Below are 193,016 nucleotides of genomic sequence, written 5' to 3'. Positions count from 1 at the left end.
ACGTATGTTCACTCAGAGACTTGGTATTCATTTATTGTCCGAAGACATTAAGAATCCATGTCACTTTGAGTGCCCACACAGATTGTCTGATAAATTGTTAAAGAGCAGTGCAACGCGGCGTTAAGCTCACCGTTGCGAGGTGGCGTATATTACGCTTTCCTCTTTCAGAGTCAACCCGTTATTTCAGGATTTTTTCTCTTCAACCGACCGGGTTGTTTGTGAAGTGATTCACATCCGCCGTGTCGATGGAGGCGCATTATAGGGGGCCGCCGAGGAATGACAAGCGGAAAAATGCATTTTTATTTCAACCGCTCATCTTTTCGCCAAAAAGGCTATTTTTGGTGCTTTTTAATCTCTTTTGGCAGATCGGCCAGACTATTAATCACCCAATCCGCTGCATTTTCTGCTTCTTGCGTTACTGGCTTACCGGTGCGGACTAATATTTTGGTCCCTACACCCGCTGCTGCTGCTGCCTGCATATCTTCCAGTTTATCGCCCACCATATAAGAAGCAGACATATCAATGTGCAGGAACTCCTGCGCAGAGATGAACATCCCCGGATGCGGCTTACGGCAATCACAGGTCTGGCGATACGCTTCAACCGTTCCCTGCGGGTGGTGCGGACAATAATAGATGCCGTCGAGATCCACGCCGCGGTCGGCCAGCGACCAGTCCATCCATTCCGTCAGCGTCTCGAACTGCGCTTCGGTGAATTTACCGCGTGCAATACCGGACTGGTTCGTTACAACTACCAGCGCATAACCCATCTCTTTCAGCTGGCGCATGGCATCTATTACGCCATCGATAAACTCGAACTCATCAATCTCATGGACATAACCGTGATCCACATTAATAGTGCCGTCACGATCGAGAAAAATTGCGGGTACTGATTTTGCCACCGGTTTGCTCCTGAAAAAGGCATGTTCGACTAGTATCTCATGAATCGCAGCGCAATAAAGTGCTCATCGTACAGAGTTGGATTGATTTAGACGTCTGGATGCCTTAACATCCGTTTTGTTTACGGTCATCACCCGTATCTGGCAGAAGAAAATGCCACGGCTAACTTACATACGATAAAAATAATCTAATGATTAAACTTTCCAATATCACCAAAGTGTTCCAGCAGGGGAACCGAACCATTCAGGCGCTGAACAACGTCAGTCTGCATGTTCCTGCTGGTCAAATTTATGGCGTCATTGGCGCATCGGGTGCAGGTAAAAGCACGCTGATCCGTTGTGTTAACCTGCTTGAGCGCCCAACCCAGGGCAGCGTAGAAGTTGGCGGCCAGGAACTTACCGCCCTTTCAGAAAAAGAACTCACTAAAGCGCGTCGTCAGATTGGCATGATTTTCCAGCACTTTAACCTGCTGGCCTCCCGCACCGTGTTCGGCAACGTTGCCTTACCGCTTGAGCTGGATAACACGCCGAAAGAAGAAGTGAAGCGTCGCGTCACCGAGCTGCTCGACCTCGTGGGTCTGGGCGATAAACATGATAGCTACCCGGCAAATCTGTCCGGTGGGCAAAAACAGCGTGTGGCCATTGCCCGCGCGCTGGCAAGCAATCCTAAGGTACTGCTGTGTGATGAAGCCACCAGCGCACTGGATCCGGCCACCACGCGTTCGATTCTGGAACTGCTGAAAGACATTAACCGTCGCCTGGGCCTGACGATCCTCCTTATTACGCACGAGATGGACGTGGTGAAACGCATCTGCGACTGCGTGGCGGTCATCAGCAATGGTGAACTGATCGAGCAGGACACGGTAAGTGAAGTGTTCTCGCATCCGAAGACGCCGCTGGCACAGCAGTTCATCCAGTCCACCCTGCATCTGGATATTCCGGAAGATTATCTGGAGCGTTTGAAAACCGAACCCACCGCAGACAGCGTCCCGATGCTGCGCATGGAGTTCACCGGTCAGTCCGTTGACGCTCCCCTGCTTTCCGAAACCGCGCGTCGCTTTAACGTGAACAACAACATCATCAGCGCGCAGATGGATTACGCCGGTGGCGTGAAGTTCGGCATCATGCTGACAGAAATGCACGGCACACAAGAAGAAACCCAGGCCGCGATTGCCTGGCTGCAAGAACACCATGTAAAAGTAGAGGTACTGGGTTATGTCTGAGCCGATGATGTGGCTGCTGGTTCGCGGCGTTTGGGAAACGCTGGCAATGACCTTTGTCTCTGGCTTCTTTGGCTTTGTGATTGGCCTGCCGGTCGGCGTATTGCTGTACGTGACGCGTCCGGGTCAAATCATTGAGAACGCGAAACTGTACCGTACGCTCTCTGCGCTGGTGAACATCTTCCGTTCTATCCCCTTCATTATTCTGCTGGTGTGGATGATTCCGTTTACCCGCGTGATCGTCGGAACGTCTATCGGTCTACAGGCGGCCATCGTTCCACTGACCGTGGGGGCTGCGCCGTTTATCGCCCGTATGGTGGAAAACGCCCTGCTGGAAATTCCAACCGGTTTGATCGAAGCTTCCCGCGCGATGGGTGCAACACCGATGCAGATCGTGCGCAAAGTCCTGCTCCCGGAAGCACTGCCAGGCCTGGTGAATGCGGCAACCATCACGCTCATCACCCTGGTCGGTTATTCGGCAATGGGTGGTGCAGTTGGCGCGGGCGGTTTAGGTCAGATTGGTTACCAGTACGGCTATATTGGATATAACGCTACCGTGATGAATACCGTTCTGGTATTGCTGGTTGTTCTGGTTTACTTAATCCAGTTCTCTGGCGATCGCATCGTCCGGACCGTTACTCACAAATAACGTTACACACAACACAAACTCTACGAGTTAAGGATAAAACATGGCGTTTAAATTAAAGACCTTTGCAGCAGTAGGCGCGCTGATCGGCTCTCTGGCACTGGTGGGTTGCGGTCAGGACGAAAAGGATCCAAACCACATTAAAGTGGGTGTTATCGTGGGTGCAGAACAGCAGGTTGCGGAAGTTGCTCAGAAAGTGGCAAAAGAGAAGTATGGCCTGGACGTTGAGCTGGTGACCTTCAACGATTACGTTCTGCCGAACGAAGCGCTGAGCAAAGGCGATATCGACGCGAACGCCTTCCAGCATAAGCCATACCTGGACCAGCAGATCAAAGATCGTGGCTATAAACTGGTAGGTGTCGGTAACACCTTCGTTTATCCAATTGCCGGTTACTCTAAGAAAATTAAATCGCTGGACGAACTGCAGCCGGGCTCTCAGGTAGCCGTGCCTAACGACCCAACCAACCTTGGTCGTTCCCTGCTGCTGCTGCAGAAAGTGGGTCTGATCAAACTGAAAGACGGTGTTGGCCTGCTGCCAACCGTTCTGGATGTCACCGAGAACCCGAAAAATCTGAAAATTGTTGAACTGGAAGCGCCTCAGCTGCCACGTTCTCTGGACGATGCCCAGATTGCCCTGGCCGTTATCAACACCACTTACGCCAGCCAGATTGGCCTGACGCCAGCCAAAGACGGTATCTTCGTTGAAGATAAAGATTCCCCGTACGTTAACCTGATCGTGACTCGCGAAGACAATAAAGACGCGGAAAACGTGAAGAAATTCGTTCAGGCTTATCAGTCTGATGAAGTTTACCAGGAAGCCAACAAAGTGTTTAACGGTGGCGCTGTTAAAGGCTGGTAATCTCACCTCAGTGTAATATCATCAGGACGGGCTTATGCCCGTCTTGTCATTTGTGCAGTCAACTGATTCAATATCTGACGTTTTGATTATCCATTGAGGAAATATTATGCGTGCTTTACCGATCTGTCTTTTAGCACTCATGCTGAGCGGCTGTTCAATGCTAAGCAGATCTCCCGTTGAACCCGTTCAAAGCACGGCAACCCCGCCAAAAACAGAGCCTGCGAAACCAAAAGTGGTTCGCCCTGCGCCAGTTCGCATTATCACGAAAGCGGACGAACTCGTCGGTAAACCGTTCCGTGAACTGGGCGAAGTAAGCGGCGATTCCTGTCAGGCGACCAATCAGGACTCACCACCGAATATTCCGACAGCGCGTAAACGCATGCAGATCAATGCCGCAAAAATGAAAGCTAACGCGGTCCTGCTGCACAGCTGCGAAGTCACCAGCGGCACGCCGGGTTGCTACCGTCAGGCGGTTTGCATCGGTTCTGCGTTGAACATCACGGCGAAATGAGTGCATTTCAGTTCGAGCAGATAGGCGTTATCCACTCTCCCTATAAAGAGAAGTTCGCCGTCCCCCGCCAGCCCGGTCTTGTCACCAGCGGACGCGGTGAGCTTCACCTGATTGCGCCTTACAATCTGGCCGATGCGGTACGCGGGCTCGAGGCTTTCAGCCATTTATGGGTGGTATTCGTGTTTCACCAGACGATGGAAGGCGGCTGGCGTCCTACCGTGCGCCCTCCTCGTCTTGGTGGAAATGCGAGAATGGGCGTGTTTGCAACGCGCTCGACCTTCCGCCCAAATCCGGTTGGCATGTCGCTGGTTGAACTGAAAGGCATACGCTGCCAGAAAGATCGGGTGATACTGGAGTTAGGTAGCCTGGATCTGGTCGACGGCACGCCGGTTATCGACATCAAACCCTATTTGCCCTTCGCCGAAGCCCTCCCGGACGCCCGTGCAAGTTATGCTCAGGACGCACCGCAGGCGGACATGCCTGTTTATTTTACGCCTGAGATAACCGCGCAGCTCGGTCAACTGGAGAAACGCTATCCTCGCTTACGGGATTTCATCACCGAAGTTCTGGCACAGGACCCGCGGCCGGCCTACCGTAAAGAAGAGGAAGCAGGAAAATCATACGCCGTCTGGCTGATTGATTTTAACGTTCGCTGGCGCGTCACCGGGGCAGGTTTTGAAGTGTTTGCCCTTGAACCCAGGTAATTTTGTTCTCCTCTCTTTTGGCATCTTTGCCACACTGGTAAACTAAACCACTTTTTTTGTGTCAGGCTGGTGTTTCAGCCTGTTCCAATCGTCGAAATGGAACCGTAACAACATGCGTACTAGCCAATATCTGCTCTCCACTCTGAAGGAGACGCCTGCCGACGCCGAAGTGATCAGCCATCAGCTGATGCTGCGCGCCGGGATGATCCGCAAGCTGGCCTCCGGGTTATACACCTGGCTGCCGACCGGCGTGCGCGTCCTGAAAAAAGTCGAAAACATCGTGCGTGAAGAGATGAACAACGCCGGTGCTATCGAGGTGTCCATGCCTGTGGTTCAGCCCGCTGACCTGTGGCAGGAGAGTGGCCGTTGGGAACAATATGGCCCAGAACTGCTGCGCTTCGTCGATCGCGGCGAGCGTCCGTTCGTTCTCGGCCCAACGCATGAAGAAGTCATTACCGACCTGATTCGTAATGAGCTGAGCTCTTACAAACAGCTGCCGCTGAACTTTTTCCAGATCCAGACCAAGTTCCGTGACGAAGTTCGCCCACGCTTCGGCGTCATGCGCTCTCGCGAATTCCTGATGAAAGATGCCTACTCTTTCCATACCTCTCAGGAATCCCTGCAAGAGACATACGACGCAATGTACGCGGCATACAGCAAAATCTTCTCCCGCATGGGTCTGGATTTCCGTGCTGTGCAGGCTGATACCGGCTCCATCGGCGGTAGCGCATCCCATGAGTTCCAGGTACTGGCGCAGAGCGGTGAAGACGATGTGATCTTCTCTGACTCTTCAGACTACGCGGCGAACATCGAATTTGCAGAAGCGCTGGCACCAAAAGAACCACGTGCTGCTGCAACGCAAGAGATGACGCTGGTTGATACGCCAAACGCGAAAACCATCGTCGAGCTGGTTGAGCAGTTCAACCTGCCAGTTGAAAAAACCGTTAAGACCCTGCTGGTGAAATCCACCGAAGGGAGCGCTTACCCGCTGGTTGCCCTGCTGGTGCGTGGCGATCACGAGCTGAACGAAGTGAAAGCCGAGAAGCTGCCGCAGGTAGCCAGCCCGCTGACATTCGCGACGGAAGCGGAAATCCGCGCCGTGGTGAATGCGGGTCCAGGTTCTCTCGGTCCGGTGAATATGCCGGTTCCTGTTGTTATTGACCGCACGGTAGCCGCGATGAGCGACTTCTCCGCCGGTGCGAACATCGACGGTAAACACTACTTCGGCATCAACTGGGATCGCGACGTGGCGACGCCGGAAGTGGCTGACATCCGCAACGTGGTAGCAGGCGACCCAAGCCCGGATGGCCAGGGTACCCTGATGATCAAGCGCGGTATCGAAGTGGGTCACATCTTCCAGCTGGGCGATAAATACTCGCGCGCGCTGAACGCCGCCGTTCAGGGTGAAGATGGCCGTAACCAGATCCTGACCATGGGTTGCTACGGGATCGGGGTGACGCGCGTGGTAGCTGCCGCCATTGAGCAGAACTACGACGAGCGCGGCATCGTCTGGCCGGACAATATCGCGCCGTTCCAGGTCGCTATTCTGCCAATGAACATGCACAAGTCTTACCGCGTGCAGGAGCTGGCCGAGAAGCTGTATGCCGAGCTGCGCGCTCAGGGTATCGAAGTGCTGATGGATGACCGTAAAGAGCGTCCGGGCGTGATGTTTGCCGATATGGAACTGATCGGTATCCCACACACCGTCGTTATCGGCGACCGTAACCTCGACAGCGACGAGATTGAATACAAATACCGTCGCAGCGGCGAAAAACAGATGATCAAGACCGGCGACATTCTTGATTACCTGGTGAAAGCCATCAAAGGCTAAACAAAAAACCCCGCTCAGGCGGGGTTTTTTAATGGCGCTACGTCAGCTTATTTGCTGTTACAATCTTTGCCCGCAATAAATTTCGCGTCTTTATCTGCCACCAGCGTTTTCACCATCTCTCCGCTATCCGGGTTTGGCTCCAGCGTAAAGTGACCGTCCACCGTCAGCAATACCGGCTTGCTGTCATTGCCGCGCGCCACAGCGTAATCACGTTCAAGCTGCGCATTGTTTGCCACGCTGACCTTCTTGCCGGTTGCGCAGTCGGTAAAGATCGCCGCATCCGCCATATAGAAGTACATCCCCCGCATTGCCATCGGCGTTGCAGGCAGGGCCGCTTTCACCGGGGCCAGCGTGTAGTTTAACTGGGATTGAATAGGGTTACCTTCGCGGTCGAGCATCTCCATGCTGTCACCTTTAGGACGGAACCAGGTTTTCTCACCGGTGGTATCGGTCAGGACCAGCTTCTCCGCCGTACGCGCCCATGTTCCATAAGTCGCAAAAGAAGAAGGCTCTTTCGCACCCTGATAGCGCTGGTTCATTACCCAGGTGCCGTCTTTTTGCAGGAACAGGGACGTTTCAATGCCTTCACAGTCCGCGCAAGGCAATACGCCACGCCAGCTCTGCTGCATCGGTTTTAATTCTTCCGTTTGCGTGGGTTGTAAAACCTGCGTTTCGGAGCGGTTGTTACACCCGAAAAGCGCAAACAGCGTACTCACTGCCAGCGCTGACCATAATGCTTTTTTCACAATGAATTCCTTATGAAAAGTGTGTTCCCTTTCGTCACTCTGTCGGGCGACGAACTTTACCGCGTAGTGCTTTCACTGTGGATTTTTGGGCCTTCGAGGACAAACGACGCTCTTTCGATGCGCGGGTTGGCCGCGTTGCCCGGCGGCTTTTTTGTACTGCCGTTAACTCTTTGATGACCGCCACCAGCCTGGCTATCGCCGCTTCCCGGTTGAGCTCCTGGCTACGGTACTCCTGGGCTTTAATCACAATCACACCATCGCTGGTGATCAGGTGGTGGCTGGCGGCAAGCAGACTTTCTTTATAATACTCTGGCAGGCTTGAGGCCCGAATGTCAAAACGCAAATGGATAGCCGTCGACGCCTTGTTGACGTGCTGCCCACCGGCCCCCTGAGCACGGATGGCGGTGATCTCCAGCTCGTTGTCCGGAATGCTGACGTTTCGGGACAAGACGATCATGAGGCCGGTTGCCACGCCGTCAAATGAATTTCCAGATTATTCTGAGAATCAGAAAGCCAGATTGCACCGTCCTGAATCGTCGCCTGCAATACCATGGTCCGGCTGGCAAACTCGCTCAGCTGCGCCAGCTGCTCATCATCCAGATACCAGACCGTAAGATTTTTAAACTGTCCGCACTTGCTCTTGTTTTGCTGCCACCAGATCTCCGCAGCGCGCTGATTATACGCGAATAAGGCCACTTCAGCGGACTGGGTGCAGGCCTTCTTAATTCGGCGCTCGTCCGGCAGTCCGAGTTCGATCCACAAATCGATACCCAGATGATCGTTGCGCAGCCAGGCTTCAGGCTCGTCTTCTGCGCTTAACCCACGGGTAAACTGCAGACGCTCGTCGGCATACTTCATCCACGCCAGCAGGCGCAGCATCATACGCTCCTGGGTTTCGGAGGGGTGGCGTGCCAGCGTCAGCGAGGCGTCCAGGAACTGGTTGCGATCCAGATCGGCCACATTGACCACTGCTTTATAAATTGTCGCTTTCAGCGCCATGAGAGAACTCCATTCGAATCAGGCGCCCATTGTAGCGAAAACCGCGGCAAAAGGCTGTTACGGGGTAATAAATACACCGCTATCAAGGCGCTGATATTGCTTAAATGAGTATGGTATAGTCACCTTGCTAAACCGAGTTTATCTTCGTAGGCTTAATGATATCTCACAGTAAGTCAGTGCGCTGGCGGGAGGGGATGTGAATAATTATTGTGAGTTAATTCGCAAACGGTATGCGGAAATCGCCAGCGGAGATCTGGGGTATGTCCCGGATGCGTTGGGCTGTGTATTGAAAGTGCTTAATGAAGTGGCCTCTGATGAGAGCCTTTCAGAGTCGGTCAGGGAAAAAGCAGCGTATGCTGCGGCGAATTTACTGGTGAGCGATTATGTCGATGAATGATACTTATCAACCCATCAATTGTGATGACTATGACAACCTCGAACTCGCCTGCCAGCATCATTTATTACTGACGCTGGAGCTAAAAGATGGCGAAGTGTTGAAAGCGAAAGCCAACGATCTGGTTTCACGTAAGAACGTGGAATACCTGATAGTGGAAGATGCCGGTGCGACGCGTGAGCTGCGTCTGGATAAAATAGCCAGCTTCAGCCACCCGCAAATCGGCACCGTCGTGGTGAGCGAATCCTGATGACATTAACGGGCAGCCAGGCTGCCCGTTACGCTTTCTGCCACTCAAACCTGGCACCCTCTTCTGACCACCCCTCTTCCGTGATGAAAACTCCTGCCGCAGCGATAAGCGTTTCACCGTAGAACAGCAGTGGCGTGGTGTCGCGCAGCCACGGCGGCACGTTACACTCCTGCCATATTTTCTTCAGCTTCCGCCCCCCGTTGCGCCCGACGATATGCAGCATTCCGCCAGCCTTAAAGCGCACGGTGACCGGTTCACCGGGCTTCGGCAACCTCACATGACCAGACGGCAGGAGAGAGACGCGTCCTGCCTCACAGGGCAATACCAGCGGTGCGTCAGGTGAAAGCCAGTCGAGCACCACATCGGTCAGTGAGGGCGTGGATTTTATCCACCAGAGTTCCCCTTTATAGCGTCTTACGTCAAAACCGTTCAGGTGGACGCACGGGGAAGCATCATCCCGCGCCAGCGCGACTTCGTCCCAGATGCGGCTCAGCATTGCCCGCGACGGCATCGCAGCGTGATGACAGGCCAGCCAGCGTCGTATCAGTGCGGCGCGACGCACCGGGCTCATCGCTGTCAGAGGTGCAATGGCCAGCGCTCCGTCCTCAGAAATCAGTTCAGCCAGCTCGTCGCTCAACAGCTCGTCCAGCAGCGATTCCTGTTCGGCGCACAGCATGGCGCTTCTTGCCGTCGCGTCGGCGAAATGCGGCCAGCGCTCGCTCAATAGCGGGAGAACGCGCAGACGCAGAAAGTTACGGTCATAGCCGTCATCCTGGTTGCTCTCATCTTCAATCCACCTCAGCTGATGTTCTCGCGCCCAGCCCTCAAGCGAGGCACGCGTCTCGCCAAGCAGCGGACGCAGTAACGTTGTGCCGGCAAATTCAGAACGCGCCGGCATGGCTGACAGCCCCGCCGGTCCGCTGCCCCGCTTAAGCGCCAGCAGAAAGGTTTCACACTGATCGTCCAGATGCTGGGCCGTGACCAGCGCTTCTCCAGGACGTAATGCCCCGGCAAACGCGGCATATCGGGCTTTACGCGCCTGCGCCTCGATGCCCAGCCCTTCCTCCGCAAGCGTGACGCGCTCGACGATGAGCGGGATCGCCCACGCCGCACACAAGGCTTCGCAGTGCGCCACCCACTCCTCCGCGTGAGGACTTAATCCGTGGTGAATATGCATCGCCCGAAGCTGGACGTCAGGTTCCCGGTCGCGCCAGCGTTTAAGACGATGGAGCAGAACGGTGGAATCCAGGCCACCGCTAAACCCCACCAGCAGCTGGCGGTACGGTGAAACGGCGTGTGCGATAGCGGGTAAGGTCATAGGGAATTACACATAAAAAATGCCCGAACTGAGCGGGCATTATCACACAGGACGAAGATTACTGCTGATAAAGCTCCAGCGGCAGGCCGTCCGGGTCGTTGAAAAAGGTAAAGCGCTTGTCGGTGAACGGATCGACGCGGATCGCTTCACACGTCACGCCGTGCGCTTCCAGATGTTTGACTGCGCAATCCAGATCATCGACGCTGAAGGCAAGGTGGCGCAGGCCGCATGCTTCCGGACGGGACGGACGCGCAGGCGGAAAAGGAAAAGAGAACAGCTCAATCACATACTGCCCGTTTAACGCCAGATCGCCCTTCCAGGAGTCGCGCTCTTCACGGTAGGCCTCGCTCATGAGCGTAAAGCCCAGGATGTCGCAGTAGAAGGCCTTACTTTTCGCGTAATTGGTCGCAATGATCGCAATATGATGAACAGCTTTTAAACCCAGCATAGCTTCTCCTTTTTATGATGCCTGAACGTTACAACCGAAAACCCGCACCTTGCAAGCGGTCACCCTTATTTTAGGACTCGCACCCAGTAAACGCCGTTCTCATCGCGCTTCGCACCGTGAATATCCGTCTCAAAACCGGGATAGTGACGCCCTACCGAACAGAGCATCAGCAGGAAATCGAGCACGGCCCGACTCTCCTCGGTAATCATCTCTCCTGGCATCAGGAGCGGAACGCCCGGCGGGTAAGGCAGGATCATATTGGCCGATACGCGCCCGACCAGATTTTCCAGTTCGACGGTTTCGACCTCCCCTTTCACCTGGCGCTGCCAAGCCTTGTGCGGGGTTAATTTCATCTCCGGTAACACATCGAACGCCTGAAGCATCAGACGCGGCAGATCGTGCTGACGGATCAACCTATGGATCCCCAGGGCCAGATCCTGAATACGCATATTGCGATAGAAGTCAGGATCCTCCGCGTAGAGATCCGGCAGCATGTTCTTCACCCGCAGGTTAAGATCGTAGGCGCGCTTAAACTCCATCAGACCGCGCAACAACCCCATCGCCCGCGTTTTATCAATACCAATACTGAACAGGAACAGCAGGTTATAGGGGCCGGTTTTTTCCACCACCACACCCCGTTCATCAAGGAATTTCGCCACCAGCGCGGCCGGAATACCTTCTTCACTCATCTTGCCCTGCTCATCCATGCCCGGCGTCAGGATTGTTACTTTTACCGGGTCGAGGAACATATGGTCGCTATCGGCATCCCGGAAACCATGCCAGTCTTCGCCGGGCGAGACGGGCCAGCACTCCGCCTCATCAATCTCTTCAGGCTGCCAGATATCAAAGAACCAGCCGTCGGCTTCATCTTTCAGCCGCTGAACCTCTTTGCGGAAATGCAGCGCGCGCTCCACCGAACGGTTGATGAGACGTTTGCCCGGGTTGCCGCGCAGCATCGCCGCGGCCGTTTCAATAGAGGCCACCAGCGGATAGCTCGGTGAAGTGGTAGTGTGCATCATAAAGGCTTCGTTGAACGTGTCTTCGTCGTACTCACCTTTGATGTGGATAAGCGAAGCCTGGGAAAATGCTGCCAGCATTTTGTGCGTCGACTGCGTTTCAAAGAATACTTTACCCGGCACGCGTTCACCACTCATGCCGCTTTTACCCGCGTATATCGGGTGGAAGTTGGTGTACGGTACCCATGCGGAATCAAAGTGGATAGACGGCACGTCCAGCGCCTTTTTGATCCAGTCTGTATTGTACAGCAGACCGTCATAGGTCGAGTTGGTGATCACCGCATGGACAGGCCAGCTTGCGCCTGGCAGTGCCGCGATCTTGCTTTCAATGGCTTCATGGGTGAACTCCCGGCGCGGAATACCGCCAAGTATACCGAGCGCGTTACGCGTGGGTGATAGCCAAAGCGGTACGACGTCGCTCATCATCAGCAGGTGAGCCAGCGATTTATGGCAGTTACGGTCAATCAGCAGGGTGCTCCCCGCCGGCGCGGCGTACATACCGACGATTTTGTTCGAGGTCGAGGTGCCGTTGGTCACCATATAGCTCTGCTCTGCGCCAAAGGTGCGGGCGATATACTCTTCGGCTTCCAGATGCGGGCCGGTGTGATCCAGCAGAGAGCCTAATTCGGTGACTGAAATCGACACGTCCGCTTTCAGCGTGTTGCCACCAAAGAAATCATAGAACAGGCAGCCCACCGGGCTTTTTTGATAAGCCGTACCCGCCATATGACCCGGCGTACAGAAGGTATATTTCCCCTCCTTTACGTAGGTGAAAAGCGCCCGGGTAAACGGTGGCGTAATGTTATCGAGATATTCATTCGTGTATTGTTGAATGCGGGTCGCAATATCGTCCGCCACGCCGAGGGAATATTCAAAGAACCACAGCGCCATACGCATATCATTGGCGCTGACGTCCATGGTGGAGTGGGTATTAATAAACGCATACAGCGGGAGGTATTCGTTCAGCTTGTTGATGTCGCTGCACAGTTCGAGATCATATTCATCCCAGTCGAAGATCACGCCGCAGATACGCGGGTTATGCTCGATGAACTTCAGCAGGTCGGCGCTGTTGTGCGGCCAGATTAGCTGATACCCGCGCGACTGCAGGGATTGCTCCAGCTCCTTAATCGGCTCATCTTTATAAAAGACGCCGTGCGGCCCCATAATGGCAATGATATTCATGGGCTTCCTCCTTAAAAAACATTAGCTAAGCATAGTCCGGCTAAACCGCAGGTATAAAAAAAGCCGCAACAGTGTGCGGCTTTTCAGATAATTGTGAAGCTTACGCGTAACCGTAGGTCATCAGACGCTGGTAACGGCGGTTGAGCAGATCCTCTTTGCTCAGCACGTCCAGATCCGCCAGGTCAGCCAGCAGCTGCGCTTTCAGAGAAGCCGCCATCACTTCCGGCTTACGATGTGCACCACCCAGCGGTTCCGGGATGATGGAATCGATCAGCTTAAGCTCTTTCAGGCGTGGCGCAATGATGCCCATTGCTTCTGCAGCCAGCGGCGCTTTGTCGGCGCTTTTCCACAGAATGGACGCGCAGCCTTCCGGGGAGATAACGGAATAGGTGCTGTACTGCAGCATATTCACTTTATCGCCCACGCCAATCGCCAGCGCACCGCCGGAACCACCCTCGCCGATAACGGTACAGATGACCGGCACCTTCAGACGAGACATCTCGCGCAGGTTGCGCGCGATGGCTTCAGACTGACCGCGCTCTTCCGCGCCCACGCCAGGGTATGCACCCGGGGTATCGATGAAGGTGATGATTGGCATGTTGAAACGCTCAGCCATCTCCATCAGACGCAGGGCTTTGCGGTAGCCTTCTGGTGCTGGCATACCAAAGTTACGACGGATTTTCTCTTTGGTTTCACGGCCTTTCTGATGACCAATGATCATCACCGGGCGTCCGTCCAGACGCGCGATACCGCCAACGATAGCTTTATCGTCAGCGTATGCGCGATCGCCTGCCAGTTCGTCAAATTCGTCAAACGCCAGGCGGACATAATCCAGGGTGTACGGACGCTGTGGATGGCGAGCCAGCTGGGCCACCTGCCATGCGCCGAGATCGGCAAAGATTTTGCGCGTCAGCTCTACGCTTTTCTCGCGCAGACGATGCACTTCTTCGTCGATGTTAATATCCAGTTTTTCATCCTGACGGCTTACCGCTGTCAGAGAATCGATTTTCGCTTCCAGCTCAGCAATCGGCTGTTCGAAATCAAGGAAATTCAGACTCATAGTATTCCTGTATTAGTCAAACTCCAGTTCCACCTGCTCCGAACCAATGAGGCCACGGAGATCGTTCAGTAAACGATCGCTCGGAGAGACACGCCACGTTGCACCAAAGCGCAACCGCGCGCGTGCATCCGCCCTCTGATAGTAGAGATGTACTGGAATTGTCCCCGAGCGGTGGGGTTCCAGAGACTGACGGAGTCGGTTTAAAAGCTGGTCATCAATTTGCCTGTCCGTCAGCGAGATAGCAAGCCCGCGAGCATATTTTTCCCGGGCTTCGTCAATGTCCATCACTTCGCGGGCGGTCATTTTAAGCCCCCCACTGAAGTCATCAAAGCTGACCTGTCCGCTGACGATAAGTATGCGGTCTTTTTCCAGCAATTGCTGGTATTTATCCAGCGCGTCGGTGAACAACATCACCTCCAGACGCCCGGAACGGTCATCCAACGTACAGATGCCGATACGATTGCCGCGCTTGGTGACCATAACCCTTGCAGCAATCACGAGCCCCGCAGCCGTGGTGATTTTACCACGTTCTGTCGGATGCATGTCTTTAAGCCTGTGGCCGCCGACATAGCGCTCAATTTCTTTGATGTACTGGTTGATCGGGTGCCCCGTCAGGTACAAGCCTAACGTCTCACGCTCCCCATCCAGTACCACCTGTTCAGGCCACGGCTGGCAGTTGGAGTAAGATTGCTCGATCTGCTCCGGCTCTTCCGCCAGCACCCCGAACATATCCGCCTGACCAATGGCTTCCGCTTTTGCATGCTGATCCGCCGCTTTCAGCGCATCGCCGAGGGAATTCATCAGCGCGGCGCGGTGCGGCCCCAGCCGGTCAAACGCGCCGGACATGATCAGTTTTTCCAGCACGCGACGGTTCAGTTTTTTGGTATCGGTGCGGGCGCAAAGATCGAACAGCTCGCGGAAATACCCGCCGTTGTTACGCGCTTCGATGATCGCCTCGATCGGACCTTCACCCACGCCTTTGATCGCGCCGATCCCGTAAACGATCTCTCCGTCGTCGTTGACGTGGAAGTGGTAGAGACCCGAGTTAATGTCCGGCGGCAGGATCTTAAGCCCCATGCGCCAGCACTCGTCCACCAGGCCCACCACCTTCTCGGTGTTGTCCATATCGGCCGTCATTACCGCCGCCATAAATTCAGCAGGATAGTGCGCTTTCAGCCACAGCGTTTGGTACGACACCAAAGCATAGGCGGCGGAGTGGGATTTGTTAAATCCGTACCCGGCGAATTTCTCCACCAGGTCAAAGATCTTAATCGCCAGTTCACCATCAACGCCGTTTTTTCTCGCGCCTTCTTCGAAAGTGCCTCGCTGCTTGGCCATCTCTTCCGGCTTTTTCTTACCCATCGCACGACGCAGCATGTCCGCGCCGCCGAGGGTATAGCCGGAAAGCACCTGGGCGATCTGCATAACCTGTTCCTGGTACAGGATGATGCCGTAGGTGGGCTCCAGCACCGGCTTCAGGCTTTCATGCTGCCACTGAACGTCCGGGTAGGAAATCTCTTCGCGCCCGTGCTTACGGTCGATAAAGTTATCTACCATCCCTGACTGTAGCGGGCCCGGACGGAACAGGGCTACCAGCGCGATCATATCTTCGAAGCAGTCGGGCTGCAGGCGCTTAATCAGATCTTTCATGCCGCGCGATTCCAGCTGGAAGACGGCGGTGGTCTCCGAGCGCTGCAGCATGTCGAAACTTTTCTTGTCATCCAGCGGGATGGCCGCGATATCCAACGGCGGCTCGCCGTTCTTCTCGCGGCGGGCGTTGATCATCTCCAGCGCCCAGTTAATGATGGTCAACGTACGCAGACCAAGGAAGTCGAACTTCACCAGCCCGGCGTATTCTACGTCGTTCTTATCGAACTGGGTAACCGGGTGCTGACCCGCTTCGTCGCAGTAGAGCGGCGCAAAGTCGGTAATTTTGGTCGGGGCGATAACTACGCCCCCCGCATGCTTACCGGCGTTACGCGTGACGCCTTCCAGCTTGCGCGCCATGTCGATCAGCGCTTTGACTTCTTCGTCCGCTTCGTAGATTTCCGGCAGCTGTGGTTCAGCCTCAAAGGCTTTTGCCAGCGTCATGCCCGGATCGGGCGGTACCAGTTTAGAGATGCGATCGACAAACCCGTACGGGTGGCCCAGCACGCGGCCGACGTCACGGATAACCGCTTTCGCCGCCATCGTACCGAACGTAATAATCTGCGATACCGCATCACGGCCGTACATATCGGCGACGTGCTCGATCACCTGGTCACGTTTCTCCATGCAGAAGTCGACGTCAAAGTCGGGCATGGAAACACGTTCCGGGTTAAGGAAACGTTCGAACAGCAGGTCGAATTCCAGCGGATCGAGGTCGGTAATTTTAAGCGCATAGGCCACAAGCGACCCAGCACCGGAGCCTCGGCCCGGTCCGACCGGCACGCCGTTATCCTTCGACCACTGGATAAACTCCATGACGATCAGGAAGTAGCCCGGGAAGCCCATCTGGTTGATCACCTGGAGTTCAATGTCCAGGCGTTCATCGTACGGCGGCCGCTTCTCTTTGCGAACGGCCTCATCCGGGAACAGGAACTCCAGACGCTCTTCCAGACCTTCTTTTGATTTTGCGACCAGGAAATCTTCCGTGGTCATGTCTCCTGTCGGGAACTGCGGCAGGAAGTACTCGCCAAGGCGGACGGTAACGTTACAGCGCTTGGCAATCTCTACGCTGTTTTCCAGCGCTTCCGGGATATCGGAGAAGAGCTCACACATCTCCTCTTCGCTGCGCATGTACTGCTGCGATGAGTAGTTGCGCGGTCGTTTAGGATCGTCCAGCGTGAAGCCATCGTGGATCGCCACGCGAATTTCGTGCGCGTCAAAATCCCCCGGCTCAAGGAACCGCACGTCGTTGGTAGCCACCACGGGCAACCCACGCTCTTCTGCAAGTGCCACAGCGGCATGAAGATAGTTCTCTTCGTCCTGACGGCCGGTGCGGATCATCTCCAGATAATAACGATCCGGGAAATACTCTTCATAGAACGAGAGGCATTGATCCACCAGCGCGCTATTACCGCGCAGCAGGCATTTGCCGACATCGCCCATACGGCCGCCGGAGATCAGCAGCAGCCCTTCGTTCAGCTCAGCCAGCCAGTCACGGTCGATCCACGGCCCCAGCGCACCGTATCCACGCTGGTAGGCTTTTGAGATAAGCAGAGTGAGGTTTTGATAGCCCGTGTTGTTCATCGCCAGCACGGAGATTTGCGTCATTTCATCGCCGATGAGATCGCTCTGCACATGAAAATCTGCGCCAACGATAGGCTTCATCCCCGCGCCATGCGCCGTTCCGTAGAACTTCACCAGGCCACACAGGTTGGTAAAATCGGTGATCGCCAGCGCGGGCATGCCAAGGGAGGCCGCCTTTTTTACCAGCGGCCCGGTCTTCGCCAGCCCATCGATCATGGAGTAGTCGCTATGCACCCGCAGGTGTACGAAACGTGGTTCAGCCATCTTCAGATTCCGCGTTACTTAATTGCTTGCGTATTGATTCAGGACACCCGTCCCAGGGCGCGTTTCACCGGGCCAAAGCTGCGACGGTGGTGTTCGGTTGCGCCATGTTCAGCCAGCCTTTCCAGATGGAAAGGTGTGGGATACCCCTTATGCTGGGCGAAACCATACTGAGGGTAAGTGAGGTCCAGCGCGGCCATTTCAGCGTCGCGCGTCACTTTGGCAATAATAGAAGCTGCGCTGATTTCTGCGACCCGGCTATCGCCTTTGACGACCGCCATTGAAGGCATGGGTAGTGCCGGACAGCGGTTGCCGTCAATCAGGACATATTCCGGGGAAATGTTAAGACCCGCTACCGCACGCTGCATCGCCAGCATCGTGGCATGCAAAATATTCAGTTCGTCTATTTCATGCGGTTCAGCGCGCCCCAGGCTCCAGGCCAGCGCCTTCTCCTGAATCTCACTAAACAGCGCCAGCCGGCGCTTTTCAGACAATTTTTTTGAGTCGTTCAGCCCGATAATCGGGCGAGCCGGATCGAGGATCACCGCGGCGGTCACCACAGCCCCCACTAGCGGACCACGACCCACTTCGTCCACGCCCGCCACAAGGCGAGTGTGAGGATAAACAAATTCCATCATTTTGCTAGCTCCAGCACCGCATCAGCCGCTTGCTCATCAGCATTACAGCGGATCAGTTGATGCAGTTCGCGGAAGGTGTCGTGCATCTGGTGGCTGGTCTTGCCGTTTGCCAGCAGCGGCAGCAGTGCATCGGCAAGCGCCTGCGGCTGGCACTCATCCTGCAATAGCTCTTTCACCAGTTCGCGCCCGGCAAGCAGGTTTGGCAGGGAGACATAATCCGTTTTCACCAGACGTTTTGCCAGCCAGAAGGTGAACGGCTTCATGCGGTAACCGACCACCATCGGGCATTTCGCCAGCATACATTCCAGCGCCGCCGTGCCGGAAGCCAGCAGTGCGGCATCGCTCGCATACATCGCTTCTCGCCCTTTGCCGTCCAGAAGACGGACGTGGAGATCCGGGGCGACTTCCGCTTTGATGCGCTCAAACTGCTCGCGGCGTTTGGCATTCACCAGCGGAACAACCACTTCAAGGTCGGGATAGCTCTGGCGAAGAATTTGCGCTGTTTTGAGGAAATCGGCGCTCAGCATCTCCACTTCTGCACCACGGCTGCCTGGCAGCAGTGCCAGACAATGCACATCATGGGGGATGCCCAGCACGTCGCGCGCCGCGTTTTTATCCGGATCCAATGGCATCGCATCCGCCATGGTATGACCGATAAAACGGCACGGAACATTAAATCTGTCGTAAAACGCTTTTTCGAAAGGCAGAAAAGCCAGCACCAGGTTGGTGGACCGTCCAATTTTGAAAACGCGTTTCTGTCGCCACGCCCAGACGGACGGACTGACGTAGTGAATGGTTTTTATGCCCTGCTTTTTCAGATTCCCTTCGAGGGTAATGTTGAAATCAGGTGCATCGATACCGACAAACACATCGGGTTTGAGTTCGGTAAAACGGCGGGTGAGATCGGCACGAATGTGCAGCAAACGGCGGAGCCGTCCCAGCACCTCAACGATGCCCATCACGGCCAGCTCTTCCATTTCATACCAGGCTTCACAGCCTTCGGCCTGCATCAGCGGGCCAGCAACGCCGACAAAGCGAGCGTTGGGTACACGCGCCTTAAGCGCGCGGATGAGACCTGCACCAAGAATATCGCCGGAGGTTTCTCCGGCGACCAGGGCTATCGTAAGCGGACGACTGTCGACCATTAACGAATCAGACCCCTTGTTGAACGGTCAAAGAATTCCATGAACGCGTTCACCTCCGGGTGCTTATTCGCCAGCTCGGCAATTTCCGGCTTCGCCTCTTCCAGCGTTTTACCGCTACGGTACAGCAGTTTGTACGCGTTGCGGATGGCAGTAATCGCTTCGCGGCTAAAACCACGACGCTTGAGGCCTTCGATGTTCACGCCAAACGGCGTGGCATGGTTGCCCTGCGCAATCACATACGGTGGGACGTCCTGCGCCACACCGGAGCAGCCGCCAACCATCACGTGCGCACCAATGATGCAGAACTGATGGACTGCGGTCATGCCGCCAATAATTGCGAAGTCATCAACCGATACGTGTCCTGCCAGCGTTGCGTTGTTGGCAAGAATACAGCGGTCACCCACGGTACAGTCGTGCGCGATATGCGCATTAACCATAAACAGGTTATCGCTGCCCACCTTCGTCAACCCACCACCCTGTACTGTTCCACGATGAATGGTGACGCTTTCGCGAATACGGTTACGATCGCCAATTTCCAGACGGGTCGACTCACCAGCATATTTCAGATCCTGGTTAACTTCGCCGATGGAGGCGAACTGATAGATCTCGTTATTGCAGCCAATGGTCGTATGACCATTCACGACAACGTGAGATTTCAGTACTGTACCCTCACCAATTTCGACATGGGGTCCAACAATACAAAACGGGCCAATGTGGACGTTAGCACCAATGATGGCACCGGTTTCCACAATCGCGGTAGGATGAATAAAGGCGGATTTATCAATCACGTATCAGGACTCCCGGCTACGAGCACACATCATCGTCGCTTCGCAAACAACTTTGCCGTCAACCAGTGCTACGCCTTTGAAGCGAGTCAGGCCACGACGCGTTTTTTCAAAAGTGACTTCCATGATCATCTGATCACCAGGCACGACAGGGCGCTTAAAGCGCGCTTCATCAATACCCGCGAAGTAATACAGCTCACCTGGCTCCAGTTTGCCGACGCTTTTAAACGCCAGAATACCGGTAGCCTGAGCCATCGCTTCCAGAATCAACACACCCGGGAAGATAGGCTTACCAGGGAAGTGCCCCTGGAAGAACGGCTCGTTCACGGAAACATTTTTCACTGCGCGCAGAAAACGACCTTCTTCAAAATCCAGCACGCGGTCTACCAGCAGAAACGGGTAGCGGTGCGGCAGAAGTTCTAAAATCTCTTCAATATGCAGAGTATGAGTGTCAGTAGTCAAAATACTCTTCCTGTCAAAATGTACTGATAACAATAATAACACGGCCTGCCGGTTTATTAGAAAGCCGACAGGCCGGGAAAAATAGCGTTAAACGGATGACGCTTAGTCTTGTTGATCGATCTTACGCTCAAGAGACTTGAGGCGCTTGCTCATATCATCAATGTTCATCACCAGAGCTGCTGTTTTACGCCATACCTTGTTGGGCTGTAGCGGAATGCCAGAGGAATAAACGCCAGGTTCAGTGATAGGACGCATTACCATGCCCATTCCCGTCACGGTCACCTTGTCGCAGATTTCCATATGGCCATTAATCACGCTCGCACCGCCAATCATGCAATAACGGCCAATTTTCAGGCTGCCCGCCATGATGACGCCACCCGCAACCGCGGTATTGTCGCCAATCACAACGTTATGCGCAATCTGGCACTGGTTATCGATGATAACACCATTGCCAATGATCGTGTCGTCAAGCGCGCCACGGTCAATGGTGGTACAGGCGCCGATCTCCACGCGATCGCCAATAATAACGCGACCAAGCTGTGGGATCTTCACCCAGTTACCGCGATCGTTAGCGTAACCAAAGCCATCGGAACCAATCACGGTGCTGGACTGGACGAGACAGTTTTCGCCAATTTCAACGTCATGATAAACGGACACATTGGCCCACAAACGGGTCCCTGCGCCGATTTTCGTATTTTTCCCAACGAAGCAGCCTGGGCCAATGACGACGTTATCGCCCAGCACAACACCGGATTCGATAACCGCATTCGCCCCAACGGCGACGTTGTTACCCAGCCTGGCCGTCGCATCAATCGCTGCGCTGGCAGCAATGTTCTGGGCCGGTTGCGGCGTGGTATCAAGAATTTGAGCCATGCGTGCATACGTCAGGTAGGGGTTTTTCACTACCAGCGCGCTTACAGTGGCAAATGGAAGATCGTCCTGCGTCAGTACAACAGCTGACGCCTGGCATTGAGCCAGTTGCTCACGGTACTTAGGGCTTACCATGAAGGTAATCGTGCCAGCTTTAGCAGATTGCATGGACGCAACAGCGGTGATGACGATATCGCCATCACCGTGTAATTCTGCATCCAACTGCTGAGCTAAATCAGCCAGTCGAATTGAAGGCATTACTTATTTAACCTGTTTCAGAACATCAGCAGTGATGTCTTTAACATCTTTGCTGTTGAAAGCGACGGCGTTCGCATCAACAACCAGATCGATGCTCTGATCGGCAGCCACTGCTTTAACAGCGGTCTGAATGCGAGTCACCAGCTTGCCGCGTTCTTCGTTAGAACGACGCTGACGATCCTGCTCGAAAGCCTGCGCTTTCTGAGAGAACGCCTGGCGCTGAGCCATTACGTCTTTTTCCAGCTTGCTGCGGTCGCTTGCCTTCATGGTAGAACCATCACGCTGCAGACGCTGCATTTTGGACTGAAGATCGTTTTCCATACCCTGCAGTTCGCTTGCACGGCCTTTGAATTCGTTTTCCAGAGTCGCAGAAACACCTGTTTTCTGTGCAACCTGCTGGAACAAATTACCCATGTTGACGATTGCAATTTTGTCTGCTGCCTGAGCAGAAGTTGCCATCGCTAAACCGAGACCTGCAGCTAATAACCACTTTTTCACAATTAACTCCTTACCATCCCATTGGCACCAGAAGGTACCGTTCTTTGCGTGGCAAGGCGACCGTGTTACCGATCGCCAGTTGTCAGCGCTACACTGCCAACGCATTCCTTTGCAGCGGATTATTACCAGGTTTTACCAATGTTAAACTGGAATTGCTCCGACTTATCTCCATCATATTTCTTAAACGGCTGGGCGTAAGAGAAGACCAACGGTCCCAGCGGTGACATCCATTGTAATGCGATACCGGCAGACATGCGAATATTGCTCGGATCGCTGTAGTCAGGAATGCCTTCTGCGCGCATCTGGGCAGTATTCTGCCAGTTGGTATCCCATACGGTACCGGCATCCCAGAAGAAGGACGTACGGACCGAGTTCGCATATTTATCGCTGATAAACGGCGTTGGCGTGATGAACTCCAGGCTGGCAACGGCCATGGCGTTACCGCCCACCGCATCATTAGAGCTACAGACTTCCGAAGAGGAAGACTTATCACAGTTATCTTTGTCGTTCCCGCCGTAGTAAACCGCTTTCGGACCAATGTTGTTGGACTGGAAGCCACGAACGGTACTGGAACCACCGGCATAGAAGTTTTCATAGAACGGCAGTTCTTTGCCGCCTAAACCGTCGCCGTAGCCCCAGCGGGTACGACCCAGAACCACCCACTTATGATCGTCATCGATCGGGAAGTAGGACGCGGTATCCAGCGTGACCTTATAGAACTCGTTATCGGAGCCCGGCACGGTCACTTTACCGTTCAGGTTGACGCGAGAACCTTCCGTTGGGAAGTAACCACGGTCAAGACGGTTGTAGGTCCAGCCGTAGTTAAAGGTGAAGTCATCCGCAGCGAAGCCATTGTCATGACCAGTTTTGCTGGTTGACTGACCAATGGAGTCCAGGTAACGCCACATCGCCACCTGCGGTTGCATATTGGACAGGTCGTTATGCACGTAACCTAAGCCCGCACGCAGGGTGTTGTATTCGTTAACCGGGAAGCCAAGCGTACCGTCCACACCGTAACTCTTGTTGGTGTAAGAAGACAGATCCGCATCGTCTGCTTTAAAGTCGTTATAGAAGATACGACCGCCCAGGCTCACACCGTCAACGGTGAAGTATGGGTTCGTTACAGAGAACTCAGAGTAGGTCTGGTAGTCGTTTTTGGTGCCGTTAATCCCGACAGAGTAACCCGTACCCAGCCAGTTATCCTGCTGCACGCCGACCTGGAAGCTGACGCCGCTCTCGGTACCGTAGCCCACACCGAAGTTGAAGCTACCGGTGTTGCGCTCTTTCACTTTATAAACGACATCAACCTGATCCGGGCTGCCCGGTACGCGCTGGGTATCGGTATCCACCGTTTCAAAATAGCCCAGACGGTTCAGACGCTCTTTACCCTGATCAACGAGGTCGCTACCCAACCATGCGCCTTCCATCTGACGCATTTCGCGACGCAGAACGGAATCTTTGGAGGTGTCGTTACCGACGAAGCGGATCTTACGCACGTAGAAACGGTTGCCCGCGTCAACATTCACGTGCAGCTTAACGGTTTTATCCGCGTCATTGATTTCAGGCTGAGTCTGTACGCGCGGATAGGCATAACCATAGCGGCCGAGCAGCTTCTTAATGCTGTCTTCCATTTTGGTTACCTTGGAACCGCTATACAGGTCGCCTGGCTGAATTTTGGTCAGCGATTCGATTTCAGCAGAATGCCCGGCCAGGTTACCACTCACCTCAACACCCGAAAGCTTGTACTGCTCGCCTTCAGTGATGTTGACCGTGATGTAGATCCCTTTCTTGTCCGGCGTCAGGCTTACCTGAGTCGAGTCGATGTTGAAACGCGCATAGCCACGATCGAGATAGTAGCTGCGCAGAGTTTCAAGGTCGCCCGCCAGTTTCTGTTTCTGGTATTTGCGATCGCCTACCACGTTCCACCATGGCACTTCATCGCGCAGCTGGAAGGTGGAGATCAGTTCGTCGGTGCTGAACGCGTGGTTGCCGACAATGTTGATCTGCTGGATCTTCGCAGAAACACCTTCCTGGAAGACCAGCTTCAGGTCAACACGGTTGCGCGGCAGCGGAGTGACAACCGCTTTCACGCTGGCACTGTATTTACCGACGCTGTAGTAGAAGTCTTCCAGACCTTTTTCAATATCTGAAAGGGTTGTGCGGTCCAGGGATTCCCCCACACGAACACCGGATGCTTCAAGGTTTTGCTTGAGCATGTCATCTTTCACCGACTTGTTACCGGAGAAAGTGATACTGGCGATCGTTGGACGTTCTTTTACCTGTACCAGCAGCGTATCACCATCGCGCAGGACGCGGACATCCTCAAAGTTGCCGGTGGCAAACAGAGCACGGATGGTGTTACTGATATCATCATCATTAACCGTATCGCCGGGGCGTACAGGCATACTGAGGAGGGCCGCACCAACGGCGACACGCTGGAGGCCTTCGAAATGAATGTCTTTCACTACGAACCCGTCAGCACCGTATACGGTGGCGCTGCTAAACAGCAGCGACGCTATGAGCAACTTTTTCATCGCCATCGTTATTATGCGTTCTTCCTAACACTCTCTTACAACCGAGAGAAATCATTGAAAAGTGCAAGCCCCATTAACAGCACCAGCAAAATCGAGCCAATGCGATAACTAAAGTCTTGAACTCGCTCGGATACCGGTCCGCCTTTTAGCTTTTCAATCGCTAAAAACAGCAGATGACCCCCGTCTAAAACGGGAAGCGGGAACAGGTTGATTATCCCAAGGTTCACGCTAATGAGCGCGAGGAACATGAGATAGTAAATCACCCCGAACTCCGCTGACATCCCAGCCCCCTGGGCAATCGAAATTGGCCCACTGAGGTTGTTCAGTTTCACATCACCGGTTATCAATTTCCCCAACATGTTGACCGTCAGCTTCATCAGTTGCCATGTTTTATCCGTGGCTTCAAGGATGGCGCTGAACGGCCCATACTGGCGTATTGTCTTGTACTCATCTGGCAGCGGGATCACTTTTGGCACAACGCCTGCAAACCCTTCTGCCTTTTTGCCGACCGACTTCGTATCCGGGATCAGCGTCAGCGAAAGCGGACTGCCCTGCCTTTCAACTTCCAGCGCGAGAGACGTTCCCGGATTATCGCGCACCAGAGTAACAAAGGTCATCCACTCTGTTAATGGTTGACCATCGACTTTAACGATCCTGTCGCCCGCTTGCAAACCCGCTTTGCTCGCCGCCGAATTTGCCTGCACTTCGGCTAATACCGGCTCGATCTGCGCACCGCGTGGACGAATACCCAGCGCAGCGACGGGATCTTCTTTGTCTGGCTCGAAACGCCAGTGACGTAAATCGAGCACTTTGTCCTGACGCGCATCGGAACCAAACGGCGATACGCTGATGGTGGTCTGCGGATCGCCAATTTTGGCAACCAGCTGCAGTCGCACGGCATCCCAATCAGGGGTTTCGATGCCATCAATCGCTTTAAGTTCCATCCCGGATGTAATTTGCGCACTCGCCGCGATGGAGTTGGGAGCAATTTCCCCCACCACCGGACGCACGCCCGGGACGCCGATGATAAACACCAGCCAGTAAGCGAAAATCGCAAAGATGAAGTTGGCTACCGGTCCGGCAGCAATGATGGCGGCGCGTTGTCCAACGGTTTTATTGTTGAAAGCGCTGTGTCGCAGCTCAGGTGCGACAGGCTCGACGCGTTCGTCGAGCATTTTGACGTAGCCGCCCAGCGGGATAAGGGCGATGACAAATTCCGTGCCGTGGCGGTCGGTGCGCGTCCAGAGTGATTTGCCAAAACCGATGGAAAACCGCTCTACGCGCACGCCACAGCGGCGAGCAACCCAGAAATGGCCAAATTCATGCACGGTAATCAGTACACCCAGTGCAACAATGAACGCCGCCAGATTCCAGAGAATGCTTAGCATAAAACCTTCCGTTAAATCGTCCCGAATACCAGTAAAAGCAAACATGCAAACACTGGAACAGCCGCTGTCAGGCTATCAATGCGATCCAGTATACCGCCATGCCCTGGAATCAGGTGTCCGCTGTCCTTAATCCCTGCTTCACGCTTAAACATACTTTCGGTTAAATCACCGAGCACGGAGGCAAGCGCAGCAAAAATCGAGCACACCAGCAGTATTGACGGTGCCACTTCAAGATTCGCCCAGACGCCGTAGCCCCAGGAGATGATCGCTGCCGTAAACAGGCCGCCGATGAATCCTTGCCAGGTTTTACCCGGGGAGACCTTCGGTGCCAGCTTATGTTTGCCAAACAGTTTACCAAACATATAGGCCCCGGAATCAGCCCCCCAGACCAGAATCATCACATAAAGCAGCCAGATCGCGCCGCTGTAGTGGTTTTCGTCGTAGTGCCAGGCGCGCAGCGCAACCATACCCCAGAAAAAAGGAATAATGGTGAGCAAACCAAAAATCAGTCGTAGCACTTTTGAATTACGCCATAATGCCGCGGAACCTGGATAAAAAAGGACCAGCAACAGCGCGGCAACCCACCAGACCAACGATATCCACAAGGAGCCGGCAACCAGGGGCTGATGAATATCATGGTGATATTCAGGCAACGTAAACAGCATTATGGCCAGGATAAAGCCACAAAGTACCGCGAGCCATACTCGCTGAGTGCGCGAGGTAAAGCCGCTAAACTGTCCCCATTCCCACGCGGCGAGCATGCACACCACCAGCGTGACAATAGCGAATCCCACCGGGGGCAGTAAAAACAGCGCCGCAATGACAATGGGTATTAATACAAAAGCGGAAATCAGGCGATACTTCAGCAAAAGCTACCCCCATCAGGCTTTGTCGCCACCAGGCTCGGTGCCGCCGAAACGACGCTCTCGATTGGCAAAGGCATGCAGCGCACCTTCAAAGTCTTGTTCATCAAAATCGGGCCAAAGAACATCCGTAAAGTAAAGTTCGGCATAGGCAATTTGCCATATCAAAAAGTTACTTATGCGATGTTCCCCCCCTGTCCTAATTACCAAATCCACAGGCGCCTGTTCATTCATGCAGATTTGCTTGCTCAGCGCCTCTTCATCAATTTGGTCGGGTCTCAACAGCCCTTCCTGAACCTGTTCGGCCAGATGCCGAACGCCCTGGATAATATCCCAGCGTCCGCCGTAATTCGCCGCAATATTCAGCGTCAGACCGGTATTATTTTCCGTCAGCGCTTCTGCTTTACGAATCCGTTCCTGCAAACGTGAGTTAAAACGACTGGTATCGCCAATGATACGCAGGCGGACGTTGTGGCGGTGCAGGCTTTTTACTTCGCTGTCTAGCGCCCACACAAACAATTCCATCAACGCAGTCACTTCCTGCAGAGGTCGATTCCAGTTTTCACTGCTAAAAGCATAGAGCGTTAACGCATCAATGCCGTTGTTGGCGGCAAAAGAAACGGCACGACGAACGGATTTCGCCCCCGCTTTATGCCCAAAGGCTCGTATCTTCCCTTGTCTTTTCGCCCAGCGGCCATTGCCATCCATAATGATTGCTACATGACGGCAGCCATGAGCTGGCAAATTTTCGCTTATTGGTTGATTCGCAGACAACATAACGCGTTTTTTGTCCCTGAAAAGGATTTAACGGTACTCAGGAATACTGAAGCCTATACATAAAAAAGCCGTGTCAAACCACGGCTCACCTGACCACATTAAGTCAAATACCTGCGATCAGGTGGCGCAGACTATATCACTGAAGCCCAACGCTAACAAATAGCACGACGACTAGTGGTTGCTTTATCACCAGCTTGCGAGACGTGTCACCTGTTGACGCGCAATATTACGCGCAGCTGCATCCACCGCCAGCACCTCTTCCACGCTTTGTGGTTCGCGCAAATCCATCATCTCCAGTACCGATAAATTTAACGACGCGATATCGGTAAAACGAATTTGCTGATTCAGAAATGCCTCAACGGTAATTTCATTGGCTGCATTAAGTGCCGTCGTCGCCGCCTGCCCCTGGTCAAAGGCAGTCATCGCAAGCTTCAGACAAGGATAGCGGTCATAGTCCGGTTCACTGAACGTCAGGGAACTTAGCTTGCAGAAATCAAGCGGCTTCACGCCGGATTTCACTCGATTTGGCCACGCCATGGAATGGGCAATCGGCGTACGCATGTCCGGCTCGCCCAGCTGTGCCAGCACGCTGCCATCCTGATAACGCACCATCGAGTGAATCACCGATTGCGGGTGAATCAGTACTTCCATCTGTTTCGCTGACGCATTAAACAGCCAGCGCGCTTCAATGTATTCCAGACCTTTGTTCATCATGGTGGCAGAGTCAACGGAGATTTTACGCCCCATCGACCAGTTCGGATGACGGCACGCCTGATCCGGCGTCATGGCGCGCAGTTCAGACAGTGGCGTTTCACGGAACGGGCCACCAGACCCGGTAAGCAGAATAGACACCACGCCATTCTGCTCCAGGTCAGCGTACCCCAGGTTCTGTTGAAAAGGTTGCGGTAAACTCTGAAAAATCGCGTTGTGCTCGCTGTCGACCGGCAAAAGACGCGCGCCGCGCTGCTTCACCGCATCCATAAACAGGCGTCCACAGGTGACCAGCGACTCTTTATTGGCCAGCAGAACATCCTTCCCGGCATCAATCGCGGCAAGCGTGGGCAATAACCCTGCCGCCCCGACGATGGCCGCCATCACCTGATCCACCTCATCCAGCGCCGCCATCTCGCAGGCCGCCTGTTGGCCACTCAGCACCTCGGTTCGACAGCCCTGTTCAAGCAGCTGTGCTTTCAGCAGACGCGCGCTCTCTTCGTCATCCATCACCGCATAGCGGGGCGCAAACTCCAGGCACTGCTCGACCATTCGCTGCACATTCTTACCGGCCACCAGCGCTGTCACGGTGTAGAGTTCAGGATTATGGCGAACGACGTCGAGAGTGCTGCAACCGATAGAGCCGGTTGAGCCAAGGAGTGTTAAATGCTTCATGAGATGCCCGAAAAAAGTTAGACCAGATAAAAGCAAAACGCCGCCAGCAAGACCCAAAGTCCCTCTGAACGGCGTTTATCAGTGTACGACAGAAATCAGAACTGCATCAGTTCCGCTTCTTTATCTGCCAGCGCCGCATCAATTTTCTTGATGGCAGCGTCGGTCATTTTCTGAATGTCGTCCTGAGAACGACGATCGTCATCTTCACTGATCTCTTTTTCTTTCAGCAGCGCTTTTACTTTATCGTTCGCATCGCGACGGACGTTACGCACGGATACACGACCCTGCTCAGCTTCGCCACGAACCACTTTGATCAGATCTTTACGACGCTCTTCCGTCAGTGGAGGCAGTGGAACGCGGATGTCAGAACCCGCAGAGCTTGGGTTCAGTCCGAGGTCAGAGGCCATGATCGCTTTCTCAACGGCCGGGCTCATAGAACGATCGAACACGTTGATTTTCAGCGTACGGGTATCTTCTACCGTTACGCTCGCCAGCTGACGCAGAGGGGTTGGCGTACCGTAGTATTCTACGATGATGCCATCCAGCAGGCTTGGGGAAGCACGGCCAGTACGGATTTTGCTGATTTGGGTTTTGAACGCTTCTACGCATTTTTCCATGCGTACTTCAGCATCTTTTCTGATGTCGTTAATCACGTTACGAATCCTTGAAAACTTGTCTCAGGCAGACTATCCGCCAGCACAGCGCTACAGGTGTGCTAAGTATAGTCGCGTTTAATTCATGACAACGCCAAAGGCGCGCCCGGGTAAGATACCACTACAAAATAAAGCGGAATCTTACCTGTATTTATCGTCAACGGAAATTATTCCGTGATCAAAGTGCCTTCTTTTTCGCCCATGACCACGCGACGCAGTGCGCCAGGCTTGTTCATGTTGAAGACACGGATCGGCAGTTTGTGGTCGCGAGCCAGCGTGAAGGCGGCAAGATCCATCACTTTCAGCTCTTTATCCAGCACTTCGCTGTAGCTCAGCTGATCGTACATGGTGGCAGAAGGATCTTTTGCCGGGTCGGCAGTAAACACGCCGTCTACTTTGGTCGCTTTCAGTACCACATCGGCTTCAATCTCAATACCGCGCAGGCAGGCAGCGGAATCGGTTGTAAAGAACGGGTTACCCGTACCGGCGGAGAGGATCACCACGCGGTTATTGCGCAGCAGGCTGATAGCTTCTGCCCAGCTGTAATTATCGCAAACGCCATTCAGGGGAATCGCGGACATCAGGCGGGCATTCACATAGGCGCGATGGAGCGCATCACGCATTGCCAGGCCATTCATCACGGTTGCCAGCATACCCATGTGGTCGCCCACTACGCGGTTCATCCCCGCTTTCGCCAGACCAGCACCACGGAAAAGGTTGCCACCGCCAATGACCACGCCAACCTGGATACCCAGTTCGACCAGTTCTTTGATTTCCTGTGCCATGCGATCAAGGATGCTTGCGTCAATACCGAAGCCTTCCGATCCCTGCAGCGCTTCGCCACTCAGCTTAAGCAGAATGCGTTTGTACACGGGTTTTGCATTGGTAGCCATGTTTCTTTCCTGAGACTGTCAACGATTAAGATGGGGGTTAATTCTGGCGACATGATATGCCGCAAATCAGCACAGCGATACTGGAGCCTGTCTGATTTCCTGTGACGGGTGACAAAAAGAAGCCGCCCTCAGGCGGCTCCTTTTCAATCATTAAGACTGCTTGGACATTGCAGCAACTTCTGCTGCGAAGTCAGTCTCAACTTTCTCGATGCCTTCGCCCACTTCGAAGCGGATGAAGCCAGTTACGTCAGCGTTGTGCTCTTTCAGCAGCTGCGCAACAGACTTGCTTGGATCCATAACGAATGGCTGGCCAGTCAGAGAAACTTCGCCGGTGAATTTCTTCATGCGGCCTTCAACCATTTTCTCTGCGATTTCTTTTGGTTTACCAGACTGCATCGCGATGTCCAGCTGAACCTGGTACTCTTTCTCTACCACTTCAGCAGACACGTCTTCTGGCTTAACGAATTCTGGTTTGCTTGCAGCGATGTGCATAGCCAGCTGTTTAACCAGCTCTTCGTCAGCGCCTTTAGCCGCAACCAGAACACCGATACGTGCACCGTGCTGGTAAGAGCCCAGAACGTCGCCTTCCAGAGAAGCAACGCGACGGATGTTGATGTTCTCACCGATTTTAGCAACCAGCGCAACACGTTCTTCTTCGAACTGTGCTTTCAGAACTTCAACGTCAGTGATTTTGCCAGCAACAGCTGCGTCCAGAACTTTGTTAGCAAATGCCTGGAAACCACCATCTTTAGCAACGAAGTCAGTCTGGCAGTTAACTTCCAGAATGATGCCGTAGGTGCCGTCGATTTTAGTGATGATCACGCCGTCAGCAGCAACGTTGCCTGCTTTTTTAGCTGCTTTGATCGCACCGGATTTACGCATGTTTTCGATTGCCAGCTCGATGTCGCCGTTCGCTTCAGTCAGCGCTTTTTTGCAATCCATCATGCCTGCGCCAGTACGCTCGCGCAGCTCTTTTACCAGGGATGCGGTAATTTCAGCCATTCTTAAATCCTCGGGAGATGTGAACTGCCCGGCCGGGGGCCAAACAGTGTAAATTGAAAAAAGGGGCCGGTAATGGGCCCCTATTCATACACGGTACTAATAAGGGGTAAAACCTTATTATTCAGCTTCTACGAAGCTTTCTTCCGCCTGAGAAGCCAGATCCTGGGAACGGCCTTCACGAACGGTAGCAGCTACAGCGCTCAGGTACAGGCTAACAGCACGGATTGCGTCGTCGTTACCCGGGATAACGAAGTCAACACCGTCCGGATCGGAGTTGGTATCAACGATAGCGAATACCGGGATACCCAGGTTGTTAGCTTCTTTGATTGCGATGTGCTCGTGGTCTGCATCGATTACGAACAGCGCGTCTGGCAGGCCGCCCATATCTTTGATACCGCCCAGGCTGTTTTCCAGCTTGTCCAGTTCACGAGTGCGCATCAGCGCTTCTTTCTTAGTCAGCTTGTCGAAAGTACCGTCCTGAGACTGGGTTTCCAGATCTTTCAGGCGTTTGATGGACTGACGAACAGTTTTCCAGTTGGTCAGCATGCCGCCCAACCAGCGATGGTTCACGAAGAACTGGTCGCAGCTGTTAGCAGCATCTTTCACAGCTTCGCTTGCAGCGCGCTTAGTACCAACGAACAGAATCTTACCTTTACGGGAAGAGATCTTGTTCAGCTCAGCCAGGGCTTCGTTGAACATTGGTACAGTTTTCTCAAGGTTGATGATGTGAACTTTGTTACGCGCGCCGAAGATGAAAGGCTTCATTTTCGGGTTCCAGTAACGGGTCTGGTGACCAAAGTGAACACCAGCCTTGAGCATGTCGCGCATGGAAACAGTTGCCATGTTTAAAACCTCTATATTGAAAATTGGGGTTATGCCTCCACGTATCCCATATTACCGACCCCAAAGGGCACCCCGGAATATGTGCCGATACGTGTGTGTTGTTACACAAAGTGAGATTTGTCGCTTCCGTCCAGCCTGTGTATCTGAGATGGATCGGAAGTCCGGCGCGCTTTATACCACAAAACACGACCAGAAACCAACAGTTGTTGGCGGAGTGTGCTGTTAATGATTCTCAATTTGGCACGGGGTGTGCCTGACTGATACCATTGACGACACTTAGACTAGTATTGTCGAAAAAATCGACACCGATGGACAGATTACATGGCTATCTCTATTAAGACACCTGAAGAAATTGAAAAGATGCGCGTCGCCGGTCGTCTGGCCGCGGAAGTGCTGGAAATGATCGAGCCGTTCGTAAAGCCGGGCGTCAGCACCGGTGAACTGGACCGTATCTGTAACGACTATATCGTGAACGAGCAGCACGCGGTTTCCGCCTGCCTCGGCTACCACGGTTTCCCGAAATCCGTCTGCATCTCTATTAATGAAGTGGTTTGCCACGGCATCCCGGACGATGAAAAACTGCTGAAAGATGGCGACATCGTCAACATTGACGTTACCGTCATTAAAGACGAGTACCACGGTGACACCTCAAAAATGTTCATCGTTGGCAAGCCGACTATTCTTGGCGAGCGTCTGTGCAAAGTGACGCAAGAGAGCCTCTACCTGGCGCTGAAAATGGTTAAACCGGGTATTCGCCTGCGTACCATCGGTGCGGCAATCCAGAAGTTTGTGGAAGCAGAAGGTTTCTCCGTGGTGCGCGAGTACTGCGGTCACGGCATTGGTCGCGTCTTCCATGAAGAACCGCAGGTTCTGCACTATGATGCAGATGACGGCGGCGTGGTGCTGCAAAAAGGCATGACCTTTACCATTGAGCCGATGGTCAACGCGGGTGACTACCGCATCCGTACGATGAAAGACGGCTGGACGGTGAAAACCAAAGACAGAAGCTTGTCTGCGCAGTACGAGCATACTATTGTGGTAACAGACAACGGCTGCGAAATTATGACGTTGCGCAAGGATGACACCATCCCGGCGATACTGACGCACGACGAATGATAAAAAAGCCGGCAAATGCCGGCTTTTTTAATGGCTATAGCTTTTTCTTATGGGTGGCGCACGATGAGTAATCTTTTACCCGAACAGTATGCTAACACAGCCCTTCCCACCCTCCCCGACCAGCCCGATAACCCGGGCGTCTGGCCGCAGCACGAGCTAACCTGTGCCGGTATCAAAGCGCACATGGATGTCTTTCACCGCTGGCTGGGCAGCGCATTTGATGCGGGCATATCGGCAGAACAGCTGATTGAGGCGCGCACCGAATTTATCGACCAGCTGCTGCAGCGCCTGTGGATCGATTACGGGTTTGGGCAAATCAGTGATGTTGCGCTGGTTGCAGTCGGGGGCTATGGCCGCGGTGAGCTGCATCCGCTTTCCGATATCGATCTCCTGATCTTAAGCCGCAAAAAGCTGCCGGACGAACAGGCGCAAAAAATTGGCGAACTGCTGACGCTCCTCTGGGACGTGAAGCTGGAAGTCGGCCACAGCGTGCGCACCCTGGAAGAGTGTCTGCTGGAAGGGTTATCGGACCTGACCGTCGCCACCAACCTGATTGAAACCCGCCTGCTGATTGGCGACGTCGCGCTGTTTCTGGAGCTGCAAAAGCACATCTTCAGCGACGGCTTCTGGCCGTCAGAAAAGTTCTTCGCCGCGAAGGTCGAGGAGCAAAACCAGCGCCACCAGCGCTACCACGGCACCAGCTATAATCTTGAGCCCGATATTAAAAGCAGCCCCGGCGGCCTGCGCGACATCCATACCCTGCAGTGGGTCGCTCGCCGCCATTTTGGCGCCACCTCGATGGACGAGATGGTCGGCTTCGGCTTCTTAACCGAGGCAGAGCGTAACGAGCTGAACGAGTGCCTGCACCTGCTGTGGCGTATTCGATTTGCCCTGCATCTGGAAGTCACCCGCTACGATAACCGTCTGCTGTTTGACCGCCAGCTCAGCGTGGCGCAGCGCCTGAATTATCAGGGCGAAGGCAACGAGCCGGTTGAGCACATGATGAAGGATTTCTTCCGCGTCACCCGCCGGGTGACCGAGCTGAACCAGATGCTGCTGCAGCTGTTCGACGAGGCCATTCTGGCCCTGACGGCGGATGAGAAACCGCGCCCGATTGATGACGAATTCCAGCTGCGCGGCACGCTTATCGATCTGCGCGACGAAACGCTGTTCATCCGCGAGCCGGAAGCGATTCTGCGGATGTTCTATACCATGGTGCGCAACAGCACCATCACCGGGATCTACTCCACCACCCTGCGCCATCTGCGCCATGCGCGCCGTCATCTGACGGAGCCGCTGTGCTATATCCCGGAAGCGCGCTCGCTGTTCCTGAGCATGCTCCGCCACCCGGGCGCCGTCAGCCGTGGGCTGCTGCCGATGCACCGCCACAGCGTGCTGTGGGCCTATATGCCGCAGTGGTCGCACATTGTCGGACAGATGCAGTTCGATCTGTTCCACGCCTACACGGTGGATGAACACACGATCCGCGTGATGCTCAAGCTGGAAAGCTTTGCAAAAGAAGAGACGCGCTCCCGCCATCCACTGTGCGTGGAGCTATGGCCGCGCCTGACCCACCCGGAACTGATCCTGATTGCTGCCCTGTTCCACGATATCGCCAAAGGTCGCGGCGGCGATCATTCGGTGCTGGGTGCACAGGACGTACTGAAATTTGCCGAGCTGCACGGCCTGAACTCACGTGAAACGCAGCTGGTGGCCTGGCTGGTACGCCATCATCTTCTGATGTCGGTTACCGCGCAGCGTCGTGACATTCAGGATCCTGAGGTGATCAAGCAGTTCGCGGAAGCGGTTCAGACGGAAAACCGTCTGCGCTATCTGGTCTGCCTGACGGTGGCCGATATCTGCGCCACCAACGAAACGCTGTGGAACAGCTGGAAGCAGAGCCTGCTGCGCGAGCTGTACTTCGCTACCGAAAAACAGCTGCGTCGCGGGATGCAAAACACCCCGGATATGCGCGAGCGCGTGCGTCATCACCAGCTGCAGGCGCTGGCGCTGCTGCGGATGGATAACATTGATGAAGAGGCGCTACACCAGATATGGGCCCGCTGCCGTGCCAACTATTTTGTCCGCCACAGCCCAAACCAGCTTGCGTGGCACGCGCGGCACCTGCTGAAGCACGACCTGTCCCAGCCAATGATTCTGCTGAGCCCTCAGGCTACCCGAGGCGGAACGGAGATTTTCATCTGGAGCCCGGACCGACCTTATCTGTTTGCTGCGGTCTGCGCCGAGCTGGACAGGCGAAACCTGAGCGTTCACGACGCGCAGATTTTCACCACCCGCGACGGCATGGCAATGGACACCTTTATCGTGCTGGAGCCGGACGGCAGCCCGCTGTCGTCGGACAGGCATGAAGGGATACGTTTTGGTCTGGAACAGGCGATTACCCAGCGCAGCTGGCAGCCCCCGCAGCCGCGTCGCCAGCCGGCGAAATTGCGCCACTTTACCGTCGATACCGAGGTCAACTTCCTGCCGACCCACACCGACCGTAAATCGTTCCTGGAGCTGATCGCGCTCGACCAGCCGGGGCTGCTCGCCCGCGTCGGCCAGGTTTTTGCCGATCTGGGAATTTCGCTCCATGGCGCCCGAATTACAACGATTGGCGAGCGAGTAGAAGATTTATTTATAATCGCGACAGCGGACCGGCGTGCCCTTAATAATGACCTGCAGCTTGAAGTGCAACAACGGTTGACAGCAGCCCTCAATCCAAACGATAAAGGGTGATATGTTTTTTAGTGAAATGGAAAGAGTAAACAATGCAGCAGTTACAGAACGTTATTGAGTCCGCTTTTGAGCGTCGCGCCGAGATTACCCCGGCAAATGTGGATACCGTGACCCGTGAAGCGGTAAACCAGGTGATTTCCCTGCTGGATTCCGGCGCGCTGCGCGTGGCAGAAAAAATCGACGGTCAGTGGGTCACTCATCAATGGCTGAAGAAAGCCGTGCTGCTCTCTTTCCGTATCAACGATAACCAGGTTATCGACGGAGCTGAAAGCCGCTACTTCGATAAAGTCCCTATGAAATTCGCTGACTACGACGAAGCGCGTTTCCAGAAAGAAGGCTTCCGCGTGGTGCCACCTGCGGCAGTGCGTCAGGGCGCTTTCATCGCACGTAATACCGTGCTGATGCCATCCTACGTGAACATCGGTGCCTACGTTGACGAAGGCACCATGGTTGACACCTGGGCGACTGTCGGTTCCTGCGCGCAGATCGGTAAAAACGTTCACCTGTCCGGCGGCGTGGGCATCGGTGGTGTTCTGGAGCCACTGCAGGCTAACCCGACCATCATCGAAGACAACTGCTTCATCGGCGCGCGCTCTGAAGTGGTTGAAGGCGTGATCGTTGAAGAAGGTTCCGTGATCTCCATGGGCGTTTACATTGGTCAGAGCACCCGTATTTATGACCGTGAAACCGGCGAAGTTCACTACGGTCGCGTTCCGGCGGGCTCCGTGGTGGTTTCCGGCAACCTGCCGTCAAAAGATGGTAAATACAGCCTGTACTGTGCGGTTATCGTGAAGAAAGTGGATGCGAAAACGCGCGGTAAAGTGGGCATCAACGAGTTGCTGCGCACCATCGATTAATCGGGTATAACAAAAAGCGGGGGCAACCCCGCTTTTTTTGTATCTGAGGGTGGCGAAAATAGATTTTTTCGTTAATTATTCAAAGGTTATGTTGAGATCAAGGGTACCGCTATGTACGATAATCTGAAAAGTCTGGGCATTACCAATCCTGATGAAATTGATCGTTACAGCCTCCGTCAGGAAGCCAATAACGATATTCTGAAAATCTATTTTCACAAGGACAAAGGAGAGTTTTTCGCCAAAAGCGTGAAGTTTAAATATCCACGCCAGCGTAAGACCGTTGTTGCTGACGGTGTAGGACAGGGATACAAAGAAGTACAGGAAATCAGCCCTAACCTGCGCTATGTGATCGATGAACTCGATCAGATCTGCCAGCGCGACCGCACCGAAGTCGATCTCAAGCGCAAGATCCTTGACGATCTGCGTCACCTTGAAAGCGTTGTGACCAATAAGATCAGCGAGATTGAAGCGGATCTTGAGAAGTTAACCCGCAACAAATAAGTTGAGTGCGGCCTGATGCCCTCACCCCGACCCTCTCCCACAGGGAGAGGGTGAAACCCTTATCGCTGTTCATCCAGCTGCAGCGCCACATACAGCAGCAGCCTGTCGTCGAAATTCCCCAGATCCAGCCCCGTCAGCTCTGAAATCCGGTTTAACCGATACTCCAGGGTATTGCGGTGAATAAACAGCGCTTTTGACGTCGCCAGCGGCTGCACGTTATGACGGAACCACGCCTGCAGCGTCCGGCGCAGCAGGCCGTTATTGTCCATGGCTTTCAGACGCGCTAATGGTCGTGCCAGCTCATTGGCCTGCCAGCCCCCGCGCAGGCTGTCGAGCAGCACCGGCAGCATCAAATCCTGATAGAAATAGCTACGGCTCTCCGGCATCCGCTGCTTGCCCACCATCATGGTGGTGCGCGCGGTACGCCAGGAGCGGGCGATGCTGCCCGGCCCGGTAAAGTAGTTGCCCAGCGCAACGCGAAAACGCAGCTGACCATTCTCCTTCATCCGGGAGATCAGCAGCTCCACGCGACGACGATGATCTTCCGCATCCCAGCGGCCGAACGCGTTGAGCGCCGGTTTGAGCACCACCATTTCCGTCAGAGAAACGATCGCCACCAGGTTATCGCGCTCCGGCGTCGCCAGCGCATTTTGCAGCTGCTGCAGCTCGGCCATCGCGCTGTCTACGCCAAGCTGGCCGCTATCGACCTCAATGACCGCCACCACGCGCGGCTGGTTCAGATCGATCCCCAGACGCTGCGCCCATTCGCTGAGCGCGGGCGTGTGCTCTTCCGCCTGAATAAGGTTCATCACCAGCTCTTCACGCAGGCGGCTGTCCTGGGCAAGCAGGTGCATCAGGCGCGACTGCTCCAGCATCATCTCTGCCGTCATACAGACCAGCTCACCGTATTTTCGCAGTGACTCGGGCTCGCCGGTCAGGCCGATGACCCCCACAATCTCGCCTTCAAGACGCAGCGGTAAATTGATGCCCTGACGGACGCCGTGCAGGTGTTTCGCTACCGCATCGTCGATATCCACGACCCGCCCCTGGGAAAGCACCAGCAGCGCGCCTTCGTGCAATTCCCCAATACGCTCGCGATCGCCGCTGCCAATAATGCGCCCGCGGGCATCCATCACGTTGATATTGGTATCAATGATGCGCATGGTGCGCGCCACGATATCCTGCGCCATTTTGGTATCAAGATGCCAGCCAGCCATAGAACCCTCCCGTGAGCAGAGCTCAAGCATAGGGAAGTTCAGCGACGGCTGCATTGTGCGAATGCACAAAGAGAGAGGGAGATGTATGGAGTTGTGGCAAGAATCACAGAAACGAAAAAGCCCCTGCGAACAGGGGCTTCAGAGGATTACTGCATCAGCAGATAAAGCGAAGTATCCCCACGCTGGATATTCAGCGCCAGCACGGAAGGCTTGCTGTCGAGGATCTTGCGCAGTTCAGCGATGTTTTTCACCGGCTGCTGGTTAGCGCCCATGATCACATCGCCTTTTTTCAGGCCGATACGGGCTGCCGGTGAATTCGCTTTCACGTTGTTCACCACCACGCCTTTGTCTGCGCCTTTATTACTCATCTCAGCACCTTCAATACCGCTAAAGATGGTGCTGGAATCCACCTGATTCTGGCTGCTCTGCTGCAGTTCCAGGCTCACGTTAACCGGCTTACCGTCGCGCAGCAGGCCGAGGGTCACTTTGCTGCCAATCGGCATTGAGCCCACTTCGGCACGCAGGGCGGCAAAGCTGCTGATCGGCTTACCGTTCAGGGAGGTGATCACATCCCCCGCTTTAATGCCCGCTTTCGCCGCGGAGGAGTTCGGCATCACCTGGCTGACGAATGCCCCGCGCTGGGCGTCAACTTTCATCGCCTTAGCCAGTTCGGAGTTCAGCTCGGTCCCGAGGATACCCAGCTCGCCGCGTTTCACCTGGCCATACTGCACCATCTGCGCGGTCAGGTTTCTCACCATGTTACTTGGGATAGCAAAGCCGATCCCAATGTTGCCGCCGTCCGGTGCCAGGATCGCGGTGTTGATACCGATCAGCTCACCGTTCAGGTTCACCAGCGCACCGCCGGAGTTACCGCGGTTGATCGCCGCATCCGTCTGGATGAAGTTTTCATAGTTCTCGGCATTGAGGCCGCTACGGCCCAGCGCAGAGACGATACCCGAGGTCACGGTTTCACCCAGACCGAACGGGTTACCGATCGCCACGGTATAGTCGCCCACGCGCAGCGCGTCGGAGTCGGCAATTTTAATCGCCGTCAGGTTTTTCGGATCCTGGATCTGGATCAGCGCGATATCGGAGCGCGGGTCTTTACCCACCACTTTGGCGTCGAACTTACGGCCATCGCTCAGCTGAACCTTAATGCTGTTCGCGTTATCAACAACGTGGTTGTTTGTAACGACATAGCCTTTCGCTGCATCAATGATTACCCCCGAGCCAAGCGCCATGAATTTCTGCTGCTGGCCGCCGCCCTGGCTGTCATCCCCTGCGCCACCGCCCTGACAGAACGGAGAGCTCTGGAATGGCGAACCGTCCTGGCAGAACGGCGAGTTGTCACCGAAGAACTGCTGGAAGTTACGCGGCATACGCGGCGTATTGACGGTTGTACTGCCCTCAACGTTAATACTCACCACCGATGGCATCACTTTTTCGAGCATCGGTGCCAGGCTTGGCATCTGCTGCGCGGTTGCTGCCGACGACGCGGTCTCGGCTGCAGTAGCAGTCAGAGGAGACAGCGCTAAACCTAAACTCAGAGCCAGTGCACTCATTGCTAATGTGGTTTTTTTCATGTTTCTCAATCTCGATTTACAGGTAACGCAAAATTGCTGTGTAACTCAGATTCGTTTTATACCGCTTAGTTCCGGCGATAAGTTTATGGAAAAGGTAAAAATTTATTGGCCGTCTTTACAAAACTCCGGGATTATTCCACCGCCATAAGCTTGCGGTATTCATCCCAGGCATACAAATCCGTCATGCCGCTGATATAGTCCTGGATTAGACGGCTGCGATAATAATATTCCATCACCGGCCATTGGGAAGAGTGGCGATCCAGCTTGCCAATCGCTTCGACATACGCCAGACGATGCCGGGTAGAGAGTTTCTGATAAAGCCGCGATTCGATAGGTATTCTGCGCACGCGCTCGTGTTCCACCAGCTCGCTGAACTCGTCGACCGACAGCTGGAGCAACGGGGAATAAATTTCCAGTAACCCACTGATTACCCGATAACCCTGCAGCTCTAACTGCTCGACATCCGGATGGCTAAATACATGCCGCATCGCCACATGTTTATAAAGCTCAAGGAGTTGACTGAAACTGCTGTCATCTTCCAGCAGCGCGTGGTTGAATTCCCCGCTGAAGATGAGCGGTAAATTATCAATAAAGCGCGACGCCGCATACGGCACCAGTTTATTTAATGTATTGACCCGCAAATACATAAAGAACTGGTCTTCTGTACTACGGCTTAATGTATTTGAGCGCGATTTTTCCCAGGCATTTTCGACAACCTGCGCAAACAGCGAGCCTTTTTCATGGGTACCCCAGGCCGCATAAAGATGCTGATAAAGCTCCTCAACGCTGAAGATTCTTTTCTCAACGGCATCTTCCAGATCGGCCACGCAATAGGAAATATCATCGGCGGCTTCCATAATCCAGGTCAATGGAAAGCGGCCGTTTGGCGTCAATGAAAGTTCTTTACGTAGCCGTTCAATATAGGCCTCTTCGGAAAGGTAATAGCCCGGTTTTTTCATTAAATAGCTGTGGGACGCGGGCGTATCTCCCATCCACCACGCGGGGCGGGTATATTTCAGAATGCAGCCGACCTGTGCCCAGGTCAGGTTCATGCGCATCAGGGAGTGGACCAGCCGGATCCCCTGCGCGTTGCCCTCAAAGTGACACAAATCCTGGCGCACTTTGCGTCGCAGATCGTTCAGCCCCTCTTCGCCTTCACGCAGGCGTAAATCGCGTACGATGCAGCGGTCGTCGCTCAGCGGCTGGCTTACCGCATCCGAAGGGTAAAGCCGCTGCTTAAACCAGTCATTGATCGCCGCCTCACCAAAGTGGCCGAAAGGCGGGTTGCCGATGTCATGCATCAGGCAGGCCATCTCAACGATGCTCTCAAAAGGCCCCGTCAGCTCGTCCAGACCATAGGTTTCCAGTAAGCGCTGCTCTTTGAGACGGCTTAAAATCTCTTTGGCAATGTAGCGCCCGACCTGCTGCACCTCCATGGAGTGGGTTAAGCGCGTGCGCACCGCGGCGTTACGCTCAAGCGGAAAGACCTGGGTCTTTTGCTGCAGACGGCGGATGGCGGGCGAGTTAATGATCCGCCCGCGATCGCTTTCGAAGATACGCAGGATCTCATGTTCGCTCTTGTCGCCCTGCGGCGAACGGAAACGTCGGTGCCAGTTAATTTTGGTGCGAAAATCGATTGGTGCCATGTGCTCCCCCGCGTGAGAATGCGTTTCCCCTTAACCGCATGATAGACTATGCATCTTAACAAGGCACATCGCGAGTAAATCTATGAAAATCGGCATTATTGGTGCAATGGAAGAAGAAGTTACGCTGCTGCGTGACAAAATTGAGAACCGTCAGACCCTCTCTCTTGGTGGTTGTGAGATCTACACCGGCCAGCTGAACGGTGTTGACGTGGCTCTGCTGAAATCAGGCATCGGTAAAGTGGCAGCTGCGCTGGGTGCAACCCTGCTGCTTGAGCGCTGCAAGCCGGATGTGATCGTGAATACCGGCTCTGCGGGCGGCCTGGCGCCGACGCTGAAGGTGGGTGATATCGTTGTCTCCGACGAAGCGCGTTACCACGATGCTGACGTCACCGCGTTCGGTTACGAGTACGGTCAGCTCCCGGGCTGCCCTGCTGCTTTTAAAGCTGACGACAAACTGATTGCGGCGGCGGAGACCTGCATCGCAGAACTCAACCTCAACGCGGTACGCGGTCTGATTGTCAGCGGTGATGCGTTCATCAACGGCTCCGTTGGGCTGGCGAAAATCCGTCATAACTTCCCTCAGGCGGTTGCCGTTGAGATGGAAGCGACCGCGATTGCGCACGTTTGCCATAACTTCAGCGTACCGTTCGTGGTGGTTCGCGCCATCTCTGACGTGGCAGACCAGCAGTCTCACATCAGCTTCGACGAGTTCCTGACCGTTGCGGCAAAACAGTCCACCGTGATGGTGGAACGCCTGGTGCAGAATCTGGCACGTGGCTAAACATACCGTCAGGGCGCTGGCCGCCCTGCTTCTTCTCGCACCGCTGTGGCTCTATGCTGTACCGCGCGTGATTACACTCTCTCCCGCAAATACGGAACTGGCGTTTGCCGCCGGGATCACGCCCGTTGGCGTGAGTAGCTATTCGGATTATCCGCCGCAGGCCGCGGGAATTGAACAAGTCGCCACCTGGCAAGGGATGAACCTTGAGCGCATCGTGGCGCTTAAACCGGATCTCGTGCTGGCCTGGCGCGGCGGTAACGCCGAGCGGCAGGTCAACCAGCTCACCTCGCTTGGCATAAAAGTGATGTGGATTGATGCCGTCAGCATTGAGCAAGTCGCTCAGGCGCTACGCGCCCTGGCACCCTATAGCCCTACGCCCAAAAAAGCCGAGGCGGCGGCGAAACAGATGCTGAGCGACTATGCCGCGCTGAAATCCCGATACGATACCCCTGTTAAAAAGCGCATCTTCCTGCAGTTTGGCAGCCAACCGCTGTTCACCACCGGAAAAGGGTCGATTCAGAACCAGGTGCTGGAAGTCTGTGGCGGTGAAAACATCTTTGCAGCCAGCCGGGTGCCGTGGCCCCAGGTTAGCCGTGAACAGGTCCTGGCGCGCCAGCCGCAGGCTATCGTCGTGGTCGGAAATGCGAGCGAAATTCCCAAAATTGAACAATTCTGGCAACGGCAGCTAAAAATACCGGTAATTCCCCTTAACAGCGACTGGTTTGAACGCGCCAGCCCGCGTATTATCCTCGCCGCAAAACAGCTCTGTGCCGCGCTGGCAGAGAGTCACTAACATAAGACCCTTTTCGAGGATTTAACGATGCTCGTTTATTGGCTGGATATTCTTGGCACAGCCGTTTTTGCTATCTCCGGCGTCCTGCTCGCCGGAAAACTACGCATGGATCCGTTTGGCGTGCTGGTGCTTGGGGTCGTGACCGCCGTCGGTGGCGGGACTATCCGCGATATGGCGCTGGCGAATGGCCCGGTGTTTTGGGTGAAAGATCCTACCGATCTGGTGGTCGCGATGGTCACCTGTCTGTTAACCATTGTGCTGGTTCGCCAGCCCCGCAGATTACCCAAATGGATATTGCCGGTACTGGATGCCGTCGGTCTGGCCGTGTTTGTCGGTATTGGCGTCAATAAGGCGTTTAATGCGGGTACTGGTCCAATGGTGGCAATCTGTATGGGCGTATTAACCGGCGTGGGCGGTGGGATCATTCGCGACATTCTGGCGCGTGAAGTACCGATGATCCTGCGTACTGAAATTTACGCGACGGCCTGTATCGCGGGGGGCATTGTCCACGCGACCGCGTACTACACGTTTGCACTTCTGCTGGAAAACGCCGCGATGCTGGGGATGGTCGTGACGCTGGTGATACGTTTAGCGGCGATACGCTGGCACCTGAAGCTGCCGACGTTTGCGCTGGATGACCGGTAAAAGCAAAACGGTAACCTGACGGTTACCGTTTTTAGTCTTTTCTCCCTCTCCCTGTGGGAGAGGGCCGGGGGTGAGGGCATCAGCCCGCACCCTCTTAAATACTGAACGAAGAACCACACCCGCAGGTGCTTGTTGCGTTCGGGTTGGTCACCACAAAGCGCGAACCTTCCAGACCTTCGGTGTAATCCACCGAACCGCCCACCAGATATTGCAGGCTCATCGGGTCAACCACCAGCGCAACGCCCTGTTTCTCGATAGTCATATCGCCATCGTTAACCTGATCGTCAAAGGTAAAACCATACTGGAAGCCGCTGCAGCCGCCACCGGTAATATAGACGCGCAGTTTCAGATCCGGATTGTCTTCGTCTGCAATCAGGGTTTTCACTTTGTTGGCTGCTGCTTCGGTAAATTCCAGCGGCAACGCTACATCATCACTCATCATATGCTCCCATGAATACTGCTACTGCGATTGGGTAAAATTCACCCAATTCTTTGTGTCATTATCTAATACCCTGGTAATTCATTCAAGTATTCTGCGCTGCGGCCCGTTCCGCCTCTTGTTTTGCCAGAGTACGCGCAAGGATGGTGGAGTATAGCGGCTTTCCACCCAGGAACTGGGCTAATAGTGTCGCGCCGAGACAGGTAATGATCATTGGCAAAATGAGCTGGTAATTGTCCGTCATCTCCAGCACCAGCACGATCCCGGTCAACGGCGCACGCAGGGATGCGGCCAGCAGCGCTCCCATTCCGGCGATGGCAAAGGTCCCGGCGTCAAGATGATAGGCGGGAAAACCCACTTCAGCCGCCATTCCAAACGCGGTGCCCAGCAAGGTCCCCAGCGCCAGCATCGGGGCAAATATCCCGCCGGGCGCGCCGGAGGAAAAACAGAGTACCGTCGTGATGACGCGGGAGATAAACATAAACAGCAGCAGACCCACGCTGAAATTCCCCGCCGCCGCAATGGGGATCAGCCCGAACCCGCCGCCAGCGGCATTCGGCTCGATAAACCCGAGCACGCCGCAGATTCCGCCCAGCAGGCCGCCCATCAGCACCCATTTCGTGGTGTTCCCGCCGTGAATGCGCTGGAACATATCCTGAGCGCGCAGGATAAAGGTGTTAAACAGCGGCCCCACCACGCCAAAAATCATGCCGAGGATCAGGTAAAGCCACAGGGTGTTGACCGGCGCGTTGGTCAGTTTATCCACCTCAATGACCGCCCCTTCGCCGTTAAAGAGGCGAAAGACGATGCTCGACATAATGACGCCGGTAAACACCGCTTTAATGGAGATCAGGTTGTAGCGAAACTGCGCGCGCATCTCTTCGATAATGAACAAAATGCCCGCCAGCGGCGCGTTAAACGCCGCCGACAGCCCCGCCGCCGCACCGGTAGCCAGCAGCGTATGGCGCGCTTCGGCGCTTCGCATCCGAAACAGATCGCCCACCATGCGGCCGACGTTCCCCCCCAGCTGTACCGTGGGCCCTTCCCGGCCAAGTACCATGCCTGCGCCCAGCGTCCCCATGCCGCCGATGAATTTAACCGGAATCACCCGCCACCAGCGCACCGGACGCAGCTCCTCCAGCGCACCTTCAATTTCCGGGATGCCAGACCCGCCCGCCTCCGGCGCGAATTTACGCACCAGAAAATACCCCACCATGGCAAACAGCGCAGACAGCCCGAATGCCCAAACCCAGACCAGCCATTCGCTATCGGCGAAACCGGCCACGGTGCCCACTCGCCAGTTGAGTACGGCATTAACCGCTTTTTCAAACGCCACGCCAATCAGCCCCGCGAGAGTCCCCACCACGGCAGCGGCCAGCAGGATCGCCAGCGGCGTTTTATCGCGATTGAGCAGCCGCCGAATACTGACCCGGTGCCGGGCGCGCGTAAACTGTTGTTCTTCAAAAGACGGAGAATCTGATTTCATGTCCTGTTCTTATTCGTCATACAAAAAGCCGCGAGGATTTTACCAGAGACTGCCCCACCGTCTCCTGAAAATTACTTAACAAATCTTAAAGCATTACCCGGCTAAAAATTTCATAACCTTCCCCGAATCACTTAGAATAGTGGGCTTAATCATTTTATACGAACCAGGAACGACGCCATGAGCAAGTCTGAAAACCTCTACAGTGCAGCCCGCGAGCTTATTCCGGGTGGCGTGAACTCACCTGTGCGCGCCTTCACAGGCGTGGGCGGTACGCCGCTGTTTATCGAACGTGCTGACGGCGCGTATCTGTATGATGTCGATGGCAAAGCCTATATCGATTATGTCGGCTCCTGGGGCCCGATGGTGCTGGGGCACAACCACCCTGCTATTCGTAATGCGGTGATTGAAGCTGCCCAGCGCGGCCTGAGTTTCGGCGCGCCAACCGAAATGGAAGTGAAAATGGCGGAGCTGGTGACCGAACTGGTGCCTACCATGGACATGGTGCGTATGGTGAACTCCGGTACCGAAGCCACCATGAGCGCCATCCGCCTGGCGCGCGGTTTTACCGGTCGCGATAAAATCATCAAATTCGAAGGCTGCTACCACGGTCATGCGGACTGCCTGCTGGTGAAAGCCGGTTCCGGCGCGCTGACGCTCGGCCAGCCAAACTCACCTGGCGTACCAGCAGATTTCGCGAAGCACACCCTGACCTGCACCTACAACGATCTGGACACCGTTCGCGCGGCGTTCGAGCAGTATCCGCAGGAGATCGCCTGCATCATCGTTGAGCCGGTTGCAGGCAACATGAACTGCATCCCACCGCAGCCTGAGTTCCTGCCGGGCCTGCGCGCCCTGTGCGACGAGTTCGGCGCGCTGCTCATCATCGATGAAGTCATGACCGGCTTCCGCGTAGCGCTGGCGGGTGCCCAGTCTTACTACGGCGTTGAGCCGGACCTGACCTGCCTCGGTAAAATCATCGGCGGCGGCATGCCGGTCGGCGCATTCGGTGGTCGTAAGGACGTGATGGAAGCCCTGGCACCAACCGGCCCGGTTTACCAGGCGGGCACGCTCTCCGGTAACCCCATCGCCATGGCCGCGGGCTTTGCCTGCCTGACCGAAGTGGCCCAGCCTGGCATTCACGAGACCCTGACCGACCTGACGACGCAGCTGGCAAGCGGGCTGCTTGAAGCGGCAGATGAAGCCGGTATTCCGCTGGTGGTTAACCACGTGGGCGGCATGTTCGGGATCTTCTTCACCGATGCGAAAACCGTGACCTGCTATCAGGACGTGGTGAAGTGCGACGTTGAGCGCTTCAAGCGCTTCTTCCACCTGATGCTGGAAGAAGGCGTGTACCTGGCGCCGTCAGCGTTCGAAGCGGGCTTTATGTCCGTGGCGCACAGCGAAGAAGATATCAATAACACCATCGACGCGGCGCGTAAGGTGTTTGCGAAGCTCTAAGGTCATTGCCGGGTGGCGCTAACGCTTACCCGGCCTACGATGTTCTCCCTCTCCCTGTGGGAGAGGGCTGGGGTGAGGGGATCAGGCCGCACCTGACTACCGACTCTGCTTTCTCAACAGATAAATAAAGTACGGCGCACCGATAAAGGTCGACAGCAGACCCGCCGGGATCTGATATGGGAACAGCACCATTCTTCCGCACCAGTCTGCAAACACCAGCATCACCCCACCCGTCAGGGCCGACATGACGATATGCGGCATCGTCCTGCGGAAGCCCATCATTCTGGCAATGTGCGGCGCCATTAACCCCACAAAACTCAGCGGTCCAATCGTCAGGGTTGCCGTCGCCGTCAGGCACGCCGCCAGCAGCAGCAGCGCGACACGCGCTGGGGTCAGCGCCATTCCCACCGCACGCGCGGTTTCGCCGCCGAGCGGCAGAATGGTCATCCAGCGGCGGCACAGCGGCACCATCGCCAGCAGCACGAGCATCACCATCCCGGACCAGACCACCTGGCTTCCAGTGGCGTTGTAGGTCGAGCCGGAAATCCAGGTCAGGATCTTCGCCATACGCGGATCGCCGCTTGCCTGCAGCATCATCAGCAGCATCGTAAACGCGGTGCTGAGCGCCATCCCGGCCAGCAGCATGCGGTGCGGTGAAAACCCACCGCGACCGGCGGCTATCAGGATAATCATCAGCGTGGCTGCCGCGCCGATACTGCCGGCAGGCATCAGCCAGCCAAACGCATTGCCCGGCACGAAGAACAGCATCAGCACCACGCCAAAGGCGGCGCCAGAGCTGATCCCGAGCACTTCCGGGCTCGCCATCGGGTTGCCGGTCAGACGCTGAATGATGCACCCCGCCACCGCCAGCATCACCCCGGCGATCAGCGCAGCGACGATACGCGGCCAGCGCCACTGCAGCAGTTCATTGAGCAAATCACCCGTTGCCCAGTGCCAGCCCGCGGCATCGCGTCCAAATGAGAGCGCCGCGAACGAGGCGATAATCAGCACCGCCAGACCGGCAAGGCTAAACCACAGCACCGACCGACGTTCAGCGTAGACTTTATCGCCCGCGTCCATCGCCGGTGCACTCATGCTGCGCAGCCGCGGGAGCAGCCACAGCAGCAGCGGCGCCCCGATAAGCGCGGTCACAGAGCCGGTGGAGACTTCCCGCCAGACCTGCGCCAGCCAGAGAATAAGCTGATCGGAAAGCCAGAGGATCAGCGCCCCAATCAGCGGCGCCAGCATCAGACGCGTCAATAAACGACGCGCCCCAAGCATTTTCGCCAGCAGCGGCGCAAACAGGCCGATAAACCCGATGATGCCGACCGCGTTCACCAGCAGGGCGCTCAATACAATTGCCAGCGTCAGCGCCGCCAGGCGAGCCAGCGACAGCGCCAGCCCCAGGTTGCGCGCCACGCCGTCATCCAGCCCCATGAGCGTAAGAGGACGCAGGAGCAGCAGCGTCAGCACAACACCGCCAGCCAGCTGCGGCCAGAGGCGCTGCACCACGCTCCAGTCGGTCTGGGTCAGCGTGCCGGTGCTCCACAGGAACATGCTTTGCAGCTGATCGTGGTGGAACAGCACCAGTAGCTGGTTGATCGCCCCACAGTAGAGGCTCACCACCAGCCCGGCCAGGATAAGCGTTACCGGCGAAAGGCGCTTGCCCCAGGCCACGCCAAAGACCAGCGCACCCACCACGCACGCCCCCGCGAGTGCCGCAAACTGCGAGGTTAACGCACCCGGCAGCGCCCACAACGTGGTGATGGTGATCCCAAGCTGTGCGCCGGTCGCGACGCCGAGCGTGGTTGGCTCTGCCAGCGGATTACGCAAAACCTGCTGGAACAACACGCCCACCAGCCCTAAACCGGCGCCGACTAACAGGGAGATCGCCAGACGCGGCAGCAGGCTGTAGTGGAACAGCATCTGCTGAATATTGTCGATATCCGGCGAGGCCAGCGCGGCCCCCCACTGCGTGCGGGGTAACGCCGTCGAGAGGTTGAACCCGGTTAATACCAGCGCAACCAGAAAAAGCAGGGATAGCAGCAGCGCCGGGAAGCGGGCGATACGCGTACTCATGCTTTACCTCCCAGCGCGTTATCCAGCACGCGGGCAAAATGCATGGCCGACAGCGTCGCGCCGTAGAACCAGACCGCCGGGGCGCGCTGGAAGCGCTGCTCACGCACAAACGGCATCGCCTGCCAGAGCGGCGTCGCCATCAGGGTCTGCATGGCGCGCTCGTTGCCGTGATCGAAGCACAGCACATCCACGTCGCGAAACGCCGCGAGACGATCGATACCCACGGCGGTACTGCCCCAGAACGTCATCTCCCCTTCCCAGGCATTACGAATGCCGAAGCTGTCGAGGACCTCCTGGAAGAGGCAGTTTTTACCGAAAACCAGCATATGGCGGGCATCCAGCAGCGTCACCATCAGCAGCGGACGATCGCCCCGGTGAGCAAAGCGGGGCTTCAGGGAGTCAATCAGGGCATCAAATTCGTCGAGATGTTTTTTGGCCTCGACCTCGCGGTTGAGGAAACGCGCCATCTCGTTAATCGAGCTTTTCGCCATGGCCAGCGGTTTTTTACCGTCACTGAAGGCGAATCCACGTCCGGGCGCAATGCGCGCCATGGTCTCCTCTGACGGACCGTAGCCCGCGGACCAGAACATGAACGAGGGTTTCATCTGGGTGAGCAGCTCGAGGTTTGGCTCCGTCCGCAGGCCGATGTCGATCACCGAGTCCGGCAGCTTCGGCTCGTTCACCCAGAGGTTATAGTTAGGAATGTCCGCCACGCCGTAGGGCGTGACGCCGAGCGCCATCATCAGCTCGACCGGCAGCCACTCCAGAGCGACAATGCGGTGCGGATCGACGGCGGCAGCACGCGCCGTATTCATTTTTAACAGCAGCGGTGAGAGCGCCATCGCCGTCAGCAGGCGACGGCGGCTAATGCGTGTGTTATCGAGCATCAGTAGACAAAGCTCACCGGTGCAGCCCCGGCCGGGTGAGGCAGAATACCCATTGGAATACCGTAAATATGTTCCAGCGTTTCGCTGCGCATCAGCTCTGCGGGTGTACCCTGGGCAATCATCTCGCCCCCGCGCAGCGCGACGAGGTAGTCACAATAACGCGCGGCCATGTTGATATCGTGCAGGACCGCAATGACCGTCAGACCGCGCTGCTGACTTAAGCGGTGCACCAGCGCCAGGACGTCGACCTGATGCGCGATATCCAGCGCAGAGGTCGGTTCATCCAGCAGCAGACAGCGGCTGTCCTGCGCCACCAGCATAGCAATCCACGCGCGCTGACGTTCGCCTCCGGACAGGCTATCCACCAGACGGTGCGCCAGCGGTTTTAGCCCGACCAGCGCAATCGCCTCTTCCACCTTCTCTCTGTCGGCCACGCCAAATCGTCCAAGCGCCCCGTGCCACGGATAACGCCCAATCGCCACCAGCTCTCGCACCGTCATCCCCTCCGCCTGCGGCAACTGCTGCGGCAGATAGGCCACTTTGCGGGCAAAGGCTTTACTGCTCCAGATCTCCAGCGGTTGGTCATCCAGCAGAATATCGCCTTCTGAAGGCGGCTGATGGCGCCCCAGCATCTTGAGCAGCGTGGACTTACCGGAACCGTTGTGACCAATCAGGCCAGTGACTTTACCTGCGGGGAACGTCAAAGAGAGCGGATGCAGCAAGGTGCGCCCGGGTACGCGAAAGGAGAGATGGTTGAGCGTGAAGGTGGTGTCGGGTTGCGTTTGATTATCCTGCATATCAGCCAACTTAAATAAAAAGGGCACGGCGAACCGTGCCCGGACAGAGATTAGAAGCGGAAGGTCGCGGTAGCAACAACCTGACGTTCAGCACCCCAGAAGCAGCCGTAGGTGTTGAAGCAGCTGGCAACGTACTCACGATCGAACAGGTTGTTCACGTGCAGCGCCACGTTCGAGCCTGCCATGCCAACGCGTGCCAGATCGTATCTGACCAGCGCATCGACAACGGTGTAGCTGCCAACCTTGAAGGAGTTCGCCGGATCGCCATAGCTGGAGCCCGTGTAACGCACGCCGGTACCCAGCGTCAGGCCAGACAGTGGGCCATCAAACATCGTGTAATCACCCCAAACGGATGCCATGTGTTTTGGCACCTGAGCTGGCGTGTTGCCTTTGTAGTTCGTATCGGTGGTGTATTCCGCATCGGTATAGGTATAGGAGCCGACGACGTTCACGCTTGCAGAGAGGGCCGCTTTCGCTTCCAGCTCTACGCCACGCGCGCGGATTTCACCGCCTTCAACGGAGAAGAAGGAGCCCGCCGGGTCCGCCATCAGGTTGTTGGTTTTGGTCAGCTGGTATACCGCACCGGTAACAACGATCGGACGATCGTTCGGTACGTATTTCACGCCCGCTTCGTACTGTTTGCCTTTGGAAGGCGAGAACAGTTTACCCTGGGCATCGGTCTGCGAAGCCGGTTCAAACGATTCGCTGTAGCTAAAGTACGGGGTGACACCGTTATCAAACAGGTAGTTAACGCCGCCGCGCCAGGTGAACTGGGTGTCATCACGTTTGGAAGTGGTGTTCGTCACGCGGTTGTAGGATTCCTGATCGGCCCAGTCATAACGGCCGCCCAGGGTTACCAGGACCTTATCCCACTGCGCCTGATCCTGAACGTAGAGTCCCGTCTGTTTCTGACGGTTAAGGATCTGATACGGGCCGGAGTTTGCTGGGTCTTTTGCACCAAAATCAAAATCGCTGTTCACCGGATGGTAGAGATCCAGCAGCGGAACAGAGTCGTCATAGCCAAACCAGGAGTTGATGTCGTTACGCATACGCATAAAGTCAACGCCGGTCAGCAGGATGTGGTCCACATCACCCGTAGCGAATTTGCTCTGCAGCTGAGTATCAACGGTGAAGTTCTGCAGTTTTTCATTATCGACAACGTATTTACGCGCCAGATAATGGCCTTTGTCCGATGGCGCTAACGCCGCGCACTGCTTGTTGCCGCTGTTCGCCGGGTCGGTACAGACACCATAGCCGTATACGCTGTTTTGCGAGGTTTTGTTCTCAGCAAAGCGCAGGTTCTGGCGCACGGTAAAGGTATCGTTGAATGCGTGGTCGAAGCTGTATCCCACCATTTTCTGGTTACGGGAGTAGGTGTTGTTCTTCGCGCCTTCGTTGAAGTTCGTCGGAAGACGATCGCCATTTGGCAGCGGATCAACCGTTCCCTCTTTTGGCAGCCAGCCGTAGTAGCCTGTCTCAGGCTCGTTCTGGAAGTATGAGAGGAACGTGAAGGTGGTTTTATCATCCGGACGCCAGGAGAAAGAAGGCGCGATGGCATAACGCTGCTCACCTTTGCCTTCCTGCTGCGAGTTGTTCGAACGTGCAACGCCCGTTAAGCGGTAAGAGTAAACGCCGTCATCGTCGATCGCATCGCTGAAGTCAAAGCCGGTCTGGAACAGGCTGTCAGTGCCCATTTTGAACTGAACTTCTTTCAGCGGCTCGGTGGTTGGGCGCTTGCTGACCATGTTCAGCAAGCCGCCAGGGCTGCTTTTGCCGTACAGAACCGAAACCGGACCGCGCATGATCTCGGCGCGCTCCAGCATATAAGGGTCAATCACCGCGTCGTTATAGAAGTTGCCTTGCATCTTCATACCGTCGAGGTAGTTATTCTGGGTCTGACCGTCGGCCGCGAAACCGCGAATGACCAGGTAGTCATAGGTGTTAGACGCGCCACGCGTACCCACCGCAACACCCGGCGTGTAGCTCAGGGCTTCTTTCACCGAGCGTGGCTGGTGCAGCGCCATCTCTTCAGCGGTCACCACGGAAATAGACTGTGGAACCTTTTGAATCGGAGTATCCGTTTTGGTCCCGGTCGCCGATTGCCGTGCAGCGATGGTCGCCGCCGGTCCCCAGGCACTTTCCTGTGCCGCAGGTGCTGCGGTTACCGTGATAGTTTCTTCTTTTTTCGGGGTTTCGGCCGCATGAGCATACGCGGACATGCCGGCAACCGCTGTGGCGACGACGACCGCGAGTTTACGCAGCGACGTGTTCATTGGCTGAGCAGTATTGGAAAGCGCCATGATGTTTCTCTGATGGAAAAGTGAATGATAACGTAAACGAGAATTATTATTATGAGCGCCAGAATAATATGCGAAACGCGGGTTGCATAGCAAGCAGTAAGCAGCCCTACAAGATTTAAGGGTTTAAGAATTAACCAGATGAAAAGAGTGGGTTAATAAGGATAGCGAAATGATCGCTAAAGCCCGCCAAAACGGGCAGAGAGGGTTAACGGTAAAATACCTCGAACGTGGCGACGGAATCGACTTTGCCCGCTTTAACCTCCCCCGTTTTGATGTAGCGCGCCTTGAGAGGGATTTCAACGGGGATCTTGTCCTGCGTACTGGTTATCGCCGTGTAGTTCTGATCAAACTGCAGCACCGTATTATTCTTATCAAGAATTTGGATGCCGACACCCGCGGCGGCGGAATCTCCGGCAGCGATGCCGAGGATATTGCCGTTCTTCACACCCGTTGAGCCCGCGCTGGTGAACTGATAATCGATCTTTGTCCCCGCAGAACAGTCGGTGATTTCAATCTTAAAACTGCTGTCGGTAAGTATCTCTGAGTATTGCCCGTCAAAATCCTGAACGTTGACCGTTTTAAGAGGCACATAAATGTTACGGTCGACCAGGTTACAGGTGTTGGTTGTAATGCGAACGCTGGCAGGAGAAAAGCGCATTTCACCGATCACCGCGTTCCCCAGGATATCCATTGAGGTTAATCGTGAGGTATCGAGATATCCTTCCTGAATATCGCCCGTTATCACCAGCTGCGCAGTGGCGCGAAAGGTAGATACTCCATGCGAATAGCCATGTGTTGAGCCAATATAGTGCATTGGCCTGACAAGATCCTCGTCATTATAGTTTGGTAACTGCTCATTCGAGGAAGCGGCCCGAATTCCAATCCCCGGGACATTAGTTTGATAAACGCCAGGCATAACATCTTCACGCGCATCGCTTTCCGTCAAGGAGAGATAGCCTCGCCGTATTTGCGCTTCACCGATGCAGTCTATGGCCACTTCTTTACTTTCAACGCTGTCATCGTAAATGATTGTGCCTTTCGGGGTATCAGGAGCAACAATAATCACCGGCGGAAGTTGAAACGTCACCACAGCATCCACGCCAGAGCTGCCGTTAAAAGTACAGTCTGCTCGAGCTGAATGGAAAAAGGCGGTCGCCAGCAACATCAGCACGGGTAAGAAAAACGTTTTCATGGAACAGTGTAGATTCATGAAATACCTCTTTTAATGACAGTTGACCGTGGCTTTCACGATCCCTGCTGAGCCCTGGGAGGGAAGATCCAGCTCTCCATGACACTGATGAACGTTTTCTTCCCCCCACTGCACGCTAAACGTTGTTTTGCCGGACAGCCCCGTGAGGTAAACCTCACCGTCATCCCCGACGATGGCGGTGGTACTCTCCAGCGCTACCACAGCCCCAAACGGAACGGGCTTACCTGCGTAGAGCAAGGTCACCAGCGCGCGTCGTCCAACGCGAGCATCGAAGGTCGCGTGCAGAGCCGCCCCTTTCGTCGGCACGAGATCGAGCGTTGCCGCATCGATATCAATATCTTCCCGATCCTGTGTATTTACGGTGATGACGTTGTGCCGATAGGCCGTCATAGAGGGCACTATGGCGTTACCAAAACGGTCTGTAGAGATGCCGCGCCCGTTTTGCACTTTGACGTTATCGCCATCCTTAATGTGCACAATGGCAAAAGCGTCGCGTACGGGTTGCCCCAGCGTCACGCCATGCTCGTGGGCAACGATCGACCCCTGCGCGCTGTAGTTCCACTGTCTATTATCACCGCTGTAGCTGTAGCTCATCCCGACCTCACCGGAAGCGCCACGGTAACGCCCGGACAGGCTGCCGCCGTAGCCGGTATTTTGATTGGCATAGCTCTGCTGGAGGTTGTAGCTCAGCTTATTGTCCTCCAGCGCGGTGCCGCCGAGCCCGACCTGATGTGAAACAAACCCACCGCTGGCGGTGTTAGCGCTGTAGGTTGCCCAGGAGTCAGGCAGCCACTTTGAGAACGGAATGTTGACCGTCAACGCCATCTGCCGGTCGGTATTGGCGTCCGGCGTGCGGGTCAGGTTGTAGCTTACCGACCAGGTGATATCGCGCCAGCTGGAGCTCAGCCCCGCGCTGACGCTGCGCTCATGGCCGTCCATATCCCAGTAATCCTGCTGATAGCCGTTGAGATAAGCCGAGCCCCAGTCTGAAATACGCTGGGAAAGGTTTAGCTGCATGCGGCTACGGCGGTTGTTGGTTCTGCGATAGGTATAAATGCCGTCATCGATCTCGCCGTCACGCCGATCGATAGCTTCCTGAAAGGTATAAAACCCCGAGGTAGAGTAGCGGTAGCTGGCAAGCGTGACGGTCGTATCCGTGTCAGGGATATCTTTGGAGTACTGGGCCCGCCACGATAAACCGCTGGCATCGTCAAGCCCGTCATCAAACGCGGTACGCGCGGCGGTGAAGTCGACAGATGCGGAGCCGAAGTGCCCCAGGTCGGCACCAAGCCCCAGCAGCAGCGCATGATACAGTGACGCCCCCAGCGCGCCGGTATAGGCCGTGACGCCGTAAGGCAGACCATAGATAGCCGTACCTTGCGCAAAGATGGGTTCATCTTCACCTTCATTACCGCGATAGCGCCCTGCTGCCAGCGAGTACTTAAAACCGCCTTCTCGCTGTAACACCGGCACCGACGCGCTGGCCTGAATGAAGCTATGCTCGCTGCCATCCGCCTCTTCGACGGTCACTTCCAGATCGGCTCCGGAAGTCACCTGGCTCAAGTCGCGGATCTCAAAAGGCCCTGGCGAGACGTTTGTCTGATAGATGGTATAGCCGTTTTGCTTGATGGTGACTTTCGCGTCGCTATTCGCAATACCTCGCACAACGGGCGCAAAGCCTTGCTGGCTGACGGGCAGCATAGCGGTGTCCGTTTCCAGCTTCACGCCGGTCATCTGGACGCTGTCAAAAAGCTCGCCATTGGTATACGTCTGCCCCATCTCAAGCTGGCTTTTCAACGCTTTGATGTCACGCTGTAAAGTGCTGGCGATAGCCTCCCAGCCGGAAGCATCGCTCCAGGTGCTGTTATTACGCAGTCGCCACGCGCCAAGATTCATCCCCGACTCCAGACCCAGCCAGGTTGAAGAGGCTTTGCCCGAACTATAGTGTTGCTGAGAGCCGCTGAGCTGATAGCTTGTCCAGGCGGCAGGCGCGCCGTCATCCCAGAATTTCGGGTTAATCGCTCCGGCGGCGGCGCGATCGCGATAGATCTGCGGAATGACCAGCTTCAGGGTCTGGTTATCCTGATCGTAATCGTAGCGTGCATTTTCAATGAAATGAGAGATGTCCCGAACGTAAGCCTCGTCGTCCAGACCCTTTAAGTCAGGGATCGTGTCAACTTTCACGCCGTATTCGCGCAGGTCCGCTTTGGTCAGCTCCGGCAGCAGATGCTGTTTGTCGTCAGAAAGCACATAGGTGAGCGTACGTGTATCCAGCACGTCCCGATCCCACATAATCGTCGTGGGGTAGCTCCCCGCAAGTAAGCCATTATCATTGATGAATTTTTTGAGCGTGGAGGTATTTTCGAGAGGGGTATCCAGTTCAAGGATCCGCAGGTTGAATTCGTCATCCGCACTTGCAGGCTGGATCGCGGCGAGCAGCGCCAGCGCGATCCCGGACAGTACCTGTTTGTGAAGTAAAGATGACGACATAACTTACCAACATGATCGATTTAAAGAGCCTGCTTGCGTAGAGGAGTCTGGGCGCCGAAATCATTAATAGCCGTCCAGGTCACCGCGCCATTTGCCGCTTTTGGTAGCGCGAAACTCTGCTTGCTAAACGGTGCAACCATCATTGAAATGGCACCCGGCGTGGTTTTGGTCTCTTTCACCGGTACACTTTTCCCGCCAACGGCCAGTTCGCCAAAAGAGACGTAAAAAGGGGTAGGGTTGTTTGCAATTAGCGTCTCACCCTGACGATGGAACGTGATTTTTTCATAGGCTCCCAGGGCATCGGTTTCCTTCAGTTGAGCAGGACGCCAGAAAAGCTTCAGGCGCGTTTTCATCGCGAACTGCAGCGTGTTTTTCTCTTTCAGATCGGGCGAGAGTGCAGAGACGGATTTCACATTCGCCAGAAAAAGTGATTCGCGGTCTGCCGGCAGGCTGTTTTTATCGCCGGTAAAAATAACGTGTAATAGCGTCTGACGATTTTCCTGCAACTTATAGACAGGCGGCGTAATAATAAAGGGAGCCTTTGCATCATTGGGATAACTGACCCAGCTTTGCACCAGATAACGCGTATGAGGATCTTTATTTTTAAGTGCGATTTGTACTTCAGATTTATTCGATGGATAAATAATTCGCGTACCACCGAGAACAACGCTTGCCTGCACTGAAAAGCAAGAGATAATTAAACAACCACATAACAATTTAAATAACGTCTTCATACAGCGTTCCAGGAGGCAGCCGTTCAGGCTGCCAATAATTGCTTAGCGATAGACAACCTCAAATGTGGCTGAGGAGGAGTAATGACCCGCGGTTGGCGCGGCATCACCGACCTGAATCACTTTCGCGGTGTAGTTAAAGACAGAAGCCGCTGCGCCGGTCGGATCGTTAGCCACGTCGGTGCCCGCATCCGGTACTGAACCGTCGAAGACCACATCGCCTTTGGAGCCGTTGTCGTTGCTGACAATGATGCCAACGTTAGTGGCGTTGCCTGCGCCGGAGAGATCGTTCTTCAAACGCTTGTACGCGGCGTCTGTCGTTGTGCCGCTGAACTTGAGGTTCAGTTTGGCGACCAGCGGGTCACATTTTTTTACTTCAATCTTAAAAGCTTTAGACGTCCCGACCTGACCGTCGATGCCAAAATCTGAAGGATAAGTATCTGCGAATGTGACGGTGGATTCATTGGTCCCCGTACCATCAACATTGATCTCGCAGGTATCCGCCACAATTTTTCCGGCGAAATTTACCGTACCTGAATCATTCGCTGCAAAGACCGGCAGCGACAAAGCCGCCATAATGCTTCCGGCCAATAAAGAAGAAACAATTATCTTATTCATAACAACATCCTTATATATGTTTATAATGGAATCCATTCCTGGGAAAAATACTTTTCGCCAGAATGCCATTTAAAATTTGATGTCACTTAGCCCCAAAAAACCATTAATAAGAACATCCCATGAGGAAAGTGAGATTCACGAACTTAATTACATCAGATTAATCTTTACCTTGTCCAGCAGGCTGGCAAATAAAATAGTTTAAAGTGATACCAACGCACTGATTAAAATAATAAAAATTACGCATTAGTAATTCTTAATTAGACATTTACTAAAATTAAAATAAGAATAAATGTTAAGACAAAAAAAGCCGCTTATCACTAAGCGGCTTTTTTATTCAGGAAACTAATCAGTTTCCGCCAAACATGTCCTTAATCCAGCCGGCTACGCCATCGCTGTCTTTCTTCTCATTCTGCTGCTGCGGCTGTTGCTGCTGCGGCTGCTGTGGCTGAGAAGACTGATCGAACGGGTTGCCCGTCGGCTGTTCAGGCTGGCTCTGCTGACACAGGGAATCCGGGTTGGTTGTCCAGACCGGCAGGGTACGCATTCCGCCACCGCAGACAAAGTTACCGGAGCTGTCCACGCCCATATCCACGATATCTTCCGGCGCAACGAGGTTCAGCGGCACCGGTGACTGATTGGCCAGGTAGCGCTGGTAAATCGACATCGCCCCGCTCGCCCCGTACAGTTTGGTCGGCTGGTTGTTATCGCGGCCTACCCAGGTGATCACCACTTCGCGGCCATCAATACCGGCAAACCAGGTATCAACGTTGTTGTTGGTGGTCCCGGTTTTACCCGCCAGATGCAGACCCGGATACTTCGCCCCCAGCTGACGCCCGGTACCACGCTGCACCACCTGCTGCATGGTCCACAGCGTCATGTAGGCGGCCTGCGCAGGAACGGCACGCTCTGCCTGCGGGAAGCTCTGATACAGCACGGAGCCATCTTCGGCAATCACCGAACGCAGGGCAGACAGCGGTGCGCGGTTACCCCCGCTGGCAATGGTCTGGAAAGCCTGGGCGACTTCGATCGGCGTCAGGTTAAGCGCGCCGAGGATCATTGCCGGCACCGGGTGCAGCTGATCTTTCGATACGCCCAGTTTTTGCCAGGTGTCGACAATCGCTGGCAGTCCCAGCGACATGCCCAGGTTAACGGTTGGTACGTTCATGGAACGCGTTAACGCATCCACCAGCATCACCTGACCGCTGAACTGTTTATCATCGTTCTGCGGTGACCACACCTGGCCGTTAGGCTGGCGCAGGGAGATCGGCGCATCCGCAATCCAGGTATTCAGACGATACTGGTTTGGCTGACTCAGGGCTGTGAGATAGGTCGCCGGTTTTGCCAGAGAACCGATCGAGCGACGCGCCTGCATGGCACGGTTGTAGCCTGCAAACTGCGGCTCGGCACCGCCCACCATCGCACGCACTTCGCCGGAGTTGCGATCAACCACTACCATCGCGGTTTCAAGATCGGAGAGCTTACGCTGTTTCTTCAGCGCCGGAATGCCTTCCACCGCCGCTTTTTCTGCCGCATCCTGCGCCACGGAGTCAAAGGTGGTGAAGATCTTCACGCCGGAGAGATCTTTGACCTTATCGCCAAGCTTGCTTTGCAGCTCCTGACGCACCAGTTGCATAAACGCAGGCTGAGGCGAAATCACACCGCCGCGCGGCTGAACGCCAAGCGGACGTGCGCTCAGCATGTCGTACAGCTCCTGGTCAATCACCTGCTGTTGTTGCAGCAGACGCAGCACCAGGTTACGACGCTCCAGCGCCAGTTTCGGGTTACGCCACGGGTTATAGATGGACGCGCCTTTCACCATGCCCACCAGCAGCGCCTGCTGATCCAGGCTCAGCTCCTCCACCGGACGACCAAAGTAGTACAGGCTCGCCAGCGGGAAGCCGCGGATTTCGTTATCGCCGCTCTGACCGAGGTACACCTCGTTCATGTACAGCTCAAGGATGCGATCCTTGCTGTAGCGCGCATCCATCAGCACGGCCATGTAGGCTTCGTTCGCTTTACGCCAGTAAGAGCGTTCGCTGGAGAGGAACAGGTTCTTCACCAGCTGCTGGGTCAGCGTACTCGCGCCCTGTACGGTACGGCCGGCAGTCAGGTTAGCCAGCACCGCACGACCAATCGAATAAAGGCTGATGCCATCATGCTCGTAGAAATGGCGGTCTTCGGTTGCCAGCAGGGTATCGACCAGCAGATCCGGGAAGCCGTTACGCGCCACGAACAGGCGCTGCTCGCCGTTTGCTGACGAAAGCATGGTGATCAGACGCGGATCGAGACGGAAGAAACCAAACTGACGGTTGTTATCCATGTTCTCGATGGTATCCAGACGATCGCCGTCAAAGGTCAGACGCGCGCGCACCTGCCCCTCTTTGCTGTCCGGGAAATCAAACGGACGACGGATCATCTCAATGCTGTTGGACTGCACGGTAAATTCGCCAGGCCGCGTCATTTTTGACACCTGACGATACTGGGTGGCTTCGAGCAGTTTAACCATCTCGTTCTTCGTGATGGACATATCTGGCTCAAGGTTCACCATACGGCCATACACTGCCGCAGGTAACTGCCAGACTTTACCGTCGATACGGCTGCGGATCTTCTGATCCAGATACACGCCGTAAATCGCCATCAGCACGACAAAAACAATAAACAGCTTCAGCAGCAGCCAGAACCAGCCGCGCTTGCCCCGAGGCTTACGCCCTTTGCCTTTTCCATTACGCGGCATCGGTTCTTCATCCTCATAATCGTCTTCATAGTCATCGTCATAGTCCTCATCTCTGAGGCGACGACGGCTTACCTTTTCTTTCGCCGGACGCGTTGGTTTTCCCTTACGTCCTATTGGCTCGCGGTCATTCCCCGCCATGCTTTTTCTCCGCAACTTTCAGGCGCAAAGGCCAGATTTTCTTTTCTTCCACAGGCCTGTGAAAGAAGAAATCTCTCAAAATTAGTTCTCCCTCTCCCTGAGGGAGAGGGCTGGGGTGAGGGCATCAGGCCGCACATCCCTTTCAGGAATACTTCTTCGTCCGCCTCGTCGGCGCCGTATTCGCCGGATCGTCCGGCCAGACATGTTTGGGGTATCGCCCCTTCATCTCTTTTTGCACTTCACGGTAGCTTCCCGCCCAGAACGCCCCCAAATCTCGGGTGATTTGTAATGGACGATGCGCAGGCGACAGCAGCTCAAGCACTAACGGCACACGCCCTTCCGCAATGGACGGCGTGGTGGCCTCACCAAACATCTCCTGCATCCGAACCGCCAGCGCCGGCGGATTATCCTCATGATAACGGATGGCAATCCGGCTTCCGGTGGGCACAGTGTAATGCCCTGGCAGTTCACTATCCAGACGTTGACGTAATGACCAGTCCAGTAAATTCTGTAACGCGACCTTAACATCAAGGGCTTTCAGCGCCCGAAGCGAGTGAACACCGTGCATTTGCGGCAGCAGCCAGCGCTCCAGAGAGCCCAGCAATGTCTCATCATCGACTGCGGGCCAGGCATACTCCGGTAGCCAACGTGCGGCACAATGCAGGCGAAGACGATACTGTTCAGCCTCTGGTGACCAGTTCAGCACGCCTAATCCTTTTTCCCGAATGCCGTTCAGCATAGCCTGATGAAGCTCTTCTTCCGACGGCTTCGCCAGCGGCTTCGTCCCGAGGGTCAGTTTACCAATCTGGCTACGCCGAAACGCCTTCAGCGTGCCCTGGGCATCATCCCACTCAACGATGTCCGATTGCTGAAGCAGCTGCGGACAGGTACGGGTCAGGGTGTCAATATCTATGGCTATCGCCTGCAGGATACGCGCATCCGGGGAGTGACTCCCCTGCAGCAGGAGCGGCGCAATCAGCCACTCGTGACGCGTCAGCGCATCATCGCTGTCCAGCATCGCCCCCATGCCGTTTGCCAGCTGGTAGCGACCGTCCAGCCCGCGCCGACGCGCAATCCTGTCCGGAAACGCCTGCGCCAGCAGCCGGGGAATACTCTCACTGTCTGGTACGCCGCCGCGGCTGTTAAGCCGTTTACCGAGCTGCTGCGCCCGCTGCTGCCAGTTCCCCTGGTTGCGCGAAAACGCCTGCCCCAGATCGCTGCTGCCACCGCGCGGCGGCTCCTCAAGAATAGCCGCCAGTTTAGCCGCCGTGGCAATTTCATCGTCCCCCAGCGCGGCCACCAGCATTGCGGCCAGACGCGGATCGTTGCCCAGTGCCGCCATTTTCTGGCCGCGCGCCGTCAGACGTTCGCCTTCCAGCGCACCAAGCTGGGTCAGCAGATTGCGCGCAGCGGCGAGATTCACGGCAGGCGGAGAATCAAGCCAGGTAAGCTGACCAGGATCCGGACAGCCCCACTGCAGCAGATCCATCACCAGGCCCGACAAATCACTTTGTAAAATTTCCGGCGTGCTTTGCTGTGCAGCGCGTTCAGCCTGTTCCGCACTGGTCAAATGCAGGCAGATACCCGGTTCAAGACGCCCCGCGCGGCCCGCGCGCTGCACCATCGACGCCTGGCTAATGCGCTGCGTCAGAAGTTTAGTCAGCCCGGTGCGCGGGTCAAAGCTTGCCACCCTCTCCTGAGCGCTATCCACCACCAGGCGAATCCCTTCAATGGTCAAACTGGTTTCAGCAATGTTGGTTGCCAGCACTACCTTGCGCTGCCCCACCGGGGCCGGAAGGATGGCTTTACGCTGATCCTGGAGCGACAGCGCGCCGTAGAGCGGGCAAAGCAGCACATCACCGCCTACGCGTGTAGAAAGCTGCTCCTGCACGCGCTGGATCTCACCGACACCCGGCAAAAACAGCAGCAGGGAACCGGGCTCCTGGCGCAGCAGCTCAGCGGTAGCAATGGCGACCGCCTCGTCAAAACGCTGGTGGGAGGGAAGCGGTTGATAGCGGCGTTCTACCGGAAACGCCCGCCCTTCAGAGCTGATGACCGGTGCATCGGGTAGCGCCTGCCGTAGCCGCTCGTTATCCAGCGTGGCCGACATAATCAGCAGCCGGAGATCGTCACGCAGTCCCTGCTGAACGTCCAGCAACAGCGCGAGGGCCAGATCCGCCTGCAGGCTGCGCTCGTGGAATTCATCCAGGATCACCAGCCCGACGCCGGTCAGCTCCGGATCGTTTTGCAGCATGCGGGTGAGAATACCCTCGGTGACCACTTCGAGGCGCGTGCTCGGCCCCACGCAGGTCTCGGCGCGCATCCGGTAACCTACCGTTTCGCCCGGTTTTTCATTCAGCAGTTCCGCCAGACGCTGCGCCACGTTGCGCGCGGCCAGCCTGCGCGGCTCCAGCAGGATAATTTTTCCGCTGATGTTCCCGTCTTTCAGAATCTGCAGCGGCAGCCAGGTGGACTTCCCCGCACCCGTCGGGGCATTCAGCAAAACCTGCGGGGCATGATGTAAGGCAGCGAGAAGGTCAGGAAGAACGACGGCGACCGGCAATGAGGACACTAACAGCTCCAGAGGGTTAACATTAGTCGGCGTACATTGTAGCATCGGCGCATATCATTACCGAGTCCTCCGTATGCCTGAGTCGAAACGGCTGTTTTTTGCCATTGAATTGCCCACCGCGATACAGCGTCAAATTGTTCGCTGGCGCGCCGATCGCTTCCCGCCGGAAGCCGGTCGCCCTGTCGCGGCGGCTAACCTGCACCTGACGCTGGCCTTTTTGGGCGACGTCAGTGCCGAAAAGCAGCGGGCGTTAGCCGCAATGGCCGGGCGTATTGCCCAGCCGGAATTTACGCTGCACCTCGACGATGCGGGTCAGTGGCTGCGTTCGCGCGTGGTCTGGCTGGGCACGCGCCAGCCACCGCGCGGATTATTGCAGCTTGCGAACATGCTGCGCGCGCAGGCGGCGCGCAGCGGCTGTTATCAGAGCCCGCAGCCGTTTCATCCACATATCACGCTGCTGCGCGATGCCGGTCAGGCCGTTGCCATCCCGCCGCCGGGTTTTCACTGGGCCTTTCAGGTCAACACATTCGCGCTTTATGAATCCGTCTTTATTCAGGGACGCACCCGCTATACGCCGCTACAGCGCTGGACGCTGGGCGACACCGAAAGGAATTCTGATGAAGTTTAGTCCTCCCCTGCAGCACGCTACGCTTATCCAACGCTACAAACGCTTCCTCGCCGACGTGATCACCCCCGAAGGGGTACAGCTCACCCTGCACTGCCCCAATACCGGTGCCATGACGGGCTGTGCGACGCCGGGTGACAGGGTCTGGTATTCCACATCAGAAAATACTAAACGCAAATATGCTCATACCTGGGAAATGACCGAAACCCAATACGGGGCATTTATTTGCGTTAACACCCTGCGCGCCAATCAGTTAGTTAAGGAAGCGTTGACCCATGGCGTTATTCCCGAACTGGTTGGTTATGGCACGCATAAAAGCGAAGTGAAATATGGCGATGAAGGCAGCAGAATTGACTTCATGTTACAGGCGGAAGACAGGCCGGAGTGCTATATTGAAGTAAAATCAGTGACGTTAGCGGAACAGGAAAATGGCTACTTCCCGGATGCGGTAACGCTACGTGGCCAGAAGCATCTGCGAGAGCTAATGAGTGTTGCGGCGGCGGGCAAACGCGCCGTATTGCTGTTTGCGGTGTTGCATTCAGCCATTGAGCGTTTCTCCCCTGCCCGCCATATTGATCCTAAATACGCGCAATTGTTGAATGAGGCACAAAAGCAGGGGGTAGAGGTTTTCGCTTATAAAGCGGAACTTTCTGCCGATAATATGACTCTGAGATCCTCTCTTCCCATTGTCTTATAAGGGATTAGACGATTGACGATTAAGTGTTCTGGCCGCGTGCGCAAATACGCTTTTCCTCACAGGCTTGTCAAGTGTTACGTTTAGATAATTGCCATCCGGAAAAGCATCTGCTATTTATAGCGACCTGATTTTTCCCCCAACACGGGGATCGATAGTGCGTGTTAAGGAGAAGCAACATGCAAGAAGGGCAAAACCGTAAAACATCGTCCCTGAGTATTCTCGCCATCGCTGGGGTGGAGCCGTATCAAGAGAAGCCGGGCGAAGAGTATATGAACGAAGCCCAGCTGTCGCACTTCAAGCGTATTCTTGAAGCATGGCGTAATCAACTCAGGGATGAAGTCGATCGCACCGTTACTCATATGCAGGATGAAGCTGCTAACTTCCCGGATCCGGTAGACCGTGCCGCTCAGGAAGAAGAGTTCAGCCTCGAACTGCGTAACCGTGACCGCGAACGCAAACTGATCAAAAAGATCGAGAAAACGCTGAAAAAAGTCGAAGACGAAGATTTTGGCTACTGCGAATCCTGCGGTGTTGAAATCGGTATTCGTCGCCTGGAAGCGCGTCCAACCGCCGATCTGTGCATCGACTGTAAAACGCTGGCCGAAATCCGCGAAAAACAGATGGCCGGTTAATACCAGCGCTGTTTACACACTCTAAAGGCGGGAGTCTCTCCCGCCTTGTTACTGTTGATATGTCTGAATCACACTATATTGGGCGCTTCGCGCCATCTCCTTCCGGTGAATTACACTTCGGCTCATTAATTGCCGCGCTCGGCAGCTACCTGCAAGCTCACGCCCGCCAGGGAAAATGGCTCGTCCGCATTGAAGATATTGACCCTCCGCGTGAAGTTCCCGGTGCTGCAGAGACGATTCTGCGTCAGCTGGAACATTACGGTCTTCACTGGGATGATGAGGTTCTGTGGCAGTCAAAACGTCACGAGGCGTATCGTGAACGTCTGGCCTGGCTTCGCGCACAGGGACTTTCCTATAACTGCACCTGCACCCGCGCGCGTATCCAGAGCGCAGGCGGCGTCTATGACGGCCACTGCCGCACGCTTAATCTCCCTCCGGAAAATGCCGCCGTGCGTATCAGGCAGCGCTCCCCGGTGACGCGCTTTACCGATTTACTCTCCGGTGAGATTCATGCCGATGAACGTCTGGCGCGTGAGGATTTTATTATTCACCGTCGCGATGGCCTTTTCGCCTATAACCTGGCCGTGGTGGTGGACGATCACTTCCAGGGCGTGACGGAAATTGTGCGCGGGGCGGATCTGGTCGAGCCGACCGTGCGACAAATCTCGCTGTATCACCAGTTTGGCTGGACGGCGCCGGACTACATTCATCTGCCGCTGGCGGTCAATGCGCAGGGCTTTAAATTGTCAAAGCAGAACCACGCCCCGGCCCTGCCAGACGGCGATCCGCGTCCTGTTTTGATCGACGCGCTGCGATTTCTCAACCAGAATGTAACCAACGAATGGCAGGATCTGCGTATTTACGAACTGCTGAAAATGGCCGTTGCCAACTGGACGCTCGCGGCAGTGCCAAAAATCCAGCATTCTCAAATGCGTTGCGCTGAGCTATGATTAGCCGCTTTTTTCATAACAAAACACACTACGAGGTGTACCATTTTTACCCGAGTCGCTAATTTTTGCCGTAAAGTGCTAAGCCGCGAAGAGAGCATGGCGAACGATGCTATTGCACAGCCACACATGTCGGTTATTCCGCGTGAGCAGCACACTATTTCCCGCAAAGATATCAGTGAAAATGCCCTCAAGGTGCTCTATCGTCTGAATAAAGCGGGCTACGAGGCCTATCTCGTGGGCGGTGGGGTGCGTGATTTACTGCTGGGCAAAAAACCAAAAGATTTCGACGTGACGACCAGCGCCACGCCTGAGCAGGTGCGCAAATTATTCCGTAACTGTCGTCTCGTTGGCCGCCGTTTCCGTCTGGCTCACGTGATGTTTGGGCCAGAAATTATCGAAGTGGCGACCTTCCGCGGGCACCATGAAGCGGGCGCGTCCGATCGCACGACGTCACAGCGCGGCCAGAACGGTATGCTGCTGCGCGACAATATCTTCGGATCAATCGAAGAAGATGCCCAGCGTCGCGACTTCACCATCAATAGCCTTTATTACAGCGTGGCGGATTTCACCGTGCGCGATTACGTCGGCGGCATGCAGGACCTGAAAGAAGGTCTGATCCGTCTGATCGGCACGCCGGAAACGCGCTACCGTGAAGATCCCGTGCGTATGCTGCGCGCCGTGCGTTTCGCCGCCAAGCTGGATATGCGCATCAGCCCGGAAACGGCAGAGCCGATCCCGCGTCTGGCAACGCTGATTAACGACGTGCCGCCTGCTCGCCTGTTTGAAGAGGCGCTGAAGCTGCTGCAGGCCGGCCACGGCTTTGAAACCTATAATCTGCTGCGCGAATACAACCTGTTCCAGCCGCTGTTCCCGACCATTACCCGCTACTTCACCGAAAACGGTGACAGCCCAATGGAGCGGATGATTGCGCAGGTGCTGAAAAATACCGATACCCGCATTCGCAACGACATGCGCGTCAATCCGGCGTTCCTGTTTGCCGCGATGTTCTGGTATCCGCTGCTGGAAACGGCACAGCGTATTACCCAGGAGAGCGGGCTCGCCTATTACGATGCGTTCGCGCTGGCTGCCAACGACGTGCTGGACGAAGGCTGCCGCACGCTCGCCATTCCGAAACGTATTACCACCCTGGTGCGCGACATCTGGCAGCTTCAGCTGCGCATGTCCCGTCGTCAGGGCAAACGCGCCTGGAAGCTGATGGAGCATCCTAAATTCCGCGCCGCTTTCGATCTGCTGTCGCTGCGTGCAGAAATTGAACGCAATCAGGAGCTGCAGCGTCTGGCGCAGTGGTGGGCTGAATTCCAGGTCTCCGCCCCGCCGGAGCAGAAAGATATGCTTACCGGGCTGGATGAAGAGCCGGAACCACGTCGCCGTCATCGTCGTCCGCGCAAACGCGCGCCGCGTCGTGAAGGGACAGCATGACCCTCGCGTATATCGCCATCGGCAGCAATTTAGCCTCTCCGCTGGAGCAGGTGAATGCTGCCGTACAGGCGCTGGGCGAGATTCCGCAAAGCAAGATCGTGGCGGTCTCCTCGTTCTACCGCACGCCGCCGCTGGGGCCGCAGGATCAGCCAGACTACCTCAACGCTGCCGTGGTGCTTGAGACTGAACTGGGTCCAGAAGCGCTGCTGGACAATACCCAGCGCATCGAACTGCAGCAGGGCCGCGTACGCAAAGCCGAACGCTGGGGCCCCCGCACGCTCGACCTCGACATCATGCTGTTTGGTCACGAGACGATTAACACTGAACGTCTCACCGTTCCGCATTACGACATGAAAAATCGCGGGTTTATGCTCTGGCCGCTCTATGAAGTCGCCCCCGATCTCATCTTCCCGGATGGCACCTCACTTAAGTCCATTCAGGACAACCTCAACGCGGAAAAACCCGCTCGCTGGTGATCGGGTTCTCCTGTCAGTTAGCCTCAAAATAATTGTGGCTAATCGTTTACCTAAAATCATTGTTCCCTCGAATGTTACTGTTAGAATGCGCAAAGATTCGCTTTTGGGCTATCAGGAAACAGTATGAAACCAACCACCATCTCCTTACTGCAGAAATGCAAACAGGAAAAAAAACGCTTCGCCACCATCACCGCGTATGACTACAGCTTCGCCAAACTGTTTGCCGAAGAGGGGATCAACGTCATGCTGGTCGGAGATTCGTTAGGGATGACGGTACAAGGACATGATTCCACCCTGCCGGTGACGGTTGAGGATATCGCTTACCATACCCGCGCCGTGCGCCGTGGCGCCCCAGCCTGCCTGCTGCTTTCCGATCTGCCGTTTATGGCCTATGCCACCCCGGAACAGGCATTCGAAAACGCGGCGGCAGTGATGCGCGCCGGTGCCAATATGGTCAAAATTGAAGGCGGCGCCTGGCTGGTTGATACGGTGAAGATGCTCACCGAGCGCGCCGTGCCGGTCTGCGGCCATTTAGGCCTGACGCCGCAGTCCGTGAATATCTTCGGCGGCTATAAGGTGCAGGGCCGCGGCGATGCAGCCCAGACGCTGCTGGATGATGCCCTGGCGCTGGAAGCCGCAGGTGCCCAGCTGCTGGTGCTGGAGTGCGTGCCGGTTGAGCTGGCGAAACGCATCACCGACGCGCTGTCCATTCCGGTGATTGGTATTGGTGCAGGCAACGTCACCGACGGTCAGATTCTGGTGATGCACGACGCCTTCGGTATCACCGGCGGACACATCCCGAAATTTGCTAAAAATTTCCTCGCCGAAGCGGGCGACATGCGCGCTGCGGTCAGGCAGTATATTGCCGACGTTGAATCCGGTGTTTACCCGGGTGAAGAACACAGTTTCCATTAAGGAGTCTCGTTGTGCTAATCATTGAAACCCTGCCGCTGCTGCGCCAGCATATCCGCCGCGCGCGTCAGGAAGGTAAACGTATCGCACTGGTCCCGACCATGGGCAATCTGCATGACGGCCACATGAAGCTCGTCGACGAAGCCCGCGCGCGGGCAGATATCGTGGTGGTCAGTATCTTCGTGAACCCCATGCAGTTTGACCGCGCAGACGATCTGGCGCGCTACCCGCGTACCCTGCAGGAAGATTGCGAGAAGCTCAAAAAACGCCACGCGGATATCGTCTTCTCACCTGCACCAGCGGATGTTTACCCGCAGGGTACCGAAGAGGCAACCTACGTTGACGTCCCGGGCATTTCCACCATGCTCGAAGGCGCCAGCCGCCCGGGTCATTTCCGCGGCGTGTCCACCATCGTCAGCAAGTTGTTCAACCTGGTGCAGCCGGACGTTGCCTGTTTTGGTGAGAAAGATTTCCAGCAGCTGGCGCTGATCCGCAAGATGGTCGCGGATATGGGTTACGATATCGAGATTGTCGGCGTACCGATTGTACGTGCCAAAGACGGACTGGCGCTCAGCTCGCGTAATGGCTACCTGACCGCCGAACAGCGTAAAATCGCGCCGGGTCTAAGCAAGGTCATGAACACCATGGCAGAGCAGATGCTGGCAAAAGAGTTAACAGCAGAAGAGATTATCGCCCTTGCCGAGCAGGCGCTGAACGATAAAGGCCTTCGTGCTGACGACGTACAGATTCGTGATGCTGATACGCTGCTGGAATTAACCCAGAACAGCAAGCGCGCAGTCATCCTGGTGGCGGCCTGGCTAGGTCAGGCGCGTCTGATCGACAATAAAGTGGTTGAGCTGGCGTAGTTCTCGCCCTTGATAATTAAAGGTAAACGTAATGATTCGCAAAATGCTGCAAGGTAAGCTTCACCGTGTGAAAGTCACCCAGGCCGACCTGCACTATGAAGGCTCCTGCGCCATTGACCAGGATTTCCTCGATGCTGCGGGCATCCTTGAAAACGAAGCGATCGATATCTGGAACGTGAATAACGGTAAACGCTTCTCTACCTACGCGATTGCCGCCGAGCGCGGTTCTAAAATCATCTCCGTTAACGGCGCAGCCGCGCACTGCGCAGACGTGGGCGACATTGTGATTATCGCCAGCTTCGTGATGATGTCTGACGAAGAAGCCCGTCGCTGGCAGCCTAAAGTGGCCTACTTCGAAGGCGACAATGAAATGAAGCGCACCGCAAAGGCGATTCCGGTTCAGGTTGCTTGATCAATAATTTGGAAAATTCATCCGGAATAATTTCCGGATGAATTTAATCGAGATCATTTTAAAGTTATAAATCGCCTCCATACACATAAAGAAAAAAACATTTAATCTTAAATATCATTCACCGTAATTATTATTTAAGACCACCAATTAGTTCCTCTAAAAACGCACAACAGTTTTTCTAATAACTCACAGCATTCCATTCCTTACCTCCCTTGGCTATACTCTCGCCGAAATTTAATATTTCAATGATGAACAGTTCACAGAAAGCAATGACTGTGTTCCGTTACTACTCAACCTAAAAATATGGATATTAAAGATGTCTTTTGAAAAATATAAAATGGCAGGTGCTGTGGCTCTATTTTTAAGTGCTGGCTCTGTAATGGCTGCAACTGGCGATACCGGAACCATTACCTTCCACGGGCTGGTCTCTAACAACACCTGTAAAGTTTCGCTGGATCAGAAAATCGATCAGAGCGGTAACGATTTCGACGTTAACCTGGACACTGTTTTCGTCAAAGATTTCACCGCCGCAACGCAGGGTGCCGCCAGTACGCTGGGTCAGAAGAAGTTCACGCTGAGTTTGACTGAATGTACAACAGCTTCCACGACCGCCTCCGCTCAATTTAAGTCATGGGCAGGAACCACCGCTACTAGCGGCGGTATGCTGGTTCCACCTTCAAATGCACAGGGTGCCGCTAAAAACGTAAACCTGGTACTGTCAAACGACGGTAACTCTGATACCTCCCAGGTCGTCGTCGACCAGACCAACAACACTCAGAAAGCAACTATTACCAACAATGCAGCCAATCTCTACTACCGCGTAGCCTACACCCAGGGTCAGGGTTGGGACGCAACGACCAACCCTGTCACTGCCGGTACAGTACAGGCACAGGTCGCCTTCACGATGATCTACGAATAATTTATTTCGTTTTCATCACTGTTATGCTCCCCCGGCGCCGGCTGGGGGTGTTGTTTATCATTCCAAACGGAAGTGGAAAATGTTTACAGCATCATTGTTCAAGGGAATCAAAATCACCTGTCTGGCTGCCGTATGCCTCGCGGCATTTCAGGCAAGCGCAGATATCGTGATCTCCGGTACTCGCATCATCTACCCGCAGTCCTCAAAAGACGTCATTGTTAACCTCGATAACCGGGGAAATAAACCGTTACTGGTTCAGTCATGGCTCGACGATGGCCGCGATGACACGAACCCGCAGGAACTGAAACTGCCATTTGTTATCACGCCGCCTGTCTCGCGCATTGATCCTCAGAAAGGTCAGTCGGTGCGTATTACCTATCTTGGTACGACACTGCCTCAGGATCGCGAATCCCTGTTCTGGTTTAACGTTCTGGAGATTCCGCCAAAATCAAAAGCGAAAGAGGGTCAAAGTCTGAATCAGCTTCAGCTGGCATTTCGTACACGTATCAAACTCTTCTATCGTCCGGATGGGCTTAAAGGCACCCCTGGAGACGCAGCGGTCAATGTCACCTGGTCGCAGAAACAAGAGAGAAATGGTATTTCGCTGATTGCCCACAATAATTCGCCTTATAACGTGTCTATCGCCGCTGTGAAATTTAAAACCGCCGCAAAAACATATGAGGTAACGAATAAATCCATTCTTCCTTTTAGCGAATCAGCAATGCCTGTTAATGGATTGACGACGACCACTGGCGGCACGGTTCAGTACACCACAATTAATGACAATGGCGGCAACAATAACCATGAAACAGCCGTCAAATAAACAGACGCCCCGTTATTACTTCGTTAGTCGATTTTAACATTGCGGGCAATGATTACCCGCATTTATAAATGGATAGACCATGCAGTTTCGACGCTCATTATTATGCCTTGCGGTCAGTACCGCTTTACCTTTATGCGCTTACGCCGCTGACACCCCGCCGGTAGAAAATATGCCGGAGAGTGATGATGCCGTGGAGTTTAACGATCAGTTTTTACTGAATGGTGGCGGTAATATTGATGTCAGCCGTTTTGCGCATGGTAACCCGGTATTACCAGGGACGTATCGCGTCAAAGTGAATTTGAATGGTTCACTGAAATCAACGGTAGAAATGACCTTCAAAGAGAATGGTACACCGCGGGCAACGGCATGTATCACCAGACTCGTCCTTGCACAGGCTGGCGTTGATACACAAATGCTGGAAGATATTCCTGATGACGATAATACGACTTGCGTCGATATCAAAAAGTTCTATCCTGGCGCTTCCGCCGTGTTTGATAGCGGAAAGCAGGCGATGGATCTGCAATTTCCACAAATTTATGTCCTGAAGCGCCCTACCGGCTACGTTGACCCGTCACTCTGGGATAACGGCGTGCCCGCGGCACTACTCTCTTATGACATGAACGCCTGGCACAGCGAAAACAATGGCAGCACATCCGAGACCGGTTACGTTGGTTTACGCTACGGCCTTAATATGGGGCCCTGGCGACTCCGTTCACGCGGCACGCTGAACTGGGATAAAGACAACGGCACAGAATATAGCAGCCAGGATGTCTATCTTCAGCGCGACATTACCCCCTTAAGCGCACAGATGGTGTTCGGCGATTCCTACACCCGGGGCGACGCCTTTGATGCCGTCAGCCTGCGTGGCGCGCGAATGTACAGCGACGACCGAATGTTGCCGATGGGCTCCAGCAGCTACGCCCCCCTGATTCGCGGCACGGCTAACAGCAACGCGAAAATCAGCGTCACCCAGAGTGGCAACAAGATCTACGAAACGACGGTGCCGCCGGGCCCGTTTGAAATTAACGATCTGAGCACCACAGGTTATGGCAACGACCTGCTGGTCACTATTGAAGAGGCTGACGGAAGCAAGCGTTCATTTACCGTACCGTTCTCTTCCGTGACGCAAATGCTACGCCCTGGCGCTATGAGTTGGGATGTCGGCGTCGGTGAACTCAATGATGATTCATTATCTGAACGGCCCAAAGTGGGTTACGCCACGCTGTTCTATGGCCTGAATAACACGTTTACCGGCTATGCGGGCGCGCAATTCACGGATACGGATTTCTACGCCGGGCTATTAGGTGTAGCAATGAACACCCGTATTGGCGCATTTGCCCTTGATGTTACGCACTCACATGCGAATATCGACGGGCTCGATACCCTCAGCGGGCAGAGTTACCGCTTAACGTACAGCAAAGTGGTCGAAGCCACTGACACATCGTTTAACGTGGCGGCATACCGCTTTTCCACGGAGGACTATTTAAGTCTGGATGATGCCGCAACGCTTCAGGACAGCGTAAATCGCCGGAAATATGAAAACCAGAGCTATGACTCCGGCGCAGCGCTTTATAACGACTACCAGCGCATCCGTAACCAGATACAGGTCAGCATTAACCAACCGCTCCAGGCGGGCGACGCGCAATATGGTTCGCTGTTCGTCAGCGGCACCTGGCAGGACTACTGGAACGGCGATAGCTCCACGTCGAACTACAACATCGGCTACAACAACAGCTTTACCTACGGTAGCTACAGCCTGTCGCTACAGCGCACCTATGACCAGATGGGCGCAAAAGACGACAGCGTTTATCTGAGCTTAAGCATTCCGCTCAGCGTCTTTTCGAACAAAGACGGGAAGTCTGGCGGTTTCTCCAATATCAATATGGGCCTGCGCTCCGACCTGAAAGGCGGCACCAGCTTTAACTCTTCCGCCAGCGGCAATACCCAGAACAATGCGGTGAGCTATTCCGTCAGCGCCTCCTCGAACAGCGGTAATTACGGCAACCTTAACCAGATTAGCGGTTATACCTCCTGGAACAGCGGCTATGGTCCGTTGGGCGTTTCTGCATCATTTGGCGATGACAACAGCAAGCAGTATGCCGCCACCTACAGCGGCGGGATGGTGCTGCACACCGGCGGCGTCGCCTTCGCGCCAGGTAGCATTGGCGAAAACGACGCGCTGGCGCTGGTGAAAGCCAGCGGCGCCAAAGGTGCTCGTCTGAACTATGGCAATAGCGAAATCGGCAGTTCCGGCTTCGCCATTCTGCCCTATATGTCGCCATACCGTGAGAACCGGGTCTCGCTGGATATCAGCACGCTGGAAAATGACGTGGAAGTGAAGAATACCAGCACGGTGGCGGTGCCGCGCAACGGCTCCGTGGTGCTGGTGAATTTTGAAACTGATGAAGGTCGCTCACTCATTCTGGAACTTCAGCGCAGCGATAAGGGTTTTATCCCTTTAGGCGCGGATGTCTTTAACGACAAAAATGAACCTGTCGGAACGGTTGGCCAGGCGGGTCAAACCTATGTTCGCGGGGTCGAGGAGCAGGGGGTGCTACGGGTGGTGTGGGGTAACGGCGCGGATAGCGCCTGTACGGTGCATTACCAGTTTACGCCATCAGCGAAGAAAGCGGGGCTCACCGCGGTTTTAAGTAATCAAGTGTGCCAAATGTGATGATTTGTTTAGGGAAAAACCTATGGAACTGAGTATGAGAAACAATATCCTCCGGCTGTCCATGGCCACAGTGCTGACAGCAGGCGCGGGAACGGCAATGGCGCAAAACCTTGACGTTAACTTTACGGCCAACGTACTGGAAACCACCTGTCAGATGAAACTGGTCGGCGGTACAGGTTCAGATACCTCACAGACGCTAACGATTGGTAATAACAATCTGCATATTGAGGATATCAAGAATAAATCCAGCAACGCTCAAGCAGCATTCCAGATAAAGATGGTGGAATGCCCGCAATCATTAACGCAATTAAAAACGACACTGACTGGCGATGTCTCTGGGTATAACGCCTCTCTCATCAAAAACGGGCTTTCGGGCAGCGGAGCCAGTGGCCAATCAGGTGTCGGAATAGCCCGTGAGGAAGATGCCAGCGAAACCCTAATCAAACCCGGCGAGGACGGTAATCTGACCTGGACTGCTGCGGAAAGGAGCGCTGGAGAACTTAAGCTCGTCGCCGCCATACGTGAAACCACCACCTCACCTGGTATCACCGCTGGTAATTTTAGCGCCAAAGCAACTTTTAATTTCGAATATCAATGAGTTGAGAAGAATACGGAGCACCACCATGAAATCTAACTTGTCTATTATTGCTCTGTCCGTCTCTGCTATTTTGTTCTCCGGAATGGCAGCCGCCATCGAGGGCACCAGTAGCGCCGAGATGACATTTGTAACAACCATAACAACCGGTACCTGTACCGCTAAGGTGTATGACGGAGCAACACAAACATCAACCATTGCTTTTGGCGATATCTACACATCAGACGTTGGTAAACTGACCAAACCACTGACCATCAAATTCACTGCCTGCAATGGTGTTACCGAAGCATCAGTAGCAGCAGCAGTAGGTTCGGGTGGCGTATGTACGGGAGAGGCTTATACCACACCTGCAGATACAACAAATACCGGTTTTGAAGTGTGGAAAGGTGATGCTGCGGATGTGGCCGGTAATCAAATGAGCTGCACAACCCCTCCTGCTGCGCAGAAGGTGACTGTATCCGGTGGTGTCGCTGAATTCCCGATGACTTCCCGTATTGTCGCCGCCAGTGGCAAGACACCGGTGCCAGGCGCAATAAGCGCGCCAGTGACCTTCACGGTTGGATACGAGTAAAACAGGTTCTTATGATGCAACAATTACCGTTTTTTTTACGCCAGCCCGGTCTTGTGTTGCTTATTGGGCTGGCTACCGGCCATCTGCCTGGCATTGCCCGTGCAGATGGCGGCATGGATGTTAATCTGACGGCAAACATCATCAACAGCACCTGTAAACTCACGGTGGAAAACGGTGGCGACATCTATCTGCCCGTAGTGATGCGCAACTGGTTTTACAACGGCGACAGCAGCCCCCGTTTTTCACCGACGGACTACGCCGAAGGCACACCGTTTACCATTCATGTGGATGATTGCCACCAAAGCAGCGGCGGCGGGACGGGGATAAAGCAGCTACAGTTTTCATTTTCACCGCAATCGGGTTTTGCCGGTAATCAGAAACAGGTCTTTAAAAACGACGATGCCACCTCAGGCGCGGCGCAAAACGTGGGCATTGTCGTGTTTTCCTCCGCCTTTAAAACCAACGTGTTAAACAGCGATGGCAGTTCAAAGGTGGTTTACAACGTTGGCGCTGATTACTTAACGGATTATCAGTTCTCCGCACGCTACCAGAACACCGGGGAAGTGACCGGCGGGCTTGTCACCAGCAACGTGCTGGTAGACGTGAACTACGAATAAAAGGAATTATTGATGAGACTGAAACGCTTTTGGCTCACGCTGATTGCGCTTAGCGCCTCTGGCGCAGCGCAGGCCGCCATGGAGTGTAAATTTAATGACGGCAACGCCCGGACGATTATGCCAGGCATGTCAACGATGATCGTCCCGCTCCCGCCAGGAACCATTGCGGTGCCCACGCAGATCAGCCCCACGATCCTCCTGGAGTTTAACACACCGTTACAGTCCTCCTGCAACGTCGGTAACGATGGTGAAAGCGTCTGGCAAATGACCGACAACGCATTGCTGTGGGGAGACGTAAACGGTCACGCGACGTTTCGCACCAACGTGGAAGGCATTTACTATACCCTGGCGATTTATCCGGACGGAAATACCGTTACCGCGTGGTTTCCCCCACAATCGGGGGATTACTATGAAACCGGAGACGCGAATAACAATGAGGGCGCCGTCAACGCCAGGTACTGGCATGCCAGAATGGATATTTACCAGGATCCCACGTTTAAAGGTCTTCCCACAGACGTGGAGTTTTTAACGGCAGCGGGCGGCCCGCTAGGGCACGCGGTAATTGGCGATCCTCATACCGGAACCGAGAGCGATCATCCCCGCGTCCCGATCAATATCAATGAGATGTCGTTCCAGCTGCCGTTTCACGCACCCACCTGCGTGCTTCACGCGCCAACGACAGTTGATCTGGGTAACTGGTATCGTTCCGATCTGGAAAGCGACCGCACAACAGAGGTTCCGTTTAAAATCGAAGGCTCATGCGCAAACGTCATTGAGGTGGATGCCAAAGTGGTCTCAGAACATACTACGGCGGATGGGGCTCTCTTTACCAACGCGGTCAACGGTTCTACCGGCGTCACCCCCGCCAAAGGTGTGGGGGTAAAACTGCACTCACCCGCCTACTCGCAGATCCATAATAACCAGTCAGAAACTATCGCAGCAGGTAACCCGATAGGGACTCCGGTGTACCAGGTTAACGCCACCTATAAAGCCAAACTGGTGAAAACCAACACGGAAGCCGTCACCGCGGGCGTTTTCGGTACAACCATCACCTTCCAGGTGACCTACAAATAACCTACCCCTGCGGCTGGTTGCTGACCAGCCGCGACATGGTCTCCAGCGAATCCGTTCTTAAAATATACAGGCGCTTCAGCAAGAACGGATTATCCCCCGGCTTGACCTTCCCGCGTACCGTCGTCACCGCCAGATGAAACCCGGCATCATTTGCGGCTTTAATCGCCTTATCGTCGTAGCCGCCGAACGGATACGAGAGGTAAAGCACGTGCGGGTTAAACTGCGCCAGGTCCCTGCGCGAGCGCTTAAAATCAAACAAAATATTGTGATAGCTGCGGCTCAGTAAAATGGGCTGATGGTTGTCGTCGACGCGGTGCAGGAAGTGCGTGTGGGACTGATAGTCGAACACGTCATGCATCTGCTCCAGCTCCGACACGCTCATAAACTGCAGGGATTTCGGCGCCCATTTTTGCGGATGGCGCTTGATGCGCGAGGAGATAATAAACGCCGTCGCCTTAAAGCCATACGCTTTGAGGATCGGGTAAGCATAGCGGTTAACGGACTTCAGGCCGTCGTCGAAGGTAATCACCACCGATTTCGCCGGCAGATTCATTTTGTTACGCACATACCCTTCCAGCTGGTACATCGTCAGGGTGGTATAGCCCTGATCGCGCAGCCAGGTCATCTGGTTGCTGAATGCCCGCACGCTGGTGGTCGTGGAGGTATGGCGGAAACGGGTGTTCTCCTCGTCGCGCAAAATATGGTGATAGGTAATGACCGGAATGCCATTATCTTCCTGCGCGTCCAGGCTGCTGATCCACGCCAGGCGGTTGCCGATGCGGATCTGGAACCAGGTCTGATTGAGGCGATCTTTGAGCTTGTTCAGGATCGGATAGCGAAGATTGGCACTTAAGGTGCCGAAGGGTGCGCTACCGTTGTTCGGGGCGTTATAAACGGGCGTGTCTTTCCACGTTATCAGGTTTTGATTGCTCAGCGGTTTATTCAGATCCCCCAGCCCATCCTCGACGCGCTGTTTACCCTGAACCGGCTCCAGATGTCCCTTGTCGATAAAGCCCGTGCCAAATCCGAAGCGAAATTCATAGTAGTCCGCCGCCGCAGGCACCACCGCAAGGATCTGCCCTGCCCGCACGTTGCCGACGTTAATAACGCTGTTGCCGACCTGCGCCCAAATCGCCGCATCTTCGGTGGTTTGCATATATTGGGCAGGCAGTCTTTGCTGACTTAATAAACTGGCAGAAGAAGTGCCGGACACGAACATCAACAGCAGAAAAACAATACGCGTGAACATGAGGGTCTTATTCGAAGCGGAAATACTTATGCCATTGTAGCAAAAGCGACATCAATACCAACGTTTAATTCTTATACAGATCATGGAGCAGGACGAAAGGAGGATTTTTTTGCTGCTGATGCCACAAGCTGCTGACGTCCGGTGTACCCTGCGCGACGATAGCGTTTCGGAACCCGGCGCTGGTTAACGTTTCACGCTGCGGATACATCGCTTCAAGTAATGGAAGGCTGATGCCCGAGATCACCTCACAGCAATCATGCTTATGGCTCAGCAAAGCGGCTGCGCGGTAAGGCGCCGCGCCCGATTTATCGGTCAAAAAAATCACGCCATCACCGGTGTCCGTTTCATGCAGGGCATCGCACATCATGCGGCTCAGCATGTTAGTGCTCAACCCGCGCCAGTAATTTACCGCCCGGCATTGCGCCAGCGGGCCAAATCTGGCTTCAAGCTTGTCCAGCATGTCCTGCGCCCGTTCATCGTGGCAGGTGATAACCCATCCCAGCATAACTCTCTCCTTAGCAGGCAAGTAGTTTAGCGGAGTGAAGGTTAGCTTTCGGTGATAACTGTCAAAGAAAGTGCCCGGCAAACAGAATGTCGCCGGGCAAAAGATTAGCTGCGCAGACCGCGCCCGCGCTGGATCAGATACCAGCACAGCAGGTAGAAGGCGATGATGAACACCACCAGCACCGCCACCGTGGTAAACAGCGGCACGTCAGTGATACCGAGGAAGCCAAAACGGAAGCCGCTGATCATGTAGACAATCGGATTCAGGTGCGACAGCGCCTGCCAGAACGGTGGCAGCAGCGTCAGGGAGTAGAACACCCCGCCGAGATAGGTCAACGGCGTCAGCACGAAGGTCGGGATCAGGCTGATGTCGTCAAACGTTTTGGCGAACACGGCGTTCAGCAGACCGGCCAGCGAGAACAGGATCGCCGTCAGGAGCAGCGTCAGCGCCACAAACAGCCACGAGTGCACCTGGAACGGCACGAAGAACAGCGAAATCGCCGTGACCAGGATCCCCACGCACAGCCCGCGCGCCACGCCGCCGCCGACATAGCCGGCGATAATAACGTGCGTCGGTACCGGCGCGACCAGCAGCTCTTCGATGTTGCGCTGGAACTTGGCGCTGAAGAATGACGACGCCACGTTGGCATAGGCGTTGGTGATCACCGCCATCATAATCAGGCCCGGCACGATAAACTGCATATAGGTAAAGCCGTGCATCTCACCAATCCGGGAACCTATCAGGTTACCGAAAATAATGAAGTACAGAGTCATCGTAATGACCGGCGGCACCAGGGTTTGCACCCAGATGCGCATGAAGCGGTTAATCTCTTTCGCCCAGATACTTTTCAGCGCGACCCAGTAAAGATGCGTCATGCCTTGTCTCCTTGTTTATCCTGCACCAGAGAGACAAACAGCTCTTCCAGTCGGTTCGCTTTGTTACGCATACTTAAGACCTGAATCCCCTGCGCGCTCAGCTGCGAGAACACGCTGTTGATGCCCTGCTCGCGCAGCACTTCCACTTCCAGCGTCGAGGTATCGACAAGACGATACTGATACCCTTCCAGCTTCGGCAGTGGACTTTTTGCCGCCAGATCGAGAATGAAGGTTTCTGATTTCAGCTTGGAGAGCAGGTTCTTCATCGAAGTGTTTTCCACCAGCTCGCCGTGCTGAATGATGCCGATGTTGCGGCACAGCATTTCAGCCTCTTCAAGGTAGTGGGTGGTCAGAATAATGGTGGTGCCTTTGTCGTTGAGATCTTTCAGGAAGCCCCACATGGAACGACGAAGTTCGATATCGACGCCCGCCGTCGGCTCATCAAGGATCAGCAGCTTTGGCTCGTGCATCAGCGCGCGGGCAATCATCAGGCGGCGCTTCATCCCGCCGGACAACATCCGCGCGCGTTCGTTACGCTTTTCCCACAGGTCGAGCTGCTTGAGGTACTTTTCGCTCCGCTCCAGGGCCTCTTTACGCTCGACGCCGTAATAACCCGCCTGGTTAACAACGATCTGCTGCACCGTCTCAAACGGGTTGAAGTTGAACTCCTGCGGCACCAGACCCAGCTGGCGCTTGGCGTTCACCACATCTTTTTGCAGGTCGTAACCAAAGACGCTCACCCGGCCGGAGGTTTTATTGACCAGCGAACTGATGATCCCAATGGTGGTCGATTTCCCCGCCCCGTTCGGCCCCAGAAGCGCATAAAAATCACCGGCCTCTACTTTTAGATCTATTCCGCGCAGCGCCTGAACGCCGCCCGGATAGGTTTTTTTAAGCTGCTCAAGCTCCAGTGCAATTGCCATGAAATTAACTTACCTTCCGTTCTGACACACGTTGTGTGGTTTCATTAAAAGTCGGGTTACCCTATAGTAGCGCAACGCAATTACTCGGTTACAGGTCGCTAACCTCCATGAACAACATAGATACACTCATCAGCAACAATGCACTATGGTCAAAAATGCTGGTGGAGGAAGACCCCGGATTTTTTGGAAAACTCGCGCAGGCGCAAAACCCACGCTTTCTCTGGATTGGATGCTCCGACAGCCGCGTACCGGCGGAGCGCCTGACCGGCCTCGAGCCCGGCGAACTGTTTGTTCACCGCAACGTTGCCAACCTGGTGATTCACACCGATCTCAACTGTCTTTCTGTTGTTCAGTATGCCGTTGACGTTCTGCAAGTCGAGCACATCATCATTTGCGGCCACTACGGCTGCGGCGGCGTGCAGGCGGCGGTTGAAAACACGGAACTGGGGCTCATTGATAACTGGCTGCTGCACATCCGCGATATCTGGTTCAAACATAGCTCACTGCTGGGCGAAATGCCGCAGGAGCGTCGCATGGATACCCTGTGCGAACTCAACGTGATGGAGCAGGTGTATAACCTGGGCCACTCAACGATCATGCAATCGGCGTGGAAACGCGGGCAGAAGGTCTCGATCCACGGCTGGGCGTACGGCATTCACGACGGTCTGCTGCGCAACCTGGAAGTGACCGCCACCAATCGCGAAACGCTGGAGCAGCGTTACCGTTCGGGAATTGCCAACCTTCAGCTTAAGCATGTGAACCATAAATAAAGCCGGGGATTTTCTCCCTCTCCCTGTGGGAGAGGGCCGGGGTGAGGGCATCAGCCCGCAATTACTCGTCCAGCAATACCACTTTTCCAACATACGGCAGATGGCGATAACGCTGCGCGTAGTCAATGCCGTAACCGACGACGAACTCGTCCGGGATAGAAAAACCGACAAACTCTACCGGCACCTGCACTTCACGGCGGTCAGGCTTATCCAGCAGGGTGCAAATCGCCAGCGATTTTGGCTCACGCAGGCTCAGGATCTCGCGCACTTTTGACAGCGTGTTGCCGGAGTCGATGATGTCCTCAACGATCAACACATCTTTACCACGAATATCTTCATCCAGATCTTTCAGGATTTTCACATCACGGGTGGTGGACATGCCGCTGCCGTAGCTGGAGGCGGTCATAAAATCGACCTCATGGGGCACATGCACTTCACGGCACAGGTCCGCCATGAACATGAAAGAGCCGCGCAACAGACCGACCAGCACCATTTCACTGCCGCTGTCCTTGTAATGTTCGGTGATTTGACGACCCAGTTCGGCGATACGCGCTTTGATCTCGGCTTCCGGGATCATCACTTCAACAGTATGTTTCATATTACTAACCAAATGATTTTGATGAAAATCTCTCAATACGGATGAGTTAATATCCAGCACTGATACGCAAGCCAGCCATTATATCAGCAAATGGATAACCCTGGCGTATGAGTTATAAAAAGCAAATATTGTGATTCCGATCACACTTGTTAATACCTATAATTAGTTGCTAGCAAATTATTAACAAAAACTGACGAGTACACTTTCTATGGCTGAAACAAACTCTAAACAGCCGCGTCTACTGGTGACATTAACAGCGGCGTTCGCAGCCTTCTGCGCGCTGTATCTGTTAATCGGTGGCGTCTGGCTGGTCGCGATCGGCGGCTCCTGGTACTACCCGATTGCGGGCCTGGTTATGCTTGGCGTAACCGTCCTGCTCTGGCGTAGAAAACAATCTGCACTGTGGCTGTATGCCGCACTCCTTCTTGCCACCATGATCTGGGGCGTCTGGGAAGTCGGCTTTGACTTCTGGGCGCTGACGCCGCGCAGCGACATCCTGGTCTTCTTCGGTATCTGGCTGATCCTGCCGTTCGTGTGGCGTCGCCTGATTGTGCCTTCCAGCGGTGCTGTGGCGGGCCTGGTTGTTGCCCTGCTGATTACCGGCGGCATTCTGACCTGGGCCGGTTTTAACGACCCGCAGGAGATCAACGGTACGCTGAACGCAGAATCGACGCCTGCGGCGGCTATCTCGCAGGTGGCGGACGGCGACTGGCCTGCGTATGGTCGTAATCAGGAAGGTCAACGCTACTCTCCGCTGAAGCAGATCAACGCGGACAACGTTAAGAACCTGAAAGAAGCCTGGGTATTCCGTACCGGCGACCTGAAGATGCCGAACGATCCGGGCGAGCTGACCAACGAAGTCACCCCGATCAAAGTGGGCAACATGCTTTATCTGTGTACGGCGCACCAGCGTCTGTTCGCGCTCGACGCGGCCACCGGTAAAGAGAAATGGCACTTCGATCCGCAGCTGAACTCCAACCCGTCCTTCCAGCACGTGACCTGCCGTGGCGTCTCTTATCACGAAGCGCGCGCCGATAACGCGAGCCCGGAAGTGGTTGCCGACTGTCCGCGCCGCATCATGCTGCCGGTGAACGATGGCCGTCTGTTCGCCATCAATGCCGAAACGGGCAAGCTGTGCGAAACCTTTGCCAATAAAGGTATCCTGAATCTGCAGACCAATATGCCGGACACCACGCCGGGTCTGTATGAGCCAACCTCGCCGCCGATCATCACCGATAAAACCATCGTGATTGCCGGTTCGGTAACGGATAACTTCTCCACGCGTGAAACCTCCGGCGTTATCCGCGGTTTCGACGTGAATACCGGTAAACTGCTGTGGGCCTTCGACCCGGGCGCGAAAGATCCGAATGCGATCCCGTCGGACGAGCACACCTTTACCTTTAACTCGCCAAACTCCTGGGCCCCGGCTGCGTATGACGCGAAGCTGGACCTGGTCTACCTGCCGATGGGCGTTACTACGCCAGATATCTGGGGCGGTAACCGCACGCCGGAGCAGGAACGTTATGCCAGCGCTATTGTGGCATTGAACGCGACCACCGGTAAGCTGGCCTGGAGCTATCAGACCGTACACCACGATCTGTGGGATATGGATATGCCGTCCCAGCCGACGCTGGCGGACATTACCGTTAACGGCAAAACCGTTCCGGTGATTTACGCCCCGGCCAAGACCGGCAACATCTTCGTTCTGGATCGCAGCAACGGCAAGCTGGTTGTGCCGGCACCGGAAAAACCGGTTCCGCAGGGTGCGGCGAAAGGCGATTACGTCAGCAAAACCCAGCCGTTCTCTGACCTGAGCTTCCGTCCGAAGAAAGACCTCAGCGGGGCAGACATGTGGGGTGCCACGATGTTTGACCAGCTGGTGTGCCGCGTGATGTTCCATCAGCTGCGCTATGAAGGCATCTTCACGCCGCCTTCTGAGCAGGGCACGCTGGTCTTCCCGGGTAACCTGGGGATGTTCGAGTGGGGCGGGATCTCCGTTGACCCGAACCGTCAGGTCGCGATTGCCAACCCAATGGCGCTGCCGTTCGTTTCCCGTCTGATCCCACGCGGTCCGGGCAACCCAATGGAGCAGCCGAAAGACGCGAAAGGCAGCGGTACCGAAGCCGGTATTCAGCCGCAGTATGGCGTACCGTTCGGCGTAACGCTGAACCCGTTCCTGTCGCCGTTTGGCCTGCCGTGTAAACAGCCTGCCTGGGGTTATATCTCCGGCCTGGATCTGAAAACCAATCAGATCGTGTGGAAAAAACGTATTGGTACCCCGCAGGACAGCATGCCGTTCCCGATGCCGGTTCCGGTGCCGTTCAATATGGGTATGCCAATGCTGGGTGGCCCAATTTCCACCGCCGGTAACGTGCTGTTCATCGCGGCAACCGCAGATAACTACCTGCGCGCGTACAACATGACCAACGGTGAGAAACTGTGGCAAGGCCGTCTGCCGGCTGGCGGACAGGCTACCCCGATGACCTATGAAGTGAATGGCAAGCAGTACGTTGTCATCTCCGCGGGCGGTCACGGTTCGTTTGGCACGAAGATGGGCGACTATATTGTCGCGTATGCGTTGCCTGACGAAGGCAAATAAAAGCAAAACGGCAACCTCGGTTGCCGTTTTTGTGTTTGTTCCCTCTCCCTGTGGGAGAGGGCCAGGGTGAGGGCATCAGGCCGCACTGTTTTAAACAGTGAACCCGAGCATCATCCCCGTATCTTCATGCTCCAGCAGATGGCAGTGCGCCATATAGGCAAACTCCTTCGGCGCGTCGTGGTCAAACTTCACCAGCACCTCGCTGACGCCGCCTTCCACTCTCACCGTATCTTTCCAGCCCGCGCGATGCGCATCCGGCGCTTTACCGTTTTCTGAGAGAATGCGGAACTGCGTACCGTGAATGTGGAACGGATGCAGCATCATGTCCCCTTCGCCCGAAATCATCCAGCGCTCAAACTGACCCTTTGTCGCAGCAAACATCGGCGTGTTCATGTCGAACGCTTTACCGTTGATCATATTGGCGTTGTGGAAATCAAAGCCATGGTCGCCGTGATCCATGTTCCCCATGCCGCCCATTTTGCCGTGGTCCATATTCATATGACCCATCATCTGCCCGTGATGCATCCCCGCCATCGCCTTATCGCCATATTTCGCCATTAGCGCCTGCATGCCCATCATATCGAGCATCGGGTTCATGGAGAGCTGTAGCTTACGCTGCGTAAGCCCATCAAGCGACGGGAGTGCTGGCAGAGTGGTTAACGTATCAGGCAGCGTGCCGGAAGCGGTTACCAGTAACGGCTGAATACGCAGCACCGGATGCGGCTTGTCAAACGGTGCGACCGCCATCCCCATCTGGCTAACCGGCAGGGTCACAAGATCAAACGCCTTGCCGTCGCTGATATCCACCAGCACCTCAAAGCGTTCTCCCATCAGCATCGGCAGTTCGCTTACTTTTACCGGCTCCGGCAGAAGTCCACCGTCGCTTGCCACTACGTACAGCGGGCGCTTATCGCTGGCGGCGAAGTTCAGCGAACGCGCGTTACAGCCATTGAGCAGACGCAGGCGCAGCCAGCCTTTGGGTGCGGCGTGCTGAGGATAAATGGCGCCGTTGGTCAACAGCGTGTCGCCAAACCAGCCTACCGCCGCGCTCATCACGTCCAGCTGGTAGTCAATTTGCCCGTCCGCGGTGAATTTCTTGTCCTGCACAATCACCGGCACGTCGTCGATGCCCCACTGTTTCGGCAGGCGCAGCAGGCGACTTTCGTCGTCTTCAATCAGCACCAGCCCCGCCAGCCCCATCGCCACCTGGTGGCCCGTTTTGCCATGCTGATGCGGATGGAACCAGCAGGTCGCCGCGCGCTGGTCGGGCGTAAAGGTGACGCTGCGCGTGCCGCCCGCTTTGATGACGCCCTGCGGCCCGCCGTCTACCTCGCCCGGCACTTCCAGCCCGTGCCAGTGCAGCGTCGTCTCTTCGGCAAGCGTGTTGTGGATATCCACCGTCACCGTCTTCCCTTTGCGCAGCTGCAGCGCCGGGCCGAGCAGATTGCCGTTATAGCCCCAGGTCGTGGCGTTGTGCGCACCGAACAGCGTGTTGCCGGACTGAACAACAAGCTTGATACGGCTACGGGCATCCGCGGTCAGCAAGTCAGGGATAGGTAAGGCAGGCCTGTCAGCCGCGAAAACCGCGCGGCTCCAGAGGGGTAATGCACTGGCAGCACCCAGCGCCACGGAATATTTTAAAAAATCACGACGTTGCATGTTCATTTCCTTATTTCCAGCAGGCGATCTTTTGAGCATAAACCCTCCCCTTACCGGAAGGTCAAGTCAAGCGGCAATAATAAAGATCGTCGCACTGGCATCAAGTATGCTAACGTTAATTTTCCGTGAAGAAGTGGTAGAAGCAATGAAGACGTTTTTCAGGACAATTTTGTTCGGTAGCCTGATGGCAATGTGTGCGAACAGCTATGCGCTAAGTGAAAATGAAGCGGAAGATATGGCCGATTTAACGGCGGTTTTTGTATTCCTGAAAAATGATTGTGGCTACCAGAATTTACCCAACGGGCAAATTCGCCGCGCGCTGGTCTTTTTTGCCCAGCAGAACCAGTGGGATCTCAGCAACTACGACAGCTTCGACATGAAGGCGCTCGGCGAAGACAGCTACCGCGACCTAAGCGGTATTGGTATCCCCACTGCCAAAAAATGCAAAGCGCTGGCTCGCGACTCACTCAGCCTGCTCGCCTACGTCAAATAACCTTCCCGACGCCCCCTGTTGAACCTCTGACCGTGCAACCGCGGTTAGAGTTAGCTATCATGTTTCGCTCATTTTTTGTGGGCGTAACGGATGTTTACACAGGAGGAGTTCGCTATGGCCGACCACACGTTGTGGCATGAAACCTTGCATGACCAGTTTGGTCAGTACTTTGCCGTTGATAACGTGCTCTATCATGAGAAAACCGATCACCAGGATCTGATCATCTTCGAGAATGCTGCCTTTGGCCGCGTGATGGCGCTGGACGGCGTCGTGCAAACCACCGAGCGAGATGAGTTCATCTATCATGAGATGATGACCCACGTCCCGCTGCTGGCGCACGGCCACGCGAAGCATGTTCTGATTATCGGCGGTGGCGACGGCGCAATGCTGCGTGAAGTTTCCCGCCATCGTTCCATTGAAACCATCACCATGGTGGAAATCGATGCGGGCGTCGTCTCTTTCTGCCGCCAGTACCTGCCCAACCACAATGCCGGCAGCTATGACGATCCGCGCTTTAGCCTGGTGATTGACGACGGCGTTAACTTCGTTAACCAGACCTCGCAGACCTTTGACGTGATCATCTCCGACTGCACCGACCCTATCGGCCCCGGCGCGTCACTGTTTACCTCCTCCTTCTACGAGGGCTGCAAGCGCTGCCTGAACCCGGGCGGGATCTTCGTCGCCCAAAATGGCGTCTGCTTCCTGCAGCAGGATGAAGCGCTGGATAGCCATCGTAAGCTCAGCACCTATTTCGATGATGTCAGCTTCTATCAGGCCGCTATTCCGACGTACTACGGCGGGATCATGACCTTTGCCTGGGCGACGGATAACGACGTATTACGTCATCTTTCCACCGAAATTATTCAGGCCCGCTTCCATCAGGCCGGTCTTCAGTGCCGATACTACAATCCGGCTATTCATACCGCAGCGTTTGCTCTGCCGCAGTACCTGCAAGACGCATTATCCACTAAGGGGGTGAGCTAATTGAAAAAGCTTAAACTGCATGGCTTTAACAACCTGACGAAAAGCCTGAGTTTTTGTATTTACGATATCTGCTATGCCAAAACAGCGGAAGAACGCGATGGTTACATCGCCTATATCGACGAACTCTACAACGCCAACCGTCTGACCGAGATCCTGTCAGAAACCTGTTCCATTATCGGCGCCAACATCCTGAACATCGCCCGACAGGATTATGAACCCCAGGGCGCCAGCGTGACCATCCTGGTCAGCGAAGAGCCGGTCGATCCTAAGCTTATCGACAAAACGGAACATCCGGGCCCGCTGCCGGAAGTGGTTGTTGCCCACCTGGATAAAAGCCATATCTGCGTCCATACCTACCCGGAGAGTCACCCGGAAGGTGGGCTGTGTACGTTCCGCGCCGATATTGAAGTGTCGACCTGCGGCGTGATTTCCCCGCTGAACGCGCTGAACTATCTCATCCATCAGCTGGAATCGGATATCGTCACGATTGATTACCGCGTGCGCGGTTTTACTCGTGATATCAACGGCATGAAGCACTTCATCGACCACGAAATCAACTCTATTCAGAACTTCATGTCCGACGACATGAAATCGCTGTATGACATGATGGACGTGAACGTGTACCAGGAAAACATCTTCCATACCAAAATGTTACTTAAGGAATTCGACCTTAAGCACTATATGTTCCACACGAAGCCGGAAGATTTGAGCGAAGAAGAGCGTAAGGCGATTACCGACCTGCTCTGGAAAGAAATGCGCGAGATCTACTACGGCCGTAATATTCCGGCCGTGTAAGTGTTGCCCGGAGCAGGGACGCTTCGGGAAGTTACCGCTGTTTCATGAACTCGCGGTAGGCATTCACTACCTGAAGGAAGTCTTCTACGCCGCACAGCGACAGGCTTTCTTCGTCATAGTAGCTCATCCCCTCTTCCATCTCGTCGCCTGAAAACTCGAGCTGGTTGGCGCGCACCATGACCTCTTCACCGTCCATCCACAGCGTGTATTCATGACCGGCGCGCTGCCAGGAGCGTTCACTGCCTTTCACCGTCTTTGCCGCCTGTTCAACCTCATCGAGAAGTGCGAGATTTTCTTTCACCTCTTCGTTAAACCAGTGTCCAACGGCTTCGTGGCCCATCGACATACGCACTTTCACCACTCCGGTGATGTCGCGCAGAAATTCGTAATCCATAGTGTTTTCCTCTGCAAAGCCATTAAGGTAATTATCGCAGCAGCGAGGAAGAAAAAAAGCGTGAGAGGTGGGAGGAATGAAAATAAAAAGGTGAGAGCAAGACCCTGCGGCCTGATGCCCTCACCCCGTCCCTCTCCCACGGGAGAGGGTGCAAACACTAAAAACCGTCTCGTAGAGACGGTTTTGCTGTTTATACCGCCGTCTGGAAGATAACCCCGTCAGCCTTCTCGGTGTACTGAGAGAGCTGGTCGAAGTTCAGATAGCGATAGGTATCCACCGCGGTCTTATCCACCTGAGCCACAAAGGTCTGGTACTCTTCCGGCGTTGGCAGTTTGCCAATCAGCGCCGCAACCGCCGCCAGCTCCGCAGAGGCCAGGAAGACGTTCGCACCGGTACCTAAACGGTTCGGGAAGTTACGGGTAGAGGTGGAGACCACCGTCGCGCCGTCGGCTACGCGCGCCTGGTTGCCCATGCACAGGGAACAGCCAGGAATTTCGATACGCGCACCGCTCTTACCAAACACGCTGTAGTAGCCCTCTTCGGTCAGCTGAGCCGCGTCCATACGGGTTGGCGGCGCCACCCACAGACGGGTTGGCAGCTGGCCTTTGTGGGTATCCAGAAGCTTACCGGCCGCACGGAAGTGACCGATGTTGGTCATGCAGGATCCGATGAACACTTCGTCGATCTTCTCGCCCTGAACTTCGGACAGCGGACGCGCGTCGTCCGGATCGTTCGGTGCACACAGGATTGGCTCTTTGATATCCGCCAGATCGATGTCGATCACCGCCGCGTACTCTGCGTCAGCATCGGCTTCCAGCAGCTGCGGATCGGCCAGCCATTTCTCCATGCCCTGGATACGACGCTCCAGCGTACGACGGTCGCCGTAGCCTTCTGCAATCATCCACTTCAGCAGCACGATGTTAGAGTTAAGATACTCAATAATCGGCTCTTTGTTCAGCTTGATGGTACAGCCCGCAGCTGAACGCTCAGCGGAGGCATCGGTCAGCTCGAACGCCTGCTCAACCTTCAGATCCGGCAGACCTTCGATTTCCAGGATACGGCCAGAGAAGATGTTTTTCTTCCCTTTCTTCTCAACGGTCAGCAGACCCTGTTTAATCGCATACAGCGGGATCGCGTGAACCAGGTCACGCAGGGTGATACCCGGCTGCATTTTACCTTTGAAGCGCACCAGCACCGATTCCGGCATATCCAGCGGCATCACGCCCGTCGCCGCGGCAAACGCCACCAGACCGGAGCCCGCCGGGAAAGAGATACCGATTGGGAAACGGGTATGGGAGTCACCGCCGGTACCCACGGTATCCGGCAGCAGCATGCGGTTCAGCCAGGAGTGGATTACGCCGTCGCCCGGACGCAGGGAAACACCGCCGCGGTTCATGATGAAGTCTGGCAGCGTGTGGTGCGTGGTTACGTCAACCGGCTTCGGATACGCCGCCGTGTGGCAGAAGGACTGCATCACCAGGTCAGAAGAGAAGCCCAGGCACGCCAGGTCCTTCAGTTCGTCACGGGTCATTGGGCCAGTGGTGTCCTGAGAGCCTACGGAGGTCATCTTCGGCTCACAGTATGCGCCAGGACGAACACCGGCGACGCCGCAGGCGCGACCGACCATTTTCTGCGCCAGAGAGTAACCGCGATTGCTTTCCGCCACGTCTTTCGCGTGACGGAATACGTCACTGTGCGGCAGACCCAGCGCTTCACGCGCTTTGGTGGTCAGGCCACGGCCGATGATCAGCGGAATACGGCCACCGGCACGCACTTCGTCGATCAGCACGTCGGTTTTCAGCTCAAAGCTCGCCAACAGCTCGTTAGTTTCGTGGTTACGCACTTCACCTTTGTACGGGTAAACGTCAATCACGTCGCCCATATTCAGGTTAGAAACATCCACTTCGATCGGCAGGGCGCCCGCATCTTCCATGGTGTTGAAGAAGATCGGTGCAATTTTACCGCCGAGGCACAGGCCGCCACCGCGCTTGTTTGGCACATGAGGGATGTCATCACCCATGAACCACAGCACGGAGTTGGTGGCGGACTTACGGGAAGAACCGGTACCTACAACGTCACCCACATAGGCCAGCGGGAACCCTTTTTTCTGCAGGGCTTCGATCTGTTTGATCGGGCCAACGCTGCCAGGCTGATCCGGCTCAATGCCTTCACGGGCGTTTTTCAGCATTGCCAGGGCGTGCAGAGGAATATCCGGGCGAGACCACGCGTCCGGTGCCGGAGAGAGGTCATCGGTGTTGGTTTCACCGGTCACTTTGAAGACGGTAACGGTGATTTTTTCAGCCAGCGCAGGACGGTTCAGGAACCATTCGGCATCCGCCCAGGACTGCATCACCTGCTTCGCATAGACGTTGCCTGCTTTGGCTTTTTCTTCTACATCGTAGAAGTTATCGAACATCAGCAGCGTGGAAGAGAGCGCTTTAGCGGCAATCGGTGCCAGCTTGTCGTTATCCAGCGCGTCAATCAGCGGATGAATGTTGTAACCACCCTGCATGGTGCCGAGCAGTTCAATGGCTTTTTCAGGAGTAACCAGTGGGGAGGTGGCTTCGCCTTTGGCGATAGCAGCAAGGAATCCGGCTTTTACGTAGGCAGCTTCATCTACGCCAGGCGGTACGCGGTTGATCAGCAGATCTAACAGGAATTCTTCTTCGCCCTTAGGCGGGTTCTTCAGCAGCTCGACGAGCGCGGCCATTTGGGTTGCATCTAAAGGTTTGGGTACAATTCCCTCGGCGGCACGTTCTGCTACGTGCTTACGGTATTCTTCTAGCACGACGGTTCTCCTCGCTCTCATTGTCATATGCGGCGGGCGTTCTCTTCACGCTCCTGTGAGACAGCAGTTTGTAGGGTAAATGCCCGATACCGCGTCGGGCAGCATAGCAGGATTTCTGCACAGTGTTAATCCGTTTACAAAAAAGCAACATTAAAAAATTTGCTGAATCGTTAAGCATGGTGTAGCGGGGTGAGGAGGTGAATTTTGGGGACAAAAAAACCGCCTGATAGCGGTTTATTTGTTGCCTTGCGGTGGTAGCACACCGGGTTGGCAGATTTGCGGCAATGCACTCGTCATGAATAATGCTCCTGAGTATGTAGATACACAAGCCCATATTTTGTGTTTACGAGCCGCCATCCAGTTTCGAATGAAAAAGAATGAAACTGCATTTCACCTCTTTTCAGTCCATTTAGGCTGTAATACTGTTGCGCTCGGCCTGCTTCGCTGGTGTAGCAACCAGTCACCGGGCCCGGAAGCAGTTCCGTAACCTACGCGGCAATGTACTCATTTGCCAGGTTCTGCCTTTCCCGGTGGAGAATGAACCCGCGTAGCCTGTTCAGGAACGCACGCAATGGAGATGCGAATCACTGCGCTGATCGTTGTGACTGGTTTACTGCTAACCGCGCTGCACGGTGGCTGGAACATATCCGACATCACGGTGCTGTTTGTCGTCAACCTCGGCAACTAGCTGCTGGCCGCTCGTAAGAGCGGCCTTCTGAATTCCCTTCGGTTTTTCCCGCATCGCATATAATTGTGTAATAAATACTCACACTCTTTATCCGGACGTACCGGACGCTTCCCAATAAAAGTCAAAACAGTAAAAGACGGGTGAATAATACTCACGCCAACCGTAACGCCTCACGGCACAGCGCTTGTCTCGTTGGAGTCATTTTATGAAGTTGCCCTTTAAGCCACATCTGCTCATCCTTCTGTGCAGTGCCGGGCTGCTTGCCGCCTCAGGCGTCATGTTTGTCAAAAGCCGCGCAACGGAACCCGTTGCGCCCGCCCCCGTCGCTCAACAACCGACGGCCCCCGCTGCACCGGCAGCAGCAACGCCCGCCCCTGTCGCCGCACCAACCTATACTGCCGCGCAAATCGATCAGTGGGTTGCCCCTATCGCGCTCTACCCGGATGCCCTGCTGTCGCAAATCCTGATGGCCTCGACTTACCCGGCCAACGTGATCCAGGCGGCGCAGTGGTCAAAAGACAACCCTAAAATGGAAGGGGACGCCGCCATTCAGGCCGTTGCCAGCCAGCCCTGGGATCCCAGCGTAAAATCGCTGGTCGCGTTTCCTCAGCTCATGTCCCTGATGGGTGAAAACCCGCCGTGGGTACAAAATCTGGGCGATGCGTTTCTCGCGCAGCCGAAGGACGTAATGGATTCCGTTCAACGCCTGCGCGCGCTGGCACAAAAGACCGGCGCGTTACAATCCACGCCTCAGCAGACGGTCACCACCGTGACAAAACCGGCACCAGCGAAAACCAGCACCACCGAGGCAACGACAACAACCACGTCTGCGCCGGCCCCAACGGTAATCAAAATTGAATCTGCCGATCCGCAGGTTGTTTACGTCCCTACCTATAACCCCAATACGGTTTACGGGACCTGGCCAAACACCGCCTATCCACCTACTTATCTCCCGCCTACACCCGGGGAGCAGTTTGGCAACAGCTTCGTCAACGGCTTAGGCTTCAGCCTGGGCGTCGCCACAACCTATGCCATCTTCAGCAACATCGATTGGGATGATGACGATGACTGGGATCATCACCATGACGACTGGGATAATCACGGCGGCTATAACCGCAACGGTGATAACAACATCAATATCAACGTTGAGAACTTCAATAAAATCAGCGGGCAGCGTCTGACGGACGCCAACCGTACCTGGCAGCATAACCCAGCCTATCGTGAAGGCGTGCCTTATCCGACTAACCAGCTCAACAACCGTTTCCACTCCACCAGCACGGCTACCGGACTAAGCTCAACGCAGCAAAAACCGGTTAACCGCGATAGCCAGCGTCAGGCTGCCCTGAGCCAGATGGAGAAGTCCACGGGTAAAACCTTCCCCCAAACGGCGCGTCCCGGCACGAAAGATGTGCAGCGTCAGGCCTCAAGTGAACAGCTGAAGCAGATTTCGCAGCGCAATAACTACCGTGGCTACGACACCAAACCGCAGACGACGAAGCGAACCACCACGCAGCAGCGAGAAAATCGCCAGACCACCGCGCAGAGACAAGAGAAACGGGGTTCGCAGCCGGCGCAGCAACGCGCTCTCCAGCAGCGAAACAGCCAGCCCCGGGCCAATGCGCTGAGCGGCAACGACAGCCGCTCCGCGAACTGGCAGGCGCAGCAGCAGCGCGGTGCGCAAAGCAGACAGCTTGCGGCTCGCCAGCAGCAGCCACGTCAGGCGTCTGGTGGCCGCGCTGAACGCCGTGAAATTCGACATCGCTAAGGGAACCGACATGAAAAGTAAACTACTCAGTGGCATGGTGTTGTTCATGCTTTCGGCTTCGGTGATGGCGCAGCAATCCTTTAGCACCCCCGATCAGGCAACCGATGCGCTGACCAAAGCCATTAGTGAGCATAATGAGAGCGAGATGAGCAATCTGCTTGGAGAGAACTGGCGCGATTTTCTGCCCCCTGAAGGCGTTGACCCGGATGCCGTCGATCGTTTCCTGCGCGACTGGAAAGTCCGTCATAACACGGTTGTCGAAGGGGATACGGCGCATCTGGTTGTCGGTGACAACAGCTGGCAGCTTCCTATCCCGGTGATCAAAACCTCTGCCGGTTGGCAATTCGATATCAAAGAAGGGGCCGAAGAGATCCTGACCCGCGAAATCGGGCGTAACGAACTTGCCGCCATTGAAGCCTTACATGCCTATGTTGATGCGCAGCAAAGCTACTTTGCGATGAACCAGAAATTCGCGCAGAAGATTGTCAGCTCGAAAGGGAAAAAAGACGGTTTGTACTGGCCCGCCTCTCCCGGCGAAGCGCCCAGTCCGCTCGGACCGGCATTTAGCCCAAAAGAGCCGGGTACCGGTTATCACGGCTATCGTTTCCGCATCCTGCCGGATAATAACGGTTTCGCGATGGTGGCCTGGCCAGTCAGCTATGGTCAGACGGGCGTCATGAGCTTTGTGATAAATCAGGATGATAAGGTGTATCAGTCCGATCTCGGCAGCGATTCTGAGCAGAAAGCCCGGGCGTTAACCGCCTATAGTCCTGATAAAACCTGGCAGCCTGTGGCCCCCTGAACGTAGCGCATAAAAAAAGCGGCCTGAGGCCGCTTTTTTCATCTGAAGAAACTTATTTCTTCTTCGCTTTCGCGTTCGGCAGGTCGGTGATGCTGCCTTCAAACACTTCTGCCGCCAGGCCCACGGACTCGTGCAGAGTCGGGTGTGCGTGGATGGTCAGCGCGATGTCTTCAGCGTCACAACCCATTTCGATAGCCAGACCGATTTCACCCAGCAGCTCGCCGCCGTTGGTACCGACAATCGCACCACCGATTACACGGTGAGTCTCTTTGTCGAAGATCAGTTTGGTCATACCGTCTGCGCAGTCGGACGCGATAGCACGGCCAGAAGCAGCCCACGGGAAGGTGGCGGTTTCGTAGCTGATGCCTTTCTCTTTCGCTTCTTTCTCGGTCAGACCTACCCATGCCACTTCTGGCTCGGTGTACGCGATAGATGGGATGACTTTCGGATCGAAGTAGTGCTTCATGCCGGCGATAACTTCAGCGGCAACGTGACCTTCGTGAACACCTTTGTGCGCCAGCATTGGCTGACCGACGATATCGCCGATAGCAAAGATGTGCGGCACGTTGGTGCGCAGCTGTTTGTCAACGCGGATGAAGCCACGGTCGTCCACTTCCACGCCAGCTTTGCCCGCGTCGAGGTTTTTACCGTTCGGCACACGGCCGATAGCCACCAGCACGGCGTCGTAACGCTGTGGTTCGGATGGGGCTTTTTTGCCTTCCATGGAAACGTAAATACCGTCTTCTTTCGCTTCAACGGCAGTCACTTTGGTTTCCAGCATCAGGTTAAATTTCTTGCTGATGCGTTTGGTGAAGACCTTAACGATGTCTTTGTCGGCAGCCGGGATAACCTGGTCGAACATTTCAACCACGTCGATCTCTGAACCCAGCGCATGGTACACGGTACCCATTTCCAGACCGATGATACCGCCGCCCATAACCAGCAGACGCTTAGGAACGGTTTTCAGCTCCAGCGCATCGGTGGAATCCCACACGCGTGGATCTTCATGCGGAATGAATGGCAGTTCGATTGGGCGAGAGCCTGCCGCGATGATCGCGTTGTCGAAGTTGATCACGGTTTTGCCGTTTTCGCCTTCCACTTCCAGGGTGTTCGCACCGGTGAATTTACCCAGACCGTTTACCACTTTCACTTTACGGCCTTTGGCCATACCCGCCAGACCGCCGGTCAGCTGAGTGATAACTTTCTCTTTCCAGGTACGAATTTTGTCGATATCGGTTTTCGGCTCGCCGAAGACGATACCGTGTTCAGCCAGCGCTTTGGCTTCTTCGATAACTTTCGCTACGTGCAGCAGCGCTTTAGAAGGGATACAGCCGACGTTCAGACAAACACCGCCGAGGGTGCTGTAACGCTCTACGATGACGGTTTCCAGACCTAAATCCGCGGCGCGGAATGCTGCGGAGTAACCTGCCGGGCCTGCCCCAAGTACTACGACCTGAGTTTTGATTTCTGTGCTCATCATGACCTCTTAATTTATACCCGTCGTCCACCGGGTCGTTCTATCCGCCCGCAGTTTACAAAATTGTTAACAATTTTGAAACAACAAACGGCTCACGAATTGTCGCTTTCGCCAATAACCTCACAAACCCCATGAGATTATCAGAAAAAAGCCGGCCGACTGGCCGGCTTTTCGATTACATCACCAGGCGGCGAATGTCGCTCAGCATGTTGTTGATGATGGTGATGAAACGCGCACCATCAGCACCGTCGATTACGCGGTGGTCGAAGGACAGAGAGATTGGCATCATCAGACGCGGTACGAACTCTTTGCCATTCCACACCGGCTCCATCGCGGACTTGGACACACCGAGGATAGCCACTTCCGGCGCGTTCACAATCGGCGCGAAGTGGGTAGTACCCAGGCCGCCGATGCTGGAGATAGTGAAGCAGCCGCCCTGCATTTCGCCGGCAGTCAGCTTACCATCACGCGCTTTCTTGGAGATCACGGTCAGTTCACGGGACAGCTCGGTAATGCTCTTCTTGTTCACGTCTTTGAAGACCGGAACAACCAGACCATTTGGCGTATCAACCGCAACACCGATGTTGATGTATTTCTTCAGCGTCAGCTTCTGACCGTCTTCGGACAGGGAGCTGTTGAAGCGTGGCATCTGTTCCAGAGCCGCAGCAACCGCTTTCATGATGAAGACCACTGGGGTGAATTTCACGTCCAGTTTGCGCTTCTCGGCTTCGGCGTTCTGCTGTTTACGGAACGCTTCCAGATCGGTGATATCGGTCTTATCGAAGTGCGTAACGTGCGGGATCATCACCCAGTTACGGCTCAGGTTCGCACCAGAGATTTTCTGGATACGGCCCAGCTCCACTTCTTCGATTTCGCCGAACTTGCTGAAGTCCACTTTCGGCCATGGCAGCATGCCCGGGATACCGCCGCCAGCGGCTGCAGCTGGTGCAGCTTCGGCGCGTTTCACCGCGTCTTTCACATAGGTCTGAACGTCTTCGCGCAGGATACGACCCTTACGGCCGGTCCCTTTCACTTTCGCCAGGTTCACACCGAATTCGCGCGCCAGGCGACGAATCAGCGGGGTAGCGTGGACGTAAGCGTCGTTTTCAGCGAACTCAGATTTTTCTGCTTTAGCAGCAGGGGCAGCGGCTGGTTTAGCAGCCTGAGCCGGCGCAGCAGCAGGTGCTGGAGCAGCCGCGGCAGCCGGAGCTGCGGCAGGCGCAGCGCCTTCCACTTCGAAGACCATGATCAGAGAGCCGGTAGACACTTTGTCGCCGGTGCTGATTTTGATCTCTTTAACCGTACCCGCGAACGGCGCAGGGACTTCCATAGAAGCCTTGTCGCCTTCAACGGTGATCAGTGACTGTTCAGCGGCAACTTTGTCGCCCACTTTCACCATCACTTCGGTGACTTCAACTTCGTCACCGCCGATGTCCGGTACGTTAACGTCTTTCGCGCCGCCAGCAGCGGCTGGTGCTGCGGCTGGAGCCGGAGCAGCGGCCTGTGCAGGCGCGGCAGCGCCTTCTGCACCCGCCACTTCGAAGACCATAATCAGGGAGCCAGTAGACACTTTGTCACCGGTGTTGATCTTGATCTCTTTAACGGTACCGGCGAACGGCGCTGGCACTTCCATAGAGGCTTTGTCGCCTTCTACGGTGATCAGTGACTGCTCGGCCGCAACGGTGTCGCCCACTTTCACCAGGATTTCAGTGACTTCAACTTCGTCACCGCCGATGTCAGGCACGTTCACTTCTTTCGCGCTCGCGGCAGCGGCTGGAGCAGCGGCGGCCGGAGCGGCTTTCTTCTCTTCCTGCGCAGGTGCAGCAGCTGCTGCACCGTCGGCGGAATCGAAAATCATGATCAGTTTGCCAGTCTCGGTTTTATCGCCAACAGAGACTTTGATCTCTTTAACGATGCCAGCCTGAGGAGACGGGACTTCCATAGAGGCTTTGTCGCCTTCTACGGTGATCAGCGACTGTTCAGCTTCAACTTTGTCGCCAACTTTGACCAGGATCTCGGTGATTTCAACTTCATCAGCCCCGATGTCCGGTACATTGATTTCGATAGCCATTATTCTTTTACCTCTTACGCCAGACGCGGGTTAACTTTTTCTGCATCGATGTTGAATTTGGTGATTGCGTCTGCAACCACTTTCTTATCGATTTCGCCACGTTTAGCCAGTTCGCCCAGTGCTGCTACAACCACGTAAGAAGCATCAACTTCGAAGTGGTGACGCAGGTTTTCGCGGCTGTCAGAACGACCGAAGCCGTCAGTACCCAGAACGCGATAATCATCAGCTGGAACGTAAGTACGAACCTGCTCAGCGAACAGTTTCATATAGTCAGTAGACGCCACCGCTGGCGCGTCGTTCATCACCTGAGCGATGTACGGAACGCGTGGGGTTTCCATTGGGTGCAGCATGTTCCAGCGCTCACAATCCTGGCCATCACGCGCCAGCTCAGTGAAGGAGGTAACAGAGTACACATCGGAACCGACACCGTAGTCTTTCGCCAGGATCTGCGCTGCTTCACGTACGTGACGCAGGATAGAACCGGAGCCCAGCAACTGAACTTTACCTTTGCTACCTTCAATGGTTTCGAGTTTGTAGATACCTTTACGGATACCTTCCTCGGCACCTGCTGGCATTGCCGGCATGTGGTAGTTTTCGTTCAGGGTGGTGATGTAGTAGTAAATGTTCTCCTGCGCTTCACCGTACATGCGCTGCAGACCGTCATGCATGATGACTGCCACTTCGTACGCGTAAGACGGGTCGTAAGAGATACAGTTAGGGATAGTCAGAGACTGAATATGGCTGTGGCCATCTTCGTGCTGCAGACCTTCACCGTTCAGGGTCGTACGACCGGAAGTACCGCCTACCAGGAAGCCGCGAGCCTGCTGGTCGCCTGCCTGCCAGCACAGGTCACCGATACGCTGGAACCCGAACATGGAGTAGTAAATGTAGAACGGGATCATCGGCAGGTTGTTGGTGCTGTAAGAAGTCGCAGCAGCCAGCCAGGATGCGCCTGCGCCCAGTTCGTTGATACCTTCCTGCAGGATCTGACCTTTCTCGTCTTCTTTGTAGTAGGCAACCTGCTCACGGTCCTGCGGGGTGTACTGCTGGCCGTTCGGGCTGTAGATACCGATCTGACGGAACAGACCTTCCATACCGAAAGTACGCGCTTCGTCGGCGATGATTGGAACCAGACGATCTTTGATCGACTTGTTCTTCAGCATCACGTTCAGGGCACGAACGAAAGCGATAGTGGTAGAGATCTCTTTGTTCTGCTCTTCCAGCAGCTGAGAGAAGTCTTCCAGCGCTGGCAGTTCCAGCTTCTCGGTGAAGTTTGGCTGACGAGCTGGCAGGTAGCCTTTCAGCGCCTGACGACGTTCGTGCAGGTACTTGTGCTCTTCAGAACCTTCCGGGAAGGTGATGTAAGACAGGTTTTCTACCTGCTCATCGGTCACTGGAACGTTGAAACGGTCGCGGATATAACGCACGCCGTCCATGTTCATTTTCTTAACCTGGTGAGCGATGTTTTTACCTTCTGCGGTATCACCCATGCCGTAACCTTTGATGGTGTGGGCCAGGATTACAGTCGCTTTACCTTTGGTTTCACGCGCTTTTTTCAGTGCAGCGTAGACTTTCTTCGGATCGTGACCACCGCGGTTCAGGGCCCAGATCTGCTCATCAGTCCAGTCTGCAACCAGGGCTGCGGTTTCAGGGTATTTGCCGAAGAAGTGCTCACGAACGTAGGCACCGTCTTTGGATTTGAAGGTCTGGTAGTCACCGTCAACGGTTTCGTTCATCAGCTGGATCAGTTTACCGCTGGTGTCTTTACGCAGCAGCTCATCCCAACGACCGCCCCACATGACTTTGATCACGTTCCAGCCAGCACCTGCGAAGATGCCTTCCAGTTCGTTGATGATCTTGCCGTTGCCGGTTACCGGACCATCCAGACGCTGCAGGTTACAGTTGATGATGAAGCACAGGTTGTCCAGCTTCTCACGGGTTGCGATGGTGATCGCACCTTTAGATTCTGGCTCATCCATTTCGCCGTCGCCCAGGAAGGCGTAAACGGTCTGCTCAGAGGTGTCTTTCAGACCACGGTGTTCCAGATACTTCAGGAATTTAGCCTGGTAGATCGCACCGATTGGGCCCAGACCCATAGATACGGTCGGGAACTGCCAGAATTCAGGCATCAGTTTAGGGTGCGGGTAAGAAGACAGACCTTTACCGTGAACTTCCTGACGGAAGTTGTTCATCTGCTCTTCAGTCAGACGACCTTCCAGGAAGGCACGTGCATAGATGCCCGGAGAGATGTGGCCCTGGAAGTACACCAGGTCGCCGCCGTCTTTCTCGTTCGCTGCACGGAAGAAGTGGTTGAAGCACACTTCGTAAACGGTCGCAGAAGACTGGAAGGACGCCATGTGGCCACCCAGCTCCAGGTCTTTCTTGGAGGCGCGCAGAACGGTCATGATGGCGTTCCAGCGGATTGCAGAACGGATACGACGTTCCAGATCCAGATTGCCCGGGTATTCCGGTTCGTCTTCGACGGCAATCGTGTTTACGTAGTTGCTAGCCCCTGCACCTGAAGCAACCTTCACACCGCCTTTGCGGGCTTCAGAAAGCAGCTGATCAATCAGATACTGAGCGCGCTCAACACCTTCTTCACGGATGACCGATTCGATCGCCTGTAGCCAGTCGCGAGTTTCGATCGGATCCACGTCATTTTGGAGACGTTCTGACATGGGGGTATTCCTTATCTATCTAATACGTTGATTTGTCTGGAACCTGTCCCATTGTGCTCTTGAGCAAGAACACAATAAGACAGGTTCTGCGTTTAGTTGCCGCGCTCTAAAAGTACCTGGCGCTTAATCCTTTCGTTGCTGTATGCGGCGTAATGAACGTTCGCGTCGCGATTGTTCACGGCTGCGGTCCAGCAAGATTTCCTCAATGAAAGCCAGATGGCGGTGCGACGCTTCACGCGCCTGCTCCGGTTCCCCGGCCATTATCGCCTCGAATATTCGGGTGCGATGGTTGCTTACCAGTGGGAGCATCTCCCGACGGGCATACAACAATTCAAAATTCTGACGAACGTTCTGGGCCAGCATCGGCTCCATGCAGCGTAGCAGATGGAGGAGCACCACATTGTGTGCCGCTTCGGTGACGGCGATTTGATACTGGACGACGGCGCTGGACTCGGCGTCTAAATCGCCGGACTGCTGTGCCCGTTCAATGGCCTGATGCAGTTCGCGGATACGCACGCGATCTTCATCAGTGCTGCGAAGGGCGGCGTAATAGGCCGCAATCCCTTCAAGCGCGTGACGGGTCTCAAGCAGGTCAAACTGGGATTCTGGGTGGTCAGAGAGAAGTTCTACCAGCGGATCGCTGAAGCTCTGCCACAGGCTGTTTTGCACAAAGGTTCCGCCGCCCTGGCGACGAAGCAGCAAGCCCTTTGCTTCGAGACGTTGAATCGCCTCACGCAGAGAGGGACGTGAAACGTCGAACTGTTTTGCCAGCTCGCGTTCTGGTGGAAGTTTCTCACCCGGGCGCAGAGTCCCTTCGAGGATTAAAAACTCCAGCTGCTGCTCAATCACATCAGATAGTTTTGGTTGGCGAATTTTGCTGTAGGCCATATTCCCTGTCTTACGCCTTTTTGCCCGGAGTCAATTGGTCTTACCAATTTCTATTTCGTATCGCTAAAGTAACAAAGTATTCACCTTCTGTCCATATTGGTTTTGATTGAAATCAGTAAACCCTGCACATTTTAACAACCTTACAGAAATAACGTTTCAGAAATGTAACTTTGCACAAATGAGTTGATTACCCCTAAAGAGGGAGTTTTAACCATAATGAAACGAGGGTTTTTGCAATCTGAAGCGATTCAACAAGGCAAATAATGAAAATTCGCCCACTTACGGCGCATTTCTATTCTATAGGTTGGGTTAGGAACAACGAGCGGGCCGATTTACAAATGCTTTCTTTTTATTCAAGTCGTCATCACCCCTTCATAAAGCAGGTGCATTCGCAGGCGCTTACCACTATTCTTGCGCTTACGGAAGTCATCTCCGCTTTTTTCGGTCTCGTTAACCGTAAAGAAATAAATACAGAATATGGATTTTCATAATTACACACGCACAGCGTGAACATAACAACCACACACGAGGTTTCAAATGGAAGCTCATCAGCACGGCGATCAGCTAAAGCGCGGGCTTAAAAACCGCCATATTCAGCTCATCGCACTGGGCGGTGCGATAGGTACCGGCCTGTTTCTGGGCAGCGCATCCGTCATCCAGTCTGCCGGTCCGGGTATTATTTTGGGTTACGCGATTGCGGGTTTCATTGCTTTTCTGATCATGCGCCAGCTGGGCGAAATGGTCGTTGAAGAGCCGGTCGCGGGCTCCTTCAGCCACTTTGCCTATAAATACTGGGGCAGCTTTGCCGGTTTCGCCTCGGGCTGGAACTACTGGGTGCTGTACGTTCTGGTTGCCATGGCTGAGCTTACCGCCGTCGGAAAATACATTCAGTTCTGGTATCCCGAAATCCCAACCTGGGCTTCTGCTGCGGCCTTCTTTGTCATTATTAACGCCATTAACCTGACCAACGTAAAAGTGTTCGGTGAGATGGAGTTCTGGTTCGCTATCATCAAAGTCATTGCCGTGGTGGCGATGATTATCTTTGGCGGCTGGCTGCTGTTCAGCGGCAACGGCGGACCGCAGGCAACCGTGCGCAACCTCTGGGAACAGGGTGGCTTCCTGCCTCACGGCATGACCGGTCTGGTGATGATGATGGCCATCATTATGTTCTCCTTCGGTGGTCTGGAGCTGGTAGGGATCACTGCCGCTGAAGCCGACAACCCAGAGCAGAGCATTCCAAAAGCCACTAACCAGGTTATCTACCGTATTCTGATCTTCTATGTGGGCTCGCTGGCCGTGCTGCTCTCCCTGCTGCCGTGGACGCGCGTCACCGCCGACACCAGCCCGTTTGTGCTGATCTTCCACGAGCTGGGCGACACCTTTGTCGCCAACGCCCTGAACATCGTGGTGCTGACCGCAGCGCTCTCCGTATACAACAGCTGCGTATACTGCAACAGCCGTATGCTGTTCGGCCTCGCCCAGCAGGGCAACGCGCCGAAGATGCTGCTTAACGTTGATAAACGCGGCGTACCGGTGAATACCATCATTGTTTCCGCCATCGTGACCGCCCTGTGCGTGCTGATTAACTACATGGCCCCCGAGTCGGCGTTTGGCCTGCTGATGGCGCTGGTGGTCTCTGCCCTGGTCATCAACTGGGCGATGATCAGCCTGGCACACATCAAGTTCCGCCGCGCGAAACAGCAGCAGGGCGTCACCACGCGCTTCCCTGCCCTGCTCTATCCGCTGGGTAACTGGATCTGCCTGCTGTTTATGGCGGCCGTGCTGGTGATCATGCTGATCACGCCGGGTATGGCGATTTCCGTCTACCTGATCCCGGTCTGGATTGCGATCCTGGGCGTGGGCTATCTCTTCAGTCAGAAAAGCCGTAATGCCATGAAGGCACACTAAGCCTCTCTCCGCGGTACCTGCTTTTGCGGGTACCGCGCGTTGTTACCTCCCTCACACTTTCACGCCCACAGCGCATTTATCCATATCACCGCCCTGATACTGCAACGCATATATCCCTTCGCCAGCGAATAATTCTCTCCATACCGTAAACCGGAGAGCTGTCGATGGATAACAACACACTGTCAGTAAAAGAAAAGATCGGCTATGGGATGGGCGACGCCGGATGCAACATTATCTTTGGCGCCATCATGTTGTTTGTTAACTATTTTTATACGGATATTTTTGGCCTCGCGCCTGCGCTGGTCGGCGTGCTGCTGCTGTCCGTCCGCGTAATTGACGCCGTAACGGACCCGATCATGGGCGCGATTGCCGACCGTACCCGCAGTAAATATGGCCGGTTTCGTCCATGGCTGCTGTGGATCGCCTTCCCCTACGCGCTGTTCAGCATCCTGATGTTCACCACGCCGGAGTGGAGCTATAACAGCAAAGTTATCTATGCGTTTGTCACCTACTTCCTGCTCTCTTTGACCTATACGGCAATCAACATCCCTTACTGCTCGTTAGGAGGGGTGATCACCAACGATCCAAAAGAACGCGTGGCCTGCCAGTCGTATCGCTTCGTGCTGGTCGGCATCGCCACGCTGCTGCTCTCATTAACGCTGCTGCCGATGGCCGACTGGTTTGGCGGGGATAACAAAGCCAAAGGCTACCAGATGGCGATGACCGTGCTGGCGCTGATTGGCACCTGCATGTTCCTGTTCTGCTTCGCCACCGTGCGCGAGCGCGTGCGCCCGGCGGTACAGACCAACGACGAGTTGAAAAACGATTTGAAAGACGTGTGGAAGAACGACCAGTGGGTACGCATTCTGCTGCTGACGCTCTGCAACGTCTGCCCGGGCTTTATCCGTATGGCGGCCACCATGTATTACGTCACCTGGGTGATGGGCCAGAGCACCCACTTCGCTACGCTGTTTATCAGCCTGGGCGTGGTCGGCATGATGCTCGGCAGCGTGCTGGCAAAAGTGCTGACCGACCGCTGGTGTAAGCTGAAGGTCTTCTTCTGGACCAACATCGTGCTGGCGATTTTCTCCTGCGCCTTCTACTTCTTCGACCCGAAAGCCACCGTCACCATTGTGGTGCTCTACGTCCTGCTGAACATCCTGCACCAGATCCCGTCTCCGCTGCACTGGTCGCTGATGGCCGACGTGGACGACTACGGCGAGTGGAAAACCGGGAAGCGCATCACGGGCATCAGCTTCTCCGGCAACATCTTCTTCCTGAAATTAGGGCTGGCGATTGCCGGTGCGATGGTCGGCTTCCTGCTCTCCTGGTACGGCTATGACGCGGGCGCAAAAGCGCAGAGCGCGGACGCCATCAACGGGATCGTCCTGCTGTTTACCGTCATTCCAGGCATTGGATACTTAATCACCGCGGGCGTAGTACGGCTGCTGAAGGTTGACCGTGAAACGATGAAACGCATTCAGGAAGACCTGGAAAAACGTCGCACCAATTACCGTGAACTGAGCGACTATCAGGAACTGAAAGCCGCAGAGACAAAATAAGGAGAGCCAAATGCATCAGTGGCCAAACCCGTTTATCGAACAACGTGCCGACCCGTACATTTTACGCCATGAGGGGCAGTACTATTTTATCGCCTCCGTGCCGCAGTACGACAGGCTGGCGATCCGCCGCGCAGCGTCGCTGGAAGGCTTACGTCATACTGAAGAAGTGGTGGTCTGGCGCAAACCCGAGACCGGCCCGATGAGCCAGCTCATTTGGGCACCTGAACTGCACCACATTGACGGGAAGTGGTACATCTACTTTGCCGCGACGCACACCCAGGCGCTCGACGCGCTCGGGATGTTCCAGCACCGAATGTTCGCCATTGAATGTGCTGACGACGATCCGCTTACCGGCGCGTGGGTGGAAAAAGGGCAAATCAAAACCCCGTTCGATACCTTTGCTCTGGACGCCACCACCTTTGTACATCAGGGGAAACGCTGGTATCTATGGGCGCAAAAGGCACCGGATATCACCGGGAACTCCAACCTTTACCTGTGCGAAATGGCGAACCCGTGGACGCTAAAAGGCGAGCCGTTGATGCTCAGCAAACCGGAGTATGACTGGGAGTGTCGCGGGTTCTGGGTTAACGAAGGCCCGGCGGTACTGATTCACGGCGATAAGCTGTTTATCAGCTATTCCGCCAGCGCCACCGACGAGAACTACTGTATGGGGCTACTGTGGATAGATCTGAATGCCGATCCGCTAAACCCGGCAAACTGGCACAAATCCCCGCGTCCAGTGTTCGTTACCAGCTATGAAAACCGCCAGTTCGGCCCGGGACACAACAGCTTTACGCAAACGCCGGAAGGGGAAGACGTGCTGGTGTATCACGCGCGTAACTACACCGAAATTGAGGGCGACCCGCTGTACGATCCGAACCGGCATACTCGCCTGAAGCTCGTCCGCTGGAATGAAAACGGGATGCCTGATTTCGGCATCCCGCCCGCGGATACGCTGTAGTCTTTGCGGCGCGCTGGCTTACACTAGCGTGCCGTAAATCGTCAGCAGTGCCACGATCACCACCACCACAAACGACGTTTTCTTCGCCATGGAGACAGCGGCTTTTGGTGTTTCAATCTTGTCGGTATGCGGCTCACGCGCCAGCGAGAACTGCGCCAGACGCGTTAGCACCTGGTACTGCGACGTATGGCGGTCAGCCAGCGAAGCAAACCACGCGGGCAGCGCTTTCTCACCATGACCAATTAACGCGTACACCACGCCCACCAGACGCACCGGGAGCCAGTCGAGCACGTGCAGGATGGCATCGATGCCGGACAGCAAACGTTCATGCGGCGTCAGATAACGAGCAAGCCAGGTCTGCCAGGCGCGCAGGAACGCATACCCCATCAGCAGTACCGGTCCCCACGGGCCGCCCACCACAAACCAGAACAGCGGCGCCAGGTAGTAGCGGAAGTTAATCCACAGCAGCGCGTTCTGCAGCTCGCGCAGAAATTCGCGCTCGTCGCAGTCCGGCGGCACGCCGTGGATCATCGTCAGCTCGCTCGCCATGGCATTGCGCGCATGGGCATCGTCACGGGAGGCGGCTTTCAGGTAGGCGTGATAGTGCAAACGCACCTTGCCCGCACCAATGCACAGCACCCCAAGCAGGATCCACACCATCAGCAGCGGCACGTTGAAAAAGAGTCCGTGCAGCGAGCGCAGGAGCAGGAACGTAATGACCATCACGCCCGCCATCATCAGCAGCGTGCGCAGCATGGAAAAGTGCTTAATCCGGCGGAAAAACACCTCCAGCCGGTGATCCAGATGCCAGTGCTCGCCGAGCTTGAACAGGCGTTCAGCGATGATAACCAGCAGCATGGTAAACAACGTCATGGTATCTCCTTATTCTGACGACGCGGTGAGCATGGCGCGAAACCGGGGCCAGTCAAAGGCCGGGCCGGGATCGGTTTTTCTCTCCGGGGCAATATCACTGTGCCCCGTGATATTGTCGGCGATAGCCGGGTAGAGTCCGATAAGCGTGCGGGTCACGGCCGCTAGCTGTTGATACTGTGAATCGGTATAAGGCGTCGTATCCGTGCCTTCCAGTTCGATCCCGATAGAAAAATCGTTGCACCGTTCGCGCCCGTGATACATCGACACCCCGGCATGCCAGGCGCGCTTATCAAAGGGAACATACTGAACCACTTCACCATCGCGACGAATCAGGCAGTGAGCCGATACGCGCAGATGCGCAATTTCAGCAAAAAAGGGATGAGCATCGGGATCAATCGTTCCCGTGAATAACGCATCGATCCACGGGCCGCCAAATTCACCCGGCGGGAGACTAATATTATGAACCACCAGCAGTGTGGGCTTTTCATCCTCCGGGCGGCAATCGTGGTGCGGCGAGGGCACATGCCGCGCATCCACCAGCCATCCGTTTTCTAACAACATGCTGGAACTCCTTCTGTATGGTGCAAAGACTCGGTTCAGAGTAGCATGTTTCAATATTATGATTCGTTACCAATTTGGAGTTTTATCATGCCGCCTCGCCGCTATAACCCCGACCACCGACGTGAAGCGCTTCTGGAACGTATTAATATGGATATTCCGGCAAGCGTCTCCCATGCTTTGAAAGAAGATCTGGGCGGTGACGTTAATGCTGATAAGGATATTACCGCACAATTGTTGCCAAAAGAGACACGCTCCCACGCGGTCATTATCACCCGTGAAGACGGTGTTTTTTGCGGCAAGCGTTGGGTTGAAGAGGTCTTTACACAACTGGCAGGCGACGATGTGCAGGTGACCTGGCACGTGGAAGACGGCGATGCAGTCAAGGCCAACCAGCCGCTGTTCGAACTGGACGGACCTTCCCGCGTCTTGCTGACCGGCGAACGTACCGCGCTCAATTTTGTACAAACGCTCTCAGGCGTGGCCAGCGAAGTGCGTCGCTACGTTGACCTGCTGGCCGGTACCCGCACTCAGCTGCTGGATACCCGCAAAACGCTGCCGGGCCTGCGCACCGCGCTGAAATATGCGGTGCTCTGCGGCGGGGGCGCAAACCATCGTCTGGGCCTGTCCGACGCCTTCCTGATTAAAGAGAACCACATTATTGCCTCTGGCTCCGTGCGTCAGGCGGTGGAGAAAGCCTTCTGGCTGCACCCGGATGTGCCGGTTGAAGTGGAAGTGGAAAACCTGGACGAGCTGGAGCAGGCGATTAAGGCCGGGGCCGATATCATCATGCTCGATAACTTCGAAACAGAGCAGATGCGCGAGGCGGTCAAACTGACAAACGGCCGGGCTCAGCTTGAAGTGTCCGGGAACGTCACTTTCGAAACAATCCGTGAATTCGCCGAAACCGGCGTGGATTACATCTCCGTCGGTGCGCTAACCAAACACGTTCGCGCTCTCGACCTCTCAATGCGCTTTAAATAACGCATTCTCCCCTCTCCGGGTGGAGAGGGGAATTTCTGCCCCGCTCGCAGATCCGCAGCTTTTCCCTGCAACACTGAATAAATTCTCTGAAGCCCCCTTCCCGTTCCCTTTTTTACCCCTCGTTTCTGCTCTTTCCCGCTGACAAAGTAGCGCCACTTTGCATAAGGAGCAGATATGGACAGACAACAAGGCTTCACACTCATTGAGCTGATGGTGGTCATTGGCATTATTGCGATTCTGAGCGCCATCGGTGTGCCCGCCTATCAGAATTACCTGCGCAAGGCGGCGCTGACCGATATGCTGCAAACCTTCGTTCCCTACCGCACCGCCATCGAGCTTTGCGCGCTGGATCACGGTGGTGTGGAAAGCTGCGATGCCGGCAGCAACGGCATCCCTTCCCCCGCCACGACACGATACGTTTCGGGAATGAGCGTAGCGAAAGGGGTCGTGACCTTAACAGGACAGGAAAGTCTTAACGGGCTGACGGTAACCATGACGCCACGGTGGAGCGACGGCAACGGTATGACGGGCTGGACGCGTGACTGCAGCATCAGTGCTGACAGCGCCCTGAAGCAGGCCTGCGAAGACGTTTTCCGCTTCGACAATAACTGAGGAGCGGAAAATGAATACCGATCAACTCGTGGCGCTTTGCCTGCGCCATCACGCTCTGCTGCTCAACAGCGACAGTGACATGGTCAGCATCGCCGTTGTAGGCAACCCCGCGGCTGAACTGATGGAGGCGCTGCGTTTCGCCACCCAGAAACGAATTGATATTGAGTGCTGGAGCGCTGAGCGCATGGAAAAACAGCGACAGCTAACGTCACAATCCCATCTGCCCGTTGTTTCGCAAACGCACTCAACGGTAGATATCCTCAACCACACGCTGCAGCAGGCAATCAACCAGCGCGCCTCCGACATTCATATCGAACCGACGGAGCACGCGTGCCAGATCCGTTTACGCATCGACGGGGTTCTTTGCCCCCAGCCTCCGCTTTCCGCCTCGCTGGCAAGCCAGTTCAGCGCACGTTTAAAAGTGCTGGGTAACCTGGATATTGCAGAGCGTCGTTTGCCACAGGACGGTCAGTTTACGATTGAGCTGGCGAACGCGCCGGTCTCGTTTCGGATCGCGACGCTTCCCTGCAGCGGCGGCGAGAAAATTGTGCTGCGTCTCCTGCATCAGGTTCAGCAGGCCCTTGAGCCAAAAGCGCTTGGCATGAATGCTGAACAACTGGCCTGTTTTAATGAGGCCCTCCACCAGCCGCAGGGGCTAATTCTGGTTACCGGACCTACCGGCAGCGGCAAAACCGTGACGCTGTATAGCGCGCTGCAGGCGCGTAACACCCCTGACGTCAACATCTGTAGCGTGGAGGATCCCATTGAGATCCCCCTTGCGGGATTAAACCAGACGCAGATTAATCCCCGGGCGGGTTTAACATTCCAGAGCGTGCTGCGGGCGCTGCTACGCCAGGATCCAGACATCATTATGGTCGGCGAAATTCGTGACGGTGAAACGGCCGGGATTGCCATTAATGCCGCGCAGACCGGGCACCTGGTGCTATCAACGCTGCACACCAACTCGACGACGGAAGCCCTGACTCGCCTGGAGCAGATGGGCGTGGCGCGCTGGATGATATCTTCCGCGCTGTCGATGGTGATTGCCCAGCGGCTGGTCCGGCGTCTGTGCCCGCACTGTCGCCGGGAAGCCAGCGAGCATGCTGAATTACCGCACGCCGTATGGTCCAGACCGCTTCCACGCTGGCAGCCCATCGGCTGTGAGCGTTGTTATCACGGTTTTTATGGCCGCGTGGCCATTTTTGAGGTACTCGCGATCGACAATGCCCTGCGGAAGGCCATTACCAGCGGGGCGGGAACAGAAGTGATAGAGGCGAGCGCCCGGCAGGCGGGAATGATTTCTCTTTTTGAGCACGGCTGCATGGCCGTCGAACAGGGGATGACCACGATCGAAGAGCTGGTGCGCGTCCTGGGCATGCCGGATGGCTGCTAATCAGCTCTGGCGCTGGCGAGCGCTCACCCAGGAAGGAGAACCCCGAAGCGGGACTCTCTGGGCCACAGACCGCAATGCCGCCTTCACCAGGCTGATGCACAGCGGCCTCCATCCTCTGACGCTGACCCGATGCGCTCAGAGACACCGCTGGCGGCCACACCACTGCTACGAGATGTTTCGCCAGCTCGCAACGCTTCTGCAGGCCGGGCTGACATTGTCCCACAGCCTGCAGATGCTGGCAGAACAACATCCGTTAAAACCGTGGCAGGCGCTGCTGCAAAGCATTGCCGATGAGCTTAGTGAGGGAGCTCCCTTTTCTGAGTCGCTAAAAAAGTGGCCAGCCGTTTTTAGCCCACTGCATGTCTCGATGGTGAAAACCGGTGAGCTCACAGGGAAGCTGGAGGAGTGCTGTCGCCAGCTCGCGCAGCAGCAAAAAGCGCAGCAGCAGCTCAGTGCGAAAGTGAAAAAGGCGCTGCGCTACCCGGCGATCGTCCTGACCCTGGCCGTACTCGTGGTGCTGGCGATGGTCATCCTGGTCTTGCCCGAGTTTGCCGCGATCTACAAAACGTTTAACACTCCGCTTCCGCTGCTGACGCAAATGGTCATGGGGATGGCCGCATTTATGCGGTCATATGCCCTTGCGCTGTTCGCCGCGTTACTCGCGCCCTTAGCCACCGCCTGGATTCTGCGGCAGAACCCTCGCTGGCAGCGCATCCTGATGCTCACTCCCGTGTTCGGCGCACTGGCAAAAGGTCAAAAACTGGGACATATCTTTACCGTGCTGTCACTCACGCAACAGGCGGGCATCCCCTTTTTACAGGGCCTGGAGAGTGCAGAAGAAACTGTTGAGAACCGGTACTGGCAAGGGATACTTCGCAGCGTGCGGGAGGACATTGAAAAAGGTCTGCCCGTCTGGTCATCCTTTCAGAAGGCGGCATTGTTTACCCCGCTGTGTATTCAGCTTTTACGAACCGGCGAAATGTCAGGTGCGCTGGACATCATGCTGGCAAACCTCGCCCGACACCACACGGAACAGACCTTTCAACGAGCAGATAACCTGGCGGCGCTTCTCGAGCCGGTGCTTCTGATTGTGACTGGGGTCATCATCGGCACGCTGGTGGTGGCAATGTACCTGCCGATTTTCCATCTGGGAGATGCGATGAGTGCGGGCTAGTGCAGAACAGTGCTGGCGCATGGGCATGCGCCAGCGAAAACCATTACAGGCTATTGAATACGCGGTTTTCCTGTTCCTGAACGCGAATAAACGTTGTACGTTTTGTCAGCTCTTTCAGGCGGGATGCCCCAACGTAGGTGCAGGCCGAGCGCAGGCCGCCGAGGATATCGCGCGCGGTGTATTCAACCGGTCCGCGCAGAGGCAGCTTCACGGTTTTGCCTTCTGCCGCACGGTATTTTGCCACGCCACCGACGTGACGGGTCATCGCGGATTCAGAGCTCATGCCGTAGAACAGCATAAATTTCTCGCCGTTCTCTTCAACCACGGTACCACCGCTCTCTTCATGGCCTGCCAGCATACCGCCGAGCATCACGAAGTCCGCACCGCCACCGAAGGCTTTCGCAACATCACCCGGCATGGTGCAACCGCCGTCGCTGATGATCTGGCCGCCGAGCCCGTGCGCCGCGTCGGCACATTCAATGACTGCAGAGAGCTGCGGATAACCGACGCCAGTTTTGACGCGTGTGGTGCATACGGAGCCCGGGCCAATACCTACTTTCACGATATCTGCACCGGAGAGGATCAGCTCTTCACACATTTCACCGGTCACCACGTTGCCCGCGATGATGGTTTTCGTCGGCCAGGCCTCACGCGCCTTGCTGACGAACTGCACGAAGTGCTCGGAGTAACCATTCGCCACATCAATACAAACGAAGTTCAGCGCCGGGTTAGCATTCAGGATCTGTTTAGTCTTCTCGAAATCCGCATCGGAGGTACCGGTAGAGACCATCACATGCTTCACCACGTCAGCAGACGCGGACGCAACGAACGCATTCCACTCTTCAGGGCTGTAATGTTTGTGCACGGCGGTGAGAATGTCGAACTGTGCCAGGGCGGTTGCCATCTCAAAGGTTCCCACAGTATCCATGTTGGCAGCGATGATCGGCACGCCAGACCAGGTCTGACCGGAATGCTTAAAGGTGAATTGACGTTCGAGTTCAACGTCTGAGCGACTTTTCAGTGTAGAGCGTTTAGGGCGGATAAGAACGTCTTTAAAACCTAACTTCAGATCTTCTTCGATACGCATGTGCGGATTCCTGGGGTTAGAGGCAAATATGTTAAAAGCACAACTCCAGTGACGTTATCATACGCACTAATACCTGCTCCGCAAGACTGCGAAATTCTCTTTTTTTACGCTACAATCCTATAAATTTACCTGGTAAAAAGCCGGTAAACGGGGCTAAACAGTGGCTGGCGCACGTAAGAATTTTAATCAACTGATTTTAAAAATGAATAATTCCCAGGATTTGATTTAATGGGGTATATCGTCGCATTAACCGGCGGCATCGGTAGTGGTAAAAGTACCGTTGCAGACGCTTTCTCTCGTTTGGGTATCACGATTATCGATGCCGATATCATTGCCCGCCAGGTGGTAGAGCCCAATACACCCGCGCTAAAGGCCATCGCAGAACATTTTGGTCAGGCCATCATCAATGCCGATGGCACACTGAATCGCCGTCAGCTTCGCGAATGCATTTTTTCCGATTCCGCGGAAAAAGCCTGGCTTAATAGCCTTCTCCACCCCATCATCCACCGGGAAACTCAGCGTCAGAGCGCCGCGGCCCGCTCGCCCTATGTCTTGTGGGTGGTTCCGCTACTGGTTGAAAATCAGCTGCAGAAGAAAGCCGATCGGGTGCTGGTGATTGATGTCTCTCCCGAAACGCAAATCCAGAGAACCATGACGCGCGACCATGTCTCGCGGGAGCATGCTGAACACATTCTTGCCGCTCAGGCTACGCGCGCTCAGCGCCTTGCCGTGGCGGATGATGTCATTGATAATAACGGCGCACCAGATGCCATTGCATCGGATGTTGCCCGTCTGCACGCGCAGTATCTGACGTTTGCCGCGCAGGCCGTTGCACAGGAAAAACCATAATGTCGACACACATCCTTTTTGAGCATCCGCTCAACGAAAAAATGCGCACCTGGCTGCGCATCGAATTCCTCATTCAGCAGCTTTCACAACATCTGCCGGTTAACGATCACGCTACGGCGCTGCACTTCTTCCGCAACGTAGGCGATCTGCTGGATGTGATTGAACGCGGCGATGTCCGCACAGAATTACTCAAAGAGCTGGAGCGCCAGCAGCGTAAATTACAGGCATGGGCTGAGGTTCCGGGGGTGGATGTAAGCCGTATCGATTCCCTTCGTCAGCAGCTTAAAACCAGCAGCAGCATCCTGATGGCCGCGCCGCGCGTCGGGCAGTTTTTGCGTGAAGACCGCCTGATTGGCCTGGTGCGCCAGCGTCTGAGCATCCCTGGCGGCTGCTGTAGCTTCGACCTGCCGACGCTGCATATGTGGCTACATATGCCACAGGCGCAGCGTGACGCGCAGGTGAACAGCTGGCTGGCAAGCCTGGAGCCTATGCACCAGACGCTGTCGCTGATCCTCGATCTGATCCGTAACTCTGCGCCGTTCCGCAAGCAAACCAGCCTGAATGGTTTCTTCCAGGATAACGGTGATGATGCCGATCTTCTGCGTCTCAATCTGTCTCTTGGCGAACAGCTTTACCCGCAGATTTCCGGGCATAAGAGCCGCTTTGCTATTCGCTTTATGCCGCTGGACAGCGAAAATGGCACCGTGCCGGAACGTCTCGATTTTGAACTGGCCTGTTGTTAAGGAGTGCCGATGTCTGATGTCACCACCGTAAGCTGCCCAACCTGTGGCAAAACCGTTGTCTGGGGCGAAGTGAGTCCGTTCCGCCCATTCTGCTGCAAACGCTGCCAGCTTATTGACCTGGGCGAATGGGCGGCGGAAGAGAAACGCATTCCGAGTAAAGGCGATCTCTCGGACAGCGACGACTGGAGTGAAACCCAGCAGTAATCTGTAAAGCCTGCTGGCGCCTCGCTCAGCAGGCCTACGGTTGTGCGACTAACCGCAGGATCACAGGTTCATTAGCTGGCGGGAATTTTTCGGCATCACTTGCCTGAAGCGCCACCCAGTTACCCGGCTGCCCCTCTTTTCCCCAGGGTTCACCTTCCCAGTTTTCCACCAGCCAGAACCACAGCGTGATGTGCCTGTCCGGAAACTGGTACTCAAGCTTATCAAACAGTGTAGCGCCAAGCGGAGTGATCCCCACCTCTTCCTGAAGTTCCCGAACCAGCGCCTCTTCCGGCGTTTCACCTGACTCGATTTTACCGCCCGGAAACTCCCACTTGTTCGCCATATGGGCGTCGGCAGCGCGCTGGGTGATGAAGATTTGGTTTTGCGGGTTGCGAATAATCCCGACGGCAATTTGCAGTATTTTCATATTGTTACTTCCATAAAAAAGGCGCAGATGTCTGCGCCTTTTTGTTTTTTTATGAACTTAGCTCAGACGGCCGTGGCACGCCTTGTACTTTTTACCGGAACCACACGGGCACGGATCGTTACGACCCACTTTACGATCGCCTGTCTGCGCGGCGATCGCCGCTGCGGCTTCGCTGTCGTCGGTCTGATGACTCAGCTGTTGCATTTGTGCCAGACGCTCGGCTTCTTCACGACGCTGCTGCTCCATCGCTTCCACTTCTTCCGGCATACGCACCTGAACCTTGCTCAGGGTGCTGATCACTTCGTACTTCAGTGACTCCAGCATAGACGCAAACATGGAGAAGGATTCACGCTTGTATTCCTGCTTCGGATCTTTCTGCGCATAGCCACGCAGGTGGATACCCTGACGCAGGTAGTCCATCGCCGCCAGGTGCTCTTTCCACAGGGAGTCCAGGGTCTGCAGCATCACGCCTTTCTCGAAGTGACGCATCATTTCAGCGCCAACAACCTCTTCCTTACGCTTGTAAACGTCCAACGCGGTTTCAAAGATACGTTCACGCAGGGTCTCTTCGTGCAGCTCAGGCTCTTTGTCCAGCCACTCTTTGATTGGCAGTTCGAGGTCAAAGTCATTTTTCAGACGTTCCTGCAGGCCTTCAATATCCCACATCTCTTCCAGAGACTGCGGTGGAATATGCGCGTCGATGGTGGCTTTGAACACATCTTCACGAATGCTGTTGATGGTTTCGCTCACATCGGACACGTCCAGCAGTTCGTTACGCTGGGTGTAGATCGCACGACGCTGATCGTTAGCCACGTCATCATATTCCAGCAGCTGCTTACGAATATCGAAGTTACGGCTTTCCACTTTGCGCTGTGCGTTAGCGATCGCTTTGGTGACCCACGGGTGCTCAATAGCTTCGCCAGGTTTCATCCCCAGCTTACGCATCATGCCGGATACACGGTCGGAGGCAAAAATACGCATCAGCGCATCTTCCATAGACAGGTAGAAACGGGATGAACCGGCATCACCCTGACGACCCGCACGACCACGCAGCTGGTTATCGATACGACGGGATTCATGACGCTCTGTACCGATGATGTGCAGACCGCCGGAAGCCAGAACGGCGTCATGACGAACCTGCCAGTCGGCTTTGATCTGGGCAATCTGTTCTGGCGTTGGGTTTTCCAGCTCCGCCACTTCAGCCTGCCAGCTACCGCCCAGCATAATGTCGGTACCACGACCCGCCATGTTGGTGGCGATGGTTACGGCAGCCGGATAACCCGCCTGCGCAACGATGTCCGCTTCTTTGGCGTGGAATTTGGCGTTAAGAACGTTGTGTTGGATACCCGCTTTCGTCAGCTCGTGCGAAACCACTTCGGATTTCTCGATGGAGATGGTCCCCACCAGAACCGGCTGGCCATTGGCCGTACGGTCGCGAATATCTTCGATGATCGCCTGAATTTTTTCCGCTTCGGTCATGTACACCAGGTCCGGCATATCCTTACGGATCATCGGACGGTTGGTTGGAACGACCACGGTATCCAGCTTGTAGATAGAGCTGAATTCAAACGCTTCGGTATCAGCAGTACCGGTCATCCCCGCCAGTTTCTCGTACAGACGGAAGTAGTTCTGGAAGGTGATAGACGCCAGCGTCTGGTTTTCATTCTGAATATCCACACCTTCTTTGGCTTCCACAGCCTGGTGCAGACCGTCAGACCAGCGACGTCCCTGCATGGTACGGCCAGTGTGCTCATCGACGATGATCACTTCGCCGTCTTTTACGATGTAGTCGACGTCGCGGGTGAACAGCGCGTGGGCGCGCAGCGCGGCGGTCACGTGGTGCATCAGCATGATGTTGCTCGGGGAGTACAGAGACTCGCCTTCTTCCATAATGCCTTCAGCAACCAGCAGCTCTTCAATTTTCACCAGACCGCGTTCGGTCAGGTTCACCTGGCGCGCTTTTTCATCAACGGAGAAGTGGCCTTCACCCTGGAAGGTATCCGAGTCCTCTTTCTCCTGACGCAGCAGGTGTGGAATGATTTTGTCGACCTTACGGTACATCTCGGAGCTGTCTTCAGCCGGGCCGGAGATGATAAGCGGAGTACGCGCTTCATCGATCAGGATGGAGTCCACCTCATCCACCAGCGCGTAGTGCAGCTTACGCTGGACGCGCTCTTCCGGACTGAACGCCATGTTGTCACGCAGGTAGTCGAAGCCGTATTCGTTGTTGGTACCGTAGGTAATGTCCGCGTTATACGCTTCACGCTTGGCTGGCGCAGGCAGGCCGGACATGTTGATGCCGACGGTCATACCGAGGAATTCGAACAGTGGACGGTTGTTTTCGGCGTCACGCTGCGCCAGATAGTCGTTGACGGTAACGACGTGAACGCCTTTACCGGTCAGCGCGTTCAGGTAAGCCGGCAGCGTTGCGGTCAGGGTTTTACCTTCACCGGTACGCATTTCCGCGATGCAGCGCTCGTTAAGCACCATACCACCCAGCAGCTGAACGTCGAAGTGACGCATGCCGAATACGCGCTTACTTGCTTCACGCACAACTGCAAACGCTTCCGGGATCAGGCTTTCTAAGGTTTCGCCTTTTTCCAGACGCGCACGGAATTCCGCCGTTTTCGCTTTCAGCTCATCATCAGAGAGCTTCTCCATCGCCGGTTCCATCCCGTTGATGACGGCAACAGCTTTGCGCATACGGCGCAGGGTACGATCGTTACGACTACCAAAAACTTTAGTTAACAATTTGATTAGCATAATAAATTCTCAAACGCCCCATCGTGGGCAGATAAATTAAGGTATTGAAAAAGTTAATTTAGCTGAGGCGTTGCGGCCCGGCACGAATGCCGTGAGTCTGGCTAATCCAGGTTGAAACAGAGAATGAGACAGGCGGAACGAGCGCGAGCTGCGTCGTATGGCGAACCATAACCGGCGGCTGGCTGTCCTGCGTGAGCAGCGCGTTGAGCGTGTCCAGCAGCGCAAGATGCTGTGCCTGCACCGGAAGCGTCTCTTCCGCAACAGGCATGGCCTGTGGTGCCATCGCGAAGGAGAGATGACGGATAACCGTGCGGATAGCGTGCTGGTGCCAGTAATCAACGGAGAAATTCGGGCGGCGGCTGGCTTCAAGCCACGCGAGGTTTGTAAAGTTAACCCGCGTGTTGAGATCGTGTTTGGTGGTAGAGGTTTTCGCGGGCGTCGCCGCTTCTGCACTGTTGCTGAGCGCAGGCAAGCCGAAACTCGCCGCGACCATCCCTAATAAGAGATGCGGCCAGAAGTAACGTCTGCCAAATTGTCGCCAGCGCGTCAGTATTCCGCTCACCTGCTCCACCCAATAAGCCAGCCTTGCAGAGGCTGAGTTCAGTTATTCTTTTTAGCGCCCAGATAGTACCACTAAAGCTAATGTACATCAGCAGGAATGAGGTGCCGCCGCGGGGAAAAACGGTCAAGAATGCAGCTAACGCACACATTTTCTGCGTAAGACAAACGAGAGATAACGCCGGGGCAAACGAAGAAGGGTAAAAATAAAAACGACTGGTCTTCCTGGTCGGAGAGAGTACCAGGTTAACCAGTCGATTTTTTTACGAAACGGTTTGAACCGTTACGCCAGAACCATGCTTGGTGCTTTGAAAGCCAGCGGCAGTTCAGCTTCGTCTTCGAAGGTCACATATTCCCAGGCTTCCTGTTTTGCCAGGACGGCCTGCAACAGTTTGTTGTTCAGCGCATGACCGGATTTGAACGCGGTAAATGCACCAATGATGTTGTGACCACACATGAACAGGTCGCCGATAGCATCCAGCATTTTGTGACGAACGAATTCATCTTCGAAACGCAGGCCGTCTTCGTTCAGTACGCGATAATCGTCAACAACGATGGCACAATCGAAGCTGCCGCCCAGGCACAGGCCGCGGGACTGCAGATATTCGATATCACGCATGAAGCCAAATGTACGGGCTCGGCTGATCTGGCGCATAAACGCATCAGCAGAGAAGTTCATCGCATAGCGTTGGGTGCTGGAGTCAATCGCCGGATGGTTAAAGTCGATGGTAAAGTCCAACGAGAAACCATTGTACGGTTTGAATTCAGCCCACTTGTCGCCATCTTCGACGCGAACGGTCTCTTTGATGCGTACAAATTTCTTCGCGCAGTTCAGTTCTTCGATGCCGGCATCCAGCAACAGATAGACGAACGGTGCAGCACTGCCATCCATAATCGGGATTTCTGGCGCATCGACTTCAACAATAATGTTGTCGATACCCAGACCCGCCAGGGCGGCGTTCAGGTGCTCTACGGTAGAAATCCGCACGTCATGCTCGTTCACCAGACAAGTACAGAGCATAGTATCACGCACAGATTTGGCATCGGCCGGAAAATCTACCGGTGGATTCAAGTCGGTGCGACGATAGATGACCCCGGTATTGGCCGGCGCAGGGCGTAACGTCAGCGTGACTTTCTTGCCGGTATGTAAACCGACACCAGTCGCCTGAACGATACGTTTAAGTGTCCTTTGTTTGATCATCGTATAATCTCGCCAAATTAACTATCCAACCGAGAGTGTATATCACTAACGGTGGGCCAGTTTAGCACAAAGAGCGCAAATCCCCTAATTCCAGCCAATTCTTAGTCAGCTTGCTTACGCAGGAACGCCGGGATATCCAGATAATCTGGCTCTTTCGCCGTTTGCGGCGTTGGGTCATTCACCACTTTCGCGGCCGGTTTCTGCTCCTGAGTCAGAGGAGACATACCGTGCTGCTGGTAACGATCCATTACCGGTTGCTGAGTCTGCTTGTTGGTCACTAAGGTGATCTCAGGACGTTTGTCCATACCGATACCGGTCGCAACAACGGTAACACGCAGCTCGTCGTTCATTTCAGGGTCAAGGGAAGTACCGATTACCACGGTAGCGTTGTCAGAGGCGAACGCACGGATAGTGTTACCCACGGTTTCGAACTCATCCAGACGCAGGTCGAAGCCAGCGGTAATGTTGACCAGCACGCCGCGCGCACCAGACAGATCGATATCTTCCAGCAGTGGAGAAGAGATAGCCATTTCAGCCGCTTCTTCTGCACGGTCTTCACCGCTCGCCACGCCAGAGCCCATCATCGCGTAGCCCATTTCGGACATCACGGTGCGAACGTCTGCAAAGTCAACGTTCATCAGGCCAGGACGGGTAATCAGTTCAGCGATACCCTGAACCGCACCTTTCAGCACGTCGTTTGCTGCACCGAATGCGTCCAGCAGGGAGATACCGCGCCCCAGAACTTTCAACAGCTTATCGTTCGGGATGGTGATCAGCGAGTCCACATGCTTGGACAGCTCGGTGATACCCTGCTCCGCGAACGCCATACGCTTCTTGCCTTCAAAGTTGAAAGGCTTGGTCACGACAGCAACGGTCAGGATACCTAAATCTTTTGCCACTTCAGCCACAACAGGTGCTGCGCCGGTACCGGTACCGCCACCCATACCTGCTGCGATGAAGACCATGTCCGCACCTTCCAGTGCAGCGCGCAGGGCTTCACGATCTTCTTCAGCCGCATTGCGACCCACTTCCGGGTTAGCCCCTGCTCCCAGCCCTTTGGTGATACCACCGCCGATCTGGATAGTCTGGCCTACAGCCGTTTTACGCAGTGCCTGTGCATCGGTGTTAACTGCGAAGAACTCAACACCCTCAATGCGTTCACGCACCATATGCTCTACGGCGTTACCGCCGCCGCCACCGACGCCGATGACTTTAATCACCGCGTCGTTGGTCAGTTCCATAGGTTCAAACATAATTTCTCTCTCCGTTGTGCCTGTCGCCCGAGACCGCTAATTCTCTCCGGTCTCTTAAAAAAATTAAAACTCTTTTCGCAACCAGTTGTTCAGTCGTTTGACCCACGACCCCACTGAGACGCGTTTTTCCACTTCTGCTTCACCACTGAGATGAGATTCCTTCCCGTAGTGGAGCAGGCCCACGGCCGTTGAATAATACGGCTCCTGAGCATAATCCGTTAAACCGGTGATATTCAGCGGCGCACCAATACGCACCTGCGTATGGAACACGCGCTGTGCACAGGCCGCAAGACCTTCAATTTGCGCTGCGCCGCCGGTTAATACAATCCCCGCCGCAAGATGATGTTTAACGCCCTGCTGACGAAGCTGTTCCTGTAACTGTAAAATCTCTTCGTTGACCAGGTTGAGCAGCTCGGTATAGCGCGGCTCAATCACCTCTGCCAACGTCTGGCGCTGCAGGCTGCGCGGTGGACGACCACCAACGCTCGGCACTTCAACGCTCTCATCTTTGCCAACAATAGACCCCAGCGCACAGCCGTGGCGCACTTTAATCGCTTCTGCATCGCTCGGCGGCGTACCAAAAGCGTAAGCAATATCGCTGGTCACGACGTTCCCTGCGTACGGGATCACTTTGGTGTGGCGCAACGCACCGCCGGTATATACGGCAATATCCATTGTACCACCACCAATATCGACCACACAGACACCCAGTTCACGTTCATCTTCGGTCAGCACGGAATAACTTGCCGCCAGACCCGCGAAAATAAGTTGGTCAACTTTCAGGCCACAACGTTCAACGGCTTTTACAATGTTCTTCGCCATATCGTTGTGACATGTGATCAGGTGCACTTTTGCCTGCATACGTACGCCAGAAAGACCGACCGGGTTCTTGATCCCTTCCTGGTAGTCAATCGCATATTCCTGCGGGATGACATGCAGCACGCGATGCTCATCGCGGACGCGCACGGACTTCGCCGTGTGCACGACGTTTTCAACGTCTTCCTGCGTGACTTCTTCCTCAGAAATCGGCACCATACCAATTTCGTTCTGGCAGCTAATGTGCTTACCAGAAAGGGCCAGATAGACAGAAGAAATCTGGCAATCTGCCATCAATTCAGCCTGATCGATGGCGCGCTGAACGCATTTCACCACCGATTCAAGATCGTTTACCCCACCTTTATCCATACCACGGGACGGGCAACTGCCTACGCCAATGATATTGACCATACCGTCGGGCAGAACTTCCCCTACTAAAGCGGCAACCTTCGCGGTGCCAATCTCCAGTCCAACTACCAGTTTTCTGTCCGTCGCCTTGATCATTGTTGTTCTGCCTGTACCTGTGCCTGATTCTGTTGCTGATTAGGTTCCTCGACCGGAGCCGGTACCCAACCGACTGCTGCGCCTGAGTCATAGCGCAAATCAACGTAGCTTATCCGTTTGCCGTCAGTCTGTGCCTGCTGCTGTAAAACCGGGTAAAGTTCGACAAAACGCGCCAGACGCTTCATTGTGTCTCCGCGTCCCAGGTTGAGCTTAATGCCGTTCGTTAACGTCAGCTGCCAGGAACGGCGCGCCGTCATGGCAGCATCTTTTAACGTAAACCTGTCCTTCGCCAGCACCTGACCCATTTCGCGAAAACCCTGTAACACTTCGTTTTCGCTGCCTTCAGGGCCATACAACATCGGTAAATTTTGCTTGTTGACACGATCGGTCGGGACGCTGAAGGAATTTCCGTCTACGTCAACCATGTGCTGATCATTCCAACGCGCAATGGGCACATATTCAACCAGATGAATCTTCAATTCATCAGGCCATTGCTTTCTTACGCTCGCCTGTTTTATCCATGGCAGACGTTCTATCTGGCTCTGGATAATATTGACGTCCTGCGTCATAAAGGTGCCAGGCGAGCCCAGCGCCAGTATTGACTGACGAATATCGTCGTTACGCGTGTAGTGGCGCTCGCCGGTGACCACCAGCTTAGAGAGCGGCAACCGCTGCGCATCTTCCATCCAGCCCAGGACCATCCAGCCGCTGATAAACACAGTGCACAACACCCCGAGCAGGAAAATGATGCCTGCAAGACGCGTTCCATTACTGCGGCGTGAAGAGGTGTATTCGTCCTCGTCATCGCGGTTGCGCGTGTTCAATGCAGCCTGAGACATATCAGCCCGCCTGGTCCAGAATGCGTACGACTAACTGCGAGAAACTCATCCCCGCCTGACGCGCAGCCATCGGCACAAGGCTGTGACTGGTCATTCCCGGAGAGGTATTGGCTTCCAGCAAATAAAATTGCCCATCACTGTCCTGCATCACGTCGATGCGTCCCCAGCCGCGGCAACCCAGAACATGCCAGGCTTTAAGCACCAGGGACTGTAAATCTGCTTCACGCTCGGCTTCAAGACCACAAGGGCAGAAATATTGCGTCTCATCAGAGAGATACTTCGCCTCATAATCATAGAAGGTTCCGGCCGGTTGGATACGGATTGACGGTAAAATTTCTTCGCCAAGCATCGCGACGGTAAATTCTGGCCCGCTGAGCCATTTTTCAATCAGAACTTCTTCATCATGTTGAAATGCCAGTGCTAAAGCGGACGAAAGATCTTCAGCTTTGTCGACTTTGGACATTCCCACACTGGAGCCTTCCCGGCTGGGCTTTACAACAACCGGTAAGCCCAGTTCAGCAATGTGTGTATTAACGCTATCCGGCAGGCCCAATTCAAATTCGCGACGCGTCAGTGCAACCCATGGCGCAACGGGTAACCCAGCGCCCTGCCACAGGAGTTTGCTGCGCAGTTTATCCATAGAGATAGCGGAGGCCATCACGCCGCTGCCGGTGTACGGCATGCCGATCAAATCCAGAAGCCCCTGCAGGGTGCCATCTTCACCGCCGCGACCATGCAAAGCGATAAAGACTTTATCGAAACCCATGGCTTTTAATTGCGTCACGTCGACCTCTTTTGGGTCGACCAGGTGCGCATTGACGCCCCCTTCACGCAGGCCCGCGAGCACAGCCGCGCCGGAATTCAGGGAAACCTCACGCTCGGCGGAGGTGCCGCCAGACAGGACAGCAATCTTATCAGCCATGATGCTCATCCTCCTGAGTTTGCGGCTTCAGTTTGATTTCAGCTAAGGTACGGGCGATTTTGCCGATATTTCCCGCGCCCTGAATCAGAATCAAATCGTTACCTGTCAGGACCGGAGCCAGAATTTCCGCCACCTGTGCAGGGTCAGAAACCAGAATAGGGTCAACTTTACCGCGTCCACGGATGGTGCGACATAAAGAACGACTGTCTGCGCCCGGAATCGGAGTTTCGCCCGCTGAATAAACATCCAGCATTAACAGTGTATCGACCTGTGAAAGGACGCTGGCGAAATCGTCGTACAGATCGCGCGTACGCGTGAAGCGGTGCGGCTGGAAGATCATCACCAGATTCTTGTCAGGCCAGCCTGCACGTGCGGCTTTGATGGTGGCGTCCACTTCGGTCGGATGGTGGCCGTAGTCGTCCACCAGCATCGCTGTGCCGGCTTTACCGTTCACGGCGTCCAGCGGGAATTCACCGAGGAAGTCGAAACGACGGCCGGTGCCCTGGAAGCTTTCCAGCGCGCGCAGAATCGCATCATCATCAATGCCTTCTTCCGTCGCGACGGCCACTGCCGCTGCGGCATTGAGGGCGTTATGACGACCTGGCGCATTCAGCGTGACGTGCAGCAGTTCTTTGTCCTGACGCGCCAGCGTGAAATGCCCCTGCGCACCAATCTGTTTGTACTCTTCCACGCGAACGTCAGCGTCTTCGCTGAAGCCGTAAGTGGTGATTTGACGACCCACGCGCGGCAGCAGCTCGCGGATCACCGGATCGTCTACGCACATCACCGCGCGTCCATAGAACGGCAGGTTGTGCAGGAAGTTGATGAAGGTCTGCTTTAGGTTTTCGAAGTCGCCCTGGTAGGTATCCATATGGTCAGCTTCGATGTTGGTGACAATCGCCACCATTGGCTGCAGGTGCAGGAACGACGCGTCGCTCTCATCCGCTTCGGCAATCAGATAACGGCTGTGGCCCAGACGCGCATGTACGCCTGCGGCTTTGACCAGACCGCCGTTGACGAAGGTCGGATCGAGACCCGCTTCCGCATAAATACTGGAGACCATCGCCGTGGTCGTGGTTTTACCGTGGGTCCCGGCAATGGCAATGCCGTGACGGAAACGCATCAGTTCCGCCAGCATTTCAGCACGGCGGATCACCGGAATGCGCGCTTCATGCGCGGCAACGATTTCCGGGTTGTCAGAGGAAATGGCGCTTGAGACCACCACCACGCTCGCATCGCGCACGTTTTCCGGACGATGGTTGAAATAGATAGTCGCCCCAAGCGATGCCAGCTGCTGCGTAACAGGGTTTGGCGCCAGGTCAGACCCGCTGATCTGATAGCCTTCGTTAGCTAACACTTCGGCAATACCGCCCATGCCAGCACCACCGATGCCAACAAAGTGAATGTGCCGGACGCGACGCATCTCGGGCACGATTGAACGCAGTTTTGCCAGTTGTTGTGTATTCATTCTCTAAACGCCATCGACTACTTAAAATTCGTGCCGCGCTTCACGCGCTGCGAGGGTTAAGCCTGGGCTGCCAGGCTCACTTCTTTTGCCACCCGTTCCGTCGCATCAGGGATAGCGGCCGCGCGCGCGCGTTGCGCCATCTCCAGCAGTGCGTCTCTGTTCCAGCCCGCCAGGGTGGTGGCGACCGCGTCGGCGGTAAATTGTGGCTGCTCAAATATCTTCGCGGCACCGGCTTTCTCAAGCGGCAGCGCATTCCAGTACTGCTGTCGGTCTTTGTGCTGGAACGGCACAAACAGGGCAGGCAGACCGGCGGCGGCGATCTCGCTCACCGTCAGCGCGCCTGAACGACAGACCACGACATCGGCCCAGGCATACGCTGCCGCCATGTCGTCGATAAACTCTGTGACTTTATGCTGCGGCTGACCTTCGTCTGAGTAAGCCTGCTCAACGGTCTGCTGAGCGCCTTTTCCGCTCTGGTGCCAGATCGTCACGGCATCCCCCAGCTTTGCGGCAACCTGCGGCATCGTCTGGTTTAAGATACGCGCGCCCTGAGAGCCGCCGACGACCAGTACACGCACCGGCCCTTCACGGCCCGTCAGACGAGCGTCCGGCAGCGGCAGCGCCAGCACGTCCACACGCACCGGGTTACCTACGACGTCCGCTTTCGGGAACGCGCCGGGAAACGCCTGCATAACTTTGGTGGCGATTTTCGCCAGCCACTTGTTGGTCAGACCGGCAATACCGTTCTGCTCATGCAGCACAACGGGAATACCTAACGACCACGCCGCCAGCCCGCCAGGCCCCGAGACATAGCCGCCCATGCCCAGCACCACATCCGGCTTAAAGCGCTTCATGATGGTGCGCGCCTGACGCCATGCGTTAAAAATACGCACCGGTGCCAGCAGCATTGCCTTAAGGCCTTTGCCCCGAAGGCCGGAAATACGAATAAAGTCGATCTCGATACCGTGCTTCGGTACCAGATCGGCTTCCATGCGGTCTGCGGTTCCCAGCCAGCGTACCTGCCAGCCCTGATCCATTAAATGGTGCGCAACCGCCAGTCCCGGGAACACGTGTCCGCCGGTACCGCCTGCCATCACCATTAACCGCTTCGGTTGATTCATCGTGAACCTCGTGTAAACGCCTGGGCTTTTTCCAGACGCGTCTCATAATCTATACGCAACAAAAACATGATGGCCGTCGACATAATCAACAGACTGGAACCACCATAACTGATCAACGGCAACGTCAGACCTTTGGTCGGCAGCATACCCGCTGCGGCCCCGACGTTAACCAATGCCTGGAAGCTAAACCAGATACCAATTGAACAGGCTAAGAATCCTGAGAAGCGGTGATCGATCTCCAGCGCTTTCCGGCCGATGGACATGGCGCGGAAAGCGACGAAGAATACCATTAATAGCGCTAATACCACACCGATATAACCCAGTTCTTCCGCAATAATGGAGAAGATGAAGTCAGTGTGCGCTTCCGGTAAATACTCCAGTTTCTGTACCGAGTTACCCAGACCCTGTCCCCAGACTTCGCCGCGACCAAAGGCCATCAGCGACTGAGTCAGCTGATAACCGCTGCCGAACGGATCTTCCCACGGGTTCCAGAACGAGGTTACACGGCGAATACGGTAAGGCTCGGCGAGGATCAGCAGCACAACCGCCGAAATCCCCATTCCGATGATAGCGATGAACTGCCACAGCTTCGCGCCCGCCAGGAACAGCATCGCCAGGGTGGTAACGAACAGCACGACAACGGTACCGAGGTCAGGCTGCGCCAGCAGTAATACCGCCAGCACCAGAATCACGCCCATCGGTTTTAAGAAGCCGCGCAGGTTGTTACGCACTTCATCTACCTTACGCACCAGGTAGTTAGCCAGGTAGCAGAACAGGGAGAGCTTGGTAAATTCCGCAGGTTGAATACGCAGCGGGCCAAAGGCGATCCAGCGCGATGCCCCGTTAACAGAGCTCCCCACCACCAGTACGATCAGCAGCATAATAATCGAGGCGATCAGCATCGCCGTACTGTGCCGCTGCCAGAACTCCATTGGCAGACGCAAGGTCACCAGCGCCAGGCAAAATGCCAGGATGATGTACAGACCATCACGCTTGGCAAACAGGAAAGGATCGTTCGCCAGACGCTGCCCGACAGGCATTGAGGCTGACGTCACCATAATAAAGCCGACCGCTGCCAGCCCCATCGTGAGCCAGAACAGCGTGCGATCGTACATGACCAGGCTATCGTTATCTTTTTGACGAGAGCCCATCACCCAGCCTTTGAGTGCCGCAAACAACCACACCAGGATCCCAAATCCTGGCAGGCGCGGCATTTTCAGGCGAGGGAGAGATAAACGCATCAGCCTAACTCCTTCGCCAGGCGGGTAAAGACATCACCACGCTGTTCGAAATTCTTGAATTGATCGAGGCTGGCGCAGGCCGGAGAGAGCAGCACCATATCGCCTGGCTTCACGCGAGGAGCAATCAGCCGCATCGCCTGTTCCATGGTTTCGGTTTGCTCGGCGACCTCAGGGCGCAGTGCAGCCAGCTCGCTGCCGTCACGGCCGAAGCAGTACAGACGGACGTTATCACCGGAAAGATACGGTTTCAGGGAGGAGAAATCCGCTGATTTACCGTCGCCGCCCAGCAGCAAATGCAGCGTGCCGTCAACGTGCAGGCCGTTCAGCGCGGCCTCCGTGCTGCCCACGTTGGTGGCTTTAGAATCGTTGATCCAGCGTACGCCGTTGTGCTCCAGCGCCAGCTGGAAACGGTGTGCCAGCCCAGAAAACGTGGTTAATGCTTTCAGGCTGGAGGAGCGTGGCAACCCTACTGCATCTGCCAGCGCCAGCGCCGCCAGGGCATTGGTATAGTTGTGCTGACCAGTGAGCTTCATCTCTTTCACGTTCAGCACTTTCTCACCCTTCACGCGCAGCCAGGTTTCGCCCAGCTGGCGGTTCAGGTGGTAATCCCCCATCGTAATACCGAAGCTGATGCAGCGATCGTCTGCGCCACGCACCGGCATGGTCAGCGCATCATCGGCATTCACTACGCAGACTTTGGCATTCTCATAAACGCGCAGCTTGGCGGCACGGTACTGCTGCAGACCAAATGGATATCTGTCCATGTGATCTTCAGTCACGTTGAGGATTGTCGCAGCCGCAGCGTGCAGGCTGGAGGTTGTTTCCAGCTGGAAGCTGGAAAGCTCGAGAACATACAGCTCACAGCCTTTGTCCAGCAGCATCAGAGCGGGTAAACCAATGTTACCGCCAACGCCGACGTTCATGCCCGCCGCTTTCGCCATTTCACCCACCAGGGTAGTGACGGTGCTTTTACCGTTAGAACCGGTAATGGCGATAACGGGCGCCTGCGCTTCGCGGCAGAACAGCTCAATATCGCCGATAATCTCAACGCCCGCATCCGCGGCAGCGCTCAGTGAAGGATGCGCCAGCGCCATTCCCGGGCTGGCGACAATCAGATCGGCTGCCAGCAGCCAGTCATCATTCAGACCACCAAGGTGGCGTTCAACCTGTTCAGGCAGTTTGTCCAGACCCGGCGGAGAGACACGCGTATCCATCACGCGCGGCGTCACGCCACGCGCGAGGAAAAAGTCCACGCAGGAGAGCCCCGTAAGGCCCAGCCCGATGATAACGACTTTTTTGCCCTGGTAATCTGCCATGATTAACGTACCTTCAGCGTTGCCAGGCCAATCAGCACCAGCATCAGCGAAATAATCCAGAAGCGCACAATCACGCGCGGCTCCGGCCAGCCTTTCAGTTCATAGTGGTGGTGAATCGGCGCCATACGGAAGATGCGCTGACCGCGCAGCTTGAAGGAACCGACCTGCAAAATCACCGACAGGGTTTCAACCACAAACACGCCGCCCATGATCACCAGCAGGAACTCCTGACGCAGCAGTACGGCGATAATGCCGAGCGCACCGCCCAAAGCCAGAGAACCGACGTCCCCCATAAAGACCTGCGCCGGATAGGTGTTGAACCACAGGAAGCCCAGCCCCGCGCCGACGATCGCCGTACAGACGATCACCAGCTCACCCGCGTGGCGCAGATAAGGGATGTGCAGGTAGTTCGCAAAGTTCATGTTACCGGTCGCCCATGCCACCAGCGCAAAACCGGCGGCCACAAAGACGGTTGGCATAATGGCCAGGCCATCCAGACCGTCGGTCAGGTTTACGGCGTTGCCGGTACCGACAATCACAAAGTAGGCCAGCAGGATGTAGAACAGCCCCAGCTGTGGCATCACGTCTTTAAAGAACGGCACGACCAGCTCGGTGGCTGGCGTATCTTTCCCGGCCAGATACAGCGCGAAGGCCACGCCCAGCGCAATCACCGACATCCAGAAATATTTCCAGCGGGCAATCAGGCCTTTGGTGTCTTTACGAACAACTTTGCGGTAATCATCAACAAAACCGATGATCCCGTAACCCACCAGTACCGTCAGAACGCACCAGACGTACGGGTTGGAGGGATAGGCCCACAGCAGCACGGAAACGACGATGGCGGTCAGGATCATGATCCCGCCCATGGTCGGCGTACCGCGTTTGCTGAAGTGCGATTCCGGACCGTCGTTACGTACAACCTGACCGAAAGAGAGTTTTTGCAGACGGGCAATCATGCGCGGGCCCATCCACAACGAGATGAACAGCGCAGTCAGCAGGCTGACGATGGCGCGAAACGTCAGATATGAAAAGACGTTAAAGCCTGAATAATATTTGACCAAATGTTCGGCCAGCCAAACTAACATGTCCCGTTCTCCTGTAATGCGTGCACAACCTCTTCCATGGCGGCACTACGTGAACCTTTCACTAACACAGTCACAATTTGTTTTTCTGCAATCAACGCTTTAAGGCGCTCTATCAACGCGGCTTTGTCAGCAAAATGCTCGCCAACGCCGCTGGCATAGCTAATCGCCTGGCTCAGTTTTCCTGCGCTCAGCACACAGTCCAGCCCCGCCGCTTTCGCCGCTTCACCGACCTGGATATGACAGGCTTCGCTTTCGTCGCCCAGCTCTGCCATATCGCCAACCACCATGACGCGATAGCCCGGCATTTCAGATAACACCTGCACCGCCGCCGTCATCGAGCCAACGTTCGCGTTGTAGGAGTCATCCAGCAGCAGCTTATTTTCCGAAAGCTGAATCGGGAACAGACGTCCCGGCACGGCTTTCAGGTTCGCCAGCCCGGTTTTAATCGCTTCATGCGACGCGCCCACCGCCGTCGACAACGCCGCCGCCGCAAGCGCATTGGCGATGTTATGGCGACCCGGCAGCGGCAGCAGCACATCGACACCACCCGTTGGGGTGGTGAGGGTGAACTCTGTGCCGTGCGACGTCACATGGATATTGGTCGCGGTAAAATCACTGTTGACCGCATTCGGCGAGAAGCGCCAGGTTTTACGCGAACCAATAATGCTCTGCCAGTTCAGCCAGTCGTTGTTATCGGCGTTCAGGATGGCGATACCGTCATCCGGCAGGCCGGTGTAAATCTCACCTTTGGCTTTTGCTACGCCTTCCAGCGAGCCAAAGCCTTCCAGATGCGCAGCCGCGAGGTTATTCACCAGTGCGGCTTCCGGGCGAGTCAGGCTCACGGTCCAGGCGATTTCGCCCTGGTGGTTTGCCCCTAACTCGATCACCGCAAATTCATGTTCTTTGGTCAGGCGGAGTAATGTCATCGGCACGCCGATGTCATTATTGAGGTTGCCCGCGGTATAAAGCGTATTCCCGCACTGGCTGAGGATCGCCGCCGTCATCTCTTTCACCGACGTCTTGCCTGATGATCCGGTCAGGGCGACAACGCGCGCAGGGACCTGCTGACGGACCCAGGCGGCCAGCTCACCGAACGCGAGACGCGTATCTTTCACCACAATTTGCGGCAGTTCGATATCCAGCTTGCGGCTGACCAGCAGCGCACCGGCGCCGTTCTCTTTGGCCTGTTCAGCAAAATCATGCGCGTCAAAACGCTCGCCTTTCAGCGCCACAAACAGACAGCCTGCGGTGATTTTGCGGGTGTCCGTCGTGACGGCATCAATCGTCAGGTCTTGCCCGTGCAGGTCGCCCTGCAGAATGGCAGCGGCCTGGCTTAACGTGATGCTAATCATGCCACGACTCCCAGCAGACGTGCTGCCGTTACGCGGTCCGAGTAGTCCAGACGGCGATTGCCAACGATCTGATAATCTTCATGGCCTTTACCCGCCAGCAGGACAACATCATTCTCCCGCGCTTGCATGATGGTGTTAGTCACGGCTTCCGCACGGCCTTCCACCACGCGAGCGCGGCCCGCGTCCAGCATGCCCGCCAGAATGTCATTAATGATGGCGCGCGGCTCTTCCGTACGCGGGTTGTCATCGGTGACTACCGGAATATCTGCAAACTGCTCGGCAATAGCCCCCATCAGCGGGCGTTTGCCTTTGTCGCGATCGCCGCCGCAGCCAAACACGCACCAGAGCTTCCCTGTGCAGTGCAGGCGCGCCGCTTCCAGCGCTTTTTCCAGCGCGTCCGGCGTGTGGGCATAATCAACCACAACGGTCGGTTTGCCCGGCGCGCTGAACACTTCCATACGGCCGCAAACTGGCTGCAGACGTGCTGAGGTTTTCAGCAGCTCAGCCATTGGATACCCCAGCGCCAGCAGCGTCGCCAGCGCCAGCAGCAGGTTGCTGACGTTAAACGCGCCCATCAGGCGGCTTTCAATTTCACCTTCACCCCAGGAAGAGGCAAAGCGGATTGTCGCCCCGCTGTCGTGGTAATTCACTTCAACCGCCTTCAGCCAGCGGCCGTGGCAGTTTGGATTGATATGGTCTTCCATCGACACTGCAACCGCATCCGGCAGCTTCGCCAGCCAGCGGCGGCCCACTTCGTCGTCGGCGTTGATGATGGCTTGTCCGTAATGGTGAGTAGAGAACAGCAGCCATTTCGCGGCTTCGTAATGCTCCATATCACCATGATAATCAAGATGATCGCGGCTCAAATTGGTAAACACGGAAGCGGCAAATTTCAGCGCCGCGACGCGGTGCTGTACCAGACCGTGCGAAGAGACTTCCATCGCAGCAAAGGTTGCCCCCTGCCCTGCCAGACCGGCAAGCACATGCTGTACGTCTACCGCGGAACCGGTGGTGTTTTCCGTCGGGCTCACTTTGCCCAGCAGGCCATTACCCACGGTCCCCATCACCGCACCGGTTTCACCCAGCAGCTGGGCCCACTGCGCCATCAGCTGCGTGGTGGTGGTTTTACCGTTGGTACCCGTCACGCCAACCAGGCGCAGCTGGTCGGAAGGTTCGTGATAAAAACGCCCCGCCAGTGCGGAAAGACGTTCGTTTAACTGGCTGAGATAGATGACCGGTACGCCGTGCATTTCACGGATCTCACCGTCGGTTGCCTCATCTTTAGCCTCAGCAATAATGGCAGCCACACCTTGCGCAATCGCCTGCGGGATATAACGACGCCCGTCCGCCTGATGACCGACCACCGCCACAAAAAGATCGCCAGAAGCAGCCACGCGGCTGTCCAGTATCATCTCTCGCAGTGCTCGCTCCGGTGCATTTGGCACCCACGGAGCGAGAAGGTCGCGCAAATTACGATCTGCCACCTGTACCCTCGCCTTGATTAATTACAAATTCACTTTTTTCGCCCGTCGCCAGCGCATCCGGTTCAATGTTCATGGTACGTAACACGCCGCCCATGATAGCCCCGAACACAGGCGCGGAGACGGCGCCGCCGTAGTATTTACCCGCCTGTGGATCGTTAATAACGACCACCAGCGCAAAACGCGGATTGCTTGCAGGCGCAACGCCTGCGGTATAGGCAATGTATTTGTTGATATAGCGGCCATCCGGCCCCACTTTTTTCGCCGTACCGGTCTTGATAGCGATGCGATAACCTTTGATTGCCGCCTTCACGCCGCCGCCGCCGGGCAGCGCCACGCTTTCCATCATATGAACAACAGTACGGACGGTCGATTCCGGGAAGATACGCTCACCGGGAACCGGTGGATCAACTTTGGTAATCGACAGCGGACGATAAACGCCATAGCTGCCGATCGTTGCGTAGACTCGCGCTAACTGTAACGGTGTCACCATTAGCCCGTAGCCGAAAGAGAAGGTGGCCCTCTCTATGTCAGACCACCGTTGTTTTTGAGGATATAAGCCACTGCGTTCTCCGACCAACCCCAAATTGGTCGCCTTTCCAAGCCCAAAACGTGAGTAAGTCTCTACTAACGCTGAGGACGGCATCGCTAACGCCAGCTTTGAAACACCGACGTTACTCGACTTCTGTAACACCCCGGTCAGGGTCAATTCGCTGTAGCGCGCCACGTCTTTGATTTCGTGACCGTTAATTCGGTAAGGAATGGTATTCAGTACGGTATTTTCATTAACGATACCGCGCTGAAGTGCAGTCATGACGACCATCGGCTTAACGGTCGAACCCGGTTCGAACACGTCGGTGATGGTACGGTTACGCATAATATCCTTTTGCGTACCGGTAAGATTGTTAGGGTTGTAGGACGGGCTATTGGCCATCGCCAGCACTTCACCCGTGTTGACATCAACTAACACGGCACTGCCCGATTCCGCTTTGTTAAAGGCCACGGCGTTGTTCAGCTCGCGGTAAACCAGCGCCTGTAACCGCTCATCGATACTCAGCGCAAGGTTGTGTGCTGCCTGGCTGTCCGTTGAGGAAATATCCTCGATCACGCGACCATAGCGGTCTTTACGCACAATGCGCTCACCGGGCTGACCGGTCAGCCATTTATCAAAGCTTTTTTCAACGCCCTCAATCCCCTGGCTATCAACGTTAGTAAAGCCAATGAGGTGAGCAGTCACTTCGCCGGATGGATAGTACCGGCGGGATTCTTCGCGCAGATGGATCCCCGGCAGCTTCAATTTTTTGATGTAGTCCGCCATGTCAGGATTCACCTGACGCGCCAGATAGATAAAGCGCCCTCTCGGGTTGGTATTCACGCGTGAAGATAACTGGTCCAGCGGCATCTTCAGCGCATCCGCAAGGGCCTTCCACCGGTTATCAAGCGTGATGCCGCCAGCATCATGCAGTTCTTTCGGATCGGCCCAGATAGCCTTCACCGGTACGCTCACCGCCAGCGGACGACCCGAGCGGTCGGTGATCATCCCACGGGATGTCGACACTTCCTGGACGCGCAGAGAGCGCATATCGCCCTGGCGTACCAGCATGTCAGGGGCGACGATTTGTAGCCAGGCCACGCGTCCGAGCAGGAAACCCAGCGCCAGTAAAATGCAGCCGCAAAGCAACGCAAAACGCCAACTGACAAAGTTGGCCTGTTCTTCCTGACGTTTTGGTTTTAGCGTTTTTGCCGCTGCTTTCATGCGTCGCGTTTTCCCTTATTTTTGTACTACGATATTTTCCTGCGAAGGATCAACATGCTGCAGCTGCAGCTTTTCCGTTGCGATCCGTTCAACCCGGCTGTGATCGCCGAGCGCGTTTTCTTCAAGGATCAGATTTCGCCATTCAATATCCAGCGCATCGCGTTCCAGTACCATCTGCTCGCGTTGCGCAGTCAATAAACGTGTATGGTGGGCGGTGGTCACCACCGTAACTGCCGTGACAATGATGCAAATGAACAGACAGAGTGGCAGTTTCCCAAACCGCAAAAGATCGTCGCCGATCACGCCAGGCAAGGCATGGCGCTCGTTGCTTCCTAACGAATCCTTAACTTTGCTTAGGGTCTCTGTCACTCTGCCGATCATGCGTTCGTCCTCTCTGCAACACGCAGCACTGAACTACGGGCGCGTGGATTCTCTGCCACTTCTTCTTCGCCCGGCATCAACTTGCCTAATGCTCGCAACTGACGGCCACCCAGCTTCCTGAGTTGTTCTTCCGTCATCGGCAGCCCCGCTGGCACCTGCGGACCGCGGCTTTGTTCACGCATGAAGCGTTTCACAATACGGTCTTCCAGCGAATGGAAGCTGATGATGGATAACCGCCCACCCGGGGCCAGCACGTCGAGCGAGCTTTTTAGCGCCAGCTCTATTTCCTCCAGTTCACTGTTTACCCAGATGCGAACCGCCTGGAAGGTACGGGTCGCGGGATGTTTGTGCTTATCCTTCACCGGTGTCGCCGCCGCGATCACTTCGGCCAACTCTTTGGTGCGGGTCATTGGCTCAATGCGATTGCGCTCAACGATGGCGCGCGCAATACGTTTGCCAAAGCGCTCTTCGCCGAACGTTTTGATGACCCATGCAATATCGGCTTCGTCAGCGGTCTGTAGCCACTCAGCGGCAGATTGACCGCGCGTCGGGTCCATCCGCATGTCCAGCGGACCATCACGCATAAAGGAGAAACCACGTTCAGCATCATCAAGTTGGGGTGAAGAGACGCCAAGATCGAGAAGAATCCCGTCGATCTTGCCCGTCAGGCCGCGCTCAGCGACATAATCCGCGAGCGCAGAGAAAGGTCCATGCACGATGGAAAAGCGTGGGTCATTGATGGTCTGTGCAACGGCAATAGCCTGCGGATCGCGATCGATTGCCAGCAGACGTCCTTCCTCTCCAAGCTGGGAGAGAATCAAACGTGAGTGACCACCGCGACCAAACGTGCCATCAATGTAGATGCCATCCGGACGAATATTCAGGCCGTTTACGGCCTCGTCCAGTAACACCGTTTTATGTTTATAATTTTCCATCATATTTATAGAGACAAGTCCTGCAGCCGTTCCGATAATGTCGCGGAATCAGACTGCTCAGCGTCGATATCTTCCTTGACCTGTTGATACCAGGTCGTTTCATCCCACAGTTCAAACTTGTTGAACTGCCCGACCAGCATCACTTCTTTGGTCAGACCGGCATGTTGCCGCAACACAGGGGCAATCAGTAATCGCCCAGCGTTATCCATCTGACATTCACTGGCATGCCCCAATAACAGCCGCTGTACGCGGCGTTCCTGCGGGTTCATGCTCGACAGTCGCGACAGCTTTTGCTCAATAATTTCCCATTCAGGCAAGGGGTAAAGCAGCAGGCAGGGGGAGTTAATGTCAATGGTGCAAACCATTTGACCCGCAGCGTTCTCTATCAGCTGGTCGCGGTATCGGGTTGGTACCGATAAACGCCCTTTGCTGTCGAGATTGACTAACGTAGCTCCACGGAACATGCCAGTCTCACCCCTCCTCACCACTTTAACCCACAAATTCCCACCTAAAGGAGTTTACGGAGCGAGGGAAAAGCTTGTCAAGCCAGGACTCTCCATATAAGGACTCGGAAGCCCTCTATTTACAGAGATAAACAGTCCTGGTTAATAACTGCACAACTGGCGAGGCAAAATTAACGTTATGAATATTTGTAAGAAAAAAACCGAATATGCACACTAGCGTTAAAGCTCACTCAATATCATCGCAGATAAATATAAAGTGTCAGTTTGCGACGCGGGCAGCATTTTATGACAGATTCTCAGGGGATAACAGCGCCAGATTCACCCAGGCACTCGGTAAGCTCAGCGGTTGCCACGTAAGCTGGCAAAGGAGGAGGAAAAACGTCTGATTATTCATCGACCGAAAAGGGTTTGTAACAAAATAATACAAAGAATGCCGTTTAAAATCGACCGGACGTTCTTAAAAAGACAATTTAAAAGCCAGAATGAATTAAGAAAAATAGGTGATTAGGATCCCTCAAGAATTATCCTAATTTCTCTCCGGGAATTATCTGCACGAATTATCGCAACAAAAGGGGGCAGATTTCGCCGCCCCGGTCATTTTCATTTTTGGCGGCTTAAAATTCCGCGATGGTAGAGATTACGTTTGATACGCGTCAGGCCCGGTTTCGGCTTGCGCGGCTCATCCAGGCTTGCCAGCACAATCTCCAGCACGCGTTCAGCCACATCGCGGTGACGCTGTGCTACCGCCAGCACCGGGCACTGGAGGAAGTCGAGCAGCTCGTTATCCCCGAACGTGGCAATCGCCAGGTCGGAGGGCAGTTTACCTTCCCGGCGTAAAGTCACGTCCATGACGCCCTGCAACAGCGCAAACGACGTGGTGAACAACGCCTGAGGCATCGGATGCGTTTCCAGCCATTTCTCGAACAGCTGCGCGGCGGCTTCACGCTCGTAGCTGTTGGCATAGAGGTAGTGAACCTCGCGCGGATCGTCTTTCCAGGCGGTTCTGAATCCCTGCTCACGCAGGAAGCTCACGGAAAGCTCGGGCAACGCGCCAAGATACAGCACCGTTTCCGCGGGGAACGTTCTCAACTCTGCGGCCAGCATTTCTGCATCATCCTGATCCGCACCCACCACGCTGGTGAAATGCTCGCGATCGAGCGCGCGATCCAGCGCCACAATTGGGAACGGGTCATTCGCCCAGCGCTGGTAGAACGGATGCTCTGGCGGCAAGGAGGTCGACACGATAATGGCATCCACCTGACGCTGGAGCAGATGCTCAATGCAGCGCATCTCGTTATCGGGCTGGTCTTCTGAGCAGGCAATCAGCAACTGATAGCCGCGCTGACGCGCCTGACGTTCAAGATAGTTGGCGATACGGGTATAGCTGGTGTTTTCCAGGTCAGGGATCACCAGACCAATAGAGCGGGTACGCCCGGCACGCAGACCGGCTGCGACAGCATTCGGATGGTAGTTATGCTCACGAACCACCGCCATAACTTTTTCAACGGTCTTGTCGCTAACACGGTACTGCTTTGCTTTACCGTTAATCACATAGCTGGCCGTTGTTCGTGACACGCCGGCTAGCCGGGCGATTTCATCCAGTTTCACAATTGCCCCTTAAAAAAAGAAAAGAGTCCATGGCCCTGTCAAGGTTATGGTTAAATCTTTTAACATCTAAACGCAGAAAAGCCTTCGCGGCAACCGCTTTTATCTGCGTTGTCGGCTGATTACGCAAAAAAAAGCCCGGCTTTGGTGACCGGGCAGAAAGAGGCGAACCTTTTTGACAACTAACGCATGATTTTCTCGCCGCGTGACAGACCGACTACACCCGATCTCGCGACCTCGACAATTTTTGCGACATCCCGCACTGACGCCAGGAAAGCATCCAGCTTGTCGCTTGTCCCAACCAGCTGAACCGTATAAAGAGAAGGGGTGACGTCAATAATCTGTCCGCGGAAAATATCCGCATTGCGTTTAACTTCTTCACGCCCGTAGCCGCTGGCCTGGATTTTAACCAGCATAACCTCTCGTTCAACGTAGGCCCCCTGCCCCAGCTCGCTCACGCGCAGCACATCAACCAGCTTATGCAGCTGTTTCTCAATCTGCTCAAGCACTTTGGCATCGCCGACGGTTTGGATCGTCATGCGCGACAGCGTCGGGTCTTCCGTCGGGGCAACTGTCAGGCTTTCAATGTTATAGCCGCGCTGCGCAAAAAGACCAATGACGCGCGACAGTGCGCCAGACTCGTTTTCCAGTAAAACAGATAATATCCGGCGCATATCAGGTTCTCTCCGTTTTGCTTAACCACATTTCATCCATACCACCACCACGAATATGCATCGGATAAACGTGTTCGGTCCCATCAACAATCACATCCATAAAGACGAGGCGGTTGTTTTTAACGTGCTCAAGCGCTTGCGCGAGCTTCGCTTCCAGCTCAGCCGGATCGGTTACCCGCATGCCTACATGGCCGTAAGCTTCAGCAAGACGAACAAAGTCCGGCAGCGATTTCATGTATGACTGTGAATGACGGCCAGAGTAGATCATATCCTGCCACTGCTTCACCATACCGAGATACCCGTTATTCAGGTTCAGCACCAGTACCGGCAGTTCATATTGCAGCGCGGTAGACAGCTCCTGAATGTTCATCTGAATACTGCCATCTCCGGTCACGCAGACGACGGTTTCATTCGGCAACGCCAGCTTCACGCCCAGCGCGGCAGGCAGACCAAAGCCCATGGTTCCTAAACCACCGGAATTGATCCAGTGTCGCGGTTTATCAAACGGGTAATACAGGGCGGCAAACATCTGGTGCTGTCCCACGTCTGAGGTTACGTACGCCTCACCTTTCGTCAGTCGCCACACCGCTTCGATGACCGCCTGCGGCTTAATGTTTTCGCTTTGTGTGTCATATTTCAGGCACTGACGCGCGCGCCACTGTTCAATCTGCTGCCACCAGTCGCGGATCTCATCCAGCGGCTGGGTTGCACTCTCCTGGGTCAGCAGGTCCAGCATTTGCTCCAGAACCTGGCGGGCATCACCGACGATCGGCACATCAGCCGCCACTGTTTTTGAAATTGACGTAGGATCGATATCAATGTGCAGCACGGTGGCGTTCGGGCAATACTTTGCCAGGTTGTTGGTGGTGCGATCGTCAAAGCGCACGCCGACGGCAAAGATGACATCGGAATGATGCATCGTCATGTTGGCTTCATAGGTACCGTGCATACCCAGCATCCCCAGCGCCTGACGATGGGTGGCAGGGAATGCCCCCAGCCCCATCAATGACGATGCAACTGGCAGGTTAAGTTTTTCAATCAGTTTACGAAGCTGGACTTCGCAGGCAGAGTTGATCGCCCCGCCACCAACATAGACCACCGGTTTTTTGGCTGCCAGCAGCGTTTGCAATGCCCGCTTGATCTGACCTTTATGTCCCTGCGTTGTTGGGTTATAAGAGCGCATGCTGACCGATTCCGGCCAGACATAAGGCAGCTTGTTTGCCGGGTTCAGGATATCTTTAGGCAGATCGACCACCACCGGTCCTGGACGTCCGCTCGCCGCCAGCCAGAAGGCTTTTTTCAGTACGCCGGGAATGTCTTCTGTTTGCTTGACCAGGAAGCTGTGCTTCACAACGGGACGCGAAATCCCGACCATGTCGCACTCCTGAAAAGCATCGTAGCCAATCAGTGAGGTTGCCACCTGCCCGGAGAGGATCACCAGCGGGATAGAGTCCATATAGGCCGTCGCAATGCCGGTAATGGCGTTTGTCGCGCCGGGGCCGGACGTGACTAGCACCACGCCCACTTCACCCGTCGCACGCGCCAGGCCGTCAGCCATGTGCACCGCCGCCTGCTCGTGACGTACCAGAACATGGTCAATGCCCCCTACCGTATGCAGCGCATCATAAATATCGAGGACCGCACCGCCAGGGTAGCCGAACACTTGCTTTACGCCCTGATCGATCAGCGACCGAACGACCATTTCCGCGCCAGACAACATCTCCATGCTTTGCCTCCAGGCATTTTGTTATAGACGGACTGCCGAATTCATTTCCGCACCGTCTTACGATTGGGATAAACCAATCTTATATTTTGCAGAGTGTTCTTTACCTTAACCGCTCGTTATGAGGCAGGCAATTAGCAAACCCGGGTAGATAAACGGCGCGTAAAGCAGAAAAAGCAGCCGTTAACAGGAGATATGGTTAATTCCTCTGGGAATAGAGGATGGGGTGATAAATCATCGCTGAAAAGCGCGACAATGCAGGAAATCATCTATTTTTGCGTGCCGGAGAGCATCCCGAAAAAAAGCACCTCAGAATAAAATAGCAATTATCTAAAAGAAATCAGGATAAATCACATAAACCGATGCGATTTATCCTGATGCGCTTACCGGCGACAGATGCCAACCAGCAACTCCTCCATCCACTGATGCCCTTTATCCCGACCCGCCGCTTCATGCCAGGAAAGATAACAGGTGCGGCTATTTAGCTTGAGCGGCAGAGGTAAAATTTGCAGGTTTAACGGGTCAGAAAACTCTTCTGCCAGCCAGCGCGGCGCAATCGCCACCAGTTGCGTCTGGGAGACCACGTTTAATACGCTAACCATGGCCATGCCCTGATACGCCACGCTCGCCTGTTTATCCGCAGTGTCATACCACGGCAGGCTAAAGGAAGCATATCTGTCGAGTGCAACAACGGCGTGCTGCTCGTTATAAACATCGCTTTCTAGCAGCGGAGAATTCAGGCGCGGATGTTTTTTACTGGCGACGAGAACCATTTCATCTTTAAACAGCGGCACACAGGAAAATTCTGGACGACGGAACTCTTCATACCCCAGAACGAATTCAATCTCCTGATAGCGTAACTGATGTTCCGTGTTTTGATTCAGGGATGATTTAAAAACCAGGTTGATATTTGGTGCGATCTCTTCAACTTTATTATAAATAATCGACGTTAAATAATTATCTAATGGGCTACAGACGCAAAGATGGAATACGCGCTCGCTGCTTAAGGGTTCAAAGCCCGAGCCCGGCAGCTCGTTTTGTACCAACTGCAACGCCTGGCGGATGGAGCCGAACAGCTGGAATGCGCGCGCCGTAGGCTGGATCCCTCTCCCGTAACGAACAAACAATTCGTCGTTAAACATGACCTTAAGCCTGGCAACGGCATTACTCACGGCAGGTTGCGACATCCCCAAGGCTTGGGCCGCGCGGGTGATATTCTGTTCCTGCATGACAGCATCAAATACCGTCAGAAGATTAAGATCCACCGTGCGTAACTGCGGTTTAATCCCATCAGTAGCTTGAGGTTGTTTAATATTATTTTCTGACACTTCTGACTCCACTGTCACGCTACACTCCCTTTGCTCACGTACGGTAATCATCTCGAAAATATGATTTATCATGCAAATACGATCAGCAAAAGATAATTATTTAAAATTCGGAATATATAAAGACTCTATAATAACGAAAATTAATGAGCGCAAATGATATGTTTGACTTTAGAATTTGAATGAAACCATAAACCAAACAAATATACAATTGCCATCAGGTTAATGATGACTTAAGTATTATTAAACTGTTATTGCCATCGCCCTACAGTTAGTTAACAACCTGTTATATCCGTTCGCTTTTCAGCATTATGGAACAGATTCACTGCATTTATAACTTAATGATATTAAAACCTTTTAATCACAACGCATTCTCTTCAGGACATTTCACTCATTTTTAAACAATTATATTTATTTGTTTCTGCAACTCTTTTCTTAAGTCCAAAATTAGACAATTAGTCGGGTCACGAAAGCTAAAACCAGCACAATTAGCTAAAGTGAATACCCTGCTGATTCCGTCCGTCGGGACCGTTTTCATCGTCAGGGGTTGACATGAACGGCCGTATCCAGTACCACTAAAAGCATATTGAATTTAACGGAGCACGATTCATGATTCGCACCATTCGTTTCACCGGTCTACTACTACTAAACGCATTCACTGTGCGCGGTAGACTGGCGGGCGAAATTCAGCGTTGAATCGTCACCAGTAAGACTAAAAACCCGCGCCACTGCGCGGGTTTTTTTATGCTCGTAGCAAGGCGCCCTAAGACTGACAAGGACCTAACCCATGAGCCAGCAAGTCATTATTTTCGATACTACTTTACGTGACGGTGAACAGGCATTGCAGGCAAGCCTGAGTGTAAAAGAGAAACTGCAGATCGCGCTGGCTCTCGAACGTATGGGTGTCGACGTGATGGAGGTCGGTTTCCCGGTCTCGTCTCCGGGTGATTTCGAATCCGTCCAGACTATCGCCCGCACCATTAAAAACAGCCGCGTATGCGCCCTGGCGCGCTGCGTAGAGAAAGACATCGACGTTGCTGCCGAGTCATTGAAAGTCGCCGAAGCGTTCCGTATCCACACCTTTATTGCGACCTCACCTATGCACATCGCCACCAAGCTGCGCAGCACGCTGGATGAGGTGATTGAGCGCGCGGTGTATATGGTGAAACGCGCACGCAACTATACCGATGACGTTGAATTCTCCTGTGAAGATGCGGGCCGTACGCCAATCGAAGACCTGGCGCGCGTTGTGGAAGCCGCCATCAACGCGGGCGCGAAAACCATCAACATCCCTGACACCGTCGGCTATACCATGCCGTTTGAGTTCTCCAACATCATTACCGGACTGTACGACCGCGTACCCAATATTGATAAGGCAATTATCTCCGTCCACACCCACGATGATTTGGGTCTGGCCGTGGGTAATGCCATCGCCGCCGTCCACGCCGGTGCGCGTCAGGTAGAAGGTGCGATGAACGGTATCGGCGAACGCGCGGGCAACTGTTCGCTGGAAGAAGTGATCATGGCGATCAAAGTGCGCAAAGACATCATGGACGTGCACACCCGCATCAATCACAACGAAATCTGGCGCACCAGCCAGACCGTCAGCCAGATTTGCAACATGCCCATTCCGGCTAACAAAGCGATTGTCGGCACTGGCGCCTTCGCACACTCCTCCGGTATTCACCAGGATGGCGTCCTGAAGAACCGTGAAAACTACGAAATCATGACCCCGGAATCCATCGGCCTGAACCAGGTGCAGTTGAACCTGACCTCCCGTTCCGGTCGCGCGGCGGTTAAACACCGTATGGAAGAGATGGGCTATAAGGACAGCGATTACAATATGGATCAGCTGTACGACGCGTTCCTGAAGCTGGCCGACAAAAAAGGTCAGGTGTTCGACTACGACCTGGAAGCGCTGGCCTTTATTAACAAGCAGCAGGAAGAGCCAGAGCACTTCCGTCTGGATTACTTCAACGTGCAGTCCGGCTCCAGCAACATCGCCACCGCCTCGGTCAAACTGGCCTGTGGTGATGAAATTAAAGCAGAGGCCGCGAACGGTAACGGCCCTGTCGATGCCATCTACCAGGCGATTAACCGCGTCACCGAGTACGACGTTGAGCTGGTGAAGTATGACCTGACGGCCAAGGGCCACGGCAAAGATGCACTGGGTCAGGTCGACATTGTTGTTACCCACAATGGCCGCCGCTTCCACGGCGTGGGCCTGGCGACCGATATCGTTGAATCCTCCGCGAAAGCGATGGTGCATGTTCTGAACAACATCTGGCGCGCCGCCGAAGTCGAAAAAGAGTTGCAACGCAAAGCTCAGAATAAAGAGAACAACAAGGAAACCGTGTAATGTCGAAGAATTACCATATTGCTGTGTTACCGGGCGACGGTATTGGTCCGGAAGTGATGGCACAGGCGCTGAAAGTACTGGAAGCCGTTCGTACGCGTTTTGCGATGAAAATCACCACCAGCCACTACGACGTGGGCGGTATTGCGATTGATAACCACGGTACGCCGCTGCCGAAAGCGACCGTGGAAGGCTGCGAAAATGCCGATGCCGTGCTGTTTGGTTCCGTCGGTGGCCCGAAATGGGAACACCTGCCGCCAGCAGAGCAGCCAGAACGCGGCGCGCTGCTGCCGCTGCGTAAACATTTCAAGCTGTTCAGCAACCTGCGTCCGGCGAAACTGTATCAGGGTCTGGAAGAGTTCTGCCCGCTGCGCGCAGATATCGCCGCCAACGGTTTCGACATTCTCTGCGTGCGTGAACTGACAGGCGGGATCTATTTCGGTCAGCCAAAAGGGCGCGAAGGCAGCGGACAACACGAGAAAGCGTTCGACACCGAGGTGTATCATCGCTTCGAAATCGAACGTATCGCCCACATCGCGTTCGAGTCGGCGCGCAAACGCCGCCATAAGGTGACCTCCATTGATAAAGCGAACGTGCTGCAGTCCTCCATTTTGTGGCGCGAGATTGTGAGTGAAGTCGCTAAGCAGTACCCGGACGTTGCGCTGTCGCACATGTACATCGACAACGCGACCATGCAGCTGATTAAGGATCCGTCCCAGTTTGACGTGCTGCTGTGCTCCAACCTGTTCGGCGATATTCTCTCTGACGAGTGCGCGATGATCACCGGCTCCATGGGAATGCTGCCATCTGCAAGCCTGAATGAAGAAGGCTTTGGCCTGTATGAGCCTGCGGGCGGCTCCGCGCCGGATATCGCAGGCAAGAACATTGCCAACCCGATCGCCCAGATCCTCTCTCTGGCCCTGCTGCTGCGCTACAGCCTGGATGCAGGCGATGCGGCAACCGCAATTGAGAACGCCATTAACCGGGCGTTAGAAGAAGGCGTCCGTACCGGCGATTTAGCACGCGGCACGGCGGCAGTCAGTACCGATGAAATGGGCGACATCATTGCCCGCTATGTCGCTGAAGGGGTGTAATCATGGCTAAGACGTTATATGAAAAGTTGTTCGATGCGCACGTTGTTTACGAGGCACCAAACGAAACCCCGCTGCTGTACATTGACCGTCATCTGGTACACGAAGTGACCTCACCTCAGGCATTTGACGGCCTGCGCGCGCACAAGCGTCCGGTACGTCAGCCGGGTAAAACCTTCGCGACGATGGATCACAACGTTTCCACCCAGACCAAAGACATTAACGCCTCGGGTGAGATGGCCCGTATCCAGATGCAGGAGCTGATTAAGAACTGCAATGAATTTGGCGTTGAGCTGTACGACCTGAACCATCCGTATCAGGGCATCGTCCACGTGATGGGGCCTGAGCAAGGGATCACCCTGCCGGGCATGACCATCGTCTGCGGTGACTCCCATACCGCGACCCACGGCGCGTTTGGCGCTCTGGCATTCGGGATTGGCACGTCAGAAGTGGAACATGTGCTGGCAACGCAGACCCTGAAGCAGGGCCGCGCCAAAACCATGAAGATTGAGGTGAAGGGCAAAGCGGCACCGGGCATTACCGCGAAAGACATCGTCCTGGCCATCATCGGTAAAACCGGCAGCGCAGGCGGTACCGGCCACGTTGTTGAGTTCTGCGGTGAAGCCATCCAGGCACTGAGCATGGAAGGTCGCATGACCCTGTGCAATATGGCCATTGAGATGGGCGCAAAAGCCGGGCTGGTCGCGCCGGACGAAACCACCTTCAACTATGTGAAGGGCCGTCTGCACGCGCCGAAAGGTCAGGATTTTGACGACGCGGTAGCCTACTGGAAAACCCTGACAACCGACGATGGGGCAACGTTTGATACCGTTGTCACGCTGCAGGCAGAAGAAATTGCGCCTCAGGTGACCTGGGGCACCAACCCGGGTCAGGTGATTTCCGTCAACGACAGCATCCCTGACCCGGCCTCCTTCGCCGATCCGGTCGAGCGCGCCAGTGCGGAAAAAGCGCTGGCCTATATGGGGCTGAAGCCCGGCGTGCCGTTGACCGATGTCGCCATTGATAAAGTGTTTATCGGCTCCTGCACCAACTCCCGTATCGAAGATTTGCGTGCGGCGGCAGAGATCGCCAAAGGCCGTAAAGTCGCGCCGGGCGTGCAGGCGCTGGTCGTTCCAGGCTCCGGTCCGGTGAAGGCCCAGGCAGAAGCCGAAGGTCTGGATAAGATCTTTATCGAAGCAGGCTTCGAGTGGCGCCTGCCAGGCTGTTCGATGTGTCTGGCCATGAACAACGATCGCCTGAATCCGGGTGAGCGCTGTGCCTCTACCAGCAACCGTAATTTTGAAGGCCGTCAGGGCCGCGGTGGGCGCACCCATCTGGTCAGCCCGGCAATGGCCGCCGCTGCGGCAGTCACCGGCCATTTCGCCGACATTCGCAGCCTGAAATAAGGAGACAATCATGGCAGAGAAATTTACCCAACATACAGGCCGGGTTGTCCCCCTGGACGCCGCGAACGTCGATACTGACGCCATTATTCCTAAGCAGTTTTTGCAGAAGGTGACGCGTACCGGTTTCGGCGCGCACCTGTTTAACGACTGGCGTTTCCTCGACGATAAGGGCGAAGTGCCTAATCCGGAATTCGTGTTGAACTTCCCGGAATACAAAGGTGCCTCCATTTTGCTGGCGCGGGAAAACTTTGGCTGCGGCTCATCCCGTGAACACGCGCCGTGGGCGCTCACCGACTATGGCTTTAAGGTGGTCATTGCCCCAAGCTTCGCGGATATCTTCTACGGCAACAGCTTCAACAACCAGCTTCTGCCGGTGACGCTGAGCGATGAACAGGTCGATGAATTGTTCGCGCTGGTTAAGGCGAATCCGGGCATTTCGTTTGAAGTGGATCTGGAAGCCGAAGTGGTGAAAGCCGGGGATAAGACCTACAGCTTCAGCATTGATGCCTTCCGCCGTCACTGCATGCTGAACGGTCTGGATAGCATTGGTTTAACTCTCCAGCACGAAGCGGCGATTGCCACTTACGAACAAAAACAACCCACATTTATGAAATAATCCTCCGGCCTGCGGTGTACTCTGCAGGCCGTGTTTTATCCCAATGCCCATCTTCCATCTGTAAATACTTCGCAAACCCAGCCAATAATAACGTTATATTTAATGTCAATTTAATGTTCCCTGAGCAGAATAATCGCTCAATCAGCTGGTAGCGGAACTTATCATGGAAAAGAAAAATAGCAATGAGTCTCATCTCCGTTCTCATGAAATACAAAAATGCACAATAGTGAGTGTGATAACAAATAGTTTACTCACCGGCTTTCAGATAGTTGCAGGAATATTCTCCGGCTCACAGGGATTAATTGCTGATGGGATTCATTCTCTTTCCGATTTATCCTCTGACTTTGTCGTTCTGATTGCAAATAAAAAGAGTCAGAAAGCCTCTGATATCGATCATCATTACGGTCATCTGCGTTTCGAAAACGGTGCAAAGCTCATTATTGGCGCTATTCTGCTGCTTGTGGGAATCGGGATGCTCTGGTCCGCAGGGAATAAACTGCTTCACCCCGAGACGCATCAGCTGGTGAAAGGGGCCGCTCTGTGGGTGGCGATACTGGCGCTGGTGGTGAAGGAAAGCCTGTTCAGATACATGTATGCCGCGGGAAAACGTATTCAGTCCTCGCTGCTGATAGCCAATGCCTGGCATGCCCGCTCTGACGCAGCCTCGTCAGTGGTTGTCGCCATCGGTATTGCCGGGAATTTAGTGGGTTTTCACGCGATGGACCTGATTGCGGCCCTGATTGTTGGGATATTTATCGCCCATATGGGTTACAAATTCTCTGCCGATGCCCTGCACGACCTGATGGACCGTTCGCTTGAACCCGAGCTGGAGCATGATATCAAAAACTGTCTTCTCTCCACCGAGGGTGTCACCGGACTCCATGATTTAAAAACCCGCAAGATGGGCGATTTAGCCCTTGTCGATGTCCATCTGGAAGTTAACGGCGAATTAAGCGTAAAAGAAGGGCATCAGATTGCCGTCAATGCCAGAAACAACGTGATGCAAAAATTCAATGTGCTGAATGTGATGACGCATATTGATCCTGCTCGCTAATCGGAACGCATAAATACAGTGTGACGCAACCCACCGTTAAGGTTTCGTTAATTAATCTGCGTCACACTGCATCGCATCAGCTCTCTCATTATTGAGGTAAAAAGCGATGAACCCAACGCTACGCAATACGCTCCCCCATAAAGAAACACCCTTTCTTCGCGTACTGCACATTCTTGTGGCCGTACTGGTGCTGGTCCAGATCATCAATTCTAATTTCACCGAAAGTGAAGCCCTCCACGACTCCGGGCTGAACGGAATTGTCACCTGGATGCATATTATTTCCGGGTTTGGTTTAATTTTTTGTGGCATTGCCATGATGGCATGGATGTTAACCCAGCGCGGATTTAAATATTACTTCGCCTGGCTGGCGCTGGATTTTCGCGGAATCGTTGACGATATTCGCACCCTCACGCAGCGCCAGCTTCCTGACGCGCATGCCGGCGGTATGGCGGCAACGGTGCAAGGTTTGGGCGTGCTGGCGCTGCTGGGCGTTGCACTCTGCGGCGCGGCCTGGTTCGTGCTGAACGCCACGCTCGGACCCGTTTCGTCCGTCACAGAATCCGCCTTAAATTTGCATAAATTTCTGACGGTCTTTGTTGAGACATATTTCTGGGCACACGGTTTCATGGGCCTCGTTCATATGTACCTGACGCTACGCGCGCAGCGTAAGTATCAGTGTTCAGAATAATACGGTTCGCAGAGCCCGGCGTTCCCGGGCTCCGTTTCATTCATCCGATCACACGTCTTTTACGCGGCAGGTCAGCAGAAGCGTCACGACAGAAAGCGCCGCAATCATCCAGTAGACAGACGCATGCCCATAGCTTTGCGCCAGCGCCCCCTGAATCACGCCTGCCAGAATCACCCCGGTTGAAATACTGTTGGTAAAAAGCGTGGTCGCCGAGCCGGCACGACCGGGCATGAGATCCTGAAACCAGAGCATGCCGATCCCGGCAACAATCCCGATAAACACGGCGTTAAACAGCTGCAGCGCCAGCAACGCTTCACGCGAATGGAAAAGGATCAGCCCCGCGTAGAACAGCACCCCGGCCGCCACGGCAACGATCATCATCCGACGCTTTCCAAAGCGCTTAACGTAGTAACCCGCCAGAATCATCGCCGGGATCTCCAGCCCGGCCGCGGTTCCCATTAGGATCCCGGCGAGTTTGTCCGGTAAACCCAGATCGCTGCTGATCCACAGCGGCATATCGATAATGTACATCGTGTTGCAGGTCCACATCAGCGTGGAGGCAATAAACAGCATGCGGACGTTTTTGTCCTGCCAGCCGCTCACCTCGGTGACAGGTTTATCCGTTGCCTGTTCGACGCGCGCCACGGACGGCAGCGCGAAGGCAATCAATGCCAGGCTGATGACAAAAATCCCGGCGGCGATGGAGAACATGGTGGTAAAGCCGTAGTTCAACGCCAGCATGAAGGCCAGCGGCGGGCCAATGACCCACGCCAGCGAGAGCTGGGCACGCATCACCGAGCTGAACATCACCACTTCCCGCGCCGAGTTATCCGCATATTCACGGGCCAGCGCGAACAGCTGCGGCATGGCGGTGTTCGCCAGTGACGCCAGCAGCACGCCGCAGGTAATGAGCGTCAGATAATGACGGTTAAAGGCGAAGAGCAGCGCGTTGCCCACCGCCATGGTGCAGCAAAAGAGGATCAGCCTGCGGCGATCGCCCTGGCTGTCCGATCGTTTCGCCAGCGCGAGGCTGACCAGGATCCCGGCAATGGCGTTAACGGTATAAAACAGGCCGACCCAAAACGGCTGTGCCCCCACCTCGCGGCTGAGAAACAGGCTCAGCGTCGGCGCCTGCAGCGCCCCCGCCACGCCCATCATAAAGGCCACCAGCATAAAAGCGGCATACACGCCGTTCAGGCGTCGCCCCATCGTCATCAACCACAGCATGCGCAAGTCCTTGTGAAAGCGAATCAAAATCGGGTGAAAGAATAAACGAAAAAAGCCAGCAAAAACATTTTGCTGGCGGGTGATAAGCACCAATACTCAGTCACACATGATCGAGGCGAGTTAGCGGGAAGAGGTCGGTGTTGTAACGTCCCACTGCATCAATTCTTCTAACGTTTTCAGCCGTTGCTCTGCACACTGGCGGGCCAGCCAGGACGATCCTTTTGTCGCTGAAAAGTACTGCTGATAAAACTGACGTGCGGTAGACCTCTTCATAATTTACCTCCTCACTTCATCGAGGAGAATTATTGGCCTAATATAGGGATAAATAAATTGCTGGTTTTTTGTCAGGAGTTCCTCTTTTATGCCTTCCGGTCGTCTGCAACAACAGTTTATCCGCCTCTGGCAGTGCTGCGAGGGGCAATCGCAGGAGACCACGCTCAACGAGCTGGCTGACCTGCTTAGCTATTCCCGCCGTCATATGCGCACGCTGCTCAACACCATGCAGCAACAGGGTTGGTTAAGCTGGGAAGCTGAGGCGGGACGCGGCAAACGTTCGCGGTTGACCTTTCTCTATACCGGGCTGGCGCTACAGCAGCAGCGCGCGGAAGACCTGCTCGAGCAGGACCGCATCGATCAGCTGGTCCAGCTGGTGGGCGACAAAGCCGCCGTGCGCCAGATGCTGGTTTCCCATCTCGGACGCAGTTTTCGTCAGGGGCGGCACATCCTGCGGGTGCTCTACTATCGTCCAATGAAAAATCTGCTGCCCGGCACGGCGTTACGCCGCTCAGAAACCCATATGGCCCGGCAAATCTTCAGCGGTCTGACGCGGATAAATGAGGAAAACGGGGAACTGGAAGCGGATATCGCGCACCACTGGCAGCAACTTTCTCCTCTTCATTGGCGCTTTTTTTTACGCCCCGGCATTCACTTTCACCATGGTCGCGAGCTGGAGATGCACGACGTCATCGCCTCTCTGGAACGCGTCCGAAGGCTGCCGCTCTACTCGCATATTTCGCGTATCCACTCCCCCACGGCCTGGACGCTGGATATCGAGCTGTCGCAGCAGGATAAGTGGCTTCCCTGGCTGCTGGGCTACGTGCCGTCGATGATTTTGCCCGGCGAGTGGGAATCGATGAACAATTTTGCCAGCCTGCCGATTGGCACCGGGCCCTACTCCGTGTCCCGCAATAACAGCAACCAGCTGAAAATCCGCGCGTTCGATGACTACTTTGGCTATCGGGCGCTGATCGACGAAGTCAACGTGTGGGTATTGCCGGATCTCAATGAAGACCTGAGCTGCGGGCTGACGCTTGAAGGCCCCACCACGGGAGAAAAAGCCGTGGAGAGTCGCCTGGAGGAGGGATGCTACTATCTCCTCTTTGACCGCCGCACCCACCGCGGGGCAAACCAGGCCGTCCGCAAGTGGATCAGCCACGTGTTGTCCCCTGCCAATCTGATCTACCATGCGGAAGCGCAGTACCAGACATACTGGTTCCCGGCCTACGGCCTGCTTCCGCGCTGGCACCACGCCCGCCCGTCGCACTGCGACAAGCCCGCAGGGCTGGAGTCCATCACCTTGACCTACTACCGCGAGCACGTGGAGCATCGTTTTATCGCGAGGATCATGACCCGACTACTGGCAGCCGAAGGAGTAACGCTGGAGGTCAGGGAAGTTGACTATGACGAATGGCACCAGGGGGATATCACCAGTGATATCTGGCTTAACAGCGCCAACTTCACCCTGCCGCTCGATTTCTCGCTCTTCTCGCACCTGTATGAAGTCCCGCTGATCCAGCACTGCATCGACCGTGACTGGCAGCAGGATGCCGCCCAGTGGCGCGCGGGCGAGATGAATCTTGCCGTGTGGTGCCAGCAGCTACTGGCCGAACAGACCATCGTCCCGTTAATCCACCACTGGCTGATGATCCAGGGTCAGCGCAGTATGCGCGGCCTGCGGATGAATACCCTGGGCTGGTTTGATTTTAAATCCGCCTGGTTTGCGCCCCCGGAGCCATAACGCTTTCGTAATATTCACCAAATCATTACAATAGCGCCGTTCTCAACGGGGTGCTGCATCACAGATGTGCGCTGAGATAATACCCGTCGAACCTGATCCGGATAACGCCGGCGAAGGGATTTGAGGCTGTCGCTCAAAATCCTTTGCCACTCAACTTTGAGGTGCAAAGTGTTAAAAAAAGTTCTCCCCCTGCTGGCGCTGTTTGCGCTGCCTGCTTTTGCGAAGCCCGTCCTGACGGTCTACACCTATGACTCCTTCTCTGCCGACTGGGGCCCTGGCCCGGTAGTCAAAAAAGCCTTTGAAGCCGACTGCAACTGCGAGCTGAAGTTCGTCGCACTGGAAGATGGCGTGTCGCTGCTCAACCGCCTGCGTATGGAAGGGAAAAACAGCAAGGCTGACGTGGTGCTCGGGCTGGATAACAACCTGCTGGACGCCGCCTCGCAGACCAAACTGTTTGCCAAAAGCGGCGTCGCGGCAGATGCCGTTAATGTGCCTGGCGGCTGGAAGAACGACACCTTTGTGCCGTTCGATTACGGCTACTTTGCTTTTGTTTATGACAAAAATAAGCTGAAAAACCCGCCGAAGAGTCTGAAAGAGCTGGTGGAAAGTGACCAGAAGTGGCGCGTGATTTATGAAGATCCGCGTACCAGCACGCCGGGGCTGGGCCTGCTGCTGTGGATGCAAAAGGTTTACGGGGATAAGGCGCCGGAAGCGTGGCAGAAGCTGGCCGCCAAAACCGTCACCGTGACCAAGGGCTGGAGCGAAGCCTATGGTCTGTTCCTGAAAGGCGAAAGCGACCTGGTGCTGAGCTACACCACCTCTCCGGCCTACCACATTATCGCCGAGAAGAAAGACAACTACGCTGCGGCGAATTTCACTGAAGGGCACTATCTGCAGGTGGAAGTGGCCGCGCGTACCGCCGCCAGCAAACAGCCGGAGCTGGCCGAGAAGTTCCTGAAGTTCATGGTTTCACCGGCGTTCCAGAATGCGATTCCCGCAGGCAACTGGATGTATCCGGTCACTAACGTTGCGCTTCCAGCAGGTTTTGAGCAGCTGACCAAACCAACAACCTCGCTGGAGTTTACGCCGCAGCAGGTCGCCGCGCAGCGTGCAGCATGGGTAAGTGAATGGCAACGCGCCGTCAGCCGCTAATTCCCGGCTGGCTACTGCCCGGGCTGCTCGCCGCCATAGTGATGGTGGTGGTCAGCCTGGGGGCTTTTCTTGCACTGTGGTTCAACGCGCCAGAGAGCGATCTGCTCGCCCTCTGGCACGACAGCTACCTCTGGCACGTTATCCGGTTCTCCTTCTGGCAGGCGTCGCTTTCTGCCCTGCTGTCGGTGATCCCGGCCATTTTTCTGGCGCGCGCCCTGTATCGGCGGCGTTTCCCCGGCAGGCAGGCCCTGCTGCGCCTGTGCGCCATGACGCTGATCCTGCCCGTGCTGGTGGCGGTATTCGGCATTTTGAGCGTTTACGGTCGCCAGGGCTGGCTGGCATCGCTGTTCGGCCAGCTTGGTCTGGAATGGTCATTCTCGCCTTACGGGCTGCAGGGCATCCTGCTGGCACACGTCTTTTTCAATATGCCGATGGCAACGCGCCTCTTCTTGCAGGCGCTGGAGAACATTCCCGGCGAACAGCGTCAGGTTGCCGCCCAGCTCGGCATGCGCGGCGTGTCGTTCTTCCGCTTTGTCGAATGGCCGTGGCTGCGCCGCCAGCTCCCGCCCGTGGCGGCATTAATCTTCATGCTCTGCTTTGCCAGCTTTGCCACCGTGCTGTCGCTCGGCGGCGGGCCGCAGGCCACCACCATTGAGCTGGCGATTTACCAGGCGCTGAGTTACGACTACGATCCCGGTCGCGCCGCGCTGCTGGCGATAGTCCAGATGGCATGCTGCCTTGCACTGGTGCTGTTGAGCCAGCGGCTGAGTAAAGCCATTCCCGCTGGCAGTCATCAAATAACCGGCTGGCGCGATCCGCAGGACAGCCTGCACAGCCGCGTCAGCGATTTTGTCCTGATCGGGCTGGCGCTCCTGCTGCTGTTGCCGCCGCTGCTGGCCGTTATCGTTGACGGACTGAACCTCAATCTCCTGTCTGTCCTGCAACAGCCCGTCCTCTGGCAGGCCACCTGGACCTCGCTGCGTATCGCGCTGGCTGCCGGATTACTGTGCGTCATCCTGACCATGATGCTGCTGTGGAGCAGCCGTGAGCTTTACGCCCGCCAGGCGCAAAAAGCCGGACAAATGCTGGAGCTGACGGGCATGCTGATTCTGGCGATGCCGGGGATCGTGCTGGCGACAGGCTTCTTTTTGCTGTTCAACAGCACCATCGGCCTGCCGGAAAGCGCCGACGGCATCGTGATCTTTACCAACGCCTTAATGGCCATCCCTTATGCGCTCAAGGTGCTGGAAAACCCGATGCGCGACGTCAACAGCCGCTACGGTTTGCTGTGCCAGTCGCTGGGCATGCAGGGCTGGCAGCGGCTGAAGGTGGTCGAACTGCGCGCGCTAAAACGTCCGCTGGCACAGGCGCTGGCGTTTGCCTGCGTGCTCTCTATTGGAGAATTTGGGGTCGTGGCGCTGTTCGGCAATGACGATTTCCGCACGCTGCCGTACTGGCTCTATCAGCAAATCGGCTCTTACCGCAGTCAGGACGGCGCGGTCACCGCGCTGTTACTGCTGCTGCTGTGCTTTGCCTTATTTACCGTTATCGAGAAACTTCCGGGGCGTGATGTTAAAACTGACTGATGTAACCTGGCTTTATCAGCATCTGCCGATGCGCTTCACGCTCTCCGTGCGCCAGGGAGAGATGATCGCCGTGCTTGGCCCAAGCGGCGCAGGAAAAAGCACGCTGCTTAATCTGGTTGCGGGTTTTCTGCAGCCGGCAAGTGGCGCGATCGTCATAGATAACCGGGATCATACCCACACGCCGCCCGCAAAACGTCCTGTCTCAATGCTGTTTCAGGAAAACAACCTGTTTACCCACCTGACGGTGCGGCAAAACATCGCGCTGGGAATGCACCCGGGACTCAGGCTGAACGATGACCAGCGCCATAAGCTGGAGATCATTGCCGCACAGATGGGGATCACCGGGTTTATCGACAGGCTGCCGGGCGAGCTCTCCGGCGGCCAGCGTCAGCGCGTGGCGCTGGCACGTTGTCTGGTGCGCGAACAGCCGATACTGCTGCTGGATGAGCCGTTCTCGGCGCTCGATCCCGCGCTGCGTCAGGAGATGCTGGCCCTGGTGCAGGAGGTCTGTCAGCGCCAGCAGCTGACGATGCTGATGGTTTCGCACAGTATTGAGGATGCCGCACGGATTGCGCCGCGATCGGTGGTCGTTGCTGAAGGGCGAATTGCGTGGGATGGGAAGACGGAAGAGCTGCTCAGTGGTCAAGCGGGGGCGTCTTCACTGTTGGGCATTCGCGCGGTCTGATGCCCTCTCCCACGGGGAGAGGGAAATAGTCCTTAGCGACTGACCACTTTCAATAAAATCTCACCGTACACCGGCATCAGCGGGTGACGAATCAGCGCCACCAGAGCCACCGCCGCCACGCCCAGCGTCAGCGGGGCCAGCCAGAGCAGGCGAGTACGCGGGAGGTAGCGCGTCAGGCGATCGATATTCGCTTTCCCGCTGCGCCACAGCCGCCAGCAGAACCATGCCGCCAGCCACAGTAGCACAGCCGTGCCCAGCAGCAGCCACTTAAACTCACCGCTTTGCATACCGTCAGGAATATCAATGGCAGCACCTGCGAGGATCCCCGGCAGGAAGTAGAACGGCGGCCAGAAGACGCAGCCGATAATGTTCGGCACCACGAATTTCGCGACGGGCAGATCCAGCATCCCCGCCACCATCGGCACCAGCGGACGCGTTGGCCCAACGAAGCGGCCGACGAGGATGGTAAACATACTGTGCTGGTGCAGCGCATGCTCGGTCTTATCCAGCAAGGCTTTGTTCTTTTTCATAAACGACCAGCGGTGCAGCGGCTTCTTAAAGCGCCAGCCCAGCCAGAAGGAGATCCAGTCACCCAGCAGGCAGCCGATAATCCCGGCCAGCCACGCCTGCCAGAAATTGACCTCGCCGCTGCCGATCAGCGCGCCAAGCCCCGCCATCATCACGGTGCCGGGCAGGATCAGCCCAACCAGCGCCAGCGACTCCAGAAACGCCACCAGCGCCACGGCGATGAGTGAGTACATAACGGACTGGGTAATAAAATGTTCCAGCAATGCCTGCATAACTATTCCGGTCAGAAAACGAATCAGCGATTCTGCTTAGCGCCCCGCACCGCGTCAAGGCAACAATTGTCTGAATAGTTTACAGGTTGCTTCCCGCATTCACCTGTTTGTTTATCTTTTTTTACCGTTTATTCACATCCCGCGCGGAATTCACTCGGGCTGGCACCGGTACATTTTTTAAATACCCGGGAGAAATAGAGCTGATCCTCAAAGCCCACGTTGCGCCCTACGGTGGCGATGGGCATCCGGGTGGTGCTGAGCAGCAGCTTCGCCTGGCTGATCCGCTGGTCCTCGCGCCAGCTCAACACGCTGACGCCCAGCTGCTGGCGAAACAGATGTGACAGACGCGACGGCGAAAGGCAGACGTGCTGGGCAACGCTGGCGATATCAAACTGGCTATCGGCCAGGTGGTCGCTGATGTACTGGCAGGCGTCGCGCACGCGGTTATCCAGCGGCGGGTTAAGCGACTCGTTAATTGCCTCCATCCGTCGCAGCAGCAGCTGTTCGAGCAGGTTAATCGCCAGCAGTTCAGCGTAACGACCACCGGCCTGTCCCGCCTCGATAATCTGCGCAAAAAGCTCGCGAAACTGCGCCAGATGCACCTCATCCGGGCGATAAAAACCGGTGTGCGCAAAAATAGCCGGCCAGGAAAGCCACTCCTGCCAGTAGGCGCGCGGACGGAAGTAGACCCACTGGTGATACCACTCTTTGGCATCCGGATGACGGCCATAGTGGTGGATCTCCCCCGGCGGGAACAGCAGGATATCGCCGGGGCGGCAGACAAACTGCTGGTCACCGTTCTTGATGATCCCTTCCCCTCGCACGGTCAGGTTGAGGATATATCCTTTCATCCCAAGCGGTCGGTCGACGTAAAAGTCGAGATATCCCTCAGCCTCGATAGGGGTCAGTCCCGCCACAAGGTGCGCGTTAAACGAGTATCCCGGCAGCAGGGGATCGTTTTGCGTTTCGGCCATAGATTCAGTTCTCCCAAGGGTCCTGAAGGAAACCAATTGTCCATATCATTAAAAGCAGCTTAAAAATGGCCCGCGAAAAGATCCAAAAAGCATCACGCCGCTTTTACGTCCGCCATGTTTCAGCCTTTCCCCCTGATTTCTCCGCCTGAGCAGGTAGATAAGCAGTAACAAAAGTGTCTATAAGTGCGGCAGAAATGTCCACATTGAATATTTGCACGGCGTCACACTTTCCGTTGTAACAGCAATTTAGTCCATAAGATTAGCGGATCCTGCCTGACGACTTTTGTCCCCAGTCTCTAATGTTCTTCCATACCTCTTTTTTCGATGGAGCAACACCATGGCAATTGCGATTGGCCTCGATTTTGGCAGCGACTCGGTTCGCGCGCTGGCAGTGGACTGTACGTCCGGCCAGGAGATAGCAACCAGCGTTGAGTGGTACCCGCGCTGGCAAGAGGGGCGCTACTGCGATGCGCCAAACAACCAGTTCCGCCACCACCCGCGTGACTACATTGAGTCGATGGAAGCGGCGATCAAAACCGTCCTGGCTGAACTGACTGACGCCCAGCGGGCTGAGATTGTCGGCATTGGCGTCGACAGCACCGGCTCCACGCCAGCCCCTGTGGATGTCGAAGGCCGCGTGCTGGCGCTGCGTCCTGAGTTTGCCGACAACCCGAACGCCATGTTCGTGCTGTGGAAAGACCATACCGCCGTGGAAGAGGCCGAAGCCATCACCCGCCTGTGCCATCAGCCGGGCAAAACGGACTACTCGCGCTACATCGGCGGGATTTACTCCAGCGAATGGTTCTGGGCCAAGATCCTCCACGTCACCCGTGCCGACGCCGCCGTCGCGCAGGCTGCGGCGTCATGGATTGAGCTGTGCGACTGGGTGCCTGCCCTGCTCTCCGGCACCACGCGTCCACAGGATATCCGCCGCGGTCGCTGTAGCGCCGGGCATAAATCCCTGTGGCATGAAAGCTGGGGCGGCCTGCCTCCGGCCGCGTTCTTCGATGAGCTCGACCCGATCATCAACAAGAGCCTGACATACCCGCTGTTTACCGACACCTTTACCGCCGATATTCCCGTTGGCACCCTCTGTGAGGAGTGGGCGACGCGTCTCGGTCTGCCGCAAAACGTGGCGATCTCCGGCGGCGCGTTTGACTGCCATATGGGCGCCGTGGGCGCGGGCGCGCAGCCAAACACGCTGGTCAAAGTCATCGGGACCTCCACCTGCGACATCCTGACGGCGGATAAAGCCACCGTCGGCGACCGCGCGGTGAAAGGCATCTGTGGCCAGGTTGACGGCAGCGTGGTGCCGGACTTCATCGGTCTGGAGGCCGGTCAGTCCGCGTTTGGCGATATCTACGCCTGGTTTGGTCGCGTGCTGGGCTGGCCGCTGGATCGACTGGCGGCGGCGCATCCTGAACTGAAAACCCAGATAGCCGAGAGCAAAAAGCAGCTTCTGCCGCAGCTTACCGAAGCCTGGGCCAAAAATCCGTCTCTCGATCACCTCCCGGTGGTGCTGGACTGGTTTAACGGCCGCCGCACGCCGTTTGCCAACCAGCGCCTGAAAGGGGTGATTACCGACCTCAACCTGGCGACCGACGCGCCCGCGCTGTTCGGTGGTCTGATTGCCGCAACGGCCTTCGGTGCCCGCGCCATTATGGAGTGCTTCACCGAGCAGGGCATCGACGTGAATAACGTGATGGCGCTGGGCGGCATCGCCCGTAAAAACCCGGTGATCATGCAGGCCTGCTGCGACGTGCTGAACCGTCCGCTGCAGATTGTGGCCTCCGATCAGTGCTGCGCGCTGGGCGCGGCGATTTTCGCCGCCGTCGCCGCGGGCGTCCATGCGGATATCCCCACCGCGCAGCAGCACATGGCGAGCGCCGTCGAAAACACCCTTCAGCCGCGAGCCCAGCAGGCACAACGCTTTGAACAGCTTTATCAGCGCTACCAGCAGTGGGCAAAAAGCGCCGAACTTCACTATCTCCCTGTCGCCGCCCCGGCCAAAAGCACCGCGGACACTACGGCAACCCTGACCCATTAAGGACACGATGATGACCATTTTTAATAACTATGAAGTGTGGTTTGTGATTGGCAGCCAGCATCTGTACGGACCGGAAGCGCTGCAGCAGGTAACGAAACACGCGGAGCACGTCGTTAACGCGCTGAACGCGGAAGCCAAACTGCCGTGCAAGCTGGTGCTGAAACCGCTGGGCACCACGCCGGATGAGATTACCCATATCTGCCGCGACGCGAACTACGACGATAAATGCGCCGGTCTGGTGGTGTGGCTGCACACCTTCTCACCGGCAAAAATGTGGATCAACGGCCTGTCTATCCTCAACAAACCGCTGCTGCAGTTCCATACCCAGTTCAACGCCTCCCTGCCGTGGGACAGCATCGACATGGACTTTATGAACCTGAACCAGACCGCACACGGCGGCCGCGAGTTCGGCTTCATCGGCGCGCGTATGCGTCAGCAGCACGCGGTGGTCACCGGCCACTGGCAGGATGGTAAGGCGCAACAGCGTATCGGATCCTGGATGCGCCAGGCGGTTTCGAAGCAGGATACCCGCCACCTGAAAGTGGTACGTTTCGGGGACAACATGCGTGAAGTGGCGGTCACCGACGGCGACAAAGTAGCCGCGCAGATCAAGTTCGGCTTCTCCGTGAATACCTGGGCCGTGGGCGACCTGGTGCAGGTGGTGAATGAAATCAGCGACGGCGACGTGAGCGCGCTGGTGGACGAGTACGAAAGCAGCTACCGCCTGACGCCTGCGGCACAAATCAACGGCGACAAGCGTCAGAACGTGCTGGACGCGGCGCGCATCGAGCTGGGCATGAAGCGCTTCCTGGAACAGGGCGGCTTCCACGCCTTTACCACCACCTTTGAAGATCTCCACGGCCTGAAACAGCTGCCGGGTCTGGCGGTACAACGTCTGATGCAGCAGGGCTACGGCTTTGCGGGCGAAGGCGACTGGAAAACTGCCGCTCTGCTTCGCATCATGAAGGTGATGTCGACCGGTCTGCAGGGCGGCACCTCCTTTATGGAGGACTACACCTACCACTTCGAAAACGGCAACGACCTGGTGCTCGGCTCGCACATGCTGGAAGTGTGTCCTTCCATCGCGGTAGAGGAAAAACCGATCCTCGACGTGCAGTACCTCGGCATCGGCGGTAAAGCCGATCCGGCGCGTCTGATCTTCAACACCCGCACGGGCCCGGCCATCAACGCCAGCCTGATCGATCTGGGCGATCGTTTCCGCCTGCTGGTGAACTGCGTCGATGCGGTTGAAACGCCACATTCTCTGCCGAAACTGCCGGTCGCCAACGCCCTGTGGAAAGCACAGCCTGACCTGCCAACCGCCTCAGAGGCCTGGATCCTGGCCGGTGGCGCGCACCACACGGTGTTCAGCCACGCGCTGGATCTGAACGACATGCGTCAGTTCGCCGAGCTGCACGACATCGAGCTTACCGTGATTGATAACGATACCCGCCTGCCCGCCTTCAAAGACGCGCTGCGCTGGAATGAAGTCTATTACGGTTCAAAACGCTAAGCCCTGAATGCCCGGTAGCACTGCGTTTACCGGGCCTACGGTTTCGTAGGCCGGATAAGCGAAGCGCCATCCGGCAGGAGACAACTATGTTAGACGATCTCAAACGTCAGGTGCTCGAAGCCAACCTGGCGCTGCCGAAACATAATCTGGTGACCCTGACCTGGGGCAACGTCAGCGCCGTTGATCGGGAAAAAGGCGTGTTCGTGATTAAGCCTTCCGGCGTGGATTACACGGTGATGACCGCAGACGATATGGTGGTTGTCAGCCTCGAGACCGGCGAAGTGGTGGAAGGCAACAAAAAACCGTCCTCCGATACGCCCACTCACCGCCTGCTCTATCGGTCATTCCCGACCATCGGCGGCATCGTGCATACCCATTCGCGCCATGCCACCATCTGGGCGCAGGCGGGCCAGTCCATCCCGGCGACCGGCACCACCCACGCGGACTACTTTTACGGCACGATTCCCTGCACGCGTTTGATGACCGATGCGGAAATCAACGGCGAGTACGAGTGGGAAACCGGTAACGTGATCGTTGAGACCTTCGAAAAACAGGGAATCGACGCGGCGCAAATGCCCGGCGTGCTGGTGCACTCCCACGGCCCGTTTGCCTGGGGGAAAAACGCGGAGGACGCGGTGCATAACGCCATCGTGCTCGAAGAGATCGCCTATATGGGGATCTTCTGTCGCCAGCTGGCACCGCAGCTGCCGGATATGCAGCAAACCCTGCTGGATAAGCATTACCTGCGCAAGCACGGTGCGAAGGCCTACTACGGGCAGTAAGCTGTATATAAACCCAGCATTAAAATCTTAACCAGGCTATAATCAGGCCTGGTTTTGTTTTCTGGGATAACGGCGTGGCGCAGGCGCAAGAAGGTTTTTTACTGACCCGACACTGGCGGGATACCCCTCAGGGCACCGAGGTCGCGTTCTGGCTGGCGACGGACAACGGCCCGCTGCAGGTGACGCTGCCCCCGCAGGAATCCGTGGCCTTTATTCCTGAAGTCCACGTCGAGAAGGTGAAACAGCTGCTGCGCGGCGAAAACGGCTGGCGCATTACCCCGCTTGAACTGAAGGATTTCCACCGTCAGCCGGTTTACGGCCTCTACTGTCGCGCCCATCGTCAGCTGATGCGCTATGAAAAACTGCTCCGCGAGGCGGGCGTGACGCTCTACGAAGCCGATATCCGCCCGCCGGAACGCTTCCTGATGGAGCGGTTTATTACCGCCCCCGTCTGGGTTGATGGCATCGAACAAAACGGCGGCGTCGTTAACGCGCGCCTGAAGCCGAACCCGCACTATCGCCCACCGCTGAAGTGGGCCTCCCTGGATATCGAAACCACCCGTCACGGCGAACTGTACTGCATTGGCCTGGAAGGCTGTGGCGATCGGGTTGTCTATATGCTTGGGCCGCCAAATGGTGATGCCTCCGCGCTGGATTTCAGGCTTGAGTACGTCAACAGCCGCCCGCAGCTGCTGGAGAAGCTTAACCAGTGGTTTGCCGACTACGATCCCGATGTTCTGATCGGCTGGAACGTGGTGCAGTTTGACCTGCGCGTGCTGCAAAAACACGCCGAGCGCTACCGCATCCCGCTGATGCTTGGGCGCGGCAACAGCGAGCTGGAATGGCGCGAACACGGTTTTAAGAACGGCGTTTTCTTCGCACAGGCGAACGGCCGCCTGATTATCGACGGCATCGAGGCGCTCAAATCCGCCTTCTGGAGCTTCTCTTCCTTCTCCCTTGAAGCAGTGGCGCAGGAGCTGCTTGGCGAAGGTAAATCCATCGATAACCCCTGGGACAGAATGGACGAAATCGACCGGCGCTTTAACGAAGACAAGCCCGCGCTCGCCACCTATAACCTGAAAGACTGCGAGCTGGTCACGCAGATATTCCACAAAACCGAGATTATGCCCTTCCTGCTGGAGCGCGCGACGGTGAACGGCCTCGCGGTCGACAGGCACGGAGGCTCGGTTGCCGCCTTTAGCCACCTCTATTTTCCCCGAATGCACCGGGCAGGATATGTCGCCCCTAACCTCGGGGACGTGCCGCCGCAGGCCAGCCCCGGCGGCTACGTCATGGATTCCCGGCCAGGATTGTATGACTCCGTTCTGGTCCTGGACTACAAAAGCCTGTACCCGTCGATCATCCGCACCTTCCTGATCGATCCCGTCGGGCTGGTTGAGGGCATGGCCCAGCCGGATGATGAGCACAGCACCGAAGGCTTCCTCGGCGCACGCTTCTCGCGGGAAAAACACTGTCTGCCTGACATCGTGGGAAACATCTGGAACGGCCGCGACGAGGCCAAGCGCCACGGTAACAAGCCGCTATCACAGGCGCTGAAAATCATCATGAACGCCTTTTACGGCGTGCTGGGCACCAGCGCCTGCCGCTTCTTCGACCCGCGGCTGGCGTCGTCGATCACCATGCGCGGGCACGAGATCATGCGCCAGACCAAAGCGCTGATTGAATCCCGGGGCTATGACGTCATCTACGGCGACACCGACTCCACCTTTGTATGGCTTAAGGGCGCGCATTCGGAAGACGACGCCGCGCAAATCGGTAAAGCGTTGGTCGCCTTCGTGAACGACTGGTGGCAGGAACATCTGCAGAAAGCGCGGTTAACCAGCGCGCTGGAGCTGGAATTTGAAACCCATTTCGCCCGCTTTTTAATGCCCACCATTCGCGGTACCGATCAGGGCAGCAAGAAGCGCTACGCCGGGCTGATTCAGGAAGGCGACGCGCAGCGGATGGTGTTTAAAGGGCTAGAGACCGTGCGTACCGACTGGACGCCTCTGGCGCAGCAGTTCCAGCAGACGCTCTATCTTCGGGTGTTCCGCAATGAGCCCTATCAGGACTACGTGCGCGAGACGATAGCCAGCCTGATGGCGGGCGAACTTGACGCGCAGCTGGTGTACCGCAAGCGCCTGCGCCGCCCGCTGGCGGAGTACCAGCGTAACGTTCCTCCGCACGTACGCGCCGCGCGTCTCGCGGATGAAGAAAACGTACGCCGCGGCCGCGCGCCGCAGTATCAAAACCGGGGGACCATCAAATACGTCTGGACCATTAGCGGCCCGGAACCCGTGGATTATCAGCGTTCTCCGCTGGATTACGAACACTATCTGACGCGTCAGCTTCAGCCGGTTGCCGACGGAATTTTGCCCTTCATCGACGATGATTTTGCTACACTAGTGACAGGGCAACTTGGCCTATTTTGACGCGTGACGAAATGGCTGCCATCCAGTACCATAGCGCCCTTTCCATTCCCGGACCCATTTTTCGATGACCGTCTTTTTTGACGGGGGTCGAACTATTGCCTGCAATTAAGATTAGAGCCGAACAACTATGCCTTTTACACTTGGTCAACGCTGGATCAGCGATACAGAAAGCGAACTTGGATTAGGAACCGTCGTAGCAATCGATACGCGTATGGTTACCCTCCTCTTCCCAGCCACCGGTGAAAACCGTCTGTACGCTCGCAATGACTCCCCTGTCACCCGCGTGATGTTTAATCCGGGTGACACCGTGACCAGCCATGACGGCTGGCAGCTCAAGATTGAAGACGTAAAAGAAGAGAATGGACTGCTCGCCTACATCGGGACTCGTCTGGACACCGACGAGGCCAATGTCATCCTGCGCGAAGTGCTGCTCGACAGCAAGCTGGTGTTCAGCAAGCCGCAGGACCGCCTGTTTGCCGGGCAAATCGACCGTATGGATCGCTTCTCCCTGCGCTATCGCGCGCGTAAGTTCCAGAGTGAACAGTACCGCATGCCGTGGAGCGGCCTGCGCGGCCAGCGCACCAGCCTGATCCCCCACCAGCTGAACATCGCCCATGACGTGGGCCGTCGTCACGCGCCGCGCGTGCTGCTGGCAGATGAAGTGGGTCTGGGTAAAACCATCGAAGCGGGCATGATCCTGCATCAACAGCTGCTTTCCGGGGCTGCCGAACGCGTGCTGATTGTGGTGCCAGAAACCCTGCAGCACCAGTGGCTGGTCGAGATGCTGCGCCGCTTTAACCTGCGCTTCTCGCTGTTCGATGACGAACGCTATGCCGAAGCGCAGCACGATGCGGACAACCCGTTTGAAACCGAACAGCTGGTGATTTGCTCCCTGGACTTCGTGCGCCGCAGCAAGCAGCGTCTTGAGCACCTGTGCGATGCTGAATGGGACCTGATGGTGGTCGACGAAGCGCACCACCTGGTCTGGAGCGAAGATGCGCCGAGCCGCGAATATATGGCTATCGAGCAGCTTGCCGAACGCGTGCCTGGCGTCCTGCTGCTGACCGCAACGCCGGAGCAGCTGGGTCTGGAAAGCCACTTCGCCCGTCTGCGCCTGCTCGATCCAAACCGTTTCCACGACTTTGCGCAGTTCGTGGAAGAACAGAATAACTACCGTCCGGTCGCGGATGCCGTCGCCATGCTGCTGGCGGGCAAGCGTCTCTCTAATGACGAACTCAACACCCTGAGCGATCTGATTGGCGAGCAGGATATCGAGCCGCTTTTGCAGGCCGCGAACAGCGAGAGCGACAACGCGGAATCCGCGCGTAAAGAGCTGATCGACATGCTGATGGACCGCCACGGCACCAGCCGCGTGCTGTTCCGAAATACCCGTAACGGCGTCAAAGGCTTCCCGAAACGCGAGCTGCACACCATCAAGCTGCCGCTGCCAACGCAGTATCAGACGGCGATTAAAGTCTCCGGCATTATGGGCGCGCGCAAAACGCAGGAAGAGCGCGCCCGCGACATGCTTTATCCGGAACAAATCTACCAGGAATTTGAAGGCGATACCGGCACCTGGTGGAACTTCGATCCGCGCGTGGAGTGGCTGATGGGCTACCTGACCGCGCACCGCTCCCAGAAAGTGCTGGTGATCTGCGCCAAAGCGGCCACCGCGCTGCAGCTGGAGCAGGTCCTGCGCGAGCGCGAAGGTATTCGTGCCGCCGTGTTCCACGAAGGCATGTCCATCGTCGAGCGCGACCGCGCCGCGGCGTGGTTCGGGGAAGAGGACAGCGGCGCGCAGGTTCTGCTGTGCTCGGAAATCGGCTCTGAAGGCCGTAACTTCCAGTTCGCCAGCAACCTGGTGATGTTCGATCTGCCGTTTAACCCGGATCTGCTGGAGCAGCGTATCGGCCGTCTGGACCGTATTGGTCAGGCGCATGATATTCAGATCCACGTGCCGTATCTGGAAAAAACCGCGCAGTCCGTGCTGGTACGCTGGTTCCACGAAGGTCTGGACGCGTTTGAACATACCTGCCCGACGGGCCGCACCATTTACGATCAGGTGCATGGCGATCTGATCGGCTACCTGGCCGCGCCGGAAAACACCGACGGCTTTGACGATCTGATTAAGTCCTGCCGCGAGAAGCACGACGCGCTGAAAGCGCAGCTGGAACAGGGTCGCGATCGCCTGCTGGAGATCCATTCCAACGGCGGTGAAAAAGCGCAGGCGCTTGCTGAGAGTATTGAAGAGCAAGATGATGACACCAGTCTGATCAGCTTCTCCATGAACCTGTTCGACATTGTCGGCATCAACCAGGACGACCGTGGCGAGAACCTGATTGTCCTGACCCCGTCCGATCACATGCTGGTTCCGGATTTCCCGGGCCTGCCGGAAGATGGCTGTACCATCACCTTCGAGCGTGACGTGGCGCTGTCCCGCGAAGATGCCCAGTTTATCACCTGGGAACACCCGCTGATCCGTAACGGTCTGGACCTGATCCTCTCCGGCGATACCGGCAGCAGCACCATCTCCCTGTTGAAAAACAAGGCGCTGCCTGTCGGCACCCTGCTGGTAGAGCTGATCTACGTTGTGGAAGCGCAGGCGCCGAAACAGCTGCAGCTCACCCGCTTCCTGCCGCCAACGCCGGTCCGCCTGCTGTTGGACAAAAACGGCACGAACCTGGCCGGACAGGTCGAGTTCGAAAGCTTCAACCGACAGCTGAGCGCGGTGAACCGCCATACCGGCAGCAAGCTGGTTAACGCGGTCCAGCAGGACGTGCACGCTATTCTGCAACTGGGCGAAACCCAGATTGAGAAAGCGGCCAGAGCGCTGATTGACGCTGCGCGTAGTGAAGCCGATGAGAAACTGTCTGCGGAGCTGTCGCGTCTGGAAGCGTTAAAAGCCGTCAACCCGAACATTCGTGACGACGAGCTGGCGGCGATTGAAAGTAACCGTCAGCAGGTGCTGGAAAGCCTGAATCAGGCGAGCTGGCGTCTGGATGCCCTGCGTCTTATCGTTGTGACGCATCAGTAAACGGAGCGCAAGATGGTGATGGAGCCTTACAATCCGCCGCAGGATCCCTGGCTGGTCATTCTGTATCAGGATGAACACATTATGGTGGTCAACAAGCCCAGCGGCCTGTTGTCCGTGCCGGGGCGTCTGGACGAGCACAAAGACAGCGTGATGACGCGCATTCAGCGCGATTATCCGCAGGCGGAGTCTGTCCATCGCCTGGACATGGCCACCAGCGGCGTGATTGTGGTGGCGTTAAATAAGGCGGCGGAACGCGAGTTAAAACGCCAGTTCCGCGAGCGCGAGCCGAAAAAGCAGTATGTCGCCCGCGTCTGGGGCCACCCCGCGCAGGCGGAAGGGCTGGTGGATTTACCGCTGATCTGCGACTGGCCGAACCGGCCAAAGCAGAAGGTGTGCAACGAAACCGGCAAGGCCGCGCAGACCGAGTATGAAGTGCTGGAGTATGCGCCGGATAATACCGCGCGCGTCCTGCTTAAACCGATTACCGGACGTTCACACCAGCTGCGCGTGCATATGCTCGCTCTGGGTCATCCGATTCTGGGCGACCGCTTCTACGCGCCGCCTGAAGCGCTGGCCTTAGCGCCACGTCTGCAGCTGCACGCGCAGACGCTCACCATCACCCATCCGGCCTTCGGTAACGCGATGACGTTTAAAGCCCCAGTGGACTTCTAAAAAAAAGCCCGACACCGTCGGGCTTTTTCTTATTTGAAACCTTTCTTCTCTTTAATGAGCTCGTACGCCTTCTGGATTTCCTGCGCTTTTTGCTTCGCCATCTCCATCATTTCTGGCGGCAGGCCTTTCGCGACCAGTTTGTCCGGATGATGCTCGCTCATGAGCTTACGGTAGGCACGTTTAATCGTGGTCTGATCGTCAGAGGGCTTTACGCCAAGCACGTTGCAGGCATCTTCCAGCGTCGGTCCACGCTGCGCCTGCTGCCAGGCACCGCCGGACGACTGCTGGTGATAGCCGCCGCCAAACTGCGCCCCGCCCTGCATCATGCGCAGGAACTGGTCGAACTGCATACGGGAGATGCCCAGCTCTTCCGCAATGACGTACAGCACATCACGTTCATTAGGGTGAAGTGAACCGTCGGCGAAGGCCGCCTGGATTTGAATTTCCAGAAACATCCGAATTAAATCAAAACGTCCAAAACAGATGCTGCGGAACTGACGCATTTTTTCGCGAAGCGGATAGTTATCCGATTTACCGATGCGAAACGCATTTTGCGCTTCCAGACGGGAATCGCCATGCAGGTTCATACGATCCATAAAAACGCTGGCAATCTGAATATCGGCTTCTGTGACACGCCCTTTGGATTTGGTTAAGTGCCCCATTACCTCAAAGGTGGTGGAGAAAAAGAGTGACTGACGCTCGCGCTGATTGGCAAACCAGGCCATTTTGCGGCTGCGCGCCTTATCAAACATATGGCCGATAATAAGCCCAAGCACAATCCCCCAGAACCCGGCACCCATGATGATGGCGAACGCAACGCCGATTATTTTACCCCAATACTGCATATACTCCCCGGATAGTCATATTCCTGGCCGACGCAACGTCATCATCACTGTGTTCAAGTCACGGTCAATTGAAGGACATCGCCTATAATTTGCTTTATCATACTCGTCATTCGATAGCGAGCCTAACACTCTGGCACGCAAACGGGCAGGATTAACGCTGGTACTGCGCAGATGAGTAAGATAGTCTCTGAGCGTTTGTAAGCCGTAGCCACTGATGACGGAACAATAAAATACAACGTATGAAAAAACGTATCCCCACCCTTCTGGCCACAATGATTGGCTCCGCCCTGTATAGTCAACAGGGGCTGGCGGCCGATCTCGCCTCGCAGTGTATGCTTGGCGTCCCAAGTTATAATCGCCCACTGGTGAGTGGCGATACAAATAGCTTGCCGGTAACCATTACTGCCGACAGTTCGAAAGGGACTTACCCTGACAATGCCACGTTTACGGGCAATGTGGATATTAACCAGGGTAATAGCCGCCTGCAGGCAGATGAAGTGCAATTGCACCAGAAGCAGCCGGAAGGTGCGGCCGAGCCGGTACGAACGGTGGATGCGCTGGGTAATGTGCACTATGACGACAATCAGGTCATCCTGAAAGGTCCGAAAGCCTGGTCAAACCTGAATACTAAAGATACTAACGTCTGGGAAGGTGATTACCAGATGGTGGGTCGCCAGGGGCGCGGTGACGCAGACCTGATGAAACAGCGCGGCGAAAACCGCTATACGATCCTGGAAAATGGTACATTCACGTCGTGTCTGCCGGGTTCAAATACCTGGAGCGTGGTCGGAAGCGAGGTTATCCATGACCGCGAAGAACAGGTCGCAGAGATCTGGAACGCCCGCTTCAAACTGGGTCCAGTGCCCATATTCTACAGCCCTTATCTGCAGCTTCCCGTGGGTGACAAACGTCGCTCCGGCTTCCTGATCCCAAATGCCAAATACAGCACCACGAACTACTTTGAGTTCTACCTGCCGTATTACTGGAACATCGCGCCAAACATGGATGCGACGATCACGCCGCACTATATCCACAAGCGCGGCAACATCATGTGGGAGAACGAGTTCCGCTATCTGACACACGCCGGTGCGGGTCTTATGGAGCTGGATTATCTGCCGTCGGATAACGTTTACAAGGACGACGCCAGAAACGTCTCGGGTGATAACCGTCACCGTTGGCTGTTCTACTGGCAGCATTCCGGGGTAATGGATCAGGTGTGGCGCTTTAATGTTGACTACACCAAAGTCAGCGATTCGGCTTATTTTAATGACTTCTCGTCCAAATACGGCTCGAGTACCGATGGCTATGCCACGCAGAAATTCAGCGTAGGCTATGCGGTGCAGAACTTTGATGCAACCGTCTCGACCAAGAAATTCCAGGTGTTTTCTGACCAGTCCACGCCTACCTATGGCGCTGAGCCACAGCTGGACGTCAACTGGTACCAGAATGATGTAGGTCCATTCGACACACGGGTTTACGCTCAGGCGGTGCATTTCGTGAACACGGATTCGAACATGCCTGAAGCCACGCGTGTTCACCTGGAACCGACGATCAATCTGCCATGGTCTAACGACTGGGCAAGCCTGAATACCGAAGCCAAGCTGATGGCAACTCACTATCAGCAAAAAAATATCGACAATTACAACGCAACTAACAGTGCGCATCTGGAAGAGTCGGTTAACCGAACGCTCCCTCAGTTTAAAATGGACGGCAAGCTGATCTTCGAGCGTGATATGGCCCTGCTGGCGGATGGGTATACCCAGACGCTTGAACCGCGTATGCAGTATTTGTACGTGCCATACCGCGATCAGAGCAACATTCAGAACTACGACTCCTCTTTACTGCAGTCTGACTACAGCGGTCTGTTCCGCGACCGTACTTACGGCGGTCTGGACCGCATCGCCTCAGCGAACCAGTTAACGACCGGCGTCACAACACGTGTTTATGATGATGCCGCCGTTGAACGTTTTAACGTTTCTGTTGGTCAAATCTACTATTTCACCGAGTCTCGCACGGGCGATGACAATATTCAGTGGGAGAAAGACAACAAAACGGGATCGATAGTGTGGGCGGGAGATACCTACTGGCGTATGACTGACCGTTGGGGCCTGCGTGGCGGTGTGCAGTATGACACGCGTCTCGACAATGTTGCTAACAGTAGTGCGGCCATAGAGTATCGTCGCGATGAAGATCGTATGATTCAGGTAAGCTATCGTTACGCTAGCCCAGAATATATTCAGGCAACGCTACCGAAAAGCAATGATCAGAACAGCATCAACTACTGGAAATCGCCACAATATTCGGATGGTATTTCTCAGGTCGGTGCAGCAGCAAGCTGGCCAATCGCCGATCGCTGGTCAGTCGTTGGCGCTTATTACTTTGACACCAACACTCATAAAGCAGCTGACCAGATGGTGGGTCTGCAATATAACTCCTGCTGCTACGCGCTGCGTGTCGGTTACGAACGTAAGCTTAACGGCTGGGAAAACAATCAGAGCAAATACGATAACGTGATTGGCTTTAACTTCGAGCTACGCGGCCTGAGTTCCAACTACGGTCTGGGTACGCAGAAAATGCTGCGCTCGAATATTCTGCCATACCGTACTTCCTTGTAATGTGCTTGATTTGCAACGTAATCCGCTTTGCGGTTAATTGAAATGGAAAAAGTATGAAGAACTGGAAAACGCTGCTGCTCGGTGTCGCTATGGTTGCGAATACCAGCTTCGCGGCCCCCCAGGTTGTTGATAAAGTCGCTGCTGTGGTTAACAACGGCGTCGTGCTTGAAAGTGACGTTGACGGTCTGATGAAATCGGTGAAGCTCAATTCGGGCGAAGCCGGTCAACAGCTTCCGGATGACGCCACGCTGCGCCACCAGATCCTGGAGCGTCTGATCATGGATCAGATCGTTCTGCAGATGGGGCAGAAAATGGGTGTGAAGGTCACTGACGAGCAGCTCGATCAGGCGATCGCTAACATCGCGAAGCAGAACAATATGTCTTTAGATCAGATGCGCAGCCGTCTGGCCTATGACGGCATCAGCTACGCCACCTACCGTAATCAGATCCGTAAAGAGATGCTGATTTCAGAAGTACGTAACAACGAAGTGCGTCGCCGCGTCACTATCCTGCCTCAGGAAGTGGACGCGCTGGCAAAACAGGTGGGTAACCAGAACGATGCGAGCACAGAGCTGAATCTGAGCCACATTTTGATTCCACTGCCAGAGAACCCAACGTCCGATCAGGCTGCGGAAGCAGAAAGCCAGGCGCGTTCTATTGTTGAACAGGCGCGTAACGGCGGCGACTTTGGCAAGCTGGCCATCACCTACTCCGCTGACCAACAGGCGCTGAAAGGCGGCCAGATGGGCTGGGGACGTATTCAGGAGCTGCCATCCATCTTTGCCCAGGCGCTGAGCACGGCGAAGAAAGGGGATATCGTCGGTCCTATCCGTTCAGGCGTGGGCTTCCACATTCTGAAGGTGAACGATCTGCGCGGCCAGAGCCAAAATATCTCCGTCACCGAAGTTCACGCTCGCCACATTCTGCTGAAACCGTCACCGGTCATGACTGACGATCAGGCGCGTGCGAAGCTGGAACAGATCGCAGCAGACATTAAGAGCGGTAAAACCTCGTTTGCGAAGGCCGCAAAAGAGTTCTCTCAGGATCCAGGCTCTGCTAACCAGGGCGGCGATCTGGGCTGGGCGGCTGCGGATATTTACGATCCTGCCTTCCGTGACGCGTTGATGAAGCTGAACAAAGGCCAGATGAGCACGCCGGTCCACTCTTCGTTTGGCTGGCATCTGATCGAGCTGATGGACACCCGTAACGTTGATAAAACGGATGCGGCACAGAAAGACAGAGCCTACCGTATGCTGTTTAACCGTAAGTTCTCTGAAGAAGCAGCCACCTGGATGCAGGAACAACGCGCCAGTGCTTACGTGAAAGTGCTGAGCAACTAATGAAACAGCATCGTGTTGTTATCACGCCCGGCGAACCCGCCGGGATTGGGCCTGACCTCGTTGTCCAGCTCGCCCAGCTCAGCTGGCCGGTAGAACTGGTTGTCTGCGCCGATGCAACACTGTTACAAGACCGGGCAACACTGCTCGGTCTGCCTTTAACGCTCATCCCTTACGTTGAAGGCCAACAGCCTGCACCACAGCAAGCCGGTACGCTTACCCTTCTCTCTGTTCCCCTTCGAACGCCGGTCATTCCGGGTCAGCTCAGCACGGAAAACGGCCACTATGTCGTTGAAACCCTTGCGCGCGCCTGCGACGGTTGCCTGAAGGGCGAATTTGCCGCTCTGATTACCGGCCCCGTTCACAAAGGCGTGATCAACGAAGCGGGCATACCGTTTACCGGGCATACGGAGTTCTTCGAAGAGCGCTCGCACAGTCCGAAAGTGGTGATGATGCTAGCGACCGAAGCGATGCGCGTTGCCCTGGTGACCACCCATCTGCCGATCAAAGCGATTCCGGATGCGATCACCCCCGATCTCCTGCGTGAGATCATCGGGATTTTGCATCACGATCTGCAGACAAAATTTGGGATCCCGCAGCCGCATGTGCTGGTTTGCGGCCTGAATCCGCACGCGGGCGAAGGCGGGCACATGGGCACCGAAGAGATCGATACCATCATTCCGGTACTCAACGAAATGCGGGCGAAGGGAATGAACCTCAGCGGTCCGCTGCCTGCTGATACCCTTTTCCAGCCGAAATACCTGGATAATGCCGACGCCGTGCTCGCGATGTACCACGATCAGGGCCTGCCCGTGCTAAAATACCAGGGCTTTGGCCGCGGGGTGAATATCACCCTCGGTTTACCTTTTATTCGAACGTCCGTTGACCACGGTACTGCGCTGGATCTGGCAGGCCAGGGGAAAGCGGATGTCGGCAGTTTTATTACGGCGCTTAATCTCGCCATCAAAATGATTGTTAATACTCAATGACTAATCGAGTCCATCAGGGCCACTTAGCCCGTAAACGTTTCGGGCAAAACTTCCTTAACGATCAGTTCGTGATCGAAAGCATTGTCTCGGCTATTAATCCACAAAAAGGCCAGGCGATGGTCGAAATCGGCCCGGGCCTTGCCGCACTGACCGAGCCGGTAGGCGAACGCCTCGACGAACTGACCGTCATCGAACTGGACCGCGATCTGGCCGCACGCCTGCAAACGCACCCGTTCCTCGGGCCGAAGCTGACCATCTATCAGCAGGATGCCATGACCATGAACTTTGGCGAACTGTCGGAAAAAATGGGCCAGCCGCTGCGCGTTTTCGGCAACCTGCCGTACAACATCTCCACGCCGCTCATGTTCCACCTCTTTAGCTATACTGATGCCATTGCCGACATGCACTTCATGTTGCAAAAAGAGGTTGTTAACCGTCTGGTTGCAGGCCCGAACAGTAAAGCGTATGGTCGTTTAAGCGTGATGGCACAATATTACTGCAACGTGATCCCGGTACTCGAAGTACCGCCGTCAGCGTTCACACCACCACCGAAAGTGGATTCAGCGGTTGTGCGCCTTGTGCCGCACAAGACGAAACCGTATCCGGTTAAAGATCTGCGCGTACTGAGCCGCATTACCACAGAAGCCTTTAACCAGCGCCGTAAAACGATCCGTAACAGCCTGAGCAATTCGTTTACCGTAGAGGTGTTAGCCGAGCTGGGGATCGACCCGGCAATGCGTGCGGAGAATATTTCCGTAGAGCAGTACTGCAAGCTGGCTAATTACATCAGCGATAATGCGCCGCCGAAGGAGAGTTAAGCCATGATTGATTCGCCCCGCGTATGTGTCCATGTACAAAGCGTCTATGTTGAATCACAGTCCTCTCCGGACGAAGATCGTTTTGTTTTCGCTTATACCGTGACCATTCGTAATCTGGGGCGGATGCCCGTGCAGCTGCGCGGGCGCTACTGGCTAATCACTAACGGCAATGGCCGTGAAATTGAAGTTCAGGGCGAAGGTGTGGTCGGTGAACAGCCCCACATCGCCCCTGGCGAAGAGTACCAGTACACCAGCGGCGCGGTAATTGAAACGCCGATGGGTACCATGCAAGGCCATTATGAAATGGTCGACGTCGATGGCAATGGATTCCGCGTTGCCATCCCTGTGTTCCGTCTCGCCGTTACTACACTCATTCATTAATCTAATGTCTACATATCTGATTGGCGACGTTCACGGTTGCTACGATGAACTGATCGCATTGTTAAAACAGGTCGACTTTACGCCAGGACAGGACACGCTCTGGCTGACGGGCGATTTAGTCGCGCGTGGCCCCGGCTCCCTTGAAGTATTACGTTTCGTCAAATCGCTGGGCGACAGCGTGCGCATGGTGCTGGGTAATCACGATCTGCATCTGCTGGCGGTTTTCGCCGGGATCAGCCGCAACAAGCCTAAAGATCGCCTCACACCACTGCTGGATGCGCCGGACGCGGACGATCTGATTAACTGGCTGCGCCGTCAGCCCCTGCTGCAGATCGACGAAGAGAAAAAGCTGGTCATGGCGCATGCCGGGATCACGCCACAATGGGATCTTGAGACGGCGAAAACCTGCGCGCGTGACGTTGAGGCGGTGCTGGCGAGCGACTCGTATCCTTTCTTCCTTGATGCCATGTACGGCGATATGCCGAACCACTGGAGCGAGGATCTCAGCGGTCTTGCCCGCCTGCGCTTTATCACCAACGCGTTCACCCGCATGCGTTTCTGCTTCCCGAACGGGCAGTTGGATATGTATTCCAAAGAGACGCCGGAAAGCGCGCCCGCCCCGCTGAAACCGTGGTTTGCCATTCCGGGACCGGTGACCAGCGAGTACAGCGTGGTATTTGGTCACTGGGCAGCACTGGAAGGAAAAGGAACGCCGGAAGGGATTTACGGTCTGGATACCGGATGCTGCTGGGGTGGGGAGTTAACCTGCTTACGCTGGGAAGATAAAGCTTACTTTGTGCAGCCGTCCAACCGACAGCTGGACTTAGGAGAAAGTGAGGCCGTTGCCTCCTGATAATGATTCCCTCTCCCGGCCGGGAGAGGGAAAATTACTTAACGACGTTCCAGAATCTCGAAGCAGTAGCTGTGGGAGTTCTGTGCATCCGCGTCGTGGAATTCGCTGAATACCGATTCCCACTCGTCCGGATCGTAGTCCGGGAAATGGGTATCCCCTTCCACTTCTGCATCAATGTGGGTCAGATACATCTTCTGCGCTTTTGGCAGGAACTGCTCGTACACACGCCCACCGCCAATCACCATAATCTCTTCGGCATTGCCGCATGCAGCAATCGCCTCGTCTACTGATTTTACCCATTCGACGCGATCGTCAGTGCCTGGCTGGCTGCTGATAACGATATTCTTACGGCCCGGCAATGGACGACCAATCGACTCCCAGGTCAGGCGGCCCATCACTACCGGCTTGTTTAACGTAGTACGTTTAAACCATGCGAGATCGGCAGGCAGGTTCCACGGCATGGCATTTTCCATACCGATAACGCGGTCCACCGCCAGCGCTGCAATCAGACTGATCATTGAAAATTTCCCGGATGCAAAAAATTGCCGCCACTATACGGAAAGCTTAATCTTTCGTCGACTGGCGGCAGGGTAAAGATAAAGAAATTTTTTAATATTGCTGGCAACTCCACTTCACGCGGAAGGTTTACTCTCGGGCTCGTCAGCCGGATCGCCGGTATGCTTGCCCTCTTCCGTGCCCTGCCAGCCATGGCGCTGGATCAGCGACAGGTGGTTACGGTCCTCGTTAATGATTTCCGTCAGCATCGCGCTGGTGCGTTTAAACACCGCCGCGCGCTCGGTAGCCGTACTGCCCGCCATCGCCGCCATCTCTTCAACCATCTCGGTATTAAAGCGACGGAACAGGTCCGCCCGTTCGCGCGCTTCGTACGCGCCAAGCCCCAGGTTTTCCAGCGCCATACGGCCAGACTTCAGCGCGCCTTCGAACGTTTCACGCTCCGGTGCGTCTACGCCCGCCTGTCGCAGCCGGATATAGTGATCCACATCGCGCGCGCGAGAGATAATGGTCAGTGCCGGGAAATGCTCTTTAACCAGCTCCACCATCTGCATGCTGGTCTCCGGATCGTCAATGGCGTTAATCAATACCTCGGCTTTTGCCGCCCCGGCGGATTCCAGCAGATCGACGCGGGTGGCATCCCCGTAAAACACCTTCATATCAAATTTACGCAGAGTATCGACATGGTCGGGATCGTGATCGAGGATGACCATCTTCACGCCGCTGGAGAGTAATAAACGCCCGACGATCTGCCCGTAGCGACCAAATCCGGCGATGATGACGCGCGGCTGCTCCTCGTCAATCTCATCGGCTTCGCGCTCCTGCTCGCTGTCCGATTTTTCCAGACGCGTCAGCACCACCAGCAGCACAGGCGTCGCCGCCATCGACAGTGCGACCGCCAGCGTCAGCGCTTTCGCCCACTCGGGATCGAGCACGTTTGCCATCTGCGCGGCGCCAAAGACCACGAACGCAAATTCACTCCCCTGCCCCAGCAGCACGGCAAACCAGCGGCGCTGCCTGGTCGGCACGTTTAATGGACGCGCAATCAGCCACAGCATCACCATTTTAATGACCAGGAAGCCGACGAGCAGGATGACGATCCGCAGCGGGTGCGTCACCAGCGTGCCGAAGTCGACGGACATCCCCACACCAATGAAAAACAGCCCCAGCAGTAACCCTTTGAACGGCTCGATATCGCTTTCCAGCGCGTGACGGTATTCAGAACTCGCCAGAAGAACGCCTGCGAGGAACGCCCCCATCGCCATCGACAGCCCGGCCTCTTCCAGCAGCAGACCGAAGCCAAACACCAGGAACAGCGCCACGGCGCTGAACACTTCGCGCAGGCCCGAGCGGGCAACGAACCGCAGCAGCGGACGGGTGACGTAGCGACCAAGCAGCACCACCAGCGCCAGCGCGCCCGCCACCTTCAGCGCCGACAGCGCGAAAGCGCCCAGCGTGGTAGAGGAACCGCTGGCCGCCAGCAGCGGGATCATCGCCACCAGCGGGATAGCGGCAATATCCTGGAACAGCAGCACCGAGAACGCGCTACGTCCCATCTGGGATACCGTCAGATTTCGTTCGTTCATCGCCTGCATGGCAATGGCCGTTGAGGAGAGCGCCAGGGTCATGCCGATGAGCTCTGCCACTTTCCAGTCCATGCCCAGCAGGATGCAGAACCCGCCCAGCAGCAGGCCGCAGGCCACCATCTGCAGTGCCCCACCGCCAAATACCGATGCGCGAAGCTTCCACAACCGCTGCGGATCGAGCTCCAGGCCAATCACAAAGAGCATCAGCACAACGCCGATTTCAGCGAAATGGAGAATCGCCTCTGCATCCGTCACCAGTCGAAAACCCCACGGCCCAATGACGCAGCCCGCAATCAGGTAGCCGAGAACAGAGCCCAACCCCAGGCGTACCGCCACGGGCACAATCAGCGCCGCCGCGCCGAGGTAAATCAGCGCCTGTATCAGCGTATGGCTATCCATGGTGCGCCTCCTGCCACTCAAGTAAGCGTTGTTTATAATGGCGAGCCTGCGCCTGCAGCGTTTCATCGTCGCAGACAAACGTGCAGTGCATCGCAAACGGCGGGAGCCAGTTCAGACCGCAATACAGCGCAGTCGCCTGCAGCGGCTGTGCCAGGACGTCAAAACCCGGGAAGGAACCGATATCAAAGTGGCTTTCCCCGCCGCCGGTGGTGACCGCCCACATCAGGCTTTTCCCTTTTAGCGCATTGCCGTTGTGGCCATACGCCCAGCCGTGGGAGAAGACTTTATCAATCCACAGCTTCAGGAGCGGGGGCGTGCTATACCACTGCATGGGATGCTGCCAGATAATCAGATCGGCACGGGAAAGCGCCTCCTGTTCGGCGGCGATATCGATATTAAAATCGGGATAGAGTTGATAGAGGGAACGTATCTCTACGTTATCAAGCGTCCTTACCTGCTCAAGCATCCGCTTATTCGCATGCGAGTGCTGCGGATAAGGATGGGCATAAATTATCAGAATCATTGATTAGCCTGTTGTTACTGCTTTCTTTTAACAAAAGAGTGTAGTCAGTAATTCAACAGGCTAATAGTGAATATTATTGACGGGCTTACGTCAGAATTCTGAATTAGTTATCCAGCTCGCCCATCGATTTCACCTGGTCACGGTTGATCTGCTCGGTTTGACCGGTTTCGGCGTTTTTGTACGACACCAGACCGGTATCGTCATCTACCTGCGGTTTTCCGTCGGTAACAATGGTTTTGCCATCGGTGGTTTTTACGGCCTGATTGGACGAACAGCCCGCAACGGTAAACATTGTCGTGGCAGCCAGAACGGAAGCGATCAGTAATTTATTTTGCATGGTGTTTTCCCCTGCTCTCAGTTGAATTTCGTTATCGACCTAATGATTTTAGGCTAACTGACTGAAAGCGGATGAAAAACCAGAAGGTTCTGAAGATGGGGAGAATGCCCGGCAGCCGAACGGCACCGGGCATTTTTACTTACTTGCTAATCTGCGCGTGCATTTCCTGCACTGAAATCACCTTCTCGGTAGCATCCGCGTTCAGCGCCATGGCCGTTGCGAAACCGCCGTTCAGGGTGGTGTCGTAGTGCACTTTGTACTGCAGCGCGCTGCGGCGAATCAGCTTGGAGTCTTCAATCGCCTGGCGGCCTGCGGTGGTGTTGATGATGTAGGTGTATTCGCCATTCTTGATACGATCCTGAATGTGCGGACGACCTTCATGCACCTTGTTCACCAGACGCGGGTTGATGCCGGCTTCGCCCAGCACAATCGCCGTACCGTGGGTTGCATCCAGCTCGAAGCCCTGCTTCAGCAGCTTGGCGGCCAGGTCAACCACGCGCTCTTTGTCGCCTTCACGAACGGAGAGCAGCGCACGGCCGGATTTTCTCATGGTGGAGCTACTGCCCAGCTGTGCCTTAGCGAACGCTTCTGCGAAGGTGCGGCCTACGCCCATCACTTCCCCGGTAGAGCGCATTTCAGGCCCTAACAGCGGGTCAACGCCCGGGAATTTGTTGAACGGCAGCACCACTTCTTTCACCGAGTAGTACGGTGGAATGATCTCTTTGGTCACGCCCTGCTGCGCCAGCGTCTGGCCCGCCATCACGCGCGCCGCCACTTTCGCCAGCGGTACGCCGGTGGCTTTGGAGACGAACGGGACGGTACGTGCCGCACGCGGGTTCACTTCAATCAGGTAGACTTCGTTGTCTTTCACCGCGAACTGGACGTTCATCAGACCGCGAACCTGCAGCTCGAAGGCCAGCTTCTGCACCTGCTGGCGCATCACGTCCTGGATTTCCTGGCTCAGGGTGTACGCGGGCAGAGAACAGGCTGAGTCACCGGAGTGTACGCCTGCCTGCTCGATGTGCTCCATGATGCCGCCAATCAGCACCATTTCGCCGTCGCAGATGGCGTCCACGTCCACTTCAACCGCGTCGTCGAGGAAGCGGTCGAGCAGCACTGGCGCATCGTTGGACACGCTTACCGCGGTCTGGAAGTAGCGGCGCAGGTCGGCTTCGTCATACACGATTTCCATCGCGCGGCCGCCCAGTACGTAGGAAGGACGCACCACCAGCGGGTAGCCAATCTCTTTCGCCTTCTCAACGGCCATCTCAATGGCGGTGACGGTGGCGTTCGCCGGCTGTTTCAGCTTCAGACGGTCAACCGCCTGCTGGAAACGCTCACGGTCTTCCGCACGGTCAATCGCATCCGGGCTGGTACCAATAACCGGCACGCCTGCAGCTTCCAGCGCGCGCGCCAGCTTCAGCGGGGTCTGGCCGCCGTACTGCACGATAACGCCTTTTGGCTTCTCGATGCGCACGATTTCCAGCACGTCTTCCAGGGTTACCGGCTCGAAGTAGAGGCGGTCAGAGGTGTCGTAGTCGGTCGATACGGTTTCCGGGTTACAGTTGACCATGATGGTCTCGTAACCGTCTTCACGCAGCGCCAGGGAGGCGTGCACGCAGCAGTAGTCGAACTCAATACCCTGGCCGATACGGTTTGGACCGCCGCCCAGCACCATAATCTTGTCGCGGTCGACGGACGGGTTCGCTTCGCACTCGTCTTCATAGGTGGAGTACATGTAGGCGGTGTCGGTCGAGAATTCTGCCGCGCAGGTGTCCACGCGCTTGTAGACCGGGTGCAGGTCATACTGGTCGCGCAGCTTGCGGATTTCCGCTTCACGCACGCCCGCCAGCTTAGCCAGACGCGCATCGGCGAAGCCTTTACGCTTCAGCACGCGCAGGAAGTCAGCGTCCAGGCCGGTGATGCCCAGCTCAGCCACCTGCTCTTCCAGACGCACCAGCTCTTCAATCTGCACCAGGAACCAGCGGTCGATGTTGGTCAGGTTGAACACGCCGTCGACGGACAGGCCCGCACGGAAGGCATCGGCGATGTACCAGATACGCTCTGCGCCCGCGTCCTTCAGCTCGCGGCGGATTTTCGTCAGCGCTTCCGGGTCGTCCAGGCTCACTTTCGGGTCGAAGCCGGTCGCGCCCACTTCGAGACCGCGCAGCGCTTTCTGCAGGGATTCCTGCTGCGTGCGGCCAATCGCCATCACTTCACCGACAGATTTCATCTGGGTGGTCAGACGGTCGTTCGCGCCTGCAAATTTCTCGAAGTTGAAGCGTGGAATTTTGGTGACAACGTAGTCGATGGACGGCTCGAAGGACGCAGGCGTGCGGCCACCGGTGATGTCGTTCATCAGCTCGTCGAGGGTGTAGCCCACCGCCAGCTTCGCCGCCACTTTCGCAATCGGGAAGCCGGTCGCTTTAGAGGCCAGTGCGGAGGAACGGGACACGCGCGGGTTCATTTCGATAACAATCAGACGGCCGGTTTTCGGGTTAACGGAGAACTGCACGTTAGAACCGCCGGTTTCCACGCCGATTTCACGCAGTACCGCCATCGAGGCGTTACGCATGATTTGATACTCTTTGTCGGTCAGGGTCTGAGCTGGCGCAACGGTGATGGAGTCACCGGTGTGGATACCCATCGCATCGAAGTTTTCGATAGAGCAGACGATGATGCAGTTGTCGTTTTTATCACGCACCACTTCCATCTCGTACTCTTTCCAGCCAATCAGCGATTCATCAATCAGCAGCTCTTTGGTTGGGGAGAGATCCAGACCGCGTTCGCAAATCTCTTCGAACTCTTCGCGGTTGTAGGCGATGCCGCCGCCGGTGCCGCCCATGGTGAACGATGGACGGATGATGCACGGATAGCCCACGTCAGCCGCAACGGCCAGCGCTTCTTCCATGTTGTGTGCGATACCGGAGCGCGCGGTGTCGAGGCCGATTTTCTTCATCGCCACGTCGAAGCGGCGACGGTCTTCTGCTTTATCAATCGCGTCGGCGGTCGCACCAATCATGGTCACGCCGAACTCGGCCAGCACGCCCTGACGCTCCAGCTCCAGCGCACAGTTCAGCGCCGTCTGGCCGCCCATGGTTGGCAGCACTGCGTCCGGACGCTCTTTCTCGATGATTTTACGCACCACTTCCCAATGAATCGGCTCGATGTAGGTTGCATCAGCCATTTCCGGGTCGGTCATGATGGTCGCCGGGTTAGAGTTCACCAGGATAACGCGGTAACCCTCTTCGCGCAGGGCTTTACACGCCTGCGCGCCGGAGTAGTCGAATTCACAGGCCTGGCCGATCACGATTGGGCCAGCGCCAAGGATCAGGATGCTTTTTATGTCTGTACGTTTTGGCATTGTCTTCTCGGCTCCTGATTATTTAGCGGTCTTACGGTATTGCTCGATAAGTTCGATGAAGTGATCGAACAGCGGCGCGGCGTCGTGTGGGCCCGGGCTGGCTTCCGGGTGGCCCTGGAAGCTGAACGCTGGCTTATCGGTACGGTGGATGCCCTGCAGGGTGCCATCGAACAGCGACTTGTGGGTCACGCGCAGGTTAGCCGGCATTGAGGCTTCATCGACGGCAAAGCCGTGGTTCTGCGCGGTGATCATCACCGTGTTGTTATCGGTGTCTTTCACCGGGTGGTTACCACCGTGGTGGCCGAACTTCATCTTAACGGTGTTCGCACCGCTCGCCAGGGCCAGCAGCTGATGGCCGAGACAGATGCCGAATACCGGGATGTCGGTTTCCAGGAAGGACTTAATGGCGGCGATAGCGTAATCGCACGGCGCCGGGTCGCCAGGGCCGTTGGACAGGAAAATACCGTCCGGATTCATCTTCAGCACGTCTTCGGCAGACGTTTGTGCCGGCACCACCGTCAGGCGGCAGCCGCGGTCAACCAGCATGCGCAGGATGTTGCGCTTGGCGCCGAAATCGTAGGCCACCACGTGGAACGGCAGCTCGCTCTCTTTTTTCGCTTCCGGCAGGTCGCCTGAAAGCGTCCAGCTACCCTGAGTCCAGCTGTAGGCTTCAGCGGTAGTCACTTCTTTCGCCAGGTCCATGCCGTTCAGGCCCGGGAAGGCTTTCGCTTTTTCCAGCGCCAGCGTCGCATCGAGGTTATCACCCGCGATGATGCAGCCGTTCTGTGCACCCTTCTCGCGCAGCAGACGCGTTAACTTACGGGTATCGATATCGGCAATCGCCACGATGTTATGGCGCTTCAGGTAAGAAGAGAGGTCTTCGGTATTGCGGAAATTGCTGGCAATCAGCGGCAGGTCGCGGATGACCAGGCCTTGCGCATGTACCTGAGAAGATTCTTCGTCAGCAGCATTGGTGCCGACATTGCCGATATGAGGATAAGTAAGAGTAACGATTTGGCGAGAATAGGAAGGATCAGTGAGGATTTCTTGATAACCGGTCATTGAAGTATTGAAAACGACTTCCCCAACCGCCGAACCCGTTGCCCCTATGGCCCGACCGATAAACTGGGTTCCGTCTTCCAGAACCAATAGCGCTGACTTAATCAAAACACCCTCCAGAGAATATTCACTCACTTTATTTGCATATTAATTCATAACCATGTCATGGATCAATGCAAATGTGTTGCCAGCGGATTTTTGGCAAACGGCGGCATTCTGGGGATTTGGTGGGTAAAAGTCAACTCAAAACGGAGATTTTGTTTAGTCTTTTACAGGCCTGGCGAGAGGAATGCGGCTTAAGCGACAAAAAGATCAGGTAAATCACTGCGGAAAACGCTTGCGCGCCTGGTTTAATAAAAAATCAGCGGATGGAGCATCATAAAGTGGACCAAATGGTCAAAATTTACATTTCAGCAACGTTAAAACGCAGAAAGAGATAGATTTTTATAGGCTAATAGGATTATTTACTTTGAAACACTCAAAATAAAAGGGCAATAAATTATTGCCCTATGCAATCAAACAATTACGACTGCAATAACCACATCACGATGGGTAATAATGCTTACAAATTGTTGAGATCGAGCACGTCTCGCATATCAAAAAGGCCATCTTTCTTATTTTTCAGCCACAAAGCGGAGCGTACGGCGCCGTTAGCAAATGTCATTCGGCTGGAAGCTTTATGCGTAATCTCGACACGTTCGCCAATATCGGCGAACATCGCCGTGTGTTCGCCGACAATGTCACCCGCTCGCACGGTGGCGAAACCAATGGTGCCCGGTACGCGTTCGCCGGTGTGACCTTCGCGGGTATAGACCGCGCACTCTTTTAAATCTTTATCGAGTGCATGCGCAATCGCTTCGCCCATCGCCAGCGCCGTACCTGATGGCGCATCAACTTTGTAACGGTGGTGAGCTTCTACGATCTCAATATCGGTATAGTTGCCCATCACCTTCGCGGCCTTCTCCAGCAGCTTCAGCATGACGTTAACGCCCACGCTGAAGTTTGCGGCGAAGACAATCGCAATCTCTTTTGATGCATCCTGGATAGCCTGCTTGCCCGCGTCGTCAAAACCGGTGGTGCCGATCACCATCCCCTTGCCGTGCTGACGGCAAAACGCCAGATGCGTGAGCGTCCCTTCCGGGCGGGTAAAATCGATGAAGACATCGAAGTCCTCTTTTACCGCCTCCAGGCTGCTTTGCACGGTAACGCCCGTGTGGCCTGCGCCCGCCAGCTCACCGGCATCGGTCCCCAGAAGTGAAGAACCTTCACGCTCCAGGGCCGCGCCAAGCGCGACGCCATCCATCTGAAGAGCCGCCTGAATAAGCTGACGGCCCATACGTCCACCCGCGCCCGCAATGGCGACACGGATCTGTGCATCATGCATAGTTATTCTCTTACGTTAAAATGATGTAAACCGTTTTCAGATTAACCAGCCTTGAGAAGCACTGCCAACTGAAAACACCGATAATTAGAATTTAACGTGAAACCGACTTAAATATCAGTAAAAGACATGATTTTGTCGTCACGATAAAGTAACGGTTAAAAAAAAGGCCAGCACAGGAGGTGCTGGCCTTTCATCAGAAAAGGGACTATTCGACTTCGCGGGCATCAATGCGCAGTTCTTTCGGGACTTCGAAAACGATGTTCTCCTCACGTCCTTCCAGCGGCACCGCTTCGCCACCGCCCAGCTCCTGCAAACGGGAAATGACGTTCTGAACCAGAATATCTGGCGCAGACGCCCCGGCCGTCACGCCGACACAGGCCGCATGCTTAACCCACGCTTCCTGAATATCCGACGCGTCATCAATCAGGAACGCTGCCTTCCCCATGCGCTGCGCCAGTTCGGCCAGGCGATTGGAGTTAGACGAGTTTTTGGAGCCGACCACCAGCACCACATCCGCCTGTTCAGCCAGTGCGCGCACCGCTTCCTGACGGTTAGTGGTCGCATAGCAGATATCATCTTTACGCGGACCGACGATTTTCGGGAAGCGCTGACGCAGGGCGTCAATCACGTCTGAGGTATCGTCTACGGAGAGCGTCGTCTGGGTCATAAACGACAGACGGGCTTCATTTTTCACGTTCAGCGTCAGGACATCTTCAGGCGACTCAACCAGATACATCCCCCCTTCCGGGTTGCTGTACTGGCCCATGGTGCCTTCAACTTCCGGGTGACCGGCGTGGCCAATCAGAATCGACTCTTCACCACGACGGCTGGCGCGCGCCACTTCCATATGCACCTTGGTCACCAGTGGACAGGTGGCATCGAATACGGTCAGATCGCGGCTTTTCGCTTCGTTACGTACCGCCTGGGAGACGCCGTGCGCGGAGAAGATCAGGATCGCACCGTCCGGCACTTCGCTGATCTGCTCGATAAATATGGCGCCGCGCTCGCGCAGGCTGTCAACCACGTAGCGGTTATGCACCACTTCGTGACGTACATAAATCGGCGCGCCGTAAATCTCCAGCGCGTTTTCAACAATGCTGATAGCGCGGTCTACACCGGCGCAAAAGCCGCGCGGGTTAGCCAACAGGATCTGCATTTCAGGCCTCCAGTGCAGGATCGATTTCCAGCACTTCAACATCAAAATGAACGGTACGCCCGGCAAGCGGATGGTTGAAATCAACGGTAATCGAATCGCCGTTGATTTCGCGGATCACGCCAGGCATTTCGCTGCCGTCCATAGCGGTAAAGAGCATAATCGCCCCGATTTCCGGTTCGCCCGCGTCCATGAACTCACGGCGCGAGAAATACTGGATCAGATCGGGACTTGGCACGCCAAACGCGGCATCCGGCTCCAGCGAAAAGGCTTTTTTCTCACCCTCTTTCAGACCGAGAAGCTGCTGCTCAAGACCTTCAGACAGGGAAGTATCGCCAAGACGAAACAGGGCCGGTTTGCCGTTATTGCGGGTGGATTCGGCCGTGGAGCCGTCATCCAGCTTCAGCGTGAAGTGGACGAGAACCGCGCTGTTGCTCTGTACGGATTTAGACATGCAAATTGCTCGCTTGTTTTGCCCGGTGGCGCTGCGCTTGCCGGGCCTACATTAACCGTAGGCCGGGTAAGCGCAGCGCCACCCGGCTGGTTTTACGCCTGCTCTTTCGCGGCGGGTTTCGGCAAGAAGCCTTCCAGCACGATTAACGCTGCACCGATGCAAATAGCGCTATCGGCGAGGTTAAAGGTCGCGAAGTGCCAGTCGCCGACGTAGAAGTCGATCATATCGACCACAAAGCCGTGCCACAGGCGGTCAAACAGGTTGCCCAGCGCGCCGCCAATGATCAGCGCGTAGGCGATGTTATTCAGCTTTTGCGTCGCCTTCGAGCGGTACATCAGCACCGCCAGGATCACGCAGATACCGAGAGCGATACCCGCAAAGAACCAGCGCTGCCAGCCACCGCTATCGGCAAGGAAACTGAACGCTGCGCCGTAGTTACGTGCGTAGTGCAGGTTAAGTGACGGGAACAGCGGAACCGTCTCCCCCAGAGCAAAATTCTGGAGGATCAGGAACTTGCTGCCCAGATCGATAATCAGCACCACCACAACCAGCCACAGCCAGCGCAGTCCTGTTGAACAGAGAGTTTTACTCATCAGGCAAACTTACGTTTTTCGCCGTCACCGGCGACGTTGCTTACACAGCGTCCGCAGATGTCTGCGTGTTCCGCCACCTGGCCAACATCGGTGGTGTAATGCCAGCAACGCGGGCATTTCTCACCGTCGGCTTTGCTCAGCGCGACTTTCAGTCCTTTGAGCAGTTCGCTCTGCTGAGCATCAGCAGAAGCATCGGCATAATCCGCAACTTTCGCACCGGAGGTCAACAGGACAAATCGTAATTCATCGCCCAGCGCCGTCAGCTTCACCGCCAGCTCTGGCTCCGCGTACAGGGTTACTGCCGCTTCCAGAGAGCCGCCGACTTTCTTATCAGCACGCGCCTGCTCGATAACCTTGTTCACTTCTCCACGCACTTTCAACAGCTCGTCCCAGAAGGCATCGTTCATCGCTTCGGTGCTGGAGAGATCGAACAGACCTTCGTACCACTCGCCGGTGAAGACATACTTCTCGCGGTCGCCCGGCAGATAACCCCAGATTTCATCCGCGGTGAAGGACATGATCGGCGCCATCCAGCGTACCAGCGCTTCTGCGATATGGAACAGCGCGGTCTGGCAGCTACGACGCGCCACGCTATCCGCTTTCGCGGTGTACTGGCGGTCTTTGATGATGTCGAGGTAGAACGAGCCCATCTCAATGGAGCAGAAGCGCATCAGGCGCTGCACCACTTCGTGGAAGTCATAAGACTCATAGGCCTTCAGGATATCTTCCTGCGCCGCTTTCGCGCAGCCTACCGCCCAGCGGTCCAGCACGACCATCTCTTCCGGTTTCACCATGTCTTTTGCCGGATCGAACCCGTTCAGGTTCGCCAGCAGGAAGCGCGCGGTGTTACGGATACGACGATAGCTGTCGGCAGCACGTTTCAGGATCTCGTCAGATACCGCCATTTCGCCGGTGTAGTCGGTCGACGCCACCCACAGACGCAGAATGTCTGCGCCCAGCTTGTTCATCACGTCCTGCGGAGAAACGGTGTTACCGATAGATTTGGACATCTTACGGCCCTGACCATCCACGGTGAACCCGTGAGTCAGTACCTGACGGTAAGGCGCTTTACCCTTCATGGCGGTAGAGATCATCAGAGATGACATGAACCAGCCGCGGTGTTGGTCAGAGCCTTCCAGATACATGTCGGCAGCGTGACCGGCAAACTCCGGACGCACGTCAACCACGGAAGAGTGGGTAGATCCGGAGTCGAACCACACGTCCAGGGTATCCGGCACTTTCTCGTAATTGTCTGCGTCAGCGCCCAGGATGTCGCGGGCGTCGAGATCCCACCACGCCTGAATGCCGTCAACTTCGACACGTTTCGCCACTTCTTCCATCAGTTCCAGGGTGTTCGGGTGCAGCTCCTGCGTCTCTTTATGTACGAACAGAGACATCGGTACGCCCCAGGTACGCTGACGGGAGATACACCAGTCAGGACGGTTAGCCACCATGGATTCGATACGCGCCTGGCCCCAGTCAGGGATCCACTGCACGCCTTTAATCTCTTTCAGAGACTGCTCGCGCAGGCCCTTCTGATCCATGCTGACGAACCACTGCGGGGTCGCACGGAAGATGATCGGGGTCTTGTGACGCCAGCAGCACGGATAGCTGTGCTGCATTTTTTCAACGTGCAGCAGCGCGCCGCTGGTGCGCAGCATGTCGACGATGATGTCGTTCGCTTTGAAGACGTTGATGCCGTCCAGCGCCGGGTAGGTGCCAGGCAGGTAAGATCCGTCCGGGCCCACCGGGTTAGCAATTTCCAGACCGTACTTCAGGCTGATGTTGTAGTCGTCAGGACCGTGGCCACCGGCGGTATGTACCGCACCGGTACCCGCTTCCAGCGTCACGTGGTCGCCGAGGATCACCGGAACGTCGAAGTCCAGGAACGGATGTTTGAAGCGCATCAGCTCCAGCGCGTCACCTTTCACGGTGCCCAGCACGGTGTAGTCGGTGATATGCGCACGCTTCAGCACGCTTTCAACCAGATCTTTCGCCAGGATAACCGCCTGACCTTCAACCTGAACCAGCGCGTATTCGAACTCACCGGACAGGGAGATCGCGCGGTTCGCAGGCAGGGTCCACGGGGTGGTGGTCCAGATCACCAGCGAGATTGGGCCGTTTACCGAGGCGACGCCAAATTTGGCCTTCACCGCATCCTGATCGACGGCCTGGAAGGCCACGTCGATAGATGGAGAGGTTTTGTCGTAATACTCCACTTCCGCTTCTGCCAGCGCAGAGCGGCAGTCCACGCACCAGTGCACCGGCTTAGCGCCTTTGTGCAGGTGGCCGTTACCGATGATTTTACCCAGCGCACGGATGATGTTGGCTTCGGTTTTGAAGTCCATGGTCAGGTACGGGTGCGACCAGTCGCCCAGCACGCCCAGACGGATGAAGTCAGCGCGCTGACCGTCAACCTGCGTAGCGGCGTATTCGCGGCACTTCGCACGGAACTCGGCGGCGGTGAACTTCTCACCCGGCTTGCCAAACTCTTGCTCCACTTTCAGCTCGATTGGCAGACCGTGGCAGTCCCAGCCCGGAACGTAAGGCGAGTCATATCCCGCGAGGCCTTTGGACTTCACGATAATGTCTTTCAGAATCTTGTTAACCGAGTGACCAATATGAATGCTGCCATTCGCATATGGAGGGCCATCATGCAGAATGAAGGATTTTTTGCCTTTTTTGGCTGCACGAATGATGCCGTACAGGTCATCATCGGTCCAACGCGCCAGCATTCCCGGTTCGCGCTTGGCGAGATCGCCGCGCATCGGGAACCCTGTTTCCGGCAAATTCAGGGTTGATTTATAGTCACTCATCAGATTCTCGGTTCCGTATTTATCACGTAGGCAGTTAAGCCGGGTTCAAAGCCCAAAAAACTCGCGGGCCGTCAATTCATCTCGCGCAATTTGCGCTTTGAGTTCATCCAGCGAACCAAATCGCTGCTCGTTGCGTATTTTTTTACGCAGTATCACATCTATATGGCGACCATACAGGTCCATTACAACGTCCAGCAGGTGCACTTCCAGCTGTTGACGCACACCGGCGACGGTCGGACGCGTGCCAATATTGGCGACGCCGTAAAACGGCTTATCGCCCAGTCCTGCCACTTCCACCGCATACACCCCTTTAACCGGGGAAACCTGACGACGCAGCGGTATATTCGCCGTCGGGAAGCCTATCGTGCGCCCCAGCGCATCGCCATGGACCACGCGGCCAGAGATGGTGAACGGATGCCCCAGTAGGGTCTCTGCCGTATCCAGTTCGTCATCGGCCAGTGCCCGGCGTACCGCCGTGCTGCTGACGCGAACGCCGCCTTCACAGAAGGTCATCGCGCTGGTGACGTCAAAACCGTACTCCAGACCAGCCTTCTGTAATAGCAAGAAATCGCCCTGACGACCAGCGCCAAAGCGGAAATCATCGCCCACGGCGAGAAACTGTACGCCAAGACGCTTAACCAGCAGGTCGCTGACAAAATTTTGTGCTGTCAGCGCGGCAAAGCGGCGATCGAAACGTACACACAATACGTAGTCCACACCGGACTCTGCCAGGTAGCGCAACTTCTCGCGCAGGCGAGTGAGACGGGCGGGAGATTTATCACCCGCGAACAGCTCCAGCGGCTGCGGTTCGAAAATCATCACCACAACGGGCAGGCCACGGGCCTCCCCTTCTTTACGCAATCCCTGCAACAGCGCCTGATGACCACGATGCACGCCGTCGAAATTACCAATGGTCAGCACGCACCCGTGTGGTGCGCTACTGAGATTATGTATGCCGCGTATCAGCTTCATGTCTGGCTCAAAACAGTGAAAATCGCCAAAGTATACCTTGTACAACGGTTAAGGTTAACCGGCGATTGTTCGTGCAAAACAGAAAGCCGTAATGATTTCATCAGGCT

167 protein-coding genes, 1 pseudogene and 1 riboswitch (1 of these 169 running past the window's edge) are annotated in these 193,016 nt (G+C 55.6%); of the genes and pseudogenes, 73 read left to right on the top strand and 95 right to left on the bottom strand.

What is annotated here, in order from left to right; all coding sequences use genetic code 11:
• Window positions 1-332: 332 nt before the first annotated feature.
• The gene (gmhB, locus tag AC0TN7_RS12180; RefSeq protein ID WP_024907539.1) at window positions 333-899 is read right to left on the bottom strand and encodes a D-glycero-beta-D-manno-heptose 1,7-bisphosphate 7-phosphatase; all 567 of its coding nucleotides are present in this window, start codon (window positions 897-899) and stop codon (window positions 333-335) included.
• A 188-nt stretch (window positions 900-1,087) separates the two neighbouring features.
• Between gmhB and metN the strand changes: the two genes are divergently transcribed.
• From metN to proS, 6 genes are all read left to right on the top strand, one after another.
• Entirely contained in the window at window positions 1,088-2,119 is a 1,032-nt protein-coding gene (metN, locus tag AC0TN7_RS12175) for a methionine ABC transporter ATP-binding protein MetN (RefSeq protein WP_023334590.1), read from the top strand.
• On the top strand, window positions 2,112-2,765 hold the full coding sequence (locus tag AC0TN7_RS12170; protein ID WP_014168730.1) for a methionine ABC transporter permease MetI: 654 nt from the start codon (window positions 2,112-2,114) through the stop codon (window positions 2,763-2,765). Before metN ends, AC0TN7_RS12170 begins: the two co-directional genes overlap by 8 nt.
• Window positions 2,766-2,805: 40 nt before the next feature.
• Window positions 2,806-3,621 (top strand): methionine ABC transporter substrate-binding lipoprotein MetQ, encoded by an 816-nt coding sequence (gene metQ / locus AC0TN7_RS12165; RefSeq protein ID WP_014168729.1) that lies wholly within the window; start codon window positions 2,806-2,808, stop codon window positions 3,619-3,621.
• A gap of 106 nt (window positions 3,622-3,727) precedes the next feature.
• Window positions 3,728-4,132 carry an Rcs stress response system protein RcsF gene (rcsF, locus tag AC0TN7_RS12160; RefSeq protein ID WP_032649711.1) on the top strand — a complete coding sequence of 135 codons (405 nt, stop codon included), beginning with the start codon at window positions 3,728-3,730 and terminating at the stop codon, window positions 4,130-4,132.
• Window positions 4,129-4,836 carry a tRNA (N6-threonylcarbamoyladenosine(37)-N6)-methyltransferase TrmO gene (gene tsaA, locus AC0TN7_RS12155; protein WP_463726591.1) on the top strand — a complete coding sequence of 236 codons (708 nt, stop codon included), beginning with the start codon at window positions 4,129-4,131 and terminating at the stop codon, window positions 4,834-4,836. Before rcsF ends, tsaA begins: the two co-directional genes overlap by 4 nt.
• A gap of 112 nt (window positions 4,837-4,948) precedes the next feature.
• Complete coding sequence (gene proS, locus AC0TN7_RS12150; protein ID WP_463726590.1) at window positions 4,949-6,667, top strand: proline--tRNA ligase; 1,719 nt, start codon at window positions 4,949-4,951, stop codon at window positions 6,665-6,667.
• 47 nt (window positions 6,668-6,714) lie between these two features.
• On the opposite strand, the gene nlpE is transcribed toward proS, so the two are convergent.
• From nlpE to AC0TN7_RS12135, 3 genes are read right to left on the bottom strand one after another with little or no spacing between them, the layout of a single operon-like run.
• Window positions 6,715-7,413, bottom strand: coding sequence for an envelope stress response activation lipoprotein NlpE (gene nlpE, locus AC0TN7_RS12145; RefSeq protein WP_032649717.1), 699 nt, complete (start codon window positions 7,411-7,413; stop codon window positions 6,715-6,717).
• A 34-nt stretch (window positions 7,414-7,447) separates the two neighbouring features.
• Window positions 7,448-7,870 (bottom strand): alternative ribosome rescue aminoacyl-tRNA hydrolase ArfB, encoded by a 423-nt coding sequence (arfB, locus tag AC0TN7_RS12140; protein WP_032649720.1) that lies wholly within the window; start codon window positions 7,868-7,870, stop codon window positions 7,448-7,450.
• Entirely contained in the window at window positions 7,867-8,412 is a 546-nt protein-coding gene (locus AC0TN7_RS12135; protein ID WP_061715939.1) for a YaeQ family protein, read from the bottom strand. The genes arfB and AC0TN7_RS12135 overlap by 4 nt, the downstream gene beginning before the upstream one ends.
• A 196-nt stretch (window positions 8,413-8,608) precedes the next feature.
• On the opposite strand from AC0TN7_RS12135, the gene AC0TN7_RS12130 reads away from it, so the two are divergent.
• Window positions 8,609-8,809 carry a YaeP family protein gene (locus AC0TN7_RS12130; RefSeq protein WP_008501889.1) on the top strand — a complete coding sequence of 67 codons (201 nt, stop codon included), beginning with the start codon at window positions 8,609-8,611 and terminating at the stop codon, window positions 8,807-8,809.
• A complete protein-coding gene (gene rof, locus AC0TN7_RS12125) occupies window positions 8,796-9,056 on the top strand; it encodes a Rho-binding antiterminator (RefSeq protein WP_024907532.1) in 261 nt (86 codons plus the stop codon). The genes AC0TN7_RS12130 and rof overlap by 14 nt, the downstream gene beginning before the upstream one ends.
• Before the next feature lie 28 nt (window positions 9,057-9,084).
• On the opposite strand, the gene tilS is transcribed toward rof, so the two are convergent.
• The 20 genes from tilS to rpsB form a co-directional block, all read right to left on the bottom strand.
• Window positions 9,085-10,374, bottom strand: coding sequence for a tRNA lysidine(34) synthetase TilS (gene tilS, locus AC0TN7_RS12120; RefSeq protein ID WP_463726589.1), 1,290 nt, complete (start codon window positions 10,372-10,374; stop codon window positions 9,085-9,087).
• A 58-nt stretch (window positions 10,375-10,432) separates the two neighbouring features.
• A complete protein-coding gene (locus AC0TN7_RS12115; protein ID WP_463726588.1) occupies window positions 10,433-10,822 on the bottom strand; it encodes a VOC family protein in 390 nt (129 codons plus the stop codon).
• A 65-nt stretch (window positions 10,823-10,887) separates the two neighbouring features.
• Window positions 10,888-13,020: a lysine decarboxylase LdcC gene (locus AC0TN7_RS12110; protein ID WP_463726587.1), complete on the bottom strand. Its 2,133-nt coding sequence runs from the start codon at window positions 13,018-13,020 to the stop codon at window positions 10,888-10,890.
• A 100-nt stretch (window positions 13,021-13,120) separates the two neighbouring features.
• The gene (gene accA, locus AC0TN7_RS12105) at window positions 13,121-14,080 is read right to left on the bottom strand and encodes an acetyl-CoA carboxylase carboxyl transferase subunit alpha (RefSeq protein WP_008501895.1); all 960 of its coding nucleotides are present in this window, start codon (window positions 14,078-14,080) and stop codon (window positions 13,121-13,123) included.
• A 12-nt stretch (window positions 14,081-14,092) separates the two neighbouring features.
• A complete protein-coding gene (gene dnaE, locus AC0TN7_RS12100) occupies window positions 14,093-17,575 on the bottom strand; it encodes a DNA polymerase III subunit alpha (RefSeq protein ID WP_473702180.1) in 3,483 nt (1,160 codons plus the stop codon).
• 38 nt (window positions 17,576-17,613) lie between these two features.
• Entirely contained in the window at window positions 17,614-18,210 is a 597-nt protein-coding gene (gene rnhB, locus AC0TN7_RS12095) for a ribonuclease HII (protein WP_049123388.1), read from the bottom strand.
• Complete coding sequence (gene lpxB, locus AC0TN7_RS12090; protein ID WP_024907527.1) at window positions 18,207-19,355, bottom strand: lipid-A-disaccharide synthase; 1,149 nt, start codon at window positions 19,353-19,355, stop codon at window positions 18,207-18,209. Before lpxB ends, rnhB begins: the two co-directional genes overlap by 4 nt.
• Entirely contained in the window at window positions 19,355-20,143 is a 789-nt protein-coding gene (gene lpxA / locus AC0TN7_RS12085) for an acyl-ACP--UDP-N-acetylglucosamine O-acyltransferase (RefSeq protein WP_023310462.1), read from the bottom strand. Before lpxA ends, lpxB begins: the two co-directional genes overlap by 1 nt.
• Window positions 20,144-20,146: 3 nt before the next feature.
• Complete coding sequence (gene fabZ, locus AC0TN7_RS12080) at window positions 20,147-20,602, bottom strand: 3-hydroxyacyl-ACP dehydratase FabZ (protein ID WP_010426706.1); 456 nt, start codon at window positions 20,600-20,602, stop codon at window positions 20,147-20,149.
• 102 nt (window positions 20,603-20,704) lie between these two features.
• Entirely contained in the window at window positions 20,705-21,730 is a 1,026-nt protein-coding gene (gene lpxD, locus AC0TN7_RS12075) for a UDP-3-O-(3-hydroxymyristoyl)glucosamine N-acyltransferase (RefSeq protein WP_032644136.1), read from the bottom strand.
• A gap of 3 nt (window positions 21,731-21,733) precedes the next feature.
• A complete protein-coding gene (gene skp, locus AC0TN7_RS12070; protein ID WP_008501902.1) occupies window positions 21,734-22,228 on the bottom strand; it encodes a molecular chaperone Skp in 495 nt (164 codons plus the stop codon).
• A 122-nt stretch (window positions 22,229-22,350) separates the two neighbouring features.
• On the bottom strand, window positions 22,351-24,768 hold the full coding sequence (bamA, locus tag AC0TN7_RS12065) for an outer membrane protein assembly factor BamA (protein WP_024907525.1): 2,418 nt from the start codon (window positions 24,766-24,768) through the stop codon (window positions 22,351-22,353).
• A gap of 29 nt (window positions 24,769-24,797) precedes the next feature.
• On the bottom strand, window positions 24,798-26,150 hold the full coding sequence (rseP, locus tag AC0TN7_RS12060; protein ID WP_024907524.1) for a sigma E protease regulator RseP: 1,353 nt from the start codon (window positions 26,148-26,150) through the stop codon (window positions 24,798-24,800).
• An 11-nt stretch (window positions 26,151-26,161) separates the two neighbouring features.
• Complete coding sequence (gene cdsA, locus AC0TN7_RS12055; RefSeq protein WP_024907523.1) at window positions 26,162-27,019, bottom strand: phosphatidate cytidylyltransferase; 858 nt, start codon at window positions 27,017-27,019, stop codon at window positions 26,162-26,164.
• A 12-nt stretch (window positions 27,020-27,031) separates the two neighbouring features.
• Window positions 27,032-27,790 (bottom strand): (2E,6E)-farnesyl-diphosphate-specific ditrans,polycis-undecaprenyl-diphosphate synthase, encoded by a 759-nt coding sequence (ispU, locus tag AC0TN7_RS12050; RefSeq protein WP_024907522.1) that lies wholly within the window; start codon window positions 27,788-27,790, stop codon window positions 27,032-27,034.
• Between the two features lie 186 nt (window positions 27,791-27,976).
• Window positions 27,977-29,176 carry a 1-deoxy-D-xylulose-5-phosphate reductoisomerase gene (ispC, locus tag AC0TN7_RS12045; protein ID WP_048990262.1) on the bottom strand — a complete coding sequence of 400 codons (1,200 nt, stop codon included), beginning with the start codon at window positions 29,174-29,176 and terminating at the stop codon, window positions 27,977-27,979.
• A gap of 95 nt (window positions 29,177-29,271) precedes the next feature.
• Window positions 29,272-29,829, bottom strand: coding sequence for a ribosome recycling factor (gene frr / locus AC0TN7_RS12040; protein ID WP_014882629.1), 558 nt, complete (start codon window positions 29,827-29,829; stop codon window positions 29,272-29,274).
• 167 nt (window positions 29,830-29,996) lie between these two features.
• The gene (pyrH, locus tag AC0TN7_RS12035) at window positions 29,997-30,722 is read right to left on the bottom strand and encodes a UMP kinase (RefSeq protein WP_008501910.1); all 726 of its coding nucleotides are present in this window, start codon (window positions 30,720-30,722) and stop codon (window positions 29,997-29,999) included.
• 150 nt (window positions 30,723-30,872) lie between these two features.
• The gene (tsf, locus tag AC0TN7_RS12030; protein ID WP_014830708.1) at window positions 30,873-31,724 is read right to left on the bottom strand and encodes a translation elongation factor Ts; all 852 of its coding nucleotides are present in this window, start codon (window positions 31,722-31,724) and stop codon (window positions 30,873-30,875) included.
• A gap of 117 nt (window positions 31,725-31,841) precedes the next feature.
• Entirely contained in the window at window positions 31,842-32,567 is a 726-nt protein-coding gene (rpsB, locus tag AC0TN7_RS12025; protein WP_003856207.1) for a 30S ribosomal protein S2, read from the bottom strand.
• A 321-nt stretch (window positions 32,568-32,888) separates the two neighbouring features.
• On the opposite strand from rpsB, the gene map reads away from it, so the two are divergent.
• The 4 genes from map to AC0TN7_RS12005 all read left to right on the top strand — a co-directional run bounded on the left by map (window position 32,889) and on the right by AC0TN7_RS12005 (window position 37,780).
• Window positions 32,889-33,683, top strand: coding sequence for a type I methionyl aminopeptidase (gene map, locus AC0TN7_RS12020; protein ID WP_023310454.1), 795 nt, complete (start codon window positions 32,889-32,891; stop codon window positions 33,681-33,683).
• 63 nt (window positions 33,684-33,746) lie between these two features.
• The gene (gene glnD / locus AC0TN7_RS12015; RefSeq protein ID WP_473702179.1) at window positions 33,747-36,422 is read left to right on the top strand and encodes a bifunctional uridylyltransferase/uridylyl-removing protein GlnD; all 2,676 of its coding nucleotides are present in this window, start codon (window positions 33,747-33,749) and stop codon (window positions 36,420-36,422) included.
• Window positions 36,423-36,454: 32 nt separating this feature from the next.
• Complete coding sequence (dapD, locus tag AC0TN7_RS12010) at window positions 36,455-37,279, top strand: 2,3,4,5-tetrahydropyridine-2,6-dicarboxylate N-succinyltransferase (protein ID WP_008501915.1); 825 nt, start codon at window positions 36,455-36,457, stop codon at window positions 37,277-37,279.
• A 111-nt stretch (window positions 37,280-37,390) separates the two neighbouring features.
• The gene (locus AC0TN7_RS12005; protein ID WP_008501916.1) at window positions 37,391-37,780 is read left to right on the top strand and encodes a DUF3461 family protein; all 390 of its coding nucleotides are present in this window, start codon (window positions 37,391-37,393) and stop codon (window positions 37,778-37,780) included.
• Window positions 37,781-37,839: 59 nt separating this feature from the next.
• On the opposite strand, the gene cdaR is transcribed toward AC0TN7_RS12005, so the two are convergent.
• The 3 genes from cdaR to dgt form a co-directional block, all read right to left on the bottom strand.
• Window positions 37,840-38,997: a DNA-binding transcriptional regulator CdaR gene (gene cdaR / locus AC0TN7_RS12000; protein WP_023334570.1), complete on the bottom strand. Its 1,158-nt coding sequence runs from the start codon at window positions 38,995-38,997 to the stop codon at window positions 37,840-37,842.
• A gap of 146 nt (window positions 38,998-39,143) precedes the next feature.
• Window positions 39,144-40,580: a serine endoprotease DegP gene (degP, locus tag AC0TN7_RS11995; RefSeq protein WP_473702178.1), complete on the bottom strand. Its 1,437-nt coding sequence runs from the start codon at window positions 40,578-40,580 to the stop codon at window positions 39,144-39,146.
• A 131-nt stretch (window positions 40,581-40,711) separates the two neighbouring features.
• A complete protein-coding gene (gene dgt, locus AC0TN7_RS11990; protein WP_024907517.1) occupies window positions 40,712-42,226 on the bottom strand; it encodes a dGTPase in 1,515 nt (504 codons plus the stop codon).
• A gap of 82 nt (window positions 42,227-42,308) precedes the next feature.
• On the opposite strand from dgt, the gene mtnN reads away from it, so the two are divergent.
• Genes mtnN through AC0TN7_RS11975 form a run of 3 tightly spaced genes read left to right on the top strand, consistent with a single transcriptional unit; the run spans window position 42,309 to window position 44,445 of the window.
• Window positions 42,309-43,007 carry a 5'-methylthioadenosine/S-adenosylhomocysteine nucleosidase gene (gene mtnN / locus AC0TN7_RS11985; RefSeq protein WP_024907516.1) on the top strand — a complete coding sequence of 233 codons (699 nt, stop codon included), beginning with the start codon at window positions 42,309-42,311 and terminating at the stop codon, window positions 43,005-43,007.
• Window positions 43,000-43,800 (top strand): vitamin B12 ABC transporter substrate-binding protein BtuF, encoded by an 801-nt coding sequence (gene btuF, locus AC0TN7_RS11980; RefSeq protein WP_024907515.1) that lies wholly within the window; start codon window positions 43,000-43,002, stop codon window positions 43,798-43,800. The genes mtnN and btuF overlap by 8 nt, the downstream gene beginning before the upstream one ends.
• A gap of 27 nt (window positions 43,801-43,827) precedes the next feature.
• Complete coding sequence (locus tag AC0TN7_RS11975) at window positions 43,828-44,445, top strand: TRIC cation channel family protein (protein WP_473702177.1); 618 nt, start codon at window positions 43,828-43,830, stop codon at window positions 44,443-44,445.
• 94 nt (window positions 44,446-44,539) lie between these two features.
• Here AC0TN7_RS11975 and erpA read toward each other — a convergent pair whose 3' ends face one another.
• Window positions 44,540-44,884, bottom strand: coding sequence for an iron-sulfur cluster insertion protein ErpA (gene erpA, locus AC0TN7_RS11970; RefSeq protein ID WP_013095643.1), 345 nt, complete (start codon window positions 44,882-44,884; stop codon window positions 44,540-44,542).
• Between the two features lie 85 nt (window positions 44,885-44,969).
• Window positions 44,970-46,370 carry a H(+)/Cl(-) exchange transporter ClcA gene (gene clcA / locus AC0TN7_RS11965; protein ID WP_463726585.1) on the bottom strand — a complete coding sequence of 467 codons (1,401 nt, stop codon included), beginning with the start codon at window positions 46,368-46,370 and terminating at the stop codon, window positions 44,970-44,972.
• A gap of 177 nt (window positions 46,371-46,547) precedes the next feature.
• On the opposite strand from clcA, the gene hemL reads away from it, so the two are divergent.
• Entirely contained in the window at window positions 46,548-47,828 is a 1,281-nt protein-coding gene (gene hemL / locus AC0TN7_RS11960) for a glutamate-1-semialdehyde 2,1-aminomutase (protein ID WP_473702176.1), read from the top strand.
• A gap of 96 nt (window positions 47,829-47,924) precedes the next feature.
• On the opposite strand, the gene fhuB is transcribed toward hemL, so the two are convergent.
• The 10 genes from fhuB to hrpB all read right to left on the bottom strand — a co-directional run bounded on the left by fhuB (window position 47,925) and on the right by hrpB (window position 64,384).
• Window positions 47,925-49,907 carry a Fe(3+)-hydroxamate ABC transporter permease FhuB gene (gene fhuB / locus AC0TN7_RS11955; protein ID WP_061715949.1) on the bottom strand — a complete coding sequence of 661 codons (1,983 nt, stop codon included), beginning with the start codon at window positions 49,905-49,907 and terminating at the stop codon, window positions 47,925-47,927.
• Complete coding sequence (gene fhuD, locus AC0TN7_RS11950) at window positions 49,904-50,794, bottom strand: Fe(3+)-hydroxamate ABC transporter substrate-binding protein FhuD (protein ID WP_267217234.1); 891 nt, start codon at window positions 50,792-50,794, stop codon at window positions 49,904-49,906. The genes fhuB and fhuD overlap by 4 nt, the downstream gene beginning before the upstream one ends.
• Window positions 50,794-51,591: a Fe3+-hydroxamate ABC transporter ATP-binding protein FhuC gene (gene fhuC, locus AC0TN7_RS11945; protein WP_290094482.1), complete on the bottom strand. Its 798-nt coding sequence runs from the start codon at window positions 51,589-51,591 to the stop codon at window positions 50,794-50,796. Before fhuC ends, fhuD begins: the two co-directional genes overlap by 1 nt.
• A gap of 50 nt (window positions 51,592-51,641) precedes the next feature.
• The gene (gene fhuA, locus AC0TN7_RS11940) at window positions 51,642-53,891 is read right to left on the bottom strand and encodes a ferrichrome porin FhuA (protein ID WP_473702175.1); all 2,250 of its coding nucleotides are present in this window, start codon (window positions 53,889-53,891) and stop codon (window positions 51,642-51,644) included.
• Between the two features lie 205 nt (window positions 53,892-54,096).
• Window positions 54,097-55,101 carry a fimbrial protein gene (locus AC0TN7_RS11935; protein WP_473702174.1) on the bottom strand — a complete coding sequence of 335 codons (1,005 nt, stop codon included), beginning with the start codon at window positions 55,099-55,101 and terminating at the stop codon, window positions 54,097-54,099.
• 12 nt (window positions 55,102-55,113) lie between these two features.
• Entirely contained in the window at window positions 55,114-57,591 is a 2,478-nt protein-coding gene (locus AC0TN7_RS11930) for a fimbria/pilus outer membrane usher protein (protein ID WP_473702173.1), read from the bottom strand.
• Between the two features lie 20 nt (window positions 57,592-57,611).
• Complete coding sequence (locus AC0TN7_RS11925) at window positions 57,612-58,325, bottom strand: fimbrial biogenesis chaperone (protein WP_048990247.1); 714 nt, start codon at window positions 58,323-58,325, stop codon at window positions 57,612-57,614.
• A gap of 42 nt (window positions 58,326-58,367) precedes the next feature.
• Window positions 58,368-58,940 (bottom strand): fimbrial protein, encoded by a 573-nt coding sequence (locus AC0TN7_RS11920; RefSeq protein WP_024907504.1) that lies wholly within the window; start codon window positions 58,938-58,940, stop codon window positions 58,368-58,370.
• Window positions 58,941-59,286: 346 nt separating this feature from the next.
• Window positions 59,287-61,812: a bifunctional glycosyl transferase/transpeptidase gene (gene mrcB, locus AC0TN7_RS11915; RefSeq protein ID WP_024907503.1), complete on the bottom strand. Its 2,526-nt coding sequence runs from the start codon at window positions 61,810-61,812 to the stop codon at window positions 59,287-59,289.
• Window positions 61,813-61,954: 142 nt separating this feature from the next.
• On the bottom strand, window positions 61,955-64,384 hold the full coding sequence (gene hrpB / locus AC0TN7_RS11910) for an ATP-dependent helicase HrpB (protein WP_463726582.1): 2,430 nt from the start codon (window positions 64,382-64,384) through the stop codon (window positions 61,955-61,957).
• Between the two features lie 73 nt (window positions 64,385-64,457).
• Here hrpB and thpR point away from each other — a divergent pair, with 73 nt between their 5' ends.
• From thpR to AC0TN7_RS11830, 16 genes are all read left to right on the top strand, one after another.
• Complete coding sequence (gene thpR, locus AC0TN7_RS11905; protein WP_100122360.1) at window positions 64,458-65,012, top strand: RNA 2',3'-cyclic phosphodiesterase; 555 nt, start codon at window positions 64,458-64,460, stop codon at window positions 65,010-65,012.
• Window positions 65,002-65,706 carry a DNA/RNA nuclease SfsA gene (gene sfsA, locus AC0TN7_RS11900; protein WP_463726581.1) on the top strand — a complete coding sequence of 235 codons (705 nt, stop codon included), beginning with the start codon at window positions 65,002-65,004 and terminating at the stop codon, window positions 65,704-65,706. The genes thpR and sfsA overlap by 11 nt, the downstream gene beginning before the upstream one ends.
• A 176-nt stretch (window positions 65,707-65,882) precedes the next feature.
• Entirely contained in the window at window positions 65,883-66,338 is a 456-nt protein-coding gene (gene dksA / locus AC0TN7_RS11895; protein WP_001155232.1) for an RNA polymerase-binding protein DksA, read from the top strand.
• Window positions 66,339-66,397: 59 nt separating this feature from the next.
• Window positions 66,398-67,288, top strand: a complete 891-nt coding sequence (gluQRS, locus tag AC0TN7_RS11890; protein WP_473702172.1) for a tRNA glutamyl-Q(34) synthetase GluQRS — start codon at window positions 66,398-66,400, stop codon at window positions 67,286-67,288.
• 42 nt (window positions 67,289-67,330) lie between these two features.
• Entirely contained in the window at window positions 67,331-68,728 is a 1,398-nt protein-coding gene (pcnB, locus tag AC0TN7_RS11885; protein WP_073961632.1) for a polynucleotide adenylyltransferase PcnB, read from the top strand.
• Window positions 68,725-69,204: a 2-amino-4-hydroxy-6-hydroxymethyldihydropteridine diphosphokinase gene (gene folK / locus AC0TN7_RS11880; protein ID WP_473702171.1), complete on the top strand. Its 480-nt coding sequence runs from the start codon at window positions 68,725-68,727 to the stop codon at window positions 69,202-69,204. The genes pcnB and folK overlap by 4 nt, the downstream gene beginning before the upstream one ends.
• Before the next feature lie 123 nt (window positions 69,205-69,327).
• Window positions 69,328-70,119 carry a 3-methyl-2-oxobutanoate hydroxymethyltransferase gene (panB, locus tag AC0TN7_RS11875; RefSeq protein WP_008501941.1) on the top strand — a complete coding sequence of 264 codons (792 nt, stop codon included), beginning with the start codon at window positions 69,328-69,330 and terminating at the stop codon, window positions 70,117-70,119.
• Window positions 70,120-70,130: 11 nt separating this feature from the next.
• On the top strand, window positions 70,131-70,982 hold the full coding sequence (gene panC, locus AC0TN7_RS11870) for a pantoate--beta-alanine ligase (RefSeq protein WP_008501942.1): 852 nt from the start codon (window positions 70,131-70,133) through the stop codon (window positions 70,980-70,982).
• A gap of 31 nt (window positions 70,983-71,013) precedes the next feature.
• A complete protein-coding gene (gene panD / locus AC0TN7_RS11865) occupies window positions 71,014-71,394 on the top strand; it encodes an aspartate 1-decarboxylase (RefSeq protein WP_003856284.1) in 381 nt (126 codons plus the stop codon).
• A 316-nt stretch (window positions 71,395-71,710) separates the two neighbouring features.
• Window positions 71,711-72,313, top strand: coding sequence for a fimbrial protein (locus AC0TN7_RS11860; RefSeq protein WP_024907495.1), 603 nt, complete (start codon window positions 71,711-71,713; stop codon window positions 72,311-72,313).
• Between the two features lie 79 nt (window positions 72,314-72,392).
• On the top strand, window positions 72,393-73,136 hold the full coding sequence (locus AC0TN7_RS11855) for a fimbrial chaperone (protein ID WP_024907494.1): 744 nt from the start codon (window positions 72,393-72,395) through the stop codon (window positions 73,134-73,136).
• A gap of 79 nt (window positions 73,137-73,215) precedes the next feature.
• On the top strand, window positions 73,216-75,810 hold the full coding sequence (locus AC0TN7_RS11850) for an outer membrane usher protein (RefSeq protein ID WP_024907493.1): 2,595 nt from the start codon (window positions 73,216-73,218) through the stop codon (window positions 75,808-75,810).
• A gap of 22 nt (window positions 75,811-75,832) precedes the next feature.
• A complete protein-coding gene (locus tag AC0TN7_RS11845) occupies window positions 75,833-76,408 on the top strand; it encodes a fimbrial protein (protein WP_024907492.1) in 576 nt (191 codons plus the stop codon).
• Window positions 76,409-76,433: 25 nt separating this feature from the next.
• Window positions 76,434-76,976 (top strand): fimbrial protein, encoded by a 543-nt coding sequence (locus AC0TN7_RS11840; RefSeq protein ID WP_024907491.1) that lies wholly within the window; start codon window positions 76,434-76,436, stop codon window positions 76,974-76,976.
• A gap of 14 nt (window positions 76,977-76,990) precedes the next feature.
• Complete coding sequence (locus AC0TN7_RS11835; protein ID WP_024907490.1) at window positions 76,991-77,593, top strand: fimbrial-like protein; 603 nt, start codon at window positions 76,991-76,993, stop codon at window positions 77,591-77,593.
• A 12-nt stretch (window positions 77,594-77,605) separates the two neighbouring features.
• Window positions 77,606-78,667 carry a fimbrial protein StkG gene (locus AC0TN7_RS11830; RefSeq protein ID WP_248166021.1) on the top strand — a complete coding sequence of 354 codons (1,062 nt, stop codon included), beginning with the start codon at window positions 77,606-77,608 and terminating at the stop codon, window positions 78,665-78,667.
• 1 nt (window position 78,668) lies between these two features.
• On the opposite strand, the gene AC0TN7_RS11825 is transcribed toward AC0TN7_RS11830, so the two are convergent.
• The 4 genes from AC0TN7_RS11825 to AC0TN7_RS11810 all read right to left on the bottom strand — a co-directional run bounded on the left by AC0TN7_RS11825 (window position 78,669) and on the right by AC0TN7_RS11810 (window position 82,219).
• Window positions 78,669-79,916 carry a polysaccharide deacetylase family protein gene (locus tag AC0TN7_RS11825; protein WP_248166019.1) on the bottom strand — a complete coding sequence of 416 codons (1,248 nt, stop codon included), beginning with the start codon at window positions 79,914-79,916 and terminating at the stop codon, window positions 78,669-78,671.
• 64 nt (window positions 79,917-79,980) lie between these two features.
• Window positions 79,981-80,421: a PTS sugar transporter subunit IIA gene (locus AC0TN7_RS11820; RefSeq protein WP_024907487.1), complete on the bottom strand. Its 441-nt coding sequence runs from the start codon at window positions 80,419-80,421 to the stop codon at window positions 79,981-79,983.
• A 104-nt stretch (window positions 80,422-80,525) separates the two neighbouring features.
• Window positions 80,526-81,296, bottom strand: coding sequence for an ABC transporter permease (locus AC0TN7_RS11815; protein WP_023334536.1), 771 nt, complete (start codon window positions 81,294-81,296; stop codon window positions 80,526-80,528).
• Window positions 81,293-82,219, bottom strand: a complete 927-nt coding sequence (locus AC0TN7_RS11810) for an ABC transporter ATP-binding protein (protein ID WP_008501946.1) — start codon at window positions 82,217-82,219, stop codon at window positions 81,293-81,295. Before AC0TN7_RS11810 ends, AC0TN7_RS11815 begins: the two co-directional genes overlap by 4 nt.
• A 107-nt stretch (window positions 82,220-82,326) precedes the next feature.
• On the opposite strand from AC0TN7_RS11810, the gene can reads away from it, so the two are divergent.
• Window positions 82,327-82,989, top strand: a complete 663-nt coding sequence (gene can / locus AC0TN7_RS11805; RefSeq protein ID WP_008501947.1) for a carbonate dehydratase — start codon at window positions 82,327-82,329, stop codon at window positions 82,987-82,989.
• A gap of 61 nt (window positions 82,990-83,050) precedes the next feature.
• On the opposite strand, the gene hpt is transcribed toward can, so the two are convergent.
• Window positions 83,051-83,587: a hypoxanthine phosphoribosyltransferase gene (gene hpt, locus AC0TN7_RS11800; RefSeq protein ID WP_008501948.1), complete on the bottom strand. Its 537-nt coding sequence runs from the start codon at window positions 83,585-83,587 to the stop codon at window positions 83,051-83,053.
• A 208-nt stretch (window positions 83,588-83,795) separates the two neighbouring features.
• Between hpt and AC0TN7_RS11795 the strand changes: the two genes are divergently transcribed.
• The gene (locus tag AC0TN7_RS11795) at window positions 83,796-86,186 is read left to right on the top strand and encodes a glucose/quinate/shikimate family membrane-bound PQQ-dependent dehydrogenase (protein ID WP_473702170.1); all 2,391 of its coding nucleotides are present in this window, start codon (window positions 83,796-83,798) and stop codon (window positions 86,184-86,186) included.
• A gap of 90 nt (window positions 86,187-86,276) precedes the next feature.
• On the opposite strand, the gene cueO is transcribed toward AC0TN7_RS11795, so the two are convergent.
• Window positions 86,277-87,845, bottom strand: a complete 1,569-nt coding sequence (gene cueO, locus AC0TN7_RS11790; RefSeq protein ID WP_473702169.1) for a multicopper oxidase CueO — start codon at window positions 87,843-87,845, stop codon at window positions 86,277-86,279.
• 145 nt (window positions 87,846-87,990) lie between these two features.
• Between cueO and AC0TN7_RS11785 the strand changes: the two genes are divergently transcribed.
• The 3 genes from AC0TN7_RS11785 to speD all read left to right on the top strand — a co-directional run bounded on the left by AC0TN7_RS11785 (window position 87,991) and on the right by speD (window position 90,117).
• The gene (locus AC0TN7_RS11785; RefSeq protein WP_014882582.1) at window positions 87,991-88,338 is read left to right on the top strand and encodes a YacC family pilotin-like protein; all 348 of its coding nucleotides are present in this window, start codon (window positions 87,991-87,993) and stop codon (window positions 88,336-88,338) included.
• Window positions 88,339-88,452: 114 nt separating this feature from the next.
• A complete protein-coding gene (gene speE, locus AC0TN7_RS11780; RefSeq protein ID WP_023310424.1) occupies window positions 88,453-89,322 on the top strand; it encodes a polyamine aminopropyltransferase in 870 nt (289 codons plus the stop codon).
• Entirely contained in the window at window positions 89,323-90,117 is a 795-nt protein-coding gene (gene speD / locus AC0TN7_RS11775) for an adenosylmethionine decarboxylase (RefSeq protein ID WP_023334531.1), read from the top strand.
• A 31-nt stretch (window positions 90,118-90,148) separates the two neighbouring features.
• Here the strand turns inward: speD and yacL are convergent, their stop codons facing one another.
• Together yacL and acnB are read right to left on the bottom strand one after the other, a co-directional pair.
• Window positions 90,149-90,511 carry a protein YacL gene (yacL, locus tag AC0TN7_RS11770; RefSeq protein ID WP_039024350.1) on the bottom strand — a complete coding sequence of 121 codons (363 nt, stop codon included), beginning with the start codon at window positions 90,509-90,511 and terminating at the stop codon, window positions 90,149-90,151.
• Window positions 90,512-90,701: 190 nt separating this feature from the next.
• On the bottom strand, window positions 90,702-93,299 hold the full coding sequence (acnB, locus tag AC0TN7_RS11765; protein WP_032645211.1) for a bifunctional aconitate hydratase 2/2-methylisocitrate dehydratase: 2,598 nt from the start codon (window positions 93,297-93,299) through the stop codon (window positions 90,702-90,704).
• A gap of 893 nt (window positions 93,300-94,192) precedes the next feature.
• Between acnB and AC0TN7_RS11760 the strand changes: the two genes are divergently transcribed.
• Together AC0TN7_RS11760 and AC0TN7_RS11755 are read left to right on the top strand one after the other, a co-directional pair.
• Window positions 94,193-95,752: a DUF3300 domain-containing protein gene (locus AC0TN7_RS11760; RefSeq protein WP_463726578.1), complete on the top strand. Its 1,560-nt coding sequence runs from the start codon at window positions 94,193-94,195 to the stop codon at window positions 95,750-95,752.
• Window positions 95,753-95,762: 10 nt separating this feature from the next.
• Entirely contained in the window at window positions 95,763-96,554 is a 792-nt protein-coding gene (locus AC0TN7_RS11755; protein WP_267217227.1) for a DUF2950 family protein, read from the top strand.
• A 52-nt stretch (window positions 96,555-96,606) separates the two neighbouring features.
• Here AC0TN7_RS11755 and lpdA read toward each other — a convergent pair whose 3' ends face one another.
• The 4 genes from lpdA to pdhR all read right to left on the bottom strand — a co-directional run bounded on the left by lpdA (window position 96,607) and on the right by pdhR (window position 103,668).
• Window positions 96,607-98,031, bottom strand: coding sequence for a dihydrolipoyl dehydrogenase (lpdA, locus tag AC0TN7_RS11750; RefSeq protein ID WP_003856313.1), 1,425 nt, complete (start codon window positions 98,029-98,031; stop codon window positions 96,607-96,609).
• 175 nt (window positions 98,032-98,206) lie between these two features.
• The gene (gene aceF / locus AC0TN7_RS11745) at window positions 98,207-100,102 is read right to left on the bottom strand and encodes a pyruvate dehydrogenase complex dihydrolipoyllysine-residue acetyltransferase (RefSeq protein ID WP_032649787.1); all 1,896 of its coding nucleotides are present in this window, start codon (window positions 100,100-100,102) and stop codon (window positions 98,207-98,209) included.
• Between the two features lie 14 nt (window positions 100,103-100,116).
• Entirely contained in the window at window positions 100,117-102,780 is a 2,664-nt protein-coding gene (gene aceE, locus AC0TN7_RS11740) for a pyruvate dehydrogenase (acetyl-transferring), homodimeric type (protein WP_024907478.1), read from the bottom strand.
• 123 nt (window positions 102,781-102,903) lie between these two features.
• Window positions 102,904-103,668, bottom strand: coding sequence for a pyruvate dehydrogenase complex transcriptional repressor PdhR (gene pdhR / locus AC0TN7_RS11735; RefSeq protein WP_014882565.1), 765 nt, complete (start codon window positions 103,666-103,668; stop codon window positions 102,904-102,906).
• Between the two features lie 263 nt (window positions 103,669-103,931).
• On the opposite strand from pdhR, the gene AC0TN7_RS11730 reads away from it, so the two are divergent.
• The 4 genes from AC0TN7_RS11730 to AC0TN7_RS11715 all read left to right on the top strand — a co-directional run bounded on the left by AC0TN7_RS11730 (window position 103,932) and on the right by AC0TN7_RS11715 (window position 108,099).
• Window positions 103,932-104,159, top strand: coding sequence for a hypothetical protein (locus AC0TN7_RS11730; protein ID WP_081112054.1), 228 nt, complete (start codon window positions 103,932-103,934; stop codon window positions 104,157-104,159).
• Between the two features lie 46 nt (window positions 104,160-104,205).
• Window positions 104,206-105,576, top strand: coding sequence for an aromatic amino acid transporter AroP (gene aroP, locus AC0TN7_RS11725; protein WP_473702168.1), 1,371 nt, complete (start codon window positions 104,206-104,208; stop codon window positions 105,574-105,576).
• Window positions 105,577-105,740: 164 nt separating this feature from the next.
• Window positions 105,741-107,138: a glycoside-pentoside-hexuronide (GPH):cation symporter gene (locus AC0TN7_RS11720; RefSeq protein WP_090419044.1), complete on the top strand. Its 1,398-nt coding sequence runs from the start codon at window positions 105,741-105,743 to the stop codon at window positions 107,136-107,138.
• A 10-nt stretch (window positions 107,139-107,148) separates the two neighbouring features.
• Window positions 107,149-108,099 (top strand): glycoside hydrolase family 43 protein, encoded by a 951-nt coding sequence (locus AC0TN7_RS11715; RefSeq protein ID WP_473702167.1) that lies wholly within the window; start codon window positions 107,149-107,151, stop codon window positions 108,097-108,099.
• Between the two features lie 18 nt (window positions 108,100-108,117).
• Here the strand turns inward: AC0TN7_RS11715 and ampE are convergent, their stop codons facing one another.
• Together ampE and ampD are read right to left on the bottom strand one after the other, a co-directional pair.
• On the bottom strand, window positions 108,118-108,972 hold the full coding sequence (ampE, locus tag AC0TN7_RS11710) for a beta-lactamase regulator AmpE (RefSeq protein WP_024907474.1): 855 nt from the start codon (window positions 108,970-108,972) through the stop codon (window positions 108,118-108,120).
• 9 nt (window positions 108,973-108,981) lie between these two features.
• Window positions 108,982-109,533, bottom strand: coding sequence for a 1,6-anhydro-N-acetylmuramyl-L-alanine amidase AmpD (gene ampD / locus AC0TN7_RS11705; RefSeq protein WP_024907473.1), 552 nt, complete (start codon window positions 109,531-109,533; stop codon window positions 108,982-108,984).
• A gap of 87 nt (window positions 109,534-109,620) precedes the next feature.
• Between ampD and nadC the strand changes: the two genes are divergently transcribed.
• The 4 genes from nadC (at window position 109,621) to hofC (ending at window position 113,693) form a co-directional block, all read left to right on the top strand.
• Window positions 109,621-110,514, top strand: coding sequence for a carboxylating nicotinate-nucleotide diphosphorylase (gene nadC, locus AC0TN7_RS11700; protein ID WP_248166007.1), 894 nt, complete (start codon window positions 109,621-109,623; stop codon window positions 110,512-110,514).
• A gap of 174 nt (window positions 110,515-110,688) precedes the next feature.
• A complete protein-coding gene (gene ppdD / locus AC0TN7_RS11695; RefSeq protein WP_248166005.1) occupies window positions 110,689-111,126 on the top strand; it encodes a prepilin peptidase-dependent pilin in 438 nt (145 codons plus the stop codon).
• A 10-nt stretch (window positions 111,127-111,136) separates the two neighbouring features.
• On the top strand, window positions 111,137-112,519 hold the full coding sequence (gspE, locus tag AC0TN7_RS11690; RefSeq protein WP_248166003.1) for a type II secretion system protein GspE: 1,383 nt from the start codon (window positions 111,137-111,139) through the stop codon (window positions 112,517-112,519).
• Window positions 112,509-113,693, top strand: a complete 1,185-nt coding sequence (hofC, locus tag AC0TN7_RS11685) for a protein transport protein HofC (RefSeq protein ID WP_248166001.1) — start codon at window positions 112,509-112,511, stop codon at window positions 113,691-113,693. The genes gspE and hofC overlap by 11 nt, the downstream gene beginning before the upstream one ends.
• Before the next feature lie 43 nt (window positions 113,694-113,736).
• On the opposite strand, the gene AC0TN7_RS11680 is transcribed toward hofC, so the two are convergent.
• A complete protein-coding gene (locus tag AC0TN7_RS11680; RefSeq protein ID WP_023310407.1) occupies window positions 113,737-114,780 on the bottom strand; it encodes a GMP reductase in 1,044 nt (347 codons plus the stop codon).
• 228 nt (window positions 114,781-115,008) lie between these two features.
• On the opposite strand from AC0TN7_RS11680, the gene coaE reads away from it, so the two are divergent.
• From coaE to yacG, 3 genes are read left to right on the top strand one after another with little or no spacing between them, the layout of a single operon-like run.
• Complete coding sequence (gene coaE, locus AC0TN7_RS11675; RefSeq protein WP_473702166.1) at window positions 115,009-115,629, top strand: dephospho-CoA kinase; 621 nt, start codon at window positions 115,009-115,011, stop codon at window positions 115,627-115,629.
• Window positions 115,629-116,372 (top strand): cell division protein ZapD, encoded by a 744-nt coding sequence (zapD, locus tag AC0TN7_RS11670; protein WP_024907466.1) that lies wholly within the window; start codon window positions 115,629-115,631, stop codon window positions 116,370-116,372. The genes coaE and zapD overlap by 1 nt, the downstream gene beginning before the upstream one ends.
• 9 nt (window positions 116,373-116,381) lie before the next feature.
• Window positions 116,382-116,576 (top strand): DNA gyrase inhibitor YacG, encoded by a 195-nt coding sequence (gene yacG / locus AC0TN7_RS11665; RefSeq protein ID WP_045401034.1) that lies wholly within the window; start codon window positions 116,382-116,384, stop codon window positions 116,574-116,576.
• 34 nt (window positions 116,577-116,610) lie between these two features.
• Here the strand turns inward: yacG and mutT are convergent, their stop codons facing one another.
• The 23 genes from mutT to leuO form a co-directional block, all read right to left on the bottom strand.
• Entirely contained in the window at window positions 116,611-117,003 is a 393-nt protein-coding gene (mutT, locus tag AC0TN7_RS11660) for an 8-oxo-dGTP diphosphatase MutT (RefSeq protein ID WP_024907464.1), read from the bottom strand.
• 57 nt (window positions 117,004-117,060) lie between these two features.
• The gene (gene secA / locus AC0TN7_RS11655) at window positions 117,061-119,766 is read right to left on the bottom strand and encodes a preprotein translocase subunit SecA (RefSeq protein WP_024907463.1); all 2,706 of its coding nucleotides are present in this window, start codon (window positions 119,764-119,766) and stop codon (window positions 117,061-117,063) included.
• 58 nt (window positions 119,767-119,824) lie between these two features.
• Window positions 119,825-120,328 (bottom strand): secA translation cis-regulator SecM, encoded by a 504-nt coding sequence (gene secM, locus AC0TN7_RS11650; RefSeq protein ID WP_473702165.1) that lies wholly within the window; start codon window positions 120,326-120,328, stop codon window positions 119,825-119,827.
• Between the two features lie 279 nt (window positions 120,329-120,607).
• A complete protein-coding gene (gene lpxC / locus AC0TN7_RS11645) occupies window positions 120,608-121,525 on the bottom strand; it encodes a UDP-3-O-acyl-N-acetylglucosamine deacetylase (RefSeq protein ID WP_008501977.1) in 918 nt (305 codons plus the stop codon).
• 101 nt (window positions 121,526-121,626) lie between these two features.
• Entirely contained in the window at window positions 121,627-122,778 is a 1,152-nt protein-coding gene (gene ftsZ, locus AC0TN7_RS11640) for a cell division protein FtsZ (RefSeq protein WP_008501978.1), read from the bottom strand.
• A 63-nt stretch (window positions 122,779-122,841) separates the two neighbouring features.
• The gene (gene ftsA, locus AC0TN7_RS11635) at window positions 122,842-124,098 is read right to left on the bottom strand and encodes a cell division protein FtsA (RefSeq protein WP_023334508.1); all 1,257 of its coding nucleotides are present in this window, start codon (window positions 124,096-124,098) and stop codon (window positions 122,842-122,844) included.
• Window positions 124,095-124,937 carry a cell division protein FtsQ gene (gene ftsQ / locus AC0TN7_RS11630; RefSeq protein ID WP_024907461.1) on the bottom strand — a complete coding sequence of 281 codons (843 nt, stop codon included), beginning with the start codon at window positions 124,935-124,937 and terminating at the stop codon, window positions 124,095-124,097. The genes ftsA and ftsQ overlap by 4 nt, the downstream gene beginning before the upstream one ends.
• A gap of 1 nt (window position 124,938) precedes the next feature.
• A complete protein-coding gene (locus AC0TN7_RS11625) occupies window positions 124,939-125,859 on the bottom strand; it encodes a D-alanine--D-alanine ligase (RefSeq protein WP_473702164.1) in 921 nt (306 codons plus the stop codon).
• Window positions 125,852-127,327 carry a UDP-N-acetylmuramate--L-alanine ligase gene (murC, locus tag AC0TN7_RS11620; RefSeq protein WP_032649810.1) on the bottom strand — a complete coding sequence of 492 codons (1,476 nt, stop codon included), beginning with the start codon at window positions 127,325-127,327 and terminating at the stop codon, window positions 125,852-125,854. Before murC ends, AC0TN7_RS11625 begins: the two co-directional genes overlap by 8 nt.
• A gap of 56 nt (window positions 127,328-127,383) precedes the next feature.
• On the bottom strand, window positions 127,384-128,448 hold the full coding sequence (gene murG, locus AC0TN7_RS11615; RefSeq protein WP_061715969.1) for an undecaprenyldiphospho-muramoylpentapeptide beta-N-acetylglucosaminyltransferase: 1,065 nt from the start codon (window positions 128,446-128,448) through the stop codon (window positions 127,384-127,386).
• The gene (gene ftsW / locus AC0TN7_RS11610; RefSeq protein WP_048989648.1) at window positions 128,445-129,689 is read right to left on the bottom strand and encodes a cell division protein FtsW; all 1,245 of its coding nucleotides are present in this window, start codon (window positions 129,687-129,689) and stop codon (window positions 128,445-128,447) included. The genes murG and ftsW overlap by 4 nt, the downstream gene beginning before the upstream one ends.
• Window positions 129,689-131,005 carry a UDP-N-acetylmuramoyl-L-alanine--D-glutamate ligase gene (gene murD / locus AC0TN7_RS11605; RefSeq protein ID WP_024907457.1) on the bottom strand — a complete coding sequence of 439 codons (1,317 nt, stop codon included), beginning with the start codon at window positions 131,003-131,005 and terminating at the stop codon, window positions 129,689-129,691. The genes ftsW and murD overlap by 1 nt, the downstream gene beginning before the upstream one ends.
• Before the next feature lie 2 nt (window positions 131,006-131,007).
• Entirely contained in the window at window positions 131,008-132,090 is a 1,083-nt protein-coding gene (gene mraY / locus AC0TN7_RS11600) for a phospho-N-acetylmuramoyl-pentapeptide-transferase (protein ID WP_008501985.1), read from the bottom strand.
• The gene (gene murF / locus AC0TN7_RS11595) at window positions 132,084-133,442 is read right to left on the bottom strand and encodes a UDP-N-acetylmuramoyl-tripeptide--D-alanyl-D-alanine ligase (RefSeq protein ID WP_473702163.1); all 1,359 of its coding nucleotides are present in this window, start codon (window positions 133,440-133,442) and stop codon (window positions 132,084-132,086) included. The genes mraY and murF overlap by 7 nt, the downstream gene beginning before the upstream one ends.
• Window positions 133,439-134,926, bottom strand: a complete 1,488-nt coding sequence (gene murE, locus AC0TN7_RS11590) for a UDP-N-acetylmuramoyl-L-alanyl-D-glutamate--2,6-diaminopimelate ligase (protein WP_032649816.1) — start codon at window positions 134,924-134,926, stop codon at window positions 133,439-133,441. The genes murF and murE overlap by 4 nt, the downstream gene beginning before the upstream one ends.
• Window positions 134,913-136,679, bottom strand: a complete 1,767-nt coding sequence (locus tag AC0TN7_RS11585) for a peptidoglycan glycosyltransferase FtsI (RefSeq protein ID WP_024907454.1) — start codon at window positions 136,677-136,679, stop codon at window positions 134,913-134,915. The genes murE and AC0TN7_RS11585 overlap by 14 nt, the downstream gene beginning before the upstream one ends.
• Before the next feature lie 15 nt (window positions 136,680-136,694).
• A complete protein-coding gene (ftsL, locus tag AC0TN7_RS11580) occupies window positions 136,695-137,060 on the bottom strand; it encodes a cell division protein FtsL (protein ID WP_008501989.1) in 366 nt (121 codons plus the stop codon).
• Entirely contained in the window at window positions 137,057-137,998 is a 942-nt protein-coding gene (gene rsmH / locus AC0TN7_RS11575; RefSeq protein ID WP_021240527.1) for a 16S rRNA (cytosine(1402)-N(4))-methyltransferase RsmH, read from the bottom strand. Before rsmH ends, ftsL begins: the two co-directional genes overlap by 4 nt.
• A 2-nt stretch (window positions 137,999-138,000) precedes the next feature.
• Window positions 138,001-138,459, bottom strand: a complete 459-nt coding sequence (gene mraZ, locus AC0TN7_RS11570; protein ID WP_021240528.1) for a division/cell wall cluster transcriptional repressor MraZ — start codon at window positions 138,457-138,459, stop codon at window positions 138,001-138,003.
• Window positions 138,460-139,059: 600 nt separating this feature from the next.
• Window positions 139,060-140,067: a catabolite repressor/activator gene (gene cra / locus AC0TN7_RS11565; protein WP_008501993.1), complete on the bottom strand. Its 1,008-nt coding sequence runs from the start codon at window positions 140,065-140,067 to the stop codon at window positions 139,060-139,062.
• A gap of 179 nt (window positions 140,068-140,246) precedes the next feature.
• On the bottom strand, window positions 140,247-140,738 hold the full coding sequence (gene ilvN / locus AC0TN7_RS11560) for an acetolactate synthase small subunit (RefSeq protein WP_008501994.1): 492 nt from the start codon (window positions 140,736-140,738) through the stop codon (window positions 140,247-140,249).
• A 1-nt stretch (window position 140,739) separates the two neighbouring features.
• Complete coding sequence (gene ilvI, locus AC0TN7_RS11555) at window positions 140,740-142,464, bottom strand: acetolactate synthase 3 large subunit (protein WP_463726571.1); 1,725 nt, start codon at window positions 142,462-142,464, stop codon at window positions 140,740-140,742.
• A 380-nt stretch (window positions 142,465-142,844) separates the two neighbouring features.
• Window positions 142,845-143,789 carry a transcriptional regulator LeuO gene (gene leuO / locus AC0TN7_RS11550; RefSeq protein ID WP_050597746.1) on the bottom strand — a complete coding sequence of 315 codons (945 nt, stop codon included), beginning with the start codon at window positions 143,787-143,789 and terminating at the stop codon, window positions 142,845-142,847.
• 606 nt (window positions 143,790-144,395) lie between these two features.
• On the opposite strand from leuO, the gene leuL reads away from it, so the two are divergent.
• The 7 genes from leuL (at window position 144,396) to AC0TN7_RS11515 (ending at window position 150,997) form a co-directional block, all read left to right on the top strand.
• Window positions 144,396-144,482 (top strand): leu operon leader peptide, encoded by an 87-nt coding sequence (leuL, locus tag AC0TN7_RS11545; RefSeq protein ID WP_071787438.1) that lies wholly within the window; start codon window positions 144,396-144,398, stop codon window positions 144,480-144,482.
• 91 nt (window positions 144,483-144,573) lie between these two features.
• Window positions 144,574-146,145, top strand: a complete 1,572-nt coding sequence (leuA, locus tag AC0TN7_RS11540) for a 2-isopropylmalate synthase (protein ID WP_024907451.1) — start codon at window positions 144,574-144,576, stop codon at window positions 146,143-146,145.
• The gene (gene leuB, locus AC0TN7_RS11535) at window positions 146,145-147,236 is read left to right on the top strand and encodes a 3-isopropylmalate dehydrogenase (RefSeq protein WP_024907450.1); all 1,092 of its coding nucleotides are present in this window, start codon (window positions 146,145-146,147) and stop codon (window positions 147,234-147,236) included. The genes leuA and leuB overlap by 1 nt, the downstream gene beginning before the upstream one ends.
• 2 nt (window positions 147,237-147,238) lie before the next feature.
• Window positions 147,239-148,639 carry a 3-isopropylmalate dehydratase large subunit gene (leuC, locus tag AC0TN7_RS11530; RefSeq protein ID WP_024907449.1) on the top strand — a complete coding sequence of 467 codons (1,401 nt, stop codon included), beginning with the start codon at window positions 147,239-147,241 and terminating at the stop codon, window positions 148,637-148,639.
• Window positions 148,640-148,649: 10 nt separating this feature from the next.
• Window positions 148,650-149,255: a 3-isopropylmalate dehydratase small subunit gene (gene leuD / locus AC0TN7_RS11525; protein ID WP_024907448.1), complete on the top strand. Its 606-nt coding sequence runs from the start codon at window positions 148,650-148,652 to the stop codon at window positions 149,253-149,255.
• A gap of 163 nt (window positions 149,256-149,418) precedes the next feature.
• Window positions 149,419-150,309 carry a cation diffusion facilitator family transporter gene (locus tag AC0TN7_RS11520; protein WP_248165991.1) on the top strand — a complete coding sequence of 297 codons (891 nt, stop codon included), beginning with the start codon at window positions 149,419-149,421 and terminating at the stop codon, window positions 150,307-150,309.
• 106 nt (window positions 150,310-150,415) lie between these two features.
• Window positions 150,416-150,997 (top strand): cytochrome b/b6 domain-containing protein, encoded by a 582-nt coding sequence (locus AC0TN7_RS11515; protein WP_048989658.1) that lies wholly within the window; start codon window positions 150,416-150,418, stop codon window positions 150,995-150,997.
• A 48-nt stretch (window positions 150,998-151,045) separates the two neighbouring features.
• Here AC0TN7_RS11515 and AC0TN7_RS11510 read toward each other — a convergent pair whose 3' ends face one another.
• Window positions 151,046-152,224 (bottom strand): sugar efflux transporter, encoded by a 1,179-nt coding sequence (locus AC0TN7_RS11510; protein WP_024907446.1) that lies wholly within the window; start codon window positions 152,222-152,224, stop codon window positions 151,046-151,048.
• A gap of 120 nt (window positions 152,225-152,344) precedes the next feature.
• Window positions 152,345-152,497 (bottom strand): glucose uptake inhibitor SgrT, encoded by a 153-nt coding sequence (sgrT, locus tag AC0TN7_RS11505; RefSeq protein ID WP_032644049.1) that lies wholly within the window; start codon window positions 152,495-152,497, stop codon window positions 152,345-152,347.
• A gap of 88 nt (window positions 152,498-152,585) precedes the next feature.
• On the opposite strand from sgrT, the gene sgrR reads away from it, so the two are divergent.
• The 4 genes from sgrR (at window position 152,586) to thiQ (ending at window position 157,664) form a co-directional block, all read left to right on the top strand.
• On the top strand, window positions 152,586-154,241 hold the full coding sequence (sgrR, locus tag AC0TN7_RS11500; RefSeq protein WP_473702162.1) for an HTH-type transcriptional regulator SgrR: 1,656 nt from the start codon (window positions 152,586-152,588) through the stop codon (window positions 154,239-154,241).
• 36 nt (window positions 154,242-154,277) lie between these two features.
• Window positions 154,278-154,378, top strand: a riboswitch (TPP riboswitch).
• A 31-nt stretch (window positions 154,379-154,409) separates the two neighbouring features.
• Complete coding sequence (thiB, locus tag AC0TN7_RS11495) at window positions 154,410-155,393, top strand: thiamine ABC transporter substrate binding subunit (RefSeq protein WP_463726570.1); 984 nt, start codon at window positions 154,410-154,412, stop codon at window positions 155,391-155,393.
• A complete protein-coding gene (gene thiP / locus AC0TN7_RS11490; protein WP_463726569.1) occupies window positions 155,369-156,979 on the top strand; it encodes a thiamine/thiamine pyrophosphate ABC transporter permease ThiP in 1,611 nt (536 codons plus the stop codon). The genes thiB and thiP overlap by 25 nt, the downstream gene beginning before the upstream one ends.
• Window positions 156,963-157,664 (top strand): thiamine ABC transporter ATP-binding protein ThiQ, encoded by a 702-nt coding sequence (gene thiQ, locus AC0TN7_RS11485; RefSeq protein ID WP_463726568.1) that lies wholly within the window; start codon window positions 156,963-156,965, stop codon window positions 157,662-157,664. The genes thiP and thiQ overlap by 17 nt, the downstream gene beginning before the upstream one ends.
• Before the next feature lie 32 nt (window positions 157,665-157,696).
• Here thiQ and AC0TN7_RS11480 read toward each other — a convergent pair whose 3' ends face one another.
• Both AC0TN7_RS11480 and araC read right to left on the bottom strand, forming a co-directional pair.
• Complete coding sequence (locus AC0TN7_RS11480) at window positions 157,697-158,464, bottom strand: DedA family protein (protein ID WP_463726567.1); 768 nt, start codon at window positions 158,462-158,464, stop codon at window positions 157,697-157,699.
• 128 nt (window positions 158,465-158,592) lie between these two features.
• Window positions 158,593-159,438: an arabinose operon transcriptional regulator AraC gene (gene araC, locus AC0TN7_RS11475; RefSeq protein ID WP_023310373.1), complete on the bottom strand. Its 846-nt coding sequence runs from the start codon at window positions 159,436-159,438 to the stop codon at window positions 158,593-158,595.
• A gap of 337 nt (window positions 159,439-159,775) precedes the next feature.
• On the opposite strand from araC, the gene araB reads away from it, so the two are divergent.
• The 6 genes from araB (at window position 159,776) to rluA (ending at window position 169,918) form a co-directional block, all read left to right on the top strand.
• Window positions 159,776-161,485, top strand: coding sequence for a ribulokinase (gene araB, locus AC0TN7_RS11470; RefSeq protein ID WP_463726566.1), 1,710 nt, complete (start codon window positions 159,776-159,778; stop codon window positions 161,483-161,485).
• A gap of 10 nt (window positions 161,486-161,495) precedes the next feature.
• On the top strand, window positions 161,496-162,998 hold the full coding sequence (gene araA, locus AC0TN7_RS11465) for an L-arabinose isomerase (protein WP_032649842.1): 1,503 nt from the start codon (window positions 161,496-161,498) through the stop codon (window positions 162,996-162,998).
• Between the two features lie 86 nt (window positions 162,999-163,084).
• Window positions 163,085-163,780 carry an L-ribulose-5-phosphate 4-epimerase gene (araD, locus tag AC0TN7_RS11460; RefSeq protein ID WP_024907438.1) on the top strand — a complete coding sequence of 232 codons (696 nt, stop codon included), beginning with the start codon at window positions 163,085-163,087 and terminating at the stop codon, window positions 163,778-163,780.
• Window positions 163,781-163,854: 74 nt separating this feature from the next.
• Entirely contained in the window at window positions 163,855-166,212 is a 2,358-nt protein-coding gene (polB, locus tag AC0TN7_RS11455) for a DNA polymerase II (RefSeq protein WP_463726565.1), read from the top strand.
• Window positions 166,213-166,339: 127 nt separating this feature from the next.
• The gene (rapA, locus tag AC0TN7_RS11450; protein WP_061715982.1) at window positions 166,340-169,246 is read left to right on the top strand and encodes an RNA polymerase-associated protein RapA; all 2,907 of its coding nucleotides are present in this window, start codon (window positions 166,340-166,342) and stop codon (window positions 169,244-169,246) included.
• Between the two features lie 12 nt (window positions 169,247-169,258).
• Window positions 169,259-169,918 carry a bifunctional tRNA pseudouridine(32) synthase/23S rRNA pseudouridine(746) synthase RluA gene (gene rluA / locus AC0TN7_RS11445; RefSeq protein ID WP_463726564.1) on the top strand — a complete coding sequence of 220 codons (660 nt, stop codon included), beginning with the start codon at window positions 169,259-169,261 and terminating at the stop codon, window positions 169,916-169,918.
• A gap of 29 nt (window positions 169,919-169,947) precedes the next feature.
• On the opposite strand, the gene djlA is transcribed toward rluA, so the two are convergent.
• Window positions 169,948-170,763, bottom strand: a complete 816-nt coding sequence (gene djlA, locus AC0TN7_RS11440) for a co-chaperone DjlA (RefSeq protein ID WP_008502016.1) — start codon at window positions 170,761-170,763, stop codon at window positions 169,948-169,950.
• A gap of 239 nt (window positions 170,764-171,002) precedes the next feature.
• Between djlA and lptD the strand changes: the two genes are divergently transcribed.
• From lptD to apaH, 6 genes are read left to right on the top strand one after another with little or no spacing between them, the layout of a single operon-like run.
• Window positions 171,003-173,378: an LPS assembly protein LptD gene (gene lptD / locus AC0TN7_RS11435; RefSeq protein ID WP_463726563.1), complete on the top strand. Its 2,376-nt coding sequence runs from the start codon at window positions 171,003-171,005 to the stop codon at window positions 173,376-173,378.
• 53 nt (window positions 173,379-173,431) lie between these two features.
• On the top strand, window positions 173,432-174,718 hold the full coding sequence (surA, locus tag AC0TN7_RS11430) for a peptidylprolyl isomerase SurA (RefSeq protein ID WP_267215259.1): 1,287 nt from the start codon (window positions 173,432-173,434) through the stop codon (window positions 174,716-174,718).
• Entirely contained in the window at window positions 174,718-175,704 is a 987-nt protein-coding gene (pdxA, locus tag AC0TN7_RS11425; RefSeq protein ID WP_024907432.1) for a 4-hydroxythreonine-4-phosphate dehydrogenase PdxA, read from the top strand. The genes surA and pdxA overlap by 1 nt, the downstream gene beginning before the upstream one ends.
• The gene (rsmA, locus tag AC0TN7_RS11420) at window positions 175,701-176,522 is read left to right on the top strand and encodes a 16S rRNA (adenine(1518)-N(6)/adenine(1519)-N(6))-dimethyltransferase RsmA (RefSeq protein ID WP_023310362.1); all 822 of its coding nucleotides are present in this window, start codon (window positions 175,701-175,703) and stop codon (window positions 176,520-176,522) included. Before pdxA ends, rsmA begins: the two co-directional genes overlap by 4 nt.
• Before the next feature lie 3 nt (window positions 176,523-176,525).
• Window positions 176,526-176,903: a Co2+/Mg2+ efflux protein ApaG gene (apaG, locus tag AC0TN7_RS11415; RefSeq protein WP_024907431.1), complete on the top strand. Its 378-nt coding sequence runs from the start codon at window positions 176,526-176,528 to the stop codon at window positions 176,901-176,903.
• Window positions 176,904-176,907: 4 nt separating this feature from the next.
• Window positions 176,908-177,756: a bis(5'-nucleosyl)-tetraphosphatase (symmetrical) ApaH gene (gene apaH, locus AC0TN7_RS11410; protein WP_023310360.1), complete on the top strand. Its 849-nt coding sequence runs from the start codon at window positions 176,908-176,910 to the stop codon at window positions 177,754-177,756.
• A gap of 38 nt (window positions 177,757-177,794) precedes the next feature.
• On the opposite strand, the gene folA is transcribed toward apaH, so the two are convergent.
• The 13 genes and pseudogenes from folA to AC0TN7_RS11345 form a co-directional block, all read right to left on the bottom strand.
• The gene (gene folA / locus AC0TN7_RS11405; RefSeq protein WP_473702161.1) at window positions 177,795-178,274 is read right to left on the bottom strand and encodes a type 3 dihydrofolate reductase; all 480 of its coding nucleotides are present in this window, start codon (window positions 178,272-178,274) and stop codon (window positions 177,795-177,797) included.
• 114 nt (window positions 178,275-178,388) lie between these two features.
• Entirely contained in the window at window positions 178,389-180,254 is a 1,866-nt protein-coding gene (kefC, locus tag AC0TN7_RS11400) for a glutathione-regulated potassium-efflux system protein KefC (RefSeq protein ID WP_463726562.1), read from the bottom strand.
• Window positions 180,247-180,777, bottom strand: coding sequence for a glutathione-regulated potassium-efflux system oxidoreductase KefF (gene kefF, locus AC0TN7_RS11395; protein WP_024907429.1), 531 nt, complete (start codon window positions 180,775-180,777; stop codon window positions 180,247-180,249). The genes kefC and kefF overlap by 8 nt, the downstream gene beginning before the upstream one ends.
• Before the next feature lie 103 nt (window positions 180,778-180,880).
• On the bottom strand, window positions 180,881-181,114 hold the full coding sequence (locus tag AC0TN7_RS11390) for a YgdI/YgdR family lipoprotein (RefSeq protein WP_023310357.1): 234 nt from the start codon (window positions 181,112-181,114) through the stop codon (window positions 180,881-180,883).
• Window positions 181,115-181,253: 139 nt separating this feature from the next.
• The gene (carB, locus tag AC0TN7_RS11385) at window positions 181,254-184,478 is read right to left on the bottom strand and encodes a carbamoyl-phosphate synthase large subunit (protein ID WP_024907428.1); all 3,225 of its coding nucleotides are present in this window, start codon (window positions 184,476-184,478) and stop codon (window positions 181,254-181,256) included.
• A gap of 18 nt (window positions 184,479-184,496) precedes the next feature.
• Window positions 184,497-185,645 (bottom strand): glutamine-hydrolyzing carbamoyl-phosphate synthase small subunit, encoded by a 1,149-nt coding sequence (gene carA, locus AC0TN7_RS11380; protein WP_417927873.1) that lies wholly within the window; start codon window positions 185,643-185,645, stop codon window positions 184,497-184,499.
• A gap of 454 nt (window positions 185,646-186,099) precedes the next feature.
• Entirely contained in the window at window positions 186,100-186,921 is an 822-nt protein-coding gene (dapB, locus tag AC0TN7_RS11375; RefSeq protein ID WP_024907426.1) for a 4-hydroxy-tetrahydrodipicolinate reductase, read from the bottom strand.
• A gap of 205 nt (window positions 186,922-187,126) precedes the next feature.
• Window positions 187,127-188,077: a 4-hydroxy-3-methylbut-2-enyl diphosphate reductase gene (gene ispH, locus AC0TN7_RS11370; protein ID WP_024907425.1), complete on the bottom strand. Its 951-nt coding sequence runs from the start codon at window positions 188,075-188,077 to the stop codon at window positions 187,127-187,129.
• A 1-nt stretch (window position 188,078) separates the two neighbouring features.
• On the bottom strand, window positions 188,079-188,528 hold the full coding sequence (gene fkpB / locus AC0TN7_RS11365; RefSeq protein ID WP_003856450.1) for an FKBP-type peptidyl-prolyl cis-trans isomerase: 450 nt from the start codon (window positions 188,526-188,528) through the stop codon (window positions 188,079-188,081).
• 92 nt (window positions 188,529-188,620) lie between these two features.
• Window positions 188,621-189,121 carry a signal peptidase II gene (gene lspA, locus AC0TN7_RS11360; RefSeq protein WP_008502034.1) on the bottom strand — a complete coding sequence of 167 codons (501 nt, stop codon included), beginning with the start codon at window positions 189,119-189,121 and terminating at the stop codon, window positions 188,621-188,623.
• A complete protein-coding gene (ileS, locus tag AC0TN7_RS11355; protein ID WP_473702160.1) occupies window positions 189,121-191,937 on the bottom strand; it encodes an isoleucine--tRNA ligase in 2,817 nt (938 codons plus the stop codon). Before ileS ends, lspA begins: the two co-directional genes overlap by 1 nt.
• Before the next feature lie 45 nt (window positions 191,938-191,982).
• The gene (gene ribF / locus AC0TN7_RS11350) at window positions 191,983-192,909 is read right to left on the bottom strand and encodes a bifunctional riboflavin kinase/FAD synthetase (protein WP_032644021.1); all 927 of its coding nucleotides are present in this window, start codon (window positions 192,907-192,909) and stop codon (window positions 191,983-191,985) included.
• A 7-nt stretch (window positions 192,910-192,916) separates the two neighbouring features.
• Window positions 192,917-193,016: pseudogene (locus AC0TN7_RS11345) on the bottom strand (DUF2575 domain-containing protein) (it continues 119 nt past the right edge of the window).

The sequence above is a fragment of the Enterobacter sp. PL_is511 genome, assembly GCF_055816065.1.
Note: the sequence above shows the minus strand (reverse complement) of the source record. Positions and strands in the feature narration are given on the sequence as shown.

Bases quoted from the DNA above. Each gene is read 5' to 3' on its own strand.
- metN (WP_023334590.1), top strand. From the start codon at position 1,088: ATGATTAAACTTTCCAATATCACCAAAGTGTTCCAGCAGGGGAACCGA.
- AC0TN7_RS12170 (WP_014168730.1), top strand. From the start codon at position 2,112: ATGTCTGAGCCGATGATGTGGCTGCTGGTTCGCGGCGTTTGGGAAACG.
- metQ (WP_014168729.1), top strand. From the start codon at position 2,806: ATGGCGTTTAAATTAAAGACCTTTGCAGCAGTAGGCGCGCTGATCGGC.
- rcsF (WP_032649711.1), top strand. From the start codon at position 3,728: ATGCGTGCTTTACCGATCTGTCTTTTAGCACTCATGCTGAGCGGCTGT.
- tsaA (WP_463726591.1), top strand. From the start codon at position 4,129: ATGAGTGCATTTCAGTTCGAGCAGATAGGCGTTATCCACTCTCCCTAT.
- proS (WP_463726590.1), top strand. From the start codon at position 4,949: ATGCGTACTAGCCAATATCTGCTCTCCACTCTGAAGGAGACGCCTGCC.
- arfB (WP_032649720.1), bottom strand. From the start codon at position 7,870: ATGATCGTCTTGTCCCGAAACGTCAGCATTCCGGACAACGAGCTGGAG.
- AC0TN7_RS12135 (WP_061715939.1), bottom strand. From the start codon at position 8,412: ATGGCGCTGAAAGCGACAATTTATAAAGCAGTGGTCAATGTGGCCGAT.
- rof (WP_024907532.1), top strand. From the start codon at position 8,796: ATGTCGATGAATGATACTTATCAACCCATCAATTGTGATGACTATGAC.
- tilS (WP_463726589.1), bottom strand. From the start codon at position 10,374: ATGACCTTACCCGCTATCGCACACGCCGTTTCACCGTACCGCCAGCTG.
- AC0TN7_RS12115 (WP_463726588.1), bottom strand. From the start codon at position 10,822: ATGCTGGGTTTAAAAGCTGTTCATCATATTGCGATCATTGCGACCAAT.
- AC0TN7_RS12110 (WP_463726587.1), bottom strand. From the start codon at position 13,020: ATGAATATCATTGCCATTATGGGGCCGCACGGCGTCTTTTATAAAGAT.
- accA (WP_008501895.1), bottom strand. From the start codon at position 14,080: ATGAGTCTGAATTTCCTTGATTTCGAACAGCCGATTGCTGAGCTGGAA.
- dnaE (WP_473702180.1), bottom strand. From the start codon at position 17,575: ATGGCTGAACCACGTTTCGTACACCTGCGGGTGCATAGCGACTACTCC.
- rnhB (WP_049123388.1), bottom strand. From the start codon at position 18,210: ATGATGGAATTTGTTTATCCTCACACTCGCCTTGTGGCGGGCGTGGAC.
- lpxB (WP_024907527.1), bottom strand. From the start codon at position 19,355: ATGGTCGACAGTCGTCCGCTTACGATAGCCCTGGTCGCCGGAGAAACC.
- lpxD (WP_032644136.1), bottom strand. From the start codon at position 21,730: ATGCCTTCAATTCGACTGGCTGATTTAGCTCAGCAGTTGGATGCAGAA.
- bamA (WP_024907525.1), bottom strand. From the start codon at position 24,768: ATGGCGATGAAAAAGTTGCTCATAGCGTCGCTGCTGTTTAGCAGCGCC.
- rseP (WP_024907524.1), bottom strand. From the start codon at position 26,150: ATGCTAAGCATTCTCTGGAATCTGGCGGCGTTCATTGTTGCACTGGGT.
- ispU (WP_024907522.1), bottom strand. From the start codon at position 27,790: ATGTTGTCTGCGAATCAACCAATAAGCGAAAATTTGCCAGCTCATGGC.
- ispC (WP_048990262.1), bottom strand. From the start codon at position 29,176: ATGAAGCATTTAACACTCCTTGGCTCAACCGGCTCTATCGGTTGCAGC.
- pyrH (WP_008501910.1), bottom strand. From the start codon at position 30,722: ATGGCTACCAATGCAAAACCCGTGTACAAACGCATTCTGCTTAAGCTG.
- tsf (WP_014830708.1), bottom strand. From the start codon at position 31,724: ATGGCTGAAATTACCGCATCCCTGGTAAAAGAGCTGCGCGAGCGTACT.
- rpsB (WP_003856207.1), bottom strand. From the start codon at position 32,567: ATGGCAACTGTTTCCATGCGCGACATGCTCAAGGCTGGTGTTCACTTT.
- map (WP_023310454.1), top strand. From the start codon at position 32,889: ATGGCTATCTCTATTAAGACACCTGAAGAAATTGAAAAGATGCGCGTC.
- glnD (WP_473702179.1), top strand. From the start codon at position 33,747: ATGAGTAATCTTTTACCCGAACAGTATGCTAACACAGCCCTTCCCACC.
- dapD (WP_008501915.1), top strand. From the start codon at position 36,455: ATGCAGCAGTTACAGAACGTTATTGAGTCCGCTTTTGAGCGTCGCGCC.
- AC0TN7_RS12005 (WP_008501916.1), top strand. From the start codon at position 37,391: ATGTACGATAATCTGAAAAGTCTGGGCATTACCAATCCTGATGAAATT.
- cdaR (WP_023334570.1), bottom strand. From the start codon at position 38,997: ATGGCTGGCTGGCATCTTGATACCAAAATGGCGCAGGATATCGTGGCG.
- degP (WP_473702178.1), bottom strand. From the start codon at position 40,580: ATGAAAAAAACCACATTAGCAATGAGTGCACTGGCTCTGAGTTTAGGT.
- dgt (WP_024907517.1), bottom strand. From the start codon at position 42,226: ATGGCACCAATCGATTTTCGCACCAAAATTAACTGGCACCGACGTTTC.
- mtnN (WP_024907516.1), top strand. From the start codon at position 42,309: ATGAAAATCGGCATTATTGGTGCAATGGAAGAAGAAGTTACGCTGCTG.
- AC0TN7_RS11975 (WP_473702177.1), top strand. From the start codon at position 43,828: ATGCTCGTTTATTGGCTGGATATTCTTGGCACAGCCGTTTTTGCTATC.
- erpA (WP_013095643.1), bottom strand. From the start codon at position 44,884: ATGAGTGATGATGTAGCGTTGCCGCTGGAATTTACCGAAGCAGCAGCC.
- clcA (WP_463726585.1), bottom strand. From the start codon at position 46,370: ATGAAATCAGATTCTCCGTCTTTTGAAGAACAACAGTTTACGCGCGCC.
- hemL (WP_473702176.1), top strand. From the start codon at position 46,548: ATGAGCAAGTCTGAAAACCTCTACAGTGCAGCCCGCGAGCTTATTCCG.
- fhuB (WP_061715949.1), bottom strand. From the start codon at position 49,907: ATGAGTACGCGTATCGCCCGCTTCCCGGCGCTGCTGCTATCCCTGCTT.
- fhuD (WP_267217234.1), bottom strand. From the start codon at position 50,794: ATGCTCGATAACACACGCATTAGCCGCCGTCGCCTGCTGACGGCGATG.
- fhuC (WP_290094482.1), bottom strand. From the start codon at position 51,591: ATGCAGGATAATCAAACGCAACCCGACACCACCTTCACGCTCAACCAT.
- fhuA (WP_473702175.1), bottom strand. From the start codon at position 53,891: ATGGCGCTTTCCAATACTGCTCAGCCAATGAACACGTCGCTGCGTAAA.
- AC0TN7_RS11935 (WP_473702174.1), bottom strand. From the start codon at position 55,101: ATGAATCTACACTGTTCCATGAAAACGTTTTTCTTACCCGTGCTGATG.
- AC0TN7_RS11930 (WP_473702173.1), bottom strand. From the start codon at position 57,591: ATGTCGTCATCTTTACTTCACAAACAGGTACTGTCCGGGATCGCGCTG.
- AC0TN7_RS11925 (WP_048990247.1), bottom strand. From the start codon at position 58,325: ATGAAGACGTTATTTAAATTGTTATGTGGTTGTTTAATTATCTCTTGC.
- AC0TN7_RS11920 (WP_024907504.1), bottom strand. From the start codon at position 58,940: ATGAATAAGATAATTGTTTCTTCTTTATTGGCCGGAAGCATTATGGCG.
- mrcB (WP_024907503.1), bottom strand. From the start codon at position 61,812: ATGGCGGGGAATGACCGCGAGCCAATAGGACGTAAGGGAAAACCAACG.
- thpR (WP_100122360.1), top strand. From the start codon at position 64,458: ATGCCTGAGTCGAAACGGCTGTTTTTTGCCATTGAATTGCCCACCGCG.
- sfsA (WP_463726581.1), top strand. From the start codon at position 65,002: ATGAAGTTTAGTCCTCCCCTGCAGCACGCTACGCTTATCCAACGCTAC.
- dksA (WP_001155232.1), top strand. From the start codon at position 65,883: ATGCAAGAAGGGCAAAACCGTAAAACATCGTCCCTGAGTATTCTCGCC.
- gluQRS (WP_473702172.1), top strand. From the start codon at position 66,398: ATGTCTGAATCACACTATATTGGGCGCTTCGCGCCATCTCCTTCCGGT.
- folK (WP_473702171.1), top strand. From the start codon at position 68,725: ATGACCCTCGCGTATATCGCCATCGGCAGCAATTTAGCCTCTCCGCTG.
- panB (WP_008501941.1), top strand. From the start codon at position 69,328: ATGAAACCAACCACCATCTCCTTACTGCAGAAATGCAAACAGGAAAAA.
- panD (WP_003856284.1), top strand. From the start codon at position 71,014: ATGATTCGCAAAATGCTGCAAGGTAAGCTTCACCGTGTGAAAGTCACC.
- AC0TN7_RS11860 (WP_024907495.1), top strand. From the start codon at position 71,711: ATGTCTTTTGAAAAATATAAAATGGCAGGTGCTGTGGCTCTATTTTTA.
- AC0TN7_RS11855 (WP_024907494.1), top strand. From the start codon at position 72,393: ATGTTTACAGCATCATTGTTCAAGGGAATCAAAATCACCTGTCTGGCT.
- AC0TN7_RS11850 (WP_024907493.1), top strand. From the start codon at position 73,216: ATGCAGTTTCGACGCTCATTATTATGCCTTGCGGTCAGTACCGCTTTA.
- AC0TN7_RS11845 (WP_024907492.1), top strand. From the start codon at position 75,833: ATGGAACTGAGTATGAGAAACAATATCCTCCGGCTGTCCATGGCCACA.
- AC0TN7_RS11840 (WP_024907491.1), top strand. From the start codon at position 76,434: ATGAAATCTAACTTGTCTATTATTGCTCTGTCCGTCTCTGCTATTTTG.
- AC0TN7_RS11835 (WP_024907490.1), top strand. From the start codon at position 76,991: ATGCAACAATTACCGTTTTTTTTACGCCAGCCCGGTCTTGTGTTGCTT.
- AC0TN7_RS11830 (WP_248166021.1), top strand. From the start codon at position 77,606: ATGAGACTGAAACGCTTTTGGCTCACGCTGATTGCGCTTAGCGCCTCT.
- AC0TN7_RS11825 (WP_248166019.1), bottom strand. From the start codon at position 79,916: ATGTTCACGCGTATTGTTTTTCTGCTGTTGATGTTCGTGTCCGGCACT.
- AC0TN7_RS11820 (WP_024907487.1), bottom strand. From the start codon at position 80,421: ATGCTGGGATGGGTTATCACCTGCCACGATGAACGGGCGCAGGACATG.
- AC0TN7_RS11815 (WP_023334536.1), bottom strand. From the start codon at position 81,296: ATGACGCATCTTTACTGGGTCGCGCTGAAAAGTATCTGGGCGAAAGAG.
- AC0TN7_RS11810 (WP_008501946.1), bottom strand. From the start codon at position 82,219: ATGGCAATTGCACTGGAGCTTGAGCAGCTTAAAAAAACCTATCCGGGC.
- can (WP_008501947.1), top strand. From the start codon at position 82,327: ATGAACAACATAGATACACTCATCAGCAACAATGCACTATGGTCAAAA.
- hpt (WP_008501948.1), bottom strand. From the start codon at position 83,587: ATGAAACATACTGTTGAAGTGATGATCCCGGAAGCCGAGATCAAAGCG.
- AC0TN7_RS11795 (WP_473702170.1), top strand. From the start codon at position 83,796: ATGGCTGAAACAAACTCTAAACAGCCGCGTCTACTGGTGACATTAACA.
- cueO (WP_473702169.1), bottom strand. From the start codon at position 87,845: ATGCAACGTCGTGATTTTTTAAAATATTCCGTGGCGCTGGGTGCTGCC.
- AC0TN7_RS11785 (WP_014882582.1), top strand. From the start codon at position 87,991: ATGAAGACGTTTTTCAGGACAATTTTGTTCGGTAGCCTGATGGCAATG.
- speE (WP_023310424.1), top strand. From the start codon at position 88,453: ATGGCCGACCACACGTTGTGGCATGAAACCTTGCATGACCAGTTTGGT.
- yacL (WP_039024350.1), bottom strand. From the start codon at position 90,511: ATGGATTACGAATTTCTGCGCGACATCACCGGAGTGGTGAAAGTGCGT.
- AC0TN7_RS11760 (WP_463726578.1), top strand. From the start codon at position 94,193: ATGAAGTTGCCCTTTAAGCCACATCTGCTCATCCTTCTGTGCAGTGCC.
- AC0TN7_RS11755 (WP_267217227.1), top strand. From the start codon at position 95,763: ATGAAAAGTAAACTACTCAGTGGCATGGTGTTGTTCATGCTTTCGGCT.
- lpdA (WP_003856313.1), bottom strand. From the start codon at position 98,031: ATGAGCACAGAAATCAAAACTCAGGTCGTAGTACTTGGGGCAGGCCCG.
- aceF (WP_032649787.1), bottom strand. From the start codon at position 100,102: ATGGCTATCGAAATCAATGTACCGGACATCGGGGCTGATGAAGTTGAA.
- aceE (WP_024907478.1), bottom strand. From the start codon at position 102,780: ATGTCAGAACGTCTCCAAAATGACGTGGATCCGATCGAAACTCGCGAC.
- pdhR (WP_014882565.1), bottom strand. From the start codon at position 103,668: ATGGCCTACAGCAAAATTCGCCAACCAAAACTATCTGATGTGATTGAG.
- AC0TN7_RS11730 (WP_081112054.1), top strand. From the start codon at position 103,932: ATGAAAATTCGCCCACTTACGGCGCATTTCTATTCTATAGGTTGGGTT.
- aroP (WP_473702168.1), top strand. From the start codon at position 104,206: ATGGAAGCTCATCAGCACGGCGATCAGCTAAAGCGCGGGCTTAAAAAC.
- AC0TN7_RS11720 (WP_090419044.1), top strand. From the start codon at position 105,741: ATGGATAACAACACACTGTCAGTAAAAGAAAAGATCGGCTATGGGATG.
- AC0TN7_RS11715 (WP_473702167.1), top strand. From the start codon at position 107,149: ATGCATCAGTGGCCAAACCCGTTTATCGAACAACGTGCCGACCCGTAC.
- ampE (WP_024907474.1), bottom strand. From the start codon at position 108,972: ATGACGTTGTTTACCATGCTGCTGGTTATCATCGCTGAACGCCTGTTC.
- ampD (WP_024907473.1), bottom strand. From the start codon at position 109,533: ATGTTGTTAGAAAACGGATGGCTGGTGGATGCGCGGCATGTGCCCTCG.
- nadC (WP_248166007.1), top strand. From the start codon at position 109,621: ATGCCGCCTCGCCGCTATAACCCCGACCACCGACGTGAAGCGCTTCTG.
- ppdD (WP_248166005.1), top strand. From the start codon at position 110,689: ATGGACAGACAACAAGGCTTCACACTCATTGAGCTGATGGTGGTCATT.
- gspE (WP_248166003.1), top strand. From the start codon at position 111,137: ATGAATACCGATCAACTCGTGGCGCTTTGCCTGCGCCATCACGCTCTG.
- hofC (WP_248166001.1), top strand. From the start codon at position 112,509: ATGGCTGCTAATCAGCTCTGGCGCTGGCGAGCGCTCACCCAGGAAGGA.
- AC0TN7_RS11680 (WP_023310407.1), bottom strand. From the start codon at position 114,780: ATGCGTATCGAAGAAGATCTGAAGTTAGGTTTTAAAGACGTTCTTATC.
- coaE (WP_473702166.1), top strand. From the start codon at position 115,009: ATGGGGTATATCGTCGCATTAACCGGCGGCATCGGTAGTGGTAAAAGT.
- zapD (WP_024907466.1), top strand. From the start codon at position 115,629: ATGTCGACACACATCCTTTTTGAGCATCCGCTCAACGAAAAAATGCGC.
- yacG (WP_045401034.1), top strand. From the start codon at position 116,382: ATGTCTGATGTCACCACCGTAAGCTGCCCAACCTGTGGCAAAACCGTT.
- mutT (WP_024907464.1), bottom strand. From the start codon at position 117,003: ATGAAAATACTGCAAATTGCCGTCGGGATTATTCGCAACCCGCAAAAC.
- secA (WP_024907463.1), bottom strand. From the start codon at position 119,766: ATGCTAATCAAATTGTTAACTAAAGTTTTTGGTAGTCGTAACGATCGT.
- lpxC (WP_008501977.1), bottom strand. From the start codon at position 121,525: ATGATCAAACAAAGGACACTTAAACGTATCGTTCAGGCGACTGGTGTC.
- ftsZ (WP_008501978.1), bottom strand. From the start codon at position 122,778: ATGTTTGAACCTATGGAACTGACCAACGACGCGGTGATTAAAGTCATC.
- ftsA (WP_023334508.1), bottom strand. From the start codon at position 124,098: ATGATCAAGGCGACGGACAGAAAACTGGTAGTTGGACTGGAGATTGGC.
- ftsQ (WP_024907461.1), bottom strand. From the start codon at position 124,937: ATGTCTCAGGCTGCATTGAACACGCGCAACCGCGATGACGAGGACGAA.
- AC0TN7_RS11625 (WP_473702164.1), bottom strand. From the start codon at position 125,859: ATGGCTGATAAGATTGCTGTCCTGTCTGGCGGCACCTCCGCCGAGCGT.
- murC (WP_032649810.1), bottom strand. From the start codon at position 127,327: ATGAATACACAACAACTGGCAAAACTGCGTTCAATCGTGCCCGAGATG.
- murG (WP_061715969.1), bottom strand. From the start codon at position 128,448: ATGAATCAACCGAAGCGGTTAATGGTGATGGCAGGCGGTACCGGCGGA.
- ftsW (WP_048989648.1), bottom strand. From the start codon at position 129,689: ATGCGTTTATCTCTCCCTCGCCTGAAAATGCCGCGCCTGCCAGGATTT.
- murD (WP_024907457.1), bottom strand. From the start codon at position 131,005: ATGGCAGATTACCAGGGCAAAAAAGTCGTTATCATCGGGCTGGGCCTT.
- mraY (WP_008501985.1), bottom strand. From the start codon at position 132,090: ATGTTAGTTTGGCTGGCCGAACATTTGGTCAAATATTATTCAGGCTTT.
- murF (WP_473702163.1), bottom strand. From the start codon at position 133,442: ATGATTAGCATCACGTTAAGCCAGGCCGCTGCCATTCTGCAGGGCGAC.
- AC0TN7_RS11585 (WP_024907454.1), bottom strand. From the start codon at position 136,679: ATGAAAGCAGCGGCAAAAACGCTAAAACCAAAACGTCAGGAAGAACAG.
- ftsL (WP_008501989.1), bottom strand. From the start codon at position 137,060: ATGATCGGCAGAGTGACAGAGACCCTAAGCAAAGTTAAGGATTCGTTA.
- rsmH (WP_021240527.1), bottom strand. From the start codon at position 137,998: ATGATGGAAAATTATAAACATAAAACGGTGTTACTGGACGAGGCCGTA.
- mraZ (WP_021240528.1), bottom strand. From the start codon at position 138,459: ATGTTCCGTGGAGCTACGTTAGTCAATCTCGACAGCAAAGGGCGTTTA.
- ilvN (WP_008501994.1), bottom strand. From the start codon at position 140,738: ATGCGCCGGATATTATCTGTTTTACTGGAAAACGAGTCTGGCGCACTG.
- ilvI (WP_463726571.1), bottom strand. From the start codon at position 142,464: ATGGAGATGTTGTCTGGCGCGGAAATGGTCGTTCGGTCGCTGATCGAT.
- leuL (WP_071787438.1), top strand. From the start codon at position 144,396: ATGATTCGCACCATTCGTTTCACCGGTCTACTACTACTAAACGCATTC.
- leuA (WP_024907451.1), top strand. From the start codon at position 144,574: ATGAGCCAGCAAGTCATTATTTTCGATACTACTTTACGTGACGGTGAA.
- leuB (WP_024907450.1), top strand. From the start codon at position 146,145: ATGTCGAAGAATTACCATATTGCTGTGTTACCGGGCGACGGTATTGGT.
- leuC (WP_024907449.1), top strand. From the start codon at position 147,239: ATGGCTAAGACGTTATATGAAAAGTTGTTCGATGCGCACGTTGTTTAC.
- leuD (WP_024907448.1), top strand. From the start codon at position 148,650: ATGGCAGAGAAATTTACCCAACATACAGGCCGGGTTGTCCCCCTGGAC.
- AC0TN7_RS11520 (WP_248165991.1), top strand. From the start codon at position 149,419: ATGGAAAAGAAAAATAGCAATGAGTCTCATCTCCGTTCTCATGAAATA.
- AC0TN7_RS11515 (WP_048989658.1), top strand. From the start codon at position 150,416: ATGAACCCAACGCTACGCAATACGCTCCCCCATAAAGAAACACCCTTT.
- AC0TN7_RS11510 (WP_024907446.1), bottom strand. From the start codon at position 152,224: ATGCTGTGGTTGATGACGATGGGGCGACGCCTGAACGGCGTGTATGCC.
- sgrT (WP_032644049.1), bottom strand. From the start codon at position 152,497: ATGAAGAGGTCTACCGCACGTCAGTTTTATCAGCAGTACTTTTCAGCG.
- sgrR (WP_473702162.1), top strand. From the start codon at position 152,586: ATGCCTTCCGGTCGTCTGCAACAACAGTTTATCCGCCTCTGGCAGTGC.
- thiP (WP_463726569.1), top strand. From the start codon at position 155,369: ATGGCAACGCGCCGTCAGCCGCTAATTCCCGGCTGGCTACTGCCCGGG.
- thiQ (WP_463726568.1), top strand. From the start codon at position 156,963: ATGTTAAAACTGACTGATGTAACCTGGCTTTATCAGCATCTGCCGATG.
- AC0TN7_RS11480 (WP_463726567.1), bottom strand. From the start codon at position 158,464: ATGCAGGCATTGCTGGAACATTTTATTACCCAGTCCGTTATGTACTCA.
- araC (WP_023310373.1), bottom strand. From the start codon at position 159,438: ATGGCCGAAACGCAAAACGATCCCCTGCTGCCGGGATACTCGTTTAAC.
- araB (WP_463726566.1), top strand. From the start codon at position 159,776: ATGGCAATTGCGATTGGCCTCGATTTTGGCAGCGACTCGGTTCGCGCG.
- araA (WP_032649842.1), top strand. From the start codon at position 161,496: ATGACCATTTTTAATAACTATGAAGTGTGGTTTGTGATTGGCAGCCAG.
- araD (WP_024907438.1), top strand. From the start codon at position 163,085: ATGTTAGACGATCTCAAACGTCAGGTGCTCGAAGCCAACCTGGCGCTG.
- rapA (WP_061715982.1), top strand. From the start codon at position 166,340: ATGCCTTTTACACTTGGTCAACGCTGGATCAGCGATACAGAAAGCGAA.
- rluA (WP_463726564.1), top strand. From the start codon at position 169,259: ATGGTGATGGAGCCTTACAATCCGCCGCAGGATCCCTGGCTGGTCATT.
- djlA (WP_008502016.1), bottom strand. From the start codon at position 170,763: ATGCAGTATTGGGGTAAAATAATCGGCGTTGCGTTCGCCATCATCATG.
- lptD (WP_463726563.1), top strand. From the start codon at position 171,003: ATGAAAAAACGTATCCCCACCCTTCTGGCCACAATGATTGGCTCCGCC.
- surA (WP_267215259.1), top strand. From the start codon at position 173,432: ATGAAGAACTGGAAAACGCTGCTGCTCGGTGTCGCTATGGTTGCGAAT.
- pdxA (WP_024907432.1), top strand. From the start codon at position 174,718: ATGAAACAGCATCGTGTTGTTATCACGCCCGGCGAACCCGCCGGGATT.
- rsmA (WP_023310362.1), top strand. From the start codon at position 175,701: ATGACTAATCGAGTCCATCAGGGCCACTTAGCCCGTAAACGTTTCGGG.
- apaG (WP_024907431.1), top strand. From the start codon at position 176,526: ATGATTGATTCGCCCCGCGTATGTGTCCATGTACAAAGCGTCTATGTT.
- apaH (WP_023310360.1), top strand. From the start codon at position 176,908: ATGTCTACATATCTGATTGGCGACGTTCACGGTTGCTACGATGAACTG.
- folA (WP_473702161.1), bottom strand. From the start codon at position 178,274: ATGATCAGTCTGATTGCAGCGCTGGCGGTGGACCGCGTTATCGGTATG.
- kefC (WP_463726562.1), bottom strand. From the start codon at position 180,254: ATGGATAGCCATACGCTGATACAGGCGCTGATTTACCTCGGCGCGGCG.
- kefF (WP_024907429.1), bottom strand. From the start codon at position 180,777: ATGATTCTGATAATTTATGCCCATCCTTATCCGCAGCACTCGCATGCG.
- AC0TN7_RS11390 (WP_023310357.1), bottom strand. From the start codon at position 181,114: ATGCAAAATAAATTACTGATCGCTTCCGTTCTGGCTGCCACGACAATG.
- carB (WP_024907428.1), bottom strand. From the start codon at position 184,478: ATGCCAAAACGTACAGACATAAAAAGCATCCTGATCCTTGGCGCTGGC.
- dapB (WP_024907426.1), bottom strand. From the start codon at position 186,921: ATGCATGATGCACAGATCCGTGTCGCCATTGCGGGCGCGGGTGGACGT.
- ispH (WP_024907425.1), bottom strand. From the start codon at position 188,077: ATGCAGATCCTGTTGGCTAACCCGCGCGGCTTTTGCGCCGGTGTAGAC.
- fkpB (WP_003856450.1), bottom strand. From the start codon at position 188,528: ATGTCTAAATCCGTACAGAGCAACAGCGCGGTTCTCGTCCACTTCACG.
- lspA (WP_008502034.1), bottom strand. From the start codon at position 189,121: ATGAGTAAAACTCTCTGTTCAACAGGACTGCGCTGGCTGTGGCTGGTT.
- ileS (WP_473702160.1), bottom strand. From the start codon at position 191,937: ATGAGTGACTATAAATCAACCCTGAATTTGCCGGAAACAGGGTTCCCG.
- ribF (WP_032644021.1), bottom strand. From the start codon at position 192,909: ATGAAGCTGATACGCGGCATACATAATCTCAGTAGCGCACCACACGGG.